The sequence below is a fragment of the Streptomyces griseus subsp. griseus genome (assembly GCF_003610995.1).
GTDB lineage: Bacteria > Actinomycetota > Actinomycetes > Streptomycetales > Streptomycetaceae > Streptomyces.
The window spans coordinates 5,552,391-5,783,076 of the sequence record NZ_CP032543.1 but is presented as its reverse complement, the minus strand read 5'-3'; the positions used below and the strand labels follow the sequence as shown (position 1 = coordinate 5,783,076).

The 230,686-nt window shown below is 71.1% G+C and carries 180 protein-coding genes, 1 tRNA gene, 3 rRNA genes, 7 pseudogenes and 1 riboswitch (1 of these 192 running past the window's edge); of the genes and pseudogenes, 66 read left to right on the top strand and 125 right to left on the bottom strand.

Going from position 1 to position 230,686, the window contains the following annotated elements; genetic code table 11:
* The 5 genes from D6270_RS26135 to D6270_RS26115 all read right to left on the bottom strand — a co-directional run.
* Positions 1–692, bottom strand: the beginning of a protein-coding gene (locus D6270_RS26135) for an RNA polymerase sigma factor (protein WP_018516292.1). 856 nt of this gene lie to the left of the window's left edge; only the first 692 of its 1,548 coding nucleotides appear in the window; the start codon lies at positions 690–692; its stop codon lies beyond the left edge, outside the window.
* 326 nt (positions 693–1,018) lie between these two features.
* On the bottom strand, positions 1,019–1,906 hold the full coding sequence (locus D6270_RS26130) for a FadR/GntR family transcriptional regulator (protein WP_204117051.1): 888 nt from the start codon (positions 1,904–1,906) through the stop codon (positions 1,019–1,021).
* A 160-nt stretch (positions 1,907–2,066) separates the two neighbouring features.
* The gene (locus D6270_RS26125; RefSeq protein ID WP_109163228.1) at positions 2,067–3,803 is read right to left on the bottom strand and encodes an ABC transporter ATP-binding protein; all 1,737 of its coding nucleotides are present in this window, start codon (positions 3,801–3,803) and stop codon (positions 2,067–2,069) included.
* Positions 3,804–3,948: 145 nt separating this feature from the next.
* A complete protein-coding gene (locus tag D6270_RS26120; RefSeq protein ID WP_109163229.1) occupies positions 3,949–4,692 on the bottom strand; it encodes an NUDIX hydrolase in 744 nt (247 codons plus the stop codon).
* A 382-nt stretch (positions 4,693–5,074) separates the two neighbouring features.
* On the bottom strand, positions 5,075–6,463 hold the full coding sequence (locus D6270_RS26115) for a DUF4192 domain-containing protein (protein WP_109163230.1): 1,389 nt from the start codon (positions 6,461–6,463) through the stop codon (positions 5,075–5,077).
* A gap of 110 nt (positions 6,464–6,573) precedes the next feature.
* Here D6270_RS26115 and D6270_RS26110 point away from each other — a divergent pair, with 110 nt between their 5' ends.
* A complete protein-coding gene (locus tag D6270_RS26110; protein ID WP_109163231.1) occupies positions 6,574–8,745 on the top strand; it encodes a RecQ family ATP-dependent DNA helicase in 2,172 nt (723 codons plus the stop codon).
* Positions 8,746–8,960: 215 nt separating this feature from the next.
* Positions 8,961–9,611 (top strand): hypothetical protein, encoded by a 651-nt coding sequence (locus tag D6270_RS26105; protein ID WP_109163232.1) that lies wholly within the window; start codon positions 8,961–8,963, stop codon positions 9,609–9,611.
* 76 nt (positions 9,612–9,687) lie between these two features.
* On the opposite strand, the gene D6270_RS26100 is transcribed toward D6270_RS26105, so the two are convergent.
* From D6270_RS26100 to D6270_RS26075, 6 genes are all read right to left on the bottom strand, one after another.
* Positions 9,688–10,368: a hypothetical protein gene (locus tag D6270_RS26100; protein WP_109163233.1), complete on the bottom strand. Its 681-nt coding sequence runs from the start codon at positions 10,366–10,368 to the stop codon at positions 9,688–9,690.
* Positions 10,369–10,391: 23 nt separating this feature from the next.
* Complete coding sequence (locus D6270_RS26095) at positions 10,392–11,102, bottom strand: ribonuclease HII (RefSeq protein WP_109163234.1); 711 nt, start codon at positions 11,100–11,102, stop codon at positions 10,392–10,394.
* 95 nt (positions 11,103–11,197) lie between these two features.
* Positions 11,198–13,102, bottom strand: a complete 1,905-nt coding sequence (locus D6270_RS26090) for a DUF4153 domain-containing protein (RefSeq protein WP_109163235.1) — start codon at positions 13,100–13,102, stop codon at positions 11,198–11,200.
* 199 nt (positions 13,103–13,301) lie between these two features.
* A complete protein-coding gene (locus tag D6270_RS26085) occupies positions 13,302–14,210 on the bottom strand; it encodes an ADP-ribosylglycohydrolase family protein (RefSeq protein WP_109163236.1) in 909 nt (302 codons plus the stop codon).
* Between the two features lie 12 nt (positions 14,211–14,222).
* Positions 14,223–14,882 (bottom strand): histidine phosphatase family protein, encoded by a 660-nt coding sequence (locus D6270_RS26080; protein WP_109163237.1) that lies wholly within the window; start codon positions 14,880–14,882, stop codon positions 14,223–14,225.
* 159 nt (positions 14,883–15,041) lie between these two features.
* Complete coding sequence (locus tag D6270_RS26075) at positions 15,042–15,647, bottom strand: YdbC family protein (RefSeq protein WP_109163238.1); 606 nt, start codon at positions 15,645–15,647, stop codon at positions 15,042–15,044.
* Positions 15,648–15,713: 66 nt separating this feature from the next.
* Here D6270_RS26075 and D6270_RS26070 point away from each other — a divergent pair.
* Positions 15,714–16,097: pseudogene (locus D6270_RS26070) on the top strand (DUF1152 domain-containing protein); the annotation flags it as partial.
* Between the two features lie 175 nt (positions 16,098–16,272).
* Complete coding sequence (locus tag D6270_RS26065; protein ID WP_109163239.1) at positions 16,273–16,809, top strand: TerD family protein; 537 nt, start codon at positions 16,273–16,275, stop codon at positions 16,807–16,809.
* Positions 16,810–16,904: 95 nt separating this feature from the next.
* Here the strand turns inward: D6270_RS26065 and D6270_RS26060 are convergent, their stop codons facing one another.
* Positions 16,905–19,799: a vitamin B12-dependent ribonucleotide reductase gene (locus tag D6270_RS26060; RefSeq protein ID WP_109163240.1), complete on the bottom strand. Its 2,895-nt coding sequence runs from the start codon at positions 19,797–19,799 to the stop codon at positions 16,905–16,907.
* 165 nt (positions 19,800–19,964) lie between these two features.
* Positions 19,965–20,477, bottom strand: coding sequence for a transcriptional regulator NrdR (gene nrdR / locus D6270_RS26055; protein ID WP_109163241.1), 513 nt, complete (start codon positions 20,475–20,477; stop codon positions 19,965–19,967).
* 483 nt (positions 20,478–20,960) lie between these two features.
* Between nrdR and lexA the strand changes: the two genes are divergently transcribed.
* A complete protein-coding gene (lexA, locus tag D6270_RS26050; protein ID WP_026242273.1) occupies positions 20,961–21,758 on the top strand; it encodes a transcriptional repressor LexA in 798 nt (265 codons plus the stop codon).
* A gap of 96 nt (positions 21,759–21,854) precedes the next feature.
* Here lexA and D6270_RS26045 read toward each other — a convergent pair whose 3' ends face one another.
* From D6270_RS26045 to D6270_RS26025, 5 genes are read right to left on the bottom strand one after another with little or no spacing between them, the layout of a single operon-like run.
* On the bottom strand, positions 21,855–23,825 hold the full coding sequence (locus tag D6270_RS26045; RefSeq protein ID WP_109163242.1) for an ATP-dependent DNA helicase: 1,971 nt from the start codon (positions 23,823–23,825) through the stop codon (positions 21,855–21,857).
* A gap of 38 nt (positions 23,826–23,863) precedes the next feature.
* Positions 23,864–25,780, bottom strand: a complete 1,917-nt coding sequence (locus tag D6270_RS26040; protein ID WP_109163243.1) for an IucA/IucC family protein — start codon at positions 25,778–25,780, stop codon at positions 23,864–23,866.
* A gap of 60 nt (positions 25,781–25,840) precedes the next feature.
* Positions 25,841–26,629, bottom strand: coding sequence for a GNAT family N-acetyltransferase (locus tag D6270_RS26035; protein WP_204117052.1), 789 nt, complete (start codon positions 26,627–26,629; stop codon positions 25,841–25,843).
* Between the two features lie 38 nt (positions 26,630–26,667).
* Entirely contained in the window at positions 26,668–28,608 is a 1,941-nt protein-coding gene (locus D6270_RS26030) for an IucA/IucC family protein (RefSeq protein ID WP_109163244.1), read from the bottom strand.
* Between the two features lie 28 nt (positions 28,609–28,636).
* Entirely contained in the window at positions 28,637–30,040 is a 1,404-nt protein-coding gene (locus D6270_RS26025) for a diaminobutyrate--2-oxoglutarate transaminase family protein (RefSeq protein ID WP_109163245.1), read from the bottom strand.
* A 356-nt stretch (positions 30,041–30,396) separates the two neighbouring features.
* Here D6270_RS26025 and D6270_RS26020 point away from each other — a divergent pair, with 356 nt between their 5' ends.
* Positions 30,397–31,566: a trypsin-like serine peptidase gene (locus tag D6270_RS26020; RefSeq protein ID WP_109163246.1), complete on the top strand. Its 1,170-nt coding sequence runs from the start codon at positions 30,397–30,399 to the stop codon at positions 31,564–31,566.
* Positions 31,567–31,613: 47 nt separating this feature from the next.
* On the opposite strand, the gene D6270_RS26015 is transcribed toward D6270_RS26020, so the two are convergent.
* Complete coding sequence (locus tag D6270_RS26015) at positions 31,614–31,997, bottom strand: hypothetical protein (RefSeq protein WP_109163247.1); 384 nt, start codon at positions 31,995–31,997, stop codon at positions 31,614–31,616.
* A 239-nt stretch (positions 31,998–32,236) separates the two neighbouring features.
* Between D6270_RS26015 and D6270_RS26010 the strand changes: the two genes are divergently transcribed.
* A complete protein-coding gene (locus D6270_RS26010) occupies positions 32,237–32,683 on the top strand; it encodes an ATP-binding protein (protein WP_204117053.1) in 447 nt (148 codons plus the stop codon).
* 65 nt (positions 32,684–32,748) lie between these two features.
* Here D6270_RS26010 and hflX read toward each other — a convergent pair whose 3' ends face one another.
* From hflX to miaA, 6 genes and pseudogenes are all read right to left on the bottom strand, one after another.
* A complete protein-coding gene (hflX, locus tag D6270_RS26005) occupies positions 32,749–34,269 on the bottom strand; it encodes a GTPase HflX (RefSeq protein WP_109163248.1) in 1,521 nt (506 codons plus the stop codon).
* A 162-nt stretch (positions 34,270–34,431) separates the two neighbouring features.
* Entirely contained in the window at positions 34,432–35,886 is a 1,455-nt protein-coding gene (locus tag D6270_RS26000) for a M1 family metallopeptidase (RefSeq protein WP_109163249.1), read from the bottom strand.
* A gap of 88 nt (positions 35,887–35,974) precedes the next feature.
* Positions 35,975–38,128: a RelA/SpoT family protein gene (locus D6270_RS25995; protein WP_109163250.1), complete on the bottom strand. Its 2,154-nt coding sequence runs from the start codon at positions 38,126–38,128 to the stop codon at positions 35,975–35,977.
* Positions 38,129–38,327: 199 nt separating this feature from the next.
* Positions 38,328–39,200 (bottom strand): diaminopimelate epimerase, encoded by an 873-nt coding sequence (gene dapF / locus D6270_RS25990; protein ID WP_109163251.1) that lies wholly within the window; start codon positions 39,198–39,200, stop codon positions 38,328–38,330.
* Between the two features lie 56 nt (positions 39,201–39,256).
* A pseudogene (locus tag D6270_RS25985) lies at positions 39,257–39,696 on the bottom strand (hypothetical protein).
* Positions 39,697–39,803: 107 nt separating this feature from the next.
* Positions 39,804–40,742 carry a tRNA (adenosine(37)-N6)-dimethylallyltransferase MiaA gene (miaA, locus tag D6270_RS25980; RefSeq protein ID WP_109163252.1) on the bottom strand — a complete coding sequence of 313 codons (939 nt, stop codon included), beginning with the start codon at positions 40,740–40,742 and terminating at the stop codon, positions 39,804–39,806.
* Positions 40,743–40,913: 171 nt separating this feature from the next.
* Here miaA and D6270_RS25975 point away from each other — a divergent pair, with 171 nt between their 5' ends.
* On the top strand, positions 40,914–41,180 hold the full coding sequence (locus D6270_RS25975) for an antitoxin (RefSeq protein ID WP_109163253.1): 267 nt from the start codon (positions 40,914–40,916) through the stop codon (positions 41,178–41,180).
* 108 nt (positions 41,181–41,288) lie between these two features.
* Here D6270_RS25975 and D6270_RS25970 read toward each other — a convergent pair whose 3' ends face one another.
* Together D6270_RS25970 and miaB are read right to left on the bottom strand one after the other, a co-directional pair.
* Positions 41,289–42,002, bottom strand: coding sequence for a class III extradiol dioxygenase subunit B-like domain-containing protein (locus D6270_RS25970; RefSeq protein WP_109163254.1), 714 nt, complete (start codon positions 42,000–42,002; stop codon positions 41,289–41,291).
* A gap of 73 nt (positions 42,003–42,075) precedes the next feature.
* Positions 42,076–43,599 (bottom strand): tRNA (N6-isopentenyl adenosine(37)-C2)-methylthiotransferase MiaB, encoded by a 1,524-nt coding sequence (gene miaB, locus D6270_RS25965; RefSeq protein ID WP_109163255.1) that lies wholly within the window; start codon positions 43,597–43,599, stop codon positions 42,076–42,078.
* 89 nt (positions 43,600–43,688) lie between these two features.
* On the opposite strand from miaB, the pseudogene D6270_RS25960 reads away from it, so the two are divergent.
* Positions 43,689–44,686 (top strand): annotated as a pseudogene (locus D6270_RS25960) (TAXI family TRAP transporter solute-binding subunit).
* A 29-nt stretch (positions 44,687–44,715) separates the two neighbouring features.
* Here D6270_RS25960 and D6270_RS25955 read toward each other — a convergent pair.
* Together D6270_RS25955 and D6270_RS25950 are read right to left on the bottom strand one after the other, a co-directional pair.
* A pseudogene (locus D6270_RS25955) lies at positions 44,716–46,111 on the bottom strand (ATP-binding protein).
* Between the two features lie 18 nt (positions 46,112–46,129).
* Positions 46,130–46,822 carry a response regulator transcription factor gene (locus tag D6270_RS25950; RefSeq protein WP_109163258.1) on the bottom strand — a complete coding sequence of 231 codons (693 nt, stop codon included), beginning with the start codon at positions 46,820–46,822 and terminating at the stop codon, positions 46,130–46,132.
* A 329-nt stretch (positions 46,823–47,151) separates the two neighbouring features.
* Between D6270_RS25950 and D6270_RS25945 the strand changes: the two genes are divergently transcribed.
* The 9 genes and pseudogenes from D6270_RS25945 (at position 47,152) to D6270_RS25910 (ending at position 54,610) form a co-directional block, all read left to right on the top strand.
* Complete coding sequence (locus tag D6270_RS25945) at positions 47,152–47,937, top strand: amino acid ABC transporter ATP-binding protein (protein ID WP_109163259.1); 786 nt, start codon at positions 47,152–47,154, stop codon at positions 47,935–47,937.
* Positions 47,938–47,990: 53 nt separating this feature from the next.
* The gene (locus D6270_RS25940) at positions 47,991–48,914 is read left to right on the top strand and encodes a glutamate ABC transporter substrate-binding protein (RefSeq protein ID WP_109163260.1); all 924 of its coding nucleotides are present in this window, start codon (positions 47,991–47,993) and stop codon (positions 48,912–48,914) included.
* A gap of 154 nt (positions 48,915–49,068) precedes the next feature.
* Positions 49,069–49,716 carry an amino acid ABC transporter permease gene (locus D6270_RS25935; protein WP_109163261.1) on the top strand — a complete coding sequence of 216 codons (648 nt, stop codon included), beginning with the start codon at positions 49,069–49,071 and terminating at the stop codon, positions 49,714–49,716.
* Positions 49,713–50,666 (top strand): amino acid ABC transporter permease, encoded by a 954-nt coding sequence (locus tag D6270_RS25930; RefSeq protein ID WP_109163262.1) that lies wholly within the window; start codon positions 49,713–49,715, stop codon positions 50,664–50,666. The genes D6270_RS25935 and D6270_RS25930 overlap by 4 nt, the downstream gene beginning before the upstream one ends.
* Positions 50,667–50,832: 166 nt before the next feature.
* Positions 50,833–52,538, top strand: a pseudogene (locus D6270_RS25925) (FAD-dependent monooxygenase).
* 32 nt (positions 52,539–52,570) lie between these two features.
* The gene (locus tag D6270_RS34065) at positions 52,571–52,657 is read left to right on the top strand and encodes a putative leader peptide (protein WP_311307652.1); all 87 of its coding nucleotides are present in this window, start codon (positions 52,571–52,573) and stop codon (positions 52,655–52,657) included.
* A gap of 73 nt (positions 52,658–52,730) precedes the next feature.
* Positions 52,731–53,345 carry a cupin domain-containing protein gene (locus D6270_RS25920; RefSeq protein WP_109163264.1) on the top strand — a complete coding sequence of 205 codons (615 nt, stop codon included), beginning with the start codon at positions 52,731–52,733 and terminating at the stop codon, positions 53,343–53,345.
* Complete coding sequence (locus D6270_RS25915) at positions 53,336–53,755, top strand: rhodanese-like domain-containing protein (RefSeq protein WP_109167270.1); 420 nt, start codon at positions 53,336–53,338, stop codon at positions 53,753–53,755. Before D6270_RS25920 ends, D6270_RS25915 begins: the two co-directional genes overlap by 10 nt.
* A gap of 189 nt (positions 53,756–53,944) precedes the next feature.
* Entirely contained in the window at positions 53,945–54,610 is a 666-nt protein-coding gene (locus tag D6270_RS25910; protein ID WP_109163265.1) for a DUF6197 family protein, read from the top strand.
* 193 nt (positions 54,611–54,803) lie between these two features.
* Here the strand turns inward: D6270_RS25910 and recX are convergent, their stop codons facing one another.
* Entirely contained in the window at positions 54,804–55,574 is a 771-nt protein-coding gene (gene recX / locus D6270_RS25905; RefSeq protein ID WP_109163266.1) for a recombination regulator RecX, read from the bottom strand.
* A gap of 3 nt (positions 55,575–55,577) precedes the next feature.
* A complete protein-coding gene (recA, locus tag D6270_RS25900) occupies positions 55,578–56,708 on the bottom strand; it encodes a recombinase RecA (RefSeq protein ID WP_109163267.1) in 1,131 nt (376 codons plus the stop codon).
* Positions 56,709–57,281: 573 nt separating this feature from the next.
* Between recA and D6270_RS25895 the strand changes: the two genes are divergently transcribed.
* From D6270_RS25895 to D6270_RS33700, 4 genes are all read left to right on the top strand, one after another.
* Positions 57,282–58,871, top strand: a complete 1,590-nt coding sequence (locus D6270_RS25895; RefSeq protein ID WP_109163268.1) for a S8 family peptidase — start codon at positions 57,282–57,284, stop codon at positions 58,869–58,871.
* A gap of 388 nt (positions 58,872–59,259) precedes the next feature.
* Positions 59,260–62,121: an ATP-binding protein gene (locus D6270_RS25890; RefSeq protein WP_109163269.1), complete on the top strand. Its 2,862-nt coding sequence runs from the start codon at positions 59,260–59,262 to the stop codon at positions 62,119–62,121.
* Positions 62,122–62,199: 78 nt separating this feature from the next.
* A complete protein-coding gene (locus tag D6270_RS25885; protein WP_109163270.1) occupies positions 62,200–63,189 on the top strand; it encodes an SDR family oxidoreductase in 990 nt (329 codons plus the stop codon).
* Between the two features lie 37 nt (positions 63,190–63,226).
* On the top strand, positions 63,227–63,361 hold the full coding sequence (locus D6270_RS33700) for a hypothetical protein (RefSeq protein WP_264081533.1): 135 nt from the start codon (positions 63,227–63,229) through the stop codon (positions 63,359–63,361).
* 1 nt (position 63,362) lies between these two features.
* Here the strand turns inward: D6270_RS33700 and D6270_RS25875 are convergent, their stop codons facing one another.
* Together D6270_RS25875 and D6270_RS25870 are read right to left on the bottom strand one after the other, a co-directional pair.
* Positions 63,363–64,499 (bottom strand): AI-2E family transporter, encoded by a 1,137-nt coding sequence (locus D6270_RS25875; protein ID WP_109163271.1) that lies wholly within the window; start codon positions 64,497–64,499, stop codon positions 63,363–63,365.
* A 153-nt stretch (positions 64,500–64,652) separates the two neighbouring features.
* Entirely contained in the window at positions 64,653–64,847 is a 195-nt protein-coding gene (locus D6270_RS25870; RefSeq protein WP_109163272.1) for a DUF3046 domain-containing protein, read from the bottom strand.
* A 79-nt stretch (positions 64,848–64,926) separates the two neighbouring features.
* Between D6270_RS25870 and D6270_RS25865 the strand changes: the two genes are divergently transcribed.
* On the top strand, positions 64,927–65,841 hold the full coding sequence (locus tag D6270_RS25865; RefSeq protein ID WP_109163273.1) for a hypothetical protein: 915 nt from the start codon (positions 64,927–64,929) through the stop codon (positions 65,839–65,841).
* A gap of 11 nt (positions 65,842–65,852) precedes the next feature.
* Here the strand turns inward: D6270_RS25865 and D6270_RS25860 are convergent, their stop codons facing one another.
* From D6270_RS25860 to D6270_RS25850, 3 genes are all read right to left on the bottom strand, one after another.
* Positions 65,853–66,158 (bottom strand): AzlD domain-containing protein, encoded by a 306-nt coding sequence (locus D6270_RS25860; RefSeq protein WP_109163274.1) that lies wholly within the window; start codon positions 66,156–66,158, stop codon positions 65,853–65,855.
* Positions 66,155–66,955, bottom strand: a complete 801-nt coding sequence (locus D6270_RS25855) for an AzlC family ABC transporter permease (protein WP_109163275.1) — start codon at positions 66,953–66,955, stop codon at positions 66,155–66,157. Before D6270_RS25855 ends, D6270_RS25860 begins: the two co-directional genes overlap by 4 nt.
* 112 nt (positions 66,956–67,067) lie before the next feature.
* Positions 67,068–67,925 carry an AraC family transcriptional regulator gene (locus D6270_RS25850; protein WP_109163276.1) on the bottom strand — a complete coding sequence of 286 codons (858 nt, stop codon included), beginning with the start codon at positions 67,923–67,925 and terminating at the stop codon, positions 67,068–67,070.
* Between the two features lie 102 nt (positions 67,926–68,027).
* On the opposite strand from D6270_RS25850, the gene D6270_RS25845 reads away from it, so the two are divergent.
* The 3 genes from D6270_RS25845 to D6270_RS25830 all read left to right on the top strand — a co-directional run bounded on the left by D6270_RS25845 (position 68,028) and on the right by D6270_RS25830 (position 74,808).
* On the top strand, positions 68,028–72,734 hold the full coding sequence (locus D6270_RS25845; protein WP_109163277.1) for an Lhr family ATP-dependent helicase: 4,707 nt from the start codon (positions 68,028–68,030) through the stop codon (positions 72,732–72,734).
* 394 nt (positions 72,735–73,128) lie between these two features.
* Complete coding sequence (locus D6270_RS25835) at positions 73,129–73,983, top strand: Fpg/Nei family DNA glycosylase (RefSeq protein ID WP_109163279.1); 855 nt, start codon at positions 73,129–73,131, stop codon at positions 73,981–73,983.
* A gap of 51 nt (positions 73,984–74,034) precedes the next feature.
* Positions 74,035–74,808 (top strand): SDR family NAD(P)-dependent oxidoreductase, encoded by a 774-nt coding sequence (locus D6270_RS25830; protein ID WP_109163280.1) that lies wholly within the window; start codon positions 74,035–74,037, stop codon positions 74,806–74,808.
* On the opposite strand, the gene D6270_RS25825 is transcribed toward D6270_RS25830, so the two are convergent.
* The 11 genes from D6270_RS25825 to D6270_RS25775 all read right to left on the bottom strand — a co-directional run bounded on the left by D6270_RS25825 (position 74,756) and on the right by D6270_RS25775 (position 90,238).
* Positions 74,756–75,088, bottom strand: a complete 333-nt coding sequence (locus D6270_RS25825; protein WP_109163281.1) for a hypothetical protein — start codon at positions 75,086–75,088, stop codon at positions 74,756–74,758. The genes D6270_RS25830 and D6270_RS25825 overlap by 53 nt on opposite strands.
* Positions 75,089–75,257: 169 nt before the next feature.
* Positions 75,258–75,431 carry a CsbD family protein gene (locus D6270_RS25820; RefSeq protein WP_093692363.1) on the bottom strand — a complete coding sequence of 58 codons (174 nt, stop codon included), beginning with the start codon at positions 75,429–75,431 and terminating at the stop codon, positions 75,258–75,260.
* Between the two features lie 36 nt (positions 75,432–75,467).
* Entirely contained in the window at positions 75,468–75,938 is a 471-nt protein-coding gene (locus D6270_RS25815) for a Dps family protein (RefSeq protein WP_109163282.1), read from the bottom strand.
* A 242-nt stretch (positions 75,939–76,180) separates the two neighbouring features.
* A complete protein-coding gene (locus tag D6270_RS25810; RefSeq protein WP_003965837.1) occupies positions 76,181–76,564 on the bottom strand; it encodes a helix-turn-helix domain-containing protein in 384 nt (127 codons plus the stop codon).
* Between the two features lie 109 nt (positions 76,565–76,673).
* A complete protein-coding gene (locus D6270_RS25805; protein WP_109163283.1) occupies positions 76,674–77,201 on the bottom strand; it encodes a CinA family protein in 528 nt (175 codons plus the stop codon).
* Positions 77,198–78,103 carry a CDP-diacylglycerol--glycerol-3-phosphate 3-phosphatidyltransferase gene (gene pgsA / locus D6270_RS25800; RefSeq protein ID WP_109163284.1) on the bottom strand — a complete coding sequence of 302 codons (906 nt, stop codon included), beginning with the start codon at positions 78,101–78,103 and terminating at the stop codon, positions 77,198–77,200. The genes D6270_RS25805 and pgsA overlap by 4 nt, the downstream gene beginning before the upstream one ends.
* The gene (gene rimO / locus D6270_RS25795; protein ID WP_109163285.1) at positions 78,100–79,581 is read right to left on the bottom strand and encodes a 30S ribosomal protein S12 methylthiotransferase RimO; all 1,482 of its coding nucleotides are present in this window, start codon (positions 79,579–79,581) and stop codon (positions 78,100–78,102) included. Before rimO ends, pgsA begins: the two co-directional genes overlap by 4 nt.
* A 160-nt stretch (positions 79,582–79,741) precedes the next feature.
* A complete protein-coding gene (locus tag D6270_RS25790; protein ID WP_109163286.1) occupies positions 79,742–80,545 on the bottom strand; it encodes a helix-turn-helix domain-containing protein in 804 nt (267 codons plus the stop codon).
* A gap of 301 nt (positions 80,546–80,846) precedes the next feature.
* The gene (locus D6270_RS25785; protein WP_109167271.1) at positions 80,847–83,675 is read right to left on the bottom strand and encodes a DNA translocase FtsK; all 2,829 of its coding nucleotides are present in this window, start codon (positions 83,673–83,675) and stop codon (positions 80,847–80,849) included.
* Positions 83,676–83,877: 202 nt separating this feature from the next.
* Complete coding sequence (locus tag D6270_RS25780) at positions 83,878–84,561, bottom strand: response regulator (protein ID WP_018516365.1); 684 nt, start codon at positions 84,559–84,561, stop codon at positions 83,878–83,880.
* A 244-nt stretch (positions 84,562–84,805) separates the two neighbouring features.
* Positions 84,806–90,238, bottom strand: a complete 5,433-nt coding sequence (locus tag D6270_RS25775) for a HAMP domain-containing protein (protein ID WP_151414723.1) — start codon at positions 90,236–90,238, stop codon at positions 84,806–84,808.
* A gap of 400 nt (positions 90,239–90,638) precedes the next feature.
* Here D6270_RS25775 and D6270_RS25770 point away from each other — a divergent pair, with 400 nt between their 5' ends.
* Positions 90,639–93,266, top strand: coding sequence for a SpoIIE family protein phosphatase (locus D6270_RS25770; RefSeq protein WP_109163287.1), 2,628 nt, complete (start codon positions 90,639–90,641; stop codon positions 93,264–93,266).
* 60 nt (positions 93,267–93,326) lie between these two features.
* Here D6270_RS25770 and D6270_RS25765 read toward each other — a convergent pair.
* The 7 genes from D6270_RS25765 to thyX form a co-directional block, all read right to left on the bottom strand.
* Positions 93,327–93,399 (bottom strand) — tRNA-Thr (locus D6270_RS25765).
* 173 nt (positions 93,400–93,572) lie between these two features.
* Positions 93,573–93,689, bottom strand: a 5S ribosomal RNA gene (gene rrf, locus D6270_RS25760).
* A gap of 77 nt (positions 93,690–93,766) precedes the next feature.
* Positions 93,767–96,891 (bottom strand): 23S ribosomal RNA (locus tag D6270_RS25755).
* Between the two features lie 298 nt (positions 96,892–97,189).
* A 16S ribosomal RNA gene (locus D6270_RS25750) occupies positions 97,190–98,715 on the bottom strand.
* Together the 16S, 23S and 5S rRNA genes with 1 tRNA gene alongside form the textbook arrangement of a ribosomal RNA operon.
* 642 nt (positions 98,716–99,357) lie before the next feature.
* Entirely contained in the window at positions 99,358–101,043 is a 1,686-nt protein-coding gene (locus D6270_RS25740) for a ribonuclease J (protein WP_109163288.1), read from the bottom strand.
* A gap of 140 nt (positions 101,044–101,183) precedes the next feature.
* Complete coding sequence (dapA, locus tag D6270_RS25735) at positions 101,184–102,083, bottom strand: 4-hydroxy-tetrahydrodipicolinate synthase (RefSeq protein ID WP_109163289.1); 900 nt, start codon at positions 102,081–102,083, stop codon at positions 101,184–101,186.
* Positions 102,084–102,235: 152 nt separating this feature from the next.
* Positions 102,236–102,973, bottom strand: coding sequence for an FAD-dependent thymidylate synthase (gene thyX / locus D6270_RS25730; RefSeq protein WP_109163290.1), 738 nt, complete (start codon positions 102,971–102,973; stop codon positions 102,236–102,238).
* Positions 102,974–103,169: 196 nt separating this feature from the next.
* Here thyX and D6270_RS25725 point away from each other — a divergent pair.
* Together D6270_RS25725 and D6270_RS25720 are read left to right on the top strand one after the other, a co-directional pair.
* Positions 103,170–103,408, top strand: a pseudogene (locus D6270_RS25725) (hypothetical protein).
* 118 nt (positions 103,409–103,526) lie between these two features.
* Complete coding sequence (locus D6270_RS25720; protein ID WP_109163292.1) at positions 103,527–104,078, top strand: SCO5741 family PH domain-containing membrane protein; 552 nt, start codon at positions 103,527–103,529, stop codon at positions 104,076–104,078.
* A gap of 106 nt (positions 104,079–104,184) precedes the next feature.
* On the opposite strand, the gene D6270_RS25715 is transcribed toward D6270_RS25720, so the two are convergent.
* From D6270_RS25715 to eccD, 6 genes are all read right to left on the bottom strand, one after another.
* Positions 104,185–104,637: a tetratricopeptide repeat protein gene (locus D6270_RS25715; RefSeq protein ID WP_109163293.1), complete on the bottom strand. Its 453-nt coding sequence runs from the start codon at positions 104,635–104,637 to the stop codon at positions 104,185–104,187.
* 9 nt (positions 104,638–104,646) lie between these two features.
* Positions 104,647–105,399 carry a 4-hydroxy-tetrahydrodipicolinate reductase gene (dapB, locus tag D6270_RS25710; RefSeq protein ID WP_109163294.1) on the bottom strand — a complete coding sequence of 251 codons (753 nt, stop codon included), beginning with the start codon at positions 105,397–105,399 and terminating at the stop codon, positions 104,647–104,649.
* A 25-nt stretch (positions 105,400–105,424) separates the two neighbouring features.
* Positions 105,425–106,804 (bottom strand): M16 family metallopeptidase, encoded by a 1,380-nt coding sequence (locus D6270_RS25705; RefSeq protein ID WP_109163295.1) that lies wholly within the window; start codon positions 106,802–106,804, stop codon positions 105,425–105,427.
* On the bottom strand, positions 106,801–109,014 hold the full coding sequence (locus tag D6270_RS25700) for a polyribonucleotide nucleotidyltransferase (RefSeq protein ID WP_093692938.1): 2,214 nt from the start codon (positions 109,012–109,014) through the stop codon (positions 106,801–106,803). Before D6270_RS25700 ends, D6270_RS25705 begins: the two co-directional genes overlap by 4 nt.
* A gap of 295 nt (positions 109,015–109,309) precedes the next feature.
* Positions 109,310–109,600 carry a 30S ribosomal protein S15 gene (rpsO, locus tag D6270_RS25695; protein ID WP_015611843.1) on the bottom strand — a complete coding sequence of 97 codons (291 nt, stop codon included), beginning with the start codon at positions 109,598–109,600 and terminating at the stop codon, positions 109,310–109,312.
* 197 nt (positions 109,601–109,797) lie between these two features.
* Complete coding sequence (gene eccD, locus D6270_RS25690; protein ID WP_109163296.1) at positions 109,798–111,300, bottom strand: type VII secretion integral membrane protein EccD; 1,503 nt, start codon at positions 111,298–111,300, stop codon at positions 109,798–109,800.
* A gap of 420 nt (positions 111,301–111,720) precedes the next feature.
* Here eccD and eccCa point away from each other — a divergent pair, with 420 nt between their 5' ends.
* Positions 111,721–115,695 carry a type VII secretion protein EccCa gene (gene eccCa, locus D6270_RS25685; protein WP_109163297.1) on the top strand — a complete coding sequence of 1,325 codons (3,975 nt, stop codon included), beginning with the start codon at positions 111,721–111,723 and terminating at the stop codon, positions 115,693–115,695.
* A 232-nt stretch (positions 115,696–115,927) separates the two neighbouring features.
* Here eccCa and D6270_RS25680 read toward each other — a convergent pair whose 3' ends face one another.
* From D6270_RS25680 to eccB, 7 genes are all read right to left on the bottom strand, one after another.
* Complete coding sequence (locus tag D6270_RS25680; protein WP_093692935.1) at positions 115,928–116,227, bottom strand: WXG100 family type VII secretion target; 300 nt, start codon at positions 116,225–116,227, stop codon at positions 115,928–115,930.
* A 34-nt stretch (positions 116,228–116,261) separates the two neighbouring features.
* On the bottom strand, positions 116,262–116,624 hold the full coding sequence (locus tag D6270_RS25675) for a WXG100 family type VII secretion target (protein WP_093692934.1): 363 nt from the start codon (positions 116,622–116,624) through the stop codon (positions 116,262–116,264).
* Between the two features lie 73 nt (positions 116,625–116,697).
* Positions 116,698–117,939 carry a S8 family serine peptidase gene (locus D6270_RS25670; RefSeq protein WP_109163298.1) on the bottom strand — a complete coding sequence of 414 codons (1,242 nt, stop codon included), beginning with the start codon at positions 117,937–117,939 and terminating at the stop codon, positions 116,698–116,700.
* Between the two features lie 28 nt (positions 117,940–117,967).
* On the bottom strand, positions 117,968–119,632 hold the full coding sequence (locus D6270_RS25665; RefSeq protein WP_109163299.1) for a WXG100 family type VII secretion target: 1,665 nt from the start codon (positions 119,630–119,632) through the stop codon (positions 117,968–117,970).
* Positions 119,629–120,078, bottom strand: coding sequence for a DUF2563 family protein (locus D6270_RS25660; protein ID WP_109163300.1), 450 nt, complete (start codon positions 120,076–120,078; stop codon positions 119,629–119,631). Before D6270_RS25660 ends, D6270_RS25665 begins: the two co-directional genes overlap by 4 nt.
* 150 nt (positions 120,079–120,228) lie before the next feature.
* The gene (gene mycP, locus D6270_RS25655) at positions 120,229–121,494 is read right to left on the bottom strand and encodes a type VII secretion-associated serine protease mycosin (RefSeq protein WP_109163301.1); all 1,266 of its coding nucleotides are present in this window, start codon (positions 121,492–121,494) and stop codon (positions 120,229–120,231) included.
* 14 nt (positions 121,495–121,508) lie between these two features.
* Positions 121,509–123,035, bottom strand: coding sequence for a type VII secretion protein EccB (gene eccB, locus D6270_RS25650; protein WP_109167272.1), 1,527 nt, complete (start codon positions 123,033–123,035; stop codon positions 121,509–121,511).
* A 183-nt stretch (positions 123,036–123,218) separates the two neighbouring features.
* On the opposite strand from eccB, the gene eccE reads away from it, so the two are divergent.
* From eccE to D6270_RS25595, 11 genes and pseudogenes are all read left to right on the top strand, one after another.
* On the top strand, positions 123,219–124,556 hold the full coding sequence (gene eccE, locus D6270_RS25645) for a type VII secretion protein EccE (protein WP_109163302.1): 1,338 nt from the start codon (positions 123,219–123,221) through the stop codon (positions 124,554–124,556).
* Between the two features lie 29 nt (positions 124,557–124,585).
* The gene (locus D6270_RS25640; protein ID WP_109163303.1) at positions 124,586–125,308 is read left to right on the top strand and encodes a hypothetical protein; all 723 of its coding nucleotides are present in this window, start codon (positions 124,586–124,588) and stop codon (positions 125,306–125,308) included.
* Between the two features lie 97 nt (positions 125,309–125,405).
* Positions 125,406–125,639 carry a DUF397 domain-containing protein gene (locus D6270_RS25635; protein ID WP_015611831.1) on the top strand — a complete coding sequence of 78 codons (234 nt, stop codon included), beginning with the start codon at positions 125,406–125,408 and terminating at the stop codon, positions 125,637–125,639.
* A 243-nt stretch (positions 125,640–125,882) separates the two neighbouring features.
* On the top strand, positions 125,883–129,086 hold the full coding sequence (locus D6270_RS25630; RefSeq protein WP_109163304.1) for an SCO5717 family growth-regulating ATPase: 3,204 nt from the start codon (positions 125,883–125,885) through the stop codon (positions 129,084–129,086).
* A 196-nt stretch (positions 129,087–129,282) separates the two neighbouring features.
* Positions 129,283–131,160 carry an ABC transporter substrate-binding protein gene (locus tag D6270_RS25625; RefSeq protein ID WP_109163305.1) on the top strand — a complete coding sequence of 626 codons (1,878 nt, stop codon included), beginning with the start codon at positions 129,283–129,285 and terminating at the stop codon, positions 131,158–131,160.
* Between the two features lie 3 nt (positions 131,161–131,163).
* Positions 131,164–132,255 carry an ABC transporter permease gene (locus D6270_RS25620; protein ID WP_109163306.1) on the top strand — a complete coding sequence of 364 codons (1,092 nt, stop codon included), beginning with the start codon at positions 131,164–131,166 and terminating at the stop codon, positions 132,253–132,255.
* Positions 132,252–133,181, top strand: coding sequence for an ABC transporter permease (locus D6270_RS25615; RefSeq protein ID WP_109163307.1), 930 nt, complete (start codon positions 132,252–132,254; stop codon positions 133,179–133,181). The genes D6270_RS25620 and D6270_RS25615 overlap by 4 nt, the downstream gene beginning before the upstream one ends.
* The gene (locus tag D6270_RS25610; RefSeq protein WP_109163308.1) at positions 133,178–134,248 is read left to right on the top strand and encodes an ABC transporter ATP-binding protein; all 1,071 of its coding nucleotides are present in this window, start codon (positions 133,178–133,180) and stop codon (positions 134,246–134,248) included. Before D6270_RS25615 ends, D6270_RS25610 begins: the two co-directional genes overlap by 4 nt.
* On the top strand, positions 134,245–135,288 hold the full coding sequence (locus tag D6270_RS25605; protein ID WP_109163309.1) for an oligopeptide/dipeptide ABC transporter ATP-binding protein: 1,044 nt from the start codon (positions 134,245–134,247) through the stop codon (positions 135,286–135,288). Before D6270_RS25610 ends, D6270_RS25605 begins: the two co-directional genes overlap by 4 nt.
* A gap of 79 nt (positions 135,289–135,367) precedes the next feature.
* Positions 135,368–136,000, top strand: coding sequence for an ArsR/SmtB family transcription factor (locus D6270_RS25600; RefSeq protein ID WP_109163310.1), 633 nt, complete (start codon positions 135,368–135,370; stop codon positions 135,998–136,000).
* Positions 135,997–137,271 (top strand): annotated as a pseudogene (locus D6270_RS25595) (MFS transporter); the annotation flags it as partial. The gene D6270_RS25600 and the pseudogene D6270_RS25595, both read left to right, overlap by 4 nt.
* Here the strand turns inward: D6270_RS25595 and D6270_RS25590 are convergent.
* The 10 genes from D6270_RS25590 to rimP form a co-directional block, all read right to left on the bottom strand.
* On the bottom strand, positions 137,216–138,376 hold the full coding sequence (locus D6270_RS25590; protein WP_391039878.1) for an XdhC family protein: 1,161 nt from the start codon (positions 138,374–138,376) through the stop codon (positions 137,216–137,218). The pseudogene D6270_RS25595 and the gene D6270_RS25590 sit on opposite strands and share 56 nt — an antisense overlap.
* 49 nt (positions 138,377–138,425) lie before the next feature.
* The gene (locus D6270_RS25585) at positions 138,426–139,382 is read right to left on the bottom strand and encodes a bifunctional riboflavin kinase/FAD synthetase (RefSeq protein WP_109163311.1); all 957 of its coding nucleotides are present in this window, start codon (positions 139,380–139,382) and stop codon (positions 138,426–138,428) included.
* Positions 139,383–139,429: 47 nt separating this feature from the next.
* Positions 139,430–143,008, bottom strand: coding sequence for a hypothetical protein (locus D6270_RS25580; protein WP_109163312.1), 3,579 nt, complete (start codon positions 143,006–143,008; stop codon positions 139,430–139,432).
* A 227-nt stretch (positions 143,009–143,235) separates the two neighbouring features.
* Positions 143,236–144,135 (bottom strand): tRNA pseudouridine(55) synthase TruB, encoded by a 900-nt coding sequence (truB, locus tag D6270_RS25575; protein ID WP_109163313.1) that lies wholly within the window; start codon positions 144,133–144,135, stop codon positions 143,236–143,238.
* Positions 144,132–144,608, bottom strand: coding sequence for a 30S ribosome-binding factor RbfA (gene rbfA, locus D6270_RS25570; protein ID WP_109163314.1), 477 nt, complete (start codon positions 144,606–144,608; stop codon positions 144,132–144,134). The genes truB and rbfA overlap by 4 nt, the downstream gene beginning before the upstream one ends.
* A gap of 36 nt (positions 144,609–144,644) precedes the next feature.
* On the bottom strand, positions 144,645–144,938 hold the full coding sequence (locus D6270_RS25565; RefSeq protein WP_109163315.1) for a DUF503 domain-containing protein: 294 nt from the start codon (positions 144,936–144,938) through the stop codon (positions 144,645–144,647).
* 232 nt (positions 144,939–145,170) lie between these two features.
* Positions 145,171–148,302 (bottom strand): translation initiation factor IF-2, encoded by a 3,132-nt coding sequence (gene infB / locus D6270_RS25560; protein WP_109163316.1) that lies wholly within the window; start codon positions 148,300–148,302, stop codon positions 145,171–145,173.
* 152 nt (positions 148,303–148,454) lie between these two features.
* Positions 148,455–148,733, bottom strand: a complete 279-nt coding sequence (locus D6270_RS25555) for a YlxR family protein (RefSeq protein WP_199787082.1) — start codon at positions 148,731–148,733, stop codon at positions 148,455–148,457.
* 113 nt (positions 148,734–148,846) lie between these two features.
* Positions 148,847–149,887, bottom strand: a complete 1,041-nt coding sequence (gene nusA, locus D6270_RS25550; RefSeq protein ID WP_109163317.1) for a transcription termination factor NusA — start codon at positions 149,885–149,887, stop codon at positions 148,847–148,849.
* Between the two features lie 2 nt (positions 149,888–149,889).
* Positions 149,890–150,393, bottom strand: coding sequence for a ribosome maturation factor RimP (gene rimP / locus D6270_RS25545; protein WP_109163318.1), 504 nt, complete (start codon positions 150,391–150,393; stop codon positions 149,890–149,892).
* A gap of 176 nt (positions 150,394–150,569) precedes the next feature.
* On the opposite strand from rimP, the gene D6270_RS25540 reads away from it, so the two are divergent.
* From D6270_RS25540 to D6270_RS25530, 3 genes are read left to right on the top strand one after another with little or no spacing between them, the layout of a single operon-like run.
* Positions 150,570–151,088, top strand: a complete 519-nt coding sequence (locus tag D6270_RS25540) for a hypothetical protein (protein WP_109163319.1) — start codon at positions 150,570–150,572, stop codon at positions 151,086–151,088.
* Positions 151,085–151,594, top strand: coding sequence for a ferritin-like domain-containing protein (locus tag D6270_RS25535; RefSeq protein ID WP_109163320.1), 510 nt, complete (start codon positions 151,085–151,087; stop codon positions 151,592–151,594). The genes D6270_RS25540 and D6270_RS25535 overlap by 4 nt, the downstream gene beginning before the upstream one ends.
* Before the next feature lie 29 nt (positions 151,595–151,623).
* Complete coding sequence (locus D6270_RS25530; protein ID WP_109163321.1) at positions 151,624–152,541, top strand: aminoglycoside phosphotransferase family protein; 918 nt, start codon at positions 151,624–151,626, stop codon at positions 152,539–152,541.
* Between the two features lie 115 nt (positions 152,542–152,656).
* Here D6270_RS25530 and D6270_RS25525 read toward each other — a convergent pair whose 3' ends face one another.
* The 11 genes from D6270_RS25525 to D6270_RS25475 all read right to left on the bottom strand — a co-directional run bounded on the left by D6270_RS25525 (position 152,657) and on the right by D6270_RS25475 (position 170,251).
* Entirely contained in the window at positions 152,657–154,360 is a 1,704-nt protein-coding gene (locus D6270_RS25525; RefSeq protein WP_109163322.1) for a proline--tRNA ligase, read from the bottom strand.
* Between the two features lie 69 nt (positions 154,361–154,429).
* The gene (locus D6270_RS25520; protein ID WP_109163323.1) at positions 154,430–155,002 is read right to left on the bottom strand and encodes a GNAT family N-acetyltransferase; all 573 of its coding nucleotides are present in this window, start codon (positions 155,000–155,002) and stop codon (positions 154,430–154,432) included.
* Positions 155,003–155,110: 108 nt separating this feature from the next.
* Positions 155,111–155,953 carry a GNAT family N-acetyltransferase gene (locus D6270_RS25515; RefSeq protein ID WP_109163324.1) on the bottom strand — a complete coding sequence of 281 codons (843 nt, stop codon included), beginning with the start codon at positions 155,951–155,953 and terminating at the stop codon, positions 155,111–155,113.
* A 166-nt stretch (positions 155,954–156,119) separates the two neighbouring features.
* Complete coding sequence (gene ispG, locus D6270_RS25510) at positions 156,120–157,274, bottom strand: flavodoxin-dependent (E)-4-hydroxy-3-methylbut-2-enyl-diphosphate synthase (protein ID WP_073882357.1); 1,155 nt, start codon at positions 157,272–157,274, stop codon at positions 156,120–156,122.
* A gap of 187 nt (positions 157,275–157,461) precedes the next feature.
* Positions 157,462–158,772, bottom strand: a complete 1,311-nt coding sequence (locus D6270_RS25505) for a M50 family metallopeptidase (RefSeq protein WP_109163325.1) — start codon at positions 158,770–158,772, stop codon at positions 157,462–157,464.
* Positions 158,769–160,022: a 1-deoxy-D-xylulose-5-phosphate reductoisomerase gene (gene dxr, locus D6270_RS25500; protein WP_109167274.1), complete on the bottom strand. Its 1,254-nt coding sequence runs from the start codon at positions 160,020–160,022 to the stop codon at positions 158,769–158,771. Before dxr ends, D6270_RS25505 begins: the two co-directional genes overlap by 4 nt.
* A gap of 259 nt (positions 160,023–160,281) precedes the next feature.
* On the bottom strand, positions 160,282–162,237 hold the full coding sequence (locus D6270_RS25495; RefSeq protein ID WP_109163326.1) for an acyl-CoA dehydrogenase family protein: 1,956 nt from the start codon (positions 162,235–162,237) through the stop codon (positions 160,282–160,284).
* 208 nt (positions 162,238–162,445) lie between these two features.
* Positions 162,446–163,813, bottom strand: coding sequence for a magnesium transporter (gene mgtE, locus D6270_RS25490; protein WP_109163327.1), 1,368 nt, complete (start codon positions 163,811–163,813; stop codon positions 162,446–162,448).
* A 411-nt stretch (positions 163,814–164,224) separates the two neighbouring features.
* Positions 164,225–165,670 (bottom strand): aldehyde dehydrogenase family protein, encoded by a 1,446-nt coding sequence (locus D6270_RS25485; RefSeq protein WP_109163328.1) that lies wholly within the window; start codon positions 165,668–165,670, stop codon positions 164,225–164,227.
* A 345-nt stretch (positions 165,671–166,015) separates the two neighbouring features.
* Entirely contained in the window at positions 166,016–167,590 is a 1,575-nt protein-coding gene (locus D6270_RS25480) for a PucR family transcriptional regulator (RefSeq protein ID WP_109163329.1), read from the bottom strand.
* A gap of 240 nt (positions 167,591–167,830) precedes the next feature.
* Complete coding sequence (locus tag D6270_RS25475; protein WP_151414722.1) at positions 167,831–170,251, bottom strand: ATP/GTP-binding protein; 2,421 nt, start codon at positions 170,249–170,251, stop codon at positions 167,831–167,833.
* A 486-nt stretch (positions 170,252–170,737) separates the two neighbouring features.
* Here D6270_RS25475 and gabT point away from each other — a divergent pair, with 486 nt between their 5' ends.
* Together gabT and D6270_RS25465 are read left to right on the top strand one after the other, a co-directional pair.
* Positions 170,738–172,078 carry a 4-aminobutyrate--2-oxoglutarate transaminase gene (gene gabT, locus D6270_RS25470; RefSeq protein ID WP_109163330.1) on the top strand — a complete coding sequence of 447 codons (1,341 nt, stop codon included), beginning with the start codon at positions 170,738–170,740 and terminating at the stop codon, positions 172,076–172,078.
* 151 nt (positions 172,079–172,229) lie between these two features.
* Positions 172,230–173,045 carry a phosphatase PAP2 family protein gene (locus tag D6270_RS25465; RefSeq protein ID WP_109163331.1) on the top strand — a complete coding sequence of 272 codons (816 nt, stop codon included), beginning with the start codon at positions 172,230–172,232 and terminating at the stop codon, positions 173,043–173,045.
* Between the two features lie 83 nt (positions 173,046–173,128).
* On the opposite strand, the gene D6270_RS25460 is transcribed toward D6270_RS25465, so the two are convergent.
* The 8 genes from D6270_RS25460 to D6270_RS25425 form a co-directional block, all read right to left on the bottom strand.
* Positions 173,129–174,955: a chitinase gene (locus D6270_RS25460; protein ID WP_109163332.1), complete on the bottom strand. Its 1,827-nt coding sequence runs from the start codon at positions 174,953–174,955 to the stop codon at positions 173,129–173,131.
* A 118-nt stretch (positions 174,956–175,073) separates the two neighbouring features.
* Positions 175,074–175,538: a hypothetical protein gene (locus tag D6270_RS25455; RefSeq protein WP_109163333.1), complete on the bottom strand. Its 465-nt coding sequence runs from the start codon at positions 175,536–175,538 to the stop codon at positions 175,074–175,076.
* Between the two features lie 139 nt (positions 175,539–175,677).
* Positions 175,678–177,093, bottom strand: coding sequence for an NAD(P)/FAD-dependent oxidoreductase (locus D6270_RS25450; protein ID WP_109163334.1), 1,416 nt, complete (start codon positions 177,091–177,093; stop codon positions 175,678–175,680).
* A 23-nt stretch (positions 177,094–177,116) separates the two neighbouring features.
* Positions 177,117–177,920, bottom strand: a complete 804-nt coding sequence (locus D6270_RS25445; protein WP_109163335.1) for an ABC transporter permease — start codon at positions 177,918–177,920, stop codon at positions 177,117–177,119.
* Positions 177,920–178,861 carry an ABC transporter permease gene (locus D6270_RS25440; protein ID WP_109163336.1) on the bottom strand — a complete coding sequence of 314 codons (942 nt, stop codon included), beginning with the start codon at positions 178,859–178,861 and terminating at the stop codon, positions 177,920–177,922. Before D6270_RS25440 ends, D6270_RS25445 begins: the two co-directional genes overlap by 1 nt.
* A complete protein-coding gene (locus D6270_RS25435; RefSeq protein ID WP_109163337.1) occupies positions 178,858–180,012 on the bottom strand; it encodes an ABC transporter ATP-binding protein in 1,155 nt (384 codons plus the stop codon). The genes D6270_RS25440 and D6270_RS25435 overlap by 4 nt, the downstream gene beginning before the upstream one ends.
* A 73-nt stretch (positions 180,013–180,085) precedes the next feature.
* Positions 180,086–181,333, bottom strand: coding sequence for an ABC transporter substrate-binding protein (locus D6270_RS25430; protein ID WP_109163338.1), 1,248 nt, complete (start codon positions 181,331–181,333; stop codon positions 180,086–180,088).
* 67 nt (positions 181,334–181,400) lie between these two features.
* The gene (locus D6270_RS25425; RefSeq protein WP_109163339.1) at positions 181,401–182,915 is read right to left on the bottom strand and encodes a gamma-aminobutyraldehyde dehydrogenase; all 1,515 of its coding nucleotides are present in this window, start codon (positions 182,913–182,915) and stop codon (positions 181,401–181,403) included.
* A 207-nt stretch (positions 182,916–183,122) separates the two neighbouring features.
* On the opposite strand from D6270_RS25425, the gene D6270_RS25420 reads away from it, so the two are divergent.
* Positions 183,123–183,671, top strand: a complete 549-nt coding sequence (locus D6270_RS25420; protein WP_109163340.1) for a riboflavin biosynthesis intermediates N-glycosidase — start codon at positions 183,123–183,125, stop codon at positions 183,669–183,671.
* Positions 183,672–183,796: 125 nt separating this feature from the next.
* Here the strand turns inward: D6270_RS25420 and D6270_RS25415 are convergent, their stop codons facing one another.
* Positions 183,797–184,486: a DUF4190 domain-containing protein gene (locus D6270_RS25415; RefSeq protein ID WP_109163341.1), complete on the bottom strand. Its 690-nt coding sequence runs from the start codon at positions 184,484–184,486 to the stop codon at positions 183,797–183,799.
* 135 nt (positions 184,487–184,621) lie between these two features.
* Between D6270_RS25415 and D6270_RS25410 the strand changes: the two genes are divergently transcribed.
* Genes D6270_RS25410 through D6270_RS25400 form a run of 3 tightly spaced genes read left to right on the top strand, consistent with a single transcriptional unit; the run spans position 184,622 to position 187,254 of the window.
* Positions 184,622–185,656 carry an adenosine deaminase gene (locus D6270_RS25410; protein WP_109163342.1) on the top strand — a complete coding sequence of 345 codons (1,035 nt, stop codon included), beginning with the start codon at positions 184,622–184,624 and terminating at the stop codon, positions 185,654–185,656.
* Between the two features lie 22 nt (positions 185,657–185,678).
* Complete coding sequence (locus D6270_RS25405; protein WP_109163343.1) at positions 185,679–186,392, top strand: glycerophosphodiester phosphodiesterase; 714 nt, start codon at positions 185,679–185,681, stop codon at positions 186,390–186,392.
* Between the two features lie 10 nt (positions 186,393–186,402).
* Positions 186,403–187,254 (top strand): SAM-dependent methyltransferase, encoded by an 852-nt coding sequence (locus D6270_RS25400; protein ID WP_204117055.1) that lies wholly within the window; start codon positions 186,403–186,405, stop codon positions 187,252–187,254.
* Positions 187,255–187,257: 3 nt separating this feature from the next.
* Here the strand turns inward: D6270_RS25400 and D6270_RS25395 are convergent, their stop codons facing one another.
* From D6270_RS25395 to D6270_RS25385, 3 genes are all read right to left on the bottom strand, one after another.
* Positions 187,258–187,797, bottom strand: a complete 540-nt coding sequence (locus tag D6270_RS25395) for a hypothetical protein (RefSeq protein ID WP_109163345.1) — start codon at positions 187,795–187,797, stop codon at positions 187,258–187,260.
* Between the two features lie 54 nt (positions 187,798–187,851).
* Positions 187,852–189,015, bottom strand: a complete 1,164-nt coding sequence (locus tag D6270_RS25390; protein WP_109163346.1) for a polyamine ABC transporter substrate-binding protein — start codon at positions 189,013–189,015, stop codon at positions 187,852–187,854.
* A 174-nt stretch (positions 189,016–189,189) separates the two neighbouring features.
* Positions 189,190–190,629 carry a gamma-aminobutyraldehyde dehydrogenase gene (locus D6270_RS25385; RefSeq protein ID WP_109163347.1) on the bottom strand — a complete coding sequence of 480 codons (1,440 nt, stop codon included), beginning with the start codon at positions 190,627–190,629 and terminating at the stop codon, positions 189,190–189,192.
* A 176-nt stretch (positions 190,630–190,805) separates the two neighbouring features.
* On the opposite strand from D6270_RS25385, the gene D6270_RS25380 reads away from it, so the two are divergent.
* From D6270_RS25380 to D6270_RS25365, 4 genes are all read left to right on the top strand, one after another.
* The gene (locus D6270_RS25380; protein ID WP_031124496.1) at positions 190,806–191,297 is read left to right on the top strand and encodes an Lrp/AsnC family transcriptional regulator; all 492 of its coding nucleotides are present in this window, start codon (positions 190,806–190,808) and stop codon (positions 191,295–191,297) included.
* Entirely contained in the window at positions 191,282–192,661 is a 1,380-nt protein-coding gene (locus D6270_RS25375; protein WP_109163348.1) for an aspartate aminotransferase family protein, read from the top strand. Before D6270_RS25380 ends, D6270_RS25375 begins: the two co-directional genes overlap by 16 nt.
* Positions 192,662–192,878: 217 nt before the next feature.
* Positions 192,879–193,619, top strand: coding sequence for an ABC transporter ATP-binding protein (locus D6270_RS25370; protein WP_109163349.1), 741 nt, complete (start codon positions 192,879–192,881; stop codon positions 193,617–193,619).
* The gene (locus D6270_RS25365; RefSeq protein ID WP_109163350.1) at positions 193,601–194,761 is read left to right on the top strand and encodes a hypothetical protein; all 1,161 of its coding nucleotides are present in this window, start codon (positions 193,601–193,603) and stop codon (positions 194,759–194,761) included. Before D6270_RS25370 ends, D6270_RS25365 begins: the two co-directional genes overlap by 19 nt.
* Before the next feature lie 32 nt (positions 194,762–194,793).
* On the opposite strand, the gene D6270_RS25360 is transcribed toward D6270_RS25365, so the two are convergent.
* The 6 genes from D6270_RS25360 to D6270_RS25335 form a co-directional block, all read right to left on the bottom strand.
* On the bottom strand, positions 194,794–195,249 hold the full coding sequence (locus tag D6270_RS25360; protein WP_109163351.1) for an SRPBCC family protein: 456 nt from the start codon (positions 195,247–195,249) through the stop codon (positions 194,794–194,796).
* Between the two features lie 41 nt (positions 195,250–195,290).
* Positions 195,291–196,388, bottom strand: a complete 1,098-nt coding sequence (locus tag D6270_RS25355; protein ID WP_225976946.1) for an ABC transporter ATP-binding protein — start codon at positions 196,386–196,388, stop codon at positions 195,291–195,293.
* Between the two features lie 4 nt (positions 196,389–196,392).
* Positions 196,393–198,006, bottom strand: coding sequence for an ABC transporter permease (locus D6270_RS25350; protein WP_109163352.1), 1,614 nt, complete (start codon positions 198,004–198,006; stop codon positions 196,393–196,395).
* A 53-nt stretch (positions 198,007–198,059) separates the two neighbouring features.
* Positions 198,060–199,160: a thiamine ABC transporter substrate-binding protein gene (locus D6270_RS25345; protein WP_109163353.1), complete on the bottom strand. Its 1,101-nt coding sequence runs from the start codon at positions 199,158–199,160 to the stop codon at positions 198,060–198,062.
* Positions 199,161–199,241: 81 nt separating this feature from the next.
* Positions 199,242–199,358, bottom strand: a riboswitch (TPP riboswitch).
* Between the two features lie 66 nt (positions 199,359–199,424).
* A complete protein-coding gene (gene rlmN / locus D6270_RS25340; RefSeq protein WP_030569530.1) occupies positions 199,425–200,531 on the bottom strand; it encodes a dual-specificity RNA methyltransferase RlmN in 1,107 nt (368 codons plus the stop codon).
* A 172-nt stretch (positions 200,532–200,703) separates the two neighbouring features.
* A complete protein-coding gene (locus D6270_RS25335) occupies positions 200,704–201,525 on the bottom strand; it encodes a class I SAM-dependent methyltransferase (RefSeq protein ID WP_109163354.1) in 822 nt (273 codons plus the stop codon).
* A 56-nt stretch (positions 201,526–201,581) separates the two neighbouring features.
* Here D6270_RS25335 and D6270_RS25330 point away from each other — a divergent pair, with 56 nt between their 5' ends.
* The 11 genes from D6270_RS25330 (at position 201,582) to D6270_RS25280 (ending at position 212,848) form a co-directional block, all read left to right on the top strand.
* Positions 201,582–202,298, top strand: a complete 717-nt coding sequence (locus D6270_RS25330) for a GntR family transcriptional regulator (RefSeq protein WP_109163355.1) — start codon at positions 201,582–201,584, stop codon at positions 202,296–202,298.
* 375 nt (positions 202,299–202,673) lie between these two features.
* A complete protein-coding gene (locus D6270_RS25325; RefSeq protein WP_109163356.1) occupies positions 202,674–202,880 on the top strand; it encodes a hypothetical protein in 207 nt (68 codons plus the stop codon).
* A 770-nt stretch (positions 202,881–203,650) separates the two neighbouring features.
* A complete protein-coding gene (locus tag D6270_RS25320; protein ID WP_109163357.1) occupies positions 203,651–203,914 on the top strand; it encodes a DUF6284 family protein in 264 nt (87 codons plus the stop codon).
* Positions 203,911–204,912 carry a DUF2637 domain-containing protein gene (locus D6270_RS25315; protein WP_109163358.1) on the top strand — a complete coding sequence of 334 codons (1,002 nt, stop codon included), beginning with the start codon at positions 203,911–203,913 and terminating at the stop codon, positions 204,910–204,912. The genes D6270_RS25320 and D6270_RS25315 overlap by 4 nt, the downstream gene beginning before the upstream one ends.
* A complete protein-coding gene (locus D6270_RS25310) occupies positions 204,909–205,724 on the top strand; it encodes a phosphoadenosine phosphosulfate reductase (RefSeq protein ID WP_109163359.1) in 816 nt (271 codons plus the stop codon). The genes D6270_RS25315 and D6270_RS25310 overlap by 4 nt, the downstream gene beginning before the upstream one ends.
* Positions 205,725–205,864: 140 nt before the next feature.
* On the top strand, positions 205,865–206,254 hold the full coding sequence (locus D6270_RS25305) for a hypothetical protein (RefSeq protein WP_158650547.1): 390 nt from the start codon (positions 205,865–205,867) through the stop codon (positions 206,252–206,254).
* A 311-nt stretch (positions 206,255–206,565) separates the two neighbouring features.
* Positions 206,566–208,407 (top strand): FtsK/SpoIIIE domain-containing protein, encoded by a 1,842-nt coding sequence (locus tag D6270_RS25300; RefSeq protein WP_109163361.1) that lies wholly within the window; start codon positions 206,566–206,568, stop codon positions 208,405–208,407.
* Between the two features lie 94 nt (positions 208,408–208,501).
* Positions 208,502–209,350, top strand: a complete 849-nt coding sequence (locus D6270_RS25295) for a bifunctional DNA primase/polymerase (RefSeq protein ID WP_109167276.1) — start codon at positions 208,502–208,504, stop codon at positions 209,348–209,350.
* A 3-nt stretch (positions 209,351–209,353) separates the two neighbouring features.
* Positions 209,354–210,838 (top strand): AICE element replication initiation protein, encoded by a 1,485-nt coding sequence (locus D6270_RS25290; RefSeq protein ID WP_109163362.1) that lies wholly within the window; start codon positions 209,354–209,356, stop codon positions 210,836–210,838.
* Positions 210,839–211,281: 443 nt separating this feature from the next.
* On the top strand, positions 211,282–211,515 hold the full coding sequence (locus tag D6270_RS25285; protein WP_109163363.1) for a helix-turn-helix domain-containing protein: 234 nt from the start codon (positions 211,282–211,284) through the stop codon (positions 211,513–211,515).
* 76 nt (positions 211,516–211,591) lie between these two features.
* Positions 211,592–212,848 (top strand): tyrosine-type recombinase/integrase, encoded by a 1,257-nt coding sequence (locus D6270_RS25280; RefSeq protein WP_109163364.1) that lies wholly within the window; start codon positions 211,592–211,594, stop codon positions 212,846–212,848.
* 681 nt (positions 212,849–213,529) lie between these two features.
* Here D6270_RS25280 and D6270_RS25275 read toward each other — a convergent pair.
* From D6270_RS25275 to rpsB, 5 genes are all read right to left on the bottom strand, one after another.
* Complete coding sequence (locus D6270_RS25275; protein ID WP_109163365.1) at positions 213,530–214,615, bottom strand: phosphatidate cytidylyltransferase; 1,086 nt, start codon at positions 214,613–214,615, stop codon at positions 213,530–213,532.
* Positions 214,615–215,172 (bottom strand): ribosome recycling factor, encoded by a 558-nt coding sequence (gene frr / locus D6270_RS25270; RefSeq protein ID WP_018509617.1) that lies wholly within the window; start codon positions 215,170–215,172, stop codon positions 214,615–214,617. The genes D6270_RS25275 and frr overlap by 1 nt, the downstream gene beginning before the upstream one ends.
* A 116-nt stretch (positions 215,173–215,288) precedes the next feature.
* Positions 215,289–216,065: a UMP kinase gene (gene pyrH / locus D6270_RS25265; protein ID WP_109163366.1), complete on the bottom strand. Its 777-nt coding sequence runs from the start codon at positions 216,063–216,065 to the stop codon at positions 215,289–215,291.
* Between the two features lie 161 nt (positions 216,066–216,226).
* Positions 216,227–217,063, bottom strand: coding sequence for a translation elongation factor Ts (gene tsf, locus D6270_RS25260; protein ID WP_030569540.1), 837 nt, complete (start codon positions 217,061–217,063; stop codon positions 216,227–216,229).
* A gap of 99 nt (positions 217,064–217,162) precedes the next feature.
* Positions 217,163–218,089 carry a 30S ribosomal protein S2 gene (gene rpsB / locus D6270_RS25255; RefSeq protein ID WP_109163367.1) on the bottom strand — a complete coding sequence of 309 codons (927 nt, stop codon included), beginning with the start codon at positions 218,087–218,089 and terminating at the stop codon, positions 217,163–217,165.
* Positions 218,090–218,367: 278 nt separating this feature from the next.
* Here rpsB and D6270_RS25250 point away from each other — a divergent pair, with 278 nt between their 5' ends.
* Positions 218,368–219,309: a peptidoglycan DD-metalloendopeptidase family protein gene (locus D6270_RS25250; RefSeq protein WP_382775621.1), complete on the top strand. Its 942-nt coding sequence runs from the start codon at positions 218,368–218,370 to the stop codon at positions 219,307–219,309.
* Here the strand turns inward: D6270_RS25250 and D6270_RS25245 are convergent.
* From D6270_RS25245 to rimM, 14 genes are all read right to left on the bottom strand, one after another.
* Positions 219,260–219,817, bottom strand: coding sequence for a TetR/AcrR family transcriptional regulator (locus tag D6270_RS25245; RefSeq protein WP_018488723.1), 558 nt, complete (start codon positions 219,815–219,817; stop codon positions 219,260–219,262). The genes D6270_RS25250 and D6270_RS25245 overlap by 50 nt on opposite strands.
* A gap of 129 nt (positions 219,818–219,946) precedes the next feature.
* The gene (gene whiG / locus D6270_RS25240) at positions 219,947–220,783 is read right to left on the bottom strand and encodes an RNA polymerase sigma factor WhiG (protein WP_109163368.1); all 837 of its coding nucleotides are present in this window, start codon (positions 220,781–220,783) and stop codon (positions 219,947–219,949) included.
* 253 nt (positions 220,784–221,036) lie between these two features.
* Positions 221,037–222,149 (bottom strand): DNA-processing protein DprA, encoded by a 1,113-nt coding sequence (gene dprA, locus D6270_RS25235; protein WP_109163369.1) that lies wholly within the window; start codon positions 222,147–222,149, stop codon positions 221,037–221,039.
* A gap of 92 nt (positions 222,150–222,241) precedes the next feature.
* Entirely contained in the window at positions 222,242–223,864 is a 1,623-nt protein-coding gene (locus D6270_RS25230; protein WP_109163370.1) for a YifB family Mg chelatase-like AAA ATPase, read from the bottom strand.
* Positions 223,864–224,223 carry a YraN family protein gene (locus tag D6270_RS25225; RefSeq protein WP_109163371.1) on the bottom strand — a complete coding sequence of 120 codons (360 nt, stop codon included), beginning with the start codon at positions 224,221–224,223 and terminating at the stop codon, positions 223,864–223,866. Before D6270_RS25225 ends, D6270_RS25230 begins: the two co-directional genes overlap by 1 nt.
* Positions 224,224–224,388: 165 nt before the next feature.
* Positions 224,389–224,697, bottom strand: a complete 309-nt coding sequence (locus D6270_RS25220; protein ID WP_003965949.1) for a DUF2469 domain-containing protein — start codon at positions 224,695–224,697, stop codon at positions 224,389–224,391.
* A 40-nt stretch (positions 224,698–224,737) separates the two neighbouring features.
* Positions 224,738–225,250, bottom strand: coding sequence for an NUDIX hydrolase (locus D6270_RS25215; RefSeq protein ID WP_109163372.1), 513 nt, complete (start codon positions 225,248–225,250; stop codon positions 224,738–224,740).
* Positions 225,247–225,993 (bottom strand): signal peptidase I, encoded by a 747-nt coding sequence (gene lepB / locus D6270_RS25210; RefSeq protein ID WP_109163373.1) that lies wholly within the window; start codon positions 225,991–225,993, stop codon positions 225,247–225,249. The genes D6270_RS25215 and lepB (D6270_RS25210) overlap by 4 nt, the downstream gene beginning before the upstream one ends.
* Positions 225,994–226,043: 50 nt before the next feature.
* Complete coding sequence (lepB, locus tag D6270_RS25205; protein WP_225976944.1) at positions 226,044–226,784, bottom strand: signal peptidase I; 741 nt, start codon at positions 226,782–226,784, stop codon at positions 226,044–226,046.
* A 55-nt stretch (positions 226,785–226,839) separates the two neighbouring features.
* Positions 226,840–227,940 (bottom strand): signal peptidase I, encoded by a 1,101-nt coding sequence (gene lepB / locus D6270_RS25200; RefSeq protein WP_225976943.1) that lies wholly within the window; start codon positions 227,938–227,940, stop codon positions 226,840–226,842.
* A complete protein-coding gene (gene lepB, locus D6270_RS25195; RefSeq protein ID WP_109163375.1) occupies positions 227,933–228,706 on the bottom strand; it encodes a signal peptidase I in 774 nt (257 codons plus the stop codon). The genes lepB (D6270_RS25200) and lepB (D6270_RS25195) overlap by 8 nt, the downstream gene beginning before the upstream one ends.
* Before the next feature lie 71 nt (positions 228,707–228,777).
* On the bottom strand, positions 228,778–229,128 hold the full coding sequence (gene rplS, locus D6270_RS25190; RefSeq protein ID WP_109163376.1) for a 50S ribosomal protein L19: 351 nt from the start codon (positions 229,126–229,128) through the stop codon (positions 228,778–228,780).
* A 129-nt stretch (positions 229,129–229,257) separates the two neighbouring features.
* The gene (gene trmD, locus D6270_RS25185; RefSeq protein ID WP_109163377.1) at positions 229,258–230,079 is read right to left on the bottom strand and encodes a tRNA (guanosine(37)-N1)-methyltransferase TrmD; all 822 of its coding nucleotides are present in this window, start codon (positions 230,077–230,079) and stop codon (positions 229,258–229,260) included.
* Positions 230,079–230,681 carry a ribosome maturation factor RimM gene (gene rimM / locus D6270_RS25180; protein WP_109163378.1) on the bottom strand — a complete coding sequence of 201 codons (603 nt, stop codon included), beginning with the start codon at positions 230,679–230,681 and terminating at the stop codon, positions 230,079–230,081. The genes trmD and rimM overlap by 1 nt, the downstream gene beginning before the upstream one ends.
* Positions 230,682–230,686 lie beyond the last annotated feature (5 nt).

Below are 230,686 nucleotides of genomic sequence, written 5' to 3'. Positions count from 1 at the left end.
AGGGGGACCTTGCCGATCTGCTTGAGGTAGTCCTTGACCGGGTCGGCGGTGGCGCCGGCGACGGCGACCTGCTGGGCAGGCGCGTCGTCCTCGTCGTCGTCGGAGAGGACGAAGCCCTTGTTCTCGCCCTCGCCCTCCTCTTCCTCGCCCTTGCCGGCCTTGACCTCTTCGACGGCCTCGTCACCGTCGAGAAGCTCGTCGTCCTGCTTGCCGGACTTCTTCGCCGCTGTCTTCTTGGCCGCCGTCTTCTTCACGGCGGTCTTCTTGGCAGCCGTCTTCTTGGCTGCCGCCTTCTTCGCGGGGGCGGCCGCGACGGCGTCGTCGGCCACCGCGTCCGCGCTCTCGGCCGCCGGGGCGGCGGTGGCCGCGACGGTCCTCGTCACGGTGGTCTTCGCCGCGACAGTCTTGGTGGCGGTGCGCTTGACCGGGCTCTTCGCTGCGACGCTCTTGCGGGCGCGCTTCGGCGACTCCGCGGCACTGACCATCAGCGTCACACCCTCTTCCTCGAGGATCTGGTTGAGGCTGCGCAGAACATTCTTCCACTGGGTTGGCGGAATCTGGTCAGCCTCGAAGGCCCGACGCACGTCATCGCCGGCGATCTGCCCATCAGCCTTTCCCCGCTCGATGAGCGCCATCACAGACTCGGACTCGGCGATCTCCGGCGGGAGCGTACGGGATGTGCTGGCCGACACGAACAACCTCTCGGAACGATGGAAACGGCTTCCGGCCCTGCCCTGGAGAGGGCTGGAGCCGACGACCGCCGACTGGGGATGTCGTCGACGGCGCGGGTTTGGCCTCGGAACTGGACAGCGCGCCCCAGGGCTGCTGTATTCCTTCCGCGGCGGTCACCTCTTAAGTCATCGCGCTGCTTCGAGGAGTGTTACGCCCAATCCGCGTGGCCCGAGTCACACCTCATTCGCGACGAACCGCACCAGGGCAGGCATCCCCTCACAATTGTGCCGCCGGACCCGTGCGGTCCGGCGGCACAGGGCCTGCCCACCCCGGCCGTGAGGGGCGGTCAGTGCTCGCGCGGCGCGGGAACGACACGCTCCACGTCGGGGTGGACGACGAGCAGTTGGCGCATGGCCGTCTCGGCCCCCGTGGAGTCGCCGGACGCCAGGGCGTCGACGATGCGCGCGTGGTGGCCGAGCGAGGCCTCGCCCGGGCGGTCACAGCCGGTGACCGGGCCGCCGGAGACGTGAAGGGCGGCCGAGACGATGCCGGAGAGGTGCTCGAGCATCCGGTTGCCCGCGGCCTGGATGAGCAGGGCGTGGAACTCGGCGTCGGCGCGGGAGAAGGTGATCGCGTCCCCCTGCCCCATTGCGTGACCCATGATCTCCACCATGTCACCGAGGCGCTGCTGAAGATCCTCCCGGCCGTGGCCGGCGGCGAGGCGGGCGGCGAGGGGTTCGATGGTCCAGCGGAGCTCGGCCAGCTCACGGCGCTGGTCGTCGCGCTGCGGGCCGAAGGCTCGCCACTCGATGATGTCGGGGTCCAACAGGTTCCAGTCGCTGACCGGGCGGACCCGCGTACCCACATTGGGGCGCGCGCTGACGAGCCCCTTGGCCTCCAGGACGCGCAGCGACTCGCGTACGACGGTGCGGGAGACCTCGAAGCGCTGGCCGATCTCCTCGGGAACGAGGGGGCGGTCCGCGCCGAGGTCGCCGGAGACGATCATCTGGCCCAGCTGCTGGACGAGTTGACCGTGCAGGCCGCGACCGCGGCTGGCCGCTCCCCGTCGGCTCGCCCGCCCCAACTCGGAATCGGAACCGCCCCAGGGCCGCGCCGCGGCGCGCTCGCCGGCCGGCGCCTGCGTATAGGGATAGCGATCGAGTTCGCCCGGGCCGGCCAGGCCGGAATCGGCGGAGCGGGCGGCGGTCATCATGGTGTGCGCAAGGGTACTCACGCATCCTTTGTCGGCGCGGCTCGTCCACCCCTTGAGGTCTTTGGTGAAAAGCACACGAAAGGGTGATCGGCGCCCACGCCGCAATTGACGCCATATGCGCATGAACCAGGCATTCTCTAGGGAGTTACGGGCTCCTCGCCTCCACGCCGGACCAGAGTGATCACCAACGCACCTTTCCGCGAAGGCTGGTGAGCAGATACGCACAGATCAAGGCCGACAACGACAGGGTGAGCGCGGCGCCCACGGGCTGTGCCACCACGCGCGCCACGGCCAGGACCCAGCGGTCCGCCTCCTGCGGCAGCTGCCACCAGGCCAGTTCGCGCAGCCTCGCCGGAAGCCCGGTGACCGAACGCGCGGACGGGGCCTCGAACACCTTCTGCACCAGCGGAACCACCAGCACCGGAACGGCCAGTACGGCGGCGATCCCGGCCCCGGCCACCCGGAAGACCCCCGCCGCCAGCAGCCCGGCCCAGGCGCAGCCGACCGTCAGGCACGCCCAACTCGCGGCGAGCACGAAGGCGTTGGCGGGGACGGTGAGCAACTCGGGTCCGTAGAAGAGGCGGAGGCTCTGCGCCCCGCAGGCGACGGTGAGGGCGGCCAGCAGGAGGGCGAACCCCGCGGTCACCATCAGCTTGGCCAGCAGCAGGCCGATCCGCCGGGGCACGGTGCCGCGTCCGGCGGCGAGCGCGGGATAGCGGAACTCGTCGCCGAAGGAGAGGGCGCCCAGAATGCCCGCGCCCAAGGCTGCGGGCGGCAACGGCAGCAGCTCGGGCCAGGCGGCGAGCGAGCGCGGAAGGGGTGTGCCCCCGGTGCGCGCCAGCAGGACGGAGAGCGCGGCGGAGACCAGCAGCACGGACGCCATGATCATGGTCGTCGTCCGGACGCCGAGGGAGCGCCGCAGTTCGTACCGGAGCGGGCGCAGGGGACCACGGGCGGGGCGGGCCCGGATCGGTGGCGGGAGTTCGGAGAGGGCCGCGGCGGAGGGCTGACGGGCCTCGCCGGTGTCCGGCGGTGGGGCGGCGGGACCGGTGTCGCCGATCTCGTCGGCGAGTTGGTGGACGGGGACGCCGTGCCGGAACGCGGTGTCCCCGACCTCGGCGCAGGTGGAGCCGTACACGGTCAGCCGGCCGTTCGGCTCGGGGACCACCTCGACGGAGCGCTGTGCGGCCCGCGCCTCCCGGCTGACGACGGCGGCCAGCCGGGCCGCGTGCGGGGTGCGGACGGCGACGCGGGGGCGGAGCCGGGTGCGGGCGAAGTCGGCGACCTCCTGATCCGCGACGAGGCGTCCGCCGTCGACGGTGACGACACGATCGGCCGTGCGGGCGGCCTCCTTGGGGTCGGCGGTGGCGTACAGAACCGTTCCGCCCTGGGCCGCGTGGGCGCGCAGCAGCCCGTACAACCAGCTGTTCTCGCGCGGGGAGAGGCCCTCGGCGGGTTCGTCCAGGACGAGGGTGTGCGGGTCGCCGAGCAGGGCGGAGGCGAGGCCGAGCCGCCGGTCCATCCCCACCGAGAGGGCACCGAGGCGCTGGTCCCCGAGCCCGGCGAGGCCCACGACTTCGAGCATCTCGTCGGCCCGGGCCACCGGCGTCCCGGCGGCCGCGCACAGCATCCGGAGCTGCCCGCGGGCCGTACGGGAGGGGTGCCCCGGTACGTCACCGAGCAGCACGCCCACCTCACGCGCCGGGTGGGGGATGCGGTGCAGCGGCCTGCCCCGGAAGTAGGCGACGCCCCGGCCGGAGTCGAGTTCGAGCATCAGCCGCAGGGCCGCGGTCTTGCCCGAGCCGGGGGCACCAAGGAGGGCGGTGACACGGCCGGGCGGGGCCTCGAAGGTGAGGTCGTCCACGGCGGGCGGAGCGTCGCGACGGGGGGTGCTGGTGAGTCCGATGGCCTGGAGCATCGCTTCTCTCGCGTTCTCTCACGGAAGGTGAGACCGCTCGGCGGCTGAGGGGTACCGCAGCAACATAACGCGACATTTCCGACTTTTCGTGCAGCAGTGTGCCCGCGGGTGTTCCGCACTCCCCGGGCCGCCGAAAGCCCCGCCGTCAGACCTCCGGCCGCAGCATCGGCGGATTGAGCACCGTGGCCGCCCCGGCCCGGAACAGCTGTGCGGGCCGGCCGCCCTGCCGCGTGGTGGTCCCGCCGGAGGGCACCAGGAATCCGGGGGTGCCGGTGACCTTGCGGTGGAAGTTACGGGGGTCGAGGACCACGCCCCACACCGCCTCGTACACCCGGCGCAGCTCCCCGACCGTGAACTCCGGCGGGCAGAACGCCGTGGCCAGCGAGGAGTATTCGATCTTGGAGCGGGCGCGCTCCACCCCGTCGGCCAGGATCCGCGCGTGGTCGAAGGCGAGCGGTGTCGCCTGCTCGCCCTCCCTGAGCAGATCCTCGACGGGCGCCCAGCGCGCACTGTGGGCGTCTCCGCCGGCCCGGGGCGCGGGCAGATCCGGCGCGAGGGCGAGGTGTGCGACGCTGACCACACGCATCCTCGGGTCCCGCGCCGGGTCCCCGTAGGTGGCCAGCTGTTCGAGGTGCGCCCCGTTGCCCACGGCGGGCTTGGCCGGATCATGGGCGCACAGCCCCGTCTCCTCGACGAGCTCGCGCGCCGCCGCGGAGCCGAGGTCCTCGTCGGCCCTGACGAAGCCGCCGGGCAGCGCCCACCGGCCCTGGAACGGGGTTTCCCCTCGGCGGACCACCAGCGCGCAGAGCGCGTGGCGGCGCACCGTGAGCACGACCAGGTCCACGGTGACGGCGAAGGGAGGGAAGGTCGACGGGTCGTAGGGCGGCATGCCGTGATCATAGTCGTCTGCCTGACGATAAACACTCCCTTCGGTACTCCGGTGATCAGGGAATCCCGTGTGCGGCCTGATCCGGCCGCACCCGTCGAGACGTCGACGGGCTCCGCCCCCGAGCGGTGCCCTCGGGAGGGCGATGGGCCCGCCCGGCCCACCACGCGGACGACGAACCCACCCGGCCCACCACGTTGCCGGGCTCCACCCCGAGCGGTGCGTCGGCCGGACGACGAACCCGCCCGACGCGCCGTGTTGACGGGCTCCACCCCGAGCGGGCCGTCGGGGCGGACGACGAAACCCGCCCGGCCCACCACATTCATGAGCTCCACCCCGAGCGGTGCCGTCGGGAGGGCGGTGGGCCCGCCCGGCGCACCCGGCCTCAGCGACGCGTCCCGGTGCCCCGCCTGCCGTACCGCCGGACGTCCCGCATCCGGCGCCCGGCCACCATCGACCCCGGCCGGGCGGTGCCGGGCGTCGGTGTCCTCCCCCCGGCGTCCGTCACCCGGTGGCCGCTCCCGCGCCGCCGCACGCGGGTCGCGGCCGGCCTGGCCCTGCCGACGTGCGGGCCAGGCCCCTTGCCCGCCACGGCCTCCGTCGACGCCCCGGTCTCCTCGCCGCCCACCGCCTCCGGCTCTCCACCAACGCTGCCGCCGTCACCCCGGAGACAGCGGCGCAGGGTCTCCGGATCCAGCCCCTCGTTGCACGCCCGGTGGAGCAGCTGCGCGAATGTGTACTCCGGGTCCGCCCGGAGCGCCATGGCCAACGCGACCCGGGCGCCGGGCTCGTCACCGATGGACCAGCAGACCCAGCCCGCCAGGGTCAACGGGGCTGCCGCGTGCTCGGCGTACGGCCCGACGCAGCGACGCGCCAGCGTCCGCCACAGCCTCAGCGCGCGGTGGCCGTCGGGGCCCTCCATCCAGACCGCGGCCTTGTCCCGGGTCTCCCGGTCCTGGAGGCCGAGGATGACGGCGGCGGCCTCGTCCTCGGTGATCAGCTGGTCGTCCCCGAAGTCGGAGACCGCTTCCGGAGCGGGCCGCGTCCGGCCGAGGCGCCCCATGAGTGTGCGGGCGAGCACGAGGGTCTCCCGCGCCACCTGGGCCTTCGCCCGCTCGTCCAGGATCCGGGGCACCAACGACGGCGCGGCCCGGTCCAGCGCCTGCAACTGTGCGTAGGCCTCGTCCGGCGCCTGCCAGGGAGCGAGCCGCGCCTCCATGTCGCGCAGCGTCCCGCGCACCTGGATCCCCGCGTAGGCAGCGGCGGCGGCCATCACCGTCGTACCGGGCATGGCCAGGGGGCTTCCCTCGGGCGGGCAGCACCGGCTGTCGGGGCAGCAGTAGGACCAGTAGCGGCCGTCGGAGATGCAGAGCGCTTCGAGCACGGGCACGTCGAGGGCTCCGCACGCGGTGCGCAGGTGCTGGGCGAGGGGCCGCAGGCGCTCCATGGCCGGGCGGCCGCTCCTGCCGTCCGGGGAGTCCTGGCAGAGGAAGATCAGGATCGCGTCGGGCCGCCCGCCGCGACGCTCGCTCCCCGTGATCAGGCTCTCCGCGAGATGCTCGGCGACCGGCCCCCATTCACCGGGCGCCTGCGGGATGCCGACCCGGAGCCGGCCGCCGAACCGGCCCTGACCGCCGTGCAGCGCCACCATCACGACGCTGTCGTCGGGGTGGAAACCCATCAGATACGGGAGGGCGTCGGCCAGTTCGGCGGGGCCGCGCAGGGTGATCTGGCGGCCGTCGGCCGGGCCGGTGGATTCGTGGTGCTTGTTCATGACTCGAAGGTCCCGTGTGCCGCCGGATCCCGCGACCCCTGTGGATAACGTTATCCACAGGCTCGCCCCGCCGTTCGCGGTTTGTGGGCGTCATCGGGTTGCATGGGGGGATGACCAACGCAGACCGTGCAGCACTCAGGGCTTCGGCCGACTCCGTCCTCGCCCGCCTCGTCGGGGATGCCACGGGTGAGGCCAGGCTGCGTGAGGACCAGTGGGTGGCGATCGAGGCGCTCGTCGCCGACAAGCGCCGGGCGCTGGTCGTGCAGCGCACCGGATGGGGCAAGTCGGCGGTCTACTTCGTGGCGACCTCGCTGCTGCGCGCGCAGGGCAGCGGCCCGACCGTGATCGTCTCACCGCTGCTGGCGCTGATGCGCAACCAGGTCGCGGCGGCCGCGCGGGCGGGGATCAGCGCCCGCACGATCAACTCCTCCAACACGGAGGAGTGGGAGACCGTCCAGGCCGAGGTGGCGGCCGGTGAGGTCGACGTCCTGCTCGTCTCGCCGGAGCGGCTCAACAATCCCGACTTCCGGGACCAGGTGCTGCCCCGGCTCGCCGCAGCGACCGGGCTTCTGGTGGTCGACGAGGCCCACTGCATCTCCGACTGGGGCCACGACTTCCGGCCGGACTACCGGCGGCTGCGAACCATGCTCGCCGATCTTCCCGCCGGTGTTCCGGTGCTGGCCACCACCGCCACGGCGAACGCCCGGGTGACGGCCGACGTCGCGGAGCAGCTGGGCACGGGAGCGGGTACGGACGCGCTGGTCCTGCGCGGTCCGCTGGACCGGGAGAGCCTGAGCCTCGGCGTGCTCCAACTGCCGAACGCGGCGCACCGGCTGGCCTGGCTGGGCGACCATCTCGGCGAGCTGCCCGGCTCCGGGATCATCTACACACTGACGGTCGCGGCGGCCGAGGAGGTCACGGCCTACCTCCGCCAGAACGGCCACCCGGTCACGTCCTACACCGGGCGGACCGAGAACGCGGACCGGCAGCAGGCGGAGGACGATCTGCTGGCCAACCGGGTCAAGGCGCTGGTCGCCACCTCCGCGCTGGGCATGGGGTTCGACAAGCCCGACCTCGGCTTCGTCGTGCACCTGGGCTCGCCCTCCTCCCCCATCGCGTACTACCAGCAGGTCGGGCGCGCGGGACGCGGGGTGGAGCATGCCGAGGTGCTGCTGCTCCCCGGCAAGGAGGACGAGGCGATCTGGCAGTATTTCGCCTCGGTCGCCTTCCCGCCCGAGGAGCAGGTGCGCCGCACCCTGGACGTCCTGGCCGGATCGGAGCGGCCGCTCTCCCTGCCCGCGCTGGAGCCCCTGGTCGATCTGCGACGGACCCGGCTGGAGACGATGCTCAAGGTGCTGGACGTCGACGGGGCGGTGAAGCGGGTCAAGGGCGGCTGGATCTCCACCGGCGAACCATGGGTCTACGACTCCGAGCGCTATGCCTGGGTCGCCCGGCAGCGGGCCGCCGAGCAGCAGGCCATGCGGGACTACGCCACCACGACGGCGTGCCGGATGGAGTTCCTGCGGCTGCGCCTCGACGACGAGGAGGCCACCGCGTGCGGGCGCTGTGACAACTGCGCGGGCGCCCGCTTCGACGACAAGGTCTCCACCGCCGCCCTGGACGGCGCCCGCAGCGAGCTGGGCCGGCCGGGCGTGGAGGTGGCGCCCCGCAAGATGTGGCCCACCGGTCTCTCCGCCGTCGGCGTCGACCTCAAGGGGCGTATCCCCGCCGCTGAACTCTCCTCCTCCGGACGGGCGCTGGGCCGCCTCTCCGACATCGGCTGGGGCAACCGGCTGCGCCCTATGCTGGCGGCGCAGGCACCGGACGCACCGGTTCCGGGCGATGTCACGGACGCCGTGGTGACCGTGCTCGCGGACTGGGCCAAGGGCCCCGGTGGCTGGGCCTCCGGCACACCCGACGCGGCTCCCCGGCCGGTCGGCGTGGTCACCGTCGCCTCCCGCCGCAGGCCTCAGCTGGTGGGCTCCCTGGGCCGAAGCATCGCCGAGATCGGCCGGATGCCGCTGCTCGGGACGGTGACGTACGCGCCGGGCACCGAGGATCTGACGATGTCGCAGACCAACAGCGCACAGCGGGTACGGGCCCTGCACGAGGCCCTCGTCGTCGGGCCGGAGCTGGCGGAGGCCCTGCGGTCCGCCGGTGGTCCGGTCCTGCTCGTGGACGATCTGTCGGACACCGGCTGGACGCTGGCCGTCGCCGCGCGGCTGCTACGCCGGGCCGGAGCCCAGGGAGTGTGTCCGCTGGTCCTCGCGGTTCAGGGGTGACAGCAGGCGTCATCCGGCCGGGGCTGGGCAGGGATATCAGTAGCATTCCGGCCGATACCCGTCAGCGTCGCCAATTGCTCGTTGCCGCCCGCCGGTACGCCAGGAAGAATTGGGGTTGCTCCCCGCACAGTTCTCGTCGGGCCCGGAAGGGCTGTGCCGTGGCGCGCCCTCACTCCACCCTGCCCGCACCATGGGCGCGTAGCGAAGGGAGGACCATGACCTTCGGATTCGCCCCGTCCTCAGCCACTTCGATATCGGCGTTCTCGACCCCACCGGGTTCCGCGGACTCCGTCAACCGCCTTGCCCGGCTGCTCGAACCCGCCGAGTGGGCCTCGGCGGGCATACCGCTGCTGCGCAGCCCCCGGGAGGTCGTCAGCGGGCTGCACTCCCGGCACCGGCCGACGCCCTCCACCGCCGTCGTCGCGGTCCTCGACCATGAGGAGCGGCTCACGGCGAGCGCCTCGTTCGCCCGACGGGACACTGCGGCGGCAGACGGCTGGGAGTTCCGCAATGCCCTGCTGGCGCAGCTGCGCCGCGTCATCCCGCACGATCTGCGCCGCCGTACCCCGGTGCGCACGGCCGTGCTGCTCTACTGCCGTGACGGCGACGAACGGTGGACCGAGGAGGACGGCGCGTGGATGTGGGGGCTGCGGGACGCCTGCACCCTGCACGGACTGCGGTGCGGTGCGTACATCACGCTGACCCGCGGGGGCTGGCAGGTGCTCGGCGAAGGGCGGGGCGGGCGGCGGCCCAACTCCCTCTCGGAGCCGGCCCCGCTGGCCGACCTCGTCTCCGATCAGCTGCCCGCGCTGACGCGGACCGGTGGCGGGTCCGCCCAGGCCCTGCGCCGCTCGGCTGCCCGGTGAACCACCACTGAGACTGCGGGAGCCCCGGCCGCCCTCATGGGCGGCCGGGGCTCCTGTGTACCACCGGTGCGACGGTTCAGACGCCCGCGCCGAGTGCGGAGTTGATCGTCTGCGGGTCCCCGCAGACGATCAGCAGCGCGGCGGCACGGTCACGTGCGACGGGCAGCGCACGGGCCACGGTCCCACCGGCGTCGCCGTTGACCGCGACGACGACCACGGGCCGGGGCTTGGCCCGGTCGACGGCGGTGGCGTCGGCGAAGAAGACGTCGTCGCCGGCGTCCTGCTGGGCCCAGTACGCGGCCTCGCCGAAGGACAGCTCGTGGGCGGCCCACGGGTGCTGCTCACCGGTGGTGAGCACCAGGATGTCGCCCGGCGCACGGCCGGAGTCGAGCAGGAGGTCGACCGCTTCCTCGGCCGCGTCGAGGGCTCCCCCGGCCGGGGCCGGGACCAGCTGGAGCTGCGGCGCGGAACGATTCTCCGGCCGGCCCGGAGCGCTCCTGGGCGCCGCGGGCGCGGGTACGGGTGCGGGGTGGGCGCGCTGTGCCGGAGGCGTGGGGCGCGCGGGGCCGGGGCCAGGGCGGCCGGGACGCGGCGTGGCCGCGGAACGCGGACCTGGTACGGGACGGGGGGTCGGCGCGGTACGGCCGGCGGCCGGGGTGACGCGGGGACCCTGGGCACTCTCGTGAATCTGAGGCTCCTGGAGGAAGAGAGAGGCAGGAAGGTGGTTGGTCGTGGGGCCGACGTGATCGGTCGGCATCGCTGGTGGGCGCCTGCGCGCGATCAGAATTCGAAGCCGAGCTGGCCCCCGCTTTCGAGTGCGGCCGCCTCGGCGGAGAAACGGACCTTCTTCAGGTGCTGCCACCGGGGCAGCGCGTCCAGGTACGCCCAGGAGAGGCGGTGGTGGGGCGTGGGCCCCCGCTCCTCCAGTGCGGCCCGGTGCACCGGCGAGGGATATCCCGCGTTGGCACCGAAGGCGAAGTCCGTGTACTCCTCGGAATCCCCGCCCAGTTCGGCCATCATCCGGTCGCGGTGCACCTTGGCGATGACCGAGGCGGCAGCCACCGCGATGCAGGACTGGTCGCCCTTGATGACCGTACGGACCTTCCAGGGGGCGCCCAGGTAGTCGTGCTTGCCGTCGAGTATCACCGCGTCGGGCCGCACCGGCAGCCCCTCCAGGGCGCGTACTGCGGCGAGCCGGAGCGCCGCGGTCATGCCGAGGTCGTCGATCTCCTGCGGGGAGGCGTGCCCCAGGGCGTGGGCGGTGACCCAGCGCTCCAGCACGGGGGCGAGCGCGGCACGCCGCAGGGGCGTCAACAGCTTGGAATCGGTGAGGCCTTCGGGCGGCCGGCGCAGGCCGGTGACCGCGGCACACACGGTGACGGGTCCGGCCCACGCCCCGCGTCCGACCTCGTCGACACCGGCTACGGTCCTGGCACCGGTGGTAGCGCGAAGCGAGCGCTCGACGGTGTGCGTGGGTGGTTCGTACGGCATGGCGCCAGTCAGCGTACGCCGAGAGCGACAGCGGCGACACCCCGGGGCGCCGTGCACACCGAGATTCGGCCGACGGGCGCCGGGCCGGGGTGGGATCAGTACGGGTCGTAGTCGTCGTGGCCCTGCTCGTAGCCGTCCCGCTCGCCCTCGCGTACGCCGTCGGTGCCCAGCGCGTAGCAGGAGCGGCGTTCGGTGGTCGCGGGGCGCTTGCGGAGGATCTCCTCGGCCCGGGCCTCGCCCCAGCTCGTCGCGTACCAGGGGGAGTCGGTGTTCCGCAGTTCACCCTGGATGACCCGCAGCGCACAGGAGCGCTGGGGTTCCGGCAGCTTGTCCAGGGCCGGTACGGCGTCGGCGGAGAGGTCCTTGAGGTAGTCGAGGTCGATCGGCCTGCGGCCCTCGAAGCGGTGGACGTTCTGCTCGGCGACGACCGCGTCCGGGGATACCAGCCCGAAGGCCAGCACGGCCGCCCCGGCGCTGACCGCGATCGCGCGCGGCAGGAACCGGGCGCCGAAGACCCCGGCGGCCAGGATCAGGACGATCACGACGCCGAGCCAGAGCTCCATCGCGGCGACGGAGATCCGCAGCCGGGTCAGCCCGTACTCCGCGACGTACAGGTCCATGCGGCGCAGCGCCGAGGCGACGACGACCAGGGTGAGGACGCAGAGGGGGCCCAGCACGGCGCGCACCAGCGTCCGGTCCCTGCTGCCGCCGCGCGGCGCCCAGCGCAGGGCCAGGGCGATGACGAGGAGGGTGAGCAGGGTGGCCCAGAGCAGCTGCCAGAAGCCCTGGCGTGCGTAGTCGGCGTGGTTGAGCCCGGTCTCCTCGTGCGCCTTGTCGTAGCCGCCGAGGAGGACGACGAGCTGGAGGGTGATGAACGCGGCGAAGAGCAGGTCGAGGACGATGAGCGGAAGCGCCCACTCCGTACGTCCTCGGGGCTTGCCCGCCTTGACGGTGAGCCCGTCCCAGCGCACGGGGGCGGCGGCGGTGCGGGCCGCGGCCAGGGCACCGACCAGTCCCACGAGGAAGAGGAACGTCCGCAAGGGGCCGTCGACGATCGTCACATCGGGGGTGAGCCGGCCCAGCAGGTCGGCGAAGTTGGCGTCGGCGCCGGCGAAGAGCGTACCGAACACCACCAGGAGCCCGAGCGCCACGGCCGTGGTGCGTACGGCGGCGCCCCAGCGCCCCCGGGAACCGTCGGCCCGCTCCCGCAGCCCGCGCCAGCCCCACCGGATCCCCGGCACGACCGAGTCCAGGGTGCCCACGGAACCCATCAGCACACCGAGCCAGCTCCGGCTGCCGTGCAGCGCGAGCGAGCCCAGCGCGAAGGCCGACACGACCGCCAGGAAGGTCGGCCACCCCGCGTCGCGGAGGGCGGGTACCGCGAGCAGGGCGAGGCCGCCGACGGCCCAGGTGGCGGTCCAGGGCCGCGGCCGGCGGCCCGCCGCGCGCGCGGCGAAGGCGGCGGCCAGGGCGGCCGGTACGGCGACGATCAGGAGGTTCACGCCGAGGCCGTCGCCGAGCAGGAGCGCGCTGAGTACGGCGGTGGCCAGGGCCGCCCAGAGGACGGCGGGCCGGATCAGGGGCGGCGCGGCGGGACGGAGCTTGGCCATCGCGCCGGGGCGGCTGATGGGCGGCTGCCAGGGGCGGCCTGGCTGCCAGGTCTGCTGCGCGCCGTGGGCCCGCTGCCGCTGGGCGTGAAGGTAGGCGGGGGTGGCGGGCGGCCGGTCGCCCGGGGTCGCGTAGAGGCCGGGCTGCGGATCTGGCGGGAGGGGCGCGGCCGGGGCCGCCGTCTCCGTGGCCGGTGCGGTCCGCTCGGCGGACGGCTGCGGTGACGGTGACGGTTGCGGTGACGACTGCGACTCCCGAGTCGGCGAGCTGTCGGCCGGCGCGGCTGACGCGTTGGACGCATGGGACGTCGTGGACGCCTTCGACGGCTCTGAAGGCTCAGACGGCTCAGACGGCTCTGGCGGCCCGGACTCCGTGGACGGTCGGTCGGACATGAGACCCCTCCCCCGACCGGGCCCCCGCGCGGCCCAGGGCGGCGCGGGATCCCGGCATCTCATTCGGCGCACGCCCACGGAGATCGACCTGTGAAGATCAAACAGAGGCGGCGTGGCCGAAAGAGTAGTCCCGAACCCATGTTCGCGAACACTCAGAGTGAGGGCTGTGGCAGGACCGTGACAGTCCCCCGACACACCGTCAGTGGTGCGCCGGGAGCAGCCAGCCGGGGGGTTCCTCCGTCTGCGCCAGCCAGTCGGCGGGCGGCGCCCCGGCCGTACCCGCGGCGACCACTCCCCCGACGATCGCGCAGGTCGTGTCGACGTCTCCGCCCGCCTGGGCCGTCAGCCAGAACGCCTCCTCGAAGCTCCCGAGGCTCCTGGCCGCCGACCAGAGGGCGAACGGCACGGTGTCATGGGCGCTGGTCCGGCGGCCGTTGCCGAGGACCGCGGCGACCGTTCCGGCGTCCTGGTAGTCCAGCATGTCGCGGGCCCTGCGCAGTCCGGCGCCGACCGCGCTGCGGGGCACCAGCGCGATGACGCCGTCGAGGAGTTCCTCGGGTGTCGGCGGCCCGCTCGGAGCAGCCGCGAGCGAGGCGGCCGCCGCGACGGCCATCGCGCCGACGACGGCCTCACGGTGCTGGTGCGTGGTGTACGAGGAGATCTCGGCCTGGTGCGTGGCCTGCTCCGGGTCGTCCGCGTACCAGGCGCCGAGCGGGGCGATCCGCATCGCCGAACCGTTGCCCCACGACCCCTGCCCCTTGAAGAGCGCCGAGGCCAGCTCGCGCCAGTCGCCGCCCTCCCGCACGAGCCGGAGCAGCCGGCTCACGGCGGGACCGTAGCCCCGGTCGAAGTCGTGGTGTTCGGCGAAGGAGTGCGCGAGCGCGTCCTGGTCGATACGGCCGTATGCGGTGAGCACGGCCAGGACCGAGGAGGCCATCTCGGTGTCGTCGGTCCACTGCCAGGGGCCGGGCGGCAGGACGCGCTGTCTGAGCAGCGGGTAGTTGACCGGGACGAAGAACTGGGAGCCCAGGGCGTCTCCCACGGACAGGCCACGCAGGCTGGCCAGGGCGCGTTCGAAGCGCCGCTCGGAAGCAGGATCAACGGTCATCGCCCTGCCACTCTATCCGGTGCGGCCGTACGGCTCGGGGGTGCGCCAGCGCTGGAAGGGCCGGTCGAGGGTGTAGCGGCCGTTCTCGCCGAGGAGCAGGGTCCGTGTCTCCCCGTTGCCCGGGTTGGACAGCGATTCGAACTCCGCGACCGACCAGTGGAACCAGCGCATGCAGAACAGCCGCATGGTCAGTCCGTGGGTGATCAGCAGGACGTTCTCCGGGTGGTCCGGCTCCTCGAAGCTGCGGTGCAGGCTCTCCAGGAACGCGCCCACCCGGTCGTAGACGTCCGCCCCGGACTCCCCTTGAGCGAAGCGGTAGAAGAAGTGCCCGTACGCGTCCCGGTAGGCCTTCTGGAGCCGTACGTCGTCCCGGTCCTGCCAGTTGCCCCAGTCCTGCTCCCGCAGCCTTGGCTCCTCGCGGACCCGGACCCGGGCGAGGTCGAGGCCGAAGGCGCGGAACGTCTCGTGGGTGCGGCGGTAGGGCGAGATGTAGACGCTCACCCCCTCGTCGCCGAACTGCTCGCGCAGGAGTGCCCCGGTCTCCTCGGCCTGCCGCAGGCCCGTCGCGGTGAGCCGGAGCGCGTGGTCGGGCTCCCGCTCGTACACCGTGTCGTCGGCGTTGCCCTCGGACTCGCCGTGCCGGACGAGGACAATGCGCTGCGGTCGTGCCATGCACCGACCCTAGGCGGTGTCCGGGGTTTCCGCGTGATCCGTATGGATCACACGTGATCCATGGAGACCACGGTCCACGGAGAACACACGCGATCCACAGAGGTCGCACGTGACCCGTATCGCTCCCGTAGATCGGCTCCGTACAGGCGTGCCCGTAGTTCAGACCGTCCAGGACGGTTCCAGCTCCACGACGTCCCCCGTCAGCGCCGCCACATCCGTCTCGGTCTGCGCGCGGGCCGCCAGCCGCTCCGCCCCGTCGGCGCGGTACTTGCCCCGCTCGGCACTCGACTTCCACATCGAGAGCACGAGGAACTCGTTGCCGGGCGCCTCCCCGAAGACCCCGCGCAACATCCCGGGGGAACCGGCCATCGCCGGGTTCCACACCTGTTTCTGCATGAGTACGAAGTGCTCGGCCCGGTCCTCGTGGACGCTGCTGTGCGCGACCCTGACGATGTCCGCGTCGGTGAAGTCGGGCTCGAACCCCGTCTTCACGTCGAACCGGCGCTCGAAGAGCATGACCTGCATGTCACGGAACGTGCCCGTCTGCGCGGACGCCAGCTGGTCGTGGCCACGGGCCGTGAACGAGTCGTAGAAGACGCGGTTCTCCCAGAACGCGAAGACGTGGGCGACGTCGGGGCGTGTTCGGCTCCACCCGCCGCTCTGCCCCCTGAACCCCGGCTCGCCGAGCAGCCCCGCCCACTTCCGCTGTCCTCGCTCGAAACCATGACGGTCCACCACGGAACAGCGAATCCACTTCACCAGCACCGCGCCATCGTACGGGGCGGAACGTGGCACGGGTCACGGTCGTCCGCGGACCAACCGAACCGGACGTTCCGCGAGCGCACCCTCGCCCAGTGGCTCGCGCGGAACGGCTACCCGAGCACGGTGCACGCGCTGGCCCGGGCCGGGGTCCAGCCGCTGCGCACCGCCTACCAGGCACTGATCGAGCGGTACGGCCCCGACGTGGTGGTCCTCGTGGACGGCGGCACGCACATCCTGATGCGCGGTGACGAGTCGGGGCCCGGCACGCCGGAGGAGGATCTCGCCTCGGTCGCGGCGCTCGCCGGGATCCAGGGGCCCGAACGCCTCGTCGTCGCCATCGGTTTCGGGGTCGACGCCCACCACGGGGTGAGCCACGGTGCGGTGCTGGAGAACATCGCCGCGCTCGAACGCGCGGGCGCCTACCTGGGGGCGTTCTCCGTGCCCCGTACAGCGGCCGCCGCTCCGGATCCCCCACTGACCCCGGTGAACACACCGGACGCAGAGGGCGCATGGCCCGAATCCGCCGTCCGGCAGCGGGGCAGTTGGCGGCGTGGCCCGTTCCGTACATGATCGGGTGAATCGGATGACGAGAACGGTCCATGGGCCGTCGGCCAGGAGGGGAAGTCCGGTGAGCACTCCGAACAAGGACATCGAGAAAGTCGAGGTACGGATCAAATGGGACCCCAGCCCGCACGGTGAGCCGGACATCGACCTCGACATCATCGCGGCGACCTACCCGGCGGAGGCCCCGCACGGCAGTCCCTCGTACCTGGTGCACTTCGACAGCCGCTCGCCCGACGGCACCATCACGCTGAACCGGGACAGCAGGACGGGGCAGGGGTTCGGCTACGACGAGGTCATGACGATCGAGTTGGGCCGGCTGGCGGACCGGTACGGCCGGGTGGTCGTCGGCGTCGCCATCCAGCAGCGCGAGGGCCGCAGGACCTTCGGCGAGGTCGGCAGCACGGGGGTGCAGATCCGGGAGGGCTACACGAGCCTGATCGAGGACGACTTCGGGAGCGTAGCCGGGTCGACGGCGGCCGTCGTCGCGGAGTTCTCCCGCACGGGTTCGGGCCAGTGGGTGTTCCGCCCGGACGTACGCGGCTTCGACGCCGATCCCGACGCGTTCGCCGCGGTGATGGGTGACCGCGACGCCGGGGCCTGAACCGCATCGACGAGTTCCGGCCAATGCGTGCCGGGCATACCGAAGGGGACCGGCCCGAGGCCGGTCCCCTTCGTCACCTACCGCTCAGCCAGGTGTCAGCTGCAACCGCTGGTGGAGCCGCAGCCCTCGCAGATGTAGCAGGAGCCGGCGCGCTGCATCTTCGTACCGCAGGAGAAGCAGAGCGGGGCGTCCGCGCTGATACCGAGCTGCATCTCGACCAGCTCGGCCGAGGTGTGCGCCGTCGCCGGAGCCGGCTTCGGGGCGGACTCGCGGGGAGCCGCCACCGCCTTCAGCTCGGGCTGCACCGGGGCCGACTGGGCCAGGCTCTCGGAGTCCACACCGTCCGCCTCGAAGGTCGGCTCGTACGAACCGGTGTCGAGGTGGCGCTGGCGCTCCTCGGCGGAGTGGATGCCGAGGGCGGAGCGGGTCTCGAAGGGCAGGAAGTCCAGCGCCAGGCGGCGGAAGATGTAGTCGACGATCGACTGCGCCATCCGCACGTCCGGGTCGTCGGTCATACCGGCCGGCTCGAAGCGCATGTTCGTGAACTTCGAGACGTACGTCTCCAGCGGGACGCCGTACTGCAGACCGACCGAGACCGCGATGGAGAAGGCGTCCATCATGCCCGCGAGGGTGGACCCCTGCTTGGACATCTTCAGGAAGACCTCGCCGAGACCGTCGTCCGGGTAGGAGTTGGCGGTCATGTAGCCCTCGGCGCCACCCACCGTGAAGGAGGTGGTGATGCCGGGGCGGCCCTTGGGGAGGCGCTTGCGGACCGGGCGGTACTCGACGACCTTCTCGACCGCCGTACGGATGGTCTCCTCGGCCTTCGCGGTGACCTCTTCCTTCTCCTTGTCCTTGGTCTTGGCGGAGAGGGGCTGGCCGACCTTGCAGTTGTCGCGGTAGATCGCGAGCGCCTTGACGCCCAGCTTCCACGCCTCGAAGTAGACCTCTTCGACGTCCTCGACGGTGGCGGTCTCGGGCAGGTTGACCGTCTTGGAGAGCGCGCCGGAGATCCACGGCTGGATGGCCGCCATCATCCGGACGTGGCCCATCGCGGAGATGGAGCGCTCGCCCATCGCGCAGTCGAAGACCTCGTAGTGCTCGGGCTTGAGGCCGGGGGCGTCGATCACGTTGCCGTGGTCGGCGATGTGGGCGACGATCGCCTCGATCTGCTCCGGCTGGTAGCCCATGCGGCGCAGTGCCTGCGGGACCGTGCCGTTGACGATCTGCATGGAGCCGCCGCCGACCAGCTTCTTGAACTTGACCAGGGCGAGGTCGGGCTCCAGGCCGGTGGTGTCGCAGGACATCGCGAGACCGATGGTGCCGGTGGGCGCGATGACCGAGGCCTGCGCGTTACGGAAACCGTTCTTCGCGCCGAGCCGGATCACGTCCTGCCAGGCCTCCGTGGCCGCGGCCCAGACGGGGGCGTCCAGGTCGTCGGTGCGGATGGCCTTGGTGTTGGCGTCGGCGTGCTGCTTCATGACGCGCTGGTGCGGCTCGGCGTTGCGGGCGTAGCCGTCGTACGGGCCGACGACCGCGGCCAGCTCGGCGGAGCGCTTGTAGGACGTGCTGGTCATCAGTGAGGTGATGGCACCGGCCAGGGCACGGCCGCCGTCGCTGTCGTACGCGTGACCGGTCGCCATCAGGAGGGCGCCGAGGTTGGCGTAACCGATGCCCAGCTGGCGGTAGGCGCGGGTGTTCTCGCCGATCTTCTGCGTCGGGAAGTCCGCGAAGCAGATCGAGATGTCCATCGCGGTGATGACCAGCTCGACGACCTTGGAGAAGCGCTCGGACTCGAAGGACTGGTTGCCCAGGCCGTCGTCCTTGAGGAACTTCATCAGGTTGAGCGAGGCGAGGTTGCACGAGGTGTTGTCCAGGTGCATGTACTCGCTGCACGGGTTCGAGCCGTTGATCCGGCCGGACTCCGGGCAGGTGTGCCAGGCGTTGATGGTGTCGTCGTACTGGATGCCGGGGTCGGCACAGGCCCAGGCGGCCTCGGCCATCTTGCGGAAGAGGGACTTGGCCTCGACCTCTTCGATGACGTCGCCGGTCATCCGGGCCCGCAGCCCGAACTTGGAGCCGGCCTCGACGGCCTTCATGAACTCGTCGTTCACGCGGACCGAGTTGTTGGCGTTCTGGTACTGGACGGACGTGATGTCGTCGCCGCCCAGGTCCATGTCGAAGCCCGCGTCACGCAGGGCGCGGATCTTCTCCTCCTCCTTCACCTTGGTCTCGATGAAGGCCTCGATGTCGGGGTGGTCGACGTCGAGGATGACCATCTTGGCCGCCCGGCGGGTGGCGCCACCTGACTTGATGGTCCCGGCGGAGGCGTCGGCTCCGCGCATGAAGGAGACCGGTCCGGAGGCGTTGCCGCCGGAGGAGAGGAGCTCCTTGGAGGAGCGGATCCGGGAGAGGTTCAGGCCGGCGCCGGAGCCGCCCTTGAAGATCATGCCCTCTTCCTTGTACCAGTCGAGGATCGACTCCATGGAGTCGTCGACGGCCAGGATGAAGCAGGCGGAGACCTGCTGCGGCTGGGGCGTTCCGACGTTGAACCAGACCGGGGAGTTGAAGCTGAAGACCTGGTGCAGGAGGGCGTACGCCAGCTCGTGCTCGAAGATCTCGGCGTCCGCGGGAGAGGCGAAGTAGCTGTTCTCCTCGCCGGCCTTCCGGTACGTCTTCACGATCCGGTCGATCAGCTGCTTGAGACCGGTCTCGCGCTGCGGGGTGCCGACCGCGCCGCGGAAATACTTGCTGGTGACGATGTTGACCGCGTTCACCGACCAGAAGTCGGGGAACTCGACGCCACGCTGCTCGAAGTTGATCGAGCCGTCGCGCCAATTGGTCATGACGACGTCACGGCGCTCCCACGCCACCTCGTCGTACGGATGCACGCCGGGGGTGGTGTGGATGCGCTCGATACGCAGACCCTTGCTCGCCTTGGCGCCCTTGGTGCGGGAACCTCGTGCCGGGCCGCTCGCCGTCTCTGTCATGCCGCCTCCCATATATGGGCAAAAACGCCCTGAAGTGCCCAGTTCTTCCCAGGCACAGTGTGTGTCCGTCGTCCCACGGGCCACGTCGGGCCGCGGGAACAGGTTCTGAATCGCCCGGTCACCGGCCGGAGGACATGACTCCGGACGGTGACGGGCAGGTACCGCTCAGTCGGCGGCAATGGCGGGTGCGGGGACCTCAAGGGTCTCGCCGCTCCCGCAGTCCTCTGCGGTGGGCCGCTGCGCGCGCAATTCCACGATGGCGGCCTCGAAGTCTTCCAGGGAATCGAACGCCCGGTAGACGGACGCGAAGCGCAGGTACGCGACGAGGTCGAGTTCCTGCAGGGGGCCGAGTATGGCCAGACCCACGTCGTGGGTGGTCAGCTCGGCGCTGCCGGTGGCGCGCACCGCCTCCTCGACCCGCTGGCCGAGTTTGGCGAGGGCGTCCTCCGTGACGGGCCGGCCCTGGCATGCCTTGCGGACGCCGGAGATGACCTTGGTGCGACTGAAAGGTTCGGTCACGCCGCTGCGTTTGACGACCATCAGCGAGCAGGTCTCCACCGTGGTGAAGCGGCGGGTGCAGTCGGGGCACTGGCGGCGGCGGCGGATCGACGTCCCGTCGTCGGTGGTGCGACTGTCGACGACCCGGCTGTCGGGGTGCCTGCAGAAGGGGCAGTGCATGGCTCCCAACCCTCCTTCACAGCGCGACTGAACAGCCTCTCCGGCCGACCCTTTCGGGCCCCTGGGAAGCAGTCCCCAGCATAGGCGATGCCCCGGGGCCGGTTGAACCCAGGACCACAACTTCTGGGTGGCCGGGACGATCCAACCACTAGATCTAGGGTTCCGTCGCATTTTCTGCCCTACCGCGTGTCGCGCCCCGGATGGTGCCAGGGGGGAGCGCGGGCCAGGGAAGAGGGTACGGGAATCGCGCGCTCCGCGAGCCGCCGGGGGCCCGGGGCGCACACCCGGGATGAAAGACTGGGCACGCCCCCGGGGCGGGGCGGCGCGAGACCCCGTACGAGCCTTCGACTCAGCGCTCATATACACCTGCGGGAAGCATCGCGGCAGCCCTTTATTCGTTTTTCACTCGAACGTGTGTTTGGCGCAACCTTTCGAAAGCTACTACCGTTGTCCAGCTAGGGAGAACATTCGAGAGGGGCCGACGTGACCACGACCGCAGACAGTGCCACCATCACCGCCCGGGACCACCGCTCCCAGAGCCGACTTGAGCCGGTGCATGCCATGAATGACTCAGTCACGAACACGGACGGGCCCGAGCCCGCGCGGCCCGGGCGCTCCTTGCCCGGAAGGCCGCCAGGGATCAGGGCGGACAGCTCGGGACTCACGGACCGGCAGCGGCGGGTCATCGAGGTCATCCGCGACTCCGTGCAGCGCCGGGGGTACCCGCCGTCGATGCGGGAGATCGGTCAGGCGGTGGGCCTGTCCAGCACGTCGTCCGTCGCCCATCAGCTGATGGCCCTGGAGCGCAAGGGCTTCCTCCGGCGCGACCCGCACCGGCCGCGCGCCTACGAGGTGCGCGGATCGGACCAGCCGAGCACCCAGCCGACCGACACGACGGGGAAGCCCGCCGCGTCGTACGTTCCCCTGGTGGGCCGGATCGCCGCCGGTGGGCCGATCCTCGCCGAGGAGTCGGTCGAGGACGTCTTCCCGCTGCCGCGCCAGCTCGTCGGTGACGGTGAGCTGTTCGTCCTGAAGGTCGTCGGTGACTCGATGATCGAAGCGGCGATCTGTGACGGCGACTGGGTCACCGTGCGCCGCCAGCCCGTCGCGGAGAACGGGGACATCGTCGCCGCGATGCTGGACGGCGAGGCGACCGTCAAGCGCTTCCGCCGCGAGGACGGCCATGTGTGGCTGCTGCCGCACAACGCCGCGTACCAGCCGATCCCCGGTGACGAGGCGACGATCCTCGGCAAGGTGGTGGCGGTGCTGCGGCGGGTGTGAAGAGCACCGGTCGGCGACCTCACGTACACGACGAAGCCCCGGGACGCCTTGCGGCGGGCCCGGGGCTTCGTCGTGGTGGTGCTTCGTCGTGGCGGTCTACTTGCCGTCCGCCTTGGCCAGGGCGTCGATCGCGGCCAGCGAGCGGCGGGCCTGGTTGCGGTCCGTCGTGTACCAGAAGTCCGGCATCGAGGCGCGCAGATAGCTGCCGTACCGCGCATTGGCCAGGCGCGGGTCCAGCACGGCGACCACGCCCTTGTCCCCCATGGCCCGGACCAGCCGGCCCGCGCCCTGGGCCATCAGCAGCGCGGAGTGCGTCGCGGCCACCGCCATGAACCCGTTGCCGCCGGCCTCCTCGACCGCCTTCTGGCGTGCGCTCATCAGCGGGTCGTCGGGCCGGGGGAACGGGATCCGGTCCATGACCACCAGCTGACAGCTCGGCCCCGGCACGTCCACGCCCTGCCAGAGCGAGAGCGTGCCGAAGAGGCAGGTCTCCGGGTCGGCGGCGAAGTTCTTGATCAGCTCGCCGAGGGTCTCCTCGCCCTGGAGCAGGATCGGCTTGTCCAGCCTTCCCCGCAGCTCCTCGGCGGCCGCCTTGGCCCCGCGCATGGAGGAGAACAGCCCCAGCGTGCGGCCGCCCGCCGCCTCCACCAGCTCGGCGAGCTCGTCCAGCATGTCCGTACGGGAGCCCTCGCGGCCCGGGGTGTTCAGATGCCGGGCGACATAGAGGATGCCCTGCTTCGGGTAGTCGAACGGGGAGCCGACGTCCAGTCCCTTCCACTGCGGGACGTCGTCGCTGGCGGTGCCCTCGGGGGCGAGCCCCAGGGAGGCTCCCACCCCGTTGAAGTCCCCGCCGAGCTTCAGCGTGGCCGAGGTCAGGACCACGGAGCGCTCGGTGAAGAGCTTCTCGCGCAGCAGCCCGGAGACGGAGAGCGGGGCCACCCGCACCGAGGCGCCGAACCGGTCGTGCTGCTCGTACCAGACGACGTCGTACTCCGAGCCCTGGGTGATGCGCTCGGCGACCCCGTGGATCGACTCGACCGAGGCCAGGGCCTGCTTACGGACCGCGTCCTCGTCCTGGACCGACTTGTCGCGGGTGGCGCCCATCGCGGAGATCACCGTACGGGCCGCGTCGCGCAGCGCCATCAGCGCGTACCCCAGATCCTCGGGGACCTCCTCGAGGCGTCCCGGGAGCGCCAGCTCCATCACGCGCTCGAACCCCTCGGCGGCGGTCTGGAGCGCGTCGGCGGCCTTCTCGTTGACCAGCTTCGCCGCCCGCCGGACCGCCCGGTTGACCTGCGCCGGGGTCAGCTCGCCGGTGGCGACCCCGGTCACCCGGGAGACCAGCTCGTGCGCCTCGTCCACGATCAGCACCTCGTGCGAGGGCAGCACCGGGGCGCCCTCGATGGCGTCGATCGCGAGCAGGGCGTGGTTGGTGACGACCACATCGGCGAGCTTGGCGCGCTCACGGGCCGCCTCGGCGAAGCACTCGGCGCCGTACGCGCACTTCGTCGCGCCCAGGCACTCGCGCGAGGAGACCGAGATCTGCGCCCAGGCCCGGTCGGAGACGCCGGGGGTGAGGTCGTCGCGGTCGCCGGTCTCCGTCTCGTCCGACCAGTCCCGCAGCCGCAGCAGGTCCTGGCCCAGCTTGCTGGAGGGTGCCGCCGCCTCGAACTGGTCGAAGAGCCCCTCCTCCTCGTCCTGGGGGGCCCCTTCGTGGAGCCGGTGCAGGCAGAGGTAGTTCGACCGGCCCTTGAGCATCGCGTACTGCGGGCGGCGGCGCAGCAGCGGGTGCAGGGCCTCCACCGTGCGCGGCAGGTCCCGCTCCACCAGCTGGCGCTGGAGGGCGAGGGTGGCCGTGGCCACGACGACCCGCTCCCCGTGCGCCAGCGCGGGCACCAGATAGCCGAGGGACTTGCCGGTGCCGGTGCCGGCCTGGACGAGCAGATGGGATTGGTCGTCGACCGCCTCGGCGACGGCCTCGGCCATGGCGGCCTGGCCGGGGCGCTCCGTACCGCCGACGGCGGTGACGGCGGCGTGCAGGAGCTCGGGGAGGGATGGCTTCGTCATAGCCCGACCACCCTACGGCGCACCACTGACAACGGCGGTCACTCCCGGATCCGGGCGGCGGGGTGCAGCGGGTTGGGAACGGTGCCGTGGATCGCCGCGTGCGGGCGGCTGGAGCGGTCCCGGTAGCCGTCCACATGCAGCCGGTTCCGGTTGAGACAGAGCCGTTCGATCTCGGGGGTGAGCATGTCGAACAGCTCGAACCGCTCCTTGAGTTCCGGGAAGCGGGCGTGGTGGCGGACGATCTCCGCCCGGACGAGTGACCAGAACTCGTCCTCGCTCACCCCCAGCTGCTCCTCGCAGAGCGGGGACAGATAGCGGAAGACGCCCACGAAGAGGCCGGAGTGGATGAACTGGGTGAGGAAGGACGGCTCCTCGGTGAGCAGGACCGTACGCACCTCATCGGGCATGGTGTCGTGCTCCGGCAGCGGGTGGGCGCTGATGTTGACGTCGTCGACGAAGTCCTTGATCGCGAGGCGTACGGGCACGTCGTTCTGGTCGAAGACGACGATGGCGTTCTCGCCGTGCGGGGAGAAGACCGTGCCGTAGCGGTAGAGGAAGTGCAGGAGCGGCGGCAGCAGGGCGGCGAAGAGGCGGGTGAGCCAGGCGGCCGGGGCGAGCCCGGAGCGCTCCACGAGTTCGGCGGTGAACGCGCGGCCGGCCGGATCCGTATGGAGGAGGGAGGCCAGTGTGCGGGCGCGTTCACCGGGTGCGAGGCGGGGCGGCAGGGGCTCCCGCCAGATCGCGCCGAGGATTTCCTTGTACTGGTACGGGGCTTCGGGGAGGTGGTCGTAGAGCGGGTGCTCCACGGCGACGGATGCGACCTCGCCGAGGAGGATGACCCGGCAGGTGTCGCGGAGGAACGGGTCGGCCTCGCACAGACCCTGGACCCAGGCGGTGACAGCGGGGGCGGCGAGGGTCCGCTCGGTCGGAAGGCCGCGCCAGACCAGGGTGTTGAGGATGGAGAGCGGCAGCTTCACCGTGTGCCGGTCGGGCCGGCCGACGTTGGCGAACGTGCGCACGGACTGCTGCGCGAGGCGCGCGTCGCCGTCGGTGTGCAGGGCCACGACGTCCCCGTCGGCGATGGCGGGGGCGAAGAGCGGAACGATCCATTCGTCCCACTGCCAGGGGTGTACGGGAAGGTAGAGATAGCTCTCGGGGTCCAGGCCCCGCGCGTGCAGTTCGGCGGCGAACGAGGCGCGGACGGAGGGGTCGAGCTCTTCGGCGTAGAGGTGCTCGGGGGTGGTGAGGCGGCCCACCCCCCGGTACTGCGCGATGCGGGTGCTCACGGCGATCCACGGCAGCTGGAGGGGGCTGCGGGTCTCGGGCGTGAAGTGGGCCGCGTCGGCGGCGGAGAAGCCGAGCCGTCCCTTGCTCGCCACCAGCCAGGGGTGGCCGGTCTGGTGGCCTTCGAGCTCGGCGTAGCCGACCTCGGCGAGCTGGGCCGCGGTGAGGGCGGTGTGGTCGAGGCGGGCGTCGGCGGAGAGCGTGAGGGTCAGCTCCCGGATGAGGTGGCCGAGGGTGGCGCCGTCGAGTCCGAGGAGGCCCCTTGCGCCGGCGAGGAACCGCAGCGGGTCGCGGAACGGGCGGGTCCCGTCGGAGGAGCCGTTGGAGGACACCTTGCGCGAGGGTGAACCGGCGGGCGGGGAAGCGCCGTTGGAGAGGGCGGTCGCGGGCCGGTGGACGGACTCGATCGAGTCGGGGTCGACGCGCCAGCTGCCGTAGACGCCCCGGCGGGCCGAGAAGCGGAGCTCCGTACCGTCGTCGAGGCGCAGGGAGTGGAGGCAGCCGTCGCCGGGCCGTCGCTCGGGCTCGATGATCTCCTCGTACGCGAACTCGCCGAGCATCTTGGCGAGCAGCCGCGCTGCGGCCCGGTCCCAGACCCGCCGGTTCAGCTCCGGGGGGCTGAGCAGGGGGTGAGGGTCGGCTGAATCATGGCTCGCGGGATATGTCGGCACGGGGACTCCTCCGGGTGGAACCGATGGGGTTCGAGCGGTGTGGACGGTGCGGAGCGATGTTCACAGGTGATCACGGTACGTTCGGTCGCGGATCATGAGGGCGGCACGTTTGCCGGGGAGGTCCACTTCCGCGGAGAAGCGGAATCCGGCGCTCAGGAAGGCCGATACGGACGGGGTGTTGCGCAGGTCCGGCTCGGCGACGACCCGGCCGCACCGTGGCAGGTTGTCCAGGACGAGGTCGGCGACGGCGCGGAGCAGGGTGGTGCCCACGCCCCTCCCGCGGTTGTTCACGCCCCCGATGAGGAGGTGGACCCCCGTGTCATGGAGACGGGCGGCGTAGTGGCGGGCCAGCGGGTCCAGGTCGGCGCGGTAGATCTCCCAGTAGCTCATGGGCGTTCCGTCGAGGACACCGAGGCAGGGGATGGAGCGGCCGTCCCCTTCGAGCTGCGGCCTCAGATGGTCGGCGGTGACGGACTCGGGCCCGGCCAGCTCCCAGAAGGCGGCGACGGCGGGGTCGTTCATCCAGCTGCTGAGGACGGCGAGATCGCGCTCCAGGACCACCGGGACCAGGTGGAACACCCCGGCCTCGGTGGTCGCTCCGGGCCAGGTGGCCGGGGAGCCGAGCAGCTCGGCGGCGGGGTCGCGCCCTGCCGCCGCCCTGCTCCGGTCCTCGCCGACGAGGGCGAGGAGCTCCTCGGTGAGCTTCAGATCGAGGGTGTCCTCGGTGCCGGTGCCGGAGGGCATGGCGGCGGTGCCCGGATCCCTGGGCCCGGGGCGTGGATCCGGGTCCACGTCGGCCGGTTGGGGAGGCACCGCGTCCGGTTCCGCGGGGGCGTCGGCGGGAGGCACGGTGACACTCTCCTCTCTGGGGCGGGGGGCCGGGCCCCTCAGGCGTACAGCGGGTTGGCGATGGAGACGTAGACGGACTGGGTGTCCACCGGGCCGACCAGCTCGTCCAGGCCGTGCAGCCGGGTCAGCAGGTTGGCCTTGCAGCGCAGTCGGCGGTTCTCCAGGAGATACATGGGCAGGGGTGAGCCCAGTTCAGCGGTCTCGGTGAGGAAGTGGCGAAGGACCGCGAGCAGGTCCTGCTCGTCGGCGAGGCGCTGGGCGCCGAACGCGCCGATCAGGCCGAGGACGTTGTTGATGCCCAGGTAGTAGGCGAACCGTTCGTCGGTGACCGGGTCGGAGACGAAGGTGTCGCTGACGGTGCCGATGCCCGGAAGGCGCCGTTCCAGCTCGTCGCGGCGGGACTCGCGGAAGTAGTAGCCCTGGTTGTCCCGGTAGCGCCCGCCGGTCGGCCAGCCGTCCGGGTCGAGGAGGACCAGGGTGTTCTGCTGGTGCGCTTCGAGGGCGACACCGGCGTGGGCGTCCAGCCAGAGGACCGGGCGGACGACGCGGTCCAGATAGCGCCGGAGCCACTCGGCGGAGATGTCCGCGACCGGGCGGCCGGTCCGTACGGCCAGAGCGGCGACGGCCTCCGCGAGCCGGGAGCGCATCAGAGGCTGCCCGGGCCGGGGGCGCTGGGCGGTGAGCCCGGCGATGCAGACGGCGTCGTCGGCCGGGCCGAAGGGGTTCTGGCGGAGCATCACGTCGAGGCCGGTGACGGGGGTGCCCTCGGGATCGTCGACGGCGAGCCAGGCGGGGTCGCGGACGATGTCGAAGCCGGGGTGGGCCCGCTGCCAGCTCTCGGCGAGGCCGGTGGTCAGGAGGCGGTGGACCTCGACGCCCCGGTGCAGCTCCTTGCGGAGGTTCTCACGGCGGGAGTTGGTGATGCGTACGCCGAGGGAGAGCTTGAGCATCACCCGGGCGCCGGGGCGGTGCACGGTGCGGATGGAGGAGGTGGGGTGCCAGTGCTCGCCGTGCGGGCCGAGGTCGTGCAGCAGGCCGGTCTCCTGGAGGGCGGCGACCTGAGGGCGGCTCAGCAGGTCGGCGGCCTGCCAGGGGTGGAGCGGCACGGCGACGGTGCCGGGCGGCAGGCGCAGCCCGTCGCGGTGCGGGGCGAGCAGCTCCTCGGCGGAGGCCGGGCCGCCGTCGGTCCAGGCGGAGTCGGTGGCGGCCAGGGTGCGGTCGGCGGCGAACCAGTGGAGCGGGAAGGAGCCGTGGAGCTCGGGCGAGTAGCGCCGGGACTCCGCCTCGGAGAGCCCCTCGCGGCTCTTGGGGGTGGGGTGGAGCGGATGGCCGAGGAGAAGGGACTGCTCGGCGGTGAGGAAGAGGTCGGCACCGGCCGGTTCGGCGGGGTGGCGGCGGCGCTGTTCGACGAAGCCGGCGGTGTGGCGTACGGAGTCGGCGACCCGGGCGACCAGGTCGGCGGAGCCGTTGCGGTCGGCCTCCCGGCCGATGAGGACGGCGACGGTGACGGCGTCGGCGGGCGGGGCCTTCTCGGGGGCGCCTTCGAGGACGGGGGCGCCGAAGCGGTGGGCTCCGGTGGCGGACCAGTAGTGGACGGGGACGAGGAGGGCGGTGCCGGTGGCGGGGAAGGCCACGCGCAGGGTGTCGCCTTCGGGCCGGGGCAGGTCGTTCTCCCGGGTCCAGCACCGCAGCAGGCTCTCCGTACCGGCGGCGTCGGCGGCCCGCAGGGGGTCGGGGTGGTCCAACGGGTCCTGGCTGCGGAGGAGTTCGTCGTACGGAGATCCATCGGCCGGGCCCATGCCGGCCGGGGCTTGCGGGGCGCCGGGCTCCGTGAGGGCGTCCGGGTCGCCCTCGTAAGGAGCTTTCTGGTGGGGCACGGTCGTCGTCGCCTCGACCGTGCCGGGGGCGGCCGGTCCGTCCTGCCCTCGGTGCTGGGGGGTACCGGGGCCGTCGGCCTCGGAGGCGGGGGTGGGGTTCACGGCGGTCTTCCTTGTGTGGTTCCGGGGATCAGGTGGTCGGCCCGGCGGCGGCCCTGCGGTGCGGCGAACGCTCCGCGGCCGCCAGCGCGTCGGCCAGACGGTCGACGACGGCACTCGCCTGCTCGTCGGTGAGGGTGAGCGGGGGGAGGAGGCGGACAACGGCACTGTGCCGGCCGCCCAGTTCGACGATGAGGCCGCGGTCCAGGCACTCCTGCTGGACGGCGCGGGCGAGGGCCGGGTCCGGCGGCGGGGCCGGGGCGTGGTCGTCGGCCTCGGCCGGGAGGGGCGCGGCCTCGGGGTCCACCAGCTCCAGGCCGATCATCAGTCCGCGCCCCCGTACGTCGCCGATCCCCGGATGGTCCGCCCGCAACTTCCGCAGGCTGTCGAGCATTCGGGCGCCCAAGGCCGCCGCCCGCTCCGCCAGCCCGTGCTCCCGGACGTACGCGAGGGTGGCCGCGCCCGCCGCCATGGCGAGCTGGTTGCCACGAAACGTACCCGCGTGGGCGCCCGGCTGCCAGAGGTCCAGCTCAGCGCGGTAGACGATGACCGCGAGCGGCAGGGATCCGCCGATCGCCTTGGAGAGGACCATGACGTCCGGCACGATGCCGCTGTGCTCCACCGCCCAGAAGGCGCCGGTCCTGCCGACGCCGGTCTGCACCTCGTCGGCGATGAGCGGGATGCCCCTGGCCCGGGTGATCTCGCGCATCCTGCGGAGCCAGCCGTCCGGGGCGGGGTTGACGCCGCCCTCGCCCTGCACCGGCTCCAGGATCATCCCCGCCGGGGCCGGGACGCCGCCCTTCTCGTCGTCCAGCAGATGCTCCGTCCACCGTGCGCCGAGGGCGGCGCCGCGCTCGCCGCCGATCCCGAACGGGCAGCGGTAGTCCTGCGGGAAGGGCAGCCGGGTCACCCGGACGTCCCGGGCGCCGCCGGAGGCCTCCAGAGCCCCGGCCGTCATGCCGTGGTACGCGCCGGTGAAGGTGAGCAGGCCGTCGCGGCCGGTCGCGGCGCGGACCAGCTTGAGGGCGGCCTCGACGGCGTCCGTACCGGCGGGGCCGCAGAACTGGATGCGCGCGTTGTCGGCGAACTCGCGCGGCAGGGTGGCGAACAACTCGGTGGTGAAGGCGTCCTTGACCGGGGTGGCGAGGTCCAGGACGTGCAGGGGGGCGCCGGAGTCGATGACCTTCCGGATGGCTTCGAGCACCACCGGGTGGTTGTGGCCGAGCGCCAGGGTGCCCGCACCGGACAGACAGTCCAGATAGCGCCGTCCGTCCGCGCCCTCGATGGTGAGCCCGCGCGCCCGGACGGGGACGATCGGCAGGGACCGCGCATAGGTACGGGCGGCCGACTCGCGCAGCGACTGGCGGCGGAGGATGCCCTCGTGCACGGGGGGTGCGGGAGGCGGCGCCACCGGAGCGGGTTCGGTCACGGACACGGCTCTTGATCCTCCTGCGGTAACAGTTGCGTTGCACGTCAGTACGTTTCGGCGCGGACGGAGTGCGGGGGTGAACGCTGTCCTGGTGTCCCCCGTACGTACCAACGACGCCGGCCGCAAGGGATCACGGGTGAATCGGAACACCCTTGCGGGGACGGAACCGCGGACCTGCCGCATACCGTCCCCAACGGCACCGGCATAGTGGGGGCCGCGCAGAGGGCCGAGAACAGCTGTCCTACGGCCCCGAAGTGTCCGAAAGCCGCACGGAGTACCGAGTGACGAAGTCCCAGGGGGATCACCAGATGCGACCCATTCGCCCGACCGACACCGCACGCCGCGGCAGGCGCGTACGGCGCATGCCCTCCGGCGTGCTCGCCGCGACGGCGGCCGTCGCCGTCCTGGCGCTCACCGCCACCGCCTGCGGTCCGGAGGAGGACGACGCGGGCGGTACGACGCCCTCCGCTTCGGCCGGCCAGGCCGACGGCAAGGTCACCATTCCGGACGACCTGAAGGACCGGCTCAAGGAGCACGGGATCGACCCGGACAAGTGGCGGGACGGCGAGTGGAAGAACTGGGACAAGGACACGTGGCTGCGTGAGGCCAAGGACTTCGTCAACCCGATCATCGACGGCCTCTGGGACCCCGACCGGATGCGGGAGGCCGAGAAGCCCCCGGAGAACCCGGTCGACAACGACATCTCCGGCGACGACGGCGTGACGGACCCGACGCCCGCCCCCGTACAGGCGGCCGGTGTCGCGACGCCGTACCACGACAACGCGCCGGAGTCCGGGAAGCTGCTCTTCGACGGCCCCCAGGGCTCCATGGTCTGTTCCGCGACCGTGGTGAAGGACCCGGCGAACCCCGGGAAGTCCAACATGGTGTGGACCGCCGGGCACTGTGTGCACGCCGGCAAGGCGGGCGGCTGGTACCGCAACATCGCCTTCGTCCCGTCGTACAACAACGACAACCTCTCCCTCACGGAGCTGGAGACCGCGCCCAAGGAGAAGATCGCTCCCTACGGTGTCTGGTGGGGCCGGTGGGCCCAGACCTCCGAGCAGTGGATCGCCCAGGGCGCGGCCACCGGCGGCCAGGGTGCCCCGTACGACTTCGCGGTGCTGCATGTCACGCCGGAGAAGGGGGCGACGGGCAAGTCGCTGGAGGAGACGGTCGGTTCGGCGCTGCCGGTCGACTTCAACGCCCCCGCCGTGCCGCAGATCGCCGACATGACGGCCACCGGCTACCCGGCCGCGCCGCCGTTCGACGGCCAGAAGCTGCTCCAGTGCAAGGACAAGCCGGGCCGCCTCTCGATCCGCCAGGACGAGCCGACGATGTACCGCATCGGCTGCACCATGACCGGCGGTTCCTCCGGCGGCGGCTGGGTCGCGGCGGGCTCGGACGGCAAGCCCGCGCTGGTCTCCAACACCTCGATCGGCCCGATCTCTGCGGGCTGGCTGGCCGGTCCCCGGCTCGGCAAGGAGGCCGAGGGCGTCTACCGCGCCGTCAGTGAGAAGTACGCGGGCCGGTAGCTCCCGGCCGTCGTACGCGCCCGTCGGAGACGTCCGCCGTATGCGGGTCAGTCGGATCTCTTGCGCCTAGGTGGCCGGCTCTCTCCGTCGGCCGCCCGGGCGGCGGGCTGTCCGGGCTCCTGAGTGGCGTCCAGCTCCGCGGCCCCGGTCTCCCACCGGCGGCGGCGCTCGGCGAGGGACTGCTCCCACCACGCTGTGGAGCGTTCGCCGAGGGCCACCTTGGCTGCGTGGACCCGGCTCCGGGCCCGCTTCTCGGCCGCCGGGTCGGCGTTCCGGTGGGAGGCGGCGATCGCGCGCCGGGCCGCCATGAGGTGGCGGCGCAGACCGGCGGCGATGTCCTCGGGGATCTCCGGGTCGGTGGCCCGCCAGCGACGGCCGTTCACCACGATGTACCGGCCGTCGGGTGTGCGCTCCGGCTGATCGGCGTCCATCAGGCCATGGTGCCCGACGACCGGCGAACCGACGGGAGAACGTGCGGACGGCTCGCCGTCAGAACGGCATGGTTGCTCCTCGTGCGGGGGGGGCATCGTCGACTGCCCGATGAACGTCCCGCCCATCAGCTCCGCGCCGTCGGCTCAGAAGCAGGGCGGGGACGGTGTTCCGCGCTCCGGCGGGTACACGGAAGGCGACCGAGCGCCGAATACCGTGGGACCGACCGAGAGGCATGATCATGACCGATTCCACGATGAGGGCGGTGGGTTGGGCGCAGTCCTTTCCCATCGCCCAAGGAGTGCGCGCGGGACGGCACTGGGCGCGCGAGCACCTCGAATCCCTGGAGTGGGCCCGGAACGCGCCCGACACCGTGGACTCGGTGCTCATCGCCGTCTCCGAGCTGATCACCAACGCGCACAAGCACGCCCACAGCGACGCCCAGCTGATCCTGACGTGGGACAGCGCCTGCCTGCACGTCAGCGTCCACGACTCCAGTTCGCAGCCGCCCGCCCGGCGCCCGGACGACCCGGGCGCGCTCGGTGGCCGCGGCATGGCCATCGTGGACGCGCTGGCCGACAGCTGGCAGCACCACCCGCAGCGGGACGGCAAGACCGTGACCGCCTGCTTCGTGCCCCCGGGGTACGAGGACACCGCGGCGGGGCGTCAGGACCCAGGAAACGGGTGACGCCCGGCCGGGCGGACCCGGTCGGGCGTCTTCGTCGCACCATCACGGCCTGCGCCGTGCGGTGATCAGTGCGCTGCGGGGACGAACGTCCCCAGCTCCGCGGCCAGCTCCTCGTGGACCTGGGCCTTGAGCAGGGTGCCCTCGGCGGTGTGCTCCTCGGAGAGGACCTCACCCTCGGCGTGCACCCGGGAGACCAGCGCCCCCTGGATGTACGGCACGAGCACCTCGATCTCGACGGACGGGCGCGGCAGCTCGGCGTCGATGAGCGCGAGCAGCTCGGCGATCCCGGCACCGGTCCGGGCCGAGACGGCGATCGCGTACTTCTCGTTGCGCAGCAGACGCTGGAGGACCAGCGGGTCCGCGGCGTCCGCCTTGTTGATCACGACGATCTCGCGTACGTCGACCGCGCCGACGTCCCGGATCACCTCGCGCACGGCGGCGAGCTGCTCCTCGGGCACCGGGTGCGAGCCGTCCACCACGTGCAGGATGAGATCGGACTCGCCGACCTCCTCCATGGTGGAGCGGAACGCCTCGACCAGGTGGTGCGGCAGGTGCCGTACGAACCCGACGGTGTCGGCGAGGGTGTAGATGCGGCCGCTCGGTGTCTCGGCCCGGCGCACGGTCGGGTCCAGGGTGGCGAACAGGGCGTTCTCCACCAGGACACCGGCTCCGGTGAGGCGGTTGAGCAGCGACGACTTGCCGGCGTTGGTGTATCCGGCGATGGCGACGGAGGGCACCTTGTTGCGCTTGCGCTCCTGGCGCTTGATCTCGCGGCCGGTCTTCATCTCCGCGATCTCCCGGCGCATCTTCGCCATCTTCTCGCGGATCCGACGCCGGTCCGTCTCGATCTTGGTCTCACCGGGGCCACGGGTGGCCATGCCGCCACCGCCGCCGGAACCGGCGCCGCCCATCTGACGGGAGAGCGACTGACCCCAGCCGCGCAGTCGCGGCAGCATGTACTGCATCTGGGCCAGCGAGACCTGCGCCTTGCCCTCACGGGACTTGGCGTGCTGGGCGAAGATGTCGAGGATGAGGGCGGTCCGGTCGACCACCTTCACCTTGACGACGTCTTCCAGGTGGATCAGCTGGCCGGGGCTCAGCTCACCGTCGCAGATGACGGTGTCGGCCCCGGTCTCCAGGACGATGTCGCGCAGCTCCAGCGCCTTGCCGGAACCGATGTAGGTCGCCGGGTCGGGCTTGTCGCGCCGCTGGTACACCGCGTCCAGGACCTGTGCGCCCGCCGTCTCGGCGAGTGCGGCGAGCTCCGCGAGGGAGATCTCCGCGTCACGCACCGTCCCCGAGGTCCAGACACCGACCAGCACGACGCGCTCCAGGCGCAGCTGTCGGTACTCGACCTCGGTGACGTCCTCGAGCTCCGTGGAGAGGCCGGCCACGCGCCGCAGGGCGGCACGCTCGGAGCGGTCCAGCTGGTCGCCGTCGCGCGCTCCGTCGATCTCCTGGCTCCAGGCGACGTCCTCTTCCATCAGGGCGTCGGCCCGAAGGCTCTCCGTGAGGCTCTCGGGGGTGTTCTCCGTGGCGCTCTGCGCGTCCTGCGCGTCCTGGGGAAGGGAAGAAGAGGAGGTCATTGGATCCTTACGTCGATAGAAGTCTTTACGTCAGTCACAACGTGTGACCTGTCCGGATGATTCCCGGCCACTCCCGCCGGGGAGTCCGGTGCGGTCCGCCGTGCCGACGTGTCGATAGTGGCACGGCCCCGCCCGGCCCGTCACTGGGGTTTTCCCCCGCCCTCAGGGGGTGGCAGCGGGTTCGGCCGCGCTCCAGTCGGGGTGCCCGGGCATCGGCGGGGTCTTCTTCCCGTACAGCCACTCCTCGAAGAAGGCGGTCAGGTCGCGTCCCGCGATGCCGGACGCCAGCCGGGTGAAGTCCGCCGTGGTCGCCGTACCGTCCCGGTGGGTCCGTACCCAGGCGCGCTGCAGCCGGTCGAAGGCGTCCGCGCCGATCTCCTGGCGCAGGGCGTAGAGCACCAGGGCGCTGCCGTCGTAGACGACGGGCCGGAACAGGGAGAGCTTCTCCCCCTCCGCCGGGCCGTCCGGGTGCGCGGGCGGTCCGCCGTTCGCCCGCCAGCCGTCGGAGAGCTTGTACGCCTCACGCATCCGCCGCTCCAGCGTCCCGCCGCCGTTCTCCTCCGCGTACAGGGCCTCGTACCAGCTGGCGTGCCCCTCGTTGAGCCAGAGATCGGACCAGGAGGCGGGCGAGACGCTGTTGCCGAACCACTGGTGGGCCAGTTCGTGGACCATGACGGAGTCGACGTACCACTCGGGGTAGGCGGGTTCGGTGAAGAGGGACCTGCCGAACAGCGAGATCGTCTGGGTCTCCAGCGCGAAGCCGATGCGGCTGTCGGCGACGAGGACTCCGTACGTCTCGAAGGGGTAGCGGCCGACCCGCCGCTCCATCCACTCCAGCTGGGCGGGGGTCTTCCTCAGCCAGGGCTCCATCTTCGCGAGATCGGCGGCCGGGACGACGTCGCGCAGCGGCAGGCCGTGCGGTCCGGTGTGGTGGTGGACGTGGGAGCGGCCGATGGAGACCTGGGCCAGCTCGGTGGCCATGGGGTGCTGGGTGCGGTAGGTCCAGGTGGTCGTCGTGCCGTTACGGGTGTGGCCGACGGGCAGTCCGTTGGCGACGGCCGTGAGGTCCTTGGGGGCGGTGATACGGAAGGTGAAGTACGCCTTGTCCGACGGGTGGTCGTTGCTGGGGAAGACCCGGTGGGCGGCGTCGGCCTGGTTGGCCATGGCGAGGCCGTCGGCGGTACGGACCCAGCCGCCGTTGCCCGCGCTGCCGGACGGGTCGCTGGTGTGCCGGACGGTGATGTTCAGCGGCACGCCCGCGGGGAGGCGGCGGGGGGCCTGGAGGACCAGGTCCTCGTTCTTGCTGCCGAAGTCGACGGCCTGCCCGTTGACCTCGGCGCTCCGGACGGTGCCCCGGGCGAAGTCGAGGTTGATCCGGTCCAGCGGTGCGGTGGTGCGGGCCCTGATCTTGGTCACGGCGTCCAGGGGCTTGGTGTTGCCGCCGTGGTAGGTGAAGGCGATGTCGTACGTGAGGACGTCGTAGCCGGGGTTGCCCAGCTCGGGGAAGAGCCGGTCACCGATGCCGAGGGGCTCGGGGGCGGGCAGGGCGGCGGCGACGAGGGAGAGCGATGCGGTGGCCAGGAGCGCGGCCCGCAGGCGGCGGGAGAGGTGCGGCATGGACTACCGCTATCAGCGCCGGGCGCTCTCCCGGGGGTGCCGCGCGCCGCACCACCCGAACGAGGCGGCCTCCCCGGGGGGGGCGTCGTCAGCCGGTGGCGGCCGGGTGCTGGGCGCGGCTGACGTCGTAGACCCCGGCGACCTCGCGCATCGCCCGCATCAGGGCGGGCAGTCCGGCGGCGTCCGGGAGCTGGAGCGTGTAGGTGTGCCGGACGCGCTGCTCGCTGGGCGGCTCCACGGTGGCGGAGACGATGGCCGCGTCGGCCGTGGCGATCGCCTCGGTGAGGTCGGCCAGCAGCCGGGGGCGTCCGAAGGACTCGGCGACGAGGGTGACCCGGCAGGCGGCGGTGTCGCTCCAGCCGTCCTCCTCCTCGCGCCAGCGGGTGGCGACGGGGGCGCGGCCGATCTCCCGCATCCGGGCGACGGCGGGGCACTCCTGGCGGTGCACGGTCACGGCGCCGCCCCGGACGACGATGCCGACCACCTCGTCCGGAGGCACCGGCGTACAGCAGCCAGCCAGGCGGGTGGGGCTCTCCGAACCGTCGACGAGGACGTTGGCCGCGCGCCCGCCGGACCGGGTGCGGGCGGGCGCGGTGGGGTGCGGGCCGTCGGCCGCCGGCTCCGCGGGGCCCTCGGCCTCGGGGCCCGGGGCGTCGGGGTGGGCGGAGAGCCAGCCGGTGATCGCGATCCGGGCGGCGGGGGTGCGGGCGTGGTCCAGCCACTCGGGCGAGGGGCCGGAGGCGGTGTCCTGGGCGAGCAGCAGCTGCACGGTGTCGCCGTCGCTGAGGACGGTGGAGAGGGTGGCGAGGCGGCCGTTGACCCGGGCGCCGATGCAGGCGTGCGCCCGCTCGCCGTGCTGGGCGTAGGCGGCGTCGACGCAGCTGGCCCCGGCGGGCAGGCCGAGGGTCCTGCCGTCGGTGCGGAAGACGGTGATCTCGCGGTCCTGGGCGAGGTCGGCGCGCAGGGTGGTCCAGAAGGTGTCCGGGTCGGTGGCGGACTCCTGCCAGTCCAGCAGCCGGGAGAGCCAGCCGGGCCGGGTCGGGTCGGCGCGCTCGTCGGAGGGCTCGGCCTGCGTGGCGGTGGTGCCGTCCTGGGCGGTGGCCGCGTCGTGGGCGTACGGGTTGCCCAGGGCGACGACGCCCGCCTCGGCGACCTTGTGCATCCGGTGCGTACGGATGAGGACCTCGGCGACGGCTCCCTCGGGGCCGACGACGGCGGTGTGCAGCGACTGGTACAGGTTGAACTTGGGGGCGGCGATGAAGTCCTTGAACTCGGAGATCACCGGCGTGAAGCAGGTGTGCAGCTCACCGAGGACCGCGTAGCAGTCGGCGTCCTCGCCGACCAGGACCAGCAGCCGGCCGAAGTCGGTGGGGCGCAGTTCACCGCGTTTCCTGCGGACCCGGTGGACGGAGACGAAGTGGCGCGGCCTGATGAGGACCTCGGCACCGATGCCCGCTTCCCGCAGGGTGGCCCGGACGCTGTCGGCGATGGCGGACAGCGGGTCCTCGCCGTTTGTCGCGTCGGCGATGAGGGCTCGGGTGTCCTCGTACTCCTCGGGGTCGAGGATCGCGAAGACCAGGTCCTCGAGCTCGGTCTTGAGCGCCTGGACGCCGAGCCGCTCGGCCAGCGGGATGAGGACGTCCCGGGTGACCTTGGCGATCCGTGCCTGCTTCTCGGGGCGCATCACGGTGAGGGTGCGCATGTTGTGCAGCCGGTCGGCCAGTTTGATCGACATGACCCGGACGTCGTTGCCGGTGGCGACGAGCATCTTGCGGAAGGTCTCGGGCTCGGCGGCGGCCCCGTAGTCGACCTTCTCCAGTTTGGTGACGCCGTCGACGAGATAGCAGACCTCTTCGCCGAACTGCTCCCGTACCTGATCGAGGGTCACCTCGGTGTCCTCGACGGTGTCGTGGAGGAGGGAGGCGGTCAGGGTGGTGGTCTCGGCGCCGAGTTCGGCGAGGATCAGGGTGACGGCCAGCGGGTGCGTGATGTACGGCTCGCCGCTCTTGCGCATCTGACCCCGGTGCGAGGACTCCGCGAGGACGTAGGCGCGGTGCAGGATGGCCAGGTCGGCGTCGGGGTGGTGGGCGCGGTGCGCGTCGGCGACATGGCCGATGGCGTCGGGCAGCCGGTCGCGGGAGACCGGGCCGAGCAGCGCCACCCGGCCCAGTCTGCGCAGATCGATCCTGGGCCGGCTCCGCCTGCGGGGCACAGCGGCGGGATCGGCGGCCTCTGCACTCATGGGCACCTCCGGCAGCGTCGACCGGCGGTGGGGAGAGGCGGACGCCTCTCCGGGCCGGTGCTTGATGCTATCGACCCCACCACGCGGCGCAGACCGGCTCTCGCCCAGCGTGAAACGGATCACCCATTCGAGCGAAGCCCGGACCGATCACCGTTTCGAGCCGGGGGCCGTCGGCCGGTCGGCGCGCAGCGCTTACCGGTCAGTCCGTGGCGGATTCCAGCCAGGCCGGGTCGATGGTGCCCTCGGCGACGATCACGGCGGCGCCGGTCATGTCGACCGAACCGTCCGGGTGCTCGGTGATGGTCAGGGTGCCGCCGGGGAGGTCCACCCGGTACGTCGCGGGGAGGCCGGTCACCGCCGGGTCCGTGCCGTCCCGGCGGGCGGTGGCCACAGCCACCGCGCAGGCGCCGGTGCCGCAGGAGCGCGTCTCGCCGGAGCCGCGCTCGTGGACGCGCATGGCGACATGGCGCGGGCCCCGGTCGACGACGAATTCGACGTTGACGCCTTCGGGGTAGACCGCGGCGGGGCTGACGGGCGGGGCGGAGAGCAGGTCTCCGGCGTGGTCGAGGTCCTCGACGAAGGCGACGGCGTGCGGGTTGCCCATGTTGACGTTGCGGGAGGGCCAGCTGCGCTCCCCGACGGCGACCGTGGCGCTCTCCTCGGGCAGCAGGGCGCGCCCCATGGAGACGGTGATGTCGCCGTCCTTGGCGATGTGGACCTGCTTGACGCCGCCCCGGGTGGCGACGGCGAGGCCGCCCTCCTCGACGAGCCCCTCGCGCTGGAGGTGGTGGGCGAAGACGCGGACCCCGTTGCCGCACATCTCGGCGACCGAGCCGTCGGCGTTGCGGTAGTCCATGAACCACTCGGCCTCGGCGGCCATGGACCGCGCCTCGAGGTGGGCCGCGGAGCGGACCACGTGGAGCAGGCCGTCCCCGCCGATGCCGGCCCTGCGGTCGCAGATCCGGGCGACGACGGAGGCGGGCAGCGCGAGGGCGTTGTCCGGGTCGGGGACGATCACGAAGTCGTTCTCGGTGCCGTGACCCTTGAGGAAGGTGATCTGCGAAGTGCTCACAGAGCAACTGTACGAGCCGCCGCCGACACTCCGCGAGGCCGGAGGCCCTGGGCGCGTCAGCGCAGGCGGGCCACGCGCCAGACGGCGAGGGCGACCAGTCCGGTGCCCATGACGACGTACAGGGCGATCACCCGCCAGTCGGGGCGGTCGCCGGAGCCTCTGGCCGGCAGGCCGGGCCAGGTGTGGCCGACGCGGCGGGCCGCCATCATGCCCCAGCCGGCCGCGCAGCAGCTGATCAGGAGCCCCAGCATGGCGACCACGGCACCGCCGTCACCGAACTCGAAGGCGAGCGGGAAGGCGAACATCAGGGAGCCGACGGCGGCCAGCATGATGATGGGCGCGAGCTGCCAGATCCGCAGCCTGCGGGCGGGCCGCAGCTCGACCTCGACCTCGGGGCCACGTCCTGCTCGTCGGGCCCGTCGGGACTGAGCCGCCCCGCGATCTCCCGCGGCGGCGGTACGTCGTGCTGCTCCGTGTCGCGAGGGCCGGCCTCCATCGCCACGCGCCCTCCCAACTCGGACTCCACTGGTGGATCGATGCTCGATGATGGCACGATCACGGGGGCCGAATTGACGGGCGGAGCGTCCCGATGCCATCACGTGATCAGGCTGTGACCGCTCGTTCGATCAACGTCAGCGCCCGGTGCGGGAGTTCTTCCCGGTCACGGCGTCCGCCGCCGAGCCAGTGGACGCGCGGGTCGCGGCGGAACCAGGAGTCCTGCCGGCGCGCGAAGCGCTTGGTGGCGCGTACGGTCTCGGCGCGCGCCTCCTGTTCGGTGCACTCCCCCGCGAGCGCCGCGAGGATCTGCTGGTAGCCCAGCGCGCGTGAGGCGGTGAGCCCCTCGCGCAGCCCGGACGCCTCCAGGGCGCGTACCTCGTCGACGAGGCCGGCCTCCCACATCCGGTCGACGCGCCGGGCGATGCGCTCGTCCAGCTCGGGGCGCTCCACGTCGACGCCGATCTGCACGGCCTCGTAGACCGGCTCGTCACCGGGGAGGTTGGCGGTGAAGGGCTTGCCGGTGATCTCGATGACTTCGAGGGCGCGGACGATCCGGCGGCCGTTGCTCGCGAGGATGGACCGGGCGGCGTCGGGGTCCTCGGCGGCGAGCCGCTGGTGCAGGAAGCCGGAGCCGCGCTCGGCCAGCTCCTCCTCGAGGCGGCCGCGCACCTCGGGGTCCGTACCGGGGAACTCCAGGGCGTCGATGGCGCCCTTCACGTACAGCCCGGAGCCGCCGACGAGGATCGGGGTACGGCCCTGGGCGAGCAGCCGGTCGATCTCCAGCCGGGCCAGGCGCTGGTACTCGGCGACGCTGGCGGCCTCGGTGACGTCCCAGATGTCCAGCAGGTGGTGCGGGACCCCCGCGCGCTCGGCCGGCGTCATCTTCGCCGTACCGATGTCCATCCCCCGGTAGAGCTGCATGGAGTCGGCGTTGACCACCTCTCCGCCGAGCTCCCGGGCGAGGAAGACCCCCAGATCGGATTTTCCGGCCGCGGTGGGGCCGACGACGGTGATGACACGGGGGGCTGAAGCGGGACGGTTCACCGGGACAGTCTCCCAAAGTTCCGAGGCCCTCCCGCACACCGCCGAAAGCGTGGAAGGGCGTCAGGGAAACGTTAAAGGGCGAGTAAAGTCGGCAGGAAGGGACAGGTGACGGACAATGGGAGGCGGGAGAGCACTCCCGCAGACCGTCCTCACTGCACGGAAGGTGACCCAATGGGGTTCCTGGACAACCTGAAGGCCAAGCTGGAGCCGGCCAAGGACAAGGTCAGCGACCTCGCGCAGCAGCACGGGGGCAAGATCGAGCAGGGCCTCGACAAGGCCGCGCGCACGGTCGACGAGAAGACCAAGGGCAAGTACACCGACAAGATCGGCACGGGTACGCGCAAGGCCAAGGAGGCCGTGGACAAGCTGGGCCAGAAGGACGGCGGCACCCCGGGCACGCCCGGCACCACGCCTCCCCCTCCGCCGCCCGCTCCCTGACCCGACAGCGGCAGACCCCGACGGCGGCACCGGATCTCTTCCGGTGCCGCCGTCGGTGCGTCCAGGACCGGGCCGGATCTCTCCGGTGCCGCCGTCGGTCCGCTCGGGTCAGGACCAGACGGCGACGGTGTAGCCCACCCCGTAGGGCGCGTCCTCGTACAGCAGCCGGGCGCCGAGGCCCGCGCCCCGGGCGGCGCCGCTGAGCAGCTGCCAGGGGGCCCGGCCGGCCACCTTCAGCTCGTACGCGAGTGTCTCGTCCAGCGCGTCGAGTGCGGCGAGGTCGGCGGAGCCCAGCGCCTCGGTCGCCCGCGCGTCGAAGGCCTCGGCCCGCTCGTCGAGATAGCCGGGCGCCTTGAGGGTGCGGCAGGCGCTGCCGTCGCCCATCACCAGGAGCGCGACGCGGTCGGCGCGGGCGGCCAGCTCCTGTCCGGCCCGGACACACCCCTCGGCGGGGCCGCGCCCGTCCACCACGAGCCCCTCGACCGGTGCGCCCGCCCAGCGGGCCCGGTCCAGCAGCCAGGCACCGACGGCGAGGGAGTCCGGCAGCGGTTCTGCCCGCGGTGCCGGGTCGGGCCCGCCCAGAGTGACGTCGAGGGCGACGCCGAAGCCTCGGAAGGAGCCGTGGGCGCCCGCCGGGTAGACCCCGGCGGTCCGGCCGTCCGCCGGACCCACGACCACGAGCAGGTCGGGGCGGGAGGCGGTGAGGACCCCTACGGCGTCGAGGCAGGCGGCGCGCGCGCTGTCGAGTTCGGGGGCGGCCCCGGCGGCGACCTCGGGCACCAGGAGCGGCGGACAGGGGCACACGGCGGCGGCGACAAGCATGCCGGTCAGCGTACTTGCCGGGGCGTGTGACCCCTCGTACGGACCGGTCGGCCGAAGCCGTCGGCCGGAGCCGTCAGCCGATCCCGCAAGCCGGGGCGGCGGTGGCCGGCAGTGGGTCCGGGGCGCCGATGGACGGGAGGCCCAGCATCACCCCGGCCGGCTTGGCGGCGACGGCCGTCGTGCGCTTCTCCCAGGCGTCGCCCGCGCGGGTGGCCCGTACCGCGAGCGGGGTGCCCTCGGCGAGCAGGTGGTGCGGGGCGGCGTAGGTGATCTCCACGGTCACCACGTCGCCGGGGCGCACGTCCTGGTCGGGCTTGGTGAAGTGGACGAGGCGGTTGTCGGGGGCGCGGCCGGAGAGGCGGTGGGTGGCGCCGTCCTTGCGGCCCTCGCCCTCGGCGACCATGACCTCCAGGGTGCGGCCGACCTGCTTCTTGTTCTCGTCCCAGGAGATCTGCTCCTGGAGGGCGGACAGGCGCATGTACCGCTCCTGCACGACCTCCTTGGGGATCTGGCCGTCCATGTCGGCGGCCGGGGTCCCGGGGCGCTTGGAGTACTGGAAGGTGAACGCGTTGGCGAAACGGGCCTCGCGGACCGCGTGCATCGTCTGCTCGAAGTCCTCCTCGGTCTCGCCGGGGAAGCCCACGATGATGTCGGTGGAGATGGCGGCGTCCGGCATCGCGGCGCGCACCTTCTCGATGATGCCGAGGAAGCGCTCCTGGCGGTAGGAGCGACGCATCGCCTTCAGGACGCGGTCCGAGCCGGACTGCATCGGCATGTGGAGCTGCGGCATGACGTTGGGCGTCTCGGCCATGGCGGCGATGACGTCGTCGGTGAAGTCGCGGGGGTGCGGCGAGGTGAAGCGGACGCGCTCCAGGCCGTCGATCTTCCCGCAGGCGCGCAGCAGCTTGGAGAAGGCCTCGCGGTCGCCGATGTCGGAGCCGTACGCGTTGACGTTCTGGCCGAGCAGGGTGATCTCGGACACGCCCTCGGCGACCAGGGCCTCGATCTCGGCCAGGATGTCGCCGGTGCGGCGGTCCTTCTCCTTGCCGCGCAGCGCCGGGACGATGCAGAAGGTGCAGGTGTTGTTGCAGCCGACGGAGATGGAGACCCACGCGGCGTAGGCGGACTCGCGGCGGGTGGGGAGCGTGGAGGGGAAGGCCTCCAGGGATTCGGCGATCTCGATCTGCGCCTCCTCCTGGATCCGGGCGCGCTCCAGCAGCACGGGCAGCTTGCCGATGTTGTGCGTACCGAAGACGACGTCGACCCAGGGGGCCCGCTTGACGATGGTGTCGCGGTCCTTCTGGGCGAGGCAGCCGCCGACGGCGATCTGCATCCCGGGGCGCTTGGTCTTCATCGGGGCGAGCCGGCCGAGGTTGCCGTAGAGCTTGTTGTCGGCGTTCTCCCGGACCGCGCAGGTGTTGAAGACGACGACGTCGGCGTCGCCGTCGGCGCCCTCCGGGGCCCGTACGTAACCGGCGTCCTCCAGGAGGCCCGACAGCCGTTCGGAGTCGTGGACGTTCATCTGGCACCCGTAGGTGCGCACCTCGTAGCTCTTCTGGACGTCCACTGCTTCTTCGCTCCGGTTGCCGCTGCTCATGTGACCAGGGTAGGCGGTTGCCGGGCGCGCCTTCGTCCCTGCCCGGCAGGGCCTGGTCAGGGGGGCGGTGAGCTGGCAGGATCGCCCGCATGCTCCACGCTCTGTCCCGATTCGGCCGACGCCGCGCCCTCCAGACGGGCGCCGTGCTCGCGGTCGTGCTCGGGCTGCTCGCGTGGTGGCTCCTCCCTCTGGGCGAACGGACCCCGAGCGGGTCGCTGACCTTCTCCACGGGGGTGCCGAGCGGGGTCTACCAGCGGTACGGGGAACGGCTGGAAGGCGCTCTTGCCAAGGACATGCCCGAGGTGTCGATAAAGCTGCTCACCAGTGAGGGCTCCCAGCAGAACCTCGCGCGGGTGGCGACGGGTGAGGCGGACTTCACCATCGCCACGGCCGACGCCGTGGCCACCTATCTGCGCTCCGGCAGGCCCGGCGCCCATCTGCTGCGGGGCTGCGTGCGGCTCTACGACGACTACGTCCAGCTGGTCGTCCCGCGCGACTCCGACATCGGGAGCGTCGCCGATCTGCGGGGCAAGAGGGTCGGCGTCGGCCAGGAGGGGTCCGGTGTCCGGCTGGTCGCGGACCGGCTGCTGAGCGCGGCGGGCGTCCACCCGAAGCAGGATCTGACCGCTGTGTCGGCGGGCATCAACACCATGCCGGACCGGCTGGTCTCCGGTGATCTCGACGCCTTCTTCTGGTCCGGCGGGCTGCCGACCGGGCGGTGCAGGAACTCTCGGAGCGGTTCGCGATCAAGCTCGTCCCACTGGAGGAGAGCCTGATCAAGGAGTTGCAGTCGAACGGTGGCTCCGCCCGCTACTACCGGTCGGCCACGATGCCCGCCGACGCCTACCGCTTCGCCCAGCGCGGCGTATCGGTCCCGACCGTCGCCGTCGCCAACCTGCTCGTCACCACGGACCGTACGGATCCGGCCATGACCGAGGCGTTCACCCGTACCGTGATCAACAGCCGGGACCGGATCGGCCGCGAGGTGCACGCCGCGCAGCTGGTGGACCTGCGGACGGCTATCTACACGGACCCGCTGGCGGTCCACGAGGGCGCCAAACGTTACTACCGCTCGGTCAAGCCCTGAGCCGGGTCCACCGGTAGCGGGCGCGGCTCTCAGGGGGTGTGCGGCAGTTCGCGCGGCACCGAGACGGTGACCCGCAGGCCGTGCGGCTCGTGGTGCTCGTACGCGATGGAGCCGCCGCCCGCCGCGAGCAGCACGCGGGAGATGGAGAGGCCGAGCCCCGACCCGCTCACGTTCTGGTGGCGGGTGGAGCGCCAGAAGCGGTCCCCGACGCGCTCCAGCTCCTGTTCGGTGAGGCCGGGCCCCCGGTCGGCGACCACGACGGTCACCGCGGTGGTTCCCGGGGTGACCGTGACCCGTACCTCCTGACCGGCCGGGGTGAACTTCAGGGCGTTGTCGATGACCGCGTCCAGTGCGCTGGAGAGGGCCACCGGGTCGGCCCAGGCGGTGGCGGCCGGGGCCCCGTCCTGGACGAGGCGCACGCCCTTCTCGTCCGCCATCGGGCGCCAGGAGGCGACGCGCTCGGCGGTGAGCGGGACGATGTCGGTCAGCTGGAGGTCCGCCTCGGCGTGTTCCGCCAGGGCCAGGTCGAGGAGGTCGTCCAGGACCCGGCCCAGCCGCTTGCCCTCGGTGCGTACGGCGGCGATCTCCGCGTTGCCGTCGGGCAGCTCCAGGGCGAGGAGTTCGATGCGCAGGAGCAGCGCGGCGAGCGGGTTGCGCAGCTGGTGCGAGGCGTCGGCGACGAAGGCGCGCTGCTGTTCCAGTACGTCCTCGACGTTGTCGGCCATCTCGTTGAAGGACCGGGCCAGCCGTCTCAGCTCCGGCGGTCCGCCCGAGGCGGCGACCCGGGAGCGCATCCGGCCGACGGCGATGTCGTGGGTGGCCGCGTCCAGGACCCGGACCGGCAGCAGCACCCAGCCGGTGAGCCGGACGGCGGCGCCGACGGCGACCAGCATGGCGAGGGCCTCGCCGAGCCCGATCAGCGCCCAGGTCCGCAGGATCCGGGAGCGCATCTCGTCGGTGGGCGAGTCGATGACGACCACGGCGACGACATCTCCGTCGCGTACGACGGGCGAGGCGACGACGACCCGGCCGTCCTGCCAGGGCCAGACCTGCGGGGGTCGTGCGAACGGCGGCCGAGCAGCGCCTCGTTGAAGGCGGTGCGCCCCTCCCCCTCGGCGGCAGCCTCCAGTTGCCCGGGGCCTTCGCCAGGGCCAGGTCATTGCGGTAGAAGACGCCGGCCCGGATCCCGTACACGGAGGCGTAGACCTCCAGGTCGGTGGCGAGTGTCATCCGGCGCTCGTCGTAGGCCGGGACGGTGTCGGTGATGGGCTGGGCGAGGGCGGCGAAGCGGGCGGTGTCGTCGATCCGGTCGATGACCAGGCGCTGCTGCTCGGCGGCGGCGACGCTCACCGCGAGCGGGAAGCCGAGGGTGAGCAGGACGGCCGCCATGAGGGTGATGAGCAGCGGAAGGAGACGGGTGCGCACCGGGGAGGTACCGGCCCGTTACGCGGACGGCGCGACGAGCCGGTAGCCGACGCCCCGCACGGTCTCGATGAGGGCGGGCAGCCGCAGCTTGGAGCGCAGCGAGGCCACGTGCACCTCCAGGGTGCGACCGGTCCCCTCCCAACTGGTGCGCCAGACCTCGCTGATGATCTGCTCGCGGCGGAAGACCACGCCGGGCCGCTGGGCGAGGAGGGCCAGGAGGTCGAACTCCTTGCGGGTGAGCTGGACTTCGGCGCCGTCGACGCTGACGCGGCGGGTGGGCAGCTCGATCGCGACGGACCCCAGGCGCAGGGCGGCGACCGGCGTCGGGGCGGTGTCCTCGCCGCTGGTGGTGCGCCGGGCGACCGCGTGGATACGGGCGAGCAGCTCGCCGGTGTCGTAGGGCTTGGTGACGTAGTCGTCGGCGCCGAGGTTGAGTCCGTGGATGCGCGAGCGGACGTCGGCGCGGGCGGTCACCATGATCACCGGGGTGGCGGTGCGCTTGCGGATCTTGCCGCAGACCTCGTAGCCGTCCTGGTCGGGCAGGCCGAGGTCGAGGAGGATGACCCCGAAGGGCTCCTTCTCCGCGGGCAGCAGCGCGCGCAGGGCCTCCTCGCCGTTGCGGGCGTGCACGACCTGGAACCCGTGCCGGGCGAGCACGGCGGACAGGGCCGCCGCGACATGGTCGTCGTCCTCGACGAGCAGCAGTCTCATGGCCCTCCTCTCCGTCTCGCTCCATCTTCGGGCCGCCTCCCCCGGTCTTCGGGGTCCGGCCGAAACTTTCCGTTCAGCGGCGCTTCACGTTCTTCCACCGCACAGGGCATCCACTCCGATGACGGGTATGCCAGTCAAGAGGTTGCCGGTTACAGCGGGGTTTCCGTTATGCACCCGGTACGCCCCGCAGCAGCGCGTGGCGTCCCCTTCACGCGGAGTGTCCGGTTGCCGCACGATCGTTATGCTCAATTTCCGCTCAGATGTAATGACGCTGGTCGCACCACGTCATTAGTGTCCTTGCCACCCGAGGAGGACGGAGCAAGAAGCCGATGAGCGGAGTTTCAGTGACCAAGGCCGCCGAGGAAGCCGCGCCCGCGGGCGACGACCTTGTCGTACTGAGCGACGTCAACAAGCACTTCGGCGCGCTGCATGTGCTCCAGGACATCGACCTGACGATCGCCCGTGGCGAAGTCGTGGTCGTCATCGGGCCCTCCGGGTCCGGGAAGTCCACGCTGTGCCGCACGATCAACCGCTTGGAGACGATCGATTCGGGTGCGATCTCGATCGACGGCAAGCCCCTGCCCCAGGAGGGCAAGGAGCTGGCGCGGCTGCGCGCCGACGTGGGCATGGTCTTCCAGTCGTTCAATCTCTTCGCGCACAAGACGGTGCTGGAGAACGTCGTGCTGGGCCAGACCAAGGTCCGCAAGGCCGACAAGAAGGCCGCCGAGGAGAAGGCCCGGACCCTTCTGGACCGGGTGGGTGTCGGCGTACAGGCCGACAAGTACCCGGCGCAGCTCTCCGGTGGCCAGCAGCAACGCGTCGCGATCGCGCGGGCGTTGGCGATGGATCCGAAGGTCATGCTCTTCGACGAGCCGACGTCGGCTCTCGACCCGGAGATGATCAACGAGGTCCTCGAAGTCATGCAGCAGCTGGCCCGGGACGGGATGACGATGATCGTCGTCACCCACGAGATGGGCTTCGCCCGCTCCGCCGCCAACCGCGTGGTGTTCATGGCGGACGGAAAGATCGTCGAAGAGGCAACGCCCGAGCAGTTCTTCAGCAACCCGCGCAGCGACCGGGCCAAGGACTTCCTGTCGAAGATCCTGCACCACTGACGACCGACGACTGACGACCGACGACAACGCCCTACGGCATAAGGAAAACTCACATGAAGCTCCGCAAGTCGGCCGCCGTCGCGGCCATCGCCGTCCTCGCCCTGACCGCGACCGCGTGTGGTGGCAAGGAGGGTTCCGCCGGTGACAAGCCGGGCGGCACCAAGCCCGGTTCCTCCGAGGCCCCCGAGCTGCCCAAGTACGAGGTCGCCAAGGACGTCGCGCTGGACTCGCCGGTCTTCAAGAAGGCCAAGGAGCGCGGCAAGCTGATCATCGGCGCCAAGGCCGACCAGCCCTATCTCGGCTTCGAGGACCAGTCGACCAAGGAGCGCTCGGGCTTCGACATCGAGCTCGCCCGGATGATCGCGGCGGACCTCGGCTTCTCGGAGAAGCAGATCGAGTGGAAGACGGTCGACTCCGGCATCCGTGAGACGGCCATCTCCAAGGGCCAGGTCGACTACTACGTCGGCACGTACACGATCAACGACGAGCGCAAGAAGCAGGTCGGGTTCGCCGGTCCTTACTACAAGGCCGGCGCCGATCTCCTGGTCCGCAAGGACGACGACTCCATCAAGGGCAAGGAGTCGGTGAAGGGCAAGAAGGTCTGCTCGATCGTCGGTTCCACACCGCTCCAGGAGATCAAGAAGCCGGAGTACGGCGCGAGCGTCGTCGAGCTGGCCAAGTACTCCGACTGCGTGCAGCAGTTGCTGACCAAGCAGGTCGACGCCGTCACCACGGACGACTCGATCCTCAAGGGTTACGCGGCCGCCAACTCCGGCAAGCTCAAGGTCGTCGGCCAGCCCTTCACCAGCGAGCCCTACGGTGTCGGCCTGAACAAGGACGACAAGGTGCTGCGCGAGGCCATCACCGACTCGCTGGAGAAGCACGTCAAGGACGGCACGTACAAGAAGATCTACGAGGCCACCCTGGGCCTGTCCGGTTCGGACTACGTCGAGCCGCCGGCGCTCGAGCGCTACTGACGCCGCCCGGCCGTCCCACGGCCGACGCCCCGTCACCGAGACACCGCGTGTGACTTGAGGCGTCCCGTACGCCCGCCGCCTCTGTGGGGCCGGCGGCCGTACGGGGCGCCACTTCCCCTGCCCTGATGCCGCTGACCGCCGACGCGGAGACCTCATGAACGTACTGCTCGACAATTTTCCAGAGTTCCGCGACGGCTTCATAGGAACCGTGTCGATCACCGCCATCAGCTCGGTTATCGCCCTGGTGCTCGGTGTGGTCATCGCCGGGTTCCGGGTCTCGCCGGTGCCACCGCTGCGGTACTTCGGCACCGCCTGGGTGACGCTGATGCGCAACACCCCGCTGACGCTGCTCTTCCTGATCTTCTTCTTCGTCGTCCCGGAGATCCTCTTCCCGGGGATGAGCCCCTTCGTGCTCGGCTCGCTGGCCCTCGGCTTCTACACCTCCTCGTTCGTCTGCGAGGCGGTCCGCTCCGGCATCAACACCGTGCCGCTGGGACAGGCCGAGGCCGCGCGTTCGATCGGCATGACGTTCGCCCAGACCCTGCGCATCGTGGTGCTCCCCCAGGCCACGAGGACCGTCATCGCCCCGATGAGCAGCATCTTCATCGCGCTCACCAAGAACTCCGCGATCGCCGGTGCCTTCAGCGTCACCGAGCTCTTCGGCTGGCAGAAGCTGATGAGCGACCGTGGGTACGACATCGTCCCCGTCTTCATCTGGGTGGCCCTCGGCTACCTGGTCGTCACGTTTACCATCAGCGGCCTCTTCCGGCTGCTGGAGCGTCGCATGGAGGTCGCCCGATGAGCGCCAGCGTTCTCTACGACGCCCCGGGTCCCAAGGCCCTCGTCCGCAACCGTCTGTACGCCGTCATCGGCACGCTCGCCATCGCCGCGCTGATCGGCATCAGCCTGCTGCGGCTCGCCGACAAGGGCCATCTGGCCCCCGAGATGTGGGACATCTTCAACTACGCGGGCATCCGGCAGAACATCGCCGACGCCCTCATCGCCACCCTCAAGGCGTTCGGCCTGGCCGCGGTCGGGTCGCTCGTGCTGGGTGTCCTGCTCGCGGTGGGGCGCCTCTCCGACCACAAGCCGGTCCGCTGGGCGGCGACCACCTTCATCGAGTTGTTCCGCTCGCTGCCGCTGCTGATCACGATCTACGCCATCTGGGTCGGCTTCCTCACCGACTACTCGATGTGGGCGCTGGCGGCGGGCCTGTCCATCTACAACGGCTGTGTCCAGGCCGAGGTGCTGCGCGCCGGCGTCAACGCCGTTCCCCGGGGACAGAGCGAGGCCGCGTACGCGCTCGGCATGCGCAAGACCCAGGTCATGGTCACCGTCCTGATGCCGCAGGCCGTGCGGTCCATGCTGCCGACGATCATCAGCCAGCTCGTGGTGACCCTCAAGGACACCTCGCTCGGCTTCATCATCCTGTACCCGGAGCTGCTCCAGACCGCGCGGCTGATCGCCTCCAACACGCTGGTGAACGAGCAGTACCCGTACGTCTCGACGATCACCGTCATCGGCACGATCTACATCGCGCTGTGTCTGCTGCTCTCGTCGCTGGCGACCTGGATCGAGAAGCGCGGCCGCCGCGCCAAGAACGGCATCGCGGTGGCGCCGGCCGTCCAGGCCCCCGGAACCATCGACGCGACGGCCGGCACGTTCGGCACCCCCGGCCCGGACGCGGGGGGCGCAGGGGGCGCAGGCACCGGAACCGACGGTGCCGGTGGGGGCGGAGTGACGAACAACTGACGACCCGCCACTCCGGTCGGCAGAAGCATTCGAGGCAGCGGCGCACGCGTCGCTGCCTCGGTCACTTGACGCAAGCATCCCCAATGGGTTGCATACGTTCTGTGATCACGCACCCGGCTTCCACTGCCACGTTCCGCATGACCGTACGGGCCGGAGGAGACGCGCCGTGGACCCGGTGATCGTCGTCGGCGCCGGACCCGTCGGTCTGACGCTGTCGCTGGCCCTCGCCGCCCAGGGTGTCCCGTGCGTGCTCCTGGACGAGGGCCCCGGCACGGAGGAAGTACGTCTCGCCCGCACGGTCGTGCTGCGTGAGGACACCGCTGACCTGCTGGAGCGCCTCGGCGCCGCCCACCTGGAGAAGGACGGGCTGCGGTGGAGCGGGTGGCGCCTGATGCGCCGGAAACAGCCGGTCCGCGAGGTGCCGATGGAGGCGGAGCGCGGCGGCTCCGGTGGCTTCGCCGACTCCGGTGACGAGGACGTAACGCTTCTCCCGGCCCCTCTTCACGTTCCGCAGCACGCACTGGCCTCCGTCCTGCGCGCGGCGGTCGCGGCGGCGCCTCTGGTGGAGCTGGTGCCCCTGAGCCGCCTCGACACCCTGGAGCAGGACCGCGACGGCGTCACGGTGCACACCAAGGGACCTGGTTCGACCTGGTGGCGCGGGAGCTATCTGGTCGGCTGCGACGGCGCCCGGTCGACCGTGCGCAAGCTCCTGGACATCAGGTTTCCCGGCCGTACGGCGGTGGAGCGGCACGCCGTCGCCGCACTCCGGGCCGAACTGCCCTGGCCCGGCGAGGCCGTGCTGCACCGGCAGCCGCCGTGGCGCAACGGAGGCGGAGAGATCAGCGCACGGCCGCTGCCGGACGGGGTCTGGCGGCTGGACTGGCTGCTCCCCCCGCGTGGCGAACTGGTCACCCCGGACGCCCTGATCACCCGCATCCGGGACACCCTGGCCGGCTGGTGCGGCGAGACCCCGCCGTACGAGCTGCTGGACACCGGCGTCCACACGCTCCACCACCGCCTCGCCCGGCGGTGGCGGGTACAGCGGGCGTTCCTGGCCGGGGACGCGGCGCATCTGCTGGGGGCGCTCGGCACCCAGGGGCTGGACGAGGGGATCCGGGACGCCGAGAACCTGGCGTGGAAGCTCGCCCACGCCTGGCACCACGGCGGCGCCGGGCCGCTCCTCGACAGCTACCAGGCCGAACGCCGGGCCGCCGTCGCCGCCCGGCTCCGCGCCGCCGACCAGTCCCTGCCGATACTGCGGGGCGGCGGTGGGCTGCGGACGCTGGTACCGGGAGCGGCCCGGGGCCATGACACCCTGCTCGCCGACGGCCATCTGGGCCGCGGAGCGCTCGGTGCGCCCCCTTCGTACACGCACTCCCCCCTTGCACCACCGCACGCCGAGGCGCACACCGCAGTGGGTACGCCCCCCGGTGCGCCGGTCGCCGATGTACGGGTCACGGCACCGGACGGGACGGCGGTACGGCTCCGGGAGCGGCTTGGGCAGGAACACCCCTGGTGATCCTGGTGGCGCCCGGCACCGGGGTGTGGGACCGGCGGCACTGGCTGACCGCCGGCATCATGCCGCGCCTCGTGGAGGCGGTGGAGGCGCTGCCGTCCACGGCGGAGCTGCTGGTCGCGGAGAGTTATCCGGGCGCCTCGGCCCATACCGTCCTGCTGGTGCGGCCCGACGGACACCTGGTCGCCGCCTTCGCCGGTGTACGGCCTGCCGACCTGCTGGCCGCCGCGCTGGCGACGCTGGGCGGGGCACCGGGGGCCGGGGGCGCGGAGAGCGACGACGACGAGCGCGGGGCGGCGCGCGCGCCCGGGCCCCGCGACCCGGTTCACGCCGAGCGGACCGCCAGGATCAATTGACCGTCACGGGCGCACATGGTGTACTCCAGATCATGACCGACACCGATGTGCGCCTGTGGCGGAGGGTCCATATGGACCTCCTCCGTTACGCGGGCTGCGTGTGTCGCCCGTCCTGCTGAATCGCCCTCTCCTGCCGGTCCGTGCCGCTCTCCGCACGGCCGGGTCCTCGCGCGAACTCTCAGGACGGTCCCTGTGTCTTCCCTCTCCCCTGCCGTGCCCACGGCTGCTTCCGTACCCTCCCCCGCCACCGCTCCGGTGGCTCCCGCCGCACCGGCTGTTTCCGCGCGGGTCGGGTCGGCCCGTGCCGTCTCCGCCCGCCCCACCGCCGCGGAGCTCCTCGACTTCGTACGCCGCACCGCCGAGGACGCGGCGCTCATCGCCTCGCTGCCCCTCGATCCGGAGGGCCGCACCTGGGTCCGGCTCGACGGGCCCGGTGGCAGCGAGGCCTGGCTGATCGGCTGGCCGCCGGGGGCCGGAACGGGCTGGCACGACCACGCCGACTCGGTCGGTGCCTTCACCACCGCGTCCGGCACCCTCAAGGAGCACTCGCTCGCCGTCCGGCTGCCGACCGACGGCTGGAAGACCCTGGAGCTGAACGAGGGGGTGGACCGGTCACGGGAGCTGGCGGCCGGTCAGGGGCGGGCCTTCGGCCAGAACCACGTGCACGAGGTGCTCAACGAGTCCGACAGCGTGCATGCCGTCTCCGTCCACGCCTATTACCCGCCCCTGCCGAGGATCCGCCGGTTCAGCCGCACCGGGGCGGTGCTCCGGCTGGAGCAGACCGAGCGCCCGGAGGACTGGCAGTGAGCGCCGACGGGCCCGAGCGCGTGGGCATCGACGAGCTGCTGGAGCGGGTCCGGACCGGCTACGAGCGGATCGGCCCGCAGGAGGCGGCAGCGGCGGCGACGGACGGGGCGCTGCTGGTGGACATCCGGTACGCGGCCCTCCGCGAGCGGGACGGGCTCATCCCGGGTGCGCTGGTCGTGGAGCGCAACGAACTGGAGTGGCGCCTCGACCCGCAGGGCAGCCACCGCGCCGCCGAGGCGGTGAGCCACGACCTCCCGGTCGTCGTCATCTGCAACGAGGGGTACGCGTCCAGCCTCGCGGTGGCGTCGCTGCGCCAACTCGGGCTGCACCGCTCCACCGATCTCATCGGCGGCTTCCAGGCCTGGCGTGCGGCCGGCCTCCCGGTGACCCCGGGCGCCGCCGACGGCTGATGCCGAGCCGGTGAGGGAGGGGGCGGCCACGGGCGTGACGTGGCCGCCCCTCCCTTTTCTGAACGGGACAGACACACCCGTTTCTGAACGGGAGAGACACACCCGAACGCCACACTCCGGTAGAGCCATCGCCGTGCGCGACCGACATTCGCTTCAGACAGAGGCGAAATGTACGGAGATGACGCACTTATGGCGAACCCTGTTCTCACTCCCGACCAGCTGGACGCCCAGGCGGCACAACTGCACGACACCCAGGCGTGGCAGAGCATCGTCGCGGGGTGGGAACTCACCGCCCCCGAACCCGGGCCGCCCCCGGCGGAGCGTACGGAACCGGGCCACGCACAGCCCTCGGCACCGGAACAGACACCCGGCCGGCCGCCTTTGGACTGGCGGGGCCTGCTCTCCGTCCCCGTCGACCAGCTCATCGACGACGCGTTGCGGACACTGCCGGCGGCGCCTCCACCTGAGCGTCCGCTCCCCGGCCGGCTGGGGGCGGTCCTGCCCGATCGCGTCCATGGCTGGCGGCGGGTCGGGCAGGGAGACCTGCGGCCCTCCGTCCACCTCGGCTACGCACGGCAGATCCTGGCCGAGTGGGGCTGGCAGAACACGCCGTACCGGCTGCGCAACGCCCGTGGGGCCCGCTGCGTCTGTGGCGCGCTGCTCACCGCGCACCGGCTCGGCTACGGCTCCCCCGCCACCGTGAACCGGGCCGGCGCCTGGCTGATCACCGAGCTCCGCGCCCAGGGGTGGCCCGGGCTGATCGGCCCATGGAACCGCGCGCCGGGCCGCACCGCCGCGGACGCGCTGGCCCTGGTCGACGCGGCCGCACGCAGAGCAGCCGCCGCCGGACACTGACGGCCCGGCGGACCCTCCGTCCCCCGGATTCCTCAGACCTGCCTCCGTCCCCCGCTCTCCACGGAACGGCTGCTCCCACTCTCCCCCGCAGAACGGCCGCTCCCCTCAGACAGTCCTCGCAGACAGTCCTTGCAGACGGTCCTCGCAGACAGTCCTTGCAGATCAAGAGGACCTCCCAGACCAGCAAGCCTTCTCAGAACGGCTCGTCCAGCCCCTCCGTGTCCTCGCCCTCCTCCTCCAGCGCCTGGCGCACCACCCGCAGGGCCATGCCCTCCCCGTACCCCTTGCGGGCGAGCATGCCCGCGAGGCGGCGGAGCCGCTTGTCGCGGTCCAGGCCCCGGGTGGAGCGGAGCTTGCGGGCCACCAGCTCCCGGGCCCGCTCCTCCTCCTGGTCGGTGTCGAGTCGGCCGACCGCCTCGTCGATCACGGCGGAGTCCACGCCCTTCGTCCGCAGCTCACGGACGAGGGCGCGGCGCGCGAGCCCCCGGCCGTGGTGCCGGGACTCCACCCATGCCCCGGCGAAGGCCGCGTCGTCGATCAGCCCGACGTCCTCGAAGCGTGCGAGGACTTCCTCGGCAGCCTCGTCCGGGATCTCCCGCTTACGCAGGGCGTCCGCGAGCTGCTTGCGCGTTCTCGGCGTCCCGGTGAGCAGGCGCAGACAGATGTTGCGCGCCTGCTCCACCGGGTCCCGCGGCTCCCCCTTGTCCCGCCGGTCACGCGGCTCCCCCTGCTCGGCCCTCGACGAGGAAGGGGAGCCGCTGCTCCTGGTGGTGGAGCGGGCACGGCGGCCCGCGCCTTCGCCGAACCCGGCCCCCGCGTCCGCTCCCCCGTGTGAGCGGCGCCCGGACCGCCCCCCGCGACCGGTCCCCGGCTCGTAGGCGGACCCGTCGGTGGGTCCGCCGGCGAATTCGGGGCCGTCTCCGGGCTCGGCGGGGCCTCCCGGCCACTCCGTACGACGTGTCACGGCCTAGCTCTTGGCCGCCGCGGTCTTGGCCGGCTTCGCCTTGGTGGCCGCAGCGGTCACCGGCTTCGCCGCACCCTCCGCCGTCGCCCCCGCGGCCGCCGCTCCTTCCGCACCGGGCTCGGTGGGCTCGGCCTCCGGCCGGACGCCGACGCCGAGCTTCTCGAGGATCTTCTTCTCGATCTCGTTGGCGAGGTCGGGGTTGTCCTTGAGGAAGTTGCGGGCGTTCTCCTTGCCCTGGCCGAGCTGGTCGCCCTCGTACGTGTACCAGGCGCCGGCCTTGCGGACGAAGCCGTGCTCCACGCCCATGTCGATCAGCCCGCCCTCACGGCTGATGCCCTGCCCGTAGAGGATGTCGAACTCCGCCTGCTTGAACGGCGGCGCCACCTTGTTCTTGACGACCTTGACCCGGGTCCGGTTGCCGACCGCGTCGGTCCCGTCCTTCAGCGTCTCGATCCGCCGGATGTCCAGACGCACCGACGCGTAGAACTTCAGCGCCCGGCCACCGGTCGTGGTCTCCGGCGAACCGAACATCACCCCGATCTTCTCGCGCAGCTGGTTGATGAAGATCGCCGTCGTCTTCGACTGGTTGAGCGCGCTGGTGATCTTACGGAGGGCCTGGCTCATCAGACGGGCCTGGAGACCCACGTGCGAGTCACCCATCTCGCCCTCGATCTCCGCACGGGGCACCAGGGCCGCGACGGAGTCGATCACGATCAGGTCCAGGGCACCGGAGCGGACCAGCATGTCGACGATCTCCAGCGCCTGCTCACCGTTGTCCGGCTGGGACAGGATGAGGCTGTCGATGTCCACGCCGAGCTTCTTGGCGTACTCCGGGTCCAGCGCGTGCTCGGCGTCGATGAACGCCACCGAACCGCCGAGCTTCTGCGCGTTCGCCACGGCGTGCAGCGTCAGCGTCGTCTTACCGGAGGACTCCGGCCCGTACACCTCCACCACACGGCCACGCGGCAGACCGCCGACGCCCAGCGCCACGTCCAGGGCCGTCGATCCCGTGGGGATCACCTCGATGGGCTCGTTGGGCCGCTCACCGAGGCGCATCACCGCGCCCTTGCCGAACTGTCGTTCAATCTGTGCGAGTGCGGCGTCCAGCGCCTTCTCGCGGTCGGTTCCTGCCATGGGTTCCACCCGATTTGCTTGAGTCGATCGCTTCACGTCAAAGACGCTAACCCCTGCCACTGACAATGGGCCTCGACGTCCTCCCGGCCTGTGGACAACTCCACGGTCGGGCCCCGGAAAAACCCGGCCGAAATCCATGAGAATGGATGTTCGATTTTGGTGTCAAGCGCACCACGCGGGTCTCCGCAGGCCGGAATGTGCCCCGCCGCTCCAGGCCGGCGTCGGTGATCGCTGCCGCCACGCGCCGGGTCCGGACGGCCGGGACGGCGAGGACCGGACGGCCGAACGGTGAGGTCCGGCGGTCGGAACGGTGAGGTCCGGGCGGTCGGAACGGTTGGGTACACCTACGCATTGTTCGACCTGCCCCCATGGATCGATTCTTCGTGAGGCGGCGGTGGCTCCGCCCCCTCGCGCATCTGCCGGCCCCCAAGACCGGCATCCGCCGTGCGAGGTCGACGGCCCATCGTCCGGAGCCTCCGCCGTGCCCCTTCCTTCGCCCGTGCCCGGTGTTCGCCGTGCGCGGGCCCAGTCCGGACCGGAGCCGGTCCGGGCCAACCCCTCAGGAGGAATCGCATGGTGTCTCAAGCTGCGGTGTGGCGTGCAGCCGCTGCCGCGTGTGCCGTCGGCGCACTGATCGTCGGCGCCGGTACGGCGGGGGCGGCACCCACGCCCCCGCCGTCCGAAGGCCGCATCCTGGGCGCTGACCGGGCGGGCGCGGTGGCGGGCTCGTACATCGTCACGTTCAAGGACTCGGTGGCGCGGGCGGATGTGGACAAGGTGGCGAGATCCCTCGCCGGCCGGCACGGCGGAAAGGTCGGCCACACCTACACCGCCGCCCTGCGCGGCTTCTCCGTGAAGGCCGACGAGGGCCAGGCCCGGCGACTGGCCGCCGACCCCTCCGTCGCCCGGGTGGAGGCCGACGGAGTCGCGTACGCCCTGGGCACCCAGAACGACCCGACCTGGGGCCTGGACCGTATCGACCAGCGTGATCTGCCGGGCGACCGGAAGTTCACGTACCCCAACACCGCCTCCAATGTGACGGCCTACGTCCTCGACACCGGGATACGCACCTCGCACCAGGAGTTCGGCGGCCGGGCGGTCAGCGGCTACGACTTCATAGACAACGATTCCGTCGCCCAGGACTGCAACGGGCACGGCACCCATGTGGCGGGCACGGTCGGCGGCGCGACGTACGGCGTCGCCAAAGCCGTGAAGCTCGTGGGCGTACGGGTCCTCAACTGCCAGGGCTCCTCCGGCTCCACCTGGGCCCCCGTGCTGGCGGGCATCGACTGGGTGACGAAGAACGCGGTCAAGCCGGCGGTCGCCAACATGAGCATCGGCGGTGGGCGGACGTCCTCGGTCGACGACGCGCTGGCCAAGTCGATCGCCTCCGGCGTCACCTACGTCGTCGCCGCGGGCAACGACGGGGCCAACGCCTGCGACACCTCCCCGGCGGCCGTGCCGAGCGCGGTGACCGTCGGCGCCACCGACAGCCGTGACGCCCGGTCGATCTGGCCGAGCGGCAAGTCCTCCAACCACGGGACCTGCCTGGACCTCTTCGGCCCCGGCTCCGACATCGTCTCGGCCTCCCACCTCAACGACACCGGCTCCCGCTCCGACGGCGGCACCTCCATGGCCTCCCCGCACGTGGCCGGCGCGGCAGCCCTCATCCTCTCCGCCAACCCGTCCTGGACGCCCAAGCAGGTCCACGACCGGCTGATCGCCGACGCCACCCCGAACAAGGTCACCGACGCGAAGACCGGCTCGCCCAACCGCCTGCTGTACATCCCGAACGACGGCACCACGCCTCCGCCCACCGGCAAGACCTTCGAGAACACCACCGCCCATCCGATCCGCGACAACTCGACCGTCGAGTCCCCGATCACCGTCAGCGGCATCACGGGCAACGCGCCCGCGACGCTCTCCGTCACGGTCGACATCCAGCACACCTTCCGCGGTGACCTGCGGGTCGATCTCGTCGCCCCCGACGGCGGTGCCTTCCGGCTCAAGGACTACAACGCCAACGACAGCGCGGACGACGTACGCGGGACCTTCACCGTGAACGCCGCCGCCAAGCCGGCCTCCGGCACCTGGAAGCTGCGGGTGAGCGACAACTGGGTCAACGACACCGGCACGCTGAACTCCTGGTCGCTGAAGTTCTGACCGAGGCCGGAAGCACTCCGAGGGCCTGACCGACGGCGGGAGCACCACGGAGTCCTGGACTCACGCCGGGAGCACCCCGGAGTCCTTACCGGCTCCCGGCACACCCCGGAGTGCTCACCGGCTCCCGGCACGCCCGCCCCACCGAACTGCCGGTGGTCCACGGTCCCGAACCCTGGTGGATCCCGGCACACCGGCCGGCGATGCCTCTCCGCGCGCTCACCGGCCGGACGGGGGACGCCTGCGGCGCCCGCACATGCGCCGCAGGCGTCACTCCCCTTTCCACCACCGTCGCGAAGAGCCATCATGAGGCCGCCGGGCGGCCCGGCCGAACCCGCCCGTCCGTCATGCCCATGCCGCCCACGGGTGCGGAAGGAAGCGGAAGGAAGCCGTGAACGCCGACTCCCCGACCTCCGTCCCCGGACTCCTCATCGGACGCGCCACGCTCCTGGACGATCTGCGTACGAGGCTCGAACGCCGCCCCGCCGTCGTGGTGATCACCGGCGAGGCGGGGGTGGGAAAGAGCCGGCTGGTCCGCGAACTCCTCACGCGGACAGCGTCGTCGGACTCCCTCGTCCTCGTCGCCCGATGTCAGGAGCCGGACGCCACTATCCCGTTCGCACCCTTCATGGACGCGTTGAGGCTCTGCAGACCTCGTCCGGGAGACCTGCCACCGCTGACCGGCGCACTGCGCGGGCTGCTGCCCGACCTCGCGCACCTCCTGCCGCCCGCACCACCCCCTCCGGACGATCCGCACGCCCGGCACCACCAGGTTCTCCGGGCCCTGTGCGCGTTGACCGCTTCCCTGGGGAGGGTGGTTCTGGCTGTGGAGGACCTCCAGTGGGCCGACGTGTCCACGGCCGCCTTCCTCCGTACGCTCATCGCCGACCCGCCGCCCCACCTGGGACTCGCCCTCACCGCGCGCAGTGGGACCGTCCCCCACACCGATGCGGAGGGAATCGACCAGCTCCCCTTCCCGCTGCGCCCACCGGCCCATGTGGTGGTGGCCGAACGGCACCTGTCCCCGCTGCCGGTGACGGAGACCGGCGCGATGGCCGCGTGCCTGCTCGGCGTGCAGGCCGTGTCGGAGGAGTTCGCCGAGCGGCTGCACCGGTGGACGGGCGGTCTCCCGTACGTGATCGAAGAGGTGCTACGGGAGTGGCCCGACGCCACGGCGTGCCCTGGCGGGACTTCAGGGGAACCGGAAGTGCCTCTGCCTGCGTCCGTGCGCCGTCTGGTGGTGGAGCGGCTGCGTCATCTTCCTTCGGACGCGCGGCGGGTGGTGGCCGCGGCAGTGGTTCTCGGCGACCCCGCACCCGTACATCTGCTGGGAGCGGTCGCGGGGCTGGACGAGCAGGAGACTCGTAGTGCGCTCGCCGCGGCTCTGAAAGAAGGTGTCGTACGGGCGGCGGACGGTGCCTACGCCTTCCCCTACGAGCTGGCGCGCAGAGCCGCGTACGAGGCGGTCGCCGAACCGGAACGGCCCGTACTGCACCTGCGGGCGGCCCGTGCCCTCGCCCGATGTACCAGCCCCCTCCCCCTCGTACGCATCGCCGAGCACCACCGTCTGGCCGGGCGCCCCGCCCAGGCGGTGCGGTGTCTGGAGGCGGCCGCGGACCGGGCAGCCGGGGGCGGGGACGCCGGTACGGCCACGGACCGCTATCTCGACGCCCTGCGCGGCGGCCCCACCGCCGTCGTCCGCGACCGGATCGCCCTGAAGCTGGCGCGGGTCGCGCTGAACGCCCGCACCGGCCCGCAGGTGCCCGCCGCCCTGCGGCAGGTACTCGACCGGAGCTCCCTGGGCCCCGGGCCGAGCGGCGAGATCCGGCTCCTCCTCGGTCTGTTGCTGCGCAACCAGTCGGGTTCCGGTCTTGAGGCGCTGGAGGAGATAGCGCGTGCCGTTCCCGATCTCCTCGCCGTGTCGACGGGGCAGGCCGCAAGAGCTCTGGCGATCATCGCGATCCCCTCCCTGAAGGGGTGGCCGGTCGGCGAGCACCGGCGGCTGCTGGCCGAGGCGGAGCGGCTGCTGCCCGGGGTCGACGAGGAGGAGCTGCGCTCGGCCGTGCTGGCCAACCGTGCCACCGCCCTGGCTCTGATGGGCGACCCGTCGGCCTGGGACGCGGTGGACGATCTGCCCGACTCCATCACCGGCGAGGCGGCGGCGAGGGTCCACGCCAATCTGGCAGGTGCAGCGACCGCCCTCGGCCATCCGGAGCGTGCCCGCGCCTTCCAGAGCCGGGCGTGGCAGGCCGTCCGGACGAACCACGCCCCGTACCTCGAAGCGTTCGTCGAGACCACGGACATGCTCACCGCCTTCACGCGCGGCCGGTGGACGGGGCTGTTGGAGCGGGCCGAGCACGCCGAGGAGCAGTACCGGGACGTGCCCGACTTCCACGCGGAGGCCCTCCTGGTCTGCGGGATGCTGCATCTGCACACCAAGGGGCAGACCGCTGTGGCACGGCGCCTCCTGGAGCGGGCCGTCCGCACGACCGCGCTGGACACCGGCATCGTGCTGACCTCCGCCGCGGCCGCCGTGGTGCGGGTCCATCTCGCCGCCGACCGTCCCGCGCAAGCCGTCCAGGCGGCGGAGGGGGCGCTGCACCACGTCCGCCGTACCGGTGCGTGGGTGTGGGCGACGGCCCTCGCGCCGCCGGCCGTCCAGGCGCTGATCCGGGACGGCCGGGCCGGGGAGGCCCACTGCCTGGTCGGGGAGCTGGCCGACGGCATCGCCCGCCGGGACGCGCCGGCCGCCCGGGCCGCCCTGCTGACCTGCCGGGCGCTCCTCACGACCACGACCGGCGCGCAGGCCGGGACCGGCGGGTCCGACGCCCTGTACGCGTCCGCCGCCGACGCCTGGGCGGCCTTGGAGCGCCCCTACGAGGCCGCGTACGTCAGGGAGGCGTGGGGGCTCCTGCTGCTGGCTTCCGGGGCGGCGGGCGGGCGCACCGTCCTGCACGAGGCGATCGCGGCCTACCAGGACATCGACGCCGTATGGGATGTGCTGCGCTGCCAGCGCGGGCTGCGGGAACACGGTCAGGTCACCGTCCGCAGGCCCGGCGCCCTGGGGTACGGCGACCATCTCTCGCCCCGGGAGCGGGCGGTGGCCCGGCTGGCCTCGCTCGGCCTCTCCAACCGTGAGATCGCGCGCGAGCTTGTCCTGTCGCACCGGACGGTCGAACACCATGTGGCGCGTGCCCTGAGGAAGCTGGGGGTGTCGTCGCGCACCGAGATCGGCTCACAACTCGGGCTCTGAGACAACGCGTGACCCTGTTCGCCGACGCGGACGGTGACGGTCCGCGCACGCGAAAGGACCGCCCTAGATTAAGGCGATATGGAACCCTCTTCGACACCGGAAACGCCCGGCAGTTCACCCGAGCCCGACAGTCCGTCCGCGCCGGGCAGTTCACCTGTTACGGGCTCCGATCTCGCCGGGCGGGTGGCGCTCGTCGCCGGAGGCACCCGCGGGGCGGGGCGCGGGATCGCCGTACAGCTCGGCGCCACCGGGGCGACCGTCTACGTCACCGGGCGGACGAGCGGCTCCCAGCGCTCCGAGATGGACCGGCCCGAGACGATCGAGGAGACGGCGGCCCTGGTCGACGCGGCGGGCGGCCGCGGGATCGCCGTTCAGGTCGACCATCTGGTCCCCGACCAGGTCAGCGCCCTCGTCGCCCGTATCTCCAGCGAGCAGGGTGCCCTGCACATCCTGGTGAACGACATCTGGGGTGCCGAGATCGAGTGGGACAAGCCGGTCTGGGAGTCGTCCCTCGACACCGGCCTGCACACCCTGCGGCTGGCGGTCGACACGCACGCCATCACCAGTCACTTCGCGCTGCCGCTGCTGATCGAGACCCCGGGCGGACTGGTCGTCGAGATGACCGACGGGACGAACGACTACAACGCGGCCAACTATCGCGTCTCCTTCTTCTACGACCTGGCGAAGGCCGCCGTGAACCGGATGGCCTTCGCGCTCGCCCATGAGCTGGCGCCGCACGGTGCGACCGCCGTGGCGCTCACCCCCGGCTGGCTGCGCTCCGAGGCGATGCTCCAGGCACACGGCGTCACCGAGCCCACCTGGCGCGACGCGCTCGCGCACGCGCCCCACTTCGCGATCTCTGAGTCCCCCGCCTACGTGGGCCGGGCCGTGGCCGCCCTCGCCCGCGACCCGGAGGTGGCACGCTGGAACGGGGAGTCGCTCTCCAGCGGACAGCTCGCCCAGGTGTACGGCTTCACCGACGTGGACGGCAGCCGGCCCGACGCCTGGCGGTATCTGACCGAGGTCCAGGACCGGGGGCTGCCCGCCGACGTCACGGGCTACCGCTGACCCTGATCACAGCGCGGGCCCGGCTCTCCAGCCGCCGGTGAACGCCGCGGAGGAGGCGACGCTCACCCTGCTCGTCCCCGTCCTGCTCGCGTTCTGCCCGCTGCTGGTGGCCGCCCAGGCCTCGAGCCGGCACACCTTCCGGCAGCGGGTGACGCAGCCCTCGTACCTCTGACTCAGGCCGGTCCGCCGCCCGTCCGGCCCGGACCGCCGAGCGCCCGGCGTATCCGGGAGAGGACCGGCTCCCCGCGCCTCGGTGGCGGGCCGCCGTGCACCCTGGGGTCGTCGGTGACGGCGTACCGCTTCACATACGCGCCCAGGAACGCCTGGAGCGTGGCGACGGCGGGGATGGCGATCAGCGCACCGACGGCTCCCAGCAGGGCCGTCCCCGCGACCACCGAACCGAACGCGACCGCCGGGTGGATGTCGACGGTCCTCGCCGTCAGCTTCGGCTGGAGGACGTAGTTCTCGAACTGCTGGTAGACGACGACGAAGCCGAGCACCCACAGCGCGTACCAGGGGTCGACCGTGAAGGCGATCAGCATCGGCAGGGCGCCCGCCAGATACGTACCGATGGTGGGGATGAACTGCGAGACGAGACCGACCCAGACCGCGAGCGCCGGAGCGTAGGGGACGTCGAGCACGACCAGCAGGATGTAGTGCGCGACGCCGGAGATCAGGGCCATCAGGCCGCGTGAGTAGATGTAGCCGCCGGTCTTGTCGACCGCGATCTCCCAGGCGCGCAGCACCTCGGTCTGCCGGGCCGGTGGCAGTACGGAGCAGAGGGCGCGGCGCAGCCGGGGGCCGTCGGCCGCGAAGTAGAAGGAGAACAGGAAGATCGTCAGCAGCCGGAACAGCCCGCCGAGGACCGTGGTGGAGACGTCGAGGACCCCTGTGGCGCTGTTCTGGACGTACTTCTGCAGCCAGTCGGAGTGCAGCAGGCTGTCCTGGACCTGGACCCGCGAGAGCTCGGTGTGGAAGGTGTGGTTGACCCAGTTGATCACCGAGTCGATGTACTGGGGGAAGTCGTCGACCATGTCGACGATCTGGCCGGCCAGCATCGACCCCAGGAGGACGACGAACCCGGCGCTGAAGATCATCAGACCGATGAAGACGATGAAGGTGGCCAGTCCCCGGCGCATGCCGCGGGCCGCCATCCGGCCCACCGCGGGCTCGATGGCGAGCGCGAGGAAGAACGCGATCAGCACATTGGTCAGCAACCCGATGACCTGGTCGAACGCCCAGCTGCCGAGCTGGAAGCAGGCGTAGAGCGCCAGGGCCAGGACCATCGCGCGCGGCAGCCAGCCCGGCATGCGAGCGGGCCCCGGGCCGGGCGGTGGCGCGGGGGGCCCGGCGGGCGGGACGTCGGAGGGCTGGGCCGGAACGGTCTCGTCTGTCGATGACACGGGACAAGTCTCGCCTACGCCACCGACAGCCGGTCCCCCGGCCGGGATCACCGGCTGAGGTCAGCGCTTCTCCGCGGGCACGCCCATCGACGTGCAGACCGCGCGCCAGACGTCCTTGGCCTCCCAGCCCGCGTCCAGCGCCTGGTGCACCGTACGGCCGCCGAGTTCGGCCATCACATGGTCACGGGCGAAGGAGTCCGCGTACACACCACCGAAGTGGTCCGCCATCCGCTCCCAGAAAATCGTCAACCGCATGCCACCAGTATCGCGCTCCTGAGAGTGCAGCCGGTCCGCAGGCATGTGCCGGGGCTGCTTTCCCCTCTACGGTCGGTCCATGGCTGGAACCGGAGCACCTTCCCTCGCCCGCGCCGAACACTTCGTCTGGCTCACCGCCCGCGTCCTCGAACAGCGGAGGTTCGCCCACCGCTTCCTCGACGGCGGCCCGGAGCCCGTGGAGACGGCGCTCGCCGCCTACCGGAACGAGGACGGCGGTTACGCCCACGCACTGGAGCCCGACCTCCGCGGTCCGGTCAGCCAGCCGCTGCACACCGCACACGCGCTCGTCGTCCTCGACTCGATCGGCCGCTGCGAGGGCCCTCGTATGGAGCAGATCTGCCGCTATCTGAGCGACGCGTCGACCAAAGAAGGCGCGCTGCCCTCGCTGCTCCCCTCCCAGCGCGGATATCCCGCCGCACCGTTCGTCCCCGTGGTCGACGACCCTCCGGCCGAACTGCTCGCGACCGGTCCGGTCGTCGGGCTGCTGCACCGCAACGAGGTGTGGCACGCCTGGCTGTTCCGGGCCACGGACTTCTGCTGGAGCGCCGTCGACGCCCTGAAGCAGTCGCACCCCTACGAGGTCGAGGCCGCGGTCGCCTTCCTGGACGGGGTGCCGGACCGGGCCCGCGCCGAGCGGGCGGCGGACCGGCTCGGGCGGCTGGTGCGCGACCAAGGGCTCGCGGTGCTGGATCCGTCCCGGCGGGCGGAGTACCCGGTGGCGCCGGGCTACGCACCGGGTGAGCACCACTTTCCGTACGACTACGCCCGTACGCCCGGCTCCCTGGCCCGCCGCTGGTTCACCGACGAGGAGCTGGAGCGCTCCCTGGACCATCTGGCGGCCGAGCAGCAGGAGGACGGCGGCTGGCCGGTGAACTGGCGGCAGTGGGCCCCGGGACCCGCCCTGGAGGCGCGCCCCCTGGTCACGCTCAGAGCCCTGGAGACGTTACGGGCCTACGGCCGCCCGCTGGGCTGACCTCCGCCATCTCAGCCCAGTGCGCGGACGCCCGCCGTGACCACCACGGCCGCTCCGACGACCACCAGGAAGGGCGCGCGCAGCACCAGCGCGAGCGCCGCTGCGGCGAGTCCGGCGGCCCGGGCGTCGAGCACGAGCTGTTGCCCGTCGCCGAAGGTCTGCTGGGCGGTGAGGGCCGCCAGCAGCGCCACCGGCAGCAGGACCGCCATCCGCCGTACGAGCGGTCGCTCCAGCACTCCGGCGGGGACCAGCAGGCCCGCGTACTTGGCGAGGTAGCAGCTCGCCGCGGTCAGTCCGATGGCTATCCAGACGTTCATGAGTCCCGTCCGCCCTTCTCCGTGGTCTCGCCCCGCACCGCCGGGCCGGGTCCCTGCTTGCGCCGCCCCATGAGGAAGAGGACGACAGGCGCCGCGAGCGCGGACAGCAGGACCGGCACGCCGGGCGGCAGGACGGGCAGCAGCGTCAGGATCAGCAGCACGGCTAGACCGGCGGTGACGCGTTCGGGGGTGCTCCTGAGCATCGGTGCGAGCAGCGCGAGGAAGACGGCGGGGCTGGCCGCGTCCAGGCCCCAGGCCTCGGTGTCGCCCAGTGCCTCGGCGCCCATCGCACCCATCAGGGTGGTGAGGTTCCACAGCACGTACAGGGTGAGCCCGGTGACCGTGAAGCCGAGGCGCGCGGAACGCCGGTCGGGCTGGGCCACGGTGACGGCGGTCGTCTCGTCGATCACCCAGTGGGCGGCGAAGGGGCGCACCGCGCGGGGAAGGGCGAGCAACTGGGAGAGCCGCAGACCGTAGAAGGCGTTGCGCACGCCCAGGAAGAAGGCTCCGGCCGCCGCCGTGTACGGGTTGCCGCCCGCGGCCAGGGCGCCGACCAGGGCGAACTGCGAGGCGCCGGTGAAGACGAGGAGGCTCAGGGCGCAGATCTGGAGCAGGCTGAGCCCGGAGCCGGTGGCGGTGACGCCGAAGGCGAAGCCGGAGAGTCCGACGGCTATGCCGACGCCGAGCGCGTCCCTGATGACGGCCGTGTCCGGCTTGCGCGGTGGGGTGCCGGGCGGCCCGGCGGATATGGCACCGGTCATGCCGGTGCTCTCTGGGGGTGCTGTCTGTTCTGCCACGCTCCGCACGTTACGGGGACGGTGAGGACCCGTCTTGTACGTTCTTGCACGCTCACGTCGTCCCTATGGGCCGCTTTCGAGGCGCGTCGCCCCCGGTGGACGTCGCGTGCCCCTAGGAGGCATCCCGCCCGCGCCGGTACACGCCGCGCTCGCGCTGGTACGCGCCGGGCGGTACCCCCACGATCCGGGTGAAGTGCCGGTTGAGGTGCGGCTGGTCGGTGAAGCCGACGGCGGCCGCGGCCTCGGAGGGGGCGATGCCCGCGTCGAGGAGCCGGCGGGCCCTGCGCACCCGGGCGTCCGTGAGCCAGGTGTGCGGTGGCATCCCGTACTCCTTCTTGAAGGCCCGCAGCAGCGCGAACGGGCTGGTGCCCAGCTCGGCGGCGAGCGTCTCCAGGGTGGGCGGCGCGTCCATCCGCCCCTCCAGCAGGCGGCGGGCGCGTTCGGCGTCCCGCGCGCCCCCGGCCCGGGGCGCCACGCTGGGCAGCGAGCTGCCGTGCCGGGTGAGCAGGCGGACGACCAGGACCCGCAGCATGCTGTCGGCGGCCAGCGCGTTGCCCTCCTCGGCGGCCCGGTGCACCTGGGTGATCAGCCGTGCGGCGTACGGGTCGGTCACCCGCGTCTCACCGAACCCCACCGTGCCGCGCAGGGGCGTCACCTCGGCCGCGATGCCGTTGATCACCTGGGCGGAGGGGTAGAGCGTGTCGTACGCCCACCCCTCGGGCTGCCCGGGGCGGGCGGTGTGCGGCACCTCCGGGTTGATCATCACGACGGTGCCGGGGATCGCGTGCACCATGCCGCCCGGCAGCCCCACGTCCTCCACGCCTCCGGTGACCGCGCCGAGGACGTACCCCTCGTGGCTGTGCCGGGGGAAGGTGTGGCGGACGTACCGGGCGCGCAGGAGGTCGAGGTCGGGCAGCTCCGCGTACGTCCAGTGCCGCGCCCACTCCTTCGTCCGATCCGCTCCCGCCATGGCCACATTCTCGCAGTTCCCGGCGGTGTGCCGCAGGGTGAGGGGGTGGCCGCGGGCGGTGTCGCGGGCCCGTTGTCAGTGGCGGGGTGCACGATGGGGGACATGACCGGCTCAGCTCTCGACGCCTTCTCGCCCGCGACCCGCAGCTGGTTCGCCGGTGCCTTCAGCGCGCCCACCGCCGCGCAGGAGGGTGCCTGGCGGGCCATCGGCGAGGGCAGTGATGTGCTGGTGGTGGCGCCGACCGGTTCCGGCAAGACGCTGGCGGCGTTCCTGGCCTCGCTGGACGCGCTGGCCGCCGGTCCGCCGCCCGCCGAGGCGAAGAAGCGCTGCCGTGTGCTGTACGTGTCCCCGCTCAAGGCGCTCGCGGTCGACGTGGAGCGGAATCTGCGCTCCCCACTGACCGGTATCCGCCAGGAGTCGGTGCGGCTCGGCCTGCCGGAGCCGGAGGTGCGGGTCGGCATCCGGTCCGGGGACACCCCGCCCGCCGAGCGGCGCTCCATGGTGACCCGGCCGCCGGACATCCTGATCACCACGCCCGAGTCGCTGTTCCTGATGCTGACGTCCTCCGCCCGGGACGCGCTGGCGGGCGTCGAGACGGTGATCCTCGACGAGGTGCACGCGGTCGCCGGTACGAAGCGCGGCGCCCATCTCGCGCTCTCCCTGGAGCGCCTGGACGAGCTGCTGCCCCGGCCCGCCCGCCGGATCGGGCTCTCCGCGACGGTCCGGCCGGTCGACGAGGTCGCCCGGTTCCTGTCGCCGCAGCGCAACGCGGAGATCGTCCAGCCGCCGTCCGCCAAGGAGTTCGACCTCTCGGTGATCGTCCCGGTCGAGGATCTGGGCGAGCTGGGCGGTTCGCCCGCCATCGACGGGGACGCCGCTCAGGCGGAGAAGCCCTCGATCTGGCCGCACGTCGAGGAGCGCATCGCCGACCTCGTCCAGTCACACCGCTCCACCATCGTCTTCGCCAACTCCCGCCGACTGGCGGAGCGCCTGTGCAACCGGCTGAACGAGATCGCGTACGAGCGGGCCACCGGCACCGCCTTCGACCCGGACAACCCCGTCCCCGACCTGCCGGAGGTCGCCGCCCTGCCGGAGGCGCACGCCCCCGCCGAGGTCATGGCCCAGTCCGGCGCGGCCCGGGGCGCCCCCGCCCTGCTGGCCCGCGCCCACCACGGCTCGGTCTCCAAGGAGCAGCGGGCCCAGGTGGAGGAGGACCTCAAGGCGGGGCGGCTGCCCGCCGTGGTGGCCACCTCCAGCCTGGAGCTGGGGATCGACATGGGCGCGGTCGACCTGGTGGTCCAGGTCGAGTCCCCGCCCTCCGTCGCCTCCGGCCTCCAGCGGGTGGGCCGGGCCGGGCACCAGGTGGGCGCGGTCTCCACCGGCGTGGTCTTCCCGAAGTACCGCGGCGACCTGGTGCAGGCCGCCGTCGTCACCGAGCGGATGCGCGAAGGGGCCATCGAGGCGCTGCGCATCCCGTCCAACCCGCTGGACGTGCTGGCACAGCAGCTGGTCGCCATGGTGGCGCTGGACAGCTGGCAGGCCGACGACCTGCTGGCCCTGGTCCGCCGGGCCGCCCCGTTCGCCTCGCTCCCCGAGTCGGCGTTCACGGCCGTCCTCGACATGCTCGCCGGACGCTACCCGTCCGACGCCTTCGCGGAGCTGCGCCCCCGGGTCGTCTGGGACCGGGTCGGCGGTACGGTCACGGGCCGCCCGGGAGCGCAGCGGCTCGCCGTCACCTCGGGCGGCACGATCCCGGACCGCGGCCTCTTCGGGGTCTTCCTGGCGGGCGCCGACCCGAAGAAGGGCGGCGGCCGGGTCGGCGAGCTGGACGAGGAGATGGTCTACGAGTCCCGCGTCGGCGATGTCTTCACGCTGGGCACCACGTCCTGGCGGATCGAGGACATCACCCGCGACCGGGTGCTCGTCTCCCCCGCCCCGGGCGTTCCGGGACGGCTGCCGTTCTGGAAGGGCGACCAGCTGGGCCGCCCGCTGGAGCTGGGCCGTGCCCTGGGGGCGTTCCTCCGCGAGATCGGCGGGCTCTCCGAGGAGGACGCCCGGCTCCGGCTGCTCGCCGCCGGGCTGGACGCCTGGGCGGCGGACAACATCCTGGCCTATCTGGACGAGCAGCGCCGGGCCTGCGGCCATGTCCCGGACGACCGGACGATCCTGGTGGAGCGGTTCCGGGACGAGCTGGGCGACTGGCGGGTCGTCGTGCACTCCCCCTTCGGCGCCCAGGTGCACGCCCCCTGGGCGCTCGCCCTCTCCGCCCGCCTCGGTGAGCGGTACGGGATGGACGCCCAGGTCATGCACGCCGACGACGGGATCGTGCTGCGGCTGCCCGACGCGGACATGATGGGCCTGGATCTCCTCGACTTCGACGTCCCGCCCGCGGCCACGGACGCGGGGAGCGAGGAAGCGACCCCGCCCGCCTTCTCGTACGACAGCGAGCAGCCCCCGGTCGGTGCCGCCGACGTCGTCTTCGACCAGGGCGAGGTGCAGCAGATCGTCACCGACCAGGTGGGTGGCTCGGCCCTGTTCGCCGCCCGGTTCCGGGAGTGCGCCGCCCGCGCCCTGCTGCTTCCCCGGCGCTCCCCGGGCAAGCGCACCCCGCTCTGGCAGCAGCGCCAGCGCGCCTCCCAGCTGCTCCAGGTGGCGTCCGAGTTCGGTTCGTTCCCCATCGTCCTGGAAGCCGTCCGCGAATGCCTCCAGGACGTGTTCGACGTCCCCGGGCTCACCGAGCTGATGGGTGACCTGGAGGCGCGCCGGATCCGGCTCGTCGAGGTCACCACCCAGGAGCCCTCCCCGTTCGCCCGCTCCCTCCTCTTCGGTTACGTCGCCCAGTTCCTGTACGAGGGCGACTCACCCCTGGCCGAGCGGCGGGCCGCCGCACTCTCCCTCGACTCCCATCTCCTGGCCGAGCTGCTGGGCCAGGCGGAGCTGCGGGAGCTGCTGGACCCGGAGGTCCTCAGCGAGTTGGAGCGGGAGCTCCAGTGGCTCACCGAGGACCGCCGGATCAAGGACCTCGAAGGGGTCGCGGACCTGGTGCGCGTGCTCGGCCCCCTCACCGACGCGGAGCTGGCCGAGCGGGGCGCCGAGCCCTCCTGGGCTCCGGAGCTGGCCACGACCCGCCGGGCCATCCAGGTCCGGATCGCCGGGGCGGACCACTGGGCGGCGATCGAGGACGCGGGGAGGCTGCGGGACGCGCTGGGCACGGCGCTCCCGGTCGGAGTTCCCGAGGCGTTCACCGAGCCGGTGAAGGACCCCCTGGGCGACCTCCTGGCCCGATTCGCCCGGACGCATGGCCCGTTCACCGCCGCCCGGGCCGCCGAGCGGTTCGGCCTCGGCACCGCCGTCACGGACGGCGCGCTGCAACGGCTCGCCGCCTCCGGCCGGACCGTTCAGGGCGAGTTCCACCCGGCGGGCATCGGCCAGGAGTGGTGCGACGCCGCAGTGCTGCGCAGGCTGCGGCGCCGTTCGCTGGCCGCGCTCCGCCAGGAGCTGGAGCCGGTGGAGCCCGCCGCACTCGCCTCCTTCCTCCCCCAGTGGCAGCACTTCGGCTCCCACCGCCTGCGGGGCATCGACGGGCTGGCCCGCGCCGTCGAACAGCTCCAGGGGGCGCCCGTCCCCGCCTCGGCCCTGGAGAAGCTGATCCTGCCGAGCCGGGTCATGGGGTACACCCCCGCGATGCTGGACGAGCTCACGACGACGGGCGAGGTCGTCTGGGCCGGAGCGGGAGCGCTGCCGGGTAAGGACGGCTGGCTCTCCCTCTACCCCGCCGACAGTGCGCCCCTGCTCCTGCCCGCCCCGCACCCGCTGGAGCTGTCGGCGCTCCACGAGTCCCTGCTCTCCGTCCTCTCCGGCGGATACGGCCTCTTCTTCCGGCAGATCGCCGACCAGGTCAGGGCCACCACCCACCCGGACTGCTCGGACCAGCAGCTCGCCGACGCCCTCTGGGAGCTGGCCTGGTCGGGTAGGCTCACCAACGACACCCTCGCTCCGCTCCGCTCGCTCCTCGGCTCGGGCCGGACGGCGGGCTCCACCGCCCATCGGGCCCGGCGCAACGTGCCCCGCGGTCGGTACGGATCCCTCACCGCGGCCGCCCGGCCCGCCTCCCGCACCGGCCCCCCGACGGTCTCGGGCCGCTGGTCCCTGCTGCCCCCGCGTGAGCCGGAGCCGACCCACCGCGCCCACGCCCTGGCCCGCACCCTCCTCGACCGGCACGGCGTGGTGACCCGCGGCGCGGTGCAGGCCGAAGGGGTGGAAGGCGGCTTCTCGGCGACGTACCGCATCCTGGCCGCCTTCGAGGACAGCGGGCAGGCCCGGCGGGGCTATGTGGTGGAGGGGCTGGGGGCCGCCCAGTTCGCGATGGACGGGGCGGTGGACCGGCTGCGCGCCGCCGCCACGGCCCGCGACCGCCGGGACCCGGACACCGCACCCCAGGCCCTGGTGCTCGCCGCCGCCGACCCCGCCAACGCATACGGCGCCGCCCTGCCGTGGCCGGAGTCCCCGGACGGCGCGGGCCACAAGCCGGGCCGCAAGGCGGGGGCGCTGGTGGTCCTCGTCGACGGCGAGCTGACGCTCTACATGGAGCGCGGCGGCAAGTCCCTGCTCGCCTGGCCCTCCGACCCCGACTCCCCCGCGCTGCTGGCGGCGGCCGAGGCCCTGGCAGCGTCCGCCCGCGCCGGTGCGCTCGGCACGGTGACGGTGGAGCGGACGAACGGCGTCTCCGCCCTCACCTCACCGCTGGGCCGGACCCTGGAGGCGGCCGGCTTCCTCGCCACCCCGAGGGGCCTACGCCTGAGAGCCTGAACCGGGCGAGCACGGGCCGTGGCAGCGGACCGCGTGGCGGCATCGAGCAGCCCCGGCGCGCGGTCCGCCCGCGCCCGGCCGGCCACCAAGCCCCACCGCCCACGCCCGGCCTGCCGCCGCCCGCACGCTCCCCGCTCAGCCGCGCACCGCCATGCTGCCTCACCGCCCGCCGCCCCCGCCCCGCCCGCTCGACCTCGCCTGTGCACCCCCGCGCGCCGGCTCCCCGCGTCCCCGGCTCAGTCGCGCACCGCCGCACCCCCGCCGCCCTCGCTCGGCCCTGCACCGCCACACCTCCGCACCACAACCCCACTCCCCACTCCCCACTCCCCACTCCCCGACACGCATCCCCCACGTCCCCGCCCCACCAAAGCGCCCCCTCGCCCATCATGGAGGCATGCCCGAAGGAGACACCGTCCTGCAGACCGCCGCCCGGCTGCACGCAGCACTGGCCGGGCGGGTCCTGACCCACGCCGACCTGCGCGTCCCCCGGTTCGCCACCGCCGATCTGAGCGGCCGGACCGTCCTCGACGTCACCGCACGCGGCAAGCACCTGCTGACCCGGGTCGAGGGCGGACTGACCCTGCACAGCCACCTCCGGATGGACGGGGCCTGGCGGATCTACGCACCGGGCGAGCGCTGGCGCGGCGGCCCCGGGCACCAGATCCGCGCGGTTCTCACCAACGCCGACCACACCGCCGTCGGCTACCGCCTCCCCGTCCTCGAACTCCTGCGGACCAGCGAGGAGAGCAAGGCCGTCGGCCACCTCGGGCCGGACCTGCTCGGCCCGGACTGGGACCCCGGCCTCGCCGTGGAGCGTCTCCTCACCGCCCCGGACCGCCCCCTCGGCGAGGCCCTCCTCGACCAGCGCAACCTGGCGGGCATCGGCAATGTCTACAAGTGCGAGCTGTGCTTCCTGGCCCGCGTCACCCCCTGGCTCCCCGTGGGCGCCCTCCCCGACGGCATCCTCCCCCGGCTGGTCGCCCTGGCCCACCGGCTCCTCGACGCCAACCGGTACCGCCCCACCCGCACCACCACCATCCGTGCCGAGCGCCGCCCCCGCCCGGACGGCCCGGCCCTCGCAACCCCGCAGCGCCCCCTCCCGCGGGTCCAGGAGCCGCTCTACGTCTACGGCAGAAACCGCCGCCCCTGTCTGCGCTGCGGTACCCCGATCCGGAAGGTCGACGAGGCGGACCGGCCCACGTACTGGTGCCCGTCCTGCCAGTCGGGCCCGACGCCCCAGGCGCCGTAACCACCCGCACGCTGGTTGACGACCCGTCAGATTCGGTCGTACGGTCCCGTCATGCCCCTCTCCGTGTTCGACGCCTACGACCTCACGGGCCGCTCCGCGTTGGTCACCGGCGCGGCGAGCGGGATCGGACGGGCGAGCGCCGTGCTGCTCGCCGAGGCCGGAGCCACGGTCCACTGCGCCGACCGTGACGAGACCGGCCTACGGAGAACGTACGAGTTGGTCACGAGCGCGGGCGGCACCGCCCGCACCCATCCCCTCGACGTCACCGAACGGGACGGGGTCCGCGCGGCCGTCCAGGCGGCGGGAGAGCTGGACATCCTGGTCGCCGTGGCCGGGATCATGCACACCAGCAGCGTCCTGGAGACGGAGGACGAGGACCTGGACCGGGTGCTGGCGGTCAATTTCAAGGGGGTGCTGTACGCCTGCCAGGAGGTGGCCCGGTCCATGATCGCCCGCGCCGCACCCGGCTCGCTGATCACGATGGCGTCCGGCGCCGTGGACTCCGCGAGCGCGGGCCTGCTCTGCTACAGCGCGGCGAAGGCGGCCGTGGTCCAGCTCACCAAGACGCTCGCCACCGAGCTGGGCCCGCACGCCATACGGGTGAACGCGGTGGCCCCGGGCTGGATCCGTACGCCGATGACCGACCGGCACGGAGCCGGACAGCAACAACGCGCGGAGGCCACGATGGCCCGGATCTCTCCCCTGGGCCGGGTCGGTGAACCCGAGGATGTCGCCCACACCGTGCTGCACCTGGCGTCCGACGCGTCGGCCTTCATGACCGGCCAGATCCTCCGCCCGAACGGCGGCGTCGCCATGCCCTGGTGAAACCCGCCACCAGCCGCCCAGGAGCCGCCGCAGGCCACCCCGGCCGAACCCGCGGAGACCGCCGCTCCGACCCCGCCGCCTGCTTCTCCAGCCCCTCAGCTCCCCCCGAGAAGCCCGACGCCACCGTCGCCACATGGACGGGCAGCAGACTCAGCCCCCAGCCGCCCGCCGCCACCGCGCCCTCCACCACACCGGCCTGCTCCGGATGGAGCACCAGCCGCAGCACCGCCCACCACCACAGCCCGCCCAGGAGCAGCGTCGGCACCCACCGCCGTACCATCGCTGTCCTCCCGTGGCCGACGTCCTTTCGGGCAGTTTCCCCTGGCAGCAGCACCTCTGCATCCAGAACGGACGACCGAAGGGGCACAGGGCCCGGGAACGCCGAGTGCCCCCGCCGATGACCGGCGGGGGCACTCTGGACGGACAGCGACGCGAGGCGCCGCCGGCCGCTACTTGTCGTCGTTGCGCAGGGAGTCCGTGACGCCCTTCGCGCGGTCGCCGGCCTCGTCGACCTTGTCCTTGGCCGTGGCCTTGGCCTGGTCGGCCTTGCCCTCGGACTCCTTGCGGCGGTCGCCGGTCAGCTTGCCGACGGCCTCCTTGCCCTTGCCCTTGAGCTTGTCCATGGCGTTGTCACCAGTCACGATGTCGGTTCCTTCCGCTCAGGCACTTTCGGCCTGGAACATCCAGGCGTGCTTTTCGAGGTCTGCTGTCAGTGAGATCAGGATGTCCTGAGTCACGGGATCCGGCGCGTCGGTCACCTCGATGCGCTCACGCATTCGGCCGATCACCACACCCAGCGCGTCCACGAGCGCCTTCACGGCGTCCGTGTCCTTGATCCACCCCTCGGGGACGGGCCGGATGGCGGTCTCCTTGGCCACGGTGGCGGAGCGGCCGTCCGGGTTGACCCCGATCGCGGAGGCTCGCTCGGCGACCGTGTCGGAGTGCTGCCGGGCTGTGGCCACCACGTCGTCGAGCTGGAGGTGGACAGACCGGAAGCGCGGGCCGACCACGTTCCAGTGGATCTGCTTCGCCACGAGGGAGAGGTCGACCAGATCGACCAGCGCGCCTTGCAGCGCTTCTCCGACGAGCTTGAGATCGCTGTCGGACAGTGGGCTCTTCACCACAGACATGCAACAACTCCCATCCGTCAGGCGTACCGCTGACCGTCGTCAGGCGCTTCGCTGACTGTTTCGGCGCACCACCCACGATGGCACAAATCAAACAAAACAGTCATGTTGGCCTCAACCTCCGTCTGCCCGCTCTCCCGCGCCTCACACACGCGGACCCCGCACGAAAACGGCACACGCAAAAGTCCCGGCCGACCCCTTGAGGGCCGACCGGGACTCCGGTCGATCACTGTGCCGCGCGCGGATCAGGCGGCGACGACGTCCACCGCTTCCGCGGGCGCCTTGATGGTCACCCGGCCCGACGGCACACCTGCGACCGACGAGACGGAGACGGAATTGAGCATGGGACGAACCGGTACTGGGACCGGATCACTGGCAGCTGCCGACTCGGCCAGCTCAGCGAGCGAGAGCTCGTCGCTCACTTCACGCATGAGCTCGGACATCCGTACGTCAAGCGCGTCGCAAATCGCGGAGAGCAGCTCGGAGGATGCCTCCTTCTGCCCCCGCTCCACCTCGGACAGATAACCGAGCGAGACCCGGGCGGACGAGGAGACTTCGCGCAGAGTACGGCCTTGGCGCTGGCGCTGCCGACGCAGCACGTCACCCAGCAGGCGACGGAGCAGAATCATCGGTGGCTCCCTCCTCGGACCGCGTAGCCGCATCCTTCACGCCCTACCGTACCGCCTTGTGCTGCGGCCGTGCGGGGAGCGATGTCGTGTTCACTCAGGGCTGCAAACATCAATTCCCCCCGATCTGTTCCGTATCCTGTGCCCGCGCGTTCTCACCGAGTTCACGGGCTAGCAGATCGAGGGCGCTTCGTACGCTCTCTCTACGGATGTCCGCCCTCGAACCATTCAACCGCAGAGTGGACACTTTCTCGACGCCGGAAGGTCCCGCGACGGCCACATGGACCGTTCCGACGGGCTGTCCGTCCTGCGGGTCCGGGCCCGCGACGCCGGTGGTGGAGATGCCCCAGTCCGCGCCCAGGGCACGGCGCACACCGGCCGCCATCTGCCGCGCGACCTGGGGATCGACCGCCCCGCGCTCCGCCAGAAGGGCCCCGTCCACACCGAGGATCTCTCCCTTGAGCGCCGTCGCGTACGCCGTCACCGATCCCCGGAAGGCCCGGGAGGCTCCGGGTACGGACGTCAGTTCGGCCGCCACCAGACCACCGGTCAGCGACTCGGCGACGGCGAGCGTCTCACCGCGCTCCACGAGCCGCCCCAGCACCTGGGCGGCGGCAGCTGCGGTGACAGCAGCTGTCACCGCTCGGCCTCCGCGCCGTCGCGCGCCCTCACAGCGGGCTCCACGGGCGCCGGCCCACCGGCCACCCGCACGCTCGAACCGGAAGCACCGGCACCACCTCCACGGGAGACACCGCCGGCACCGGAAGCACCATCGGCACCACCCACGCCGGAACCCCCCGCAACACCCTCATCCGCGCTCACACCCGACCCGGGAGAACCCGCCCCAGGAGATCCGGCCGCCTCGTTCAGCGCCTCCGCGGTGCGGCCGACGGCGGCCCGCTCGGCCGCGAGGCTCCTGCGGCGCAGGACGACGGCCTGGCGTACGTAATCGAGGCCGGTGACGACCGTCAGCACGACGGCCACCATCATCATCCAGAACCGCAGGGTGGCCAGCGGCCCGGTGAGCACCAGGACGTACATCCCGGCCGCCGTGCCCTGCGCCAGGGTCTTGAGCTTGCCGCCTCTGCTGGCCGGGATCACGGCATGCCGGATCACCCAGAACCGCATCAGCGTGATGCCCAGCTCACGGGCGAGGATCACCCCGGTGATCCACCACGGCAGGTCACCGAGGACGGAGAGGGAGACCAGCGCGGCACCCATGATCGCTTTGTCGGCGATCGGGTCCGCGATCTTCCCGAAGTCCGTGACCAGGTTGTACGCCCGCGCCAGATGACCGTCGAACAGGTCGGTGATCATGGCGATGGCGAAGGCCGCCCAGGCGAAGGAGCGCCAGACCGGGTCGTACCCGCCGTTGTGGAACAGCAGCAGCACGAACCCGGGGACGAGCAGCAGCCGCACCATGGTCAGGATGTTGGCGATGTTCCACAGGCTGGCCTGGTTGACGGCCGCGGTGCCCAGCTTGCCGCCGCGGACCGGCTTCGCGCCGGGACCGCCTGTCGCGGATGCCGGGGCTCCCGTCATCTGGCCGCCTCCGCAAGCTCGTGGTGTTCGGCCACCAGGTCGACGCCCTCGGTGCCCACTGCCTTCGCCTCGACCATAAGGCCCGGCACGAGTCCCTCGCGTGTGGTGAAGACCACCTGGCCGTCCGTTTCGGGGGCCTGGTGCGCGGCGCGGCCGATCGCGACCTCGCCGTCCTCGTCCGACTCGATGGACTCCACGAGCACCTGGAGGGTCTCGCCGACGCGCTCCTCGGCCCGCTGCGAGGTCAGCTCCTCGGCCAGCTGCGAGATGTGGGCGAGCCGCTCGGCGATGGTGTCGGGGTCCAGCTTGTCGGCGTACCCGACCGCCTCGGTGCCCTCCTCGTCGGAGTAGCCGAAGACGCCGATGGCATCGAGGCGGGCGCCGGTGAGGAAGCGTTCCAGCTCGGCGAGGTCCGCCTCGGTCTCACCGGGGAACCCGACGATGAAGTTGGACCGGGCGCCTGCCTCGGGGGCCTTGCTCCGGATGGTGTCCAGGAGCTCCAGGAAGCGGTCGGTGTCGCCGAAGCGGCGCATCGTGCGCAGCACGCTCGGGGAGGAGTGCTGGAAGGAGAGGTCGAAGTACGGGGCGACCTTCGGCGTCGAGGTGAGGACGTCGATGAGTCCGGGGCGCATCTCGGCGGGCTGGAGGTAGCTGACCCGGATGCGCTCGATGCCGTCCACGTCCGCCAGCTCGGGCAGCAGGGTCTCCAGCAGGCGGATGTCGCCGAGGTCCTTGCCGTACGAGGTGTTGTTCTCGGAGACGAGCATGACCTCCTTGACGCCCTGCTCGGCCAGCCAGCGGGTCTCCTGGAGCACGTCCGAGGGGCGGCGGGAGATGAAGGAGCCGCGGAAGGAGGGGATGGCGCAGAAGGAGCAGCGGCGGTCGCAGCCGGAGGCGAGCTTCACCGAGGCGACGGGGCTGGTGCCGAGCCGGCGGCGCAGCGGGGCGCGCGGTCCGGAGACCGGTGCGACGCCGTCGGGGAGGTCCTCGGGCGCCGGGGCGGGTGCCTCCTGGGCGTGCCCGGGCAGCGCGACGGCGGCGTCCTGCCGCTCGGCAGGGCTGATCGGCAGCAGCTTGCGGCGGTCGCGCGGGGTGTGTGAGGCGTGGATGCCGCCGTTGAGGATGGTCTGGAGCCGGTCGGAGATGTCGGCGTAGTCGTCGAATCCGAGGACACCGTCCGCCTCCGGCAGGGCCTCGGCGAGGTCCTTGCCGTAGCGCTCGGCCATGCAGCCGACGGCGACGACGGCCTGCGTGCGGCCGTGGTCCTTGAGATCGTTGGCTTCGAGCAGGGCGTCGACGGAGTCCTTCTTGGCGGCTTCGACGAACCCACAGGTGTTGACGACTGCGACATCCGCGTCCGAGGCGTCCTCGACGAGGTCCCAGCCGTCCGCTGCCAAGCGGCCTGCAAGCTCCTCCGAGTCCACCTCGTTACGGGCGCAGCCAAGAGTGACAAGGGCGACGGTACGGCGTTCGGGCATGGACTCAAGACTACTTCGTCCCGGCGGCCCTCCCGCCGAGCAGGGTTGCCTGCCCGCTCACCTGTTACTCCCCGTAGCAGCCGCGCGCGGGGGGCTGGGAACGCCGACGGGCGCCCGGCACGAGGCCGGACGCCCGTCGAAGGGGTGGGAAGGCGCGGGTTCAGCCGGCCTCGGGGTCACCCTTGGTGTACGTGAGCCGCTCCACCTGACCGGGTTCGAAACGGTCCTGGAGCTTCTTGCCGTTGACGAAGAGCTCGATCGCCCCGGCGTTGCCGAGGACGAGGTCGATGCGCTCCTTGTCCTGGAACGTCTTGGACTCACCTTCGAGCAGCAGCCCGTCGAAGAGCAGCCGGCCGTTGTGGTCCTTGACGGAGATCCAGCTCTTGCCCTGGCTCGCACCGAGCTTGACCGTCACCTTGTCCCGGGGGGCGGCGGCGATGGCACTCTCGGACGGCACGGGATTGGGGTCGGCCGGCTTGGTGGTGCTGGGTTTGGCCGCGGTCTTGTCGGGCTTGGAGCCCTCCGCGACCTGGGCGGTGTTCGAGGGCTTGTCGTCTCCGCCGTTGAAGAGGGTGAAGCCGACGAAGCCGATCACGGCGACGATGGCCGCGACCATGGCCGCGGTCCAGTTGGGCCGCCGCGGCTCGGATCGGATGCGCTCCGCTTCGAACAGCGGAGCCGCGGGGGTCGGTGCGGGACGGCCGCCGTGGTCTCCGTCGAAACGCTCGACCAGGGGTTCCGGGTCGATACCGACGGCACGGGCGATGTTGCGGATGTGGCCGCGTGCGTAGACGTCGCCGCCACAGCGCGAGAAGTCGTCCTCCTCGATCGCGTGCACGATGGGGATGCGCACCCGGGTGGAGCTGCTGACTTCCTCGACCGTCAGACCTGCGGCGATACGAGCCTGCTGAAGGGCACGACCGATCGAAGGCCGGTCGTCTTCGGGGGAGTTGCCGATGGACACGGGGGCGCCTTTCGAGCGTGAGCCACCTGCTGGATGTTCAGTCTAGGGGGGTACGAAAGGGAGGGGCAACCGGGAGGGACGACTTTGTACGCCATCGGGTTCGCCGGACGGGCTGGTGGACCTCTCCGCGGGCGGAGCGGGACCGGGACCGTGCCCCTGTCGAGGACTGGGCAACCTGGAGTGGGCCGAACAGGGTGGGGGACAACGGGCTGGGCGGGTGGGAGGAGCATCGTTCCTCCCCTCCCTCCAACTTGACGTACGGCCGCACGAAACGGTTGCCCACGAAACCTTTACGGGTGGATTACCCCTGTGGAGTGGATTCCCCGCGGATGACGGCCAACACCCCGTCGAGTTCGTCCGGTTTCACCATGACGTCGCGCGCCTTGGATCCCTCGCTGGGTCCGACGATGTTGCGGGACTCCATCAGGTCCATCAGCCGCCCGGCCTTCGCGAAGCCGACGCGCAGCTTGCGCTGGAGCATCGAGGTCGACCCGAACTGGGTGGAGACGACCAGCTCGGCGGCCTGGCAGAGCAGGTCCAGGTCGTCGCCGATGTCCTCGTCGATCTCCTTCTTCTGCTTCGTACCCACCACGACGTCGTCCCGGAAGACCGGGGCCATCTGGTCCTTGCAGTGCTGGACGACGGCCGCGACCTCGTCCTCGGTGACGAAGGCGCCCTGCATACGGGTGGGCTTGTTGGCGCCCATCGGGAGGAAGAGGCCGTCGCCCTTGCCGATGAGCTTCTCGGCGCCGGGCTGGTCGAGGATGACGCGGCTGTCGGCGAGGGAGGAGGTGGCGAAGGCGAGCCGGGAGGGCACGTTCGCCTTGATCAGCCCGGTCACCACGTCGACCGAGGGACGCTGGGTGGCGAGCACCAGGTGGATTCCGGCGGCTCGGGCCAGCTGGGTGATGCGGACGATGGAGTCCTCGACGTCGCGCGGGGCGACCATCATCAGGTCGGCCAGCTCGTCGACGATCACCAGCAGATACGGGTAGGGGGACAGCTCCCGCTCGCTGCCCTCGGGCGTCTTGCACTTGCCGGTGCGCACGGCGTGGTTGAAGTCGTCGATGTGCCGGTAGCCGAAGGCGGCCAGGTCGTCGTAGCGCAGGTCCATCTCCCGCACGACCCACTGGAGCGCCTCGGCGGCCTTCTTGGGGTTGGTGATGATCGGCGTGATCAGGTGCGGGATGCCCTCGTACGCGGTGAGTTCCACGCGCTTGGGGTCGACGAGGACCATCCGGACGTCCTCCGGGGTGGCCCGCACCATGACCGAGGTGATCAGGCAGTTGATACAGGAGGACTTGCCCGATCCGGTGGCACCGGCGACCAGGACGTGCGGCATCTTCGCCAGGTTGGCCATCTCGTAGCCGCCCTCGACGTTCTTGCCGAGCGCCACGAGCATGGGGTGGTCGTCCTCGGCCGCGTCCGCGAGGCGCAGCACATCGCCGAGGTTGACCATCTCCCGGTCGGAGTTGGGGATCTCGATGCCGACGGCGGACTTCCCCGGGATCGGCGAGATGATCCGTACGTCCGGGCTGGCGACGGCGTACGCGATGTTCTTGGCGAGCGCCGTGATCTTCTCGACCTTCACGGCCGGGCCGAGCTCGATCTCGTACCGGGTGACCGTCGGGCCCCGGGTGAAGCCGGTGACGACGGCGTCGACCTTGAACTCGGTGAACACGTTGGTCAGCGAGGCGACGACGGCGTCGTTGGCCGCGCTGCGGGTCTTGCCGGGCCCGCCGCGCTCCAGCAGGTCGAGGGAGGGCAGCGAGTAGGTGATGTCGCCGGAGAGCTGGAGCTGCTCGGCGCGGGCGGGCAGCTCCCCGGTCCGCTCGGGAACGGGCTTGGTCAGATCGGGTACGCCACCGGGGCCGGCGGGCCCGGAAGCGGCGGCCCCCGCCTTGCCCGCGCCCGCCCGGTCCTGGCCCGCGCCGCCGTCCCGCTCGGCCTCGCGTGCTCCGGGCACGGGCGTGGAGCCGGTACGTTCCCGCTCCCGGTCCACCGAGACGCCCTGGGTCAGGTCGGCGACGACCGGCGAGGGCGGCATGCCGTTGAGCACGGCCCCGTCGAGTGCCGCGGCCGCGGCCGCGGCGACGTCCACCGCGTCCAGGGGCCGGTTCATCTCGGGCTGCGCGGCGGGCCGGCGGGGCCGCCTGCGCTTGGTGAGCGCTTCGGCCTCGGCGCTGTCGTGGTCGTACACGGCGTCGTCGGCGTCCGGGGCCTGGCGGCGGGCGGAGCCGCGCCGTGTCCCGGCGGGCAGCGCCTCGCGCCACTGCTCGTCGTAGCGCTCGTCGTCGTCCTCGTACCTCTCGCCGGGCTCGTACGCCGGTTCCACGATGCCGAGGCGGACGCCGAGCTGGCGCAGCCGGCGCGGGATGGCGTTGACCGGGGTCGCGGTGACGACGAGGAGGCCGAAGACGGTGAGCAGCACGAGCAGCGGTACGGCGAGGACCTCGCCCATCATGAAGATCAGCGGCTTGGACGCGGCCCAGCCGACCAGCCCGCCCGCGTCCTGCATCGCCTCCGTGCCGTCCTCACGGCCCGGCGAACCGCAGGCGATGTGGACCTGGCCGAGGATGCCGACGACGAGGGCGGAGAGCCCGATGACGATCCGGCCGTTGGCGTCGGGCCGCTCCGGATACAGGATCAGCCGTACGGCCATGGCGCCGAGCAGTATCGGTGCGAGCAGATCGAGTCGGCCGAACGCCCCGGTCACCAGCATCTCCACCAGGTCGCCGACCGGCCCCTGGAGGTTGGACCAGGTGCCCGCGGCGACGATCAGCGCGAGGCCGAGGAGCAGGAGCGCGAGGCCGTCCTTGCGGTGGGCGGGGTCAAGTCCCTTGGCACCGCGCCCTATGGAGCGGAACACCGCGCCGACGCCGTGGGCCGTGCCGAGCCAGATGGCGCGCACCAGCCGGTAAACGCCGTTGGTGGGGGACGGTGCGGGTCTGGGCGCGGGCCGCTTGGCCGCCACCTTCTTCGCGGGCGCCTTCCTGGCGGGCGCGCTCGTCTTCTTGGGGGCGGTCTTCTTGGCGGGCGCGGCTTTCTTCGCCGGCCCTGGAGTACGGCCGACGCTCTTCGCGGTGCCCGCCGTGCCCTGGGAACCCTTGCCGGACGTACGTGAGGCCATGATGCCGAGGTTACCGTTGTCGACGCCCGTGAACACGTTCGCCTACTGGTTCACCCGACCGTGTCGCCGCCCGACGACCGGGAACTGACGCGCCCTCAGGGCGAGGAGCGCTCCGGGCCCGGCCTGAAGCACCCCTGATCCGCACGAATCGGTCCCCGCACTCCGCTGCTGAACCGGTCCCGCGCTCTGCTGCCGCGAGGCCCTAGTTCTGAGCGGGCAGGATCCCCGCGCCGCCGCCCGTACCCGGCTCCAGCGCGTCGAGGGCGCGGCGCAGGCCGGTCAGCTTGCGTTCCAGATGGGCCGCCGTGGCGACGGCCGCGGCATCGGCGGACTCGTCGTCGAGTTGTTTGGAGAGGGCTTCCGCCTGCTCCTCGACCGCCGCGAGCCGTGCGGAGAGTTCGGCCAGCAGACCGGCCGGCTCCTTCTCGTGCTCGCCGCCCGCGTGCCCGTCGCCCTCCAGCTGGAGCCGCAGGAGCGCGGCCTGCTCACGGAGCTTGCAGTTCTTCATGTACAACTCGACGAAGACCGAGACCTTGGCCCGCAGCACCCATGGGTCGAACGGCTTGGAGATGTAGTCCACCGCGCCGGCCGCGTATCCCCGGAAGGTGTGGTGCGGGCCGTGGTTGATCGCGGTGAGGAAGATGATCGGGATGTCCCGGGTCCGCTCCCGCCGCTTGATGTGGGCGGCGGTCTCGAAACCGTCCATGCCCGGCATCTGGACGTCCAGCAGAATGACCGCGAAATCGTCCGTGAGCAGCGCTTTGAGCGCCTCCTCCCCTGACGATGCCCGGACCAGTGTCTGATCGAGCGCAGAGAGGATGGCCTCCAGCGCCAGCAGATTCTCCGGCCGGTCATCGACCAGGAGGATCTTGGCCTTCTGCACCATGGCCCGCCCTCCTCGCCCCGGAAATGCACCGGGTGCCGCCCCAGGGGACGACTCCCTTTCGCCGTCCGTCCTTGTGCCGGTCATGGTAGCCGCACCCCGCCCGTCACCACACCCTGTCACCGCGATGTCACCGTGCACGTACCGCAAACGCGGTGGGAGACCAGAAGGTTCCCCGGATACAGGGTGTTCACACCCGTTCGCGCACAGCCGGTCAGCAACTCACGCCGATTCGTTCAGAATCCCATCACTCTCCGTGCATCCACTGCTCCATCACCGCGAGCAGATGATCAGGATCGACCGGCTTCGTCACATAGTCGGAGGCACCGCAGTCGATCGCCTTCTCCCGGTCGCCCTTCATCGCTTTCGCGGTGAGCGCGACGATCGGCAGTCCGGCGAACTGCGGCATCCGGCGGATCGCGGTCGTGGTCGCGTACCCGTCCATCTCGGGCATCATGATGTCCATCAGCACGACCGTCACATCGTCGTGCTGCTCCAGGACTTCGATCCCCTCGCGGCCGTTCTCGGCATACAGCACGGCCAGCCCGTGCTGCTCCAGCACACTGGTGAGCGCGAAGACGTTACGGATGTCGTCGTCGACGATGAGCACCTTCTCACCCCGGAACCGGAACGTCCGCCGGGGCGCCGGAGCCTCCTCCGTACCGGCCGGACCCGCCTGCACCCACTCCTCCTGCGGAGCGCTCTCGCCGACGGGCCGCCCGGCCGGCAGTGCGGGCCGTCGGGCCGCGTCCCCGAGGGCCTTGCGCCGCCGCCGGAACACCCCGGCGGAGTTGGCCGGGTCGCCGAGCGGAGCCGAGTCGCCGTTGGGCGACCCCTGCCCGTTCTCGGACCCGCCGCCCAGCCCCTCGGAGGAACCGGAACCCACCTGGGGGTAGCCCTGGGGCGGCAGTTCGGCGCGGTGCAGCGGCAGGTACAGGGTGAAGGTGGAGCCCCGGCCCGGCTCGCTCGCCGCGTGGATCTCACCGCCGAGCAGCCGCGCGATCTCCCGGCTGATGGAGAGCCCGAGACCGGTGCCGCCGTACTTGCGGCTCGTCGTGCCGTCCGCCTGCTTGAACGCCTCGAAGATCACCAGCATCTTGCTGGACGCGATCCCGATCCCGGTGTCGGTCACCGAGAACGCGATCAGATCGGCGTCCGCGTCCCGCAGCGAGCCCGCCTCCAGCAGGTGCTCCCGGATCGCGTTCGGCACATCGGCGCCGGCCGGCCGGATCACCAGCTCCACCGCCCCGCTGTCGGTGAACTTCACCGCGTTCGACAGCAGATTGCGCAGCACCTGGAGGAGGCGCTGCTCGTCCGTGTGCAGCGTCGCGGGAAGCTCCGGCGAGACCCGTACGGAGAAGTCGAGACCCTTCTCCGCGGTGAGCGGGCGGAAGGTCGCCTCCACGTAGTCGACCAGCTGGACCAGCGCGATCCGGGTCGGGCTGACATCCATCTTGCCCGCCTCGACCTTGGAGAGGTCCAGGATGTCGTTGATCAGCTGGAGCAGGTCGGAACCGGCCCCGTGGATCGTCTCGGCGAACTCGACCTGCTTCGGCGACAGGTTGCCCTCGGCGTTGTCCGCCAGCAACTTGGCCAGGATCAGAAGCGAGTTGAGCGGCGTACGCAGCTCGTGCGACATGTTCGCCAGGAACTCGGACTTGTAGCGCATCGAGACCGCGAGCTGCTCGGCGCGCTCCTCCAGCACCTGCCGCGCCTCCTCGATCTCGGTGTTCTTCACCTCGATGTCGCGGTTCTGCTGGGCCAGCAGCTCGGCCTTCTCCTCCAGTTCGGCGTTGGACGCCTGGAGGGCCTTCTGCCGGTTCTCCAACTCCTGAGAACGGTCGCGCAGTTGCTCGGTCAGCTCCTGGGACTGCTCAAGGAGCTTCTCGGTCTTGGTGTTGACGCTGATGGTGTTGACGCTCGTCGCGATCATCTCGGCGAGCTGGTTGAGGAAGTCCCGCTGGATATGCGTGAACGGCTGGAAGGAGGCCAGTTCGATCACGCCGAGCACCTTGCCCTCGAAGAGCACCGGCAGCACGATCACATGCGCGGGCGGCGCCTCGCCGAGCCCGGAGGAGATCTTCAGATACCCCGGCGGAACGTTGTCGACCTGGATCGTCCGCTTCTCCTCGGCCGCCGTCCCGATGAGCGTCTCACCGGGCCGGAACGAGGTCGGCATCGAACCTGCGGAGTAGCCGTAACTCCCCCGCATCCGCAGCTCGTACGAGCTGTCGTCGGCGTTGTCCGGACCCACCTCGTCCGGGTCGCCCGGCGACATCGCCAGGAAGAACGCGCCGTGCTGCGCCGAGACCACCGGCGTCAGCTCGCTCATGATCAGCGAGGCCACGTCGTCCAGATCGCGGCGGCCCTGCATCAGACCGGAGATCCGGGCCAGGTTGCCCTTCAGCCAGTCCTGTTCCTTGTTGGCGAGGGTGGTGTCGCGCAGATTGGCGATCATCGTGTTGATGTTGTCCTGGAGGACCTGGATCTCGCCGGCCGCGTCCACGTCGATCTTCAGATTGAGATCGCCGCGGGTCACCGCCGTGGCGACGGCCGCGATGGCCCGCACCTGCCGGGTCAGGTTCCCGGCCATCTCGTTCACCGACTCGGTGAGGTCGCGCCAGGTGCCGTCCACGTCCCGCACCCGCGCCTGACCGCCCAGCTGCCCTTCGGTGCCCACCTCACGGGCGACCCGGGTGACCTGGTCGGCGAACGAGGAGAGCTGGTCGACCATCGTGTTGATGGTGTTCTTCAGCTCCAGGATCTCACCCCGGGCGTCGATGTCGATCTTCTTCGTCAGATCGCCCTTCGCGATGGCCGTGGTGACCGTGGCGATCTGGCGCACCTGCCCGGTCAGGTTGGAGGCCATCGAGTTCACGGACTCGGTGAGGTCCTTCCACGTCCCCGAGACCCCCGGTACCCGGGCCTGACCGCCCAGCTCGCCTTCCGTACCCACTTCGCGGGCCACCCGTGTGACCTCGTCCGCGAAGGAGGACAGCGTCGTCACCATGGTGTTGACGGTGTCGGCCAGCTCCGCGACCTCGCCGCGCGCCTCCACGGTGACCTTCTTGGTCAGGTCACCGTTGGCGACCGCGGAGGAGACCCGGGAGATGTTACGTACCTGGCTGGTCAGGTTGTTGGCCATCAGGTTGACGTTGTCGCTGAGGTCCTTCCAGATGCCGGTCGCCCCGCGCACCCGCGCCTGACCGCCCAGGATGCCCTCGGTACCCACCTCGCGGGCCACCCTCGTGACCTCGTCCGCGAAGTTCAGCAGCTGGTCGACCATCGTGTTGACGGTCGTGACCAGTTCGAGGATCTCGCCCTTGGCGTCGACGGTGATCTTCTTGGAGAGATCGCCCTTGGCGACCGCGGTGGTGACCTCCGCGATGTTGCGGACCTGGAGAGTCAGGTTGTTCGCCATGCCGTTGACGGACTGGGTGAGGTCCTTCCACGTACCGGAGACACCCTGCACCTCGGCCTGTCCGCCGAGGATGCCCTCCGTACCCACCTCGCGGGCGACCCGCGTCACCTGCTCGGCGAAGTTGGAGAGCTGGTCCACCATCGTGTTGAGGGTGTTCTTCAGCTCCAGGATCTCGCCGCGCGCGTCCACGTCGATCTTCTGCGACAGGTCACCGCGCGCCACCGCCGTGGCGACCTGCGCGATGTTGCGGACCTGGGCGGTGAGGTTCCCCGCCATGCCGTTCACCGAGTCGGTGAGATCGCGCCACACTCCGGCCACACCGGGCACCTGCGCCTGACCGCCCAGCCGACCGTCCGTACCCACCTCGCGGGCGACCCGGGTCACCTGGTCGGCGAAGGCGGAGAGCTGGTCGACCATGGTGTTGATCGTGTTCTTGAGCTCCAGGATCTCGCCCCGGGCGTCCACGTCGATCTTCTGCGACAGGTCGCCCCGCGCCACCGCCGTCGTCACCTGGGCGATCTGCCGCACCTGGGAGGTGAGGTTCCCGGCCATGAAGTTGACGGAGTCCGTCAGCTCCTTCCACGTACCGGAGACGCCGTCCACGCGGGCCTGGCCGCCGAGCCGGCCCTCGGTGCCCACGTCCCGGGCCATCCGCGTCACCTGGTCGGCGAAGCTGGACAGCTGCGCCACCATCGTGTTGACGGTGTTCTTCAGCTCCAGCATCTCCCCGGCCACATCCACGGTGACCTTCTGGGAGAGGTCACCGTTGGCGACGGCCGTGGTCACCTGGGCGATGTCCCGGACCTGGCCGGTCAGGTTGCGGAAGGCGGTGTTCACCGAGTCGGTGAGGTCCTTCCACGTCCCGGCCGCGCCCGGCACCTCCGCCTGGCCGCCGAGCCGGCCCTCGACACCGACCTCCCGCGCGACGCGGGTCACCTCGGAACCGAACGACTGGAGCTGGTCCACCATCGTGTTGACGGTGTTCTTCAGCTCCAGCATCTCCCCGGCCACGTCGACCGTGACCTTCTGCGACATGTCGCCGCTGGCCACCGCGGTCGTGACCTGAGCGATGTCACGCACCTGGGTGGTCAGGTTCCGGAAGACCGTGTTCACCGAATCGGTGAGGTCCTTCCACGTCCCCGCGGCACCCGGCACCTGCGCCTGACCGCCGAGAAGCCCCTCGCCACCGACCTCGCTCGCCACACGTGTCACTTCGTCGGCGAAGGTCCGCAGCGTCTCGGTCATCTGGTTGATCGTCTCGGCGAGCTGGGCGACCTCGCCGCGCGCGCTCACCGTGACCTTCTGCGTCAGGTCACCGCTGGCGACCGCCGTCGTCACCTCGGCGATGCCGCGCACCTGGGAGGTGAGGTTGCCCGCCATCGTGTTGACGGAGTCGGTGAGGTCCTTCCACACCCCGGCCACGCCCGGCACGGCCGCCTGACCGCCCAGCTCGCCCTCCGTACCCACCTCACGGGCGACGCGCGTCACCTCGGAGGAGAACGAGGACAGCTGGTCGACCATCGTGTTGACGGTGTTCTTCAGCTGGAGCATCTCGCCGGCCACATGGACGGTGACCTTCCGCGACAGATCACCCTTGGCGACCGCCGTCGTCACCAGCGCGATGTCACGGACCTGGGCGGTCAGCCGGTACGCCATGGTGTTGACGGAGTCCGTGAGGTCCTTCCAGGACCCGGACATCCCGCGCACCTGCGCCTGGCCGCCGAGCTTGCCCTCGGTGCCGACCTCGACGGCGACGCGCGTCACCTGTTCGGTGAAGACCGACAGCTGGTCGACGAGGTTGTTGACCGTACGGGCGACCTTCAGGAACTCCCCGCGCAGCGGGCGTACCGTCTCGTCCGTCGTGTGCGACCGCAGCTCCATCCGCTGCTCCAGGTCACCGTCGGCGACCGCCGACAGCACCCGGCCCACCTCGGAGACCGGTCGCGCGAGATCGTCGACGAGCTCGTTGGAGGCATCGATCGCCGCCGCCCAGGAACCCTCCAGGGCCCCGGTCTCCAGCCGCTCCGTCAGCTTGCCCTCACGCCCGACCACCCGCCGGACCCGCGCCAGCTCACCCGTGAGGTGGAGATTGCGGTCGGCGACCTCGTTGAAGACCGCCGCGATCTCCGTCATCACGCCGTCGCCGGAGACGGTGAGCCGCCTGCGGAAATTGCCGTCGCGCATCGCCGCGAGTCCCGCCAGCAGTCTGTTCAGAGCTGCCGCGTCGACCTCGACGGTGCCATTGCGCTGCTTTTTCACGGACTGCCCGCCTTTTGTACGCGTTTCTGAACCCCGCGCCGCCACGCCAGACTCCACCGTGTCCCTCCCGCAGGGGTTGACCGTTTCGCTCGGGCCTATCCGGAAGCTTGCCCAGCTCCACTGTGGACCACCGCCACGGCCCACCGTCAACGGGTGGCCGGGCGGACGTCAAATCGTTGCAACGTACCAGGCCGGAACAGGTCGGCGGGCAACCTCCCCCGCTTGCACCCCCTCACTCCTACCGGAACGCATACTCGTACGCCCGCGCACAACTCCTGCGCCGCCTTGTCCCGATCTCGGCCCTCGTGTACCCGGCACCCTTCCCGAACGTCTAGCCTGGCAAGCGAATCGAAGCGGCGAGAAACGGGCACAGGACTCGGGGAAGCGACGAGACACCAATATGGGGAGTGCTGTGATCACCGCGCGCGCGGCCGCCACCTTCGAACCGGTCGGGCGCTCGGTCGCGACCGCCCGCGCCTTTGTCCGGGACACCCTCCAGGGGTGGGGGTACAACGATGTCGTCGACGACGCCGTCGTCCTCACCAGCGAGCTCGTCACCAACGCCGTGGTCCACGCGGGGACGGCGGCCGACGTGCTCTGCCTCCGTACCGAGGACGGCGTACGCGTCGAGGTCGCCGACCATTATCCGGAGCGTGAGGTCCCGCTCCAGAGCAGCGGACTCGACTTCGGCTCCCCGGACCGCGAGAACGGCCGCGGCCTGCTGCTCTGCGCCGCCCTGGCCTCCCGCTGGGGCGTCGAGTACACCCCCACCCGCAAACATGTCTGGTTTCAGCTGGACCTCCCCGAGCGCCCGGTCGGCATCCGGTCCGCGGGACCGCTCCTGCCCACCGCGCTGCTGCCCGTGGCCGACCAGCGCGTACGGGTCGCCGTCGTCCAGATCGACCACTCCGGGTCGATCGCCGCGTGGAACGACGACGCGGCCTTCCTCTTCGGGCACGCCGCGGACCAGGTCGCCGGCAAGCAGCTCACCGACTTCGTGGCCTGGCCGCACACCCCCGGCACCAACACCGGCATCGCGGACGCGCTCCGGCTCTCCCGCTGGGAGGGCAGCTACGGCATCCGCTGCGCCGACGGCCGCGTCACCCCCGTCTACGCCTCGCACCTGCGGGTCCGCGACACCGACGGCGAACCGTCCACGGTCTGCCTCCTCGTCCGCGACTACGAACGTGCGGTCCTCCAGTCCCCGGCCCGCGCCCCGGTCTCCGACGGCGCCTCCGAGAACCGCTCCACGGACCCGTTCGAGGTCTTCATCGGCTCCCCCGCCCCCGACGACCTGGACGGTCTGCTCCAGCGGACGGTGGAGCGGGCCCGCGACATGCTGGACGCGGACTCCGCGTTCCTCCTGCTCGCCACCGACGACGAGACGGAGCTGGAGGTCCGCGCCACGACCGGCCTCCCCTCGGCCCGCCAGCGCTTCGCGAGAGTCCCCGTCGAAGCCGGAACAGGACGCTACGGCTCCGCCCGGATGCCGGCCGTCCACGAGGACCTGACCGCCGTCCCCGGCGCCGTTCCCCTGCTCACCGACACCGGGATGCGTTCGGTCGTCACGGTCCCGCTGAAGGTCGAGGGCCGCCTCACGGGCTCCCTCGGCGTCGCGGCCGAGGCGCCCGGACGCTACTCGAACGAGGAGGCCCTGCGCCTCCAGTTCGCCGCCGACCGCATCGCCCTGGCCGTGGAGTCCGCACGCCTCGGCGAGCTGGAACGGCTGCGCCGGGGCTCGCTCTCCTTCCTCGTCGAGGCCTCCGACCTGCTGGCCGGCACCCTCGACCGCGACCAGACGCTGGCGCTGATGGCCCAGATGACGGTCCCGACCCTCGCCACCTGGTGCGCGGTCTACACGATCGCGGACCAGTCCTCGGACCCGTACCTCTCGTACGTGCTCCACGAGGACGAGGACCTCATCGACGGCCTCAAAGCCCTGCTCTCCAAGATCGCACCGCCCGACCCGGTCCCAACGCCGGGCGCCCGCATCTGGGCCGCCCCTTCCGAGGCCGGCCACCGCGCGGCGCTGTCCACCTCCGCCCGCAGCCTGGACCACGACGCGCCGCTGAGCATGTCCACGGCCACCCGCACGATCCTCGCCACGGCCCAGGCGGTCGGCGGGGAGACGGTGGTCCTGCCGCTGGTGGCCCGCAACCGCGTGATCGGCATGCTGACGCTCGGAAAGCCCTCGGACGACCACTTCCGCCAGGAGATCCTGGAACTGGCCGAGGACCTCTCCCGCCGGGCCGCCCTGGCCCTGGACAACGCGCGCCTGTACTCGGAGCGCATGGCGATCAGCCAGTCCCTCCAGCGCAGCCTGCTGCCCCCGGGCCTCCCCGACGTCCCGAACGTCGAGATCGAGGTCATCTACCGCGCCGCGGGCGAGGGCAACGAGGTAGGCGGCGACTTCTACGACGTCTTCCCGATCCACGACGGTGCGTACGGCTTCGCCATCGGCGACGTCTGCGGTACGGGCCCCGAGGCCGCCGCCGTCACCGGCCTGGCCCGCCACGCGCTGCGCCTGCTGGCCCGCGAGGGCTTCACGGGCCCGGCAGTCCTGGAGCGCCTCAACGCTGCCATTCTCGACGAGGGTGCCCGCAGCCGCTTCCTGACCCTCCTGTACGGCGAGCTGTGGCCCCAGGAGGACGGCAGCGCCCTCCTGAAGGTCGTCTGCGCCGGCCACCCGCTCCCGCTGCGCCTGCGCCAGGACGGCTCGGTGGAGGCAGCGGCCGAACCACAGCCCCTGCTCGGCGTCCTGGAGGACCTGGAGCTGTACCAGGAGGAGGTCACCCTCAACCCGGGTGACGTCCTCCTCTGCGTCACGGACGGCGTCACCGAACGCCGCGAGGGCACCCGCATGCTCGGCGACGACGGCCTGGCGGACGTCCTGTCGACCTGTACGGGCCTGACGGCCGGAGCGGTCGCCGCACGCATCCTGCGAGCCGTGGAGCGCTTCGCGGCGGAGCCCGCATCGGACGACATGGCCATCCTGGCGATGCGTGTCCCGGAGCCGCCCCACGTCTGATGTGAAGTAACAAATGCGAAAGGCCCCCGCCAGAGGCGGGGGCCTTTCGCATTCTCTCTGAGCCCCAATGCGGAATCGAACCGCAGACCTTCTCCTTACCATGGAGACGCTCTACCGACTGAGCTATTGGGGCCTCGCTGCGCTGTGGCAACGAGGTAAACCATACACGGGATTCGGGGATCCACATAATCGCGGCCGGCACGAGTCTGCTGGTCTGCTGGACGTCCGTCCCAGGACAGCGGGCATTGGGTCCGGAACGCAGGAAAGCCCCGCACCACAAGGGTGCGGGGCTTTCCCGGAAAAATTGTTCGGCGGCGTCCTACTCTCCCACAGGGTCCCCCCTGCAGTACCATCGGCGCTGAAAGGCTTAGCTTCCGGGTTCGGAATGTAACCGGGCGTTTCCCTAACGCAATGACCACCGAAACACTATGAAATTAGAACACCGGACAAAAACACGGCCGTTCGTTATTTCAGAACTAACACAGTGGACGCGAGCAACTGAGGACAAGCCCTCGGCCTATTAGTACCAGTCAGCTCCACCCCTTACAGGGCTTCCACATCTGGCCTATCAACCCAGTCGTCTACTGGGAGCCTTAACCCTTCAAGAGGGTGGGAATACTCATCTCGAAGCAGGCTTCCCGCTTAGATGCTTTCAGCGGTTATCCTTTCCGAACGTAGCCAACCAGCCATGCCCTTGGCAGGACAACTGGCACACCAGAGGTTCGTCCGTCCCGGTCCTCTCGTACTAGGGACAGCCCTTCTCAATATTCCTACGCGCACAGCGGATAGGGACCGAACTGTCTCACGACGTTCTAAACCCAGCTCGCGTACCGCTTTAATGGGCGAACAGCCCAACCCTTGGGACCGACTCCAGCCCCAGGATGCGACGAGCCGACATCGAGGTGCCAAACCATCCCGTCGATATGGACTCTTGGGGAAGATCAGCCTGTTATCCCCGGGGTACCTTTTATCCGTTGAGCGACAGCGCTTCCACAAGCCACTGCCGGATCACTAGTCCCGACTTTCGTCCCTGCTCGACCCGTCGGTCTCACAGTCAAGCTCCCTTGTGCACTTACACTCAACACCTGATTGCCAACCAGGCTGAGGGAACCTTTGGGCGCCTCCGTTACTCTTTAGGAGGCAACCGCCCCAGTTAAACTACCCATCAGACACTGTCCCTGATCCGGATCACGGACCCAGGTTAGACATCCAGCACGACCAGAGTGGTATTTCAACGACGACTCCACAACCACTGGCGTGGCCGCTTCAAAGTCTCCCACCTATCCTACACAAGCCGAACCGAACACCAATATCAAACTATAGTAAAGGTCCCGGGGTCTTTCCGTCCTGCTGCGCGAAACGAGCATCTTTACTCGTAGTGCAATTTCACCGGGCCTATGGTTGAGACAGTCGAGAAGTCGTTACGCCATTCGTGCAGGTCGGAACTTACCCGACAAGGAATTTCGCTACCTTAGGATGGTTATAGTTACCACCGCCGTTTACTGGCGCTTAAGTTCTCAGCTTCGCACACCCGAAAGTGCACTAACCGGTCCCCTTAACGTTCCAGCACCGGGCAGGCGTCAGTCCGTATACATCGCCTTACGGCTTCGCACGGACCTGTGTTTTTAGTAAACAGTCGCTTCTCGCTGGTCTCTGCGGCCACCCCCAGCTCAAGCAGCACGTGCTATCACCAGGAATGGCCCCCCTTCTCCCGAAGTTACGGGGGCATTTTGCCGAGTTCCTTAACCATAGTTCACCCGAACGCCTCGGTATTCTCTACCTGACCACCTGAGTCGGTTTAGGGTACGGGCCGCCATGAAACTCGCTAGAGGCTTTTCTCGACAGCATAGGATCATCCACTTCACCACAATCGGCTCGGCATCAGGTCTCAGACATCATGCACGACGGATTTACCTACCGTGCGTCCTACACCCTTACCCCGGGACAACCACCGCCCGGGCTGGACTACCTTCCTGCGTCACCCCATCGCTTACCTACTACAAGTCTGGTTCATCGGCTCCACCACTACCCTCAACTCCGAAGAGATCGGGCCGGCTTCACGGACTTAGCATCGCCTGATTCAGTACTGGGCGTTTCAAAGCGGGTACCGGAATATCAACCGGTTGTCCATCGACTACGCCTGTCGGCCTCGCCTTAGGTCCCGACTTACCCTGGGCAGATCAGCTTGACCCAGGAACCCTTAGTCAATCGGCGCACACGTTTCTCACGTGTGTATCGCTACTCATGCCTGCATTCTCACTCGTGAACCGTCCACAACTCGCTTCCGCGGCTGCTTCACCCGGCACACGACGCTCCCCTACCCATCCACACAGGCGTTGGCCCTATATGTGTGAATGACACGACTTCGGCGGTACGCTTGAGCCCCGCTACATTGTCGGCGCGGAATCACTTGACCAGTGAGCTATTACGCACTCTTTCAAGGGTGGCTGCTTCTAAGCCAACCTCCTGGTTGTCTCTGCGACTCCACATCCTTTCCCACTTAGCGTACGCTTAGGGGCCTTAGTCGATGCTCTGGGCTGTTTCCCTCTCGACCATGGAGCTTATCCCCCACAGTCTCACTGCCGCGCTCTCACTTACCGGCATTCGGAGTTTGGCTAAGGTCAGTAACCCGGTAGGGCCCATCGCCTATCCAGTGCTCTACCTCCGGCAAGAAACACACGACGCTGCACCTAAATGCATTTCGGGGAGAACCAGCTATCACGGAGTTTGATTGGCCTTTCACCCCTAACCACAGGTCATCCCCCAGGTTTTCAACCCTGGTGGGTTCGGTCCTCCACGAAGTCTTACCTCCGCTTCAACCTGCCCATGGCTAGATCACTCCGCTTCGGGTCTAGAGCGTGCAACTCAAACGCCCTGTTCGGACTCGCTTTCGCTACGGCTTCCCCACACGGGTTAACCTCGCTACACACCGCTAACTCGCAGGCTCATTCTTCAAAAGGCACGCAGTCACGACTGCATGTGCAAGCACATACAGCGACGCTCCCACGGCTTGTAGGCACACGGTTTCAGGTACTATTTCACTCCGCTCCCGCGGTACTTTTCACCATTCCCTCACGGTACTATCCGCTATCGGTCACCAGGGAATATTTAGGCTTAGCGGGTGGTCCCGCCAGATTCACACGGGATTTCTCGGGCCCCGTGCTACTTGGGTGGTTCTCAAGCAAGCCGTTGATGTTTCAGCTACGGGGGTCTTACCCTCTACGCCGGACCTTTCGCATGTCCTTCGCCTACACCAACGGTTTCTGACTTGCCGACCAATCGGCAGATTGATCAAGAGAACTCCCACAACCCCGTAAGCGCAACCCCTGCCGGGTATCACACGCATACGGTTTGGCCTCATCCAGTTTCGCTCGCCACTACTCCCGGAATCACGGTTGTTTTCTCTTCCTGAGGGTACTGAGATGTTTCACTTCCCCTCGTTCCCTCCACACTGCCTATGTGTTCAGCAGCGGGTGACAGCCCATGACGACTGCCGGGTTTCCCCATTCGGAAACCCCCGGATCAAAGCTTGGTTGACAGCTCCCCGGGGACTATCGTGGCCTCCCACGTCCTTCATCGGTTCCTGGTGCCAAGGCATCCACCGTGCGCCCTTAAAAACTTGGCCACAGATGCTCGCGTCCACTGTGCAGTTCTCAAACAACGACCAGCCACCCACCACCCCGTCCTTGCGGACGAGTTCACCGGGGCCGGAAAGAAGGCAGCCATCACGGCCATACCTTCAGACACCCAACAGCGTGCCCGACCCGACGATCCGTTCACCACGTTCCACGCCGAAGCAGTACTAGTGACCAACAAACCATCGTGCCGAATAGTCAACGTTCCACCCATGAGCAACCAGCACCGAACACTCGCCGGTGTACTGGCCTCTGACCAAACCAGGTTTGGTAAGAAGTGCTCCTTAGAAAGGAGGTGATCCAGCCGCACCTTCCGGTACGGCTACCTTGTTACGACTTCGTCCCAATCGCCAGTCCCACCTTCGACAGCTCCCTCCCACAAGGGGTTGGGCCACCGGCTTCGGGTGTTACCGACTTTCGTGACGTGACGGGCGGTGTGTACAAGGCCCGGGAACGTATTCACCGCAGCAATGCTGATCTGCGATTACTAGCAACTCCGACTTCATGGGGTCGAGTTGCAGACCCCAATCCGAACTGAGACCGGCTTTTTGAGATTCGCTCCGCCTCGCGGCATCGCAGCTCATTGTACCGGCCATTGTAGCACGTGTGCAGCCCAAGACATAAGGGGCATGATGACTTGACGTCGTCCCCACCTTCCTCCGAGTTGACCCCGGCAGTCTCCTGTGAGTCCCCATCACCCCGAAGGGCATGCTGGCAACACAGAACAAGGGTTGCGCTCGTTGCGGGACTTAACCCAACATCTCACGACACGAGCTGACGACAGCCATGCACCACCTGTATACCGACCACAAGGGGGGCACCATCTCTGATGCTTTCCGGTATATGTCAAGCCTTGGTAAGGTTCTTCGCGTTGCGTCGAATTAAGCCACATGCTCCGCTGCTTGTGCGGGCCCCCGTCAATTCCTTTGAGTTTTAGCCTTGCGGCCGTACTCCCCAGGCGGGGAACTTAATGCGTTAGCTGCGGCACCGACGACGTGGAATGTCGCCAACACCTAGTTCCCAACGTTTACGGCGTGGACTACCAGGGTATCTAATCCTGTTCGCTCCCCACGCTTTCGCTCCTCAGCGTCAGTAATGGCCCAGAGATCCGCCTTCGCCACCGGTGTTCCTCCTGATATCTGCGCATTTCACCGCTACACCAGGAATTCCGATCTCCCCTACCACACTCTAGCTAGCCCGTATCGAATGCAGACCCGGGGTTAAGCCCCGGGCTTTCACATCCGACGTGACAAGCCGCCTACGAGCTCTTTACGCCCAATAATTCCGGACAACGCTTGCGCCCTACGTATTACCGCGGCTGCTGGCACGTAGTTAGCCGGCGCTTCTTCTGCAGGTACCGTCACTTTCGCTTCTTCCCTGCTGAAAGAGGTTTACAACCCGAAGGCCGTCATCCCTCACGCGGCGTCGCTGCATCAGGCTTTCGCCCATTGTGCAATATTCCCCACTGCTGCCTCCCGTAGGAGTCTGGGCCGTGTCTCAGTCCCAGTGTGGCCGGTCGCCCTCTCAGGCCGGCTACCCGTCGTCGCCTTGGTAGGCCATTACCCCACCAACAAGCTGATAGGCCGCGGGCTCATCCTTCACCGCCGGAGCTTTTAACCCCGTCCCATGCAGGACAGAGTGTTATCCGGTATTAGACCCCGTTTCCAGGGCTTGTCCCAGAGTGAAGGGCAGATTGCCCACGTGTTACTCACCCGTTCGCCACTAATCCACCCCGAAAGGCTTCATCGTTCGACTTGCATGTGTTAAGCACGCCGCCAGCGTTCGTCCTGAGCCAGGATCAAACTCTCCGTGAATGTTTACCCGTAATCGGGTGCACACACACGAGAGCGGAACAACCGGTCGGAATAAGACCCGTTGTTCACAGCGTCCTCGCTGTGTAATTGCCTACCGTCACCGAAGTGAGCCGGTAGGACTTTCAAAGGAACCACCAACCTGCCGAAGCAGGCCGGGGTATCAACATATCTGGCGTTGACTTTTGGCACGCTGTTGAGTTCTCAAGGAACGGACGCTTCCTTCGGTCCCGTATCACCGGGGCCCTCCGGGCGCTTCCCTTCGTGTTTCTTTGTCTTGCTGTCCTGCGTTTCCGACTCTATCAGACTCTCTCGTGTCCGATTCCCGGCCGAAGCGGGTCAAGCGGGTTGCTTTCCAGGTTCTTCGCTTTCGCGTTTTCCCTTTCCGGCGGTTCCAACTTTACCAGACTCTTTTTCGTTCCGTTTCCGGTCCGAATTCGATTTCCGGTGGCCTGTGGAGGGCCTTGCCTTTCGGCGGATCCGACGTTATCAGAGATTCTGAGTCGGAATTCCCGCCCCTTCGGGTTGTCCCGACGCACGACTGTGCGCGGTGCTTCCCGGTCAGGCGGAGCCGTAAACGTACTGGAGCGGGGCGCCCCGATGCAAATCGAGGGGCCCCGCTCCCGTACGGGCTGGTCAGAGGGGTCAGACCTCGACGACGACCGGGAGGATCATCGGGCGCCGGCGGTAGGTGTCGGAGACCCACTTGCCGACGACGCGGCGGACCATCTGCTGGAGCTGGTGAGGCTCCATCACGCCGTCCTGGGCCGACTTGTCCAGGGCTTCCTGGATCTTCGGGGTGACGCCGACGAACGCGTTGTCGTCGATGCCGGAGCCCCGGGCCTGGATGTGGGGGCCGCCCACGATCTTGCCGGAGGAGCTGTCGACCACGATGAAGACCGAGATGATGCCCTCGTCGCCGAGGATGCGGCGGTCCTTGAGGGAGGTCTCGGTGACATCGCCGACGGAGAGGCCGTCGACGTACACGTACCCGGCCTGGACCTTGCCGACGATCTTGGCCTTGCCGTCGATGAGGTCGACGACCACGCCGTCCTCGGCGATGACGATGTGGTCCTTGGGCACGCCCGTGAGGGCTCCCAGCTCGGCGTTGGCGCGCAGATGGCGCCATTCGCCGTGGACCGGCATCAGGTTCTTCGGCTTGCAGATGTTGTAGAAGTACAGCAGCTCGCCGGCCGAGGCGTGGCCCGAGACGTGGACCTTGGCGTTGCCCTTGTGGACGACGTTGGCGCCCCAGCGGGTGAGGCCGTTGATCACGCGGTAGACCGCGTTCTCGTTGCCGGGGATGAGGGACGACGCCAGGATCACCGTGTCGCCGGGGACGATCCGGATCTGGTGGTCGCGGTTGGCCATCCGGGAGAGGGCGGCCATCGGCTCGCCCTGCGAGCCCGTGCAGACCAGCACGACCTCGTCGTCGGGCAGGTCGTCGAGGGTCTTCACGTCGACGACCAGGCCCGCGGGGACCTTCAGATAGCCGAGGTCACGGGCGATGCCCATGTTGCGGACCATGGAGCGGCCGACGAAGGCGACCCTGCGGCCGTACTCGTGGGCGGCGTCCAGGATCTGCTGGATGCGGTGCACATGGCTGGCGAAACTCGCCACGATGATGCGCTTCTGCGCGTTGGCGAAGACCGTGCGCAGGACGTTGGAGATGTCCCGCTCGGGCGGGACGAAGCCGGGGACCTCGGCGTTCGTGGAGTCCGAGAGGAGGAGGTCGATGCCCTCCTCGCTGAGGCGCGCGAACGCGTGCAGGTCGGTGAGACGGCCGTCCAGCGGGAGCTGGTCCATCTTGAAGTCACCGGTGGCCACGGCCAGGCCCGCGGGGGTGCGGATGGCGACCGCGAGAGCGTCCGGGATCGAGTGGTTGACCGCGATGAACTCGCAGTCGAAGACGCCGATGCGCTCGCGCTGGCCCTCGGTGACTTCGAGGGTGTACGGGCGGATGCGGTGCTCCTGGAGCTTCGCCTCGATGAGCGCGAGGGTCAGCTTCGAGCCGATGAGCGGGATGTCAGGCTTCAGGCGCAGCAGGTACGGGACACCACCGATGTGGTCCTCGTGGCCGTGCGTGAGGACGATGCCCTCGATGTCGTCCAGGCGGTCCCGGATCGTGGTGAAGTCCGGCAGGATCAGGTCGATGCCCGGCTGCTCCTCCTCGGGGAAGAGGACGCCGCAGTCGACGATGAGCAGGCGGCCGCCGTACTCGAAGACCGTCATGTTGCGGCCGATCTCGCCGAGGCCGCCGAGCGGGGTGACCCGCAGGGCGCCCTTCGGGAGCTTCGGGGGGGTACCGAGTTCAGGGTGCGGATGGCTCAAAAGACTCTCCTTAACCACACACGCCACGTACCGCTGAGGCACGTGGCGCGCATGTCATTCGTGCACTTGCAGTTGTCTTGGGGTGCTGCTCTTCGCGAGGTGCCTCGCTCGTTCTCTTCATTCAGTTGTGAAGTCTGTGGTTACAGCTGTACCCCGCCGGCGGCCAGGTCGATCTTGAGCTGGGCCGTCTCCTGTGCGGTGAGTTCCACCAGGGGCAGGCGCAGCGGTCCGGCCGGGAGGCCCTGGAGCGTCAGTGCGGCCTTGGTGGTGATCACGCCCTGGGTGCGGAACATGCCGGTGAAGACCGGGAGCAGCTTCTGGTGGATCTCGGTGGCCTTCTGGACGTCGCCGCCCAGGTGGGCCTCGACGAGCGCCCGCAGGTCCGGGGTGACCACGTGGCCCACGACGGAGACGAAGCCGACCGCGCCGACCGAGAGGAGCGGCAGGTTGAGCATGTCGTCGCCCGAGTACCAGGCGAGGCCGGACTGGGCGATGGCCCAGCTGGCACGGCCCAGGTCACCCTTGGCGTCCTTGTTGGCGACGATCCGCGGGTGGTCGGCCAGCCGTACCAGGGTCTCCGTGTCGATCGGGACCCCGCTGCGGCCGGGAATGTCGTACAGCATCACGGGCAGGTCCGTGGAGTCGGCGATGGCCGTGAAGTGCCGCAGGAGGCCTTCCTGCGGCGGCTTGTTGTAGTACGGCGTGACGGCGAGGAGCCCGTGGGCGCCGGTGCGCTCGGCGGTGCGGGCGAGGTCGACGCTGTGCCGGGTGTCGTTGGTCCCGATGCCGGCGACGACGTGCGCCCGGTCGCCGACCGCTTCGAGCACAGCCCGTACGAGCTGGTCCTTCTCCGCGTCACTGGTGGTCGGGGACTCACCGGTGGTGCCGTTGACGATCAGCCCGTCGTTGCCTGCGTCCACCAGGTGGGTGGCGAGCCGCTGTGCGCCGTCGAGGTCGAGAGCGCCGTCCGCCGTGAAGGGCGTGACCATAGCGGTGAGGACCCGCCCGAAGGGGGTCTGCGGAGTGGAGATCGGAGCCATGGGTAACACGCTACTCGCTGCTCAGCGCGTGGTCCCCTTTAGGGGGACCGGGAAAGAGGAGCCCGGCACTGCCTGCTCGGGGGTTCAAGCAGTGCCGGGTCCGTTTGATCAGCCTAGATGAACTTCTCGAAACGCCGCAATACGGACACCGCTTACGGGGCTACTCGTCCATTTTTGTTGAAGGCCGCATGAGTGAGCGGCATGAGCTGCGCCCAGTGGGCTTCCATCTGCTCGCCGACCATCTCGATCTCGCGCTGCGGGAAGGACGGGACCTTCGCCAGCTCATGCTGGGTGCGCAGGCCGAGGAAGTGCATCAGGGAGCGTGCGTTGCAGGTGGCGTACATGGTCGAGAAGAGGCCGACCGGGAGGACCGCACGGGCGACCTCGCGGGCCACGCCCTCCGCCAGCATCTCCTGGTAGGCCGCGTAGGAGGCCCGGTAGGAGTCCTCCATGGCGCGGGTCGTGAGGTCGTACTGGGCCTCGGTGCCCTCGACGAACTCGTACTTTCCGGGGCGGCCCTGCTGGACCAGCTTGCGGGAGGTTCCGGGGACGTAGAAGACCGGCTCCAGCTCCCGGTAGCGGCCCGATTCCTCGTTGTACGACCAGCCCACGCGGTGCCGCATGAACTCGCGGAACACGAAGATCGGGGCGCTGATGAAGAAGGTCATCGAGTTGTGCTCGAACGGGCTGCCGTGCCGGTCCCGCATGAGGTAGTTGATCAGCCCCTTGGACCGCTCCGGGTCCTTGGTGACCTCTTCCAGCGACTGCTCGCCGGCGGTGGAGACCCGGGCGGCGAACAGCACGTCCGCGTCGCCCGCGGCACTTTTCACCAGCTCAACGGTGACATCGCTACGGAAGTGGGGCTTTGCGGGTTCGGGGGTGTCGGTCACCGGCGGGGGTCCTTCCAGGGGCGGCGCTGGGCGGCGACCACTTTACGGGCCGGGTGGGCGACGCATGCACGAGGCGGTGTCGGGCAGCCGTTCGTGGAGTCCGTCCAACAAGTACGGCGATTCGGGCACCGATCCGGCTGTTCGTACGTCTGACTCATTAGCAGCACCCGCCACTGAGATCAAGGAGAGTTTCCTCATGTTCCGCCGGCGTGAATCCGTCCCGTTCTCGTTCGTCGCCGAGTCCGACCGATTCCGCAGTAATGTCACTCCCCCTCCCTCCCCCGCGCCAGCGTTCCCCAGCTGCTGGGGCGCTCCCTCGTCGGGCTGACCGTGGTCGCCGGGCTCGTGGGGTCGCTGCTGCTGGGTCTTCCGGCACTCGACTCCGGGCAGTCCGCCTCGCACGGCAAGCAGTCCGAGGCGTCCCAGGGCCGCTGAGCACTTCCCGGGGCCGCTGAACTACTCGTACGGACCCCCTGGGGTGGTCGGGTCGGGGGCCGCCTCGGTAGCCTCACCGGGCACAGCAATCGAGCGTGCTTGTGAGTGAGGATGAGTCGTGCCCCTGCCCTTTCTGACGGCCGACCGCGCATTCGATGCGAGCGCGGAGGACGCTGCGCTGCCGTTCGACGACCACGACAGCTGGCGGCGGCCCTACCGCCCCGGTCCGTGGCGGGTCGCGGCGGCGGCCGGCCAGTTGTTGCTGGCCTCGTTCGTGCTGCTCGCGGCGATGATCATCGCTTTCGCCGGAGCGCCTTCCGGTGCCGTGCTGTGTCTGCTGCTGGCCGGTGTGCTGATCGGTGCCGCTCTGCGGCTCCTGCGGGTCGGCGCGTGGGTGAGCCGGCATGGTGTGCGGCGCGTGGGGTTCTTCCGGACCACCACGGTGCCGTGGGGGTCCACCGCCTCCGTCCGGACGGTCCAGCAGCCGGTGAAGTGGCTGGGGCTGCCCCGTACGGTGCAGGGCCAGGCGCTGATCGTGGTCCGGCAGAACGGTGAGGCGCTGCCGCCGCTGGTCTCCGACCACAACGCGGACTTCCTCGGGCGCGAGGAGGCGTTCGAGCGGGCCACGGACGCGGTGGAGGCCTGGGCGGATGAGTATCGGCACGGGTGAGCCGTTGCCGTTGCGTGTACGTGGGTGAGCCCGGGACCGTTCGTCGGTCCCGGGCTCATCCGCGTACGGCGTGATACCTCGTCTGTGTACGGCGTGAAAGATGTCCTCAGACGCCGGACGGGCTGGTTCCACGGAGGGCGATGGCCCTCTGCATGGCCTTGCGGGCCCTCGGGGTGTCCCTGGCGTCCTGGTAGGCCACCGCCAGCCGGAACCAGGCGCGCCAGTCGTCCGGGGCGTCCTCCGTCTCCTCGCGGCGCTTCGTGAAGACCGCGTCGGCCGCGTCACGGTCGATGCGGCCGGACGGGGTGCGGGCCAGGTCGTCGACCGGCAGGCCGCCCTCCGCGTCCAGTTCGGCGGCGAGCGCGTTGGCCCGGCGGACGAACTGGGTGTTCTTCCAGAGGAACCAGATCCCGATCACCGGCAGGATCAGCACGGCTACGCCGAACGTGACCGTGAGCAGCGTGCCGTGGCGGATGAGCATCAGACCGCGGCTGCCGACCAGGACGAAGTAGAAGACCAGGACGGCGGCCGTGATGAAGTAGGTGATCTTGGCGCGCATGGGGGCCCGTCAGTTCAGGTCGAGGAAGTGTTCCAGGCCGAAGGTGAGGCCGGGAGTGGTCACCACGCGGCGGACACCAAGCAGGATGCCCGGCATGAAGCTGCTGTGGTGGAGGGAGTCGTGGCGGATGGTGAGGGTCTCGCCCTCGCCGCCGAGCAGCACTTCCTGGTGGGCCAGCAGGCCGCGCAGCCGGATCGCGTGGACCGGGACCCCGTCGACGTCCGCGCCGCGCGCGCCGTCCAGGGCGGTGGTGGTGGCGTCCGGCTGGGGGGCGCTGCCCGCTTCGGCGCGGGCCGCCGCGATGAGCTGGGCGGTGCGGGTGGCGGTGCCGGAGGGGGCATCGGCCTTGTTGGGGTGGTGGAGCTCGACGACCTCGACCGACTCGAAGTAGCGGGCGGCCTGCTCGGCGAACTTCATGGTCAGGACGGCGCCGATGGAGAAGTTCGGGGCGATGAGGACGCCGGTCTCCGGGGAGTTGTCCAGCCAGGTGGTGAGCTGCGCGAGCCGTTCGTCGTTCCAGCCGGTGGTGCCCACCACGGCGTGGATGCCGTGCCGGACGCAGAAGTCGAGGTTGCCCATGACCGATGCCGGGGTGGTCAGCTCGACGGCGACCTGGGCACCTGCCTCGGCGAGGGCCTCCAGCTTGTCGCCCCGGCCCAGCGCCGCCACCAGCTCCAGGTCGTCGGCGGCCTGGACGGCCCGGACGGCCTCGGAGCCGATCCGGCCGTTCGCACCGAGAACGGCTACGCGCAGCTTGCTCATTGTGGTTCCTTAAGGGATTAAGGGGTTAGGAGACCGCTTCTTCCAGGCGGTCCGCCTGCTTGTCCTTGAGCGGGCCGATGACCGAGAGCGAGGGGCGGTGGGTGAGGAGCTCGCCCGCCACCTCCCGTACGTCGTCGGGGGTGACCTCCGCGATGCGGGCCAGCATGTCGTCGACCGACATCTGCTCGCCCCAGCACAGCTCGCTCTTGCCGATCCGGTTCATCAGCGCGCCGGTGTCCTCCAGGCCGAGGACGGTGGAGCCCGAGAGCTGGCCGATGGCGCGGGTGATCTCGTCGTCGTCCAGGCCGTGGGTGGCGACCCGGTCCAGCTCGTCGCGGCAGATCTTCAGGACGTCGTGGACCTGGCTGGGACGGCAGCCCGCGTAGACGCCGAAGAGGCCGCAGTCGGCGAAGCCCGAGGTGTACGAGTACACGCTGTACGCCAGGCCGCGCTTCTCCCGTACCTCCTGGAAGAGGCGCGAGCTCATGCCGCCGCCGAGGGCGGTGTTGAGGACGCCGAGCGCCCAGCGGCGGTCGTCGGTGCGGGCGAGGCCGGGCATGCCGAGGACCACGTGGGCCTGCTCGGTCTTGCGGTTCAGCAGCTCCACCTTGCCGGCGGTGCGCAGGGTGCGGGAGCCCTCGCGGGGCGCCACGGGGACGGCGTCCGTACGGGAGAGGGCACCGGCCTTCTCGAAGGCCTTGCGGACCTGGCGTACGACCGTGGCGTGGTCGACGTTGCCCGCGGCGGCGACGACCAGGTGCGTGGGGTCGTAGTGCTTCTTGTAGAAGCGGGCGATCTGGCCCCGGTTCAGGGCGTTGATCGTGTCGACGGTGCCGAGGACCGGGCGGCCGAGGGGGGTGTCGCCGAGCATCGTGTGCGCGAACAGGTCGTGCACGCAGTCGCCCGGGTCGTCCTCGGTCATCGCGATCTCCTCGAGGATGACGCCGCGCTCGGCGTCGACGTCCTCGGGGGCGATCAGCGAGCCGGTCAGCATGTCGCAGACGACGTCGATCGCGAGCGGCAGGTCGGTGTCGAGGACCCGCGCGTAGTAGCAGGTGTACTCCTTCGCCGTGAAGGCGTTCATCTCGCCGCCGACCGCGTCGATCGCGGAGGAGATGCCGAGGGCGGTGCGCTGGGCGGTGCCCTTGAAGAGGAGGTGTTCGAGGTAGTGGGTCGCGCCGTTCAGGGTGGGCGTCTCGTCGCGGGAACCGACGTTGGCCCAGATGCCGAAGGTGGCGGACCGGACGGAGGGCAGGGTCTCGGTGACGATCCGCAGACCGCCGGGGAGGACGGTCCGGCGGACCGTTCCGATGCCGTTGCTGCCCTTGAGAAGCGTTTGGGTACGGGCGACGGCCCGCCCCTCCGAGGAGGGGCGGGCCGTCGTCGCGGAACTACGGGACGTCACTTGTCGGTGTCGTCCTTCGTCTCGTCCTCTTCACCCTCGATGACGGGGATCAGGGAGAGCTTGCCGCGCGAGTCGATCTCGGCGATCTCGACCTGGACCTTGGCGCCGACGCCGAGCACGTCCTCGACGTTCTCCACGCGCTTGCCACCGGCGAGCTTGCGGATCTGCGAGATGTGCAGCAGGCCGTCCTTGCCCGGCATGAGCGAGACGAACGCGCCGAAGGTGGTCGTCTTGACGACCGTACCCAGGTAGCGCTCGCCGACCTCCGGCATGGTGGGGTTGGCGATCGCGTTGATCGTGGCGCGGGCGGCCTCGGCCTGCGAACCCTGCTGGGCACCGATGTAGATGGTGCCGTCGTCCTCGATCGTGATGTCGGCGCCGGTGTCCTCCTGGATCTGGTTGATCATCTTGCCCTTGGGGCCGATGACCTCACCGATCTTGTCCACCGGGATCTTGACGGTGATGATCCGCGGGGCGTTCGGGGACATCTCGTCCGGGACGTCGATGGCCTCGTTCATGACGTCCAGGATGTGCAGACGCGCGTCACGGGCCTGCTTCAGCGCGGCGGCCAGGACCGAGGCGGGGATGCCGTCGAGCTTGGTGTCGAGCTGGAGCGCGGTCACGAACTGCTTCGTACCGGCGACCTTGAAGTCCATGTCGCCGAAGGCGTCCTCCGCACCGAGGATGTCGGTGAGGGCGACGTAGTGGGTCTTGCCGTCGATCTCCTGCGAGATCAGGCCCATGGCGATACCGGCGACGGCGGCCTTGAGGGGGACACCGGCGTTCAGCAGCGACATGGTGGAGGCGCAGACCGAGCCCATGGACGTCGAGCCGTTGGAGCCCAGCGCCTCGGAGACCTGGCGGATCGCGTAGGGGAACTCCTCGCGCGAGGGGAGAACCGGCACGATGGCGCGCTCGGCGAGCGCTCCGTGGCCGATCTCGCGGCGCTTGGGCGAGCCCACGCGGCCGGTCTCACCGACGGAGTACGGGGGGAAGTTGTAGTTGTGCATGTAGCGCTTGCGGGTCACCGGGGAGAGGGTGTCCAGCTGCTGCTCCATGCGGAGCATGTTGAGGGTGGTGACGCCCAGGATCTGGGTCTCGCCACGCTCGAACAGCGCCGAGCCGTGCACGCGCGGGATGGCCTCGACCTCGGCGGCGAGCGTACGGATGTCCGTGACGCCACGGCCGTCGATGCGGACCTTGTCCTTGATGACGCGCTCGCGGACCAGCTTCTTGGTCAGCGCGCGGTACGCGGCGGAGATCTCCTTCTCGCGGCCCTCGAAGGCCGGGAGCAGCTTCTCGGCGGCGATCTCCTTGACGCGGTCCAGCTCGGCCTCGCGGTCCTGCTTGCCGGCGATGGTGAGCGCCTGCGTCAGCTCGGAGGTGACGGCCTTGGAGAGCGCCTCGAAGACGTCGTCCTGGTAGTCCAGGAAGACCGGGAACTCGCCGACCGGCTTGGCGGCCTTGGAGGCGAGGTCGGACTGGGCCTTGCAGAGCGCCTTGATGAAGGGCTTCGCGGCGTCCAGACCGGCGGCGACGATCTCCTCGGTGGGAGCCTCGGCGCCGTCCTTGACGAGCTGGATGGTCTTCTCGGTGGCCTCGGCCTCGACCATCATGATCGCGACGTCGCCGTCCTCCAGGACGCGACCGGCGACGACCATGTCGAAGACGGCGTCCTCGAGCTCGGTGTGCGTCGGGAACGCGACCCACTGGCCCTTGATCAGGGCGACGCGGGTGGCGCCGATCGGGCCGGAGAAGGGCAGGCCCGCCAGGATGGTGGAGCAGGAGGCGGCGTTGATCGCGACCACGTCGTACAGGTGGTCGGGGTTGAGCGCCATGATCGTCTCGACGATCTGGATCTCGTTGCGCAGGCCCTTCTTGAAGGAGGGGCGCAGCGGGCGGTCGATCAGGCGGCAGGTGAGGATCGCGTCCTCGGAGGGCCGGCCCTCACGACGGAAGAAGGAGCCGGGGATCTTGCCGGCCGCGTACTGCCGCTCCTCGACGTCCACCGTGAGGGGGAAGAAGTCGAGGTTGTCCTTGGGCCGCTTGGAGGCGGTGGTGGCCGACAGCACCATGGTGTCGTCGTCCAGGTACGCGACGGCGGAGCCGGCGGCCTGCTTGGCCAGGCGGCCCGTCTCGAAGCGGATGGTGCGGGTGCCGAAGGTTCCGTTGTCGATAACGGCCTCGGCGTAGTGGGTCTCGTTCTCCACTAGTGATTTCTCCATACTCGTCGTCTTTCGTCCTGCCGCCCGTATGGCGGAGGACGGTGCGGGAGAAGCGCACCGTGTGTGCGGGCCGGTCTTCGATCGAAGCTCCCGGGCATGTTCCCGGGGGCCACTACCGAGGACCGGCGGCGGCGTCGCTGCGCCTCTCCCTATCTACTGCGGTGGTGCGGTGTAACGGGTGTTCCGGTGTCCAGGTTACTGAGCTTGGCACCGGTCGCGCACGTACAGAAAAGGGAGCGGTCCCCTCAGACGCGGGAACCGCTCCCTCTCCACGGCGTACTTACTTGGCGCCGCCGGCCGCACCGCGGCGGATGCCGAGGCGGTCGACCAGCGCACGGAAGCGCTGGATGTCCTTCTTGGCCAGGTACTGCAGGAGGCGGCGACGCTGGCCGACCAGGATCAGCAGACCACGACGGGAGTGGTGGTCGTGCTTGTGCGTCTTGAGGTGCTCCGTCAGGTCCGAGATCCGGCGGGAAAGCATGGCGACCTGGACCTCGGGGGACCCGGTGTCGCCCTCCTTCTGCGCGAAGTCGGACATGATCTGCTTCTTCGTAGCGGCGTCGAGCGGCACGCGTACTCCTCTTGGTGTTCGAAGCGCCCACGAGTGCCCCTGGTCTTGATCTCAGGGGAGCTTCCGTGACTCGGAGGCGAAGGTCCGATGAGCGCAGTCCCCAGGAAGACCCGGAGAGGCGTACACAAACGGCCATTGGTCAGAGTACCAGCCATTCGGGTCACACCCGGACGGCCCTCTCCGGCCCTCTCCGGTGGTCAGCTGGTGAGGGCGCGGATCGAACGGTAGACGTCGAAGACCGCCAGGCACAGCGGCAGCAGGGTGAGCAGGACCACCGTCTCGGCGATCTCCAGGAAGCGGCCCCAGAACGGGGTGACCCCCTTGCGCGGCACGATCAGGCCGATGGCGGTGATCAGGGCGGCGACGCCCGCGACGGCGGCGGCGAGCCACACCGTACGGATGTCCAGGGCGGTGCCGTCCCCCCGCAGGGCGTCGCGCACCAGGGTGAGCGGCGGGTTGAGGGAGAGGCCGAGGCCCAGGAGGACGAGGGAGCCGAGGCCCGCGGCGAGGGTGCAGCCGACCTGGGCGGTGTAGCGGAACAGGTGGGCCCGCATCAGCATGGCGACCCCGGTGGCCAGGGCGAGCAGCCGGCCCCAGACGTTGTCCGAGAAGCCGAGCACCGCGGCGGCGGCCACGGCCACCAGGGCGCAGCCGCCGACCAGGCCGAGGAGCAGCTCGTGGCCCCGGCGCGCCTGGGCGGCGATCCGTACGGCGTCGACCGGGCCCTGGGGCGCCGGCTCGGAGGTGCCGTAGTCGCCGACGGCGGAGCGGGGCGGTTCGAAGCCGATGGGGAGGCGGGCGAAGCGGGTGGAGAGGCCGGGCAGGAAGGCCAGGGCGCCGACGGCGAAGGGGGCGCAGACGGCTGCGGCCTCGATGGGCGCCAGCTCCGCCGTGATCGCGATGAAGGTGACGACGAGGCCGGTGGCGCCGGCGAAGACGAACGCGACGAACGGGCCGTCGCCGCCGGGTGCGGTGATCATGAGGATGACCGCGACGACCAGCACGGCGGCGCAGGCCAGCAGGAACTGCAGCCGGCCCACGCCCTGGCCGGTACTGAGCGAGAGCAGCCCGGAGCCGGCGACCGCGGCGTTCACCATGGCGCCGGTGCCGAGCGCGATGGCCGAGCCCCGGTCGTCGTAGATCCGCGCGCGGACGCAGGCGAGGGCGAGCAGGAGTACGGCGGTGACCGCGGCCAGGATGCCGGGCAGGCCGTGCATGTCGTGCCGGGGGTCGGCGGTCCAGAGCACGAAGCCGAGCAGGGTCAGCAGGACGGAGCCGCCGAAGAGGCCGGCGCCGCGCATGAGGGAGTCGCCCCAGAGGGTGCGGTCCTTGGCCACGGCGGTGGCGACGGCGTCGGAGACGTCGTCGAAGACGGCGGGCGGCAGCGACTCGGCGAAGGGCCGCAGGGAGAGCAGCTCGCCGTCGAGGATACGGTGGCCGGCCAGCGTACGGGCGCTGTCCAGGACGGTGCCGTCACGGCGTACGAGGTGGTAGCCGACGGGGGCGCCGGGGGTGGGGCTCTGTCCGGAGAGCCGGAGGATCTCGGGGTAGAGGTCGGCGACGGGCACGTCCTCGGGCAGGGCCACGTCGACCCGGCTGTCGGGGGCGACGACCGTGACCCGGCAGAAGCCCGTGCCGTTGCCGGACGGAACTCCGTGACCCGGCCGGCCGGTCGTGGTGGCTGCCGCTTGGGCCGTCATTGTCACCTGCTGCTCCCCCTGTTGCCGCTCTGGACCTTGATACTTCTGCGCGTCCGTATCTCTCTACGCGTTCGTACTTCTGCACCTTCGCAGTTCTGCGCGTCCGTACTTCTGCGCGTCCCTGCTTCCGCGCCTCGGCGCTGTGCGTCCGTGCCGCCGCTGCGGGGTGTCCGCGGACGTTCCGGAACCGCCGCGCGCCGTTCCGGAACGTCCGCCGGAGACACTGCTCAGGACGGTGGATATCGCCCCTCGTCCCGAATGACCGCCTTCTTGCGGTAGTTAGCGGATGCGTATACGCATCGCGACACCCTACCGCCCTCCGGCCCCCGCTCCGCCAGTAGGATCCATCCCGCGGATGGGGCCCGTCGCCACGGGGGCGCCGATAGGAACACTTCCGTCCGGCAAGGGAATTGGTGAGCTGTGAGCCAGATCGTCGTCAAGCGCCCACCGCGGGCCCTGCCCTCCGAAGTGCCGGTCGAACAGGTGCAGTTGCAACCTCCGCCGGAACTGCCCCGGGGCCAGCAGGAGGGCATGCTCATGCAGCTCCTGCCGATGCTGGGCATGGGTGGTTCGGTCGTCTTCTTCTTCATGACGCCGAACCCGATCATGCGGATCATGGGCGTGATCATGATTGCCTCCACGGTGGCCATGGCGATCGCGATGATGGTGCGTTTCCGGCGGGGCACCCAGGGTCAGCTCGCGGACATGCGGCGGGACTATCTGAAGTACCTGACGCAGACCCGGCGCACGGTGGTGAGGACCGCGCGCAAGCAGCGTGACGCGCAGTTCTATCTGCATCCCTCGCCCGAGCAGCTGTGGGCGCTCGTCGCCGAGGGCAGCCGGGTGTGGGAGCGACGGGTCGGTGACGCCGACTTCGCGCAGGTCCGCATCGGTCTGGGCAGCCAGGAGCTGGCCACGCCGCTGATCGCGCCGGAGACGGCGCCGGTCGAGGAGCTGGAGCCGCTGACCGCCGGGGCGATGCAGCAGTTCCTGACGACGCACTCCACCCTGGACGGCCTGCCGATGGCGGTGTCGCTGCGGGCCTTCTACCACCTGACGATCAGCGGTCACGCGGACTCCGCGCGCTCCTCGGCGCGGGCCGTGGTCGGTGCCCTGGCCTCGTTGCACTCCCCCGAGGACCTGGTGATCGCGGTCGCGACGGGCCGCGAGGAGGCCCGGCGGTGGGAGTGGGCGAAGTGGCTCCCCCACGTACAGGACAAGGGTTCGGTCGACGGTGCCGGCAGCCGGCGCCTGATCACCACCAGCGTCCTGGAGCTCGAACAGCGGCTGGCGGCCCGTCTCGACGGCCGCCCCCGCTTCCAGCCCGGCGGCCAGCCGCTCCTGGAGCAGCCGCACATCGTGGTCGTCCTGGACGGCGAGTCGGTGCCCCCGATGTCGGTGCTCGCCTCGGCGGAGGGGCTCCAGGGTGTGACGGTCATCGAGGTGGTGCCGGGCGAGGTGCAGGGGGCGCGCGGGGGGCTCTCCGTCGTGGTGCAGCCGCAGTCGCTGCAACTGGAGTCGGGGCAGGGGCTCGTCTACGACGGGGTGCCGGACCTGCTGAGTTACGAGGCGGCCGAGGCGCTCGCCCGGCAGCTGGCCCCGCTGCACATGGCGACGGGCGAGGACGACGACGAGCCGCTGCTGGCCAACCTGGAGTTCACCGATCTGCTGAACCTGGGGGACGCGGCATCCATCGAGGTCAGCCGGACCTGGCGGCCGCGCTCCCAGGCCGAGCGGCTGCGGGTGCCGATCGGCGTCGGCGAGGGCGGCGCGCCGGTGATGCTGGACCTCAAGGAGGCGGCGCAGGAGGGCATGGGCCCGCACGGGCTGTGCGTGGGCGCCACGGGTTCCGGGAAGTCGGAGCTGCTGCGGACGCTGGTGCTCGGCCTGGCCGTCACGCACACCTCGGAGACCCTCAACTTCGTCCTCGCGGACTTCAAGGGCGGTGCGACCTTCGCCGGTATGGCGCAGATGCCGCACGTGGCCGCGGTGATCACCAACCTCGCGGACGACCTGACGCTGGTCGACCGCATGGGCGACTCCATCAGCGGTGAGCTCAACCGCCGCCAGGAGATGCTGCGCGACGCGGGCAACTACGCCAACATCCACGACTACGAGAAGGCGCGCTCGGCGGGTGCGCCGCTCCAGCCGATCCCCTCACTGGTCCTGGTGATCGACGAGTTCAGCGAACTGCTGACGGCGAAGCCCGACTTCATCGACATGTTCGTGCAGATCGGGCGGATCGGCCGTTCGTTGGGCGTGCACCTGCTGCTGGCCTCGCAGCGGCTGGAGGAGGGGCGGCTGCGCGGTCTGGAGACGTACCTCTCGTACCGCATCGGTCTGCGGACCTTCTCGGCGGCCGAGTCCCGGGCCGCGATCGGGGTGCCCGACGCGTACCACCTGCCGAACGTGCCCGGTTCAGGGCTGCTCAAGTTCGGTACGGAGGAGATGGTGCGGTTCAAGGCCGCGTACGTGTCCGGGGTGTACCGGGCGGGGGGCCGGCGGGCGGACGCGTCCGGGGGCCCGCTGCCCTTGGACCGCAGGCCCGTGGCGTTCACGGCGGCGCCGGTGCCGGTGCGGTACGTGCAGCCGAGCCCGCGGGCCGGGGCCGGGGTGCCGGAGCAGCGGACGGGGGACGACGACGCGCTGGCGGACACGGTGCTGGACGTGATCGTGCGGCGGCTGGAGGGGCGGGGCGCCTCGGCCCACCAGGTGTGGCTGCCGCCGCTGGACAACCCGCCGTCGCTGGACGAGATCCTGCCGGGGCTCGCGCCGGTGCCGGGACGCGGGCTGACGCAGCCCGGGTTCGAGGGTTCGGGGCGTCTCGTCGTACCGCTGGGTGTGATCGACAAGCCGTTCGAGCAGCGGCGCGACACGCTGTACCGGGACTTCTCCGGGGCGGCCGGCCACATGCAGATCACCGGTGGCCCGCAGTCCGGCAAGTCGACCCTGCTCCGTACGCTCATCGCGGGCTTCGCGCTGACCCACACCCCCCAGGAAGTCCAGTTCTACGGACTCGACTTCGGTGGTGGCGGCATGTCGTCCATCGCGGGCCTGCCGCACGTCGGTGGGGTCGCCTCACGGCTTGACCCCGAGCGGGTGCGCCGTACGGTCGCCGAGGTGTACGGCATCCTGTCGCGGCGCGAGGAGTACTTCCGCAGCGCGGGCATCGACTCCATCGCCACCTACCGCCGGATGCGGGCGCGCGGCGAGATCTCGGTGACGGACCAGCCTTGGGGTGACGTCTTCCTGGTCATCGACGGCTGGGGCAACTTCCGCACGGATTACGAGGCGTTGGAGAACGCCGCCGTGGACATCGCAGCCCGAGGCCTCGGCTACGGCATCCACCTGATCGTCACCGCGTCACGGTCCATGGAGGTCAGGGCCAGCCTGAAGGACCACCTCATGAACCGCCTGGAGCTGCGGCTCGGCGACGTCATGGACTCCGAGCTGGACCGCAAGATCGCGGTCAATGTGCCGGCCGGGGTGCCGGGGCGCGGGCTGACGCCGGAGAAGCTGCACTTCATGGCGGCGGTGCCGCGGATCGACGGCATCAACTCCGACAGCGACCTGTCCGAGGCGACGGCGGCGATGAACGCGGAGGTCTCCCGGCACTGGACGGCTCCTCCCGCGCCGAAGGTCCGTCTGCTGCCGCGCTCCCTGCCGGTGGCCGAACTCCCGCCGGGCCACGCCGTTCCGGAGCGCGGGATCTCCATCGGTATCGACGAGAACAACCTCGCGCCGGTCTTCGTCGACTTCGACCACGACCCGTTCTTCCTGGTCTTCGGCGAGAGCGAGTCCGGCAAGTCCAACCTGCTGCGGCTGGTCGTCAAGCAGCTCACCGAGCGGTACGACGGGGACACCTGCAAGCTCTTCGTCATCGACAACCGGCGCTCGCTGCTGGATGTGACCCCGGCGTCGCACCTGGCGGAGTACATCCCCATGTCCAACAACATGGACCACCACATGGTCGCCCTGCACGACCTCATGAAGCGCCGCACACCGTCGGCCGACGTGACGGCCCAGGAGCTGCGGGACCGCAGCTGGTGGCGCGGACCGACGGTCTACGTGATCATCGACGACTTCGACCTGGTCGCCACGTCGAGCGGCAACCCGCTGTCATCACTGACGGAGCTGCTCCCGTTCGCCCGTGACGTGGGCGTCCGCTTCATCATCGCCCGCAACACGGCGGGGGCGAGCCGGGCGCTGTACGACCCGTTCCTCCAGCGCATGACGGAGCTGGGCGCGCAGGGCGTGCTGCTGTCGGGCGACCCGATGGAGGGCGATGTCCTCGGGGGCGTACGGCCGCGGCCTATGCCGGCTGGGCGGGGCGTCTTCGTCACGCGGCGGCGGGGGAATCCGCTGGTGCAGACGGGGTTGGTGGAGGAGGGGTAGGTGGCCCCCGGGGGGCAGAGCCGGGTGTTCAGGTGCGGGGGCGGGTGCGGGTGGGGGTGCGGGTGGGGGCGCTGGATGTTCGGTCCCCCTCTCTTTGAACTGCCGGTGCACTGCCGGTGCACTGCCTGCGCGTTGCTTGTGCTGACGTAATGCGGACATCCGTCAGGGTGGACACCTCCCGCGCGTGTCCACCCTGATGTGCCGCTGCGCGGCCTGCTACCAGCCGGATCGGCTAGTGGAAGTTGGCCGCCGCCCGCTTGTCACCGCTGCGGTAGGCCGTCTCCGCGTCGCGCACGGCGCGGGAGATCTGGGCGAGGTTCTCCTTGATGCCCGTGGCCTGCGTGTCCCAGCGGTCCTGCGCGCTGCGGTAGGCGGACTTGGCTTCGCCCTCCCACAGCTCCGAGACCGAGGCGATCATGCTCTTGATCGCCCGGAGGTCCTGGTCGAGCTGCTTGGCCTGACGATCGATCGAGGCGGCCGCGAGGTCGAGGCTGGCATAAGTGACGACCGTCGTACCGTCGTTGGTGGCCATGAGGTCCTCCTTCAGTCGAGTTGCGGAATACCGGTCAGAAGTTGTTCAGGTTCGAGGTCCGGGCCGTGGCCGCGGCGTCGCCCGAGTAGCCGTCGACGACGTCCACACCCATGAGGGCGGCCTTGATCTGGTCCTCGGTGTTGTCCGAAATGGTGCGGGCGGCCTTGATGGCCTCCTGGAAGCGGAGCAGCTCCTTGCCGATGCCGACCATGCTCCGGTTGATCTCGTTCTGCTTCTGGTTGAAGTGACCGGCCCCGATGCCCTTCCAGGCACCTTCCAGGCTGTCGATCGTTGCGTGCAACTGCTTGAGCTGCCCCTTCACCGAGTCGAACCTCTCGGTGAGCTGGCCTTCGAGCCTGATCAGGGCTTCAGCTGAGACTTTCTGGTCTGCTGACATGGCTTTCCTTTCGTTCCGGTGGATGCTGCAAGCCGGCGTGGAGCGCCGGCCGGTACATGTGAGGTACCTGTGGTCAGGCCGCGCCGCGTCTGCGGACGACGGCGAAGACCACGCCCCCGAGGACGGCGACGCCTGCGATGCCGCCGATGATCAGGCTCAGGGGGGCGCCGCCGTCCGCCGCCTTCTCGCTGTCGCCTGCGGCGACGGTCTCGTCGGCCTGATCGGCTCTCTCGTTCTGAGCGGGCGTTTGGGGGGCGGAGGCTGAGGGGGCGGGCGACGCTGGGGAGCCGCCGGTGCGCTCGTTGGTGAGGGGGCTGATGTCCGGGTCTCCGGGGTCGCCCTTGCCCTTGAGGATGTTCATCGCGGGGCGGATGAGGCCGTGGCCGAGGTAAGCGCTGCGGTCGCCCTTCTTCCAACTACGGCTAGCCGTCTCGAAGAGGACGTTGAGGACCTGGTTGGCGGTCCAGTCGGGGTGGGCGGACCAGACGAGGGCGGCGGAGGCGGAGGCGATGGCTGTGGCGGAACTGGTACCGCTTCCGCCATAACAGTAATTCTGGAATGAATTGTCACACCATCGCGGAATTTCTTTTCCAGGGGCAGCGATATCCACCATGTTCCCGTTCTGTGAATCCTCCGCCACCTTCCCGTTCCGATCCGCCGATGCGACACCTACCACCTGAGGGTAGGCGGCTGGATACTCCTCCTTGTTGCTCCCTGCACCATCGTTACCGACGGCAGCGAAGAACAGCTTCCCTTTGCTTTCGGCGTACTCAACCGCCTCGCGCTCACCCCTCGTGGAGTACAGGCTACCGAAGGACATACTGATAATCTTTGCTTCACTGTCCGCAGCGGCACGAATGGCATCTTCAGAATCGCGAGCATTAACAGAGTGCTCGTTTTGGAATTCCGTGTCGGTAATACGCATGGGGATAATTTTCACCCCTGGGGCAAGCCCCTTAAGGCCTCCGCCGAATCCTGTACCGGCAATCAGCTCGGCCATATTCGTGCCGTGCCCGTTGTAATCGTCATTCTCATCCCCAGCGGCCCCTGTGGCATCAAAGCCTTTGAGCACCTGCCCTTTCAGGGAGGGGGTGTTCGGGTTGACACCCGTGTCGATGACCGCGACTTTGATGCCTTCACCGGTCGAGGTCTTCCACATTTCCTCAGCCTGCAGCGCGCCGAGGTACCACTGCTTGGATTGCACGTCGGCTGCAGCGGCTGGCTGTGCCGCTCCGGTGAGGGCGACGCTCCACGCAGCGGCCACCGCCAGTGCACCCAATACGCGCCTCTGCGGTCGACTCATTCCCGCCGTCATCCTGGCTTCCGAACCTTCCCTCGGGCTGCTACTCGACCACCGGCGGCACGGCTCCGCGCCGTCGGGCCGTCCATGTTTCTTCGTCTTCCGTCAGGTAGTCCGGACGAGTCGACCCGGTGTTCTCCTCATCCTTACGGTCGGTCTTCTTCCGACCGGCAGGGCCACGGACAAGGCCTGCGCCCCCGGCTGTGAAGCCCTTGGAACCGGAGCCCGACGTTCCTCGGGGAACGCCGACCACTCCATTGGCGCCCGAGACAGGCGCGCCACGCCGGCCGGAGGGCGGCGCACTGCCGCTCGCCCCGGGTCCGCCGATCACCGTTCCTCGCGTCACTGCACGAGCCCCGCCAGTTCCGGAGGCCCCGGAAGTAGCCCGCTGCGGAGTACCACCCACGATGCCGTTGCCCTGTCCTGTACGAGAGTTGCCCGGCGCTGCTGTGCCGCCGTGGGCCGCCATGGGACGGCCGCCCGCCACTCCGGACTGACCGGCCACGGGCGGCTGCGTACCGCCACCGGAGCGCCCCGTTGCTGATGGCGGGCTCGGTCGTCCGACAGGCGCGCCAGCACTACCTGCGCCCGTGGCACTCCCGCCTGCCGGAACCGCCTTGCCGAAACCTCTACCAACTTGGCTGACGGACCGGGACACGCCTGCCGATCCTGTGGACCGTGAGGAGCTTGCCGGGAGCTGGTTCCCGAGATTGGTCCCGATGGGAGGTGTCTGTGCGCCCCCTGCCCCTGACCCATTGGAGACCGACGGGGAAGGTGCGTTGCTGGTCAGCGTCGTAGGAGCGGTAGGAGTCGCGACACTGTTGATCTCGGTGGATGTGCTCTTGTCCAGCACCGGAGCAGGGCCCAAGACCTCGCCTGGGTTCCGGCCGCTGGAGATGGCTGCAGCATCAAGCTCCCCTGCTGCCGCACGCACCGGGGGGCCCGGTGCCGGAGCAGTACCGAGACCGTCTGCCCCTCTGGGCACGCCCTCAGCGGGCATCCCGTCCTTACTACCTTGCGGCCTGGGCATGTCGACGCCAAGCTTCTGATCGAACCGCGGCGGTTCCTGCGCAGCCAGCGCCTCCTCCGACACCGCGTAGTACGACGCCAGCCGGTTGATCTGGTTGATGGCCTCCTGGCGGTTCTTCTCCACCGTGAGGGCCGCCGCGTACGCCGGGTTGGTATCGGTGCGGGCCGGGAACAGGATGTCGTCCACGTCCGTCTGGATCATCCGACGGTCGCGTGGCGGCATGGAACTCCGCACCGATGCCAGGCCCGTGGCGGCCACCGTGATCTGGATGCCTGCCGCGTCCGCGAACTCGCCGAGCTTCTCGGCGTGGGCGACCAGGCCCTTGCCCCACGTGCGGAACGCCTCGCCGGAGTCGCCCTGCCAGTCGACCTTGTCGATGTGGTGGCCCAGCTCCTTCGCCGCGCTCCGGATCGCGTCCCTGGCCTTCTTGAGTGCCTCGCCCGCGTTCTCCATGTCCGCCGGGTTGGCGTTCTCCACCAAGTCGATGATGGCGTTGAGGTCATGTCCCTCGAAGGAGGTACGGCCTGCTCTGCCGCCACCTCCTCCGAAAGGGAACAGACTCAGGATCTCCCTGCCCAGCTCCGTCGCATCGGTGACGACCAGCTGGGTCCTGACTCGGCCCTCGTCCTGCTTCTGCTGTTCGGCAGGGGTCAGTTCCGGCTGGTTCTCGTCGCTCACTTCGTCTCCCACCCGTCGCCGGACTGGCCTTCGCGGTTGTCGGCCTCGGGCTTGACGGCCTTCTCGCGCTCCCGGTCCATCCGCGTCTGGATCTCGTGGAAGCGCCGCCGCGTCTCGTCGTCCACGTTGTCGAAGCCGACCGCCGCCGCGTGCACGCCCAGGCTCAGGTACTCGATCTGGTCGCCCAGCGACTTGGAGAGCGAGACCAGGGACTCGTGGACGCGGTTGTACTGCGTGTAGAGGCCGTCCGCCTCGGCGAAGCGGGCGTTCGGGCCGCTCAAGGAGGCGCGGGACACCGTCTGTGCCGCCACCTTCGACTTGCCGGCCGCCGAGCCTTCCAGGTCCGTGAGCAGGGCGTCCACCCGCTTCTTGAACGTCTCCAGCGCGCCTACTCCGCGCCTGAGGTCACCTGGACCGGTCCCCATGCCGTCCTCCCCGTTGTGCATCCCCGTTTGCTCGGATCCTTCTGCGTTGCTATCGCACCGGTGCGATCCGAGCCCATCTCAACCGGTAACTCTAGTCACTGCGTGCTGACGGGCCAATTGGGTTGGTGGCCCCGTGACTTGTCTCATGCGGTCACCGGAAGCTCCCGACCGTCAGCTGTCGCCCGCCAGCCGCCTCGTACGGCGCCTCATGTCCCGTACGGCCACTGCCGCACCGGCGATCGCGGCCACCAGGACGCCGCCGCCCACGACGACGTACGTCGCGAGGCGGGCGTTGCGTTCGTCGGCCGTTTCGCCGAGCTGGAGTTGGGCGGTGGTCGGGGCTTCGCCTTTGCTCATGCCTTCGCTCGCGACCGGGCGGTCGATGGGCTTGTCGTCCTCGGTGAGGGCGCGTACCGGGTCGACGACTCCCCAGCCCACGTGGCGGTCGTGGCCGGCCACCGAGCGTTCCGCCGTCTGCTGGAGCTGGGCCACGATCTGGCGCTGCGTCCAGTCGGGGTGCTTGGCCTTGATCAGCGCGGCGACCCCGGCGACGTACGGGGCCGAGAAGCTGGTGCCGTTGTCGGCGCAGTGGCCACCGCCGGGGACGGTGGAGATCATGTCCACGCCGGGGGCGGCGATGCCGACGAACGGGCCGGCCTGGGAGAAGTAGGCGCGTTCGTTGTTGCGGTCCGAGGAGGCGACGGCGAGGACGCCCTCGTACGAAGCGGGGTAGGTCCGCTTCACGTTGCCGCCGACTCCGTCGTTGCCCGCCGAGGCGATGACCACGATGTTCTTGGTCAGGGCGTGGTCGATCGCCTGCTCCAGGCGTGGTGTCGGTGCGACGGCGTCGGCCGTGTCCTGGGAGATGTTGATGATGTGGGCCTTCGCCGTGTCGGCGGCGTAGAGGATGGCCCGGACCAACGTGTCCGCAGTTCCGTTGCCGTGGGCGTCGTTCTGCTGGATCGGGATGATCGTCGCGTCGGGGGCGAGGCCGGTGAAGCCCGTGCCCTTCGCCTCGCGGGCGGCGATGATGCCGGCCACCTTGGTGCCGTGGCCCACGGTGTCCGTGGTGCCGTTCTCCTTGCCGCGTTCGATCTCCCGGCCGTCCTCGGTCCTGAGCTTCCTCGGCAGGAAGTTCTTGCCGGCCTTGACGTCCACGGCGGGGGTCAGCTGGGGGTTCTTCACATCGACGCCGGTGTCGATGACGGCGACCCGTACCCCCTTTCCGGTGGACTGCTTCCACAGCTCGTCCAGGAGGACGCGCTGCAACGACCAGGGGCGGCCCGGGTACTTCTCTCCGTCGAACGTGCACTGGGTCGCGTCGTCCGCGGCGGCCGCAGGGACCGGCAGGGCGATCAGGAGGACCGCGGTGGCCGCCGCTGTGGTCAGGAGGTGCCTGGCCGGGGAGGACGCGGTAGAAGACGTGGGGCGCGTCATCGGCCTGCCGCTCCTCACGAACCCTGCGGCTGGCTCGCCGCGCCCGTCGAGAGCCGTGGGCCCGTCGGCAGGAACGTGGACCAGGCGGCCGGGACCGGGGTGGGGTCGACGTCCTTGTAGCCGAGCAGGTTCTGCGCCTGCTGGGCCTCCTGCCGGCGCGCTTCCCGCTCCTGCTTCGAGCCGGACGCGCCGATGCCGGAGTCGTCCTGCCCGCTGTCGCTGTTGGACTGCATCGCGTAGCGCAGTCCGGTGTCGGTGACCAGGAAGAGGAAGCCGACGTCGGTCCTGGAGCCCTGGAACTGGCGGAAGAACTCACCGGATCCGGGGGTGACGTAGGCGCTGGAGGAGCCGGTGGGGAGCGTCGCCGGGAAGCGCGTACCCACCCAGGTGGAGAGGGTGGTGGCGCCGTTGTCGGCGTCGACGTCGCGCAGGACGTTGCACACGGTGTTACGGCTTCCCTTCGTCATGTCCGGGGAGTTGACGGCCTTCGGCTCGTGGACGGGCCAGTCCAGCTCCGCGCCGAAGGCCCGGCCCGGCGAGAACGCCGAGGCGCCCACCGGCTTCTCCTGGCCGGCCTGGCCGAGCTTGTCCAGGTCCCGGCTGCTGAGCAGGAGCTTGGCGATGAAGTCCGAGACGGGGGCGACCCGGTCGGGGAGGACGACGTACTGCTGGGTCCTGGTTCCGGCGGTGGCGGCCAGGACCATGCCGACCTTGTTGGTGCCGGCGTCCAGCGTGCCCGGGACGTTCGCGGGGGCGCCGGGGACGCCGTCCAGGGTCGGGAAGGTGATCCGGTCGCCCCGGTGCAGCGTCGCGAGCCAGGCGGCGGAGACCCGCTGGGGCTTGGCGTCGGGGTCGACCAGGGTGCGCAGCAGCAGTTCGTCGTCGGTGACGGGGTAGGCCTTGCCCGCGGCGTCGACGAGGTAGCGGGTCCGGTCGGGGCCCTCGACGTACATCATCTCGCCACCGCGCAGCTTCGCCTTGCCCTCGGTCCTGCCCTCCTCGCGCTCGGCGAAGACGAAGGCCGCCTTCTGGATGGCCCGGCCGCCCTCCCCGGGCTGCTCGCAGACCGCCCAGCGCTTGGCGGAGCCGGCGTCCTTGGGGTCGGGCAGCCGGTCGGGGGCGTACGGGATGCCGAGGGTCGCGCCGTGCGGGATCGTGCCGTCGTCCAGAACCGATTCGTCGACGTTGACGACCTTGCCCTTGTCCTGGGCGAGCAGGAGCTTGGCCGAGGACATGTTGAGGACGGGGTGGAGCTGCTTCTTGCCGTCGGTCGTCAACACCACATAGCGGGTGGTGGACTTGCTGGCGATGATGACGTTCTCGTTGGGGGTGTCCCAGTTCTTGGGGGCCACCGGCTTGAACATGCCCCAGGCGCCGAAGACGGCGAGGACGACGACGCCGATGATCGCTCCCGGCACGACCGCGCGCAGCGGGCGCGGTGCGCCTTCCTCGGAGCCGGTCGGGTTGGGTTGCAGGAACTGTGCGATCAACCTCCGCTTCGCAAAGGTGTAGGCGTTGAGCTCATCCCGCCGTGATGCCATGTTCCGCTGCCCCTTCTCCCCGATGGTCGACCAGGGTGCCACACACGTCTTCGGCCCCTGGTGTCGCATCGGGCCCCTACTATGCCCCCGGGGGCTCGGCCCCCACTGCTCAGGTAGGGTGACCCACCGATCAACACCCGTACGGAAAACGGTGGATACGGGACACGAGGGGGCAACGCGGCAATGGGTGCAGCTACGCGCGAGCGTCCCGGGCGATCCGGCCGCCGGGCCTCCGGTTCTTCCCGCCGGCAACGCAGCAACGGGCCGGCCGTCACAGCCCCTGACACCCCGTCGGCCGCCCCCGCCGCCACCACCCTGCGCGCCACCGCGCGGACCGGCCGGGTCCGGCCCCTGCGGCGGCAGCTGCTGCTCATCGAGGCGGCCCTCGCGGTGGCCGTGGTGGGCGCGGCGCTCGGCGGTGCCTGGCTGGTGCCCGCCGGCGTGCTCGTCGTGGTGCTGGTGCTGCTCGCGGTGGTACGCCGCCGGGGCCGCGCGCTCCAGGAATGGCTGTCGGGCGCCCTCACGCTCAGGGCCCGGCGGCGGGCGGCGGCTCCGGCCGTCGACGCGGAGCCGATGCTGGCCCCGGTCGCGGAGAACGTGCCCGGCTTCGCTCCTTATATCTATGTCGACCGGGACCACCGCACGGTGGGCATGCTCGGTGACGGCACCTTCCTGACGGCGGCGGTGCGGGTGGATGCGAGCGGCGAGGCGCTGCGGCCCGCGTCCGGCGCGCGCTCGCTGCCGCTGTCGCTGCTGGGCGATGCCCTCCAGGTCGACGACATCGTGCTGGAGTCGGCGCAGTTGGTGCAGCAGGTACGGGCGGCTCCCGCGCCGCATCTGCCGCAGCAGTCGGTGGCCCGCCTCTCGTACGGACCCCTCCAGGACCGGACCGGGGCGCCCGCGCTCCGGATGACCTGGGTCGCGCTGAAGCTGGACCCGGAGCTGTGCCGGGAGGCCGTCGAGGCGCGTGGCGGCGGGATCGAGGGGGCCCAGCGCGCTCTGGTACGGGTCGCGGACCATGTGGCGAGCCGGATCACGGGGGCCGGGTTCCGGGCCGTGGTGCTGGACCAGGAGGAGCTGAACTCGGCCGTCGCCACCTCCGCCTGCGCCAACCCCCTGCTGTCGGGACGCGCCGGACGGCCGGACGCTCCGCCGCAGCGGCGCACGATGGAGACCTCGCGGGTCTGGCGCTGCGACGACCGGTGGCACACCACGTACGCCGTGGACCGCTGGCCCGAGCTGGGCCGGGGGGCGACGCCGCTGCCGCAGCTGGTCGCGCTGCTGACGTCGGTCCCCGCGTACGCCACGACCTTCAGCCTGACCGTGCGGCGCGGGGCGCGGCAGGGCGAGACGAGCGTCAGCGGCCAGGTCCGGGTGACCGGCGGGTCGGACACGGAACTCGTCGGCGTACGAAGGACGTTGGAGCAGGCCGCCCGGCACGCCAAGGTGGGGCTGGCGCGGCTGGACCGCGAACAGCTGCCGGGCGTGCTGGCGACGCTCCCCCTGGGAGGAGCCCGGTGAGAAGCGGAGCGAGAGGAGGCGGGGCAGCGGTGGGGCGCGGCACGGCGGAGCGGGCCGGGGCCAGGCGCGGGCTGCTCGGCCCCCGCCACGCGGGCCACACCGTGCTCACCGACCACCTGGGGGCCCTGTCGCTCCCGGTCGGCGACGACGGCGTGATCATCGGCGACGACGCGGAGGGGCGCCCGCAGCTGATCGGGTTCCACCGGCCCGTCGCGTACGACGTCACGCTGATCGGCGGGCTGTGGACGGCGCAGGTGCTGGCGCTGCGCGCCGCCGGGACGGGTGCGCGGGTGGCGGTCGAGACCGGCCGGGTCCAGGCCTGGACCACGCTGGCGCAGGCGGCGGGCGCCGGGCTGGAGTGCGTCTCCCTGTACGACGTGGGCCGGGTCCCGCCGACCGGCGCCACGGTCGGCAGCCCCGTGGTGGTCATCCGCGACTGCGGCATGCGACCGCCCCGAGGCCGGGTCATCTCCTCCCCCTGGCAGTCCGTGCTGACGCTGCTCCCCTATCTGAGCCCCGTGGCACCCAGGTTGTTGCGCTCCTCGGCTCTCGTCGGCATCCAGCGGGTCTCGCCCGACGAGGCGAAGCAGATCGGCCGGATCCTGGGGCTGGCACCGGCCGAGAGCGAGGCGCTGCCGACGCTGGCCGACGGGGTGACGCTCTGGGTGGCGGGCCGCGAGCGCCACTGGGTGATGACGAGTGCGACGGACGCGGAGACCGGGCTGCTGGGCACAGCTCGCCGGATGGACTGATTCCTCCCCCGTTCTCACCCCAAAGGCCGCTCCCGCCAGGGAGCATGGGCCAGGCAACGACACACGGCTCGACAGGTCGATCGGAAGGGACGCCGGCATGGGCACCCAGCAGGAAAAGGACGAGCTCTACGCTCTCGACATCTCGGGGGTGGAGTGGCTGAGCGCACCCGGCACCGAGGACGTCGAGGAGCGGGTCGAGATCGCACATCTGCCCGGCGGCGCGGTCGCCATGCGCTCGTCCCTGGACCCGGACACCGTCCTGCGGTACACCGAGGCGGAGTGGCGGGCCTTCGTCCTGGGCGCCCGCGACGGTGAGTTCGACCTCAAGTAGGCGTCGCACGCGGCACGAGGGTGGTGGCCGGGCCAGGCCACCGCCTTTCGCCGTTCTTTGCCGTGCGATACGGCCTGCCGGAGTGCGCCCCATGGCGATTAGGGTGGGTGGGGCGCGGCACAGGAGAACCTGCGAGCGGGTTGTGCGCGTCGCAAGGGGGAGAGCCGGGCGCACCGGGGCCCATGAGACCGGTCGCCCCCACCCACCACGGCACAAGGGTGCTCGACCACACCAGGAGGCACAGTGAACAGCGATCGGGACGAGATCCGCGGCGGATGGAACACGCCCGTCGACGAGTCGTCCGACGCGGAACCCGCCGAGATGACGGGTGAGTTCACCATCGACTACACCCCTCCCGCCTGGTACACGCAGAACGCGGCGGGGGACTCTTCGGGGGGAGCGGGCTCGCACCTGGCGCCCCCGCCCCCGCCGCCGCACGGAGCGCCCGTCTCCGTGCCGGAGCAGCCGTCGCAGGGCGAGTTCGACTCCAACTGGGCACCCACCACTCCCCCGGCCCCGGTGGACGCGCCCGCGCCCGTCGAGCCCGCCGATCCGGTCGGGCCCGTCGTGCCCGGTGCACCGACCGCTCCGGCCGCCTCCGGTGACCCGGGTCCGTTCGGGGGCGGCGATGTGGAGAGCGGCGCCACGATGCGGTTCTCCCCGGCCGCCCTCAAACGGGAGATCGCCGAGCGCGAGGCGGCGAACGCTGCGGGTGCGGAGACGGGTTCCGGCCCGTCCGGTACGGAGACCGGTGTGGCTTCCTCCCGTACGGAGTCGGGCTCTGCGTCCGACGACGGTACGGGCGCGGGTTCCACCACCTCGGACGGCGAAGCGCACACGGGTACGGGGGTGGGCTCGGGTGCCGACGCGGACGCGTCGGCCTCCGCCGATGACGCGAAGCCTGCGGACTCCGCCGATGCGCCGGAACCGTCCGACTCGGCCACCCCGGGCGACTCGGCTGCCCCGGGCGCCTCGGCCGCTTCGGCTGCCCCAGGCGACTCGGGCGACTCGGGCGAGGGCCACACCGCGGACAGTGCCGACGACGGTGACCGCGCCGCCGACGCCGGGGCCGAAACGGGTCCCCAGGCCGACGCCGTACCGCAGGACCCCGCTCCGCAGGACGCTCCGCCCGCTGCCCTTCCCGGGCCGCAGGGATCCACCGCGCCGGTGCCCTGGTCCGCGCCTGCCGAGGGGGGCGCGCTGCCGCCGTTGCCGCCCGCCTTCCAGCCGGCCGCCCCGCAGCCCATCGCCCCCCAGCCAGCCGCGCAGTGGCCAGCCCCCGTGCCGCCCAACGAGGCCCCCGGCGGTTACGGCTTCCCGCAAGCGCCTCAGCAGCACCAGCAGGTCCCCGGCCAGGGCGCACCCCTGCCGCCGCAGGCCCACCCCCAGGCCCCCCAGGGCGCGGGCGGCTACGGCTTCCCGCAGCAACACCAGCAGCACCAGCACCTGCCCCCGCAGGGAGCCCAAGGCGGTGGCTACGGCTTCCCGCAGGCCCAGCCACCCCAGACCCCCAACGCACCCCAGCAGGGCCAGCAGCCGCCCCCCTTCCCCGCGCAGAGCGCCCCCAACCTGCCCGCGCCCGTCGCCCCGGCTCCGCCGCAGCAGCCGGAGCCGCACCAGCAGCAGGGCCACCAGCAGGGTCAGCCCCAGCCGCCCCACGCCCAGCAACAGCCGGGGCAGCAGGGTCAGCCCGTCGATCCGCGCGCCGGGGGTGCCTGGCCCACGCCGGTCACGCACGACCAGCGCGAGCGTTCCGTGCCGGGGGCGCCCCTCGGGTACACGGCGGCGGTGGAGCTCTCCTCCGACCGGCTCGTGCGCGGCAAGCAGAAGGCGAAGAGCAGCCGTAACCCCTCCGCCGTCTCCCGTTTCAAGCTGGGCGGTAAGAAGGAGGAGGCCGAGCGGCTGCGCAAGCTGGAGCTGATCCGTACGCCGGTGCTCTCCTGCTACCGGATCGCCGTCATCAGCCTCAAGGGCGGCGTCGGCAAGACCACCACGACGACCGCCCTGGGATCGACCCTGGCCACCGAGCGGCAGGACAAGATCCTCGCCATCGACGCCAACCCGGACGCGGGCACCCTCGGGCGACGGGTGCGGCGCGAGACCGGGGCCACGATCCGCGACCTGGTCCAGGCGATCCCGTACCTCAACTCGTACATGGACATCCGCCGGTTCACCTCGCAGGCGCCCTCCGGCCTGGAGATCATCGCCAATGATGTGGACCCGGCGGTCTCCACGGCGTTCAACGACGAGGACTACCGGCGCGCGATCGACGTGCTGGGCAAGCAGTATCCGATCATCCTCACCGACTCGGGCACCGGCCTCCTCTACAGCGCCATGCGCGGCGTGCTGGACCTCGCCGACCAGCTGATCATCATCTCCACGCCCTCGGTCGACGGTGCCTCCAGCGCCTCCACCACGCTGGACTGGCTCTCGGCGCACGGGTACGCGGACCTGGTGCGGCGTTCGCTCACCGTCATCTCGGGGGTCCGCGAGACCGGCAAGATGATCAAGGTCGACGACATCGTGCAGCACTTCGAGACGCGCTGCCGGGGTGTCGTGGTGGTGCCGTTCGACGAGCACCTGGCGGCGGGCGCCGAGGTCGACCTCGACATGATGCGACCCAAGACGCGTGAGGCGTACTTCAACCTCTCGGCCCTCGTCGCGGAGGACTTCGCGCGCGCTCAGCAGCAGCAGGGGTTGTGGACGGCGGACGGCCAGAACCCGCCGCCGCAGTACGCCCCGCCGATGCCGGGCCGGCAGGGCTACCCGGCGCCGGGCCAGCCGCTCCCAGGTCAGCAGGGGCCCGGTCAGCAGGGTCCCGGCCAGCAGATCCCCGGTCAGCAGGGCCAGCCCGGGCAGGACCGGCAGCAGCCCCACGCCCCGCAGCAGCAGCAGCCCTACCCGCCCCAGCAGCACCCGGGCGGTCCCGGTGGCCAGCAGCCGTACGCCCCCCAGCAGCCCGCCCCCGGCCAGCCCTACCACCAGCCGCCGCAGCAACAGCCGTACCCCGGCCGGGGAGGCCAGCAAGGCCAACCGGGTCAGCAGGGCCACCAGGCCCACCCAGGCCAGCCGATGCCGGGCCAGGGCCAGAGTTACGGCCAGGGCCAGCAGTCCCACCCCGGGCAGCAGCCTCCGCCGCCGTACGGGGGATATCAGCAGGCCGGACAGCCGGGCGCTCCCCAGCCCCCGCAGCAGCCCTACCCCCCGCAGCCGGGCCCGGGCGGACCGCAGAACGGCTGGCAGCAGTCGCTGCCCTCACAGGCCCAGTCGGGTGGACCGCAGGCCCAGTCGGGTGGACCGGCCCCCGCCGCGCCGCCGCAGGGTCAGCCCGGTGGTCAGCCCGGTGGTCAGGAGAACCCGGCAGGCCAGCCCGGTCTACAGGGTCCGGTGGACCCGCAGGGGTGGCGGCAGGCGCCTCCGCAGCCGCCGCAGGCTCCTCACCAGTAAGGCGTTAGAGGTCTAAACCAATGAGGGCCCGTACCGCTCGCGCGGTGCGGGCCCTTCTGGGTATTTCCGCAGCCCACACGCGGTTTGACAGACCGTTGACGAGCCCCGCGACCGCTGATAAACCTTCGCTTCACCAACTGGCGAACCAGAGATCAACCCGCCTTCTCAAGCGAGTGATGACGCGAGGTCCCCGTCCATGGTCACAAGAGTCTCCTCCCGAACCACCCGGCCCGGCAGGCGCCTGCGCACCCTGCTCGCCTCGGGCGCGGCCGCCCTGGCGCTCACCGCCGGCGCCGTCGTGCCGGGGAACCCGCTCGCGCCCGCGCCCTCCGAGGCCCGCGCCGACGACGGAAAGACGACGCTCACGGTCGCCGTCGCGCAGAGCGTCGACTCGCTGAGCCCGTTCCTCGCCCAGCGGCTGCTGAGCACGAGCGTCCACCGGCTCATGTACGACTACCTGACCAACTACGACGCCAAGGACAACAAGGCGATCCCGGGCCTGGCCACCGCGTGGGAGCCGTCCGCGGACAAGCTGACGTGGACGTACACGATCCGGCCGGACTCCAAGTGGTCCGACGGACAGCAGGCGACCGCCGAGGACGCGGCCTGGACGTTCAACACGATGATGACCGACGAGGGCGCGGCCACCTCCAACGGCAGCTTCGTCGGCAACTTCGAGAAGGTGACCGCTCCCAGCAAGGACAAGCTGGTCATCCAGCTGAAGGAGCCGCAGGCCACGATGGCCGCGCTGGATGTGCCGATCGTCCCGAAGCACGTCTGGGAGAAGGTCGACGACTTCTCCAAGTTCAACAACGACAAGGACTTCCCCGTCGTGGGGAACGGCCCGTTCATCCTGACGGACTACAAGGTCGACAGCTTTGTGAAGCTCAAGGCCAACAAGGACTTCTGGCGCGGCTCGCCCAAGTTCGACGAGCTGGTCTTCCGCTACTACAAGGACCAGGACGCGGCCGTCGCCGCCCTCCGCAAGGGCGAGGTCTCCTTCGTCGCGGGCAGCCCCAGCCTGACCCCGGCCCAGTCCGCCTCGCTGGAGAACGCCCCGGACATCAAGGTGAACGACGCCCCGGGCCGGCGCTTCTTCGCGCTCGCCGTCAACCCCGGAGCCCGGACCAAGGACGGTCAGAAGTTCGGTGACGGCCACCCGGCGCTGCTGGACCAGAAGGTGCGGCACGCGCTGTTCATGGCGGTCGACCGCAGGACCATCATCGACAAGGTCTTCCAGGGCCACGCGGTCGAGGGCGAGGGGTACATCCCGCCGCGCTTCTCCGACTACTTCTGGAAGCCCTCGGAGGGCCAGAAGCTCGCCTACGACCCGGCGAAGGCAGCCGCCCTGCTGGACGAGGCCGGGTACAAGAAGAACGGCGCGGGCAAGCGCGTCGGCAAGGACGGCAAGCCGCTCAGCTTCCGTATCCTCTGCCACGCCACCGACCCCAACGACAAGGCGATCGGCAAGTACCTCCAGGAGTGGTGGGGCGAGCAGGGCATCGGGCTGAAGGTCGACTGCCTCGACAACGTCTCCGACCCCTGGTACGCCGGTGAGTACGACCTCGCCTTCGACGGCTGGTCCGTCAACCCGGACCCCGACTTCGTCCTCTCCATCCACACCTGCGCCGCGCTGCCGTCCAAGGCGAAGGAGTCGGCCGCGACCGACAACTTCATCTGCGACAAGCAGTACGACGAGCTCTACAAGAAGCAACTGGCCGAGTACGACCCCGCCAAGCGGGCGGATCTTGTACGGCAACTGGAGTCGCGGCTGTACGACACCGGGTACATGAACGTCATGGCGTACCCGAATGCCGTCGAGGCCTACCGCACCGACCACATCAAGTCCATCACCACCATGCCGTCGGCCGCGGGCAACATCTACGGCCAGGACGGCTACTGGAGCTGGTGGTCGGCCGTCCCGGCCGCCGGGGCCTCCTCGTCCGGTTCCTCCGACTCCGGTGGGTCCTCCACCGGGGTGCTCATCGGGGTCGGGATCGCCGTCGTCGTCCTCGCCGGTGGCGGACTCCTGTTCGCCATGCGTCGCCGCTCCACCGCGGAAGACCGTGAATAGTCCATGAGCTCAGAAAGCACTCCCGCGCTGCTGAAGGGCGCGGCGGGCGTGGAGAGCACCGAATCCGGCGGTCCGGCTCCGGCCGGGCCGTCGGCCCGCTCCCCGCGCTCCCGTTCCGCGGCCGCCTACGCCCGCTATGCGGCGGGCAAGCTGGCCGGTGCGGCCGTCTCCCTCTTCGCCGTCCTCGTCACCAGCTTCTTCCTCTTCCGGCTGATCCCGGGCGACCCGGTCAAGCAGATGACCGGCGGGCGCCAGGTGTCGACCGAACAGATCGCGGCGATGCGCCGCGAGTTCGGACTCGACCTGCCGCTCTGGCAGCAGTTCACCCAGTACTGCGGCAAGGCCCTGACCGGCGACTTCGGTACGTCGTACCAGTTCCGGGCGCCCGTCATCGACAAGATCGGCGAGGCGCTGCCCGCGACGCTCCTGCTCACCGGCACGGCGTTCGTCATCTACACGCTGCTCGGCATCTGGCTCGGCGCCCGCTCCGCGTGGCGTAACGGTTCTGCCGGCGACCGGACCAACACCGCGTTCGCGCTGACGCTGTACTCGGTGCCCTCGTTCTGGCTCGGCCTGCTCCTCATCATCACCCTGTCGGTCGGCGTCGGCCCGGTCCCCGGGCTCTTCCCGACCGGCGGTATGGAGTCCGGCTCCACCACCGGCTTCGACCGCGTACTCGACATCGCGCACCACATGGTGCTGCCCGTCATCACGCTGGTCGCGGTGGAGTACGCGCGCACGCTGCTCGTGATGCGCTCCTCGCTGCTGGACGAGATGGGCAGCGACTACCTGACGACGGCCAGGGCCAAGGGGCTGCGGGACGACCTGGTACGCCGGAAGCACGCCGTACCGAACGCGATGCTGCCCACCGTCACCCTGCTCTTCGTCAACCTCGGTACGACGGTGGCGGGGGCGATCCTGGTGGAGACGGTCTTCTCCTGGCCGGGGCTCGGCGGCCTCTTCTACCAGGCGCTGAGCGTGCCGGACCTGCCGTTGGTGCAGGCGCTGTTCTTCGTGTTCGCCTCCGCGGTGATCCTGATGAACACCCTGGCCGACGTGATCTATCCGCTGCTGGATCCCCGGGTGGGCAGATGACTGTCACGACCGACAAAGCCGCATCCTCACCGACGGACAGCCCGCGCGCCCTGGCCCGGGCCCGGCGACGGCAGGCGGCCCTCCGCTTCTGGCGGCAGTACCGCACGCACCGCGCCGGTCTCGTCGGTCTCGCCGTGCTGGCGGTGATCGCCCTGCTCGCGCTGACCGCGCCTCTGCTGGTGGGGGCCGACTCGCAGAGCGTGACCAATGCGCCGGGTGGACCCATGGAGGCGCCGAGCGGCGAATTCCCCCTGGGCACCGACCAGTTCGGGCGCAGCCTGCTCGCCCTGATGCTCTGGGGGACGCGGGTCTCGCTCACCGTCGGCCTGCTCGCCGCGTTCCTCTCCGTGGCCATCGGCACCCTGATCGGGATCACCGCGGGCCACTTCAAGGGCTGGTACGCCACCGTCATCATGCGGGTCACCGACTGGTTCCTGGTGATGCCGACGCTGGTGCTGGCCATCGCCCTGGCCACGGTCCTCTCCCGGTCGATCTGGACGACGATCCTGGCGATCGGCGTGACGACCTGGCCGACCACCGCCCGGCTGGTCCGGGCGCAGACGCTCTCCGTCGAGTCCCGCCCGTACATCGAACGCTCGCGGGCGCTCGGCGGCGGACACGGGCACGTCATGTCCCGCCACGTGCTGCCGAATGTGATGCCGCTGGTGCTCGCCCAGACGACTCTGGTGATCTCCACCGCCATCCTCACCGAAGCGACCCTCGCCTTCCTCGGGCTCAGCGATCCGACGATCGTCTCCTGGGGCGGACTGCTCCAGGACGCCCGTGAGGCGGGGGCGGTCAGCTCCGGCAACTGGTGGTACCTCGCCCCGCCCGGACTCGCCATCGCCGTGGTCGCCCTCGCCTTCACGCTCTGCGGCCGCGCCATCGAGTCCGTGCTCAACCCCAAGCTGGGGGTGTCCCGTTGACGGCAACAACCACCACATCGAACCCACACCCGGACCCGTCCGCCGCGCCCGGCCTCTCGAAGCCCGTCGGCGATCCGCCACTCCTGGAGGTGCGGAACCTGACGGTGACGTACGGCAGTGGGGCCGGCGCCGTCCCCGCCGTACGAGGGGTCGATCTGCGGGTGGAGGCCGGGCAGAAGCTCGGCATCGCCGGGGAGTCCGGCTGCGGGAAGTCCACGCTGGCCCTCGCGCTCCTCCGGCTCCTGCCCGCGTCGGCCGAGCTGTCCGGCGAGATCCTGCTGGACGGCGAGGACGTCCTCACCATGAAGTGGGGGCGGCTGCGGGCGGTCCGCTGGGCGGGCGCGTCGATCGTCTTCCAGGGCGCGATGCACTCGCTCAACGCGGTCCACCGGGTCGGGGACCAGATCGCGGAACCGATCCTGCTGCACAACCCCAAGGCCACCCCGGCCGCCGCCCGCAAGCGCGCGGGCGAGCTGCTGGAACAGGTCGGCCTGCCCGCCGCCCGGGCGCAGGCCTACCCGCACGAGCTGTCCGGCGGCCAGCGGCAGCGCGTGATGATCGCCATGGCCCTGGCCTGCGATCCGCGCCTGATCGTCGCGGACGAGCCGACCACCGCCCTGGACGTGATGATCCAGGCCCAGATCCTGCGGCTGATCGAACAGCTGGTGGCCGACCAGGACGTCGGGCTCATCATGATCAGCCACGACCTGGCGGTGCTCGCCGACACCTGCGACCGGCTCTCGGTGATGTACGCGGGCCGCGTCGTCGAGGAGGGCCCGGCCCGGGAGGTGTACGCGGAGGCCCGCCATCCCTACGGCCGGGCGCTCTCCGCCGCCTTCCCGAAGATCGGGGACCTCGCCTCCCGGCGTGCGCCACGCGGCCTGCCGGGCGACCCGCCGGACCCGGCGGCGCTGCCGGACGGCTGTACGTTCCATCCGCGCTGCCCGGTGGCGCTGGACTCCTGCGCCGCGGAGGACCAGGAGCTGCGGGAGGCCGGGGGCAAGCGGCGGGCCGCCTGCGTGCTGGTGGACGTCCCGGCCGCCGACGATTCAAGGAGCACGTCATGAGCACGGCCCCTCCCGCCGGCACCGCTCTCCCCGCGGACGCCTCACCGCCGGGCACCGCCGCCCCCCTCCTCAGCGCCGAGGCGCTCAAGGTCTCCTTCCCCGGCCGGCGCGGGGCCGCCACCGCCCGCGCCGTCGACGGCGTCGACCTCGACATCCGGCCCGGCGAGATCGTCGCGCTGGTCGGTGAGTCGGGGTGCGGCAAGACGACGCTGGCCCGCTCGCTGCTCGGCCTGGTCCCGCCCACCGCCGGCCGGGTCACCTTCGCGGGCGCCCCGCTGGACTACGCGGGCCGGGCGCTCAAGGCATACCGCAAGCGCGTGCAGCTGGTGCTCCAGGACCCGAGCGGCTCGCTCAACCCGAGGCACACGGTGTACGACGCGGTGGCGGAGGGGCTGCGCATCCACGGGTACGCGGGCGACGAGCGGGCGGCCGTCTCGGAGGCACTCTCCCGGGCGGGGCTGCGTCCGCCGGAACGGTTCTTCCTGCGCTACCCGCACGAGCTGTCGGGCGGTCAGCGCCAGCGCGTCGTCATCGCGGGGGCGCTGGTGCTGGAGCCGGAGCTGATCGTGGCCGACGAGCCGGTGGCGTCGCTGGACGCGTCGGTACGGGGCGAGATCCTGGCCCTCCTGCTGCGCCTCCGCGACGAACTGGGCCTCTCGGCGCTGGTCGTCACCCATGACCTGGGGCTCGCCTGGAACATCGCGGACCGGGTCGCGGTCATGTACCTCGGCCGGATCGTCGAGACGGGCCCGGTGGAGCAGCTGCTCACGACCCCTCAGCACCCGTACACAAGGGCCCTGTTGTCGGTCCTCCCGGAGGCGGAGGGCGAACCGGTCGTCCTGACCGGTGAGCCCCCGGACCCCTCGAAGGTGCCCTCCGGCTGCCGCTTCCACGTCCGCTGCCAGGTCCTCGCCTCGGGCGAGGCGGAGCGGGCCGGGGTGGCGGAGGCCTGCCGGACGGTGGATCTGCCGGTGCTGAACGGCGGGACGGCCCCGCAGGTGGCGTGCCACTGGGCGGCGGCGTGCGGCGGGGAGGCCTGAGAGCGTCCCCACCGAATCACAAAGAGTTCTTCGCGAAGAAGTGTTTGCGAAGAACTCTTTGCGGTCTATGGTGTGGCGTATGACAGATGCGCTGGAGCGGCCGGACGGCCCTGCCGTCGAAGAGGAAACCGTTGTTCTGGATGCCAAGGGGCTGCGCGCCCTGGCGCATCCGGTACGCGTACAGCTGGTCGGACTGCTGCGGAAGTACGGACCGTCGACGGCGACCCGCCTCGCGGAGCGGCTGGGCGTCAACTCCGGGACGGCCAGTTACCACCTGCGGCAGCTCGGCGCGGCGGGCTTCGTCGAGGAGGACACCGGACGCGGCAACGCCCGTGAGCGCTGGTGGCGTTCGGTGCACCGGAAGACGCACCTCAGCGACCGCCAGGTGGTCGACCAGGAGCCGGAAGCCGCGCTGGCCTATCTGCAGTCCGTCGCCGCCACGTACACCGTGCGCTCCCAGCAGGCGCTGAACGGGCTGCAGACGCTGCCCGACGCCTGGCGGGGCACCTTCGACATGAGCGACTGGGCCCTGCGGCTCACGCCCGGGGAAGCCGTGGCCCTGCGCCGGGAGTTGGGGGACGTCCTCGCCCGCTACCGGCCCGACACCCCCGAGGCGGTCGCGACCGCTCCCGAGGGCGCCGAGCGGGTCGGCGTCATCACGCACATCCTCCCTGAGCTGGACACCCCCGCGACGGGAACGGAATCACGGTGACGACGGCGGATGCCCAGGGCGGTGTCGGCGGTATATCCGGGAAGCGGTCCCTGCGACCGCTGGCCGGAGTGCTGGCGGCCATCGGCGCTTCCGTGACCGGCACCCGGATCTCCCTGATCGCCCTCCCCTGGTTCGTCCTCGTCACCACGGGCAGCGCCACCCGGACCGGGCTCGTCGCCTTCTGCGAGATGGCGCCGTACGTCCTGGTCAAGGCGTTGTCCGGCCCACTGGTGGACCGCACGGGCCCACGGGTCGTCTCCTGGACCACCGACCTGGCGAGCGCGGCCGCCGCCGCGGCGGTCCCCCTGCTCCACACCTTGGACCTGCTCTCCTTCCCCGTCCTGCTGGCCCTGGTCGCGGCCATCGGGGCCGCTCGCGGTCCGGGTGACCTGGCCAAAGAAGTCATGGTCCCGGAGGCCGCGGACCGGGCCGGAACCCCCCTGGAGCGGGCCATGGGGCTGTCCGGCGTGATCGAGCGGCTCGCCTCCACCATCGGCCCGGCGGCCGGCGGCGCCTTGGTGGCGCTGCTCGGCCCCATGACCGGTCTGGCCGTCAACGCGGGCTGCTTCGTCCTCGGTTCGGTGATCGTCGCGGTCGCGCTGCCGCGTGGCATGGGGCGCCCTGTCGTGGACGCCACAACACCTGCCGAGACCCAAAAGGCGGGCTACTGGCGGCGGTTCGGCGAGGGGGTGACCTACCTGCGCGGCGATCCGCTGCTGCTCGCCGTCATCGTCGTGGTCGGGATCACCAACCTGCTGGACGCTGCGATGACCATGCTGATGGTCCCCGTCTGGGCCGAGGGGTCCGGGAACGGTCCGGCGGCGATCGGCCTGGTCAGCACGGCCATGGGGGCCGCCGCGGTCGGCGGGAGCCTGATCGCGGCGATGGCCGCCCACCGGCTGCCCCGCAGAGCGGTGTTCCTCATCGGGTTCCTGCTGGCCGGGGCGCCGAGGTTCCTGGTGCTCGCGGTGGACGCGCCCTTGGCCGTGGTGCTGGCCGTCTTCGCCGTCAGCGGTTTCGGCGCCGGGTTCATCAACCCGGTGCTCGGGGCCGTCATCATCGAACGGGTGCCGCGCCGGATGCTGGGCCGGGTCAACGCACTCGGCGACTCGCTGGCCTGGTCCGGCATCCCGCTCGGCGGGCTGCTCGCCGGTGCGGCGGTGACGGCCGTCGGGCTCACTCCGGTGCTGCTCGTCTGCGGGGCGGCGTACTTCCTCACCACGACTCTGGCCGGGCTGCGGCCGGAGTGGCGGGAGATGGACCGCCCGGGGCCGTCGGGCGGTGGTGGATCGTCCCCGTCAGCTCGGCCAACGGACGCCCCGTCCCGCCCCAGCGGTGCTGGATGATCTCGGCGGCGATGGAGACCGCCGTCTCCTCCGGCGTACGGGCGCCGAGGTCGAGGCCCACGGGTGAGGCGAGGCGCGACAGGTGGGCCTCGACCACTCCGGCCGTACGGAGGCGGGCCAGGCGGTCGTGGTGGGTGCGGCGGCTGCCCATGACCCCGATGTACGCGGCCGGGGTGCGCAACGCGGCGACCAGCAGCGGCACATCGAACTTCGGGTCGTGGGTGAGGACGCAGATGACCGTGCGGGCGTCGACCTCGGTCGCCTCCAGATAGTCGTGCGGCCAGGCGCACACCACCTCGTGGGCGGTCGGGAACCGCTCCCGGGTCGCGAAGGCGGGGCGGGCGTCGCAGACGGTGACCCGGTAGCCGAGGAACGAGCCGATGCGGGCGGTGGCCGCCGCGTGGTCGATGGCGCCGAAGACGAGCATGCGGGGCGGCGGGGTGTGGGAACGGACGAAGACCGCGACCTCCGCCATCCGCCGCCGGCCGTGCGTCCCGTACCACCGGATGCCGGTGAGGCCCTGCTCCAGCAGCCCGCGGGCGTCGTCCGTGACGGCCGCGTCCAGCCCGTCCGTACCGAGAGTGCCGCGTACGCCGGTGGCGCGGACCACCATGCGCGCGCCGGTATCCGCCGTTCCCGACAGGACGGTGGCCTCGGCGACGGGCCGGCCGTCGGCGATCAGGTCCAGGAGGGCGGCGAGCTCCGCCAGCTCGGCGGCCGACGCGTAGGCGCGCACCAGCACCTCGATCGTGCCGCCGCACGTCAGCCCGACGCCGAACGCCTCGTCGTCGCTGATCCCGTACGACACCACGCGCGGCGGTGCCCCGGCGAGCACCTCGCGGGCCACCTCGTACAGATCGCTCTCGACGCACCCCCCGGAGACGCTGCCGACCACGGTGCCCGCCTCGTCGACCGCCATGACGGCGCCGGGGTCGCGGGGTGCGCTGCCGTGCACGGCGACGACGGTCGCCAGGGCGAAGGGCGTACCGGCGGCGCAGCGGGCCTGGAGGTCGGGCAGGATCTCACGCACCCTGCCAGCATCCGCCGCCCGGGGGCGGGGCGCACGGCCAGGGCGTACGTCAGTGGTCGCGGTCGTAGGCGGCGATCAGCTCGCTGCACCGCTTCACATCGGCGGCCATCGCCACCAGGAGGTCGTCGATCGTGTCGAACTTCAGCATCCCGCGTACGTACGCGAGGAAGTCGACGGCCACGTGCAGCCCGTACAGGTCCAGGCCGACGCGGTCGATCGCGTACGCCTCGACCGTGCGCTCGGTGCCGTCGAACTGCGGGTTGGTGCCGACCGAGATCGCGGCGGGCATCGACTCGCCCGCCACCTCCAGCCAGCCCGCGTAGACGCCGTCCGCGGGGATCGCGGTGTGCGGGAGGGTCTCCACGTTGGCCGTGGGGAAGCCCAGCTCGCGGCCCCGCTGGGCGCCGCGCACCACGATGCCCTCGACGCGGTGCGGGCGGCCGAGGATCTCGGCGGCGCCCGCGACATCGCCCTCGGAGACCAGGCGGCGGGTGAGGGTGGAGGAGAACGGCTGGCCGCCGCCGGCCGCGCCGGTCACGAACAGGTCGATGACCTCGACGGTGTAGTCGTAGGTGGCGCCCAGCTCGGTCAGCAGCGCCACGTTGCCGGCGGCCTTGTGGCCGAAGCGGAAGTTGGGGCCCTCGATGACGGCCTTGGCGTGCAGCTTGTCGACGAGGACCTTCACGATGAAGTCGGCGGGCGACAGCTTCGAGAACTCCGCGGTGAACGGCAGGATCAGCACCGCGTCCACGCCCAGCTCCGCCATGAGCTCGGCGCGGCGGTGGTGCGGGGCGAGCAGCGGCGGGTGGCTGCCGGGGCGGACGACCTCGCTGGGGTGCGGGTCGAAGGTCACGACGACGGACGGAACGCCCAGCTCACGGGCGCGCTCCACGGCACGGCCGATGATCAGCTGGTGTCCGCGGTGCACGCCGTCGTAGGAGCCGATGGTGACGACGCTGCGTCCCCAGTCCTGGGGGATGTCCTCCAAGCCACGCCAGCGCTGCACTGTGACCGCTCCTCGCCCGAACCTGTGTACGTGTGTATGTATGCCGATTACGCAGGTCTAAGACTGCCATGCTCACGCCCCGCTGCCTGCATCGGCATCGGCATCGCCTGACGTGATGTCTCCGACGCCTCCACCGTGCGGCGGGCGCTGGGGCCGACCACGGCCGCCCACTCCTGCGGGGCGTCGGCGAGCCAGCCGATGACGAGGGCGGCGAATCCTGGCACGTCCCGGGCGAGTTCCACCAGCCGGCGGTCGAAGCGGGCGGCGCCCTCGGGGGTGCGGACGAGGAGCATGCCGGTGCGGTGGACGAGCGCGCGCGTACGGATCTCCGGGCGGGCGCCCGCCCCCACCGCCGCGGCCTGGAGGAGGGCGTCCAGGACGTCCGGGTCCCGGCCGGTGGTCTGCTCGAACTCCAGCAGGACCTCCAGCAGCTCGGCCCGCAGCGGCCGGGAGGCGGTGGACCCGGCCCCGGCGAGGACCCGGGCCAGTGCGGCGCGGACCGGGGGCGGGGCGGGCCGGTCCCTCAGCAGCCCGGTGACCAGGGGGAGCAGCAGGGCGCGGGCGGCGGGGCCGTGTTCGAGGCGGAGGTCGACGTACTGCGCCGCATGGGTGCCGTCCTCGGGGTGGGCGTCGATGTACTCGCGTACGAGCCCGGCGACGTGCAGAGCGAGCGCGGGCGTGTCGAGTCCGGCCAGGGCCAGCAGGACCTCGGCCGCGCCGTCGCCGGGGCGGGCCAGGCGGGCGCGGAGGGCGGCGAGAACCGGCTCGGGGTGAGCGGGGAAGACCTCGGCGAGCAGCTCCACGGGGAGCCGGGAGTCGCCGTACGCGAAGAGGCGGAGGGCCTGCGGGAGGTGGCGGCGGCGGGACTGCGGGTCCCGGACGAGGAGCGTGAGGGCGGCCGTGTGGAGGCCGGCGTCCCCGGGGCGGCCGAGCAGGATCTCGGCGGCGGACCTGAGCAGCGCCCGGTCCCCGTCGGCGGTGATGCGGGGCTGGAGGAGGCCGGCGTACCGGGCGGCGGCGGAGCGGCGGGCCGGGCGGTCCTCGTCGCGGGCCCACCGCTCCACGGCCCGGCAGAGCGCGGTGGGCTCGTCCTCGGCCAGGGCGGCGAGCAGCTCACCGGCCCGGGTGTGCGGGGTGGCGATCAGCGCGTCGGTGAGGCTGTCGAGGCCCAGGTCACGGCGGGCGTGGAGCAGGGCCTGGGCGGCGGCGGCCACGGTGGGGCGCAGCTCCTCGTCCGGCGCCCCGGGGCCGCCGGCCAGCAGCGGGCGCTCGTCGGTGAACCAGCGGCAGAGCAGCGGCTGCACGGTGGGGGCGTCGTAGCTGAGGCGGCGGGCCACGGCGTCGAGGTACCGCTCGTCGCCGTCGGTGCGGGGCACCCCGTCGGCGGGGACGAGCCGCCGGAACAGGTCGATCCGGTCCTCCTCGGGCAGCCGGAGCCGCCGCCAGAACCAGGGGCCGAACTCGCCGTACGCCCCCGGGCCCGCCGGCCCCCCGGCGGCGTCGGCCGAGCGGCGGGTGATGCGCCCGGCGAGGACCCGCAGGACCCCGAGGTACGGGCGGGCGTCGGCCACCCGGAGCAGACTGCCGCCGAGAAGGTGCGCGGCCCACCAGGCGGCGTCCTCGTCGTACGGGCGGCGCGAGGCGTCACCGTGCGGCCCCTCCTCCGCCCACAGCCGGTCCAGCGCCTCGATCAGATCGGCCATCCGGTGCGCGAGTGCGGCGGTGCCCTGGCGACGGCCGAGGAGCACCATCGCCTGGATCACCGGGCCGATCCGGTGCCGGGGCACGGGCAGGGAGCGGGGCTCCTCGTCGGTGCGGGCGGTCGGCACGCGCACCACTTCGCCGCTCCCCCGGTGCCAGCGGTGCACCAGGGAGCGCAGTGCCGCGTCCAGGTCCAGATGGGCGCCCTGCACCCAGTCGCCCAGCTCCTCGTGGGCGAAGCGGTAGCCGGCCCCGGCCGGGACGAGGAGCCCTTCCGTCAGCACGGCCGAAGCCCACCCCGTGCGCCAGGGGAAGATCTCCTCGAACGCCTCCTGGTCCAGCTCCCCCTGCCCCGGGCCCAGACAGCGCCGGGCCGCCTCGTGGACCTGGCCCGCGACCCGGGCGGCCAGCCGGCGCACGGCGGTGCCCCGGGGCTGTTCGTCGGCGGCGGCCGCGATCCGGACCGCGACGCGCACGCACATCAGGTCCAGGTGGGCGCCGAAGACGTCCTCGGTGTCGGGGCGGCCCGGGACGCCCGGCGGCAGGGCCTCGCGGACCTCCGCCAGCAGCCGCAGGGTGAGCGGGTGCCGGTCGTGGCCGGGGGCGAGGGCCTGCGGCGGGATGCCCAGGCGCTCCTTGGCCTGTGCGGCCTGATCGGCGGTGAGGTCGGTCAGCCGCAGGGAGGGCGGCAGCCCCCGGGCGGGGCGGTGGGGGCGGTGCAGGGCGGCGGGCGGGTAGAGGGCCCCGGCGGTCTCCCAGTGCTCGGGGCGGCAGGCGACGACGAGCCGGACGCCGTGCTCGCGCAGCCAGCTCGCGGTGGCCGCCGTCCATTCGGCGAGCCGGTGGGCCAGCAGCGGCGGCATCTCCTCGGGGCCGTCCAGCACCACGAGGAGGGGGTGGCCCGCCTCGGCGGCGAGAGCGGCGATCCGTTCCGCGGTGGCCGTCGCCATGTCGCCGAGGGCCCCGGCCGCGGCGACGATGCGGGCCGAGCGGGTCAGCGTACGGTCGGCCGCGTCGGCGACCGAGGTGTCGTCGGCCAGCAGGTCGGCGCCACGCAGCCAGAGCGTGGCGGCGGGCGCCGCGCCGTCGGCCCGGCGGGCGGCGAGGGCGGCGAGCTCGGTGGTGCGGCCGGTGCCGGGTCCGCCGACGAGGCCCAGGACCAGCCCCGTACCGGCTTCGAAGGCTGCGAACTCGGCGGTGACGTCGGCGCGTTCGACCGGGGCGGTGCGGGCCTTGGGGCCGTCCGCCGAGCCGACGGAGGTGGCGGTGAGCTGGAAGGCCCCGGCGAGGTTGAGGTCGGGGCCGTAGGCGGGGGCGGCGGTGGCGTTGCGCACGAGGAGGGCGTCGAGGGCGGCGTCGGCGCCGCGCGGGATCGGCAGCGCGAGCCCGCCGGCCTCGTACGGAGTGGTGAGGGCGGTGCACAGGAGGCCGAGGACCGCGCCCGTGGCCGGGTCCGTGACCGGTCCCCCGATCGCCGCCCCGCCCGAGCGCACGGCGTCGCGCCCGTCGGTGCCGAGGGCCAGCTCCAGGGCGGCCGGGACCGGGTGGGAGCCGTCGGGGGCGGTGTAGGTGGCGGGGGCCGTGCCGAGGACCCGGGCCTCACGACGGCCGTGGGCAGCGATCCCGACGTAGCTTCCGGGCTCCGCGCGCTCCCGTACGGCGATGGGCAGCGGCTCCACGTCGAGGGTCTCCGGGCCGCCCGTACGCAGCAGGGCGAGGCCGAGGGCGGGGAGCGCGGTGATGTCGTCGGGGCCGACGGAACAGGTGCGGCCGTCCGTCCCGTGCAGCAGGAGCGGGCCGGGGGCGGTGGTGGCCTGGTGGGCGGTGACGACCGTGCCGCGGTCATCCGCGACGAATCCCGTCCCGCGCGGCCGGCCGGCCTGATCACAGATTCTCACCAGCGTCGACCGGTCCCCACTGCCCATGGTTCAGACGGTAGGCCGCCGGTGATCTCCAGGAGTAGCGCGGACGGGGAAAGCGCCCCCCACGCACCCCGCCTTCACTTCGAGCGCCCGTCCATTGGGGTGAATAGGCGTGTCCTGGCGGAGCAGAGATGGTCCCGGGGTGGGGAAGGTGGAGCGGGCACCGGCTGGGGGGGTGGTGCCCGCTCCATACATCGACACATCGACACATCGGGCGGAAGGCCGGAAGGTCAGGCGAAGACGGCGAGGCTCTTGGCCTTGCCCTTCTCCTCCTCCACGAGCACGAGGAAGGCTCCGTCGGGCCCGAAGACCCCGACCGGCCCCGGCGGGTAGGCGGGCATGTCCAGCCGTACGCCGTTCAGGAGCAGCTTGGCGCGCTTCTCGTCCACGTCCCAGCGCGGGAAGGCGGAGGCGGCCGCGTCGGCGACCGGCATCACCGTCAGCTCCTCCTGGTGCTGGTCCAGGGTGCGGGCCGCGTCCAGTCCGTACGGCCCGACGCGGGTGCGGCGCAGGGCGGTCAGATGGCCGCCGACGCCGAGCCCGGCACCGAGGTCCCGGGCCAGCGCGCGGATGTACGTCCCCGAGGAGCAGACGACCGAGACGACCAGGTCCACGACCGGGGTGCCGTCCTCGGCGACGGCCTCGCGGACGTCGTGGACACGGAAGGAGGAGACGGTCACCGGGCGGGCCGGGATCTCGAACTCCTCACCGCCGCGCACCCGCGCGTAGGAACGCTTGCCGTCGATCTTGATGGCGCTGACCTTGGACGGGACCTGCATGATCGCGCCGGTCAGCGCGGCCACCCCGGCGTCGATGCCCTCACGGGTAACGCCCGACGCGTCGGTGGAGGAGGTGATCTCGCCCTCGGCGTCGTCGGTGACGGTGTCCTGGCCGAGCCGGATGGTGCCCAGGTACTCCTTCTCGGTCAGCGCGAGGTGGCCGAGGAGCTTGGTGGCCCGCTGGACGCCGAGCACGAGGACTCCGGTCGCCATCGGGTCCAGGGTCCCGGCGTGGCCGACGCGGCGGGTGCGGGCGATGCCGCGCATCTTGGCCACGACGTCGTGCGAAGTGAAGCCGGACGGCTTGTCGACGATGACAAGGCCGTCCGGCGTGGTGGTCTGCTCGGTCATGCGGAGGCGGGACCCTCGTTCTTGTCGGCGGGGGCGTCGGCCTCGTCGTCCTCGTCCTCGGGCTTGCGGTACGGGTCGGCGTCGCCGGCGTACTTCGCGCCCGTGGAGACCTCGCGCACCTCCGCGTCCTTGGCCCGCGCCTTGTCGAGGAGGTCCTCGATGGTGCGGGCGTTGTCCGGGAGGGCGTCCGGGACAAAGGCCAGGCTCGGCGTGAACCGGACCCCGGTCTGCCGGCCGACCTCGGAGCGGAGGACGCCCTTGGCGCTCTCCAGCGCCGCGGCGGAGGCCGCGCGCTCCTCGTCGTCGCCGTAGACCGTGTAGAAGACCGTGGCCTCCCGCAGGTCGCCGGTGACCCGGGCGTCCGTGATCGTCACGAATCCCAGCCGCGGATCCTTGATTCGCCGGTCCAGGGTCTCCGCGACCACGACCTGGATGCGATCGGCCAGCTTGCGGGCCCGCGCGTTGTCGGTCACCGGTCCGTCACTCTTCCTTCTGATTTGGCTTGCGTGTCAGTCTTCGTCACCGTGCAGCCGCCGTCTCACCGAGAGCAGCTCCACCTCGGGGCGGGCGGCCACCAGCCGCTCGCACCGGTCCAGCACGTCCGTCAGGTGTCCGGTGTCACCGGAGACCACGGCGAGGCCGATCTCGGCCCTGCGGTGGAGATCCTGCCCGCCGGTCTCCGCCGCACTCACCGCGTACTTGCGCTGGAGTTCGGCGACGATCGGACGGACGACGGAGCGTTTCTCCTTCAACGACCGTACGTCGCCGAGGAGCAGGTCGAAGGACAGGGTCCCCACATACATGTGTGTCCGGATGTCCCGCCGGTTCGGGTTCGTGCCCCGCCAGAACTTGGCGGGGACATCAGAACCGTACCGGAACGGCCGGGGCCGATCGACGGAAATACGACCCGTCGACCGGCCCCGACCGTGGTGGTGGGGCTCCGCGAGTCGACTCGCGGAGCCCCACCGAATTCCTGCGGATCCGGGGTGGAGGGCTGCGTCAGTGACTCACGCAGCCCGTCCGAATCCCTGCGGATCAGCCTCGCGGCTTCTCGCGCATCTCGTACGTCGCGATGACGTCGTCGATCTTGATGTCGTTGAAGTTTCCGAGGTTGATACCGCCCTCGAAGCCTTCGCGGATCTCGGTGACGTCGTCCTTGAAGCGGCGCAGACCGGAGATGTTGAGGTTCTCCGCGATGACCTTGCCATCGCGCAGCAGGCGCGCCTTGGTGTTGCGCTTGACCTCGCCGGAGCGGACCAGCACACCGGCGATGTTGCCCAGCTTGGACGAGCGGAAGATCTCGCGGATCTCCGCCGTACCGAGCTCGACCTCTTCGTACTCCGGCTTGAGCATGCCCTTGAGGGCCGCTTCGATCTCTTCGATCGCCTGGTAGATGACCGAGTAGTACCGGACGTCCACGCCTTCGCGCTCGGCCATCTGCTCGGCGCGCCCTGCGGCGCGCACGTTGAAGCCGATCACGATGGCGTCGGAACCCGTCGCCAGGTTGATGTCCGACTCGGTGACCGCACCCACACCGCGGTGCAGGACCCGGATGTCGACCTCTTCACCGACGTCGAGCTGGAGCAGCGAGGACTCGAGGGCCTCCACCGAACCGGACGCGTCGCCCTTGATGATGAGGTTGAGCTCCTGGACCAGACCGGCCTTGAGCGCCTCGTCCAGGTTCTCCAGGGAGAACCGGACACCCTTGCGGGCGAAGTTGGCGTTGCGCTCACGGGCGGCACGCTTCTCGGCGATCTGACGGGCCGTACGGTCCTCGTCGACGACCAGGAAGTTGTCGCCGGCGCCCGGGACGTTGGTGAGACCGAGGACCAGGACGGGGGTCGAGGGACCCGCTTCCTGCACGTTCTGACCGTTGTCGTCGAGCATGGCGCGCACCCGGCCGTAGGCGTCGCCCACGACCATCGTGTCGCCGATGCGCAGCGTTCCGCGCTGGACCAGGACGGTCGAGACGGCACCGCGACCGCGGTCGAGGTGGGACTCGATCGCAATACCCTGCGCGTCCTGCTCCGGGTTGGCCCGCAGGTCCAGCGAGGCGTCGGCGGTGAGGACGACGGCCTCCAGGAGCGCCTCGATGTTGAGGCCCTGCTTGGCGGAGATGTCGACGAACATGGTGTCGCCGCCGTACTCCTCGGCCACCAGACCGAACTCGGTGAGCTGACCGCGCACCTTGGTCGGGTCGGCACCCTCGACGTCGATCTTGTTGACCGCGACCACGATCGGCACCTCGGCCGCCTTGGCGTGGTTCAGCGCCTCGATCGTCTGGGGCATCACGCCGTCGTTGGCCGCCACCACGAGGATCGCGATGTCGGTCGACTTCGCACCGCGCGCACGCATGGCGGTGAACGCCTCGTGACCCGGGGTGTCGATGAAGGTGATCTTGCGGTCCTCGCCGTTGACCTCGGAGGAGACCTGGTAGGCACCGATGTGCTGCGTGATGCCGCCGGCCTCGCCCGCGACCACGTTGGTCTTGCGGATCGCGTCGAGGAGCCGGGTCTTACCGTGGTCGACGTGACCCATGACGGTCACGACCGGCGGACGGGAGACCAGGGCCTCTTCGCCGCCCTCGTCCTCGCCGAACTCGATGTCGAAGGACTCGAGCAGCTCGCGGTCCTCCTCCTCCGGGCTGACGATCTCCAGGACGTAGTTCATCTCTTCGGCGAGGAGCCTCAGCGTCTCGTCGGAGACGGACTGCGTGGCCGTCACCATCTCGCCGAGGTTCATCATCACGGCGACGAGCGACGCCGGGTTGGCGTTGATCTTCTCCGCGAAGTCGGTGAGCGAGGCACCGCGCGACAGCCGGACGGCCTGTCCGTTGCCGCGAGGCAGCATGACGCCGCCGACGGACGGGGCCTGCATGGCCTCGTACTCCTGGCGCCTCTGCCGCTTCGACTTACGGCCACGACGCGCCGGACCGCCGGGACGGCCGAACGCACCCTGTGTGCCACCACGGCCACCGGGACCACCCGGACGACCGCCGAAGCCGGGACGACCGCCGAAGCCGCCGCCGCCACCGGGACGACCGGCACCGCCGCCGCCACCGGGACCGGCCGGACGGCCCGCGAAGCCGCCGCCACCGCCACCGGGACGACCGGCGAAACCGCCGCCACCGCCACCGGGACGACCGGCACCGCCGCCACCGGGGCGACCGCCGCCACCGCCGGGACCACGGCCACCGCCGGGGCCGCCACCGGGACGCGGGCCGGCAGCGGGACGCTGCGGCATCATGCCCGGGTTCGGCCGGTTACCGGCGGGACCGCCGCCGGGACGCGGAGCCTGCGGGCGGGGCATGCCGCCCGGAGTGGGACGGGCACCGCCCTGACCCTGACCGCCCTGGGGACGCGGGGCGCCACCGGGGCCGCCCTGGGGACGCGGGGCGCCGGGGCGCTCCGAGCCGCCACCGGGGCGCGGGGCACCGCCGGGACGGGGCGCCGAGGGGCGCGCCATGCCGGTGGAACCGCCGGAGGTGAAGGGGTTGTTGCCCGGACGGGGACCGGCCGGACGGGCGCCACCGGGGCGCGGGGCGCCCTGGCCGGCGGGACGTGCGGGGCGGTCGCCGCCACGCTCGCCACCACGGCCGCCGTCACGCTGGCCGCCACCGTCGCGCTGACCGCCGGCCGGAGCCGGACGGGCGGGGCTGCCGGCGGGACGGGGTCCCGGGGCGGCGGCCGCGGGGCGCGGGGCCTGGGGCTGCTGGGGGGCGGCCGGCTGGGCCGGAGCCGGTGCCGAGAACTCGGCGGCCGGGACCGGGGTCACCGGGGCCGCCTTCGGCGCGGGCTTCGGGCCCGGACGGGGGCCCGCCGACGGCGCGGAGGGCGCCGCGGGGGTGCTGGTCTCCGGGGCCTCGGCAGCGGCCGGCTTGGGGGCCGGTGCGCCGGGCTTCGGGGCAGCAGGACGTGCCGCGGCGGCCGGGGAGGGCGCTGCGGGCTTTGCGGGCGTCGCCTTGCGGGGCGCGCCAGGCTTGGCAGCGGACTTGCCGGCGTTGCCGCCGGGCCCCTGCAGTGCGTCGGTCAACTTACGTACAACCGGCGCCTCGATCGTCGAGGACGCCGAACGGACGAATTCACCGAGTTCTTGGAGCTTGGCCATGACGACCTTGCTCTCGACGCCGAACTCCTTGGCGAGTTCGTATACCCGGACCTTAGCCACTTCGCTCCTTTTAGGTCCGGGTTACCGCCGGACCGTCGCTACTTCATGGGCGTACTCATCGCGTACTCATCGAGTGCTCATCGCAATCTCGACCTACTTCCAACTCGCGAGGTACCTGACCGCACGGGGTCCCGTGCCGTTCACTTGCGTTCTTACGGTGTCACCCGCTCGACGAACCGCGTGAGTGCCGCGGTGTCGAACGGCCCCTTGGCCTTGAAGGCCCGGGGGAACGCCCGGCGGCGAACCGCCAGGTCGAGACAGACAGAGGTGGGGTGCACATAAGCACCCCGGCCGGGCAGCGTACCGCGTGGATCAGGGGCGCAGGCGCCCTCGTCCACCACGATGCGCAGCAGCTCGCTCTTGGCCACTCGCTCCCGGCATCCCACACAGGTTCGCTCGGGGCAAGCGCGGGCTTGCGTCCGGCCAGACACGTTTAAGTCTACCTCCCCGCACCGACCTCACCCCTTTGGGGCAAAAATCGAACGGATGTTGTCGTGATCTCAGCGGCGTACGGCCAAGATCTATTCCCTGGAGCGGCTCCGGGTCAACGCCTTTCCGAGCGCTCCCGGGCCCGCTCGGCCCGCTCGCGGTCGGCGTTCTCGCGCTCCTCGTCCGTCTCCGTGTCGGGACGGATGTCGATGCGCCAGCCGGTGAGGCGGGCGGCGAGGCGGGCGTTCTGGCCCTCCTTGCCGATCGCCAGCGACAGCTGGTAGTCCGGCACGGTGACACGGGCGGAGCGGGCGCCGAGGTCGACGACCTCGACCTTGCTCACCCGGGCGGGCGAGAGCGCGTTGGCGACCATCTCGGCCGGGTCGTCCGACCAGTCGACGATGTCGATCTTCTCGCCGTGCAGCTCGGCCATGACATTGCGCACACGGCCGCCCATCGGGCCGATGCAGGCGCCCTTGGCGTTGAGGCCCGAACGGGTGGAGCGAACCGCGATCTTGGTGCGGTGGCCGGCCTCGCGGGCGATGGCCTCGATGACCACCGAACCGTCGGCGATCTCGGGGACCTCCAGGGCGAAGAGCTTCTTCACCAGGTTGGGGTGGGTGCGCGAGAGCGTCACCGAGGGGCCGCGGACGCCCTTGGCGACCCGTACGACATACGTACGAAGGCGCAGGCCGTGGGTGTACTCCTCGCCCGGGACCTGCTCCTGGACCGGCAGCATGGCCTCCATCTTGCCGATGTCGACCAGGACGTTCTTGGGGTCCTTGCCCTGCTGGACGACGCCGGTGACGACATCGCCCTCGTGGCCCGCGTACTCCCCGAAGGTGCGGTCGTCCTCGGCGTCGCGCAGCCGCTGCAGGATGACCTGCTTGGCGGTGGTCGCGGCGATCCGGCCGAACCCGGAGGGGGTGTCGTCGAACTCCTTCGGCTCCTGGCCCTCTTCGAGGTCGGCCGGGTCCTCCTTGGCCCACACGGTGACGTGGCCGTTCTCGTCGAGTTTCACGCGCGCCCGGCGGTGGCTGCCGTCGGTGCGGTGGTACGCGATGAGGAGGGCCGACTCGATCGCCCCGACGAGCACGTCGAAGGGAATCTCCTTGTCCTGCGCCAAGCCCTTCAGAAGCTTCACATCGATGTCCACGGCTACGCCTCCTCTTCCTTCTTGTCCTTGCGGTTGAATTCGATCTCCACGCGCGCCTTGGCGATCTCGTCGAAGGCGAGGCGGCGGGACGTGGGCTTGCGGCCCTTGACGCCGGGCACTTCGAGGTCCAGCCCGTCCTCGTCCACGGCGAGGATGCGGGCGACCAGCTCACCGGAGCCGTCGGCGGTGAGGTGGAAGCGGGCCAGCCGGCCGGTGGCGCGCACGTAGTGGCGGTGCTCGGTCAGCGGGCGGTCCGCGCCGGGGGAGCTGACTTCGAGGACGTACTCGCCCTCGCCCATCGCGTCGGTCTCGTCCAGCTTCTGGGAGATCGCGCGGCTCAGCTCCGCGCAGGTGTCCAGCTCCACGCCCTCGTCCGAGTCCACGATGACCCGCAGCACTCCTCGTCGGCCGGCCCGGGACACCTCGATCTCCTCGAGGTCCAGCTGCTGCGCGCTGACGAGCGGTTCCAGCAACCCGCGCAGCCTCTCGCTCTGGGTGGTGCTCATCCGGGTGACTCCTCGGCCGCGTGTGCTGTTGTGGGGATCGTCGTGTGTCAGGTCAAAGGGTATCCGGTCGCCAGGGGTGTTGCCGTCCGCCTGCCCTGTCACCGCGGGTACGCTCGCCTGCGGTGATCACTTCAGGACAGATCCTGTCAGGATCGGTCCCGGCCCAAAGGAGAAACGTGCGGCGCACGGGGACGACCCGCAGGGGGGCGCTCACCGCGACGGGGGCTCTCGCACTGGGTGCGGTGCTGACCGGCTGCGGGGAGGACGACAAGAGCCCGGGCCGGAGCGGGCCCGTACGCAGCGAGGCCGAAGCCGTCCGGGTGGAGAAGGCCCTGCGTACGGCGGCGGCGCGCACCGCCGCCCTGACGCTCGCCCACTACGACCTGGCCACCGAGGCCCACCCCGCCCTCGCGGAGGGCCTGGCGCCCCTGCGGGCGGCCGTACGGGAGCACACCAAGGCCCTGGCGGCAGGCGGCAGGAAGGCCGCGGCGCCGCCCGCGCCCGGTCCCGTCTCCGCCGACGCGAAGGCGGCGGTGAGGGAACTGGCCGCCGCCGAGCGCCGCCGGGCCGACGCACACGCCGAGGCGCTGCTCACCGCGGAGCCCGAACTGGCCCGGCTGCTGGCCTCGGTGGCCGCGGCCGCGGCGGTCCACGCCTATCTGCTGACCGAGCTGGCCAAGGAGACCTCGTCATGACCCTGCCTTCCGAGGACGAGACCCCCTCCCCCGCGCTCACCGCCACCCAGGCCGCGCTCGCCGCCGAACACGCGGCCGTCTACGGGTACGGGGTGCTCGGCGGCCGGGTGGCCGAGAGGCGGCGCGCCGAGGCGAACGCGGCGTACGACGGGCACCGCGCACGCCGGGACACGCTCATGCGCACCGTGCGTGACCTGGGCGGTACGCCGGTCGCCGCGGAGGCCGCGTACGCTCTGCCCTTCGCGGTTACCGACACCGCGTCGGCACTGCGTCTCGCCACGGTCCTGGAGGACCGGGTGGCGGGCGTCTACTCCGATCTCGTACGGGCCACCGAAGGGCCCGCGCGCGCCGACGCGGCGGGCGCACTGCGGGAGGCAGCCGTGCGGGCGGCCCGCTGGCGGGGCGGCAACGTAGCCTTTCCGGGGCTCGCCGAGCGGGCCCCGGGCGCCGATCCGGCCGCGACGACGGGCCCGGTGGAGGCCGCGGGAGCGGACGGCACGGCCTGACGAGGGACCGGAAAGGGAACAACGGACGTATGGGTTTCGAACCGCCGCAGCGCCTGGTGCGCGCGCTCGGCGAGATGTACGGGGACGGTGCGGCGGCCGACTGGCTGGACCGCCTCCCCACGCTCACCGAACAGGCGATCGGCGCCGCCGGGGCGGATCTCACCGTGGAACGGGTGGCCGCCCCCGGCGGGCGCAGCGCCCTGGTGCTTCTGGTCCGGCAGGCCGACGGGACCCCGGCCGCGCTGAAGTTCGCCCCGCCGTGCGCCGAGCCGGAGCGGGAGCGGGCGGCGCTGGCGCACTGGAACGGCTGGGGCGCGGTGAAGCTGCTGGACGCGTCCGCCGCCGACGCGTCCGGGGCGCTGCTGCTGGAGCGGCTGCACCACGAGGTGTCGCTGCGTTCGCTGCCGGAGGCCAAGGCGCTCCTGGAGGCGGCAGGCACGGTCCGGCGGCTGTGGGTGGAGCCGCCGGCCGGCCACCCCTTCGAGACCGTGGCCGAGCGGACCGGGCGGCAGGCGGAGGGCATGCGGGCGGCGGCCGAGGCCGATCCGGAGCTGGCCCCGCTGGTGGACGCGGCCCTCGCGGCCCGTACGGAACTGGTCGGGAGCTCTCCCGAACTCCTGCTCCTGCACGGCAACTTCCGCCAGAGCAAGGTGCTCTCCGGCGAGCGCGCGCCCTGGCTGACGGTCGGCCCCGAGCCGCTGGTGGGCGAGCGCGCCTATGACCTGGCGCGGCTGGTGCGGGACCGGGCGGAGGATCTGATCGCCTCCCCGGGCGGCCCGGTGACGGCGCGGCGGCGGGTGAAGAGGCTGGCGGAGTCGCTGGAGGTGGAGCAGGCCCGGCTGCACGGCTGGACACTGTTCCGGGCGGTCGAGTCGGGGACCCGCGCGCTGGCCGAGGGGCGCCGGCAGATGGGCGAGGTCAACCTGGAGTTCGCGGGCTGGCTGTAACGGTTCGCCGAACGGACGTCGCTGTGCGGACGTCGCCGCACGCCGTTCGCCGTGCGTACGAGGAGGGCCCTCGCACACCGTGTGCGGGGGCCCTCCTCGTACGCGATCCAGCAGATCAGCCCAGGTCGGCCGTGAGGCGGGCGATCGCCTCGTCGACGGTCAGCTCCTCGCGCTCGCCGGTGCGGCGGTCCTTCAGCTCCAGGACGCCGTCGGCCGAGCGGCGGCCGGCGACCAGGATCTTGGGCACGCCGATCAGCTCGGAGTCGGTGAACTTCACGCCGGGTGAGACGCCGGGGCGGTCGTCGACCAGGACCCGCAGGCCCGCCGCGTTCAGCTTCTCCGAGACGTCGAGGGCCAGCTCCGTCTGGAGGGCCTTGCCCGCGGCGACGACGTGGACGTCGGCCGGGGCGATCTCGCGGGGCCAGCACAGGCCCTTGTCGTCGGCGGTCTGCTCGGTGAGGGCAGCCACGGCGCGGGAGACGCCGATGCCGTACGAGCCCATCGTGACGCGGACCGGCTTGCCCTGCTGGCCGAGCACGTCCAGCTGGAAGGTGTCGGCGTACTTCCGGCCGAGCTGGAAGATGTGGCCGATCTCGATGGCGCGGTCCAGGGTGAGGCCGGTGGAGCACTTGGGGCAGGGGTCGCCCTCCTCGACCACGACGACGTCGAGGTACTGGTCGACCTCGAAGTCACGGCCCGCGACGACGTTCTTCGCGTGCTTGCCGTCCTTGTTGGCGCCGGTGATCCAGGCGGTGCCGGGGGCGACTCGGGGGTCGGCGAGGTAGCGGACCTTCTCCAGGCCCTGGGGCCCGACATAGCCGCGTACGAGATCGTCACGGCCGACGAAGTCCTCGGCGGTGACCAGCTCCACGACGGCGGGCGCCAGGTGCTCGCCCAGCTTGCCGAGGTCGACCTCGCGGTGGCCGGGGACGCCGACGGCCACGATCTCGCCGTCCACCTTGACCAGCAGGTTCTTCAGGGTGGCCGAGGCGGGGACGCCCAGGTGCGCGGCGAGGGTCTCGATGGTCGGGGTGTCGGGGGTGTCCAGCTCCTCGACCGCGCCGTGCGCCGAGCCGTCGACCGGGGCGAGCGCGAAGGTCACGGCCTCGGTGTTGGCGGCGTAGTCGCAGTTGGGGCAGTCCGCGAAGGTGTCCTCACCGGCGGCGGCGGGCGCCAGGAACTCCTCGGAGGCCGAGCCGCCCATCGCGCCGGAGACGGCGGAGACGATGCGGTGGTCCAGGCCCAGGCGCTCGAAGATCTTGATGTACGCGGCCCGGTGCAGGGCGTAGGAGTGTGCGAGGCCCTCGTCGGTGGTGTCGAAGCTGTACGAGTCCTTCATCTGGAACTCGCGGCCGCGGAGCACACCGGAGCGGGGGCGCGCCTCGTCGCGGTACTTCGTCTGGATCTGGTAGAGCATCACCGGCAGGTCCTTGTAGGACGTGCACTGGTCCTTGACGGTCTGGGTGAAGATCTCCTCGTGGGTCGGGCCGAGGAGGTAGTCACCGCCCTTGCGGTCCTGGAGGCGGAAGAGCAGGTCGCCGTACTCCTCCCAGCGGCCGGACGCCTCGTAGGGCTCCTTGGGCAGCAGGGCGGGGAGCAGGACCTCCTGGGCGCCGATGGCGTCCATCTCCTCGCGCACGACGTTGGAGATGTTGTCCAGGACCTTCTTGCCGAGCGGCAGCCAGGACCAGATGCCGGCCGCGTTGCGGCGCACGTACCCGGCGCGGACCAGCAGCTTGTGGCTGAGCGTCTCGGCGTCCGCCGGGTCGTCGCGCAGTGTCTTGATCATCAATCGGGACATGCGCTGGACCTGGGCCATGATGAACTCCTGCTCGCAAGGGTGGTGAGCCCGAGGTTAGCCGGGGGGTGCGGGCAGGCGGAAATCGATTCAGCCCTGGCGCCGCAGCAGCGGCAGGGGCGCGCCCATCACGGCGTACGGGAGCGGGGCGCTGGGGAAGACCACCTGGCGGGCCAGGTCGCGGTAGCCGAGGGCGCGGTAGAGGGCGCGGGCGGGGCTGTCCTTGTCGATGGCGGAGAGGATCGACCGGGGGTGCGGAACGCCGTCGGTGATGGTGGTGATCAGGGTGCGGCCGATGCCCTGCTGCTGGTGGCCGGGGAGGACGTGGAGCTCGGTGATGACGAAGGAGTCGTCCAGCCAGCCGTCGGAGCCGGTGGCCCTCAGGTAGGGCTCCACGACGGTGGACCACCAGTGGGCGCGGTCGTTGGGGAGCCCGTAGACGAAGCCGACGAGCCGCCCTTCGGGGGTGAGGGCGCCGAGCGCCCGGGCCTCCGGGTGGTCCAGGTGGCGCAGGACGATGTGGCGGCGCACGTCGATCTCGTCCTGGCTGAGCCCGAAGGCGGCGGCCTGGACGTGGAGGGCTTCGTCGACGCGTGCGGCCAGGTCGATCGGGCCGACCTCGATGCCGGGGTCCGCGGGGCCGTTCGCGGTGACTGGTGCCATGCGCGAACCCTACTGGCCGGGGCGGGTGGGCCGGTACGGGCGGCGGCCGGGAAGAGACCCCCGTACGGACCCTCGCACGGGCCGTCCAGAAGCTTTCCGTACGGGCGCTCAGAACAGGACGCTCATGAAGGTGCCCGTCTCACGGAAGCCGACGCGGCGGTAGGCCTTGCGGGCGGGGGTGTTGTAGTCGTTCACGTAGAGGCTGACGACGGGGGCGACATCGGCCAGGGCGTAGCGCAGGACGGCGGCCATGCCGGTCTCGGAGAGGCCCTTGCCGCGGTGCTCGGGGGCGACCCAGACGCCCTGGATCTGGCAGGCCTGGGTGGTGGCGGCGCCGATCTCGGCCTTGAAGACGACCTTGCCGTCGTCGATCCGGGCGAAGGAGCGGCCCGCGCCGATGAGTTCGGCGACCCGGGCCTGGTAGAGGAGTCCGCCGTCCCCGGCGAGCGGGGAGATGCCGACCTCCTCGGTGAACATCGCCACGCAGGCCGGCATCAGGACCTCGGTCTCGTCCTTGCGGATGCGGCGGACCAGCGGGTCGGGGGTGACATCGGCCGACGGGCTCTCGGTGACCATGAGGGGCTGGTTGGCGCGGACCTCGCGGGCGGGGCCCCAGCCCGGCTCCAGGAGCCGCCAGAGCAGCGCGGTGGGTTCGGCGGGGCCGACGATGGAGGAGCAGCGGCGGCCGGCCCGGCGGGCCCGGTCGGCGAAGGCGCGTACGGCCTCGGGCCCGGCGCAGATGGGGACCAGGTTGGCGCCGGCGTAACAGAGGGAGCGGAGCCTGCCGTCGGCGTACCAGCCCCACATCTCGCCGCCGAGGCGCCAGGGGTCGAGTCCCGCGACCTGCACGCGGGACGTGACGAAAGCATTCGCCACGGGCTCGCTCTCCAGGATGGCGAGCGCTGCGCCGAGGTCGCTGGGTTCGAGGACCCGGGTGGTGGTCTGCGTCAACACGAGGGGGCCTCACCATGCGGTCTGCTGATTTCCGCACTGTACCCAACAAGGCCGACCAGCGCTGCCCGGGTCCGGAAGCGGGCTCCCGGACCGGCCGTGGATACGTCACCGCCCCGCCGGGCGCGGGGCCCGGCGGGGCGGTGACGGGAGCGGAAGGCGCTGGTCAGCTGATGGAGACCTGGGGTTCGCCGGAGGCGATGCCGTCCTTCTCCATCTGCTCGGCGATCTTGAGGGCTTCCTCGATGAGCGTCTCGACGATCTTCGACTCGGGCACGGTCTTGATGACCTCGCCCTTGACGAAGATCTGGCCCTTGCCATTGCCGGAGGCGACCCCGAGGTCGGCCTCGCGGGCCTCGCCCGGACCGTTGACGACGCAGCCCATGACCGCGACGCGCAGCGGGACCTCCATGCCCTCCAGACCGGCGCTGACCTGGTCGGCGAGCTTGTAGACGTCGACCTGGGCGCGGCCGCAGGAGGGGCAGGAGACGATCTCCAGGCGGCGCTGCTTGAGGTTGAGCGCCTCCAGGATCTGCAGGCCCACCTTGACCTCCTCGGCCGGCGGGGCCGAGAGGGAGACGCGGATGGTGTCGCCGATGCCCTCCGAGAGCAGGGCGCCGAAGGCGACGGCCGACTTGATGGTGCCCTGGAACGCCGGTCCGGCCTCGGTGACGCCGAGGTGGAGCGGGTAGTCGCTCTGGGCGGCGAGCTGGCGGTAGGCGTTGACCATGACGACCGGGTCGTTGTGCTTGACCGAGATCTTGATGTCGCCGAAGCCGTGCTCCTCGAAGAGGGACGCCTCCCATAGGGCCGACTCGACGAGGGCCTCGGGGGTGGCCTTGCCGTACTTCTTCAGGAGCCGCGCGTCCAGGGAGCCGGCGTTGACGCCGATCCGGATCGGGGTGCGGGTCTCGGAGGCCGCCTTGGCGATCTCCTTGACCTTGTCGTCGAACTGCTTGATGTTGCCCGGGTTCACCCGGACCGCCGCGCAGCCCGCGTCGATCGCGGCGAAGACGTACTTCGGCTGGAAGTGGATGTCGGCGATCACCGGGATCTGCGACTTGCGGGCGATCGTGGCGAGGGCGTCGGCGTCGTCCTGGGTCGGGCAGGCCACCCGGACGATCTGGCAGCCGGAGGCCGTCAGCTCGGCGATCTGCTGGAGGGTGGCACCGATGTCCGACGTACGGGTCGTCGTCATCGACTGCACGGAGACGGGCGCGTCACCGCCGACCGCGACCGAGCCGACCTGGATCTGTCGGCTGACCCGTCGGTCGGCGAGCTTGGTCGGAACGGCCGGCATTCCGAGAGAAATCGCAGTCATGCGCTGTGCATCCCCAAGGTGTGGATCAAGGTCCCGATGTCGGCGGGCTCCAGGCTTCGAGGTTACGGCACCGGAGCCGGGGCGCACGCACCCGACGGACAAGTCAACCAGATGGTGACCGACCGGACACGACGCGTGTGCCCGGCGGCCACTTCCGGGGCGGATGGGACGTTCGCTTATCGGACCATCAGGTGATCTTGACCGGATTCACGATGTCGGCCACCAGGACGAGCAGCGTGAAGCAGATGAAGAGCCCGGCGACCACATAGGCGACCGGCATCAGCTTGGCCACGTCGAACGGGCCCGGGTCGGGGCGCCGGAAGACCTTGGCCACATTGCGCCGCAGCGACTCCCAGAGGGCGCCCGCGATGTGCCCCCCGTCCAGTGGGAGCAACGGCAGCATGTTGAACAGGAACAGCGACAGGTTGAACCCCGCCAGCAGGAACAGCATCATCGCGACCTGGTTCTGCGCCGGGATGTCGAGGTTCATCACCTCGCCGCCGATCCGGGCGGCGCCCACGACACCGACCGGTGAGTCGTCCGCGCGCCGGCCGTCGCTGAACGCCGCGTTCCACAGGTCGGGGATCTTGGAGGGCAGCGCGATGATCGCGTCGACGCCGTTCTCGATCATGTCGCCCATGCGCACGACGGAGTCGCCGAAGGAGAGCGGCACGATCTCGGTCTGGGCGGCGAAGCCGAGGTAGCCCGCCTTGATGTACTGGTCCGGGATGACGTCGCCCCTGCCGTCCTTCTTCGCCACGGCGTTCTCGCGCAGGACGGCGTTGAGCGTGACCTCCTGGCCGCCGCGCTCCACGGTGATGGTGGCGGGGCCGATGGTGTTGCGGATGCGGTCCGAGAGCGTCGCCCAGTCGTCGACCTTCTGCCCGTCGAAGGCGACGATCCTGTCGCCCTCCTTCAGCCCCGCGGCCTTGGCCGGGGAGACCGGGTCGTCGCTCTTGCAGGTGTCGCGCTTCTCGCTCTGCGAGATCACGCACTGCTGTACGCCGGCGACCTCGGTGGTCTGCGTCTGGAAGCCGAAGGTCATCGCGACGCCCATGAAGATCGCGACGGCGAGGATCAGGTTCATGAACGGGCCGGCGAACATCACGATGACGCGCTTCCACGGCTTGCGCGTGTAGAAGAGCCGCTTCTCGTCGCCGGGCTCCAGCTCCTCGTACGCGGCGGAGCGGGCGTCCTCGATCATGCCGCGCCAGGGCGAGGTGGAGCGGGCTTCGAGGCGGCCGTCGGCGCCGGGCGGGAACATCCCGATCATGCGGATGTAGCCGCCGGCCGGGATGGCCTTGATGCCGTACTCGGTGTCGCCCTTCTGCTTCGACCAGATCGTCGGGCCGAATCCGACCATGTACTGCGGGACCCGGATGCCGAACATCTTGGCCGTGGAGAGGTGGCCCAGCTCGTGCCAGGCGATGGAGAACAGCAGGCCCACGACGAAGACGGCGATCCCCAGGACCGTCAGCAGGACCGAGGTCAGACTCATGCGCGCGCCTCCGCTGTCGCTTTCGCCGAGAGTTCCCGGGCCCGTGCGCGGGCCCAGGTTTCCGCTTCGAGGACGTCCGCGAGGCTGAGCGGGGTTCCCGGGGCGGGGGTGCCGTGTTCGGACACCACAGCGGTGACCGTATCCATGATTCCGTTGAACGGCAGCTGTCCGGCGAGGAAGGCGTCGACGCACTCCTCGTTGGCCGCGTTGAAGACGGCGGGTGCCGTGGAGCCGAGCGTACCGACATGGCGGGCGAGGCCGACCGACGGGAAGGCCTCGGTGTCCAGCGGGAAGAACTCCCACGTGGACGCCTTCGACCAGTCGAAGGCGGGGGCCGCGTCCGGGACGCGCTCGGGCCAGCCGAGCCCGATGGCGATGGGTCCGCCCATGTCGGGCGGGGTGGCCTGGGCGAGCGTGGAGCCGTCGGTGAACTCCACCATGGAGTGCACGTAGGACTGCGGGTGGACCACGACCTCGATGCGGTCGAAGGGGATGTCGTAGAGGAGATGTGCCTCGATGACCTCAAGACCCTTGTTGACGAGCGTCGCGGAGTTGATGGTAATGACCGGTCCCATGGCCCAGGTGGGGTGGGTCAGGGCCTGCTCGCGGGTGACGTCGGCCAGCTCCTCGCGCGTACGGCCCCGGAAGGGCCCGCCGGACGCGGTGACGACGAGTCTGCGGACGTCGGCGCGTTTGCCGGCCGCCAGTGCCTGGAAGAGCGCGGCGTGCTCGGAGTCGACCGGGATGATCTGGCCGGGGGCGGCGAGCGCCTTCACCAGCGGGCCGCCGACGATCAGCGACTCCTTGTTGGCGAGGGCGAGCGTACGGCCCGCCTTCAGCGCGGCCAGCGTCGGGGCGAGCCCGATGGAGCCGGTGATCCCGTTGAGCACGGTGTGGCAGTCGCTCGCGGCGAGGGTGGCCGCCGCGTCGGGTCCGGCGAGGAGTTCGGGGAGCGGCTCCCCGGCCCCGTACCGCTCGCGCAGTGCCTCGCGCAGGGCGGGGACGGCGCCCGGGTCGGCGACGGCGACCGTCTTCACCCGCAGGAGGTGAGCCTGCTCGGCGAGGAGGCCGGTCCGGCCGCCGGCGGCCGAGAGCGCGGTGACCCGGAAGCGGTCGGGGTTGCGCAGGACCAGGTCGATGGCCTGGGTGCCGATGGACCCGGTGGAGCCGAGGATCACCAGATCCCGGCGGCCGTCCGCGGTGTCGAAGAGGAGATGCGGATCGGCGAGGGGGGCGGGGCTGTCGCTCATGCCCCCCATTGTTGCCGCTCCGGCTGTGCGTGGGGACAGCGCGTCCCGGTGGGGCGGGGATTCGGCGGCGAGAGGGCGGTTCCGGTGCGGAGGGGGCGCGCCCGGCGTACGGACGCGCCCCCTGGGGGAGCTGGACTCGGGGCTCCTGGGCTTCCGGACTCCAGGACTTCTGGGTTTCCGGGCTTCCGGCTCCCGGACTCCTGGGCTACCGGGCTTCCGGAGGTGTGTAAGGCCCTGGGCGTGGACCGGCGGGCTCCGGTCAGCGCACCGGCCGGTGGTGGTTGTCGCGGGCGGAGGGCCCGGGGGTGGCGTCCGCGATCCAGGGGCCTTCGCCGCTGGGGTCGATGACGCCCTCCTCCAGCCAGGTGTACGTACCGGAGAGGACACCGTCCACCACGCGCCGGTCCAGGTCGTCGGTGTTGGACCAGAGCCGCGTGAACAACTCCTCCACCCGGACGCGGGACTGCCGGCAGAAGGCGTCGGCGAGCTGGTAGGCCTCGCGGCCGTGCTCCCCGGCGCTCCGCAGATGCTCGGCGCGGACGCAGGCGGCGGACATGGCGAAGAGTTCGGCGCCGATGTCGACGATCCGGCCGAGGAACCCCTGCTTGGTCTCCATCCGGCCCTGCCAGCGGGACATGGCGTAGAAGGTGGACCGGGCGAGCTTGCGCGAGGAGCGCTCCACGTACCGGAGGTGCCCGGAGAGGTCGCGGTGCCCGGCGGGGTTGAACTCCCCGTACGTACGCGGGAGCTGCCCGGCCCCGGTGACGAGCTGCGGCAGCCAACGGGCGTAGAAACCGGCCGCGTTGACCCCCGCCTTGGCCCTGTCGGCGAGGGCCTTCTCCGGATCGATGATGTCCCCGGCGACCTTGAGGTGGGCGTCGACGGCCTCCCGGGCGATCAACAGGTGCATGATCTCGGTGGAGCCCTCGAAGATCCGGTTGATCCGCATGTCCCGGAGCATCTGCTCGGCCGGAACGGCCCGCTCCCCGCGCGCGGCCAGCGACTCGGCGGTCTCGAAACCGCGCCCACCACGGATCTGGACGAGCTCGTCGGCGATGAGCCAGCCCATCTCGGAGCCGTACAGCTTGGCGAGGGCTGCCTCGATACGGATGTCGTTACGGTCCTCGTCGGCCATCTGGGAGGAGAGGTCGACGATCGCCTCCAGCGCGAAGGTGGTGGCGGCGATGAACGAGATCTTCGCCCCGACCGCCTCGTGCTTCGCGACGGGCCGCCCCCACTGCTCCCGTACGGCGGACCACTCGCGCGCGATCTTCAGACACCACTTCCCCGCCCCCACGCACATCGCGGGCAGCGAGAGACGCCCGGTGTTGAGGGTGGTCAGCGCGATCTTCAGCCCCGCGCCCTCGGGCCCGATCCGGTTCGCGGCCGGAACCCGGACCTGGTGGAAGCGCGTAACGCCGTTCTCGATGCCGCGGAGCCCCATGAAGGCGTTGCGGTGCTCAACGGTGACACCGGGGGCGTCGGCCTCGACGACGAAGGCGGTGATACCGCCGGGATGCCCCTCGGATGCGGGAACCCGGGCCATCACCACCAGCAGATCGGCAACGACACCGTTGGTGGTCCAGAGCTTCACCCCGTCCAGCAGGTAATCGTTCCCGTCAGGCACGGCGGTGGTGGCGAGCCGGGCGGGGTCGGAGCCGACATCGGGCTCGGTCAGCAGGAACGCGGAGATGTCGGTGGTGGCGAGCCGGGGCAGGAAGGCGTCCTTCTGCTCCTGGGTCCCGAAGATCTTCAGCGGCTGCGGTACGCCGATCGACTGATGGGCCGAGAGCAGCGCCCCGATGGCCGGACTCGCGGAGCCGACGAGGGCAAGCGCCTTGTTGTAGTACACCTGGGTGAGCCCGAGACCGCCGTACTTGGTCTCGATCTTCATCCCCAGCGCCCCGAGCTCCTTGAGCCCGCGGACCACCTCGTCGGGGATCTTCGCCTCGCGCTCGATCCGCGCACTGTCGATGCGCGTCTCGCAGAAGACCCGCAGCCGCGCGAGAAACTCCTCACCGCGCCGGATGTCGTCGGGCGGCGGCTGGGGATGCGGATGGATCAGATCAAGCCGGAACCGCCCCAGGAACAGCTCCTTGGCGAAGCTGGGCTTACGCCAGTCCTGCTCCCGAGCAGCCTCGGCAACCTTGCGCGCCTCACGCTCGGTGACCCTGGGTGCTCTGGGGACCTGGGGGGTGTTGTGGGGTGCGGACATGTCGGGCCTCACCTCGCCGCGCGTCACGGGACGGATGGACATACGGGCTGCTGTCGCCGCCTACTGGTCCGTATGTAACCCGTGTACCCGCTGTTCGGCACCTGCACCAGCCCGCGCTCGATGAGGCTCGCCGGGGCTCCCGGGCCACAGCCCGTCCGGTGCGCGGCCGACCTCCGGGGCCTCCTGCGACCGGGCTGCCGTGCCCTGGTCAGACGCCCAGGACCGCTTTGGCCGTGAGGAAGTAGATGACCAGGCCGGTGGCGTCCACCAGGGTGGTGACCATCGGGGCGGAGACGACCGCCGGGTCGATGCGCAGCCGCCTCGCGAGCAGGGGCATGGCGCCACCGATGGTGGCCGCCCAGCCGCAGATCAGCACCAGGGTGATGCCGACCACGAGGGCGATCTTCACGCTGACGAAGAGCGTGCCCAGCACCAGCCCGAGCGCGGCCAGCAGGGAGCCGAGCACCAGACCGACCCGGCACTCGCGCCAGATCACCTTCAGCAGGTCCGAGCCCCGGACCTCGCCGACCGCCAGAGCGCGGACACAGGCGGTCGCGGCCTGGGCACCCGCGTTGCCGCCAGCCCCGATCAGCATGGGGATGAACAGGGCGAGCTGGGCGACCTGCTCCAGCGTGGCTTCGAACGCCTGCGTCACCCCGACCGTCAGGGTCGCCGCGACCAGCAGCAGCGTCAGCCACAGCGCCCGGTACCGGGCCAGCTGCCAGACCGAGGCGGCCATGTAGTGGCCGGCCCAGGGAGCCGAGCCGGACTGCCGGGCCACGTCCTCGGTGTCGGCGGCCTCGATGGCCTCCAGGGCGTCATCGCTCGTGAACAGGCCGACGAGCCGTTTCTCGCTGTCGACGACCGGCAGGTTCAGGTCGTTGGTCTCCCGCATCAACCGGGCGGCCTGCTCGGCGGACTCGGTGGCGTACGCGGACGCGGGCTCGCTGACCACCAGTTGCGACACCATCGTCTCCGGGCTGTTGAGCACCAGCTCACGCAGCTCCACCACGCCGGTCAGCCGGCGCCCGGAGTCCACCACGGGGAGCGTGTACACCGTCTCCGCGTCCGCCCCCTTCGCCCGCACCGTCCGCAGCGCCTGTCCGACCGTCAGGTTCTGCGACAGCGCCACCACCTCGGGGCTCATCCAGCGGCCGACCGACCCCTCCGGGTAGCCCAGCAGCGCGGAGGTCATCTGCTGCTCGTTGGCGCTCAGACCGGCCAGCACCCGCTGGGCGACCTTCGCCGGGGCCTCGCGCAGCATCCGGGCCCGGTCGTCCGGGTCCATGCCCTCGACGATCTCCCGGAACGTCCGGTCCCGCAGCCCTTCCAGGATCTGCTGCTGGTCGACCGGCTCCAGCTCCTCGAACACCGCCAGCGCCCGGTCCTTGTCCAGGACCCGGAAGGCGACTCCGGCGTCGACCGCGTCCATACGCGCCAGCTCGTCCGCGATCACGTGCGGGGGATGTGCCCCCAGCCACTCCTGGACAGCGGTCAGGCGGCGGGCTCCGACGATCTCCCGCAACGACTTGGCGAGCTCGGGGCCCGGCTCGTGGGGTGGACGTGACTGCGGCATGGCAGGTCCTCAACACAGGGGTGGGGTCACGGTGGGCGCGGGTGGACGCCGCGAGCACGGGCCGACGGACCGCTCCCGCGGGAGCGGAGGGCGGGTGCTACGCGGCGCACCCACTGGGAGGCTCACTGCTCATCGCAGCACCACCCCCGCTCTCGATTCACCGCCGGTCTGCCGCGCCACCTCACGGAGGACGCGCTCCCAGCGTACGTGGCCCGACCGGACCGGAACGGACCCGGCCGGAGGGCCGCGTTCCGGTCCGTGTCGCACCGGCCTCCGCCGCCGCGTCCGCTCCGCTCGGGGAGCCGGACCCCGCACTGCCGGAAACGGCCGGAGCCTCCGCACAGTGGGCTCCGGCCGTCGGCCTGTGTGCCCCGCCCGTGCTCGCTGTCCGGGTGGGGTCGTTCGGGGTGTTTACAGGGCGAGGCCCGTGAGGACCAGGACGCGCTCGTAGGTGTAGTCGTCCATCGCGTAGCGGACGCCCTCGCGGCCGACGCCGGACTGCTTGGCACCGCCGTACGGCATCTGGTCGGCGCGGTACGAGGGGACGTCGCCGATGATCACGCCGCCGACCTCCAGGGCGCGGTGGGCGCGGAAGGCGGTCTGGAGGTCGTGGGTGAAGACGCCTGCCTGGAGGCCGTACTTGGAGGAGTTGACGGCGGCGAACGCCTCCGCCTCGCCGTCGACCTTCTGGAGGGACATGACGGGGCCGAAGACCTCTTCGCAGGAGAGCTTCACGTCGTCGGGGAGGCCGGCGAGGACCGTGGGGGCGTAGGTGGCGCCGTCTCGCTTGCCGCCGGTGAGGAGTTCGGCGCCGCCCTGGACGGCCTCGTCCACCCAGGACTCGACGCGCTGGGCCGCGTCCTCGCTGACCAGGGGGCCCACGTCCGTGGTGGCGTCGGCCGGGTCGCCGGTGACCAGGGCCTCGACGGCCGCCACGATCTTCGGGACCAGCCGGTCGTACACCGAGGCGTCCGCGATGACGCGCTGCACCGAGATGCAGGACTGGCCGCCCTGGTAGTTGGAGAACGTGGCGATCCGGGTCGCCGCCCAGTCCAGGTCCTCGTCCGATGCGTAGTCGCCGAGGACGACCGCCGCGCCGTTGCCCCCCAGCTCCAGGGTGCAGTGCTTGCGGGGCACCGACTCCATGATCGCGTAACCGACCGGGCCCGAGCCGGTGAAGGAGATGACGGGGAGGCGCTCGTCCTGGACCAGGGCGGGCATCCTGTCGTTCGGGACCGTCAGGACGGACCAGGAGCCCGCCGGGAGGTCGGTCTCGGCCAGCAGCTCGCCGAGGACGAGCGAGGAGATCGGGGTCGCCGGGGCCGGCTTCAGGATGATCGGGGCGCCTACGGCGATGGCGGGGGCCACCTTGTGGGCGCTGAGGTTGAGGGGGAAGTTGAAGGGCGCGATGCCCAGGACCGCCCCGCGCGGGAAGCGGCGGGTCAGGCCGAGGCGGCCGGTGCCGCCCAGGTCGGTGTCCAGGCGCTGCGCCTCGCCGCCGTTGAAGCGGCGCGCCTCCTCCGCCGCGAACCGGAACACCGAGACCGCCCGGCCGACCTCACCGCGCGCCCACTTGATCGGCTTGCCGTTCTCCGCCGAGATCAGCCGCGCGATCTCCTCGGTGCGCTCCCCCAGCCGCCGTACGACGTGGTCGAGGGCAGCGGCCCGTACGTGCGCCGGGGTCGCGGCGAACTCGTCGCGTACGGCGTGGGCGGCGGCGACGGCCTCCTCGACCTGGGCGTCGGTCGGCACGCTGACGGTGCCGACGAGGCGTCCGTCGTACGGGTTGGTGACGTCGAAGCTGTCGGCACCGGTGGCCTGGCGGCCGGCCACCCAGAAGGCGTGGGGCGAAGTCATGGAGGTTCCGGCCCTTCGGAGGTCGTGAGCGTGAGGAGGTGGTGATGGGGGTCATGGAGGTGACGGCGTGCGTCGTGGGGCCCGGAGGCTTCCCCTCTGTGGTCCACGGTAGGGCGGGGTGGCCGCGATCGTGTTTGTCCGGGGTGGAGTGAGGGGGCCTATGCGGTGCGCCGGTTTGTCGGACACGGTGCCCGCGAAGGGTCGGCGGTGGTGTGCGGCCCGCGTGCGCCGCGCGTCGTGGCGGCGGTGTCCGTACGGTCGGCCGCGGCGTCCGGGCCGCGTGCTCCGGTTGACGGGGACCGGGTCCCGGTCGGTCGCCCTGGGCCGAGACCGATCCCCGCCCGGTCACTCCTCGGGCGGTGCCGCCGCCTCCGTCGCCTTCAGCGCGAGCCACAGCTCCATCCGGGCGTCCGGGTCGTCCAGTGAGCGGCCCAGGATCTCCTCCACCCGGCGCATCCGGTAGCGCAGAGTGTGCCGGTGTACGCCCAGGTCGGCGGCGGCCGCGTCCCACTGGCCGTGGCGGGAGAGCCACGCCCGCAGGGAGGCCACGAGGTCGCCGCGGCCCTTGGCGTCGTGCTCGTACAGGGCGCGGAGCATGCCGTCGGCGAAGGCCCGTACCGCATCGTCGGCAAGCAGCGGCAGCACCGAACCGGCCGCCAGCTCCTCGTGTTCGACCAGGGCCCTGCCCCGGCGGCGGGCGACCGAGAGTGCCTGTTCGGCCTGCTTGTACGCGGCGGAGACGGCGATCGGGCCGCAGGGGGCGGAGAGTCCCACCACCACGTCGCTGTCCTCGGCGCCGCCCTCGCGCGGGGCGCGGTCGTCCTGGGCCTCGGCGTAGGCCGCGCAGGCGGCGACCGCGGTGCCGCCGTCGGCCGCCAGCACCACGACGCGCTCGCCCTCGGGGACCATCAGCACCGCCTCGCCCGAGCGGGCGGCGGCGGCCTCCATCGTCTCGGTGAGCAGCTCGAAACCGGCGGGCGCGGCCGCCTCCGCGATCAGCAGCCGGAAGGGGGCGTCCAGGAGACCGCCGTACAGGTCTCCGGCGACCGCCCGGGCGTGGTCGGGCTGCCCGGCCAGCAGCATGCGCAGGACGGCGGCGCCCAAGCGCTGTTCGGCGCCCTGGAGGGAGCGGGAGCGGGCGGTGGTGAGGGTGAGCAGGGCGACGGCGGAGTGGACGGCGTACCGCTCGGCGGTTCCCAGGGCCGCGCCCGTACCGACGGCCAGTGCGCCGCGTGCCCGGCGGCCGGTGCCCAGCGACTGGAGTTCGACCCGGTCCTCGCTGTCGCCGACGACGACGCTGGCGGGCGCGGGTCTGTCCCGGAGGCGTTCGACGTCGGGGACGAGGCGGGCGGCGCGGCGGGCGGCCCAGTCGGGGGCGGCGGCGAGCACCGCGCCCGAAGTGTCGTACAGCGCCGCCCAGCCGTCGATGTGGGCGGCGAGGCGGGCGAGGAGGTCGGCCGGGCCGTCCCCGGCGAGTGCGGCCTTCGTCAGTTCGCGCTGGGCCTCGAAGCCGGCGGTGACCGCGCGATACTGGTCGGCGGCGATGGCGGCGGAGACCGCCTTGCTGATGGCGAGGAACGGGGTGCGGCGGGGCACTTCGAGGAGCGGAAGACCCGCTTCCCCGGCGGCTTCGACAAGGGCGGCCGGGATGGCGTCGTAGTTCACGCCGACCGCGAAGCCGACGCCCGCGACGCCCGCTCCGGCCAGCCGGCGAACGTACCGGCGCATGGACTCGGCGTTCTCTGCGTCCAGGTTGGTGGCGGTCACCAGCAGTAGTTCGCCGCCGTCCATGTACGGGACGGGGTCGGCGAGCTCGCTGGCATGGGCCCAGCGCACCGGGGTGTCGAGGCGGTCCGCCCCCGCCCGCACCGTGAGCTTGAGCGCCGAGTGCTGGACGAGCGAGGCGAGCGTGGGGGGCATGGGACCGGGAACCCTCGGTGTCGGAGACGCGTGACCGGCGAGGGGTCTCGCCGGTGCGATCGGTGGTCGGTGGTCGGTGGTCGGCAGCTTGTGATCAGTGATCGTTGACCGGTGGACGGTGGTCAGCGGCCGGTCATCGATGACTACTCCGTCGCGTATGAACGGCTGCCACCGATTCTGCCAGGGCGGCAGAGTTCCTGGAACCGCTCTCAACCCTCCCCGGTCGCCGAGGGGTGTCTCTCAGCCACCCAGCTCCACCAGCAGCGGCGGTGCGTGCTCGCCCTCCACCGTCGTCAGCCGGATCACCGCGTGCCCGGCCGGGACCGCGTACGCCAGCTCCGATGCCGACCAGCGCTCCTTCTCCACCTGCCGTACGGTCACCGCGTCCGTGGTCACCGCCTTGCCCGTGACCAGCTTGCGCAGCGCGTGCAGGGCGCGGGTGAACGGCTGGTCGGCGAAGACGGTGTGCTGGGCGACCTCGCGGGTCTCCACCCACTCCTTGCCCCAGGACTCGGCGAATCGCTTGCCGTCCCACGTGGTGATGCCGGAGAAGGCGGCCGTGCAGCCGACCGCGCCGAGCAGCGGGGTGTGCAGGGGTTCGGGGACGTCGTCGACGGTACGGAGGGTGAGGACGGCCCCGGCGTTGACCGAGCGGAGCCGGCGGATGCCGCGTACGGTCTCGGCGGTCACCGCGTGGGTCGCGTCGTCCAGGACCAGGCCGACGAAGAGGGTGGTGTCGGTGCGGGCGGCCGTGATCGCGGTGAACTGGGCGAGCAGCAGCCGGGTGAGGAGGCGGGAGGCCTCCGCGTGGCCGCGTTCCGGCAGGTCGATACGGACCCGCAGCGGGTACTGGCCCAGCGAGCGCAGCGCGAAGGGGCGGGCGTCCGGGCCGGTGGCGAAGAACCCGGCGAAGGCGGGCCGGTCCAGCAGCGCCACCCGGTCCGCGAGGGCCGGGGCGGGGTCGCCGGGACCGCCCGCCTGCCGGGTGCGGGCCTCCAACTCGCGGAGCATCGCCTGCTGCCCCGCCGCTTCGAGGGTGGCCCGGAGCGCGGCGAGGGCCTGCGGGGAGCCGTCGAGAAGTTCGCGCAGTTCCGGTACGGAGGGGAAGTGGCCGTGGGCCGTCCGGTACGGGCCGAGCAGCTGGGCGAGGACGGTGGCGGCGCGGCGGCTGTCCAGGCTGCCGACATCGCCGACGAGCCCCTCCGCCAGGACGGCCGCGGCCTCGTCGGGGTCGGAGGTGCCGCCGTAGAGGTCGAGGTCGTGGGCGGAGGCGGGGTTGCCGACGCGTACGACGACGTCGAAGGCCTCGTCCGGACCGAGCGGGCTGCCCGTGGCGCCGACGGCGAGGACGGCCGCCTGACCGGCCAGGGCGCGCAGGCCGAGGGCCTCGACGACCGGGCGCACCAGCCGGGCGGACTTGCCCGAGCCGGGCGGCCCTACGGCCAGCAGCGAGGTGCCGAGCAGGGCGGGATCCAGGGCGAGGCCGGTGGTCCGGCGGGTGTAGGGGTTGTGCGGGTCGTCGGCGCAGCGACCGATGCGGACCTGGCCGGTGAGCACATCGTGGCGGGCGGTGCGGCGGGGCAGATCGCGGTGGCCCGAGGGGTGCAGGGCGGCCGCTCCCCCGGTGCGCAGGACGGCTTCGGCGAGCGGGGCCAGGCGGTCGGGGCTGCGGGTGGCCCGCTCCCAGGCGTGGCGGAGGCGGGCCACGTCCACGTCGTTCATCCGGCCGGTGCGGACCTCGGCGGTGAGGGTGTCCGCCGCGTCGGTCCAGCCCGCCGCGCGCAGCTCGGGCCACCGGTCGGCCGAGGTCGCGGAGGCGGGGGGCGGGGCGTCGGCCGGGGCCGGTGTGGTGGTGCCCCTGCGGGCCGCGATCAGCTCGCGCCAGCGGCCCAGACGGGCGAAGGGGTAAAGGACTGCGGCGGCGATCAGGGCGTAGACGACGTTGACGACGGTCTGGCTCTGGTAGATCTCACCGCCCGCGACGGCGGCGACCAGGGCCAGGACCGGGCGGACGACCGGCAGGGTCTCCTTCCAGACCAGGAGCTGGGTGAGGCCTCCCGCGACGGCCGCCACGAGGGCGAGGAAGGGCTGGCCACGGCTCACGACATGGCGGCGGAAGAGCTCGGAGAAGTTCCCGATCCGGCCGCAGCCGTAGACGAGCAGCCCGAAGAGGAGGGCCTCGTACACGGTGAGGGCGTCGGAGCCCTCGATGCTGCGGGGACCGCCGGAGATTCCCGGGTTCCACCACTCGCCGGGGGTGAAGAGCTTCAGGGGGACGAGCCGGTAGGGGAGGTAGCCGTTGCGCCAGAGCGACCAGAGGAGGAGGGCGGAGAGGAGGGTGATGACGGCGCCCACGAGGAGGGAGCGGTCGGAGACCTCGTCACCCTGCTCGGGCGGACGCGGTGTGAACCCGAACCGCCAGACGCCGGGGGGCTGCGGGGGGCGGGGCGTACGCAGCCAGGCGTCGAGGGCGGGGGCCCCGGCCGTCGGCTCCTCGACGGGGGGCGGCGGGGCGGCGGGGCGGGCAGGGGGCGGCCCGGGCGGGAGCGGCGGCGGGGCGGTCCAGGCGGAGGGCTGCCCACCCCACGACGCCCCGGGTCCGCGGGCGGCGGCACCTGCGACGCCCCGGGGTCCGCGGGCGGCGGTACCTGTGGAGCCCACGGGTCCGCGGGCGCCTGGGCCCTCGGCGGCTCCCCCGGCGCGGGGTGCGGACCGCCCGGTTCCCCGGCCGGAGGCCGCTCCGGCTCGGGCTGCCCCGGCCAAGGCCGCCGCGATGGCTCCGCCGGCGGCCCCGCCGGTCCGGGCACCCTGTCCGCGCTCGTGCCCCGTACGCCGCGCGTGCCCTCGTCTTCCATGAACCACTGCCCCCTTGACCTGCCGGGTCCATCCGCTGCCCCGGTCAATCTAGTGCGCGCACACGGGGAGTTCAGCAACCCGCCCGAACAGTGACCGTCCCGGACCGGCCCGTGCCCGCATCGCAGCAGGTCGGCAGGTGCGTCGGCAGGCTGCATCCGGCCGGCGCCCCGCCATCTGTCCGCGACGGACAACGACACGCGGCCACCACTCCCGATCGGAGCATGCCCGGGTACGTCGCCCACCCCTAGCCTGCGATGAGCAGAGCGTCCGATACACCCCCAGGAGCCCCTCATGACCGCAATCCCGCAGGAGCGCCGCGTCGTCACTGCCATCCCCGGCCCGAAGTCGGTGGAGCTTCAGGCCCGCCGGCTCGCCGCCGTCGCCGCAGGTGTGGGCTCCACCCTGCCGGTGTTCACCGCCCGCGCCGGTGGCGGGATCATCGAGGACGTGGACGGCAACCGGCTGATCGACTTCGGCTCCGGCATCGCCGTGACCTCGGTCGGCGCCTCCGCCGAGGCCGTCGTACGCCGAGCCTCCGCGCAGCTCGCGGACTTCACCCACACCTGTTTCATGGTCACGCCGTACGAGGGGTACGTCGAGGTCTGTGAGCAGCTCGCCGAGCTGACGCCGGGCGACCACGCCAAGAAGTCGGCGCTGTTCAACTCGGGCGCCGAGGCCGTCGAGAACGCGGTGAAGATCGCCCGCGCCTACACCAAGCGCACCGCCGTCGTCGTCTTCGACCACGGCTACCACGGCCGGACCAACCTCACCATGGGCATGACGGCGAAGAACATGCCGTACAAGCAGGGCTTCGGCCCGTTCGCGCCCGAGGTCTACCGCGTCCCGGTCGCCTACGGCTACCGCTGGCCGACAGGCGCCGAGAACGCCGGTGCCGAGGCGTCGGCCCAGGCCATCGACGAGATCACCAAGCAGATCGGCGCGGAGAACGTCGCCGCGATCATCATCGAGCCGGTGCTCGGCGAGGGCGGCTTCATCGAGCCGGCCAAGGGCTTCCTCCCGGCGATCGCCCGGTTCGCCCAGGACAACGGCATCGTCTTCGTCGCGGACGAGATCCAGTCCGGCTTCTGCCGCACCGGCCAGTGGTTCGCCTGCGAGGACGAGGGCATCGTCCCGGACCTGATCACCACCGCCAAGGGCATCGCGGGCGGTCTGCCGCTCTCCGCCGTGACCGGCCGCGCCGAGATCATGGACGCCGCGCACGCGGGTGGTCTGGGCGGTACGTACGGTGGCAACCCGGTCGCCTGCGCGGGTGCGCTCGGCGCCATCGAGACGATGCGCGAGCTGGACCTGAACGGGAAGGCCCGGCGGATCGAGGAGATCATGAAGGACCGCCTCGGCCAGATGCAGGCGAAGCTCCCGAACGGCGACATCATCGGCGACATCCGCGGCCGTGGCGCCATGATCGCCATCGAGCTGGTGAAGTCCGGCACGAAGGACCCGAACCCGGAGGCGGCCGGCGCGCTCGCCAAGGCCTGCCACGCCGAGGGCGTCATGGTCCTGACCTGCGGCACCTACGGCAACGTGCTGCGCTTCCTGCCGCCGCTGGTGATCGGTGAGGACCTGCTCGACGAGGGCCTGGACGTCATCGAGCAGGCTTTCGGCACGCTCTGATCCTTCGCGCCCCGGTGACAGTCGGGCGGCGGTCCATTCGACGCCGCCTTCCGGCATCCGGGTGAGGGCCTGTGAAGAACGTGTGCGGGGGCGATGGCGGGTGTCGGTTGCGACTGTCGGCCGCCTCTCCGCTGCCGTACGGTTCCTGCAGATGAGAGAAACACATCGCCCGCAGGAGACCGCGGGCGATTCCGGGCCGGGGCTCCCCGAGCACCGTCCCGGGCGTGCCTTCGTGCACGCCTCCGGAGCCCCAGGCTCCGGAACTCCTCACCGATCGGACGGCCGCCCGCCCCACACCCCCCGGGGCGCGCGGCGACCCGGTCCCGCCGGCCATCCCGGAACAACCCCCCCTGTTCCCGGGTGGCCGGCCTCTCTCCTTCTCGGCTCCCTGGTGGCGCTCTTCGCGCTGATCACCTGGCAGGTGGCGGCCGACGGTCCGCTGGTCCGGCTGGACGAGCGCGTCGGCGAGAGCCTCTTCCTGCGCGGTCCCTCGGGCCTGAGCCAGCTCTGCTCGGACCTCGGCGGGGTGGCGGTCGCGCTCCCCGTCCTCGTCTGCGCGATGGCGTACGCGCTGTGGCGCGGTGCCCGGCGGCTGCCGGTGTACGCCGCCCTCACCATGGCGGCCGTGCCCGCGCTGGTGATCCCGCTGAAGGTGGCGACCGCCCGGCAGGGCCCGCTGACCGAGGCCGTCAACTACTACCCGTCGGGCCATACGGCGACGGCGGCGGTGGCGTACGGCGCTTCGGCGCTGCTCCTCCTCGCCGTCCCGCGACCGGCGTGGCTCCGCGCGTGGATGCCGCCCGCCGCCGCTGTCCTGCTGACGGCGGCGACGGGCGCCGGGCTGGTGCTGCACGGCTACCACTGGCCGCTGGACGTGCTGGCGAGCTGGTGCCTGGGGCCGGTGCTGCTGGCGCCGCTGTGGTGGGTCAGCGGTCGGCGGTGTGGGCGGGCGGGACGGCATGGATGATGCCCGTCGCCGCGATCCTCTTCACCCCGGCGACGGGCATCGGTCTGGTGGGTCACCTCAGGGCTGTGCGCCTCAGGGGTGCCTCAGCGGCCGAAGTAGGAGTTGAAGTTCCGGCTGAACTCCCAGTTGTTGAACCGGTCCCAGTTGATCGACCAGGTCATCAGGCCGCGCAGGTCGGACCAGGTCCCGTGGGTCTGGTAGGAGCCGCAGTCGGTCTTCTTCATCAGGCAGTTGAGCGCCTTGTTGACCTCGGCCGGTGAGGTGTGGCCGTTGCCCGCGTTGGTCGAGGCCGGGAGGCCGATGGCGACCTGGTCGGGGCGCAGGCCCGGGAAGACGCGGCTGGTGTTGCCCGCGACCGGGAAGCCGGCGAGCAGCATGTCGGTCATCGCGATGTGGAAGTCCGCGCCGCCCATCGAGTGGTACTGGTTGTCCAGCCCCATGATCGGGCCCGAGTTGTAGTCCTGGACGTGCAGCAGGGTCAGGTCGTCGCGCAGGGCGTGGATGACCGGCAGGTAGGCGCCGGCGCGCGGGTCCTGGCCGCCCCAGGGGCCGGAGCCGTAGAACTGGTAGCCGAGCTGGACGAAGAAGGTCTCGGGCGCCATCGTCAGGATGAAGTCGGAGCCGTACTTGGCCTTGAGGGTCTTCACCGCGGAGATCAGGTTGACGATCACCGGCGAGGTCGGGGAGCGGAAGTCGGTGTCGCCCGTGTTGAGCGAGAGGGAGTGGCCCTCGAAGTCGATGTCCAGGCCGTTCAGGCCGTAGGTGTCGATGATCTTCGAGACCGAGGTGACGAAGGCGTCCCGGGCGGCGGTGGAGGCGAGCTGTACCTGGCCGTTCTGGCCGCCGATGGAGATCAGGACCTTCTTGCCCGCCGCCTGCTTGGCCTTGATGGCGGCCTTGAACTCCGCCTCGGACTCGACGTTCGGGCACTCGGTGACCGGGCAGAGCGAGAAGCGGATATCGCCGGAGGTGACGGAGGTGGGTTCACCGAAGGCGAGGTTGATCACGTCCCAGGAAGCGGGCACGTCCGCCATGCGGGTGTAGCCGGAGCCGTTGGCGAAGCTGGAGTGGAGATAGCCGACCAGCGCCCGGGCGGGCAGCTTGGTGTCGCCGCCGCCCCCGCCGCCCGCCGTGGTGGTCGCGGTGACGGCGGCCGACTTCGCGGACTCGCCGGCCGCGTTGGTGGCGGTGACCTGGAAGCTGTACGCCGTCGAGGCGGCCAGCCCCGTCACGGTGGCGGACGGGCCGGTGGCCGAGGCCACCTTCGTACCGCCTCGGTAGACGTTGTAGCCGCTCGCGTTCGAGACGGCGTTCCAGGAGAGCGACACGGAGGACGAGGTGGTGGCGGTGGTCTTCAGACCGGCCGGGACCGCCGGGACGACCACGGGGTCGCCGCCGGGGCCGACGAGGGTGAGGTCGTCGACGTAGTGGGCGGGAGAGCCGTACCAGCCGTGGGTGTAGACGCTGACGGAGGTGGTGCTGGGGCCGGTGGTGAAGCTGGTGGTGAGCTGCTTCCAGGCGCCGGCGGACTGGGTCCAGGTGGAGACGTCGGTAGTGCCGGTGCCGGTGGCGCCGAGGTAGACGGGGCTTCCCTGTACCCAGGCGCTCAATGTGTAGCGGGAGTTGGGCTTGACCGTGACGGCCTGGGAGCACTTGGCGTTGTCGTTGCCCGCCGGGGTCCCCTTCAGCGCCTTCGTACCGCCGTGCACCGGGGTGGAGACGACCGAGCCGCTGCCCGCGGTGCAGCTCCAGCCGTCGAGGCCCGACTCGAAACCGCCGTTGCGCGCCACGTCCACGTCCGCCGCGCTCGCCGCCGGTGCCGTGGCGACCAGGGCACCGGCGGCGAGCACCGCGGCCGTACAGGTGGCCAGAAGTCCGGAAAATCTGACGGTTGGTCCCGTGCGTTCCACAACAGCCTCCGTGCAGGGGGGAATTGGGTGTGGCGTGCGCACAACATGGTCCAGACCAATCAGGTTGTCAAGACCTCTGGCAGGGGGGTCACCCCCGGTACGGCCTCCGAGCTGCGGGTCACCCCCCTTCGCGGTCGCCCTGGGCGGCGGCTCCGGCCGCCTCGTGCATCGCCAGCTCCAGCAGCCCCGCGTCCGTGAGGGTCCCCGAACCGTCCGGCGGGATCAGCCACCGCACTCCCCCGGCCGCCCGGCCCGGGTGCGGGACGACGATCCAGGTGCCGGGGCCCGCGCCCCGGATGCCGGTACCGATCCAGCGGGACGCGGTGCCCGGCGGGACGAAGAAGCCCATCCGGGACTCGCCGAAGTCGGCGAGGACCGGTCCGGGCCGGTCGATGAGCCGGGTGAGCACGTCCAGCGTCGGATAACCCAGCTCCCCCGGCAGGATCAGCACATCCCAGCGCCGGCCGGCGGGAAGGAGCGCGATCCCCTGCGGGTTCCGCTCCCACTCCCAGCGGCAGGCGCCCGGATCCGGTGCCACCGATGTGAGCCATTCGACCGCGGCCCTGGTCTCCGAGCCAGTCATGACCAGCCTCCCGTTGACGTGTGGGCACCGGCAGGGTCCTACCGGTGCGTACACGGGCGAGAGAGCGTCGGGCGTGAACTATGACGCGGGTTCCGGCTACTTGTCGGTGGTGAGGTGGGTCACACTGTTGGACAAGCTGTCAGCTGTCGAAGCCCAGCCCCAGCTTGTCCATGGTCCTCAGCCAGAGATTGCGGTGCCCGCCGTCGCTGTCGGCGCGGGCGAGGGACCGCTTGGTGATCTCGATCCCGGCCCAGGCGAACGGCTCCGGCGGGAACGGCATCGGCTTCGAGCGGACCATCTCCAGCCGGGTCCGCTCGGTCTCCCCGCCGGCGAGCAGATCCAGCATCACATCGGCCCCGAAACGGGTGGAGCCGACGCCGAGACCCGTATATCCGGCGGCGTAGGCGACCCGTCCCTGATGGGCCGTTCCGAAGAATGCCGTGAAGCGGGAACAGGTGTCGATCGCACCGCCCCAGGCGTGCGTGAAATTCAGTCCGGAAAGCTGCGGAAAACAGCCGAAGAACTGCTCCGCGAGCTTCAGGAACGTCTCCGGCCGCTGGTCCAGATCGGCGCTGAGCTTTCCGCCGTACGGATAGATCGCGTCGTATCCGCCCCACAGGATCCGGTTGTCGGCGGAGAGCCGGAAGTAATGGAACTGGTTCGCGCTGTCGCCGAGCCCCTGGCGCCCCTTCCAGCCGATGGATTCCAACTGCTCGGGCGTGAGCGGTTCGGTCATCAGCGCATAGTCGTAGACCGGCACGGTGTACGGGCGGACCCGCTTGACGAGCGACGGGAAGATGTTGGTGCCGAGCGCGACCCGGCGGGCGAAGACCCTCCCGTACGGCGTACGCACCGCCATCCCCGGGCCGGAGCGCACGAGGTCGAGGCCCCGGGTGTGCTCGTAGATCCGTACGCCCAGCTCCCGGCAGACCCGCTTCAGGCCCCAGGCGAGCTTGGCCGGGTGCAGCATCGCGACGCCGTTGCGGTCCCAGAGGCCGCCGAGGAAGGTGGGTGAGTCGACCTGGGCGCGCAGGGCGTCGCGGTCCAGGAAGTCCACGCCGGTGATGCCGAGCGCGACGATCTCCTGGTGCCATTCCCGCAGCTCTTCGAGCTGGTGGGGCTCGGTGGCGACATCGATCTCGCCGGTCCGCTCGAACTCGCAGTCGATTCCGTAGCGGGCGACGGCCTCCTCGATGGCGTCGAGGTTCCGCTCCCCAAGCTCCCCCAGCTTCGCGATCTCGTCCGGCCACCGCTCCACGCCGTTGGCCAGGCCGTGGGTGAGGGAGGCGGCGCAGAAGCCGCCGTTGCGGCCCGAGGCGGCCCAGCCCACCTCGTGCCCCTCGATGAGGACGACGTCCCGGCCGGGGTCGCGCTCCTTGGCGATGAGCGCGGTCCACAGCCCGCTGTAGCCGCCGCCGACGACGAGGAGGTCGGCGTGCTCGTCGCCGGTGAGGGCGGGCAGCGCATCGGGTCTGGCCGGGTCGTCCAGCCAGTAGGGGACCGGCTTGGCGCCGGAGAGGGATTGTGCGGCGGTACGCATGGCAGCTGGGGCCATGGTTTCCAACTCCTTCAGGACTTTCAGGTTCGAGCGTTGCTCTTTCGCCGGCTCGCGATGAGCTGGCCGACGAGGACCATCGTCACCGCAATGATGAACATGGCGGTGCCGATGACGTTGATCTGGACGGGCGTGCCGCGCTGGGCCGATCCCCAGACGAACATGGGGAAGGTGACGGTGGAGCCCGCGTTGAAATTCGTGATGATGAAATCGTCGAACGAGAGCGCGAAGGCGAGCAGCGCTCCCGCCGCGATTCCCGGTGCGGCGATGGGAAGGGTCACCCGGACAAAGGTCTGCACGGGTCCCGCGTAAAGGTCGCGGGCGGCCTCCTCCAGTCTGGGGTCCATCGACATCACGCGCGCCTTGACGGCCGTCACCACGAAGCTCAGGCAGAACATGATGTGCGCGATCAGCACGGTCCAGAAGCCGAGCTGGGCGCCCATGTTCAGGAAGAGCGTGAGCAGGGACGCGGCCATGACGACCTCGGGCATCGCCATCGGCAGGAAGATCAGCGAGCTGATCGCGCCGCGCGCCCGGAAGCGGTAGCGGACCAGCGCGAAGGCGACCATCGTGCCGAGCACGGTGGCCCCCAGCGTCGCCCAGAAGGCGATCTGGAGCGAGAGCGAGAGCGAGCCGCACATGTCGGCGACGCCGCAGGGGTCCCTCCAGGCGTCCAGCGAGAACCGCTGCCACTCGTAGTTGAAGCGCCCGTTGGGCTTGTTGAACGAGAACACCATCACGACGATGTTCGGCAGGATCATGTACGCGAGGGTGAGCAGACCCGCGATGACGATCAGGTTCCGGCGTATCCAGCGCAGTACGGGCATCAGACCAGGTCCTCCGTCCCGGAGCGGCGGATGTAGAAGGTGACCATCAGCAGGACGATCGCCATGAGGATGAACGAGAGCGCGGCGGCCGTCGGATAGTCCAGGACCCGCAGGAACTGGCTCTGGATGACGCTGCCGACCATCTTGGTGTCGGTGGAGCCCAGCAGCTCGGCGTTGACGTAGTCACCGCTGGCCGGGATGAAGGTCAGCAGGGTGCCGGAGACGACGCCGGGCATGGAGAGCGGGAACGTCACCTTGCGGAAGGTGGTGGCGGGCGTGGCGTAGAGGTCGCCCGCCGCCTCGTGCAGCCGGCCGTCGATCCGCTCCAGCGAGGTGTAGAGCGGCAGGATCATGAACGGCAGGAAGTTGTACGTCAGACCGCAGACGACGGCCATCGGCGTGGCGAGGACCCGGTTGGACTCGGTCCAGCCGAGCCAGCTGGTGACGTCCAGGACGTGCAGGGTGTTGAGCACGTCCACGACCGCGCCGCCGTCGGCGAGGATCGTCTTCCACGCCAGCGTACGGATGAGGAAGCTGGTGAAGAACGGGGCGATGACCAGCACCAGCACCAGGTTGCGCCAGCGGCCCGCCTTGAAGGCGATGAGGTAGGCGAGCGGGTAGCCCAGCAGCAGGCAGAGGATCGTGGCGGTGCCCGCGTACAGCAGGGACCGGATGAACTGCGGGTAGTAGTCCCGCAGCGCGTCCACGTACGTCTGGAAGTGCCAGGTGACCTCGAAGCCCTGCTCCAGCGAGCCGGTCTGTACGGAGGTGGAGGCCTGGTAGACCAGCGGCAGCGCGAAGAAGACCAGCAGCCACAGGATGCCGGGGAGCAGCAGCCAGTACGGGACGAGCCGTTTACGGGTGGAGGGCTTGCGGAGCGTGGGCTGCCGGGGCTCCTCGGGGTTCGGGGAGGGCGCGGGCGGCGCCTTGGTGGCGCTCACTCCGCGTCCTCCACGCTGGTGGCGCCCGCGTCGATGTCCTGGTCGGCGTCGAGGCCGAAGGTGTGGGCCGGGTTCCAGTGCAGGACGACCTCGGCACCGGGGACGAGCCGCGTATCCCTCTCGACGTTCTGCTCGTACACCTGGAGCGCGGTCCCGGCCGGGCTCTCGACCACGTACTGCGTGGAGACGCCGATGAAGCTGGAGTCGGTGATGCGGCCGGTGACCCGGTTGCGGCCCGCGGCGATGTCATCCGCGTCGTCCGCGTGGGCGAGGGAGATCTTCTCGGGCCGGATGCCGAGGAGGAGCCGGCCGCCGCTGGTGGTGGGAGCCGAACATCGCTCCCGGGGCAGCGCCAGCTTTCCGCCGCCCGCGGCCACCACCAGGTCCTCGCCGGCCGACACGATCTCGCCCGCGATGAGGTTGGAGGTGCCGAGGAAGTTGGCGACGAAGGTGGTGCGCGGGTTCTCGTAGAGGTCGGCGGGGGCGCCGAGCTGTTCGACCCGGCCGCCGTTCATCACCGCGACGGTGTCGGCCATGGTCATGGCCTCCTCCTGGTCGTGGGTGACGTGCACGAAGGTGATGCCGACCTCGGTCTGGATCCGCTTGAGCTCCAGCTGCATCTGGCGGCGGAGCTTGAGGTCGAGGGCGCCGAGCGGCTCGTCCAGCAGCAGGACCTGCGGGTGGTTGATGAGCGCGCGGGCGACGGCGACGCGCTGCTGCTGGCCACCGGAGAGCTGGTGCGGTTTGCGGCGGGCGAAGTCGCCGAGCTGGACCAACTCCAGCATGTCGTCGACCTGCTTCTTCACCGACTTGACGCCGCGCCGGCGCAGGCCGAAGGCGACGTTCTCGGTGATGTCCAGGTGCGGGAAGAGCGCGTAGCTCTGGAAGACGGTGTTGACCGGCCGCTTGTACGGGGGCAGGTCGGTGATGTCCTTGCCGCCGAGGAACACCGTGCCGGTGGTGGCCTCCTCCAGCCCGGCGATCATCCGCAGGGTGGTGGTCTTGCCGCAGCCGGAGGCGCCGAGCAGGGCGAAGAAGGAGCCCTGCGGGACGGTCAGGTCCAGGGGCTGTACGGCGGTGAAGGAGCCGTAGGTCTTGCTGATCCCGACGAGGCGGACATCGCCGCCCGCGGTCTGCTGCTGCTGTGTCATGGGTCGCGGTCCCAGTGTGTTCGGGGGGAGTTCGGAGGGAGGCGGGGCCGGTGGGGTACCGGCGGTCACCGGGTCAGGCGCCGATGAGTTTGGCGAACTTCTCCTCGTACGCCGTCTCTTCCTCCGTACTCAGGGAGCGGAAGGAACGGGACTTCGCCGCCATCTCCCGGTCGGGGAGGATCAGGGTGTTGGAGGCCATCGACTCGTCGATCCTGGCGAGTTCGTCGCGTACGCCGTCGACCGGGCAGACGTAGTTGATGTACGCGGCGAGCTGGGCGGCGACCGGCGGCTCGTAGTAGTGGTCGATGAGCTTCTCGGCGTTGGTCTTGTGCCGGGCCTGCGCGGGGACCAGGAGGTTGTCGCTGGAGATGATGTAGCCGGCGGCCGGGATCGCGTACTTGATGTCCGGGTTGTCGGTCTGGAGCTGGACGATGTCCCCGGCCCAGCCGACGCAGGCGGCGATGTCGCCCTTGCTGAGGTCGGCGGTGTAGTCGTTGCCGGTGAAGCGGCGGATCTGCTTCTTGTCGACGGCCTTCTGGAGCCGGCCGATCGCCCCGTCGAAGTCGGCGTCGGTGAACTTCCCCGGGTCCTTGCCCTGGTCGAGGAGGGTCATGCCGATGGTGTCGCGCATCTCGGAGAGGAAGGAGACGCGGCCCTTGAGCTTGGGGTCGTCCAGGAGCTGGGTGACCGAGTCGACCTTCCGGCCGCCGGTCGCCTTCACGTTGTAGGCGATCACCGTGGGGATGCCGGTCCAGGGGTAGGAGTAGGCGCGGCCCGGGTCCCAGTCGGGGGTGCGGAACTGGGCGGAGACGTTGGCGAAGGCGTGCGGGAGGTTCGAGGGGTCCAGCTTCTGCGCCCAGCCGAGCCGGATGATGCGGGCGGCCAGCCAGTCGGTGACGCAGATGAGGTCGCGTCCGGTGTTCTGGCCGGCGGCGAGCTGCGGTTTGATCTTCCCGAAGAACTCGACGTTGTCGTTGATGTCCTCGGTGTACTTGACCTTGATGCCGGTGCGCTTCGTGAAGGCCGCGAGGGTGGGGCGGCTCTTCTCGTCGTCGCTGACGTCCATGTACTCGGTCCAGTTGGAGAAGTTCACCACCTTCTCCTTCGCCGAGTGGTCGTCGGCGGCGGCGGCTCCCTCGGCGCGTCCGGCGGGCGGGATGCCGCAGGCGCCGAGGGTGGCTATCCCGCCCAGGGCAAGGGCGCCCATGCCGGAGGCGCGCAGCAGGGAGCGGCGGGTGAGGGCGCCCCTGCCGCTGGTCAGGGAACGCCTCATGGCCGCCAGCTGGACCGGCGAGAGGCGCTCGGGCTCGTAACTCTCCATACGCTGTATGCCCTTTCGGGTGGGAGGCCGCTGGGGGGCCTGTCGGCCCCCGGTCGCGCGGCAGCTGCTATCGGTCCCCGAAGATCGTGCGGTGCCAGTCCTTGCGGGCGACCGCGGTGTTGTCGTACATGACGTGCTTGACCTGCGTGTACTCCTCGAAGGAGTACGCCGACATGTCCTTGCCGAAGCCGCTGGCCTTGTATCCGCCGTGCGGCATCTCGGAGAGGATCGGGATGTGGTCGTTCACCCACACACAGCCCGCCTGGATCTCGCGGGTGGCGCGGTTCGCGCGGTACAGGTCGCGGGTCCAGGCGGAGGCGGCCAGTCCGTACGGGGTGTCGTTGGCGAGGGCGATGCCCTCGTCGTCGGTGTCGAAGGGCAGCACCACCAGGACCGGGCCGAAGATCTCCGACTGGACGATCTCGCTGTCCTGGGCGGCGCCCGCGACGAGGGTGGGCCGGTAGTACGCGCCGTCGGCGAGTTCGCCGCCGGGGGCCTCGCCGCCGGTGACGACCTGGGCGTAGCCGCGGGCCCGCTCCACGAAGGCGGCGACACGGTCGCGCTGGGCGTGGCTGATGAGGGGGCCGAGGTCGGTGGCGGCGTCGAAGGGGTCGCCGAGGCGGACGGTCTCCATGAGGGCGGCGACGTCGCGGACGAAGGCGTCGTAGAGGGGGCGCTGGACGTAGGCGCGGGTGGCGGCGGTGCAGTCCTGGCCGGTGTTGATGAGCGATCCGGCGACCGCGCCGTGGACGGCGGCCTCCAGGTCGGCGTCGTCGAAGACCACGAAGGGGGCCTTGCCGCCGAGCTCCAGGTGGAGCCGCTTGACGGTGGCGGTGGCGATCTCCGCGACCCGCTTGCCGACGGCGGTGGAGCCGGTGAAGGAGGTCATCACGACATCCGGGTGGCCCACCAGGTGCTCGCCCGCCTCCTGGCCGGCGCCGGTGACGATGTTGATGACGCCGTCGGGGATGCCCGCCTCGGTGGCGGCCTGGGCGAACATCAGCGAGGTCAGCGGGGTGAGCTCGGCGGGCTTGAGGACGATGGTGTTGCCCGCGGCGACCGCCGGGAGGATCTTCCAGGCGGCCATCTGGAGGGGGTAGTTCCAGGGGGCGATGGAGCCGACGACCCCGATCGCCTCGCGGCGTACGTACGAGGTGTGGTCGCCGTCGTACTCGGCGGCGGCCTTGCCCTCCAGATGGCGGGCGGCCCCCGCGAAGAAGGCGGCGTTGTCGACGGTCCCGGGCACGTCGAACTCGGTGGAGAGCTTGACCGGCTTCCCGCACTGGAGGGACTCGGCGTACGCGAAGTCGTCGGCCTGCTCGGCGAGGACGGCGGCGAACCGGTGCAGGGCCTCGGAGCGCTCGCCGGGGGTGGTGCCCGACCAGCCGGGGAAGGCGGCCTTGGCGGCGGCGACGGCCGCGTCCACGTCCCCGGTGCCCGCCAGCTCGTACCGCAGGACGCTCTCGCCGGTCGCCGGGTTCACCACGTCGTGGTGGCGGCCGGACGTGCCCGGGAGCAGCTTGCCGCCGATGTACTGCGCACCTTCCGCGAAGCGGTCCTGAACCTGGAAGCCGTTGCTCATGACGCTCTCCTCCGCCGCTGTACCCGCTGGGCGGGGTCGGCGTAGCCTCTTCGTGAATTGAGTGCCGATCCTGACAGAGGGGTCCAGGCCCAACAAGTGATTCCGTTGTTGCCTTTTGGTTACGCGACGGAATCTGTCGACCATGTGTCGTGTCGGTGCGGAAATCCCCGTACGGAGTGTCAGTGGCGGATGCCACACTCACATGCCATGGGACCGATCGATGAGCTTCTGGCCGACGTGGCGCAGGGCAAGCGGGTGAAGTATCTGCCGTTCTGGGGTCACAGCTCGCGCCCGGACGGCCGGCTCGGGCCGAGCTGTCTGAGCCAGTGGTGGCCGTCGCCGTTCACGGTGGACGGGGTGACGTACGCAAGCGCCGAGCACTGGATGATGGCCGGCAAGGCCCGCCTCTTCGGCGATACGGAGGCGGAGCGGGCGGCCGTTGCGGCGAGCGGCCCGGCGGCGGCGAAGAAGACGGGGCGGCTGGTGCGCGGCTTCGACGAGGACGTGTGGATACGGGAGCGGTTCGCCCTGGTCGTGGAGGGCTCCACGCACAAGTTCGGGCAGGACCCCGGGCTGGCCGGCTATCTGCTGGGCACCGGCGACCGGGTGCTGGTGGAGGCGTCGCCGCTGGACCGGATCTGGGGGATCGGGCTGGCCGCGGACGACGAGCGGGTGGAGCGGCCGCAGGAGTGGCGGGGGCTCAATCTGCTGGGGTTCGCACTGATGGAGGCCCGGGAGCGGCTGCGGGCGGCCTAGACCGACGCGGGCCTTCCGGGACCGGCTGCGGGCGGCTTAGCCCCCCTGGTACGGCAGCGCCGCCCGGTCCGGCGGGGAGTCGTCCCTGCCGGGGCGGGCGGCGCGGATGCGGTACGTCCCCGTGGCTAGCCGCGGCCCTCGATGACCAGCGACGTGGCGAAGGGGTCGTCGTCGTAGGTGTCGTCGAAGCTGGAGTCACCGTTGGCGATGGCCCAGATGATGAAGCCGAGGAGCACGGAGCCGATCACGATGCCGACCGATCCCGTGATGATCCCGGCGATCGCCATGCCCCGGTTGGTGGCCTCGCCGCGCTTGGCCCGGCCGAGGCCGATGATGCCGAAGATCAGCGCGAGGATGCCGAGGATGATGTTCACCCCGTACAGGCAGAAGCCGACGATCGAGATGATGCCGAGCACCAGCGCGGCCGTGCCGAGGCCGTTGGAGGGCTGCGGCCCCCAGGGCTGCTGGCCGCCGTAGGGGTCGTACCCGGGATAGCCGGCGTACGGCTGCGCCGGGGGTGCCGGGTAGCCGTAGTGCGCGGTGCCGGGCGGTGCCTGGTGGCCGGGGCCGGCCGGTCCGACCGGCGGCGGCGGTACGGCCGAGGGCGGCGGGCCGAAGCCGCCGCCCGCCGGTATCGGCCCGGTGGATTCCGGGGCCGGGCCCGCACTCGGCATCGACGTCACGGTCTGCTGGTCGTGGACGGTGGGCGGGGGCGGAGTGGGGGCGTCCTGCTTGCCCAGCTCCACCCTGCTCTCCGGCGGTGCCCACGGATCGCGCGCGGCCCCACCCCCGGGCTGCTCTGTGTTGTCTGACATGGGCCTCCCCCATCGTGATCCCGTCATGCTACGGCCCGGCCCCCGTCGCCTCACCCCGCCTACGATGATCGGTGCGGCCGGCCGGACACCCCCTGGGGCCCCGCCGCCGTACACGCCGAACCGGGAGAGAGACACATGACCGATCCGCACCCCTTCATCGCCGGGCTGCCCAAGGCCGAGCTGCACGTCCACCACGTGGGGTCCGCCTCGCCCCGGATCGTCGCCGAACTGGCCGCCCGCCACCCGGACTCCAAGGTGCCGACCGACCCCGAGGCGCTGGCCGACTACTTCACCTTCACCGACTTCGCGCACTTCATCGAGGTCTACCTCTCGGTGGTGGACCTGATCCGCACCCCCGAGGACGTCCGGCTGCTCACCTTCGAGGTGGCCCGGGACATGGCCCGGCAGAACATCCGGTACGCGGAGCTGACCGTGACCCCGTTCAGCTCCACCCGGCGCGGGATCCCGGAGGTGGCCTTCATGGAGGCCATCGAGGACGCCCGCAAGTCCGCCGAGTCCGAGCTGGGCGTCACCCTGCGCTGGTGCTTCGACATCCCCGGCGAGGCCGGGCTCCAGGCCGCCGAGGAGACCGCCCGGCTGGCGGTGGAGCGGCGGCCCGAGGGGCTCGTCTCCTTCGGGCTCGGCGGTCCGGAGATCGGGGTGGCGCGCCCGCAGTTCAAGCCCTACTTCGACCGGGCCATCGCCGAGGGCCTCCACTCGGTGCCGCACGCCGGGGAGACCACCGGACCGCAGACCGTCTGGGACGCGCTCACCGTACTGCGCGCCGAGCGCATCGGCCACGGCACCAGCTCCGTCCAGGACCCGAAGCTGCTGGAGCACCTCGCCGAGCACCGGATCGCCCTGGAGGTCTGCCCGACGTCGAACATCGCCACCCGCGCGGTCACCGACATCGAACTCCACCCGATCCGGGAGATGGTCCAGGCCGGTGTCCTGGTCACCGTCAACAGCGACGACCCGCCGATGTTCGGCACCGACCTGAACAACGAGTACGGTGTGGCCGCCCGGCTGCTGGGCCTCGACGAGCAGGGCATCGCCGACCTCGCGAAGAACGCGGTGGAGGCCTCGTTCCTGGACCCGGCCGGCAAGCGGCGGCTGGCCGAGGAGATCGACACGTACACGGCGAACTGGCTCCGGGGTCCCGCCCGCTGACCCCGGTCGTCACAATGGCCCCATGGCCGACACCACCACCCGCTTCACCGCCGTAGGACACCGCGGCGACCCGTACCGGGCCCGCGAGAACACGCTGCCCTCGATCCGCTCCGCCCTCGACCGGGGGGCGGACGCGGTCGAGATCGACGTACGCGTCACCCGCGACGGGGTGCCCGTCCTCCTCCACGACGCGACGCTGGAGCGGCTGTGGGGCCATGACCGGCGCGTCGACCGGCTGACCCACCAGGAGGTGCTGGAGCTGACCGGCGGCGGGGTGCCGACCCTGGCCGAGGCACTGGACGCCGCCGGGGAGCACCGGTTGATGGTGGACCTGCCCGGCTCCACGGACGCCTCGGTGAAGAAGGTCGTCGGGACGGTCCTGGAGTGCGGGGCGGGCGAGCGGGCGTACTACTGCGCGAACGCGGACGCGATGCTGCGGGTGCGGGCGGCGGACCCGGCCGCCGAGATCGCGCTGACCTGGACGACGCTCGCCCCGCCGCGTCCGGTGCTGCTGGAGGCGGTGAGGCCGCGCTGGCTGAACTACCGCTTCGGGCTGGTCAGCCGCGAACTGGCCGACCGGGCGCACCGGGACGGACTGCTGGTCTCCGCCTGGACGGCCGACACCAGGCGCACGATGCGCCGGCTGATGGAGCGGGGCGTCGACTCGATCACCACCAACCGGATCGACACCCTGCACAAGCTGCGTACCAAATCCCCTGCGCCTAGGGCCTCTTGATCGGTCCGGCATGATGGTCGGTGCCGTATCGCCGGACGGGTACCGAGGAGCAGCAGACGTGAGTGAGCGCCGACCGCAGGCCGCAGCCCCCGACCGGATACGTACAGATGTCGCGCACAACGCCCGGGTCTGGAACTACTGGCTGGGCGGCAAGGACCACTACCCGGTGGACCGGGCGGTGGGCGACCAGGTGACCGGGATGTACCCGAGCATCGGTGAAGTGGCCCGCGCCGACCGGGCGTTCCTCGGCCGGGCGGTGCGGCATCTGGCCGGGGACGTGGGCGTCGACCAGTTCCTGGACATCGGCACCGGCCTGCCGACGGCCGACAACACCCACGAGGTCGCCCAGCACACCGCCCCGCACTCCCGGGTCGTCTATGTCGACAACGATCCGATCGTGCTGGCCCACGCGCGGGCCCTGCTCAGCAGTTCGCTGGAGGGTGCCACCGAGTACGTCGACGCGGACGCGCACCACCCGGAGCGGATCCTGAGGGCGGCCGAACCCACGCTGGATCTGCGGCGGCCGGTCGCGGTGATGATGCTCGGCATCCTCAACTTCGTGCTGGACACGGACGAGGCGCGGTCCGTCGTCCGTACGCTGATGGCGGCCGTGCCCTCCGGCAGCCATCTCGTCCTCACCCATCCGACGCTGGAGCTGGGCGGTGAGGGCAACGAGGCGGCGATGCGCTTCTGGAACGAGAACGCCACCCCGCCGATCACCGCTCGCAGCCGCGAGGAGGTCGCGTCGTTCCTGGACGGGCTGGAGCTGCTGGAGCCGGGGATCGTCTCCTGCTCCCGCTGGCGTACGAACCCGCGGGAGCCGGAGGTGGCGCAGTTCGGGGTGGTGGCCCGGAAGCCGTGAGGCTCAGGCGCTCGCCGGGACGGGAGCCGCCGGGGACGGTGGCTGCTCCAGCAGTTCCAGCCGCTTGATCATGCGGCGGACGATCAGCAGCGGGACGACGCCGAAGACCCCGAAGGACATGTCGATCACGCTCCACCAGAAGGGGATGCCCCGGATCGGGCCGCAGACCAGCGCGAGCGGGATGATCCCGGCGCAGGCGATCATGCCGAACTCGATGACCCAGATGTTGCGGACCGGGTCGCGGTAGGGCCCGTAGAAGGCGACCGCGATGACCAGGTGGGCGAAGGCCAGCCAGTCGGTGCCGTACAGCATGAACGGCTGGTCCCGGTCGATGGTGTCGACCCCTTCACGGACCCGGGTGATCCACTCCATCAGGCCGGGGAGGTGTTCGGGGACCGGGGAGGCAGAGGCCTTCAGCAGCTCCTCGGCCCAGCGGAGTTCGGTGACGAGCGGGAAGGCGGTGAGCCCGCTCAGGACCAGAGAGACGATGAAGAAGACCAACCACCCGCGTATACGCCGTGTGAGGGCGTGTCGCTCGCTCATATCCGCAGCGTATGCCCGCGTTTACGCGCTCTTCAGGCTGCCCCTGGTACGGGCTCACAACCCGACGATGGCGTTCCACTTCTTGGCGAAGCCCGTCCGCTCCTCGGAGGTGATGTCGCGCGCGATGGCGAGCCGTTCGCGCATCGCGTCGTCGGGGAAGATCAGCGGATCCTCGGCGAGCGCGGCCGTCTCCTCGTCCTTCGAGGAGGCGAGGACGTCACGGGCGGCGGGGACCGGGCAGACGTAGTTGACCCAGGTGGCGAGTTCGGCGGCGATCTCGGGGTCGTAGTAGTGGTCCACGAGGCGTTCCGCGTTGCGCTTGTGGCGGGCGAGGTTGGGGATCATCAGCGACTCCGCCCACAGCTCGGCGCCCTCCTCGGGGACGACGAACTCGATGTCCGGGTTGTCCGCCCGGAGCTGGATGACATCGCCGGAGTACGCCTGACAGGCCAGCACATCGCCGGTGGAGAGGTCCTTGATGTAGTCGTTGCCGGTGAAGCGGCGGATGTGCTTGGAGCGGACCCGCTTCTCGACGTGCTCGCACATCGTGTGGAAGTCGTCGGCCGTCCACCGGGTGATGTCGACGCCGTCGCCCTGCATCAGCAGCGCGAACGACTCGTCGAGTCCGGACAGCAGCGTCACCTTGCCGCGAAGATCGCCCGCCCACAGGTCCTGGGTGGAGCGGATCTCGCGGCCGAGCCGCTTCCGGTTGTACGCGATGCCGGTGATCCCGGACTGCCAGGGGACGCTGTGGCGCCGCCCCTCGTCGAACGCGGGCGAACGGAGCTGCGGATCGAGGTACTTGGCCACGTTGGGCTGGTTGGCCCGGTCCATCTCCTGGACCCAGCCCAGCCGGACGAAGCGGGCGGCCATCCAGTCGCTGATGACGATCAGGTCGCGCCCGGTCTCCTGGCGGTTCATCAGGGCCGGGCTGATCTTCCCGAAGAACTCGTCGTTGTCGTTGATCTCCTCGGTGTACGTGACGGAGATCCCGGTCCGTTCGGTGAAGGCGTCCAGGGTGGGCCGCTTCGAGGTGTTCTCGTCGTCGGTGTCGATGTAGAGCGGCCAGTTGGCGAAGTGGAGGCGGTGGTCGGTGGCGGAGCTGTCGCGCCCGGCCCGCTCCCCCGGCTCCACGAAGGCGGCGGGCACCCCGCAGCCGGCCAGGCCGGCCCCGGCCGCCCCCGCCCCGAGGGCGCGCAGCAGGGAACGGCGGGACATGGGGTTCTTCGGGATCACTCGCACCCGCGCAGGATGCCCCTCGGCCACGGCGGCGGGCAATGGACCAAGCGTCCAGCGGGACGGGCCCCTTCCGCACACCCTGTACAGGGCCCGGATACGGGAACGGCCCCGGGCGCGGGGCCCGGGGCCGTATCCGTACGGCGTGCGCGGCGGTCAGTCCTCGATGGACGTCATGACGTGCTTGACGCGGGTGTAGTCCTCGAAGCCGTACGCCGACAGGTCCTTGCCGTAGCCGGACTTCTTGAACCCGCCGTGCGGCATCTCCGCGACCAGCGGGATGTGGGTGTTGATCCACACACAGCCGAAGTCGAGGTTCTTGGACATGCGCATGGCGCGGGAGTGGTTCTGCGTCCAGACCGAGGAGGCGAGCGCGTACTCGACGCCGTTGGCGTACGCGACGGCCTGGTCCTCGTCGGTGAACGACTGGACCGTGATGACCGGCCCGAAGACCTCGTTCTGGATGATCTCGTCGTCCTGCTCGAGGCCGGAGACGACGGTCGGGGCGTAGAAGTAGCCCTTGTCGCCGACCCGGTGGCCGCCCGCCTCGACCTTGGCGTGGGCGGGGAGGCGGTCGATGAAGCCGCTGACCTGCTTGAGCTGGTTGGCGTTGTTGAGCGGTCCGTACGCCACGTCCTCGTCGTCGGGCTGCCCGGTCTTCGTGTCCGCGGCGGCCTTGGCGAGCGCGGTGACGAACTCGTCGTGGATCGACTCGTGGACCAGGACGCGGGTCGCGGCCGTACAGTCCTGGCCCGCGTTGAAGAAGCCCGCCTCCGAGACGCCCGCGACGGTCCTGGCGATGTCGGCGTCCTCGAAGACGACGACGGGCGCCTTGCCGCCCAGCTCCAGGTGGACGCGCTTGACGTCCTTGGCGGCCGACTCGGCGACCTGGATGCCGGCCCGGACCGAACCGGTGATGGAGGCCATCGCCGGGGTCGGGTGCTCCACCATCGCGCGGCCGGTGTCCCGGTCGCCGCACAGGACGTTGAAGACGCCCTTGGGCAGGAACTGGCCCATGATCTCGGCCATCAGCACGGTCGACGCCGGGGTGGTGTCGGACGGCTTGATCACGACGGTGTTGCCCGCGGCGAGCGCCGGGGCGAACTTCCACACGGCCATCATCATCGGGTAGTTCCACGGCGCGACCTGCGCGCATACGCCGACGGGCTCGCGGCGCACGATGGAGGTCAGGCCCTCCATGTACTCGCCGGCCGAGCGGCCCTCCAGGAGACGGGCGGCACCGGCGAAGAAGCGGATCTGGTCCACCATCGGCGGGATCTCTTCGCTGCGGGTGAGCCCGATCGGCTTGCCGGTGTTCTCCGACTCGGCGGCGATCAGGTCCTCCGCGCGCTCCTCGAAGGCGTCCGCGATCTTCAGCAGGGCCTTCTGGCGCTCGGCGGGCGTCGTGTCGCGCCAGGCCGGGAAGGCGGCCGCGGCGGCCTCCATGGCGGCATCGACATCGGCCTGGCCGGAGAGCGGCGAGGTCGCGTAGACCTCTTCCGTCACCGGGCTGACCACATCGATGGTCCGCCCGTCCGCGGCGTCCCGGAACTCCCCGTTGATGTAGTTGCGCAGACGGCGCACCTCGGTGGTCATGACCACCCCTCCTGTCGGCTGTCCGATGGGTGAGATGTCCACCCTAATCGTTCCGGTGACGCTTTCGACATAGGCAACCACCCCTAGCTTCGGATTCAGTCGGTAATGAGCACTCAGTCAACGAATTTCATCGATCTGGGGTTGCGAGACAGACGAGTGCGGTGCAGAGTGGATGCGTGGCAAGTCGCAGCGCAGACTCCAGGACCGGGAACGGATCGCCGCCGGCGGTCGATGCCGTCTCCCTCGCAATCATCGAGCAGCTCCAGGAGGACGGACGCCGTCCGTACGCCGCGATCGGCAAGGCCGTCGGCCTCTCCGAAGCGGCTGTGCGCCAGCGCGTCCAGAAGCTTCTCGACCAGGGCGTGATGCAGATCGTGGCCGTGACGGACCCGCTCACCGTGGGGTTCCGGCGCCAGGCGATGGTCGGCATCAATGTCGAGGGCGACCTCGACCCGGTGGCCGAAGCCCTGTCGGCCATGGCCGAGTGCGAGTACGTGGTGATGACCGCGGGCTCCTTCGACCTGATGGTGGAGATCGTCTGCGAGGACGACGACCACCTGCTGGAGACGATCAACAAACGCATCCGGGCCATTCCCGGCGTGCGCTCCACCGAGAGCTTTGTTTACCTCAAGCTCAAGAAGCAGACCTACATGTGGGGAACCCGATAGCCGTGAGCAAGGACCTCAGCCGAACCGCGTACGACCACCTGTGGATGCACTTCACCCGCATGTCGGACTACGAGAACGCACCCGTTCCCACCATCGTGCGTGGCGAGGGAACCTACATCTTCGACGACCAGGGCAAGCGCTACCTCGACGGCCTCTCCGGCCTGTTCGTGGTCAACGCCGGCCACGGCCGTCACGAGCTCGCCGAGACGGCGTACAAGCAGGGCCAGGAGCTCGCCTTCTTCCCGGTGTGGTCCTACGCCCACCCGAAGGCCGTGGAGCTGGCCGAGCGTCTCGCCGACTACGCCCCGGGCGACCTCAACAAGGTCTTCTTCACCACCGGTGGCGGCGAGGCCGTCGAGACCGCCTGGAAGCTGGCCAAGCAGTACTTCAAGCTCAAGGGCCAGCCGACCAAGTACAAGGTCATCTCGCGTGCCGTCGCCTACCACGGCACCCCGCAGGGCGCCCTGTCCATCACCGGACTCCCGGCGCTCAAGGCCCCCTTCGAGCCGCTGGTGCCCGGCGCGCACAAGGTGCCGAACACCAACATCTACCGCGCCCCGCTCTTCGGCGACGACCCGGTGGCCTTCGGCCGCTGGGCCGCCGACCAGATCGAGCAGGAGATCCTCTTCGAGGGTCCGGAGACCGTCGCCGCGGTCTTCCTGGAGCCCGTGCAGAACGCGGGCGGCTGCTTCCCGCCGCCGCCCGGCTACTTCCAGCGGGTCCGCGAGATCTGCGACAAGTACGACGTGCTGCTCGTATCGGACGAGGTCATCTGCGCCTTCGGCCGCCTCGGCACGATCTTCGCCTGCGACAAGTTCGGTTACGTACCGGACATGATCACCTGCGCGAAGGGCATGACCTCCGGCTACTCCCCGATCGGTGCCTGCATCGTCTCGGACCGGATCGCCGAGCCCTTCTACCAGGGCGGCAACACCTTCCTGCACGGCTACACCTTCGGCGGCCACCCGGTCTCCGCGGCGGTCGGCCTCGCCAACCTGGACATCTTCGAGCGCGAGAACCTCACGCAGCACGTCCTGGACAACGAGAACGCCTTCCTCACCACGCTGCAGAAGCTGCACGATCTGCCGATCGTCGGTGACGTCCGCGGCAACGGCTTCTTCTACGGCATCGAGCTGGTGAAGGACAAGGCCACCAAGGAGACGTTCACCGACGAGGAGACCGAGCGCGTCCTGTACGGCTTCCTCTCCAAGGCGCTGTACGACAACGGCCTGTACTGCCGGGCCGACGACCGCGGCGACCCGGTCGTCCAGCTCGCGCCGCCGCTGATCTCGGACCAGTCGACGTTCGACGAGATCGAGGGCATCCTGCGTGCCGTGCTGACGGAGGCGTGGACGAAGCTCTGACCACCCCCGTGAACGCCGGATGATCATCATTCAGCGGTCATTTCATACGGTCCACCCGGCCCGGATGCGCCCTTTCGAGTGAGAAGGGGAGCGTCCGGGCCGCGTGCTGTCCGTACTCACCGGTCCGACTATCTACGGTGCCCAGTGACCGATCGGCCGCGTCCTCGTTCCCCCGTACGGGGGAACGGGAAAACTCATCCGAACCGAGGTGTACGCCATGGTGGCCCCGCCGGACAACGACGTGATCTGGGCGCGTTCCCTGCACCACTCCCACAACGGATCGCCCGGTCTCGGCGGTGTCTCCGTCTCCGTCCGCGACGCCGAGATCCTGGCTGTGACCGGCCCGCGCGGCAGCGGGAAGACGACCCTGCTGCACTGTCTGTCGGGCCGGCTGGTGCCCGAGCAGGGCGAGGTCTGGTTCAACAGCGTCCCCGTGCACACGATGGCCCCGCGGGTCCGTGAGCGGCTGCGGAGGGAACGGTTCGGCTGGATCGGCGCCGACCCGGAGCTCGTCCCCGAGCTCACCACCTGGGAGAACGCGGCGCTGCCGCTGCTGCTGCGCGGCGCATCGCACCGGGCCGCCAAGAAGGCCGCCACCGAGTGGCTGGAGCGCCTGGACATCGCCCCGCTCGCCAAGAAGCGCCCGCACGCCCTGCTCCAGGCCGAGCGCCAGCGGGTCTCCGTCGCCCGGGCCCTGTGCGCCCGGCCGACGGTGGTCTTCGCCGACGAGCCCACCGCGACCCTGCACCGGGCCGAGCGCTCCCAGCTCCTGCGCACCCTGACCGCCGCGGCCCGCTCGCACGGCATCACGGTGGTCCTGGCCACCCATGACGCCGAGGTCGCCGCCCTCGCCGACCGGACCGTGCCCCTGCTGGACGGCCGCCGCGTCGCCACCGTCGCCCTGCCCGGCGTTCCGGCCGACACGGAGGGCAGCGCGGCGTGCTCGCTCTCCGTCTAGCCCGCGGTACCCACCCCCTCGTCCTGGTCCGGCGGCTCCTCGTGGCCGCCGCCTCCGCCGGTGTCGGCTTCCTGCTCCTCTGCTCCCTGGGGTACGCCGCCGCGCACCCCGCGTCCGCCGGTTCGGTGCTGCGGCTGCTGTGGTGCTTCATCCCGCTGGCCGCCACCGTGCAGTTCGCCGTCGCGGTGGCCCGTACGGACCCGAGCACGCGCCCCCGGCCGGGCCTCTCCTCCGTCGGCCTCGGCCCGGTGCGGCTCTCGGCGCTGGCCGCCGTCTCGACCGCGATCTCCACCACGCTCGGCTCCCTGGTGGCGCTGCTCTTCTTCCTGCATCTGCGGGGCGATCTGACCGGGATGCCGTTCGACGGCGGCGCGGCGGAGTTCCTCGGCGCGGGCACCCCGTTGCCGCTGGCCGCCGCCTTGATGCTGCTGGCCCTCGTACCGGTGGCGTCGACGACGGCGAGCGCGCTCGCGCTGCGGTCCCGGCCCGACCCGGCCCGGGACACCTTCGGCTCCGAGGAACTCCCGGAGCCCGCCCCCGCGCCGAGCGGCCTTCCCTGGGGAGTGGCGCTGGTGGCCGTGGGGCTGGCGGTGGAGGCGTACGCGTCCCGGGAGGGGGCCGGGAGCGCGTTCCCGCTGCCGGGCCGGTTCGAGGCGACCCCGGTCGCGGTGCTGGCGGGGTGGACGCTCACCGCGATCGGCCTGGCCGCGGCCGGTCCCGGGCTGACGTACCTGTGCGGGCGGGCGCTTCAGGCGGTGCGCCCCGGTGGTGCCCGGCTGCTGGCCGGCCGGGTCCTGATGGACGAGGCGCGCCGGATCGGCCGCCCGCTCGGCATCGTCTGCGCTGTGTTCGCCGCGGTGTTCGCCGCCTCGGTGCTGTACGGGGGCGACGAGCGCCCCTGGGGACCGCTCACCGCACTGGGTGCGCTGCTGGTCCTCGGCTGTACGGCGGCGACGCTGCTGACCTCTGCCCTGGAGGCGAAGCAGGCCCGCGCCCACACGACCGAAGCACTGCTGCGGATGGGCGCCCCGGCCTCGGTCCTGCGCACCGCGACCGCACTGCGGGCCGCGGCTCTGCTGGCCCTGTTCGCCCCGCTGACCTGGGTGATCGCAGAACTGGCGGCACTGCCGCTGGCGAAGTAGGCGGCGGGGGCGCGGCTGATGGGGGCAGGGGCTCAGGGGTGGCTGGCGAGGCGGGCGGTCAGGGCGTCGAAGAAGGCCTCCCAGCCGTCCTCGGCCGCCGCGTACTGCTCCGCCGTGAGGTTGCCGCCCCGCTGCTGGAAGGCCAGTTCGGTGGTGGCGTGGCCGAGATCGGTGAAGGTGACCGTGACGGTCTCGCCCTCCGCGTCCTCGGGCGCCGAGCCGTCCTTGAGGGTGAAGACCAGGCCGTCCGGCTCGCACACCTCCCGGTACACCCCGTGGAACGGCATCTCGACGCCCGGCATCACGATGACCAGGCTCCACGCGCCGCCGGGCCGTACGTCCATCGACACCCGGTCCAGCGGGACATCGGCCTCGCCGCCGTACCAGGCCGCGAAGTCCTCAGGTGACGTCCAGGCGGCGAAGACCCGGCGCTGCGGGGCGTGCAGCACACGGGTGAGGTCGATGCCCTGGCGGGTGCCACCGTTCATGGTCCCGGTCCTCGTCTCGTGGTCGCGGTCCCCCGGAGGGGCTATGGCTGCGCCTTCAGCTTGCCCGGCCCGCCGCGTCCTGTCCTGTCGCGCCGGTCGGGGGCTGCCCTGTCGTGCCGGTCCCCCGCCAGCACCACCGTCTCCGCCGCGGCGAAGCGGACGCCGACCACCGCGCCCTCGTCCGGGGTGTCCCGCAGGGCGCACTCGGCCTCCAGCACCGGCGCGTTCTCCGGGGTCAGCCGCACGGTCACGTGGTTGCCGCGGAACGTGCGTACGCCGACCGTGCAGCGCAGGCCGTCCTTCTCCGCGCCGATCAGTACCCCGGCGGGGCGGACCAGGAGGTCGGCCTCGCCCTGGGGGGAGCCCTCGGGGACCGGGACCTTGCCCCAGGCGGTGGCGGCGGCCTGGCCGGTGACCGTCGCCGGGGTCACGTTGTCGAAGCCGAGGAAGCGGGCGACGAACGCGGAGGCGGGGCTCTGCCAGACGTCCAGGGGGCTGCCCTCCTGAGCGATCCGGCCGTCCCGCATCACGACGACCCGGTCGGCGAGCGCGAACGCCTCGCCCTGGTCGTGGGTGACGGCGAGCACCGTCGTACCCAGCTCCTGGAAGAGGGTGCGCAGCTCGATGACGAGGCGTTCGCGCAGGCTGCGGTCCAGCTGGCCGAGGGGTTCGTCCAGCATGAGGAGCTTGGGGCTCGGGGCGAGGGCACGGGCGAGGGCGACGCGCTGCTGTTCGCCGCCGGAGAGGGCGGCGACGGCTCGGCGTTCGGCGCCGGGCAGGCCGACCAGGTCGAGGAGCTCGCTGACCCGGCGCTCGGACTCCGCTCGCCCGGTGCCGCGCATCCGCAGCCCGAAGGCGACGTTGGCGCCGACATCGCGGTGCGGGAAGAGCTGGTGGTCCTGGAACATCAGGCCGAGGCCGCGCCGGTGGACCGGGACGCCGCGCTGGTCCCGGCCGGCCAGCAGCACCCGGCCGCCGTCCATGGGCTGGAGCCCGGCGACGGCCCTCAGCAGGGTGGACTTCCCACTGCCGCTGGGGCCGAGCAGGCAGACGATGCGGTGGTCGGCGACCTCCAGGTCGACCGCGTCGAGGGCCGTCCGCTCCCCGAACCGGACGGTGGCGGCTTGCAGGCTCAGCATGGCGTCAGAACTCCCCGGATCGGTCGGTACGGATGCGTTCGAGGAGCAGCAGCGAGGCCGCGCACACCAGCATCAGGATCGTGCTGAGGGCCATCGCCTGCCCGTAGTTGAGCTCCCCGGACCGGCCCAGCAGCCGGGCGACCGCGACCGGCAGGGTCGGGTTGTCGGGCCGGGCGATGAAGACAGTGGCGCCGAACTCCCCGAGCGACACGGCGAACGCGAATCCCGCCGCGACGAGCACCGCACGCCGGACCAGCGGCAGATCGACCTCGCGCCAGGCCCGCAGCGGGGACGCGCCCAGCACGGCGGCGGCCTCGCGCAGCCGGTCGTCCACCGCCCGGAGCACGGGGAGCATGGTTCGTACGACGAAGGGAACGCCGACCAGCGCCTGGGCCAGCGGGACCAGGATCCAGGAGGTCCGCAGGTCCAGCGGCGGCTTGTCGAGGGTGATGAGGAAGCCGAAACCGACGGTGACGGCCGAGACTCCGAGCGGCAGCATCAGCAGTGCGTCGAAGCCGCGTACGAGCCGCCCCGCCCGCCGGGTCAGGGCGGCCGCCGCGAGTCCGCCGACGGCCAGGGCGATGAGGGTGGCGACGAACGCGTACCGGAGGGAGTTGCCGACCGCCTCCAGCGGCGGTACGAGGAAGGTGGAGCCGGTGCCGCCGGCCGACTGAAGGGCCTCGTAGTAGCCGAGGCCATAACCCTCCGGTCCGTCGAACGACCGCTCCACCAGCACGCCGAGTGGCAGCAGGATGAGCAGCAGCGCGGTGAGCAGCACCCCGCCGAGCAGCGCCCACTGTCCGGCGCCGTGCGGGCGGCGGGAGGTCCGCGCCGGGTCGACGAGCTTCAGCGCGCGCTCCCGGCGGCGTACGGTCACGGCGTGCAGGGCGAGGATCGCGCCGACCGCCACGAACTGCACCAGGGTCAGCACGGCGGCCGTCGGCAGGTCGAGGAGCTGGGCGGTCTGGCGGTAGACCTCCACCTCCAGGGTGGAGTAGGCGGGGCCGCCGAGGATCTGCACGACACCGAACGAGGTGAACGTGAAGAGGAAGACCATCAGCGCGGCGGCTGCCACCGCCGGGCCGAGCGCGGGCAGCGTCACCCGCCGCCAGGCGGCGAACCGTCCGGCGCCCAGCACCCGGGCGGCCTCCTCCTGGCGCGGGTCCAGCTGGGACCAGAGCCCGCCGACCGTCCGTACGACCACCGCGTAGTTGAAGAAGACGTGCGCGAGCAGGATCGCCCACACGGTGGTGTCCAGCCGTACGCCCCACAGCTCGTCGAGGAAGCCACCGCGCCCGAGCAGTGCCAGGAACGCGGTGCCGACGACGACGGTGGGCAGCACGAACGGCACGGTGACGACCGCCCGCAGCACCTGCTTGCCCGGAAAGTCGAAGCGGGCGAAGACGTACGCGCCGGGCAGGGCGATCAACAGGGTGAGCGCGGTGGAGGCGAGGGCCTGCCAGGTGGTGAACCAGAGGACGTCGAGGATGTCCGGGCGGGACAGTACGTCGCCGATCCGCCCGAACTGCCAGACGCCGTCCGTCCTCAGCCCGCGTCCGACGATGGAGGCGACGGGGTAGGCGAAGAGGACGGCGAAGAACGCGACGGGCACGGCCATCAGGCCGAGCCGTACCGCCGCTCCGCGCCGCCCGCTTCCTCCGGTGGGACCGGCTACTTCACGACGAGCGAGTGCCACGACCGGACCCACTGCTCACGGTTGGCGGCGATCTTCTCCGGGGCCACCGTCGCCGGCTTGTCGACGCTCTCGCCGAACTCGGTGAAGACCTCCGGCAGCTTCGCGTCCTTCACGACCGGGTTCACGAACATGTTCAGCGGCACGTCCTCCTGGAACGTCTTGCTGATCAGGAAGTCCAGCAGCGCCTTGCCGCCCGCCTCGTTCTTCGCGCCCTTCAGCAGCCCGGCGTACTCGGTCTGCCGGAAGCAGGTCCCGGTGGAGACGCCGGTGGGGGCCTCCTCGGGCTGCGGGTCGGCGTAGAGGACCTCGACGGGAGGGCTGGAGGCGTAGCTGACGACGAGCGGCCGGTCCGCCTTGGCCTTCCTGCCGCCCGCGGAGCCCGAGAACTCCTCGTTGTAGGCCTGCTCCCAGCCGTCGACGACCTTGACGCCGTTGGCCTTGAGCTTCTTCCAGTACGCCTCGTAGCCGTCCTCGCCCTGGGTGGCGACGGTGCCGAGCAGGAAGCCGAGGCCGGGCGAGGAGGTGGCCGCGTTCTCGGTGACGAGGAGGTTCCTGTACGCGGGCTTCAGCAGGTCCTCGAAGGTCTGCGGCGGCGCGAGCTTCTTGTCGGCGAAGAACTTCTTGTCGTAGTTGACGCAGATGTCACCGGTGTCGACGGGCGTCACGCGGTGCCGGCCGTCCTGCTCGGTGCCTGCCAGGACCCGGTCCAGGCCCTTGGCCTCGTACGCGGTGAAGAGGCCGTTGTCGAGGGCGCGGGAGAGCAGGGTGTTGTCGACGCCGAAGAAGACGTCGCCGCGCGGGGAGCCCTTGGTCAGGATCTCCTGGTTGAGCGCGGCACCGGCGTCGCCGCTCTTGAGGAGCTGGACGGTGTAGCCGCTCTCCTCGGTGAACTGCTTCAGCACGTCTTCCGAGGCGTTGAAGGAGTCGTGGGTGACCAGGGTGACGGTCTTGGAGCCGCTGCCCTTGGACGCACCGGATCCGGCCGAGGCGTCGTCGGAGCCGCCGCAGCCCGCGAGGACGGTGACGCCGAGCACCGCGGCGAGCGCGGTCGACGCGTACTTCTTGGTGGTGTTCATGTGATTCCTCCTGGAGGTGACCAGGAAGAGACGCGGCCCCGCCCACGACCGGACGTACCGGAAGCGGGCAGGGCGCAACAGCTTGAGTAAGGTCCGAACTTCCTACCCGGAATGACCCGGGCGAGGTTCAGAGGGTCTGCGGCCAACCTGTCCTCGGTGCCGCACTCTCAGCGCTGTGGCGCTCCCCTGTCGGAATATGAAGTTGATTTCGCGCCCAGGCTACACCGGCGGTTTCCGGCCGGTACGGGTGAGGCCGTCGGCCCCTCAGCGCTCGGAGGCCGCCAGCTGCCCGCAGGCCCCGTCGATCTCCTGGCCGCGGGTGTCCCGGACGGTGACGGGCACGCCGTGGGCCGCGATGGCTTCGACGAACGCCTTCTCGTCCTCGGGGCGCGAGGCGGTCCACTTGGAGCCGGGCGTCGGGTTCAGCGGGATCAGGTTGACGTGGACCCGCTTGCCCTTGAGCAGCCGGCCGAGGAGGTCACCGCGCCAGGCCTGGTCGTTGATGTCCCGGATGAGGGCGTACTCGATGGAGATGCGGCGGCCGGACTTCTCCGCGTACTCCCACGCGGCGTCCAGCACCTCGCGGACGTTCCACCGGGTGTTGACGGGGACGAGGGTGTCGCGCAGCTCGTCGTCCGGGGCGTGCAGCGAGACCGCGAGGCGGCACTTGAAGCCCTCGTCGGAGAAGCGCAGCATCGCCGGGACGAGCCCGACGGTGGAGACGGTGATCCCGCGCTGGGAGAGACCGAGGCCGTCCGGCTCGGGGTCGGTGAGGCGGCGGATCGCGCCGACGACACGGTTGTAGTTGGCGAGCGGCTCGCCCATGCCCATGAAGACGATGTTGGAGAGCCGGGCCGGACCGCCGGGGACCTCGCCGTCGCGCAGGGCGCGCATGCCGTCGACGATCTGGTGGACGATCTCGGCGGTCGACAGGTTGCGGTCGAGGCCGGCCTGGCCGGTGGCGCAGAACGGGCAGTTCATCCCGCAGCCGGCCTGGGAGGAGATGCACATCGTGACGCGCTCGGGGTAGCGCATCAGGACGGACTCGACGAGCGTCCCGTCGTGCAGCTTCCACAGCGTCTTACGGGTGGTGTCGTCGTCACAGCTGATGTGGCGGACCACGGACATCAGGTCGGGGAACAGCGCCTCGGCGAGCTTCTCCCGGGACCCGGCGGGGATGTTGGTCCACTGCTCCGGGTCGTGCGCGTACCGCGCGAAGTAGTGCTGCGAGAGCTGCTGGGCGCGGAACGGCTTCTCGCCGGTCGCGGCGACCGCTTCCTTGCGCTCGGCGGGCGTGAGGTCGGCGAGGTGCCGCGGGGGCTTCTTGGCTCCGCGGGGCGCGACGAAAGTGAGTTCTCCGGGCTTAGGCATGGTTCATCCAGTGTCGCAGACACGCCGAGGTGCCCCGGGGCGTCGCCCAGCTCAGCGGCGACCCGGGCGGGCCGGTACCGGTCGTTGATGGTGGTTGTGGGTCGTCGTTGGCTGCCCCTCGACGGCCCACAGACGGCCCGGCCCCACGGCCCCCGTCCGCAGGTCAGGACCGTCAGCCAGCGCTGCCGGCCGGGACGGTACCCACGGCCAAGAGGTGCGAGCTGGCGGCGAGCAGTTCCGGGTACGGCTCTGCCATACGGGCCGCGTCCATGGCCGAGGCGATCAGCTCATCCGTGGGACCGTCGCCCGGCTGCTGCTCTGCCGCCTTCACCAGCGACCAGGCCGGGCCCTCGATGCCGAAGACCTGCACGTTCTTCAGCCCGGAGGCGGCCAACTCCATCACCAGCTCTTCGGCCCGGTGGAAGTACGACAGGGTGAACCCCCGCGATCCGTCGTAAACCGCCGTCTCCAGAATCTTGGAGACGGAGTTGTGAATCCGCTCGGTGTGCAGGTGGGCGTACGTGACGTGCTCGAAGAGCGACGCATAGCGATTGATCGCGGCGGCGGCGACCAGTCCGCCGGGCTTGGCCACGCGGGAGGCTTCCGCCAGCGCCCGTTGCCGGTCGGCCGGGTCGGGCAGGTGGTAGAGCGGCCCGAGGAGCTGCACAACGTCGAATGTGTCATCCGGCTCGGGCAGGTCGCGCGCGTCACCGACCACCGCCGGGCACACCACCGACGCGGCCTCAACGTGACGGGGCACAGGATCCACCAAAGCGACGTCGTAGCCGTCTTTCACCAGCCATTCAGCGTGAATCCCAGTCCCCCCGCCCACGTCGAGCACGCGCGCCGGCGCGGGGGGCAGAAAGCGTCGGAGGAGTTCCTGAGTTCTGACCAGTTCCATCCGTCCGTCTGCCGAGCTGCGCAGGCGGCTGTCCTCGTTGACCGTCTCGCCATAGAACCGCATCACGGAGGGAGCCAATTCGAGATTCGACATGGTCGCAGTATCGTGTGTACCGGTGGACCAGTCCAGCGCAGGAAATAGGGGAAGCCATGGCAGTCCTGAAGTACGAAGAGATCGCAGAGTTCCTGCGCGCCCGCATCGCCGCTGGTGAGATTGCCCCCGGGGCCACAATCCCGTCGGGCCGCGAGCTGGCCGAGCAGTGGGATGTGTCACGAGCCACCGCCATCAAGGCCGTCGATGTGCTGCGAAACGATGGCGTGGTCGTGGCCAAGCAGGGAACCGGGTTCGTCGTCACCGAGACGCCTGTTGCACGCCCCGCCGGGGCTCGCCGTGCGGGGTCGGCGCGCATCCTGGGAGGGATGCCGTTCCTGCGCGTCGGTGAGCCTGATTGGGCGGAACCCCCCGCCCGCGTCGCCACCGCTCTCGGCCTCACCCCCGGGACGACGGCGCTTCGGCGCGTTCGGGTCCTCCAGCTCCCGGACGGAACGCCGAACAGTTGCGTTGAGGCGTGGTTCCCTCCGGAGGTCGCGGAGGTGTCGCCGCGTCTTACCGACACTCACCCGATCGCCGAAGGCACGACGCGCTACATCCGGCGCCAGACCGGGCGGGCTCCGGCCGAAGGCGTGGACGTCACCACTGTGCGTGGCGCGTCAGAGACGGAGGCTGAACGCTTGGGGGTGCCGCAGGGCACACCGGTAGCCGTGCTGCTGCACACGGCGTACGACGAACAAGGGAAGCCGCTGGTCTGCGAGGAGGGCGTCACACCCTCCTCGCTCTTCGAGCAGGTGGACACCTACGCCATGTAGGCCCTGCTCGCCCGAAGCTACGAGGAAGTGACAAGTAAACCTCTGCGCTCAGAGTGAGGCTCGGGTAGCGGGCAGGACGGGGCCGGGAGACCAGAGCCTCCCCCGCCGTCGGATGTGATCTGCGCCACCACAATGAAGCGAAGGAAGGATCTCAAGGGATCTCAAAGGATCTCAAGGGATCTCAAGGGCACTGAGCCGAGTAGTGCGGCGGACACAACTTGCCGATGAGCGTCGGGTTTTGGCACACCCAGCACGTAGACTCAACGGAACGCAAAGAGAGCCCGTACTCCGACCTCGGTTTGCGGCCATTCAGTCGGAAGGGCTCTCCGCGCGGGATCCCATCAAGCGGCATGACATGAAAGGAACTCCGGTGTCATGAAGACTAACCCGAATGACGGCGGCAAGTACAGCGTTGCCCTGAACGGTGTGTTCAGCCGCACCATGCGCTACCTGCAGGTTTCCCTGAAGAGGGCTGAACAGCGCCCCTTCGATCTGGGGTACGAAGCCCTCCGCGGGGCGGCCTACAAAGCAGGAGGGAGCCTGGCCACCGTAGTGATCACATGGGTGGCCACCCGCCGCTGACCACCTGAGCACAGCGCTCCGGCCCGCCGCAGACCACGCGGCGGGCCGCAGTTGTTGCACTCCGCCTAGGCAACACCTGGATCACCGTTTCGCCCGGCAAGCCGTTGTGGTGCTTACGCCCGCAACTCCGTGAGCACTAGGCCACCTAGGCTCGAAACGCGCAAGCGAGGCGACTGGACCGGTCCACCGGTCCAAATTATTTTCACCGCCGAAAACACCTCCCCACCTGCACCTCCCCCCACGGTCGAGCAGTGACACGCACACCCATCGCTTGACTGGACCGGTCCACCGGTCCAGTCTCTTGTTGTGGCTATCGCTCGCCCCGGAAGCTCCGGAGAGGGCCAATTCCGTCACGCCAAAACTCAACAGCGTGATCCACCGCAGCACGGCGGCCGTGACCGTTCCGGGCGAGGCGAGTGGAGACCAGTCGGCCGAGAAGGGGCCCCCGTCACACCGGGGCCCAACACCCCAGATGGGGGGACACGCCACCGACTCGAAAGAACCGCTACGGCACACCTTGAAGCTGCCACCTCAGACGTCCGGGACTTCGGATCTCCCCAGACCGAGCAGCGCCGAGCGAACACGAGAGCCGAAGCACCAGCGCTCACGGTGCCCGGCATCCCCACCCGCCCTACCGGCGGAGTGATGGTGCCGGGTTGCCGTGGTCGCTCGTAGTCCACGAACGACTTTCACCTAGACGGCGTGAGGCCCCGGTGGGCAAACACCGGGGCCTCTCTGGGCCGTCGCACCTGCTAGGGAGAACACGACCCATGAAGAGCATCGCAGCACTTCAGGCCGTTGTTACGGCCACCCCGTTCGACGGTGAGCCGTCGGACGCCGAGCTGGACGCTATCGAGACCGAGATGCCGCTGATCCTGGCGGAGGTGGCTCTCCTCGACGTGCAGATCATGACCATCGACCGCACGCCGACCGAGCTGGACGAGCGGCGTATCCGGCGGGCCCGCCGGCGGGTGCTGGCCGCTCGCCGGGACCTGATCAACCGGGCCGCGACGGTGGCCGGTGGTGCGGCGTGAACAGTGTTCAGATCCGTTCAGCAGAGAAGGCCCTGTCGGTCGGGACGTGGCTGATCGTGGGCGGGGCGATGCTGTTCTCCATCCTCACGGTCACGCCGTTGATGGAGCGGCACAGCCCGAAGGGGTGGGAGTGGACGGCCCCGATCCTGCCGCTCGTCGTGGACGCGGCGGTCGTCATCGTGGTCCGCCTGGATGCCGTGCTGGCCGCGCTGGGCGGGCACGGTGGCCGGTGGCCCATCGCCCTGCGGTGGATGACCGGAGCCATGACCCTGGCCCTGAACGTGGCCGACTCCGCACTGAAGAAGGACCTGGTCGGTGCCGCTGTCCACGCGGTCGCACCGCTCCTGCTGATCGTCACCGCAGAGACCGGACTCGCCTACCGGCGGGCCATCACCGCCGCCCAGAGCGCCCGTGAAGCCCAGCTCAAGGCCGAGCGCGCCGAGCGCGAGCGGGCCGCCACCGAGCGGCGTGAGGCGCAGGAGCGGCGGGCTCGTGAGGAGCGGGAGCACGCGGCCATGTTGGCGCGTGAACAGCGTGAGCATGAAGCGCTGATCGCCCGTGAACAGACCGCCCGCGAGGACGCGGCCCGGCGTGAGGAGCGCGAGCGGGCGGAGGCACGGGAGCGGGCGGAGCGTGAGGCCCGTGAACGCCGTGAGCAGATGCGTGAACAGCAGCAGGCCGAGCGTGAACGCCTTGAACGCGAGGCCGCTCAGCGCCGTGAGTTGGAGGCTCGGGAGCGTGAGGCTCGTGAGCGCCGTGAGCGCGACCGTGAACAGCAGCGGGCCGAGCGTGAACGGCAGGAACTGTTGTCCGCCGGGCCTGCTGTGGAGAAGCAGGGCGAGGAGCGGGCGCGGGCCACGGTCCGGGCCGCGTTCGGCGCCGGGCTGTCCATCCGGCAGGCCGCCGAGCTGTGCGGCTGGTCCACCGGCTGGGTCACCGCCCGCTACCAGGAACACCGCGACGGCACCGGGCTCGTCCTGGAAGGAGCGTCCTCATGACGGCTTCGATCCGTTCCATCAGCTACGGCGGGGGCGTCCAGTCCACTGCCCTGTTGGTTCTGGCCGCGCAGGGGCGGATCGACTTCCGTACGTTCCTGATGGCCAACGTCGGCGACGACAGTGAGCATCCGGGGACTCTGCGGTACCTGGAGGAGTACGCCCGCCCGTTCGCGGCCGAGCACGGTATCGAGCTGGCGGTGCTGGACCGGGTGATGGTCCGCAGCGGTGAGACCCGCACGCTGTACGGGCAGCTCACCAAGGAAGGCAGCCGGTCCCTTGCGATCCCGGTGCGCATGTCCAACGGGGCCCCCGGGACGCGTAGCTGCACGGCCGATTTCAAGATCAAGGTGATCGGCCGTGAGTTGAAGCGCCGGGGCGCCACCAAGGAGGCCCCGGCGACGGTCGGGATCGGGATCAGCCTGGATGAGATCCACCGGGCCAACAAGCGCCGCTGCGAACCGCACGAAGAGATCGTCTACCCGCTCCTCGAACTCGGTCTGCGGCGCATCGACTGCGCCCGCATCATCCGGGAAGCGGGCCTGCCTGTCCCGCCGAAGTCCTCGTGCTGGTTCTGCCCGTTTCACCGGCCCGAGACCTGGCACGACATGCGCCGCAACGAACCCGACCTGTTCGAGAAGTCCTGCCAGCTCGAAGAACTCCTCAACCAGCGTCGCGACACGTTGGGCAAGGACCACGTCTACCTCACCCGGTTCGGCCGGCCACTGCGCCAGGCCATCCCGGACGGGGTCGATGTACTGCCTGGCTTCGAAGACACCGACGGGCTGTGCGACTCCGGCTGGTGCATGACATGACCCCCGAACAACTCGCCATTACCTACCTGTTCCGCGCCCCACCGACCAGATCGGAGAAGGCAATGAACCACCGCCCCAGTCCCGCCTTACAGGTCCCCCCGGGCTGGCCCACCGCACCGGCCACCCCCACAACCGGCCTGGTGCGGCTCCACGCCGAGCAGACCGGGACGGTCGTCTACGTCCCCGGCCCGGACGGGTCGATGGTGGCGGTGCTCCGTGAGCATCTGCCCACCGCCCCCGCCGTCTACCAGCCGCGTGACCTGACCCCCCTGCCGTTGTTCGACCCGCGCGCCCAGCGCATCGCCGCCGGCGGCCTGCTTGCCGGTGGTGCCGGGTGGGGTGCCGGTCAGCTCCTGCTCGGTGCCGGTCAGCTCGTGAGCGCCGCCGCCGGTCTCGGGTCGCTCGTGATGTGGGCCGCCATCGCCGTCGTCGCCTCCCGCATCGCCCCCGCCGTCCTCGGTGCCGGGCGGCCCACGACGGTGCACAACACCACGGTCCACAACCGGTGGTTCGGCCGCTCCACCCACTGAAACCGCCCAGCGCCCCAGAGAGCGATCGGGCCCCCTCGCGAAAGGGGTTTGACCCCCGGCCCCCTGGACGGCCGCTCAGCGGCCTCCCAGGGGGTTGCACGGCCCCGATTTCGACCGCCCTACGCGCGCGGGCGCGTAGGGCCCCCACCCCCCGGACGGCTCAACTCTGCAACTTCGCAGGTCAGGGCCGGTTGCGGGGGTTCAACCGCCGCTGTTGACGCAACCAGCAGTGGCTACCTGTGCAACTAGGGCGGGCCGGTGTCGCCACGCAACGGCGCACCGGCCCTTATCCACGGTCTTGGAGGACTCTCGTGGACTGGAAGCAAGCATGGTCGACCACCACCAACACCACCACCACGGCACTCGATTCGCTCTCCCCGGTGTTCGTGCCGTTCGCGGTGCGCTGGGATCTGGAGGCCGATCGCCGCAACAAGCTCCGCACCTCGGAGCACTTGAAGGCGCTCATGGCGGCGCAGAAGGAGCACAACGCCGCCCGCTCCACCCTGTCGACGGCCAAGTCGCAGAAGCTCACCGCGCGGGCCGCGTCGAGCAACCCGTTCGCCGCGTCCCGCCGCGCCGCCCGCGTCGCGACGAAGGCTGCGTCGTCGCATGAGCGGGACACCCGGGCCAAGCTCAAAGAGGCGCGGGTGAACTACCCGACCACGCTCAAGGCCCGCGCGATCCAAGCGCACTCGGTGCACGCCGTGCCCGGCGTCATCGCGACTGCGCTCATGTCCGCCCAGCACCTCACGCTCTGGCCTGCCACCACGTCCGCGCTGCTGATCGGAGCGAACGCCGCCGCGCTCGGGCTCGGCCGTCGTCGGGCGCGGGTGGTGGTGGATGAGTCGCTGTCGCTGGAGGAGCGTCAGCTCATGGAGCGCCTGGACCCGTCGTATTGGGTGGAGCACGCCCCGGACCGTGGCCTGTCCGGCACGGTCACCACCCCGCCCACGATGGAGCCGGGCGGAATCCGCTGCGAAATCCGACTCGATGGCACCTGGACCGTCAAGACGCTCTCCGACAAGGCCGACTCCGTCCGGGCGTTGCTCGGGGCGCGGACCGCGCTGCGGGTCCGGATCACGTCGGCTTCGCGTGGTGGGTGGGCGGTGGTGTCGTTGGCGACGCGGTCGGCAGCCGCGGGCGTCTCCTCGCTGTGGACCCCCGACCGCATCCCCGCCGACCCGCTGATGATGAGTCTGGGTCTGGACACCGAGACCGGGGACGAGGTGCTGGTTCCGTTCGATGAGCGGCTGTTGGTCTCCGGTGCGTCCGGCACGGGCAAGTCGTGGTCGTTCCGCCCGCTGATCGCGACCGCCCACCTGCGCGGTGACGTGGTCCTGATCGACGGCAAGGGTGAAGAGGCCAACATCTGGGAGAACGTCTGCCGCGTCGCTGTGGAGGCCGACGAGATCACCGCCACGGTGGACGACGGGCATGCGGAGATGACCCGCCGCAAGCACGACATGAAGAAGCGCGGCATCAGCGTCTGGGACGGCCGGCAGCTCACCGTCGTCATCGACGAAGGACAGGTGATCCTCGCCCTGATCCAGCGGGACAAGGACCGCCTCCAGCGGCTCATCGAGCTGTCCTCGCTGGGCCGCTCACGTGGGGTGGTGCTGTGGTGGGCCACGCAGTACCCGCTCACCGACGGGGCCGCCCCCGGCGTACACAAACTGATCGCCCCGAACCTGCTGACCCGCTTCTCCCTGCGGGTGGCTGGCACGACTCAGGCCCAGGTCGCCCTGGACGACTGCGCCCACTACGCACCCCACCAGATCCCCGACGGGCGCGAGTACCGGGGACACGGCTACCTCAAGGGCTACGGGCCGCGCATGCTGCGCACCTGGACCCTGGATGACACCGGCGTCCGCGCCCTGCCCAAGTCCATCTGGACCCCCGGCAACCCCACCACCGACCAGGCGACCTCGGCACCGTTGCGGCTGGTCAAGAACACCGCCCCGTCCGGGATCGCGTCCAACCGGGACAAGGTGCTGGGCGCCGTACAGGCGGGCGCCCGGACGGCCAAGGAAGTGGCCGACGCGACGGGCCTGAACAAAGGCACCGTCTCCCGCGAGATCAAAGCACTCTCCGCGTCAGGTGCCCTTCAGCGCACCGCCGACGGGCGAATCCTGCCCGGCCAGCAAGCCGCCTGAGCACCCACACCACGCAACGCCAAGGGCGGCCCCCGCCTCGCCAAAGTCTGGGGCCGCCCTTGTGATCCAGCACAACGAACTGGAGGACCCCAGCATGACCCAACCCACCACCATCCGGCGAGACCACCTGCACATCGCGTTACACCTTGCGGCCCAGGGCGTGCCCGTCCTGCCGCTGCGCGCGGGGAAGGTCCCGTTCGGGAACTGCCCCGCCTGCCGGGACAACGCCTGCGGCGGCCGGCCGAACATGAAGACTCCCGGCCCCTGCGCGTGCCCCCGCCCGTGCCATGCATGGGCCGCCGCCACCACCGCCCCCGACATCATCACCGGGCCCGCGTGGGCGCCGGTGTGGAGGGAGGCGGCGGCCGTCGCCTGGCACCCAGGCGGTATCGGGCTGACCGTGGTCGACCTGGACCACGCCGACGCGGTCGCGTGGGCCCGCCGGACGCTGCCCGCCACGCGGACCGTGCCGACCACGCGGGGCGAGCACTGGATCTACGAGGGGGCGATGCCGTCCGCGAACGCGGTCTGCGACGGTGTCGACATCAAGTCGACCATGGTCTACGCCCGGTGGCTCGGCACCGGCACCGGCACCATGACCGTGCTCCCAGACGCGGTGCGGGCCCTGATCGTGAAGAAGCCGTCGCCCGTCCGGCCCGTCACCGCGCCCGTGCCCGCCGGGGGCGGGGAGTGCCGGCACCGAACCCCCGCCTACCTGGAGCGCGGTATCGCCATGGCCGAGCAGCGGATCACCGCCGCGACGAGTGGTGTGCACGCCACGGTGTACCGGACGTTCCTCGCCGTGCTGTCCGCACACGGCCGGTGCGGGTGCCTCACCGACTCCCACGCCGCCCGGCTGTTCGCCGCCGCGCAGACCAAGGGCGAAAGCCCCCGGCACTGCACCGATGCCTGGTCCAACGCCCGCACCGCACTGGGGATGTGAGCCATGTCCGAGGACGAGAAGAACCCGGCGCGTGAGGTCATCAGCGACTACGCGCAGTCTCACTTCCGGTACTTCCGTACCGCCGACGGCACCGTCTACGCCCAGAAGAACGGCCACCCCGTCGCCCGTCCGATCCGCTCGCAGGGCACGACGGGCAGCCACCGGCAGGAACTCATGGTCGGCATGTTCCGCGACGGGGTCGGCGTCTTCAACGGCACCGCCCTGAAGGAGGCGCTGGACCTGATCGAGGCGCTGGCGATGACCGAGACCACCCAGGCCGTGCACATCCGCGTCGCGCCCGGGTTCGACGGAGCCACCTGGCTCGACCTCGGCCGCGCCGACGGGCAGTCGGTACGTATCCACCCCAACGGGTGGGAGATCACCGTGCCGGACCCGCGTGAGGTGTGCTGGCGGCGTACCCAGCTCACCGGGGAACTTCCCCTGCCGGCCAAGGACACCGACGGCAAGGGCATCGACCTGCTGATGCGGCTGTGCAACTTCGCCAACGCCGAAACCGAATGCCTCGCCATCGCGTGGCTGATCGGCTGCCTGGGGCCGGGCGTGCCCGTCCCGGCCCCGTTCCTCACCGGCCCGCAAGGCGCGGGAAAGTCGACCGGCGGGCGGATGCTGGTACGGATTGTGGAAGGCATGAGCGGGGACCTGCGCCGGGCCCCGAAAGACGAGGAGAACCTGATCGCGGCCGTCGCCGCAGGATGGGTCACCGCCCTCGACAACCTCTCCCACATGACCCCGGACCTGTCCGACGCCATGTGCTGCATCGTCACCGGAGCCGAATCCGTCAAGCGCGCCCTGTTCACCGACGGGGACGTCCACCGGGCCCGCTACCGCCGCCCGCTCCTGCTGACCGGGATCGATGTCGGGGTCATCCGCCCGGACCTCGCGGAGCGGCTGCTGCCGCTGCGGTTGGAGCGGCCCACGGTCCGGCGGACCGAGGCGGAGTTGTGGGCGGAGTACGAGGAGGTGCTGCCCGTGGTCCTCGGGTCGCTCCTGGATCTCACGGTCAAGGTCCGGGCCGCCGTGGCGGAGACGCCCACGGATCTGCGGATGGCGGACTTCGCCCACCTCTGCGCCCAACTCGACACCGCTACCGGGCTCGGAGCGCTGCCCGCGTACCGGGCCAGCCTGGACGACCTCAACGACGACGTCATCGAGGGCGACCTGCTCGCGCAGACCGTCCTCCAGCACGCCGAGAGCCTCGACCCCGGGGGCGAGCAGCGGATGACGTCCACGGAGTGGCTGAACGTCCTGAGCCGCCTCTACAGCGGGGAGGAGCTGCGGCCCCTGCCGAAGGGGTGGCCGACGACGGGCAAGGTGCTCTCCGACCGGCTCAAGCGCCTCCAGCCCACCCTCGCGGCCCGGGGCGTCCTCATCGACAGCGGACGCACCAAAGCGGGCCGCTATCTCGAAATGACCCGCCCGGCCGCATCCCCGCCCCCTGAGCAGCCGGAGCAGGAGGCGGCGTTCTGACCGCACCAGTTCCCCCCGGGGACAAGCAAGAGGAGCACGCCGCGCCGGGTGCTCCTCTTGCTGTTCGGCGGAACGCCGCCCAAGAGGCGTGCCCGAAGGGCCCCTCACTTCGTCTGAAGAACCACCGCTACTACTACAGACACCCCCTCTCTTTTCCTAAGTAGGGAAGGTCTGCGTCACCTGCGTCACCGGGGACGGAGAACGGCCCCCCACCTGCACCGGAAGGGGTGACGCAGACGCCGAATCCTGCGTCACCCCTGCGTCACCCGCGTCACCTCCGCGTCACCCGGTGACGCCGAAGGTGACGCAAGGGTGACGCACACCCGATCCGCTGCGTCACCCAAACACGCAGGTCACAGACCCAGATGACGCGGGTGACGCGGTGACGCAGAAATACGCACCTCGGACAACCACGCCGCCCACCGCCGCCCCATGGAGATCCCATGGCACCGAAAGCCGACCCCCGCGCCACCCTTCGGAGCGGCCTCCCGGACCGCTACCTCACCCCCGACGACATCGCCGAAATCTTCGAGGTTCCCAAAGAGACCGTCTACGCCTGGCGCAAGAAGCAGATCGGCCCACCCGGCTTCCGCATTGGCAAGCACATCCGTTACGACCCTGCCGAAGTGCTCGCTCACGTCACGCACCTCAAGACCGTCGACCGCGAAGCGGCCTGACCTACATCACGACCTCTCGCAGGGGCACGACCACCACCAGGTCGTGCCCCTGCCGCGTACGCAACAGGAGCTCCCCATGGCCGGCCACATCCAAGACCGCTGGTACAAAACCGAGCCCGGACCTGACGGGAAGCCTCGCCGGGTCAAGAGCGACCGATGCGGCATCGGACTCCGCTACCGCGCCCGCTACGTCGGTCCCGACGGCACCGAGAAGTCCAAGTCCTTCCCTGACCGACAGAAGCGACTCGCTGAGAACTGGCTGACCAACGTCGCTTCCGACATGTCCCGGGGCCAGTACATCGACCCGCGCGCAGCCCGCGTCACGTTCAAGGGCTACGCCGAGAAGTGGCTCAAGGCGCATAGCGCGGACCTGTCGAGCCAGATCGTCACCGAGCAGCGTCTACGTCTGCACGCCTTCCCCATCCTCGGATCGCGCCCTCTCGACTCCTTTCGGCCGGAGCACCTTCGCGACCTGGTGAGCGCCCTTGAGGCCAACCCGGGCGTGAGCGGCGCGTACGCGCGCAACATCTACGGCGACGTTCGAGCCGTGCTGAGTGCGGCCGTGGACGACGGTCTCCTCCCCCGCAACCCGTGTTCCGCAAAGTCCGTGCGCCCACCATCGGTCGAACGGCGGCGGGTCATCCCATGGCTACCCTCGCAGGTTCAGGGTGTCCGCCAAGCCCTTCCCGAACGCTACCGGGCCATGGTGGACACGGGTGCTGGCTGCGGGCTCCGGCAAGGGGAAATCGTGGGCCTGGCTGAGGACGCGATCGATTTGGAGACTGGCGTCCTGCGGGTCGTTCGGCAGGTGAAGCTCATCCAGGGCAAGGCCGTGTTCGCCCCACCGAAGTGCGGCAAGGAGCGAGACGTCCCGCTCCCCGCCTCGGTGGCCGAAGCGCTGCGAGCACACATGGACGCCTGCAAACCGGTTGCGGTGACCCTGCCTTGGCGCAAGCCCGACGGCCCCAAGGTGTCGGTCCGCCTGCTCTTCACAAATGCCGCGAGTGGGATCGTGTGGCGAAGCAACTTCAACATCCAGGAGTGGAAGCGGGCGCTGGCAGTAGCCGGGCTCATCCCGGAAGCTGGGCCGGACGGCAAGTATGCGTCGGCGCGGGAACATGGGATGCACGCCCTGCGACACTTCTATGCGTCCGTCTTGCTGGACGCCGGGGAGAACATCAAGGCTGTCAGCCAGTATCTGGGTCACACCGACCCCGCGCTGACCCTGCGGGTGTACGCCCACCTGATGCCGAGCAGCCGTGACCGCACTCGCCGGGCCATTGACGCCGCTCTGAGTGCGCAGGGTGACAGCACCAGCTTCCGGAAACCCTGAGCGACCTTCGATTCATACCTAGGTACCGCTTCTCGTATTGCTATGCAATACGGAAGTGGGTATCTAGGGGCACAATCAAAGGAATCTGCCCCAGGTCACCCTTGTGGGTGTCTGGGGCAGATGGCAAGCTACATAGTGCGGCCGTAACTCCACGCGCCGTACTACTGAGTTGTGGCTTCTGTGTGCTCCCGGCAAGGTTCCACAGAAGCTGGGACTCCCGCATGCACTGGGAGCAATCCGAGTATGGAAGAAGACCTGGCGGACGTCCAGCCCTCACCGCGAAGAGCGTGGGCAGTGACCACTGTGTACGTATCTTCCCTGACCGCTGGCGTGGCGCTCATCATCTCCGGCGCTGCGTCGCCAACCGAAGCGTCAGGCTTCGTCGCGATGTTTCTACTGACCTACGAGAACCCTCGCCTAGGACTCGGAGGGTTCCGCCAGTGACGCTCTCGGGTGATTGACGGCCCACAGACGGCCCAAAGGTGCGCTTGCGGCCCCTGAGTGGCACTGAACGTGCTGGTCAGGGGCCGTGCGGTGCCGGATCGCCGCCAGTTCTCCGGGCTTAGGCATGGTTCATCCAGTGTCGCAGAAAGACGGGTGAGGGCCCGCCGCCCTGTGGACGACGGACCCTCACTCGTGGAACGTGCAGGTGGGGCGTGGTGCGCGGCCTGATGAGGAAGCTCAGCCGGACCCGACGAACACCACCAGCAGCAGCCAGACCACCGGCGCGGTCGGCAGCAGCGAGTCCAGCCGGTCCATGATGCCGCCGTGGCCGGGGAGCAGGGTTCCCATGTCCTTGATCCCCAGGTCCCGCTTGATCATGGACTCGCCCAGGTCACCGAGGGTGGCGCTGACGGCGACCGCCAGACCGAGGAGCAGCCCCTGCCACCAGGCGCCGCCGTCGATCAGGAACTCCATGCACAGGGCACCGGCCACCATCGCGAAGGCGACGGCGCCGAGCAGGCCCTCGCGGGTCTTGCCGGGGCTGATGCGGGGGGCGAGCTTGTGGGTGCCGAAGCGCCAGCCGACCGCGTACGCCCCGGTGTCGCTGACGACGGTGAGGACGAGGAAGACGAGGACCCGCCAGTGCCCGTCGTCCGCCGTCAGCATCATGGCGACGAAGGTGGCCAGGAACGGGACGTAGAACGCGGCGAAGACGCCCGCGGTGACGTCCTTGAGGTATCCCTCGGGCGGCTCGGTCATGCGCCAGACCAGCACCGCCAGGGCGGTCAGGGCCATGGCGACCCAGGCCCCCTCCGCACCGCGCGCATAGCCGGCGACGACCATCGCGGCACCGCCGACGGCCAGCGGGATCAAGGGCGCCTTGATGCCCTTCCGCTCCTGCAGCCGGGAAGTCAGCTCCCAGAGGCCGACGACGACGGCGAGGGCGACCACGCCGACGAAGACGGCCTTCACGATGAACAGCGAGGCGACGATGACGGCGCCGAGCCCCACACCGACCCCTATGGCGGCGCGCAGATCACGCCCCGCACGCTTCTTCTGCGGCGGGGACGGCAGCGGGGTGGACATGGGCTCCTGCGGCATCTCGTCACGGAACAGGGGGCCGCTGACGTGCGCGGCGTCCCCGTCCCGGCCGTCGCGGCTGGCTGCGTCTCTACCTGCGTCGGGAACGTCCGGCACGTTGGGCATGGGCCGAGTCTGCTGGGCTTCACGCACATCGTAGGCGGGACCCGCCGAGGCGACCCCCATCTCGGGGGCACCCCGGTAACCGGCTCCCTGCGGTGCGCCCCAGGAAGAGTCGTTCATCAGACTTCGAGCAGCTCGGCTTCCTTGTGCTTGAGCAGCTCGTCCACCTGTGCGACGTACTTCGCGGTGGTGTCGTCGAGCTCCTTCTCGGCGCGGCGCACCTCGTCCTCGCCGGACTCCTTGTCCTTGACCAGCTTGTCGAGGGCTTCCTTCGCCTTGCGGCGGATGGAGCGGATCGAGATCTTGGAGTCCTCGGCCTTGGTCTTGGCGACCTTGATGTACTCCTTGCGGCGGTCCTGGGTGAGCTCGGGGAACGTCACACGGATGATGTTGCCGTCGTTGCTCGGGTTGACGCCGAGGTCGGAGTCGCGGATCGCCTGCTCGATGTTGCGCAGCGCGGTCTTGTCGAACGGCGTCACGACGGCCATCCGCGGCTCGGGAACCGAGAACGAGGCCAGCTGGTTGATCGGGGTCAGCGCGCCGTAGTAGTCGGCGACGATCTTGTTGAACATCGCCGGGTGCGCGCGGCCGGTACGGATCGCCGCGAAGTCCTCTTTCGCGACGACGACGGCCTTCTCCATCTTCTCCTCGGCCTCGAGGAGGATTTCTTCGATCACCACGTGCTCCTGCGTGTCTTGAGCGGGCCCGTCACCGACGGGCCCTACGGGTCCTGCGTCGCGTCCTCACCTGCACGGTGTCCGACCGGCAGGCCGTTGTCCATCCTGGGGGGCCGTCAGGCCCGGGTGCTCTCGTCGCTGACGAGCGTGCCGATCTTCTCACCCTTGACCGCACGGGCGATATTGCCCTCGGCGGTCAGCTCGAAGACGAGGATCGGAAGCTTGTTGTCACGGCAGAGCGCGATGGCGGTGGCGTCGGCGACCTTCAGGTCGCGCGTGATCACCTCGCCGTACTCCAGCGCGTCGAACTTCACCGCGTCGGGGTTGGCCTTCGGGTCGGAGTCGTAGACCCCGTCCACGCCGTTCTTCCCCATGAGCAGCGCCTCGGCGTCGATCTCCAGGGCGCGCTGGGCGGCGGTGGTGTCGGTGGAGAAGTACGGCATGCCCATGCCCGCGCCGAAGATGACGACGCGCCCCTTCTCCAGGTGCCGTACGGCGCGGAGCGGGATGTACGGCTCGGCGACCTGGCCCATGGTGATGGCGGTCTGGACGCGCGAGTCGATGCCCTCCTTCTCCAGGAAGTCCTGGAGCGCCAGGCAGTTCATGACGGTGCCGAGCATGCCCATGTAGTCGGACCGGGCCCGGTCCATGCCGCGCTGCTGGAGCTCGGCACCGCGGAAGAAGTTGCCTCCTCCGATGACCACCGCGATCTCCGCGCCGTCGCGTACGACGGCGGCGATCTCGCGGGCGATGGTGTGCACGACGTCGGGGTCGACGCCGAGGCCGCCGCCGCCGGCGAATGCCTCACCGGAGAGCTTCAGCATGAAGCGCCCGGAAACCTTGTCGTCGTCGCGCTTGTCGTCGGCCTTGGTGGCGTCCGCGCCCTTGTCCATGGAAATTCTCCTCGTGCACATACGAAGAAGGCCATTGCCGGTGGGTCTGGTGTCCCTACAGCGGCAATGGCCTCCTCGTCAGATCTGCGGTCGTCCGGCGTGAGTGCGGCCGTCGACTGCACCAGACCCTATCGGGTCCGGCGCTGTTCGCCCGGACGGACTCAGATGCCGACCTTGATGCGCGAGAAGCGCTTCAGGGTGACACCGGCCTCGTCCAGGACCTTCTGGACGGACTTCTTGGCGTCCAGCGCGTACGGCTGGCCGAGAAGCGTGGCCTCCTTGAAGAAGCCGTTGACGCGACCCTCGACGATCTTCGGGAGGGCGGCCTCGGGCTTGCCCTCGGCGCGGGTGGTCTCCTCGGCGACGCGGCGCTCGGCCTCGACGACCTCGGCCGGGACGTCCTCACGGGAGAGGTACTTCGGCGCGAAGGCGGCGATGTGCTGGGCGATGCCCTTGGCCAGGTCGGCGTCGGCCTTGTCCAGCTCGACCAGGACACCGATCTGCGGGGGCAGGTCGGGCATGGTGCGGTGCATGTACACGGAGACGAAGTCGCCGGTGAACTGCGCGAAGCGGTCCAGGACGATCTTCTCGCCGAGGTTGGCGTTGGCCTCGTCCACGTACGCCTGGACGGTCTTGCCGGGCTCGATCTCGGAGGCGAGGAGCGCGGCGATGTCGGCCGGGGAGGTGGCGGCGACGTGCGCGGCCAGCGCGTTGGCGACGGCCTGGAACTTGTCGCCCTTGGCGACGAAGTCCGTCTCGCACTTCAGCTCGAGGAGGACGCCGGACGTCTTGTCCTCGGAGATGAGGGAGACGACGGCACCGTTCTCGGCGGAGCGGCCCTCGCGCTTGGCGACGCCCTTCTGGCCCTTGATACGGAGCGCCTCGACGGCCTTGTCGACGCTGCCGTCGGCCTCGTCGAGAGCCTTCTTGCAGTCCATCATGCCGGCGCCGGTGAGCTCGCGGAGCTTCTTGACGTCAGCGGCGGTGTAGTTCGCCATGAGTCTGTATGTCTCTTTCGAAGTCTGAAAGATCTACGGGTGAACGGCGGGGGCGGCGCTTGTGGCACCGGCCCCCGCCGTCAGCAGCCGTGACGGGTGTCAGGCCTGCGCGGCGTCCGCGTCGGCGGCGGGGGCCTCGGCAGCGTCCTCGGCCTCGGCGACGGCCTCGGCCGGCTTCTCGGCGTCGGCGACCTTCTCGGTCTCGGCGGAGGACTGGACCTCGGCGGCGGCCGCGGTCTCGTCCTTCTTGTCGCCCTCGAGCAGGTCGCGCTCCCACTCGGCCAGGGGCTCGCCGGCGGCCTTCTCGCCCGGCTTCGAGTCACCGGTGGCGGCACCGGAGCGGGCGATGAGGCCCTCGGCGACGGCGTCGGCGATCACGCGGGTGAGCAGGGTGACGGAGCGGATCGCGTCGTCGTTGCCCGGAATCTTGTAGTCGACCTCGTCGGGGTCGCAGTTGGTGTCGAGGATCGCGACGACCGGGATGTGGAGCTTGCGCGCCTCACCGACGGCGATGTGCTCCTTCTTGGTGTCGACGATCCAGACGGCGCTGGGCACCTTCTGCATCTCGCGGATACCACCGAGGGTCTTCTCCAGCTTGGCCTTCTCACGCGAGAGGACCAGGAGCTCCTTCTTGGTGAGGCCGGAGGCGGCCACGTCCTCGAAGTCGATGAGCTCCAGCTCCTTCAGACGCTGGAGGCGCTTGTAGACGGTGGAGAAGTTGGTGAGCATGCCACCGAGCCAACGCTGGTTGACGTACGGCATGCCGACGCGCGTCGCCTGCTCGGCGATGGCCTCCTGGGCCTGCTTCTTCGTACCCACGAACATGATGGAGCCGCCGTGGGCGACGGTCTCCTTGACGAACTCGTAGGCGCGGTCGATGTACGACAGCGACTGGAGCAGGTCGATGATGTAAATGCCGTTGCGCTCGGTGAAGATGAAGCGCTTCATCTTCGGGTTCCAGCGACGGGTCTGGTGACCGAAGTGGACGCCGCTTTCCAGCAGCTCCCGCATCGTGACGACGGCCATGGCCGTACTCCTTGAGGTGCTCGGTTATCGCGACCGCAGGTTTGCGTTCGCGCCTGACGCCCCGAACGCGCCGTGCCACGAGGGACCGAGGGGCGCGGCCACCGCCTCGGAAGAGGGAGGTGGCGGGGCGTGCGAAGTCGACCCGGTGACCCGGATCGCCACAAGAAGTGTACGGGACCCGCTGAGTGCCGGGTGACGGCGATATCCACAACCGGGGAGTAGTCCACAGGGGCGGACCATGATCCCCGGAATCCGGCCGTCCGGGGGAGCGTTGATCCATGCGATTCCTGAGCCTGCCACTCCGTCCGCCCGGCCCGCTCCGGCGGCGCGTGCCGATGTTCCTGCTGGTGATGGCCCTGGCGGTGGCGTTGTCACCGGCCCCGGGCGGGCTGTCCGCCGGAGTGCGGCTGCTGCCGGCCGGAGCCGGGGAGGCGCCTCCGGCGACGGGCTGGCCGGACGACGGGGGTGAGGGCGGCTTGGGCTCCGTGGACGGCGGGGACGGGGCGGGCGCCGGGGGCGGCACGGGCCCCGTGGGCGGCGGGGACGGGGCGAGCAGCGGGGACGAGGCGGGCGACGGCGGGGGCGGGGCCGACACCGGGGACGGCACAGGCGCCGAGGACTCCGGGGACGCCGACGGCACCTTCGCGGAGCTGGACGGGGGGCCTGTCTGGCCGCTGGTCGGCAGGCCCTCGGTGTTACGGGGGTGGGATCCGCCCGCCACCCCGTACGGGCGCGGCCACCGCGGCGTCGACCTGGCGGCCCGGCCGGGCGACGCGGTCCTGGCCACCGCCACCGGCAGGGTCTCGTTCGCGGGGCGGGTGGCCGGGCGCGGGGTGCTCGTCGTCGAGTTGGCCGGGAGCGGGGCGCCGCCGTTGCGCACGACGTACGAGCCGGTGCGGGCGCTGGTGGACAAGGGCGACAAGCTCGTCGCGGGGCAGCCGGTCGGAGTGCTGGAGCCGGGGCCGTTCCACTGCGTCCCGGGCTGTCTGCACTGGGGGCTGCGGCGGGCCGAGGTATATCTCAACCCGCTCCTGCTGCTGCCGCCCGCCCTGCTGCGGCGCGGCCCGTCCCGGCTGCTGCCGGTCTTCCAGGTGCCGGAACCGGAAGGGCCGGCCGAACCAGGCGGGAAGCCCCGGCCGGAAGGGGCAGCGGCACCAGGAGCCGCCGGGCTCAGCCGCGTACGCCGCGCAGGATCATCGCGACGGCGGTGTCCGCGATGACACCCGGCTCCTCCGCCACGCTCAACTCGATACGGCGCACCGCGGCGTCCACCGAGCCCTGCAGGAGCATCGCGGCCAGCCTCGGCTGGGTGTGGCCGAGGTCGCCCAGCGCTTCGACGATCATGGCGATCAGCCCGCCGTGCGCGGCCCGGATCTTCTCCCGGGCGCCGGCGTCCAGCTCGCTCGCGGAGATCGCGACGACCGCCCGGTGGCGGCGGTCCCCGACGAGGTCGAGTTGGCGGCGCACATACGCCTCGATCTTCGCCTCGGGGGTCTCGGCGCGCTCCATCGCGTTCTCGACCTCGGCCGCCCAGACGGGGAAGTCGACGGCGCAGAGCTCCTCGACGACGGCGGCGCGGGAGCGGAAGTACTCGTACACGGAGGACCGGGCAAGGCCCGTGCGCTCGGCGAGTGCGGGGAAGGTCAGCGCCTCCGTACCGCCCTCGGACAGCAGGGAGCGCGCGGCGTCCAGGAGGGCGCCGCGCTGCATGGTCCGGTGCTCGGCCACGGAGGCCGCTCGAATCCTGGGCACGTATCCACTCTACGGCGGCAGGTGCCGGAGGGAAGGGCAGAGCGTCGGTCCGGGTGGCCGGAGGGACAGGATCAGCCTCGGCCCGAGTGGCCGGAAGGAGGAGTTTCAGCGGCCCGCATCGGCCAGTTTGGCCCGGAGCTGGAGCACGGATTTGGTGTGGATCTGGCTGACCCGGCTCTCCGTGACGCCGAGGACGTTGCCGATCTCCGCGAGGGTCAGCCCCTCGTAGTAGTAGAGGGTCACCACGGTCTTCTCGCGGTCCGGGAGCGTGTTGATGGCGCGCGCGAGCAGCCGTCTGAGCTCGCGGTCCTCGGCGACCTCCACCGGGTTGTCGGCGGCGGTGTCCTCCAGGGTGTCCATCAGGCTCAGCCGGTCGCCGCCCTCGCCGCCGACGTGCAGCAGCTCCTCCAGGGCGACCACATTGGCCAGCGACAACTGGCTGAAAACCGCGTGCAGTTCCTCCAGGGCGATGCCCATCTCCGAGGCGACCTCGGACTCGGACGGGGTACGCCGCAGCTGCGCCTCCAGCGTGGCGTAGGCGCGCTCCACGTTCCGCGCCTTCTGCCGTACGGACCGGGGGATCCAGTCGAGTGCCCGCAGTTCGTCGATCATCGCGCCGCGGATCCTGGTGATCGCGTACGTCTCGAACTTGATGGCCCGTTCGATGTCGAACTTCTCGATGGCGTCGATCAGTCCGAAGACTCCGGAGGAGACGAAGTCCGCCTGCTCCACGTTGGACGGCAGCCCCACGCTCACCCGGCCCGCGACGTACTTGACGAGCGGCGAGTAGTGCAGGATCAGCTGCTCCCGCAGCCGCTCGTCGCCGGAGGTCTTGTACGAGCGCCACAGTTCGTCGAGGGAGGAGGGGGCGGGAGGGCGCACAGTGCCACGCGCAACCGGTGGTACTGCCGCGCGGTCAGACCCGGAGGTGTGCTGGGGCATGTGGTGCCTTGAGCCGTTCTGCCGTGAAGTGCTGGGGGACTTCTGTCTGGGGCGGAATCCTTGTGAGCGTAGCGTGACTGCGGTGTCGCAGTCCGCACAGGAGTGGAGATCCGGGCTGCGTGATCGCGTTCTGCCGTTCACGCCGTCCGCGCCTGCCGGGAGCCGGGGCCGTCGTCGTGGGCGAGGACCCCGGCAGGTCACCGATCGATCGTGCGAGGTCATCGGCCTTACCTTTTCACCCGAATGCTCCAGGTCAAGAACCGCCTCGCCGTGCGTCGCCGTTGCGGGGTGACGGAGGCGTCAACCGCCAGCCGTCGCCTTCGCGTTCGACGAACCCCAGTGAGTGCAGTTCGTACAGTCGCCCGACCGTCTCGTCGGCGGAGAGGCCCGCGTCGCGAGCGAGGTCACGGGGGCTGACCGGACCGTGGTACGGGAGGGCGTCGAGGACCCGTGCCGCCGCCGGGTCCAGCCCGTCCCGGGGCAGCACCGGGCCGCGCCGGTCCGGTGCGAGGTCACCGATGTCCCCGATCAGCTCGGCGACTTCGGACGCGTCGGTGACCAGCACGCCCTCGCCGCGGAGCAGTTCGTGGACACCGGCCGACAGCCCGCTGGTGGCGGGCCCCGGCACGCCCATCACGAGCCGGCCGAGCCGCTGCGCCTGCCGGGCGGTGACGAGGGAGCCGCTGCGGTACTCGGCCTCCACGACGACCGTTCCCCTGGTCAGGGCGGCGATGACCCGGTTGCGCAGGACGAACCTGCCGCGGGTGGGATGTGCGCCCGGCGGCAACTCCGCGACCACCAAGCCCTGTTGGGCCACCCGTCCGATCAACTCCGCGTGGCCCCGCGGATAGGGGACGTCGACGCCGCAGGCCAGCACCGCCGCCGTCGCGCCGCCCACGGCCAGGACCCCGCGGTGCGCCGCCCCGTCCACGCCGAAGGCGGCTCCCGACACCACCACCCAGCCGCGCTCCGCGAGCCCGGCGCCGAGGGTCGCCGCCATGTGTGCCCCGTACGGTGTGCAGGCCCGCGCGCCGACCACCGCGACCGAGCGCAGGGCCCACAGCCGCAGGTCCGGGCTGCCCCGCACCCAGAGCGCCACAGGCCGCGCGTCCCCCAGGTCGTCGAGTTGGCTCGGCCACTCCTGGTCCCCCGGGCAGACCAGGCGCCCGCCCAGGGCGTCCACCGCCGCCAGGTCCCGCTCGGGTTCGGCCGCCGCCGCCCGGAGCCGGTAGCCCTCCAGCCGTACGGCGGTCATCCCCGGCAGCCCCTCCGCCGAGCCGTCCGCGACGCGGAGCGCCCGTAACAACGCGACGGGCCCGGCCCGCCGCAGCCACGCCCCGGCACGCTCGTCCCCCGGCTCCAGCACCCGCGTCAACGCGGCCCGCGCAACCCGCTCGGGCTCCGGCCGCACCCCCTCGGCGACCGGGCCCCGTGAAGGCGCCCCCTGCCCCGCCCCCCTCACAGCGCCCCTGCCTCCATCGGCGCCCCGCGCTGGATGCCGGTCCGCAGCTCCAGGGCGACCGCGACGTCATGGTGCTCCGGCCGGGGCGCGCCCCTCAGGTCGGCCACCGTCCAGGCCACCCTCAGCACCCGGTCCAGCCCCCGGGCCGTGAGGAGTCCGCGCTCCAGGTCCCGTTCCGCCGCCGCCAGCGCCCCGGGGGCCGACAGCAGCCGGGTCCGCAGCTCATGGCCGGGGACCTCGCTGTTGGTCGTCCACGGCGTCCCGGCCAGCCGCTCCGCCGCCCGGGCCCTGGCCTCCCGTACCCGTGCGGCCACCACCGCCGTAGGCTCCCCCCGGCCCTCCGGCTCCAGCAGGTCCGCGCGGTCGACCGGCTCCACCTCGACCCGCAGGTCCACCCGGTCCAGGAGCGGGCCGGACAGGCGGGCCTGGTAGCGGCGGACCACCGAGGGCGGGCACTCGCAGCCCGCGCCGGTGAGGGTGTGCCGCCCGCAGGGGCACGGGTTGGCGGCCAGCACCATCAGGAACCGGGCGGGCAGCCGCACCACCCCCGCCGCCCGCGCCACCACCACATGGCCCGACTCCAGCGGCTGCCGCAGCGCGTCCAGAGCCTTGCCCGAGAACTCCGGGGCCTCGTCCAGGAAGAGCACCCCCCGGTGGGCCAGCGAGACCGCCCCCGGCCTCGGCATCCCGTTGCCCCCGCCCACCAGCGACTGCATGGTCGCCGAGTGGTGGGGGGCGCAGTAGGGCGCCCGGGAGACGAGCGGTTCACCCGGGGGGAGGATGCCCGCCACGGAGTGGACCGCCGTCACTTCGAGGGATTCCTGCCGGGTCAGTGGCGGCAGAACCGCCGAGAGCCGCTCGGCCAGCATGGTCTTGCCCGCGCCCGGCGGGCCCGAGAACAGCAGATGGTGTCCCCCGGCCGCCGCCACCTCCAGGGCCTTGCGGGGGCGCAGCTGTCCCGCCACGTCCGCCAGGTCCGGGGTGTGGCCCTCGCCGCGCGCGGAGGCCGGGGCCAGGCCGGCGCCGAGGCCGGTGCCCGGGACCATCAGTCCGGCGAGCATGGCGTCGGGGCGCCCCCCGTCGTCGACGGGCTCCTCGGGGACCGGCTCGTCGCAGAGGACGGCGATGAGCTGGCGCAGGCTCCGGACGCCGAGGACCGAGACGCCCGGCACCAGCGCGGCCTCCCCGGCCGTCTGCTCGGGGACGACCACCTGTTGGTAACCGGCCTCGGCCGCCGCGAGGACGGCCGGGAGCACGCCGCGTACGGGACGGACCCGGCCGTCCAGGCCCAGCTCGCCGATCATCACCACGTCCGCGATCATCGCCGGGTCGATCCGCTCCGCCGCGCCGAGGACCGCACACGCGACGGCGAGGTCGAAACCCGAACCGCTCTTGGGGACCGAGGCCGGGGAGAGCCCGACCGTGAGCTTCTTCTGCGGCCACTCGGCACCGGAGTTGACCACCGCGGCCCGCACCCGGTCCCGGCTCTCGATCAGGCTCTTGTCCGGCAGGCCGACCAGTGTGAAGGCCGCCACCCCGGGCTCCAGGTCCGCCTGGACCTCCACCACCACGCCCTCGACGCCGACCAGCGCCACGGAACACGCCCGTGCGTACCCCATCAGGAGACCCCCCGTGCGTGCTCGGTGACGGGGGCGCCGCGCCGGGGCACGATCACCCCGACCAGATCGATCCGGACCCCGCCGGCCGGTGGTCCCCCATGCTTCTCCAGCCAGATCTCGGCGAGCCGTCGCAGCCGGTCCGCCTTGACCGGCGTGACCGCCGCCATGGGATGTTCGAACCCGCCCGACCTGCGGGTCTTCACCTCGCAGAAGACCAGTGCGTCGCCGTCCCTGGCGACGATGTCGACCTCTCCGGCGCGACACCGCCAGTTGCGCGTGATCACGGCCATTCCGGCGTCGGTCAGCAGCCGTGCCGCCAGGTCCTCGCCGTACCGCCCGAGTGCCCCCCGTGCGTTCATCTCTCCACCACCTCCGGCACCGACTCTGGCCCGGCCGGACGAAGGTTGTGGATCTTGGTGGATAACTTCCCCGATGTGGAAAACCCGGCCACCCACATGGGTGACCGGGCCCGTAGCCGCGTGTCGCACGAGTCGGCGGCCCCATGACGCGCGGGCCGCGCGGGGTCAGCCTCCCGGAAGTTCCAGATCGCTCTTGTTGAGCTCTTCGATGTTGACGTCCTTGAAGGTCAGCACGCGGACCTGCTTGACGAACCTAGCGGGCCGGTACATGTCCCAGACCCAGGCGTCCGCCATGGACACCTCGAAGAAAACCTCACCCTGGACGGAGTGCACCTGCATCTCGTAGTCGTTGGTGAGGTAGAAGCGCCGTTCGGTCTCGATCACATATTTGAACAGACCGACGACATCGCGGTACTCCCGGTAGAGCTTCAGCTCCATCTCGGTCTCGTACTTCTCGAGGTCCTCGGCGCTCATGGCATGTTTCCCCTTCAGCCGTGCGTCCCCCCATTGTGCGTCAGCCTTCGCCGCCCCTGGACGATCGGACGATTTCGGGGGCGAGGACCAAAGGAACACGCGAGGGACCCTCGTCGAGGAGCGTGCGCAGCAGCTCGGCGAGTCTGGTCGGGTACACCGTCTCACGCGCCGCGAGAAGTTCGGCGGAAGTCCACCACCTCAGACCTGCGACGCTGCGCAATTCGAGCTCGGTGAGCCCCTGGGGGGCGGTCGCGGTCTGTGCCGTACGGGCCAGGAAGTACCACTCGTCCTGGTCCCAGCGCCGTCCGTCGAAGGGGAAGGAGCAGATCCGCTTCCAGAGCACCGGGCCCAGCTCGATGTCGGTGATGCCGGTCTCCTCGGCCAGCTCGCGGCGGGCCGCCTCCTCATGGGTCTCGTCGCCCTCCAGGCCGCCGCCGGGCGTGAACCACCAGTTGTCGGCGGGGTCGTCCGGCTCATGGCCGTGCAGCAGCAGGATGCGGTCGTCGGGGTCCAGGAGCACCACCCGGGCGACCGGGCGCAGGGGGCCGGTCACGCGGCGGTCCGCCGACGGCGTGCGGAGCGGGCGGCGAGGGGCCCGTACGCCGCTCCGCCGAGGATGAGGACCACGCCCACCAGCACGGCGCCCACCTGGAGCGGGAGCGGGCCGTCGGCGGAGACTCCGCCGGGGAGCGCGGCGAACGAGTCGGGGCGGCCGATCATGCCGTTCATCGGCCAGGCCACCGCGTCGACCCGGGCCTGGACGGCGCTCAGGGGTACCGAGCCCTGCCCGGCGTCCTCCAGATGGACCCGGGAGTCCAGGGAGGTGGACCGCTCGTCGCCGAGGAGGAAGATCTGGCCCTCCGGCACCTTGGCGGAGAAGTTCTGCGGCGAGGCGGGCGCCCGCGTCCCCGCGGCGGCGGGGCCTCGGTGGATGTACGGCTCCTCGACCGGGGTCCCGCCGACGGTGAGCCGGCCGTCCTTGTCGCAGCAGGCGACCGTGTCCCCGCCGACGCCGACCACGCGCTTCACCATCGGAGTGTCGCCCCAGACGCTGTCGGTGAAGACCACCACATCACCGCGCCGGACGTCGGCGCCCGCTATTCGCTCCGCGAGCACCCGGTCTCCGGCGTTGACCGTGGGGGACATGGAGTCGGTGGGGACGGCGTAGGGCTTGTAGACCACCGCCGCCCAGAGGAACCCTCCGAGGAAGAGCACACAGCCGACGGCCACGGCCAGGCCCGACACCATGGTGCCGGTCCGGCCGCGGCCGTCGTTCTCGCGTTTCGTACGGCTCATCACAGCGCTCCCCCATCGGAGATCGACAATCGCTGATCCGAGTCGGCACCCTACCCGGCGGTACGCCCGGCGGTCAGCCTCCTGCGCCGCCAGAACACGAGGGGCAGCGCTCCGGCCACTCCCAGTGCGGCCGGGGCGATCGCGGCGGCCGCGTTCAGACCGGGCTGGTCGAACGTGCTGGGGATGGGCAGGGTCGCCCAGCGGCCCACGGGCCAGGCGACGACGATCGCCCGGCCGACGACCTCGTCGTTGGAGACGGTGCCCTGACCGGGCAGCTCCTGGTGGTAGCGGGAGTCCAGGGAGTTCTGCCGGTGGTCGCCCATGACGAAGATCCGGCCCTCCCCGACCTTGATCGGGCCGAAGGGCTTGTCGTTGCACGGGGTGTTCCCCGGGAAGATGAACGACTTCTCGTCGAGTGCCTTGCCGTTGACCGTGACCGGCCCGTTCTCCTTGCACTCGACGGTGTCGCCGCCGACCGCGATGACCCGCTTGATCAGGTCCTTCTCCTCGGACGAGGGCATCAGACCGATGAAGCTGAGGAACTTCTGCGCCACGTTGGGTTCCGGGGCCGCGGTGTCCTCCAGCCAGCCGCCCGGGTCGTGGAAGACCACGACCTCGCCGCGCTCCGGCTCCGAGCCGAACCAGGGGGTCAGCTTGTCGACCAGCACCCGGTCGCCCCGCTGGAGGGTGTTCTGCATCGAGTCCGAGGGGATCGAGAACGCCTGGATCAGGAACGTCTTGATCAGCAGCGCCAGAATCAGCGCGATTCCGATGAGCAGCGGCAGCTCCATCCAGAAGGAGCGCTGCTTCCTGGAGGGCCTGCCACCGCCCGGGGTACCGTCACCGTCACCGCCGCCCGAGCCACCACCGTCGCCCTCCGGCGGGACCGTCGCCCCGCCCGCGGGAGACTCGTCGCGCTCCCGCCGGTCCTCGGGTTCGTCGTGTCCGGATCGTGCGCCGACCGCCAAATCCCCCACATCCACTCCTCAGTACGTGCCACTGCCCGCGCCCCATCCGGCGCAGGCCCACCACTCCCATAACGAGCGGGAGTTCCGCAGGGGTCGGGAGCCGGACCATTCCGTCGCGATCCGGTGTGGCAACCCTATGCGACGGCCCCGGAACAGCAGCCTCCGAGCCGCTCGCGCGTGCCACCGCGGCGAAGGCCTCGCGCTCCTCCAGGGTGGTCCAGTTGGAGAACGGCCAGGCGATCACGACGGCCCGCCCCACCACCTCGTCCTCGGAGACCGTGCCCTTGCCGGGCGCGTCGAGATGGAAGCGGGAGTCGGCGGAGTTGGACCGGTGGTCGCCCATCATGAAGAGGCGTCCCGCCGGGACCTCCACCTCGAACTGGACGGTCGAGGGCCGGTCGCCCGGGTGCAGATAGGGCTCGGTCAGCGGTACGCCGTTGACGGTGACGCGACCGTCGGTGCCGCAGCACTTCACGGTGTCGCCCCCGACGGCCACCACCCGCTTGATCAGGTCCTGCTCGTCGTCGGAGGGCAGCAGGCCGATGAACTTCAGCGCCTCGGTGGCCTGTTTGACGCCGATGGGCGGATCCTCCTTGTCGGCGGCGTTCTCCTGCTGGAGCCAGCCGCCGGGGTCCTTGAAGACGACGACGTCCCCGCGCTGCGGCTTCGACCCGAAGTTCGGGGTCAGCTTGTCCACCAGGACGCGGTCGCCGATCTTGATGGTCTGCTCCATCGATCCGGACGGGATCACGAACGCCTGGACGAGGAAGGTCTTCAGCACGAGCGCGATCAGCAGCGCCAGCACGATGAGGACCGGTATCTCCTTCACCGCGGACCTGCGCCGCTTGCGCCGGACCTTCTTGGCCAGCTTGCGGCGCTCGGCCCGGGTCGGCAGCGAGCGGGGCGTGGTGGGCCGGCTCCCGGTCGGCAGCGGGACGTCGGGGGCCGGGGCGCCACGCGGGCGCCCGCGGTTACCCATGCGCCCCGCCGGGTGCCCGTACGCCGTCGAAGGCGCCGGTCCCCTCCAGACCGCCGATCCGGGCGGGCGGCCAGCCCAGCCAGTCCACCCGGCCGATCACCTTCTCGACGGGGACCATCCCGCCGCCGGGCGATCCGAGGTGGTCGCGGGAGTCGCTGGAGCGGCTGCGGTGGTCGCCCAGCACCCAGAGCGTGCCCCGCGGCACCACGATGTCGAACGGGGCCGCGGAGGCGGTGTCGCCGGGGTGGAGGTACGTCTCGTCCACCACCACCCCGTTCACCTGGAGCCTCCCCCGCGCGTCGCAGCAGACGACCCGGTCGCCGCCCACCCCCACGACGCGCTTCACGAAGTCGGTGTCGGGGGGCTCGGCGAGGCCCAGGGAGGCGGCCGCCCCGCGCGCCGACGCGGCCAGCGGGTTCGCGTCGAGGTCCTCCCGTACGAAGGAGCCTGTCCCGTCGAAGACCACGACGTCCCCGCGCCGGGGCTCGGTGCCGGAGCGGTACGCCAGCTTGTTGACGAGCACCCGGTCCCCGACCCGCAGGGTGGGCTCCATGGAGCCGCTGGGGATCAGGAAGGGCTGGACCACGAAGGCGCTGAACAGCAGCAGCCCGGCCGTGCCCGCCACCCCGGCGAGGAGGACGCGCCGCCGCCAGGGCCGTACACGGGCGAAAGTCCTCCGGACACGCGAGAAGCGCGACCCCTCCTCGGACCCGGCACGGGGTTCCGAGGAGCGATCGCGCTCCGAGTGCTCTGCTTGCGTGTCCATCGCGGCCGAATCCTATCCGGCCGCGCTGTGGACACCAGGGGGCGCCTTGCCGGTCACCCCTTGGAGGCAGGTCAGTTGTCGCGCTTCTCCTTGATCTTCGCGGCCTTGCCGCGGAGCTCACGGAGGAAGTACAGCTTGGCGCGACGGACGTCACCGCGGCTGACGAGCTCGATCTTCTCGAAGATCGGGCTGTGCACGGGGAAGGTGCGCTCGACGCCGACGCTGAAGGAGACCTTGCGGACCGTGAAGGTCTCGCTGACGCCCGAGCCCTGGCGGCGGATGACGACGCCCTTGAACTGCTGGATACGGGAGCGGTTGCCCTCGATCACTCGCACGTGGACGTTGACGGTGTCACCGGGGCGGAACGCCGGGAGGTCCGACCGGAGGGTGGCGGCGTTTACGCCATCGAGCAGGGAAGACATGAGTTCTGCTTTCTTCGCCGATGCCACAGGTCATCGACGGGATATCGAGAGGAGTCCGGAGTGCTGATCGCGTCGGGCGGGCGTCTTTCCCCCTGTGGCAGGGGCGCACGCCGGACGTACAGCAGAGGCCTATTCTTCCACGGCGGTGGGCCTGCGCCAAAATCGGCCGCCGGGCTCCGGGGCGAAGCCGAGGATGGAGAGGATCTCGCGGTCCTTCTTGTCGAAGGCGCCGGACTCGCACCGTTCGATCAGATCGGGCCGGTTGAGGGCGGTCCGGGCGAAGGCCTGGTCCCGACGCCAGCGGGCGATCTTCCCGTGGTGGCCGCTGAGCAGGACGTCCGGGATGCCCCGGCCGCGCCACTCGGGCGGCTTGGTGTAGACGGGGCCCTCCAGGAGGTTGGCCATCGCGCCCGGTGCGAAGGAGTCGTCGCGGTGGGACTCGGCGTTGCCGAGGACGCCGGGCAGCAGCCGGGCGACGGCCTCCGTGATCACCAGGACGGCGGCTTCCCCGCCGGCCAGCACGTAGTCGCCGATGGAGACCTCGACGACCGGGATGCGGGTGGCGTACTCGTCGATCACCCGGCGGTCGATGCCCTCGTACCGGGCCGGGGTGAAGACCAGCCAGGGCTTGGCGGAGAGCTCCACGGCCAGTTCCTGGGTGAAGGGGCGGCCGCTGGGGGTGGGCACGACGAGGACCGGGGCGTGCGCACCGGACTCGTACCCGTCGGCCAGCGCCTCGTCCAGCGCGTCGCCCCAGGGCTCGGTCTTCATGACCATGCCGGGGCCGCCGCCGTAGGGGGTGTCGTCGACCGTGTTGTGCCGGTCGTACGTCCACTCCCGCAGGTCATGGACGTGGACGTCGAGGACCCCGCGGGCGCGGGCCTTGCCGACCAGGGAGACGTTCAGCGGGTCCAGGTACTCGGGGAAGATCGTGACGACGTCGAGTCGCATCAGACGTCGCCCTTCGGCGCCTCGCCGGACTCCTCGGCCGCCACCTCGTCGGACTCCGCCTCCTCGTCGCGGGAGGAGACCACCACGGCCTCGCTCTCGTCGATCAGGCCGGGCGGCGGGGTGATGACCGCACGCTGCTCAGCCAGGTCGATCTCGCTGACGATCTCCTCCACGAAGGGGATCATCACCTCGCTGCCGTCGGGGCGCTCCACGATGAAGAGGTCCTGCGAGGGCAGGTGGGAGATCTCGGTGATCCGGCCGATCTCCGTGCCGTCGGCGAGGACGACGTCCAGGTCGATGAGCTGGTGGTCGTAGAACTCGTCCTCGTCCTCCGGGAGCTCCTCCGGGTCCACGTCGGCGATCAGCAGGGTGTTGCGCAGGGCCTCGGCGCCCGTGCGGTCACGCACGCCCTCGAAGCGCAGCAGCAGCCTGCCGCTGTGCACCCGGCCCGACTCGATGGTCAGCGGACCGGTGGCCGCCGGGTCGGTGGCCAGGACGGCACCGGGCCCGAGCCGCAGCTCCGGCTCGTCCGTTCGTACCTCGACGGTGACCTCGCCCTTGATGCCGTGGGCGCGGCCGATCCGCGCAACTACCAACTCCACGCTGT

Coding starts and splice junctions, on each gene's coding strand:
- D6270_RS26020 (WP_109163246.1), top strand. CDS start 30,397: ATGCCCTCCGGCGTGCTCGCCGCGACGGCGGCCGTCGCCGTCCTGGCG.
- rlmN (WP_030569530.1), bottom strand. CDS start 200,531: ATGCCTAAGCCCGGAGAACTCACTTTCGTCGCGCCCCGCGGAGCCAAG.
- D6270_RS25995 (WP_109163250.1), bottom strand. CDS start 38,128: ATGAGTGCAGAGGCCGCCGATCCCGCCGCTGTGCCCCGCAGGCGGAGC.
- lepB (WP_109163375.1), bottom strand. CDS start 228,706: ATGGACACGCAAGCAGAGCACTCGGAGCGCGATCGCTCCTCGGAACCC.
- D6270_RS26110 (WP_109163231.1), top strand. CDS start 6,574: ATGACCAACGCAGACCGTGCAGCACTCAGGGCTTCGGCCGACTCCGTC.
- hflX (WP_109163248.1), bottom strand. CDS start 34,269: ATGACCTCCTCTTCTTCCCTTCCCCAGGACGCGCAGGACGCGCAGAGC.
- D6270_RS26090 (WP_109163235.1), bottom strand. CDS start 13,102: ATGTCCGACCGACCGTCCACGGAGTCCGGGCCGCCAGAGCCGTCTGAG.
- D6270_RS25770 (WP_109163287.1), top strand. CDS start 90,639: ATGGGGAGTGCTGTGATCACCGCGCGCGCGGCCGCCACCTTCGAACCG.
- D6270_RS25330 (WP_109163355.1), top strand. CDS start 201,582: ATGGCAGTCCTGAAGTACGAAGAGATCGCAGAGTTCCTGCGCGCCCGC.
- D6270_RS25885 (WP_109163270.1), top strand. CDS start 62,200: ATGGAACCCTCTTCGACACCGGAAACGCCCGGCAGTTCACCCGAGCCC.
- D6270_RS25835 (WP_109163279.1), top strand. CDS start 73,129: ATGCCCGAAGGAGACACCGTCCTGCAGACCGCCGCCCGGCTGCACGCA.
- D6270_RS25250 (WP_382775621.1), top strand. CDS start 218,368: ATGCGATTCCTGAGCCTGCCACTCCGTCCGCCCGGCCCGCTCCGGCGG.
- D6270_RS25580 (WP_109163312.1), bottom strand. CDS start 143,008: ATGGGCAGTGGGGACCGGTCGACGCTGGTGAGAATCTGTGATCAGGCC.
- D6270_RS25290 (WP_109163362.1), top strand. CDS start 209,354: ATGTCCGAGGACGAGAAGAACCCGGCGCGTGAGGTCATCAGCGACTAC.
- eccB (WP_109167272.1), bottom strand. CDS start 123,035: ATGGCATCACGGCGGGATGAGCTCAACGCCTACACCTTTGCGAAGCGG.
- mgtE (WP_109163327.1), bottom strand. CDS start 163,813: ATGCCGCAGTCACGTCCACCCCACGAGCCGGGCCCCGAGCTCGCCAAG.
- D6270_RS25850 (WP_109163276.1), bottom strand. CDS start 67,925: ATGGCGGGAGCGGATCGGACGAAGGAGTGGGCGCGGCACTGGACGTAC.
- D6270_RS26060 (WP_109163240.1), bottom strand. CDS start 19,799: ATGACAGAGACGGCGAGCGGCCCGGCACGAGGTTCCCGCACCAAGGGC.
- D6270_RS25455 (WP_109163333.1), bottom strand. CDS start 175,538: ATGACTGGCTCGGAGACCAGGGCCGCGGTCGAATGGCTCACATCGGTG.
- D6270_RS25230 (WP_109163370.1), bottom strand. CDS start 223,864: ATGGGGTACGCACGGGCGTGTTCCGTGGCGCTGGTCGGCGTCGAGGGC.
- D6270_RS25810 (WP_003965837.1), bottom strand. CDS start 76,564: ATGATTCTGCTCCGTCGCCTGCTGGGTGACGTGCTGCGTCGGCAGCGC.
- dapB (WP_109163294.1), bottom strand. CDS start 105,399: ATGAGCAAGCTGCGCGTAGCCGTTCTCGGTGCGAACGGCCGGATCGGC.
- D6270_RS25385 (WP_109163347.1), bottom strand. CDS start 190,629: ATGACCACCGAGGTGCGCCGTCTGCGCAACTACATCAACGGGGAGTTC.
- D6270_RS26010 (WP_204117053.1), top strand. CDS start 32,237: ATGACCGATTCCACGATGAGGGCGGTGGGTTGGGCGCAGTCCTTTCCC.
- D6270_RS25415 (WP_109163341.1), bottom strand. CDS start 184,486: ATGTCAGACAACACAGAGCAGCCCGGGGGTGGGGCCGCGCGCGATCCG.
- D6270_RS25445 (WP_109163335.1), bottom strand. CDS start 177,920: ATGCCCGTACTGCGCTGGATACGCCGGAACCTGATCGTCATCGCGGGT.
- D6270_RS25930 (WP_109163262.1), top strand. CDS start 49,713: ATGAGCGCCAGCGTTCTCTACGACGCCCCGGGTCCCAAGGCCCTCGTC.
- D6270_RS25530 (WP_109163321.1), top strand. CDS start 151,624: ATGGGTTTCGAACCGCCGCAGCGCCTGGTGCGCGCGCTCGGCGAGATG.
- D6270_RS25370 (WP_109163349.1), top strand. CDS start 192,879: ATGGTGGCCCCGCCGGACAACGACGTGATCTGGGCGCGTTCCCTGCAC.
- D6270_RS25350 (WP_109163352.1), bottom strand. CDS start 198,006: ATGGCCGTGCCCGTCGCGTTCTTCGCCGTCCTCTTCGCCTACCCCGTC.
- D6270_RS25335 (WP_109163354.1), bottom strand. CDS start 201,525: ATGTCGAATCTCGAATTGGCTCCCTCCGTGATGCGGTTCTATGGCGAG.
- D6270_RS25275 (WP_109163365.1), bottom strand. CDS start 214,615: ATGAACGACTCTTCCTGGGGCGCACCGCAGGGAGCCGGTTACCGGGGT.
- D6270_RS25870 (WP_109163272.1), bottom strand. CDS start 64,847: ATGCGGTTGACGATTTTCTGGGAGCGGATGGCGGACCACTTCGGTGGT.
- D6270_RS25950 (WP_109163258.1), bottom strand. CDS start 46,822: ATGAGACTGCTGCTCGTCGAGGACGACGACCATGTCGCGGCGGCCCTG.
- D6270_RS26105 (WP_109163232.1), top strand. CDS start 8,961: ATGACCTTCGGATTCGCCCCGTCCTCAGCCACTTCGATATCGGCGTTC.
- D6270_RS25675 (WP_093692934.1), bottom strand. CDS start 116,624: ATGTCAGCAGACCAGAAAGTCTCAGCTGAAGCCCTGATCAGGCTCGAA.
- D6270_RS25495 (WP_109163326.1), bottom strand. CDS start 162,237: ATGTCCGCACCCCACAACACCCCCCAGGTCCCCAGAGCACCCAGGGTC.
- D6270_RS26120 (WP_109163229.1), bottom strand. CDS start 4,692: ATGCCGCCCTACGACCCGTCGACCTTCCCTCCCTTCGCCGTCACCGTG.
- D6270_RS25600 (WP_109163310.1), top strand. CDS start 135,368: ATGACAGATGCGCTGGAGCGGCCGGACGGCCCTGCCGTCGAAGAGGAA.
- D6270_RS25860 (WP_109163274.1), bottom strand. CDS start 66,158: ATGAACGTCTGGATAGCCATCGGACTGACCGCGGCGAGCTGCTACCTC.
- nrdR (WP_109163241.1), bottom strand. CDS start 20,477: ATGCACTGCCCCTTCTGCAGGCACCCCGACAGCCGGGTCGTCGACAGT.
- D6270_RS25480 (WP_109163329.1), bottom strand. CDS start 167,590: ATGCCCCCCACGCTCGCCTCGCTCGTCCAGCACTCGGCGCTCAAGCTC.
- D6270_RS26085 (WP_109163236.1), bottom strand. CDS start 14,210: ATGACCGTTGATCCTGCTTCCGAGCGGCGCTTCGAACGCGCCCTGGCC.
- D6270_RS26115 (WP_109163230.1), bottom strand. CDS start 6,463: ATGAACAAGCACCACGAATCCACCGGCCCGGCCGACGGCCGCCAGATC.
- rimP (WP_109163318.1), bottom strand. CDS start 150,393: ATGAGCACCACCCAGAGCGAGAGGCTGCGCGGGTTGCTGGAACCGCTC.
- D6270_RS25395 (WP_109163345.1), bottom strand. CDS start 187,797: ATGAGCGAGCGACACGCCCTCACACGGCGTATACGCGGGTGGTTGGTC.
- eccE (WP_109163302.1), top strand. CDS start 123,219: ATGGGTGCAGCTACGCGCGAGCGTCCCGGGCGATCCGGCCGCCGGGCC.
- D6270_RS25295 (WP_109167276.1), top strand. CDS start 208,502: ATGACCCAACCCACCACCATCCGGCGAGACCACCTGCACATCGCGTTA.
- D6270_RS25465 (WP_109163331.1), top strand. CDS start 172,230: ATGAGAGAAACACATCGCCCGCAGGAGACCGCGGGCGATTCCGGGCCG.
- D6270_RS25325 (WP_109163356.1), top strand. CDS start 202,674: ATGAAGACTAACCCGAATGACGGCGGCAAGTACAGCGTTGCCCTGAAC.
- D6270_RS25280 (WP_109163364.1), top strand. CDS start 211,592: ATGGCCGGCCACATCCAAGACCGCTGGTACAAAACCGAGCCCGGACCT.
- dxr (WP_109167274.1), bottom strand. CDS start 160,022: ATGAGCGACAGCCCCGCCCCCCTCGCCGATCCGCATCTCCTCTTCGAC.
- truB (WP_109163313.1), bottom strand. CDS start 144,135: ATGACCGAGCAGACCACCACGCCGGACGGCCTTGTCATCGTCGACAAG.
- D6270_RS26015 (WP_109163247.1), bottom strand. CDS start 31,997: ATGGACGCCGATCAGCCGGAGCGCACACCCGACGGCCGGTACATCGTG.
- lepB (WP_109163373.1), bottom strand. CDS start 225,993: ATGAGCCGTACGAAACGCGAGAACGACGGCCGCGGCCGGACCGGCACC.
- D6270_RS25820 (WP_093692363.1), bottom strand. CDS start 75,431: ATGGACAAGCTCAAGGGCAAGGGCAAGGAGGCCGTCGGCAAGCTGACC.
- tsf (WP_030569540.1), bottom strand. CDS start 217,063: ATGGCGAACTACACCGCCGCTGACGTCAAGAAGCTCCGCGAGCTCACC.
- D6270_RS25895 (WP_109163268.1), top strand. CDS start 57,282: ATGGTGTCTCAAGCTGCGGTGTGGCGTGCAGCCGCTGCCGCGTGTGCC.
- D6270_RS25635 (WP_015611831.1), top strand. CDS start 125,406: ATGGGCACCCAGCAGGAAAAGGACGAGCTCTACGCTCTCGACATCTCG.
- D6270_RS25910 (WP_109163265.1), top strand. CDS start 53,945: ATGGCGAACCCTGTTCTCACTCCCGACCAGCTGGACGCCCAGGCGGCA.
- D6270_RS25360 (WP_109163351.1), bottom strand. CDS start 195,249: ATGAACGGTGGCACCCGCCAGGGCATCGACCTCACCCGTGTGCTGCAC.
- lepB (WP_225976943.1), bottom strand. CDS start 227,940: ATGGGTAACCGCGGGCGCCCGCGTGGCGCCCCGGCCCCCGACGTCCCG.
- D6270_RS25845 (WP_109163277.1), top strand. CDS start 68,028: ATGACCGGCTCAGCTCTCGACGCCTTCTCGCCCGCGACCCGCAGCTGG.
- D6270_RS25605 (WP_109163309.1), top strand. CDS start 134,245: ATGAGCACGGCCCCTCCCGCCGGCACCGCTCTCCCCGCGGACGCCTCA.
- D6270_RS25485 (WP_109163328.1), bottom strand. CDS start 165,670: ATGACTTCGCCCCACGCCTTCTGGGTGGCCGGCCGCCAGGCCACCGGT.
- mycP (WP_109163301.1), bottom strand. CDS start 121,494: ATGACGCGCCCCACGTCTTCTACCGCGTCCTCCCCGGCCAGGCACCTC.
- whiG (WP_109163368.1), bottom strand. CDS start 220,783: ATGCCCCAGCACACCTCCGGGTCTGACCGCGCGGCAGTACCACCGGTT.
- eccD (WP_109163296.1), bottom strand. CDS start 111,300: ATGACGGCCCAAGCGGCAGCCACCACGACCGGCCGGCCGGGTCACGGA.
- lepB (WP_225976944.1), bottom strand. CDS start 226,784: ATGGAGCTGCCGCTGCTCATCGGAATCGCGCTGATTCTGGCGCTGCTG.
- D6270_RS25520 (WP_109163323.1), bottom strand. CDS start 155,002: ATGGCACCAGTCACCGCGAACGGCCCCGCGGACCCCGGCATCGAGGTC.
- D6270_RS26080 (WP_109163237.1), bottom strand. CDS start 14,882: ATGGCACGACCGCAGCGCATTGTCCTCGTCCGGCACGGCGAGTCCGAG.
- D6270_RS25450 (WP_109163334.1), bottom strand. CDS start 177,093: ATGGCCCCAGCTGCCATGCGTACCGCCGCACAATCCCTCTCCGGCGCC.
- D6270_RS25680 (WP_093692935.1), bottom strand. CDS start 116,227: ATGGCCACCAACGACGGTACGACGGTCGTCACTTATGCCAGCCTCGAC.
- D6270_RS26125 (WP_109163228.1), bottom strand. CDS start 3,803: ATGCTCCAGGCCATCGGACTCACCAGCACCCCCCGTCGCGACGCTCCG.
- D6270_RS25400 (WP_204117055.1), top strand. CDS start 186,403: ATGATGGTCGGTGCCGTATCGCCGGACGGGTACCGAGGAGCAGCAGAC.
- D6270_RS25815 (WP_109163282.1), bottom strand. CDS start 75,938: ATGTCTGTGGTGAAGAGCCCACTGTCCGACAGCGATCTCAAGCTCGTC.
- D6270_RS25940 (WP_109163260.1), top strand. CDS start 47,991: ATGAAGCTCCGCAAGTCGGCCGCCGTCGCGGCCATCGCCGTCCTCGCC.
- D6270_RS25625 (WP_109163305.1), top strand. CDS start 129,283: ATGGTCACAAGAGTCTCCTCCCGAACCACCCGGCCCGGCAGGCGCCTG.
- D6270_RS26095 (WP_109163234.1), bottom strand. CDS start 11,102: ATGCCGTACGAACCACCCACGCACACCGTCGAGCGCTCGCTTCGCGCT.
- D6270_RS26100 (WP_109163233.1), bottom strand. CDS start 10,368: ATGCCGACCGATCACGTCGGCCCCACGACCAACCACCTTCCTGCCTCT.
- D6270_RS25975 (WP_109163253.1), top strand. CDS start 40,914: ATGGGGTTCCTGGACAACCTGAAGGCCAAGCTGGAGCCGGCCAAGGAC.
- rimO (WP_109163285.1), bottom strand. CDS start 79,581: ATGCCCGAACGCCGTACCGTCGCCCTTGTCACTCTTGGCTGCGCCCGT.
- D6270_RS25220 (WP_003965949.1), bottom strand. CDS start 224,697: ATGAGCGCCGAGGACCTCGAGAAGTACGAGACCGAGATGGAGCTGAAG.
- D6270_RS25945 (WP_109163259.1), top strand. CDS start 47,152: ATGAGCGGAGTTTCAGTGACCAAGGCCGCCGAGGAAGCCGCGCCCGCG.
- D6270_RS25430 (WP_109163338.1), bottom strand. CDS start 181,333: ATGGAGAGTTACGAGCCCGAGCGCCTCTCGCCGGTCCAGCTGGCGGCC.
- recA (WP_109163267.1), bottom strand. CDS start 56,708: ATGGCAGGAACCGACCGCGAGAAGGCGCTGGACGCCGCACTCGCACAG.
- trmD (WP_109163377.1), bottom strand. CDS start 230,079: ATGCGACTCGACGTCGTCACGATCTTCCCCGAGTACCTGGACCCGCTG.
- D6270_RS26045 (WP_109163242.1), bottom strand. CDS start 23,825: ATGACGAAGCCATCCCTCCCCGAGCTCCTGCACGCCGCCGTCACCGCC.
- rplS (WP_109163376.1), bottom strand. CDS start 229,128: ATGTCTTCCCTGCTCGATGGCGTAAACGCCGCCACCCTCCGGTCGGAC.
- D6270_RS25285 (WP_109163363.1), top strand. CDS start 211,282: ATGGCACCGAAAGCCGACCCCCGCGCCACCCTTCGGAGCGGCCTCCCG.
- miaB (WP_109163255.1), bottom strand. CDS start 43,599: ATGAGCAGCGGCAACCGGAGCGAAGAAGCAGTGGACGTCCAGAAGAGC.
- D6270_RS25225 (WP_109163371.1), bottom strand. CDS start 224,223: ATGAACGCACGGGGGGCACTCGGGCGGTACGGCGAGGACCTGGCGGCA.
- D6270_RS25670 (WP_109163298.1), bottom strand. CDS start 117,939: ATGACGGCGGGAATGAGTCGACCGCAGAGGCGCGTATTGGGTGCACTG.
- D6270_RS25660 (WP_109163300.1), bottom strand. CDS start 120,078: ATGCACAACGGGGAGGACGGCATGGGGACCGGTCCAGGTGACCTCAGG.
- D6270_RS25525 (WP_109163322.1), bottom strand. CDS start 154,360: ATGGCCCAGGTCCAGCGCATGTCCCGATTGATGATCAAGACACTGCGC.
- D6270_RS25405 (WP_109163343.1), top strand. CDS start 185,679: ATGGCCGACACCACCACCCGCTTCACCGCCGTAGGACACCGCGGCGAC.
- rpsB (WP_109163367.1), bottom strand. CDS start 218,089: ATGGCCGTCGTCACGATGCGGGAGCTGCTGGAAAGCGGCGTCCACTTC.
- dapA (WP_109163289.1), bottom strand. CDS start 102,083: ATGGCTCCGATCTCCACTCCGCAGACCCCCTTCGGGCGGGTCCTCACC.
- D6270_RS25620 (WP_109163306.1), top strand. CDS start 131,164: ATGAGCTCAGAAAGCACTCCCGCGCTGCTGAAGGGCGCGGCGGGCGTG.
- D6270_RS25420 (WP_109163340.1), top strand. CDS start 183,123: ATGGGACCGATCGATGAGCTTCTGGCCGACGTGGCGCAGGGCAAGCGG.
- D6270_RS25715 (WP_109163293.1), bottom strand. CDS start 104,637: ATGCGCGCCAAGATCACCTACTTCATCACGGCCGCCGTCCTGGTCTTC.
- D6270_RS25435 (WP_109163337.1), bottom strand. CDS start 180,012: ATGACACAGCAGCAGCAGACCGCGGGCGGCGATGTCCGCCTCGTCGGG.
- D6270_RS25505 (WP_109163325.1), bottom strand. CDS start 158,772: ATGAGTCTGACCTCGGTCCTGCTGACGGTCCTGGGGATCGCCGTCTTC.
- D6270_RS25410 (WP_109163342.1), top strand. CDS start 184,622: ATGACCGATCCGCACCCCTTCATCGCCGGGCTGCCCAAGGCCGAGCTG.
- D6270_RS25830 (WP_109163280.1), top strand. CDS start 74,035: ATGCCCCTCTCCGTGTTCGACGCCTACGACCTCACGGGCCGCTCCGCG.
- D6270_RS25310 (WP_109163359.1), top strand. CDS start 204,909: ATGACGGCTTCGATCCGTTCCATCAGCTACGGCGGGGGCGTCCAGTCC.
- pgsA (WP_109163284.1), bottom strand. CDS start 78,103: ATGACGGGAGCCCCGGCATCCGCGACAGGCGGTCCCGGCGCGAAGCCG.
- D6270_RS25345 (WP_109163353.1), bottom strand. CDS start 199,160: ATGAACACCACCAAGAAGTACGCGTCGACCGCGCTCGCCGCGGTGCTC.
- gabT (WP_109163330.1), top strand. CDS start 170,738: ATGACCGCAATCCCGCAGGAGCGCCGCGTCGTCACTGCCATCCCCGGC.
- D6270_RS25320 (WP_109163357.1), top strand. CDS start 203,651: ATGAAGAGCATCGCAGCACTTCAGGCCGTTGTTACGGCCACCCCGTTC.
- D6270_RS25970 (WP_109163254.1), bottom strand. CDS start 42,002: ATGCTTGTCGCCGCCGCCGTGTGCCCCTGTCCGCCGCTCCTGGTGCCC.
- D6270_RS25875 (WP_109163271.1), bottom strand. CDS start 64,499: ATGCCGGGCTGGCTGCCGCGCGCGATGGTCCTGGCCCTGGCGCTCTAC.
- D6270_RS26000 (WP_109163249.1), bottom strand. CDS start 35,886: ATGCCGCACCTCTCCCGCCGCCTGCGGGCCGCGCTCCTGGCCACCGCA.
- D6270_RS25355 (WP_225976946.1), bottom strand. CDS start 196,388: ATGCTGAGCCTGCAAGCCGCCACCGTCCGGTTCGGGGAGCGGACGGCC.
- D6270_RS25865 (WP_109163273.1), top strand. CDS start 64,927: ATGGCTGGAACCGGAGCACCTTCCCTCGCCCGCGCCGAACACTTCGTC.
- D6270_RS34065 (WP_311307652.1), top strand. CDS start 52,571: ATGACCGACACCGATGTGCGCCTGTGGCGGAGGGTCCATATGGACCTC.
- D6270_RS25535 (WP_109163320.1), top strand. CDS start 151,085: ATGACCCTGCCTTCCGAGGACGAGACCCCCTCCCCCGCGCTCACCGCC.
- D6270_RS25825 (WP_109163281.1), bottom strand. CDS start 75,088: ATGGTACGGCGGTGGGTGCCGACGCTGCTCCTGGGCGGGCTGTGGTGG.
- ispG (WP_073882357.1), bottom strand. CDS start 157,274: ATGACTGCGATTTCTCTCGGAATGCCGGCCGTTCCGACCAAGCTCGCC.
- D6270_RS25615 (WP_109163307.1), top strand. CDS start 132,252: ATGACTGTCACGACCGACAAAGCCGCATCCTCACCGACGGACAGCCCG.
- D6270_RS25565 (WP_109163315.1), bottom strand. CDS start 144,938: ATGTATGTGGGGACCCTGTCCTTCGACCTGCTCCTCGGCGACGTACGG.
- D6270_RS25390 (WP_109163346.1), bottom strand. CDS start 189,015: ATGTCCCGCCGTTCCCTGCTGCGCGCCCTCGGGGCGGGGGCGGCCGGG.
- pyrH (WP_109163366.1), bottom strand. CDS start 216,065: ATGGACAAGGGCGCGGACGCCACCAAGGCCGACGACAAGCGCGACGAC.
- D6270_RS25785 (WP_109167271.1), bottom strand. CDS start 83,675: ATGGCCTCACGTACGTCCGGCAAGGGTTCCCAGGGCACGGCGGGCACC.
- D6270_RS25780 (WP_018516365.1), bottom strand. CDS start 84,561: ATGGTGCAGAAGGCCAAGATCCTCCTGGTCGATGACCGGCCGGAGAAT.
- D6270_RS25935 (WP_109163261.1), top strand. CDS start 49,069: ATGAACGTACTGCTCGACAATTTTCCAGAGTTCCGCGACGGCTTCATA.
- D6270_RS25425 (WP_109163339.1), bottom strand. CDS start 182,915: ATGAGCAACGGCTTCCAGGTTCAGGACCGCTTCGCGGAAGGTGCGCAG.